Source organism: Pseudomonas sp. TE31087 (genome assembly GCF_057284075.1).
Map to the genome: position 1 here is coordinate 2928383 of NZ_JBXVNN010000001.1, position 230686 is coordinate 3159068.

Genomic DNA, 230686 nt, shown 5'->3' on the forward strand with positions numbered 1-230686 from the left:
TGGCAGGAACAGCAGTGGCTCAAGGTGCTGCCGCCGGGCAGCTACGACAACCGGCCATTGCAAACACCCGTGGCCCTCAAGGATCCCAGCCTGAGCCATAGCCATCTGCTGGCCGGCTACCGCGCCAGCCTGGCGGGCGTCACCAGCGCTATCCTGCTGCACAGCAGCGCCCAAGGCTATGGCGGTGCCATCGAACTGGTGATCGCCATCGCCCCCCAGGGCCGCCTGGTGGGCGTGCGCGTGCTCGAACAGCAGGAAAGCCCCGGCCTTGGCGATCAACTGGTCGACCCGGCGCGCCATTGGCTGGACCAGTTCATCGGCCGGACACTGCGCGATACGCCCGAGCAGGCCTGGGCAATCAAACGTGACCAGGGTGCGTTCGACCAGCTGGCCGGGGCGACGGTAACCTCGCGGGCAGTCATCGAGGCGATCCAGGATGCACTGCGCTATTTTGACCAGCATCGTCCCGCATTGCTCGGTGAGACGCCTCCATGAACCGTTTCTGGCTCCTGCCAATCAGCCTGGCGCCATTGCTCGGCGCGACCAGCACCATCGTCCAGGCGCTTGCGATCAGCCTTTGCACAATACTGCTGGTGGGCCTGCACCAGGCGTTGATGACTCCTCTGCGCCGTCACCTGGAACAAGCCCCCCGCCTGTGGATGAGCATTGTACTTGCCGCCACCTTGGCGACCTGCCTGCACCTCGGCCTGCAAGCCTGGGCAATGCCCCTGACCAAACAGCTTGGCCTCTACCCACTGCTGCTGGCCTTGCCCTGCCTCGCCAGCGAGCAACTGCCAGCACAGCCTGGCCGATATCGCCACCTGGGGTTCGGACTGCTCGGCTTACTGGCGGCCGGGCTGGCCCTGGGCATCTGCCGCCAACTCCTGGCCGAAGGTCTCGGCCTGCACCTCGCCGCACTGGCTCCCGGCGCGCTGATACTGCTCGGCTTGCTGCTGGGCCTGTACAATCACCTGCGCCCATCGAATACCGCCTCACGCCGTCAAGGAACCCGTTGACCCCATGAATGCCGCCAAACGCCTGGAGATCTTTCGCAGGCTGCATGAAGACAATCCCGAACCCAAGACCGAACTGGCCTACTCCACCCCTTTCGAACTGCTGATCGCCGTGATTCTCTCGGCCCAGTCGACGGATGTCGGCGTCAACAAGGCCACCGCCCGCCTGTTCCCGGTCGCCAATACCCCACAAGCCATCCACGCCCTGGGCGTCGACGGCCTGAGCGAGTACATCAAGACCATCGGCCTGTACAACAGCAAGGCCAAGAACGTCATCGAAACCTGCCGCCTGCTGGTCGAGCAGCACGCCGGCGAAGTCCCGCAGACCCGCGAGGCCCTCGAAGCCCTGCCCGGCGTCGGCCGCAAGACCGCCAACGTGGTGCTCAACACTGCCTTTCGCCAGCTCACCATGGCCGTCGACACGCATATCTTCCGGGTCAGTAACCGCACAGGTATCGCACCGGGCAAGACCGTGCTGGAGGTGGAGAAGAAGCTGCTCAAGTTCGTCCCCAGGGACTATCTGCTCGATTCCCACCACTGGTTGATCCTGCATGGCCGTTACGTCTGCCAGGCCCGAAAACCGCGCTGTGGCAGTTGCCGGATCGAAGACCTGTGCGAATACAAGCACAAGACCTCCGACGATTGAGGCAATAGCTGAAACCTGCGCGAGGCAATTGAAAAAATCTTTTTTACCCGCTCTGCGATTCCCGTTATAAGGACGGCCAATGGCCCTTTGGCTTGGAGTGACGCATGAGCACCGATAAAGAAGAGCTGGTAATCGACGACGATTTCCAGAGTGCGGACGACGATGTGGAGCCGCAGGCCGAACCGGCCAAGACCAACCTGAGCAAACGCCGCACCATCGACAACATGCTCGAGGAACGACGCCTGCAGAAGCAACTGGCCGACTTCGACTACGACTTGTAGAACAGGCACGCAAAAGCCTCCCGAACGGAGGCTTTTTCAATGATGCTCAGGCCAGCCCATGACGCTGGGCAAGCTCGATCAGGTCCACCAGCGAGCGGGCATTCAGCTTGAGCAGCAGGCGCGTCTTGTAGGTACTGACCGTCTTGTTGCTGAGGAACATGCTGTCGGCGATCTCCTTGTTGCTCTTGCCCCGGGCAAGCTGCTGCAACACCATCATCTCCCGCCCGGAAAGCCGCTCGACCATCTCCATCTCCGTGGCGCCGCTCACGCCCGAGCGTCCCTTGTGCAGCGCCTGGTTGGGGAAGTAGCTGTAGCCGGACAGCACGGCCTTGATCGCGCTGAGCAGTTCGGTCAGCTCCTGCTGCTTGCACACATAACCCGCCGCCCCCGCCTGCATGCAGCGCATCGAGAAGTGCCCCGGCGCCTGAGAGGTCAGCACCAGCACCTTGGTCCCGGGACTTGCCAGGGTCATCCGGGCAATCACTTCAAGCCCATCCAGTTTGGGGATCCCGATATCCAGAATGACAATGTCCGGCAGATACTCCCGCGTCAGTTGCAAGGCATCCACACCATTGTCGCTCTCCGCCACTACCTCGTAGCCATGCCGTTCCATCAGCATGCGTACGGCCAGGCGAATGACCGGGTGATCATCCACGATCAGCACTTTATTCATGCGATTCCCATTGATACGTTATTTTTAGTTCGATAGACCACCACACCCGAGCATAACGATTATTTATGCAGCGGTTTCCCTGGCAAATTCACCGAAAGAAGTGGACTACTGTTAATAGAGATTCTTCCTACAAGCAGCTAATTAACAAAATGTAATAGATGCATGTTCGTCGCCCCCAAAAAGTAACAGTCGGCAGAATTGGATCCAAGTGCCGCCAGGTGACACTTCATGCAGGAAATTTCGACTGTACAGACTGGATAAAAAGCGCTGCCGTAGCCTGTGGCATCACCCGGCAGGGAAATGATCCACGCTTATCGCATTCGGAAAAACGAGCTACTGATGGGCAAAGCATGGCCAGGCACTCATCATGAATCGCGACCCTATCAGTCCGTTGACCCTTATCGCTGTATTTGCCGGTGTGATCGAGGCGTCCGCCCTGGCCTCGCTGCCGTTTCTCAGCGACGACAGCCAGATTGTCTACACCTGGTTTCTGGTGGGGTTTCCGTTCTTCCTTACCGTGCTGTTCTTCCTTACGCTCAACTTCAACAACGGCTCGCTGTTTGCCCCGGACAGACGCGCCACGGGGGCGGACAGGCCGCCTCGCCCACCTGCCGCACGGGACAAAGGGGCGATGATCATCGCCATCTCCGGCGCCGACAGTCGAAAGCTCATCGAAAACCATGTGCAGCGGATGATCGAGCGTCCCCACGGCCAACAGCGACGCTGGATCCTGTACAACCTCGATACGCGAACCTGCATCCACCTATCGGTATCGCCGATGCAGGAAGGCGAGGCCCCGCCTCCCCCTGAATCCCGGGCATGAAAAAACCCGGCCGAGGCCGGGTTTTTCGGGCACGCCAAAGGCTTACAGCAGCGAACGGCCCTTGTTGGCCGCGATGCGCATGCGCAGTGCGTTGAGCTTGATGAAGCCTGCGGCATCGGCCTGGTTGTAGGCGCCGCCGTCTTCCTCGAAGGTCGCGATATTGGCATCGAACAGCGAGTCGTCCGACTTGCGGCCAACGACCGTGACATTACTCTTGTACAGCTTCAGGCGCACGACGCCGTTCACGTTGACCTGGGAGGCGTCGATCATCTGCTGCAGCATCAGACGCTCCGGGCTCCACCAGTAGCCGGTGTAGATCAGGCTGGCGTACTTGGGCATCAGCTCATCCTTCAGGTGAGCGACTTCGCGGTCCAGGGTGATCGACTCGATGGCACGGTGAGCCTTGAGCATGATGGTGCCGCCCGGGGTCTCGTAGCAGCCGCGCGACTTCATGCCGACGTAGCGGTTCTCGACGATGTCCAGGCGACCGATGCCGTTGGCGCCGCCGATGCGGTTGAGGTCGGCCAGCACGGTGGCCGGGGTCTTCTCGACGCCGTCGATGGCGACGATGTCACCGTTGCGGTAGGTCAGCTCGAGGTAGGTGGCCTGGTCGGGGGCGTTCTCAGGCGAGACGCTCCATTTCCACATGTCTTCCTCGTGCTCGGTCCAGGTATCTTCCAGGACACCGCCTTCGTAGGAGATGTGCAGCAGGTTGGCGTCCATCGAGTACGGCGATTTCTTCTTGCCGTGGCGCTCGATCGGGATGCCGTGCTTCTCGGCGTAGTCCATCAGCTTCTCGCGGGACAGCAGGTCCCACTCGCGCCATGGAGCGATGACCTTGACGCCTGGCTTGAGCGCATAGGCGCCCAGTTCGAAGCGCACCTGGTCGTTGCCCTTGCCGGTGGCACCGTGGGAAATGGCGTCGGCGCCGGTTTCGTTGGCGATCTCGATCAGGCGCTTGGCGATCAGCGGGCGGGCGATGGAAGTACCCAGCAGGTACTCGCCTTCGTAGACGGTGTTGGCGCGGAACATCGGGAAGACGAAATCACGCACGAACTCTTCGCGCAGGTCGTCGATGTAGATTTCTTTCACGCCCATCGCCTGGGCCTTGGCGCGGGCCGGCTCGACCTCCTCGCCCTGGCCGAGGTCAGCGGTGAAGGTCACCACTTCACAGTTGTAGGTGTCCTGCAGCCACTTGAGAATCACCGAAGTATCAAGGCCGCCGGAATACGCCAATACGACCTTTTTTACGTCCGCCATGCCATCACTCCACGGGGTTGTACGGAAAGCGGATGATTCTACCGGCGTTGCTGAAAAATTTACAATGGGGCGACAGCTTGTGACGACAAAGCGACAGGAATTGTCGAGAGCGCGACCCGCTGTCGCACTCAGGATTTCGCTGGAGCGGACGGCGTGGCAGCGGCTGCAGGCGTCGTTGGCGCAGGCGTGGCGGCGGGTGCCGGGGCCGACGGGGGCACCTGCGCTGCCGGTTTCTCCACCGGCTTCTCGACCGGCGTTACACGCTCGAGCTGGATGTTCACCCGACGGTTGCGCGCCCGGTTGGCGGCACTGTTGTTCTTGGCCAACGGATAGCGTTCGCCGTGGAAGCGTACGCTGATCTGCTCTTCCGGCACGCCATGGGCCTTGAGGTAGTCGGCCACCGCCAGGGCCCGTCGGCGGGAGGTGTCGCGGTTGGTCAGGCGATTGCCGCTGTTGTCGGAGTGGCCGTTGAGTTCGATGTGGTTGACCGTCGGATCGGCCTTCAGGTAGTCGAGCAGCACATCCAGACGGGCGCGCGCCGAGCTGTCCAGCTCGATCCCGCCGCCGGGGAAGCCGACCTGGGTCTGGCGGATCTGGTCGTAGTTCATCGGCAGCAGCTTGGCGGCGCACAGTTGGTAGTCGCTGTAGGCCTTGGCGAAGCTGACCGGCATCACATGCACTTCCATCGGCCGACCACCTTCGCCCCGGTAGTTGCGCACCACGGTGCTGCGACCATCGAGCAGGCCGTTGATCAGGCGGCTGGCCTGCCCCTGGCTGGAGGTGAACAGCACGCCGGTACGGGCCATGTGCACCGCACCGAGGTTGATGTCGCCGCGCCCGGGCTGCCAGGGCGCGGCGGCGGCCAGCAGGGTGGCGGAGCCAGCGCCCAGGACATTGCTGTCCGAACGCAGCTGGAAGGTCGGCTGCTCGCCGGCACGGCGCACGAACTCACCGCTGCCGAAACCGTCGATCGGCTGGATCAGGCGACATTCGAACTGGTCACCCTCGACTTTCCAGGCGACGTTCTCCACGCGGGTCTGGAAGGTCATTGCCCCGGCCGGCAGGCTGGCAACGAGGGTGAACAGGGCTAGGTAACGCTGGCGCACGGGCGGCTCCACAAATTCCGACGACTTACCTGAACGCTATCGGTCGCCCGTCGGAAAACTTGATAGCCGTGCTCGAACAGGGGTTTTCCGGTAGCATTGGCTTCTGAGTTCGACCCGCCTGGAATCTCCAATGTCCGATCGCCTGACCCTCCTGCGCCCCGACGACTGGCACATCCATCTGCGCGATGGTGCCGTCCTGCCCCACACCGTCGGTGACGTGGCGCGCACCTTCGCCCGTGCCATCATCATGCCTAACCTGGTTCCGCCGGTGCGCAACGCCGTCGAGGCCGCCGCCTACCGTGAGCGCATCCTTGCCGCACGCCCCGCCGGCAGCCGCTTCGAGCCACTGATGGTGCTCTATCTCACCGACCGCACCAGCGCCGACGATGTGCGGGCCGCCAAGGCCAGCGGGATCGTGTACGCCGCCAAGCTCTACCCGGCCGGCGCAACCACCAACTCCGATTCGGGCGTGACCAGCATCGACAATATCTTCCCGGCGATCGAGGCCCTGGCCGAAACCGGCATGCCCTTGCTGGTGCACGGTGAAGTCACGCGCAGCGAGATCGACGTGTTCGACCGCGAGAAACGCTTCATCGACGAGCACATGCGCCGCCTGGTCGAACGCTTCCCGACCCTGAAGGTGGTGTTCGAACACATCACCACCAGCGACGCCGCGCAGTTCGTCAGCGAAGCGCCGGCCAACGTCGGTGCGACCATCACCGCCCAGCACCTGCTGTACAACCGCAACCACATGCTGGTTGGCGGTATCCGCCCGCACTTCTACTGCCTGCCGATCCTCAAGCGCAACACCCATCAGGTGGCGCTGCTGGATGCCGCCACCAGCGGCAACCCGAAGTTCTTCCTCGGCACCGACTCGGCGCCCCACGCCAAGCATGCCAAGGAAGCCGCCTGCGGCTGCGCCGGCTGCTACACCGCTTATGCCGCCATCGAGATGTACGCCGAGGCGTTCGAACAGCGCAACGCCCTGGACAAGCTCGAAGGCTTCGCCAGCAAGCACGGCCCGGACTTCTACGGCCTGGCGCGCAACACCGACACCATCACCCTGGTGCGTGAGGAATGGACCGCGCCGGACAGCCTGCCGTTCGGCGACAACACCGTGATCCCCTTGCGCGCCGGTGAGAAGTTGCGCTGGCGCCTGCTGGAGGACAACGCGTGAGCGAAGATCTGTACGAAGACGACCAGGACAGCCAGGTCAGCAGCGGCTCGCGCCACCCGATGGCCGAGCGTTTCCGTGGCTACCTGCCCGTGGTGGTGGATGTCGAGACCGGCGGTTTCAACAGCGCCACCGACGCGCTGCTGGAGATCGCCGCCGTCACCATCGGCATGGACGAGAAGGGCTTCCTGTTCCCCGAGCACACCTACTTCCACCGGGTCGAACCGTTCGAAGGGGCCAATATCGAAGCGGCCGCGCTGGAGTTCACCGGTATCAAGCTGGACCACCCGCTGCGCATGGCGGTGAGCGAGGAAAGCGCGCTGACCGATATCTTCCGCGGCGTGCGCAAGGCGCTGAAGGCCAATGGCTGCAAGCGGGCGATCCTGGTCGGGCACAACAGCAGCTTCGACCTGGGCTTCCTCAATGCCGCGGTGGCGCGCAACGACATCAAGCGCAACCCGTTCCATCCGTTCTCCAGCTTCGATACCGCCACCCTCGCCGGCCTCGCCTACGGCCAGACCGTGCTGGCCCGGGCCTGCCAGAGCGCGGACATCGACTTCGACGGGCGTGAGGCGCATTCGGCGCGCTACGACACCGAGAAGACCGCCGAGTTGTTCTGCGGCATCGTCAATCGCTGGAAAGAGATGGGCGGCTGGCGCGATTTCAACGATTGAAGCCCGCCTCCCGCGACATGTTCGCAGCGCATAAAAAAACCGGCCACCAGGGCCGGTTTTTTTATGCGCATGGCAATTACAGCTTGCCAGCGTTCTCGCTCAGGTAAGCAGCAACGCCTTCCGGCGAAGCGTTCATGCCCTTGTCGCCTTTCTTCCAGTTGGCCGGGCAGACTTCGCCGTGCTCTTCGTGGAACTGCAGGGCGTCGACCAGGCGCAGCAGCTCGTCCATGTTACGGCCCAGTGGCAGGTCGTTGACGATCTGCGAACGAACGACACCGTTGGTGTCGATCAGGAAGGCGCCACGGAAGGCCACGCCGCCTTCGGACTCGACGTCGTAGGCCTTGCAGATTTCGTGGGTCATGTCGGCTGCCAGGGTGTACTTGACCTGACCGATACCGCCGTTGTTGACCGGGGTGTTGCGCCAGGCGTTGTGGGTGAAGTGCGAGTCGATCGACACGCCGATCACTTCCACGTTGCGCGCCTGGAAGTCAGGGATGCGGTTGTCCAGGGCGATCAGCTCGGACGGGCAGACGAAGGTGAAGTCCAGCGGGTAGAAGAATACCAGGCCGTACTTGCCCTTGATGGCCGAGGCCAGGTTGAAGCTGTCGACGATCTCGCCGTTGCCCAGCACGGCTGGAACGGTGAAGTCCGGGGCTTGTTTGCCAACGAGTACGCTCATTCGATCTCTCCTGATGAGGGGTGAAAAACCTTGCCCGGGCGGAACATCTTCCCCCGGATCCAGCAAAGGCCGACCATCATACACAGCTTTGCGTGACAGGCCGAATCTCGACCGCCGGTCGCTCTGGCGCGCACCTTACACAAAGTGTTTTGACAAGCATTCTCATTACCATTACTCTCCAACGCATCGACTCAACCCGCGACGGTCAGCCTTTATGTATGTGTGTCTCTGTGTCGGTGTCACCGATGGACAGATCCGCGATGCGATCTACGAAGGATGCTGCAGCTACAAGGAAGTGCGAGCTGCCACCAATGTGGCCAGCCAGTGCGGCAAGTGCGCCTGCCTCGCCAAGCAGGTGGTGCGCGAAACCCTCACCGAGCTGCAACTGAGCCAGCAGGCCGCCCTGCCCTACCCCGCTGAATTCAACGCGGCGTAATTACCCCGAATTCGAAGAACCGGACCCAGAGTCCGGTTTTTTTATGCCTGCAATTCAATAAGTTAGCGCCCGAACGCAGTTCACAAACATTCTTATTCCGATTAATTTTCACTTATTATTCAATAACTTAGGTTTGACATAGATAGTTGAGGGGCTCAGACTTGTTTTCATTGGCTCAACATCTACAGGGCAGACCCCATCATGAAAGGCGACGTAAGCGTCATCCAGCATCTCAACAAGATCCTCGGAAACGAGCTGGTCGCAATCAACCAGTACTTCCTGCACGCGCGCATGTATGAAGATTGGGGCCTGAACAGGATCGGCAAGCTCGAGTACAAAGAGTCCATCCAGGCGATGAAGGACGCTGACAAGCTGATCAAGCGCATCCTCTTCCTCGAAGGCATCCCCAACGTCCAGGACCTGGGCAAGCTGATGATCGGCGAGCACACCAAGGAGATGCTCGACTGCGACCTGAAGCTTGAGAAAAAGGCCCATGCCGACCTCAAGGCCGCCATTGCCCACTGCGAAACCGCTGGCGACTTCGGCTCGCGCGACGTGCTCGAAGACATCCTCGAAGACCAGGAAGAGCACATCGATTGGCTGGAAACCCAGCTGGGACTGATCGACAAGATCACAATCGAGAACTACCTGCAGTCGCAGATGGGCGAAGAGTAAGCTTTACGTCGGTCAGACAAAGCATCTCCAGCAGGTGATCGCGTAACCCTGTAGGAGCGGCCTTGCCGAGGCGTCGGACCGGCCGGAAAGGGGCGCGTAGCGGCCCCAGATCTACGCATCAAGCTGATATTGCCGGGGCCGCTATGCGGCCCTTTCGCGACACAAGGCCGCTCCTACACAAGCCGCATGCAGTCGACGAATTGTGGCCTTGCAATTACTGACGATTACCCAACAAAAAGCCCCGCTATCGCGGGGCTTTTTGCGTGCTGGCGAGTAGACCTGAATCAGGCCTCGGAAGCCTTGGCCTTGGCGGCCGCGTCCTTGATCAGGGTCTGCAGTTCACCCTTCTCGAACATTTCCAGCATGATGTCGCTGCCGCCGACCAGCTCACCAGCCACCCACAGTTGCGGGAAAGTCGGCCAGTTGGCGTACTTGGGCAGGTTGGCGCGAATTTCCGGGTTCTGCAGGATGTCGACGTAGGCGAACTTCTCGCCGCACCCCATCACGGCCTGCGAAGCCTTGGCCGAGAAGCCACACTGTGGGGCATTCGGCGAACCTTTCATGTAAAGCAGAATGGTGTTGTTGGCAATCTGCTCTTTGATTGTATCGATGATATCCATGAAGCACCTCGGCTGAACTTTCCGACAGGGTCGTCGGCACGGTGACGCATTGTATCGGAAAGCCGAGCAGCGTGCTCGGCCTTGCCGTGCTTCATGCGGCCTCGACCTGTACCGGCACGCCATTGAGGGCGGCATTGCCGGAAACGCCATCGCGCAGGTGTTCGTCAGTCAGGTCATTGGCACTCGCCCCCGGCTGCACAGCGGCCACCTGCAAGCGCGCGCCCTGGCGCCCATGGCCGTAGCCATGGGGCAGGCTGACCACGCCCGGCATCATCTCCTCGCTGGCCTGTACCGCCACCTCGATCACCCCTGTGCGCGAGCGCACCCGCACCATCTGGCCGTCCTGCAACTGGCGCCGGCTCAAGTCGTCCGGGTGCATCAGCAACTGGTGGCGCGGCTTGCCTTTGACCAGGCGGTGGTAGTTGTGCATCCACGAGTTGTTGCTGCGCACATGGCGACGGCCGATGAGCAACAGCTGGTCATCCGTGGGCGCGGACACACTGGCAAGGCGCCGCAGGTCTTCGAGCAGCACCGCCGGTGCCGCCTCGACCTGCCCGCTCGCCGTGCGCAGGCGCGTTGCCAGGTTGGCACATAGCGGCCCGAGGTCGAGACCATGGGGATACGCGTCTAGCGCCTCCAGCGAGAGCTTCCAGGGCGTCCCGTCGCCATAAGGCCCCTTGCGCAGGGCGAAGTCGATCATCTGTGCCGGCGGCAAGGTGGCCTTGAGCTCGACCTGCGCGCGCTCGACAAAGGCCTTGGCCAGGCCCACGAAGATCTCCCAGTCGTGCAGCGCGCCATCGGGCTTGGGTAGGATCGCCCGGTTGAAGCGGGTGACGTTGCGCACCGCCAGCAGGTTGAAGGTGGAATCGTAGTGATCGTTCTCCAGCGCCGAGGTCGACGGCAGGATCAGGTCGGCATGGCGCGTGGTCTCGTTGATGTACAGATCGATGCTGAGCATGAAGTCGAGGCCGGCCAGGGCCTCGTCCAGGCGTCGCCCGTTAGGCGTGGACAGCACCGGGTTGCCTGCCACGGTCACCAGCGCCCGCACCTGCCCTTCGCCTGGTTCGAGGATCTCTTCGGCCAGGGCCGAGACCGGCAGCTCGCCGCCATACTCGGGCAAGCCCGAGACCCGGCTGCGCCATTGATCGAAATGCCCGCCGGAGGTGCTGGCGACCAGGTCGACCGCAGGCGCCGTGCACAGGGCGCCGCCTTCACGATCAAGATTGCCGGTGACCAGGTTGATCAACTGCACCAGCCAGTGGCACAGCGAACCGAAGGCCTGGGTCGATACGCCCATCCGGCCATAGCACACCGCCTTGTCGGCGGCGGCGAAATCCCGCGCCAGCTGGCGGATCGCCTCGGCCGGAATACCGCACAACGCGCTCATGGCGGACGCATCGAACGGCAGGATGGCTTCGCGCACCTGCTCCAGGCCCGCAACCGGCAGATGCGAGCCCCGGGCCAGGTTCTCGCTGAACAGCGTATGCAGCAAGCCACACAGCAGCGCCGCGTCGCCACCGGGGCGAATGAACAGGTGCTGGTCGGCCAGCGCAGCCGTCTCGCTGCGTCGCGGATCCACCACCACCAGTTGCCCGCCCCTGGCCTTGAGTGCCTTGAGGCGCTTTTCCACATCCGGGACGGTCATGATGCTGCCATTGGAGGCCAATGGATTGCCGCCGAGGATGAGCATGAACTGCGTATGGTCGATGTCCGGAATTGGCAGCAGCAGGCCATGGCCGTACATCAGGTGGCTGGTCAGGTGCTGCGGCAACTGGTCCACCGAGGTCGCCGAGAAGCGATTGCGGGTCTTGAGCAAGCCAAGGAAATAGTTGCTATGGGTCATCAGCCCATAGTTGTGCACGCTGGGGTTGCCCTGGTACACGGCGACCGCGTTGCGCCCGTGGGCCTGCTGGATCGCCCACAGCCGCTCGGCGGCCAGGGCGAAGGCTTCGTCCCAACTGATTGGCAGCCACTGGTCACCGATGCGCCGGTGGGGCTGGCGCAGGCGGTCGGGGTCCTCCTGGATGTCCTGCAGGGCGACCGCCTTGGGGCAGACATGGCCGCGGCTGAACGGATCCTGCGGGTCGCCCTTGATCGAGCTGATCCGCGCCGGGCCATCGGCTTCGTGGGTGACTTCGATGTTCAGGCCGCAGATGGCCTCGCACAGGTGACAGGCTCGGTGATGCAGGGTCTTGGTCATGGCCGCCTCTGCCTTGTTATTGTCGAGGTTCGACTATGCGCCTGCCGACCGGGGCTCGCCAGCGAGGTTCGCGGCGTGAATCGGACGACATCAGGCGGGCGATTCGCGACAACGGGTTTGCCAAATACGCTCCGAGCCGTGTACAACCGCTGTAGCAAATAAAAAACAGCTAGCCGGCAAGGGCTTACGACACCCTTTGACACAGTGGCGCTGTTTCCCCTCTTGGTTTTAGGCGACATTTAATTATAGTATTGCGCCTTTCCCTATTCCGTCCGCCCCGTGCGGCTTACGCCGCAGGTCACCCCCGTTGTCAACAAAACCCATACGGTCGACCTGCAGAACGTTGCAGATAAGGTAGTCAATCATGAGCGCAAGGCACTTTCTCTCCCTGATGGATTTCACCGCTGACGAATTGCTCGGTGTGATCCGTCGAGGCATCGAGCTGAAGGACCTGCGCAAACGAGGCGTGCTGTTCGAGCCGCTGAAGAACCGCGTGCTGGGCATGATCTTCGAGAAGTCCTCGACCCGCACCCGGGTGTCCTTCGAAGCCGGCATGATCCAGCTCGGCGGCCAGGCCATCTTCCTGTCGCCGCGCGACACCCAGCTGGGCCGCGGCGAGCCGATCGCCGACAGCGCCATCGTGCTCTCGAGCATGGTCGACGCGGTGATGATCCGCACCCACGCCCACAGCACCCTGACCGAGTTCGCCGCCAACTCGAAGGTGCCGGTCATCAACGGGCTGTCCGACGAGTCGCACCCCTGCCAACTGCTGGCCGACATGCAGACCTTCCTCGAGCACCGTGGCGCGATCCAGGGCAAGACCGTGGCCTGGGTCGGCGACGGCTTCAACATGTGCAACTCCTATATCGAAGCTGCCGTGCAGTTCGATTTCCAACTGCGCATCACCTGCCCTGAAGGCTACGAGCCTGATCAACGCTTCCTGGCACTGGGCGGTGACCGTGTACAGATCATCCGTGATCCGAAGGAAGCCGTGCGCGGCGCTCATCTGGTGACCACGGATGTCTGGACTTCCATGGGCCAGGAAGAGGAAACTGCACGGCGCCTGGCGCATTTCGCGCCTTACCAGGTCACCCGCGAACTGCTCGACCTGGCGGCACCCGATGCCCTGTTCATGCATTGCCTGCCCGCCCACCGTGGCGAGGAAATCAGCCAGGACCTGCTCGACGACCCCCGTTCGGTCGCCTGGGACGAAGCTGAAAACCGCTTGCATGCGCAGAAGGCCCTTCTGGAATTCCTTGTAGAACCGGCTTACCACCACGCATGAGTCAACAGCTACTGCTCAACCTGCGCAACCTCGCCTGCGGCTATGGCGAACAGCGCATCGTCCAGAACCTCAACCTGCACCTGAACGCAGGCGACATCGGTTGCCTGCTGGGGTCCTCCGGTTGCGGCAAGACCACCACGCTGCGCGCCATCGCCGGCTTCGAGCCGGTGCACGACGGCGAGATCCAGCTGGCCGGCGAAGTCATTTCCCGCGCCGGGTTCACCCTGGCCCCGGAAAAGCGCCGGATCGGCATGGTGTTCCAGGACTACGCCCTGTTCCCCCACCTCACCGTGGCACAGAACATCGCCTTCGGCATCGGCAAGCACCCGCGCCAGGCGGCGGTGGTCGACGAGATGCTCGAGCTGGTCAAGCTCGGCGGCCTGGGCGGGCGCTACCCGCACGAGCTGTCCGGCGGCCAGCAGCAGCGCGTGGCCCTGGCCCGGGCGCTGGCGCCCGAGCCGCAACTGCTGCTGCTTGACGAGCCGTTCTCCAACCTCGACGTGGAACTGCGTCGGCGCCTGAGCCATGAGGTCCGCGACATTCTCAAGGGCCGTGGCACCAGCGCCATCCTGGTCACCCACGACCAGGAAGAAGCCTTTGCCGTCAGCGACCATGTCGGCGTGTTCAAGGAGGGTCGCCTGGAACAGTGGGACACCCCCTACAACCTCTACCACGAGCCGCAGACCCCGTTTGTCGCAAGCTTCATCGGCCAGGGCTACTTCATTCGCGGCCAGATGAGCAGCCACGAGTCAGTAACCACCGAACTCGGCGAGCTGCGCGGCAACCGTGCCTACACCATGGCTCCTGGCAGTTCGGTGGATGTGCTGCTGCGTCCGGATGACATCGTGCATGCCCCCGACAGCCCGTTGCGGGCGCGGGTCATCGGCAAGAGCTTCCTCGGCGCCTCGACCCTGTATCGCCTGCAACTGCCCACCGGCAGCCAGCTCGAGGCGATCTTCCCCAGCCACAACGACCATCAGGTCGGCCAGGACGTCGGTATCGCGGTAGCGGCGGACCACCTGGTGCTGTTCGCGGTACCCGGCAGCGTCGCCGCGCAGCTGGCCAGTCATGAGCAGGGCGTACGGCGCGTGAGTTCCGCGCATTGATGCACTGGGACTGAAAACATCCTTTTGAGGGCGGGCTTGCCCGCCCCTATCACTTTGATCTGGCTGAGACAGCGTGGGAGTGGGCTTGACCCGCGATCACCGGCGAAGCCGGTGCCATACTCCATCGCGGGGCAAGCCCGCTCCCACGCAGATGATGCTTTCAACCCTGCACCTTGCTCGACAAGGCTCGGCGAGCCTCTCAGCTCACAACATCAGCGTACCGCTGGCCACCCGCCGAGCCATCCCGCCGATCTTCACCCGCTCCCCTTCCAGGCGACAGAACAGTTCACCACCCCTGGCTGAACACTGGAAGGCCTGCAAGTCGTACTTGCCCAACCGCGCCGCCCAGTAAGGGATCAGCGAGCAATGGGTGGAACCGGTGACCGGGTCCTCCGGGATGCCGATGCCCGGAGCGAAATAGCGCGACACGAAATCATGCCGCTCGCCTGGAGCCGTCACGATCACCCCCAAGCCCGGCAGGCGAGCCAGCGCCGCCATGTCCGGCGCGCAATCGCGTACCGCCTGCTCCGAGTCGAGCACCACGAACAGCTCGCGGGTCTGGTAGACCTCGCGCACCTCGCATCCCAGCGCTTCGGCCACCGCCACAGGCTCGGCCAGCGGCTGCGGGTCGATGCGCGGGAAGTCCAACCACAGGAGGCCATGCTCACGGCTGACGCTGAGCAGGCCCGAACGGCTCTGGAAATCCAGGCGCGGCGCTTGCTCACCGTAGACGTCGAACAGGACATGGGCGCTGGCCAGGGTGGCGTGACCGCACAGGGGGACTTCGGTGTTCGGGGTGAACCAGCGGATCCGATAGCCATCACCTTCGGCCACCACGAAGGCGGTTTCGGCGAGGTTGTGTTCGGCGGCCACCTGCTGCATCAGGCCATCGTCGAGCCACTGTTCCAGGTGGTAGACCATGGCCGGGTTGCCAGCGAAGGGACGGTCGCTGAAGGCGTCCACCTGATGAAAATGCAACTGCATGCCACGACTCCTGAATCTGGCGGGAAAGGCCCTGAGCATGCGGCATGCCGCCAGGGCCCGACAGTGACAGAGTCATGGAATTTCTATCAGTACAGATGATCAGCCGCGACCGATCTCGGCGAACTGTGCCTGGGTATGGGTGGCCAGCACCGCGGCGGCCAGTTCCACTTCAAGACCACGACGGCCAGCGCTCACATGAATCGTTTCATGTTGTTGCGCGGATTGATCGATAAAGGTGCGCAGGCGCTTCTTCTGCCCCAGCGGGCTGATCCCCCCGACCAGGTAACCCGTGGCGCGCTGGGCCGCCTGCGGATCGGCCATCTCGCATTTTTTTACCCCCGCCGCATGGGCCAGTGCCTTCAGGTCGAGGGTGCCGACCACCGGTACCACCGCTACCAGCAGCTCGCCCTTTTCGCTGCTGGCAAGCAGGGTCTTGAACACCCGCAGCGGGTCAAGGCCCAGCTTTTCCGCCGCCTCCAGGCCATCACGAGGCGGTTTTCGGATCATGTTCGTAACTGTGCACGCGGTGCTCGGCGCGCGCCTTCTTCAAAAGGTCCAGGGCGGGGGTCATCAACGGCTCCAGTCGATCACAAGTCGCCCGGTACTTTAGGGCAATTCCACCGGTGCAGCCAGCGCAGGTCCCAGGCTAGAGCAGCGGCCATGGATTCACGACCCGGTGCTCTGGTCAGATTGTGGCCAAGCGTTCATTTTCGACCTTTGACATCAGCGTTTCTTGTCTATATTTTTTCGTTTATGAATACATGGTGCACCTATAAGGTGCACTTCCTGTACCCGCCCGGCGTCAATGGGGATCGACTCCGGGCTTTTTTGCTGTCGAGCGCCCAGCGCCTCACAACAACAAGAACCGAGGTCACACATGACAACTGCTCTACGCGAACCCACGTTATCCGCCCAATGCCTGGCCGAGTTCCTCGGCACCGCCCTGCTCATCTTCTTCGGCACCGGTTGTGTCGCCGCGCTCAAGGTCGCCGGCGCCAGCTTCGGCCTGTGGGAGATCAGCATCATCTGGGGGGTCGGCGTGAGCATGGCGATCTACCTGACCGCCGGCGTCTCCGGCGCGCACCTGAACCCGGCGGTCAGCATCGCCCTGGCCGTGTTCGCCGGTTTCGACAAGCGCAAGCTGCCGTTCTACATGCTGGCCCAGATGTGCGGCGCGTTCTGCGGCGCCGCCCTGGTGTACTTCCTGTACAGCAACCTGTTCTTCGATTTCGAACAAAGCCACGCCATGGTGCGTGGCAGCCAGGCCAGCCTGGAGCTGGCCTCGGTGTTCTCCACCTATCCGCACCCGGCACTGTCCACCGGCCAGGCCTTCCTGGTCGAGGTGATCATCACCGCCATCCTGATGGCCGTGATCATGGCCCTGACCGACGACAACAACGGTCTGCCACGCGGTGCCACCGCCCCCCTGCTGATCGGCCTGCTGATCGCCGTGATCGGCAGCGCCATGGGCCCGCTGACCGGCTTCGCGATGAACCCGGCGCGGGATTTCGGGCCTAAACTGATGACCTTCCTGGCCGGCTGGGGCGAAGTCGCCTTCACTGGCGGGCGCGATATTCCGTATTTCCTGGTGCCGGTGTTCGCGCCGATCCTCGGTGCCAGCCTGGGCGCGGCCCTGTACCGCGGGCTGATCGCCCGCAACTTGCCAGCCACCCAGGCCGCGGCCCAACAAACAGACGATAATCCTCAGGGCGACACCCAGGTTTCCTGATGCCCGCGCCGGGCCCGGACCGCAAGGCCGGCGCCCGCCACGCCCTGACCTACTCCCATATTCGTGCAAGGCCACCGACATGACCGATACCCTGGACAAGAACTACATCATCGCCCTGGACCAGGGCACCACCAGTTCGCGCGCCATCATCTTCGATCGCGACGCCAACGTGGTGGGCACCTCGCAGCGTGAATTCGCCCAGCACTACCCGCAGGCGGGCTGGGTCGAGCATGACCCGATGGAAATCTTCGCCACCCAGAGCGCGACCATGGTCGAGGCCCTGGCCCAGGCCGGCATCAGCCACGCCCAGGTCGCCGCCATCGGCATCACCAACCAGCGCGAGACCACCGTGGTCTGGGACAAGGAAACCGGGCGTCCGGTGTACAACGCCATCGTCTGGCAGTGCCGCCGCAGCACCGATATCTGCGCCCAGCTCAAGCGCGACGGCCACGAGCAGTACATCCGCGAGGCCACCGGCCTGGTCACCGACCCGTACTTCTCTGGCACCAAGCTCAAGTGGATCCTCGACAATGTCGAAGGCGCCCGCGAACGCGCCGAGCGTGGCGAACTGCTGTTCGGCACCATCGATACCTGGCTGATCTGGAAGTTCTCCGGCGGCAAGGTGCATGTCACCGACTACACCAACGCCTCGCGCACGCTGATGTTCAACATCCACAGCCTGCAATGGGACGACAAGCTCCTCGATATCCTTGGCATTCCGCGCCAGATGCTGCCTGAGGTACGCCCATCGTCCGAAGTCTATGGCAAGACCAAGAGCGGTATCGACATCGCCGGTATCGCCGGCGACCAGCAATCGGCGCTGTTCGGCCAGATGTGCGTGGAGCCCGGCCAGGCCAAGAACACCTACGGCACCGGCTGCTTCCTGCTGATGAACACCGGCGACAAGGCGGTCCAGTCGTCCCACGGCCTGCTCACCACCATCGCCTGCGGCCCCCGCGGCGAGGTGGCCTACGCCCTCGAAGGCGCGGTGTTCAACGGCGGCTCCACCGTGCAGTGGCTGCGCGATGAACTGAAGATCGTCAACGACGCCTACGACACCGAATACTTCGCCAGCAAGGTCAAGGACAGCAACGGCGTCTACCTGGTGCCGGCCTTCACCGGCCTGGGCGCACCCTACTGGGATCCGTATGCCCGTGGCGCGCTGTTCGGCCTGACCCGTGGCGTCAAGGTCGATCACATCATCCGCGCGGCCCTGGAGTCGATCGCCTACCAGACCCGCGACGTGCTCGACGCCATGCAGCAGGACTGCGGCCAGCGCCTGAGCGAACTGCGGGTGGATGGTGGCGCGGTGGCCAACAACTTCCTCATGCAGTTCCAGGCCGACATTCTCGGCACCTGCGTCGAGCGTCCGAAGATGCGCGAGACCACGGCCCTGGGCGCGGCCTACCTGGCAGGCCTTGCCTGCGGTTTCTGGAGCGGCCTGGACGAGCTGCGCGACAAGGCGATCATCGAGCGCGAGTTCAGCCCGCAGCTGGATGAAGCGGCGAAAGAGAAGCTGTACAAGGGCTGGCGCAAGGCTGTCGATCGCACCCGCGACTGGGAAGATCACGACGCCTGATCCCTGAAGCATCGCGGGGCAAGCCCGCTCCCACAAGTGGTTGTGCGTGGGAGCGGGCTTGCCCCGCGATGGCTATTTACGCGATAACCAGACTGGTCCTACACCACGACCTACGGCATCATTGCAGAATTTGTCCGGCAGCCCCAAAGGACCGCCCATGAATCTGCCCCCACGCCAACAACAAATCCTCGAGCTGGTCCGCGAACGCGGCTACGTGAGCATCGAGGAGATGGCGCAGCTGTTCGTCGTCACCCCGCAGACCATCCGCCGCGATATCAACCAGCTCGCCGAGGGCAACCTGCTGCGCCGTTATCACGGTGGCGCGGCCTACGACTCGAGCATCGAGAACACCGCCTACGCCATGCGTGCCGACCAGATGCGCGACGAGAAGCAGCGCATCGCCGAAGCCGTGGCCCGACAGATTCCCGACCATGCCTCGCTGTTCATCAATATCGGCACCACCACCGAATCCATTGCCCGCGCTCTGCTCAACCATAACCACCTGAAGGTCATCACCAACAACCTGCACGTAGCGGCGATCCTCGCGGCCAAGGACGATTTCGAGGTGCTGGTGGCCGGCGGCACGGTGCGTCGCGACGGCGGCGTGGTCGGCCAGGCGAGCGTCGACTTCATCAACCAGTTCAAGGTCGACTTCGCCGTGGTCGGCATCAGCGGCATCGATGAGGACGGCAGCCTGCTGGACTTCGACTACCAGGAAGTGCGGGTATCCCAGGCGATCATCGCCAACGCCCGCCAGGTGCTGCTGGCGGCGGACTCGAGCAAGTTCGGCCGCAATGCCATGGTCCGCCTCGGTTCGATCAGCCTGATCGACTGCCTGGTGACCGACCAGGCGCCCACTCCTGCCCTGACCCAGTTGCTCAACCAGTACAAGATTCGTCTTGAGGTGGTTTGAGGCAGAGGGCGTGGGAGGCCAAAGGGCGCAGGCCTCACCCCTTGTATTGCCTGTGAGATCGAGCGCCGCCCGCGCGGCGCATCGCGGGACAAGCCCGCTCCCACATCTGTTTCGGGCCAGTCTGTCCTGTGACGTTATAGCTGTTCGCCTTGGTGCACATCTTGAGACAGGTGGAGCGGCAGTGGTGCCCACGCTGAAACCGCGTCGTACAAACTAGGCATACAGCCGCGGCGGCGCAGACATAACTGGCCCGAAACAGATGTGGGAGCAACTGTCTTGCTCAATTTTTAGAATCTGGCGCGATCCCTGTGGGAGCGGGTTTACCCGCGAAGCAGGCGACGCGGTGCCTGGCACCGGCTATGCCGGTGTTCGCGGCTGAAGCCGCTCCCACAGCGACCGTGCGGCCCTCAAGCCACGCGCTACGCCTGTGGGCTTGTCCCGCGATGCGCCGCCCGGGCGGCGCTCGATCTCGACACCCCTGAAAATCTCCAACCGTTCACCCCACCTTTTTCACAAATGTTCATTTCCCTGTCATCCGATCAGTTTTTTCTATAAAGACTGACTGGCAGCCGCCTGTTCATTGCGCTAGTATTTTCGAAAACGAACATCAATGTTCATATTCGATGTGAACAGCCCCAGGAGGCCTTGCCCGTGTCCCAGCCCGTTTCGTCCCAGCCACCACTCCAGGACTGCTACGACCTCGCCGTGATCGGCGGTGGCATCAATGGCGTCGGTATCGCTGCCGATGCCGCCGGGCGCGGCCTGAAGGTGTTCCTTTGTGAAAAGGACGACCTGGCACAACACACCTCCTCGGCCAGCAGCAAGCTGATCCACGGCGGCCTGCGCTACCTGGAGCACTACGAGTTCCGCCTGGTGCGCGAAGCGCTGGCCGAACGCGAAGTGTTGCTGGCCAAGGCGCCGCATATCGTCAAGCCCATGCGCTTCGTGCTGCCCCATCGCCCGCACCTGCGCCCGGCGTGGATGATCCGCGCTGGCCTGTTCCTCTATGACCACCTGGGCAAGCGCAAGCGTCTGGGCGCCTCGCGCGGCCTGCGCTTCGGCCCGGGCTACCCGCTCAAGCCGACCATTACCCGCGGCTTCGAATACGCCGACTGTGCGGTGGACGATGCTCGCCTGGTGGTAGTCAACGCCATGGCCGCCCGGGAAAAGGGCGCGCACATCCACACCCGCACCCGCTGCCTGCGCGCCGAGCGCGTCGATGGCCTGTGGCAGGTGGAACTGCAGCATGCCGACGGCAGCCTGCAGAACATCCGCGCCCGGGCACTGGTGAACGCGGCCGGCCCCTGGGTCGCCAGCTTCATCAAGGACGACCTCAAGCTCGACGCGCCATACGGCATCCGTCTGATCCAGGGCAGCCACCTGATCGTGCCGCGCCTGTACGAAGGCGAGCACGCCTATATCCTGCAGAACGAAGACCAGCGCATCGTCTTCTGCATCCCTTACCTGGACCGCTTCACCCTGATCGGCACCACCGATCGCGAGTACAGTGGCGACCCGGCCAAAGTGGCGATCACCGAACAGGAAACCGACTACCTGCTCAAGGTGGTCAACGAGCACTTCAACCACCAGCTCAGCCACGCCGATATCCTGCACACCTATTCCGGCGTACGTCCGCTGTGCAACGACGAGTCGGACAACCCGTCGGCCGTCACCCGCGACTACACCCTCGCGTTGTCCGCTGCCGAGGGCGAGGCGCCGCTGCTGTCGGTGTTCGGCGGCAAGCTGACCACCTACCGCAAGCTGGCCGAGTCGGCCATGGCCGAACTGCAACCGTTCTTCACCCAGATGCGTGGCAGCTGGACCGCCGGCGCACCGCTGCCGGGCGGCGAGAGCATGACCACCGTACAGGCGCTGGTCGATGCCGTGCTGGCACGCCATGACTGGTTGCCGGTGGACATCGCCAAGCGTTGGGCCGTCACCTACGGCAGCCGCGTATGGCGCCTGCTCGAGGGCGTGGAAGGTCCAGAAGGCCTGGGGCAATCCATTGGCGGCGGGCTGTTCAGCCGTGAAGTGGACTACTTGCGCGAACAGGAATGGGCGGTCGATGCCGCCGACATCCTCTGGCGCCGGACCAAACTCGGCCTGTTCACCTCTGCCGCCGAGCAGCAGGCACTCGAGGAGTACCTGCTACAGAACCAGGCTCGCGTCCAGGCTGCCTGATCACGCCTCGGCGACAGGCACAGCCGGCAGGAGGCGGGCGTACGCCTCCTGCGCCAGACTCAGGCGCAGCGCCTGCAGCGAGGCTTCGTACTTCACCCTCAGGGCCTCGGATCGAACCAGGTACATCTGCTCGGACAGCGACGCGGCCTGTGTCAATTGCTCATCGAGGGCAGAGACCAAGGCATCGACCCTCTCCGGGTAGCGCGCATGCACAAAGCTGTCCCAAAACGGGCGTTGTGCCAGCGCCTCGCTCAGCCGTTGCGGCGTCTCCTCCCGCAGGACCTGAAGCCTGGCCGTGATCAGGTCACCCGGCGACACCCTGGCATCCATCAGGTAGTACATGCCGTCAGGCTGGGCAGGAAGGCCCAGCGGCTCGGCCAGATGCGTCCGATAGGCCATATAGACTTCGATCGGGTCCACCTCCCCACCTCTACGCTCGAGCTCCCGCACCTTGCGCGCAGCCAGCGTATTGACCTCATCCAGCCGATACAACGCCCGGCCGGCCTTCAGCAAGGCCTCCTCACGCTCGACCAGGCGCGTTCCCGCCGAAGCACGCTCCACGTACAACGTGACCTCCAGTTCGCTGAGGATCAGCAACAATCGATCCTCGCAGGCACGCTCCCCGCCAGCCTGGGCGAACATCACTGCACGCAGCTCGGTGTTCTGCTCGCACGCCTCGATCATTCGCCAGATGCGCCTGCGATAGAAATCGTCATGCTCGCGAAAATCCTCGGTCCGGGCAAAATCGGCAAAGAACTGGAACAGCGCCGTTGATTCAGGTTCCTCGCGCAATCTCAGCCACTGGGCTTCACGCCGACTACGCAGCTTGCCCGAGCTGCCGGCCAACCACAGCTCCCGAGCCGCCTGATCGATCAGCTGGTGCTCGATGGGGTTGCGATTGATCGGCTCACGGGACGCCAGGTTCACCAACGCCTGGCTGGCTTCATCCAGCGGATTGTCGTGCAGGACCATCCGCTGCAGGCGCAGCTGCAGGTTGTGCAAATCCTGACGCACATGCTGGATGCTGTTGTTGCGCAGGTCGACCACCCCCTGCCAGGGCAACTGCTGAACCCGCTCGGGCAACCTGGCGATCTCGCCCGAATGCAGCGATAACCGACGCAGGTGTCGCAGCCCATTCACATCCGGGGCCTGACCGAGCGGGTTATGGCCCAGGTCGAGTTCTCGCAGATTGACCAACGCCAGCAGGCGCTGGTTGCCGGCACTGTCCATGGCGATCTGGTTGTACCCAAGGCGCAGGTAGCGCAGCGAAGTAAGGCGCTCGATGCCTGCCGGCACCTGGGTCAGCCTGTTTTCCCGCAGGTCGAGTTCCACCAGCCCGGTGAAACGTGATAGGAAGTCCGCATCGACGTTGGCAAGGTCCATGTCGCGCAGGGTCAGACGGGTCACATGACCATAGCTGATGCCCGCGGGCAGGCTCGGCAGGCTGCCGACCTGCTCGCCACGGACCATCAGCCAATGGCCACCATCGCCCAGGACTCGGCTCTTGCGGCGCCAGCAACGACGCATGACGGTGGCCACACGCCGGCGCCTGAGCTTGGCGAGTATGCCGCCGCCTGCGCGGCACCAGCTCTGCAAGCCTTCGCGCAGGCGGCTCAACTGATGTTTCAACTGGTTGTAGTGCACCCATGGATCGACATGCCTGGAGACCAGGTCCAGCAGATAGTTTTCCAGCTCATCCTCGCCGAGGGTCGGATAGATCTGATGAATCCCCCGTCGACTCGCCTGTCGGCCACCTGGAGTACGGCCACATAATGGATATCCCAGGCGGCCGTCGGCGAAACGGGCCAGTGGACGGATACCCTCTCCGACCGGCGCCTGCCTGATCAATGTAGCCACCTGCTCGCGCTGGTTGGCAGCCAATGCGGCCAACTTGTCGGTCAACGCCTTTTCGTCCAGCGAAGCATCACCCAACAACAGTTTCTGCGACGGTTGCAGATGCAGGCCTATCGCCTGGATCAGACTGTCCTGCTCCGTTGCCTGCGGTAACGGGATGCCGTTGCCATCCCGGGCCTGATAACCCTGGGTGCCGCGAACGATATAGCGAATATCCGCGGCTTCCTCACTGCCTACCTGTGTGCGCAACGTGCCTTCATGAGAACCGTCACGTAATTCAAGACGCAGGTTCTCAGCCCACGGCGCTTGCTGGTCGATCAACCCTAGGGCCAGACGCTCACTGTCAAGATTCACCGCACTTGCCTGGCGCAAGCCAGCGCAAGCCCGATCCAACCGACTGTCACGCAGAAACCAGTGCGCGTGCTCGGCAAGCTCCAGCGGAATGCGCTGCTTATCGAGCATCTCTGCGAGCTGCCGCCCATTGGCCTGTTCGATGATTTCCCGCGCGCCCCGATGGCTCAATCCCGGGAAATCCCGCCTCAGCAGCAACGCTTCTGGTGTCTCGGTGCCTTGCCTGGATCGCACCTCGGCCTCAAAGGCTTCGCCACGCAACGCAGGAAACTGCTCGTGCAGCTGGTAGCGCTCCCAGGCATCGAGTAACCGGGCTGGGGGCGACGCCTGCTGTACATGCAATCGACGCAGGTGCTCCTCGCCAAAACCGGTACCTTCGGCCAGCCACAGGGCCTGCTCATCGGTCATGTTACTCAGTTCTCGGCCAAGCCGACGCATCAACAGGCCTGCGCCGGACCATTCATGTGGTTCCATTGAGTTCCTGAACAGCTTGGTCTGCCCTGCGTCATCGACTATCGGTACCAGGTTGTCTACCGCCAGCGAACGCTCCAGCACCTTCCCGGTCGCCATTCCCCCCGTGGCGAGGATGGCAGCCACCGCAAGGTTCTCTGCCACCCCGAACATATGCTGCAAGGCGGACTGACGATCACCTATTGCCCAGTCCTCGTAGCCCTCGTAGACCTCATTGGCAATCTGGACGGCGGCCACCCCCAGCATGACCTCGCCAAGCAGTGGCACGAAGAAGGCCGCCAGATTGAGCAGGGTAAGCCCAGCTTCCAGGTAACGGTCGAATCGCTCGCGACACGCGTCGGCATCTGCTTCAGCGGTGGGCACCGCAAGCACACGCGCGTCATCCAGGATTTTCTCGATACGCAACTTACCCAGGTAGGCAATCAACGTGCCTTCGAAGTCCAGATGACGTCCATCCAGTTCGATATCCCGGGAGCTGTCCGTCTCCTTGAGCAGCTTTTTCAGGACAGTGGCGAACACCGGCCTGTCCCGCTCACGGACGAAACGCATGAAAAAGTCGACATAAGGTGATTGCCGCATGCGCCTGGCCAGCGTCTGGTACAACGCAGACCAGGAGGCATGATGCTGGACGGGCTGGATCGGATCGCCCGGAATCCAGCTGAGAATGCCCGTGACAGCCCCCAAGGCGTGCTCCCGGACTTCCACGGTCACCACGCCCTCCACGCGCTTGCCCAGCAGGTGCAACTGACGGCAGGTCAATACGGCCGGATCGCCCGGAACGATCGGCGCAGGCGCACACAATGGCAGCAGTTGCAGGTAGGCGCGCTCATCGATATGCCCTTCGAGAATGGCCCGGCGCACGGCAACCTCCATGCGTGCCCGAAGGTCCTCTTTGACCTGCGCATGAACGGCCTCCTTCTCCAGCAAATCGCTCGGTCGCAGGTGCGCCTTGAGCAATGTCTGATACTGACCGCCCAGGTCGAGACTGCGGCAAAGTTTCGCGAACTGGGTGAAACCGATATTCAGCCGTTTTTTATCGGCATCCAGCACCGTAGCCACGGTCAGTTCGCCAGGCGTGGTTTCATCCTCGGTGTAGTTATGCAGTGCCGCAGTCAACAGCTCCCTGCTGGACGTGCGCCGGTCCCATAGCTTCGGCGCCGAGTTCAGCGGCACCGGATGATAGATCTCCTGCACGATCTTCACAGTGCTGTTGCGCACGTCAACGTCGAGCTTGAACTGCTGGTGCAGTGCCTGCCTGAGCAAGGGCTCGGCAAAAGCATCAAGTGCCGACACAGGTGCCAGCAGTTCACGCATCTTCTCGGCACTTTTCTGCTGTGCCTTGAGCGCACGGTGTAGCGCCTGCAAGCGGTCGACCGCGGCGGTTTGCAACCAAGCCGGCAAACGCTTGGCAATCAGCGCATCGATGGAATCGGGGGCAATCTCGTGAAAACTCATCCAGCTTCTCCTGATGGGAAAAGCCACAGTTGACCCGCGACCCGCCAAGCCATGTCGGTAGATAGCTACATGTCTTCATTCGGATTTCCGAACAGCATGGCACCATGCGTTCGGTTTGACGGACATCAAATGACATCCAAAAACCTTCAACAAAGAGTCATCCCCAGCATTTTCACGGCGTTATGATCAAGGTTGGGGCTTGGCACGACTCATGCTCTACACTTGAACGCCGAATGCACCACGCTTCATGCTGTATTCGTTGAACGAAAGAGTCCGCCAACGGCTCCATAAAAAAAACAAACACGTCGAGGAAAATTTGATGCGCATCGTTCGTCAATTGCTGGGCGCCGCCATCGCGGCCGCTGTCATCGCATCGCCGGTCATGGCCGAAGAGCTCACCGGTACTCTGAAGAAGATCAAGGACTCCGGCACCATCACCCTGGGCCATCGCGACTCCTCCATCCCGTTCTCCTACCTGGCCGGCAAACCGGAACCGGTGGGCTACTCCCATGACATCCAGCTAGCCGTTGTCGAAGCTCTGAAGAAGCAACTGGGCACCGACATCAAGGTCAAGTACAACCTGGTTACCTCGCAGACCCGCATCCCGCTGGTGCAGAACGGCACCGTGGACCTGGAGTGCGGCTCCACCACCAACAACGTCGAGCGCCAGCAGCAGGTCGGCTTCTCGGTGGGCATCTTCGAAGTCGGCACCCGCCTGCTGACCAAGGTCAAGGATGGCCAGCCCTCCTATAAAGACTTTGCCGACCTGGCCGGCAAGAACGTGGTGACCACCGCCGGCACCACCTCCGAGCGCATCCTCAAGGCGATGAACGCCGACAAGCAGATGAAGATGAACGTGATCTCCGCCAAGGACCACGGTGAAGCCTTCAACATGCTCGAAAGCGGCCGCGCCGTGGCCTTCATGATGGACGACGCCCTGCTGGCCGGTGAAATGGCCAAGGCCAAGAAGCCTGCCAACTGGGTCATCACCGGCACGCCACAGTCTTACGAAATCTACGGCTGCATGGTGCGCAAGGACGATCCGGCCTTCAAGAAAGCGGTCGACGAAGCCATCGTCGCCTACTTCAAGTCGGGTGAAGTCAACAAGAGCTACGACAAGTGGTTCCAGCAGCCGATTCCGCCAAAGGGCCTGAACCTGCAGTTCCCGATGAGCGACGAGCTGAAGAAGCTGATCAATGAGCCGACCGACAAGGCGGCGGACGAGAAGAAGTCCTGACCTCCGGCAAATAGTGGCCTGAAGCGCATCCGCGCGAATCCATCCAACAGGCCACTTAGTTAGTGTCTAACCTTTACATCCGAGGGCGTCGAACGCCCCCGGATGTATCGAGGTGCCCGTGAAACAACCGTCTGAGGGGAAATCCCGATGAATTACAACTGGGACTGGGGCGTGTTCTTCAAGTCCACCGGCGTGGGCAGCGAAACCTATCTGGACTGGTACGTCACCGGTCTGGGCTGGACCATCGCCATCGCCATTTCCGCCTGGATCATCGCCTTGCTGCTGGGCTCGCTGCTCGGCGTGATGCGTACCGTGCCAAACCGCCTGGTGTCGGGGATTGCCACCGCCTACGTCGAGCTGTTCCGCAACGTGCCGCTGCTGGTGCAGCTGTTCATCTGGTACTTCCTGGTACCGGACCTGCTGCCCGAAGGCCTGCAGGAGTGGTTCAAGCAGGACCTCAACCCGACCACCTCGGCGCTGATCAGCGTGGTCATCTGCCTGGGCCTGTTCACCGCCGCCCGTGTCTGCGAGCAGGTGCGCACCGGCATCCAGGCGCTGCCCCGCGGCCAGGAGTCGGCCGGGCGCGCGATGGGCTTCAGCCTGTCGCAGATCTACATGAACGTGCTGCTGCCACAGGCCTACCGGATCATCATTCCGCCGCTCACCTCGGAATTCTTGAACGTGTTCAAGAACTCCTCGGTGGCCTCGCTGATCGGCTTGATGGAGCTGCTGGCGCAGACCAAGCAGACCGCCGAGTTCTCCGCGAACCTGTTCGAAGCATTCACCCTGGCCACCCTGATCTACTTCACCCTGAACATGGGCCTGATGCTGCTCATGCGCATGGTCGAGAAGAAAGTCGCGGTACCGGGCCTGATTTCCGTGGGAGGCAAGTAAATGGACATGGATTTCAGTGAAATCATCCCGGCCCTGCCCGCCCTCTGGGACGGCATGGTCCTGACCCTGCAACTGATGGTCATGGGCGTGGTCGGCGGCATTGCCCTGGGTACCATCCTCGCCCTGATGCGCCTGTCGTCGAACAAGCTGCTGGCCAATGTCGCCGGCGCCTACGTCAACTACTTCCGCTCCATCCCGCTGCTGCTGGTGATCACCTGGTTCTACCTGGCGGTGCCGTTCGTGCTGCGCTGGATCACCGGTGAAGACACCCCGGTGGGTGCGTTCACCTCCTGCGTCGTGGCGTTCATGATGTTCGAGGCGGCCTACTTCTGCGAAATCGTCCGCGCCGGCGTGCAGTCGATCTCCAAGGGCCAGATGGGCGCCGCGCAGGCGCTGGGCATGAGCTACGGCCAGTGCATGCGCCTGATCATCCTGCCCCAGGCGTTTCGCAAGATGACCCCGCTGCTGCTGCAACAGAGCATCATCCTGTTCCAGGACACCTCGCTGGTCTACACCGTCGGCCTGATCGACTTCCTCAACTCGGCCCGCTCCAACGGCGACATCATCGGACGCTCCCACGAGTTCCTGATCTTCGCCGGTGTCGTCTACTTCCTCATCAGCTTCTCCGCTTCGTGGCTGGTCAAGCGCCTGCAAAAAAGGATCACCGTATGATTTCCATCAAGAACGTTAACAAGTGGTACGGCGACTTCCAGGTACTGACCGACTGCAGCACCGAGGTCAAGAAGGGTGAAGTGGTGGTGGTCTGCGGCCCGTCCGGCTCGGGCAAGTCGACCCTGATCAAGTGCGTCAACGCGCTGGAACCGTTCCAGAAAGGCGACATCGTGGTCGACGGCACCTCCATCGCCGACCCGAAGACCAACCTGCCCAAGCTGCGCTCGCGGGTCGGCATGGTGTTCCAGCACTTCGAGCTGTTCCCGCACCTGACCATCACCGAGAACCTGACCATCGCCCAGATCAAGGTGCTCGGCCGCAGCAAGGAAGAAGCCACCAAGAAAGGCCTGGCACTGCTTGAGCGCGTGGGACTGTCGGCCCATGCCCACAAACACCCCGGCCAGCTCTCCGGCGGCCAGCAGCAGCGCGTGGCCATCGCCCGTGCCCTGTCGATGGACCCGATCGTCATGCTGTTCGACGAACCCACCTCGGCACTGGACCCGGAAATGGTCAGCGAAGTGCTCGATGTAATGGTGCAACTGGCCCACGAAGGCATGACCATGATGTGCGTGACCCACGAAATGGGCTTTGCGCGCAAGGTGGCCAACCGGGTCATCTTCATGGACAAGGGCAGCATCATCGAAGACTGCACCAAGGAAGAGTTCTTCGGCGACCAGGGCGCCCGCGACCAACGCACCCAGCACTTCCTCAGCAAGATCCTGCAACACTAAGTCCGCCTCAGTGACGCTGCCCGGCCCTTCGCCGGGCAGCGCAAGCTGGTCGTGACAAGGCCACTGTGATGAAATGCGACCCCTCGCTCCTTCGCCCTGCCCAGCCTGCCGTGAAATCCCGTCTGATCCGCCAACTGCTCGTCCCGCCCCTGGTCATCCTGCTGATGGTCGGGCTGGGCTTTGCCGGCTTCCTGATCAGCGAGAGCAACGGCATCCGCACCCTCAGCGAGAACGGCGAGCGCCAGCTGGAACTGCACGCGCGTACCGTCGAGAGCGAAATCAGCAAGTACACCTACCTGCCCAGCCTGCTGGAGCTGGAAGACAGCGTCTCGCGCCTGCTCACCGACCCCGAGGCTGGTGATCGCCAGGCCGTCAACGAATACCTCGAAGGCCTGAACCGACGCAGCCGCAGCCGGGCGATCTTCGTCCTCGACACCAACGGCCGGGTCCAGGCCACCAGCAACTGGCGCGACGCCGACTCCTTCCTCGGCGAGGACCTGGCGTTTCGCGCCTACTTCCAGGTCGCCGTGCGCGGCGAGCCGGGGCGCTTCTACGGCATCGGCAGCACTACTGGCGAGGCCGGCTACTACCTGGCCCACGGGCTGGAGGAGCACGGCAAGATCATCGGCGTGGCGGTGATCAAGGTGCGCCTGGACACCCTCGAGGAGCGCTGGCAGCGCGCCCGCCTGGAGGCCTTCGTCAGCGACGAGAACGGCATCATCATCCTCTCCAGCGACCCGGCCCGGCGCCTGAAATCGGTACGCCCGTTGACGCCGCAGATCAAGGAGCGCCTGGCGCGCAGCCTGCAGTACTACTGGTGGCCGCTCAACGAACTGCAACCGCTGGCCCGCGAAACCCTGGCCGACGGCGTGGAGAAGCTCACCTTCCCGGCCAACAGCGAGACCGACCAGGGCAAGCAGCGAGAGGTGTCCTACCTGGCCCAGACCCGCCGCCTGGTCGACACCCCCTGGCATTTCACCCTGCTCACCCCGCTGCAGGACCTGCGCCGTGAATCGATGATGCAGGGCATCCTGGTGGGCGTGGCCTTCGCCCTGCTGGCGATCCTGGCCATCGCCTGGAACGAGCGGCGCAAGGTGATCGCCACCCGCCTGGCCGCCCGCGAGGCGCTGGAAGAAGCCAACAGCCAGCTGGAACGCAAGATCACCGAGCGCACCGCCGACCTGCGCGCCAGCAACGAACGGCTCAAGGGCCAGATCCGCGAACGGCGCCACGCCGAGCAGACCCTGCGCCACGCCCAGGACGAACTGGTCCAGGCCGGCAAGCTGGCGGCCATCGGGCAGATGTCCACCAGCATCGCCCATGAACTCAATCAACCCTTGGCGGCCCTGCGCACCCTGTCCGGCAACACCGTGCGCTTCCTTGAGCGCGGCGCGCTGGAAACCGCCAGCGCCAACCTGCGCACCATGAACGACCTGATCGACCGCATGGGCCGCATCACCGCCAGCCTGCGCTCGTTTGCCCGTCGTGGCGACGACAGCGGCCAGGCTTCGCTGGAAAAGGCCGTCGAAGCCACTCTGCAGGTGCTGGCCAACCGCATCAGCGCCTGTCACCTGCAACTGCACCGGCAGTTCGACGACCAGCTGCTGGCCATCGACCAGACCCGTCTGGAACAGATCCTGGTCAATCTGATCGGCAACGCCCTCGACGCCATGGCCACCCAACCCCTGCCGCAACTGTGGCTGGAAGGCGAAGTCCAGGGCGACAAGTACCGCCTGCGGGTGCTCGACAACGGCCACGGCATCGATGCCGAGGCACGCAAGCACCTGTTCGAACCCTTCTTCACCACCAAACCGGGCGAGCATGGCCTGGGCCTGGGCCTGACCCTGTCGGCGAGCCTGGCCACCGCCGCCAAGGGTACACTGAGCGTCGAACACCCTGCCGGTGGCGGCACCGCGTTCGTGCTTGCCCTGCCCCTGGTCACGCCCCCTAGCGAATTGGCTGAGCCTCTATGAAACAAGCACCTCTCACCGTCCTGATCGTCGAAGACGACCCGCACGTGCTGCTCGGCTGCCAGCAGGCGCTGGCCCTGGAAGACATTGCCTGCGAAGGCGTCGGCAGCGCCGAGCAGGCCCTGGAACGCATCGGCGATGACTTTGCCGGTATCGTCGTCAGCGATATCCGCCTGCCGGGCATCGATGGCCTGGAACTGCTCAACCGCCTCAAGGCCCGCGATCGCAGCCTGCCGGTGGTGCTGATTACCGGCCACGGCGACATCGACATGGCAGTCGGCGCCATGCGCAACGGCGCCTACGACTTCATGGAAAAACCCTTCTCGCCGGAGCGCCTGGTCGAGGTGGTGCGCCGGGCACTGGAACAGCGCGGCCTGTCCCGCGAGGTGTTCGCCCTGCGCCGCCAGCTGGCCGAGCAGAGCAGTCTTGAAGGGCGCATCATCGGCCGTTCGCCGGCCATGGAGCAGCTGCGCGAACTGATCGCCAACGTCGCCGACACCTCGGCCAACGTACTGATCGAAGGCGAGACCGGCACCGGCAAGGAACTGGTGGCCCGCTGCCTGCACGACTTCAGCCGACGCCAGGGCCAGCCGTTCGTGGCGCTGAACTGTGGCGGCCTGCCGGAGAACCTGTTCGAAAGCGAGATCTTCGGCCACGAGGCCAATGCCTTCACCGGCGCCGGCAAGCGGCGCATCGGCAAGATCGAGCACGCCAACGGCGGCACGCTGTTCCTCGACGAGGTCGAGAGCATGCCGCTCAACCTGCAGATCAAGCTGCTGCGCGTGCTGCAGGAGCGCACCCTGGAACGCCTGGGCTCGAACCAGAGCATCCCGGTGGACTGCCGGGTGATCGCCGCGACCAAGTCCGACCTCGCCACCCTGGGCCAGAGCGGCCAGTTCCGCAGCGACCTGTACTACCGCCTCAACGTGGTCACCCTGGAGCTGTCACCGCTGCGCGAGCGCCGCGAAGATATCCTGCAACTGTTCGAGCATTTCCTGCAGCAATCGGCCCTGCGCTTCGACCGCGAGGCGCCGGAGCTGGACAGCCAGACCCTGTCGCGGCTGATGGCCCACGACTGGCCGGGCAACGTGCGCGAGCTGCGCAACGTCGCCGAGCGCCATGCCCTGGGCCTGCCCGCGTTCAAGAAGGGCCCCAGTGGTGGCGCCAGCCAGGGCCTGGGTTTTGCCGAGGCGGTCGAAGCATTCGAACGCAACCTGCTCAGCGACGCTTTGCAGCGCACCGGCGGCAACCTCAGCCAGGCCAGCCAGGAGCTGGGCATGGCCAAGACCACGCTATTCGACAAAGTGAAGAAGTACGGCCTCGGCTGATCGGCAACCTGACCCTGGAAGTTCAACGTGGACCTGGTATTCAAAGCGGCCCTGGGCGCCGGCGTGGTGGTGCTCCTGGCAATCCTGTCGAAGACCCGCAACTACTACATTGCCGGCCTGGTGCCGCTGTTTCCCACCTTTGCCCTGATCGCCCACTACATTGTCGGCAAGGGGCGGTCGCTGGAAGACCTGAAGACCACCATCCTGTTCGGGATGTGGTCGATCATTCCGTACTTCGTGTACCTGGCGACCTTGTACGTGCTGGTCGACCGCCTGCGCCTGGAGGCGTCGCTAGCCGTGGCCACGGTGGCCTGGCTGGTGGCGGCGACGGTGCTGGTAAGCGTTTGGGTGCGGATGCATTGAACGAATCGCGGGGCAAGCCCGCTCCCACGAATGGTGCGCTGGGCTATCGTGGGAGCGGGCTTGCCCCGCGATGGGTTCTAGAGCCGGGCGATATGCGTGACATCCTGCCGATGCGCCTGCAGGTAGGGTAAAACCGCCCCCAGCAACGGTGCCTTGAACGGCTCCTGGAAACGATGCGCCAGCCCCGGAATCAGCCGCAACTGGCTGCCCTGGATATGCGCAGCCAGATGCACCCCGTGCATCACCGGCAGCAACGGATCGGCAGTGCCATGCACCACCAGCGTCGGCAGCCGCAGCTGGTTGAGCAGCTCGACCCGACTGGGTTCGGCAAGGATCGCCATGATCTGGCGCTTGACCCCTTCCGGATTGAACGCCCGGTCGTAAGCCACGGCGGCTTGTTCGAGCAGCGCAGTCCGGTCGTCGCGCACCTCGGGGCTGCCCAGCGCCGCCAGCAGGTCGGCCTGCTGTTCGATGGCCACCTCGCGGCTCGGTGCGCTGCGCCGCGCCAGCAACTGCACCAGCGCCGGATCCGGCGCCGGCAGGCCGGCGGCGCCCGAACTGGACATCACCAAGGTCAGGCTGCTCACCCGCTCCGGGGCCATGGCCGCCAGGTGCTGGGCAATCATGCCACCCATGCTCACCCCCAGCACATGGAACTGGCGGATCCCCAGGGCATCCATCAGGCGCAGACCGTCACCGGCCATGTCGGCGAGGGTATAAGGCGCCGACACCGGCAGACCCAGCTTGTAGCGCAACAGTTCGACGGTCAGGTTGGCCGAGGCCGGCAGCTGGTTCCAGCGCGACAGGCCGACATCGCGGTTGTCGTAGCGGATCACCCTGAAACCCTGGCGGCACAGGGCCTCGACCACGTCGTCCGGCCAGTGAATCAGCTGCCCGCCCAGGCCCATGACCAGCAACAGCGCCGGATCGCGGGGCGCACCGACACTCTGGTAGACCAGGCTCAGCTCACCCAGCTCGGCCCGTTGCACCGGCACATGGACGTCGCAGCGACCCTCGGCGAAACTCGCCGGCACGCTGACCAGCAGCAAGAAGAAAAGTAGTAAAGCCCGCATGAAAGAAACACCAGAATGCAGATCCCCAGTAGAGCGCGAGTCTGATGAAATCCGTTCGGGCGCGCTGCCACAAAACCGTGACAGTTTCGTGAACCTTGCCGAGCGGTCGTGTGCATCCTGTTATCGACAGCACATGGCAACATGAGGGAAACTCAACGCAATCTCGTTTTAGCTCAAAGAATGCTCACGGAGCCGTCGTGCTGGAAATCCGCCACCTGAAAACCCTTCATGCCCTACGCGAAGCAGACAGCCTGGTGGAGGCCGCCGAGCGCCTGCACCTGACCCAGTCGGCGCTGTCGCACCAGTTCAAGGAGCTGGAGGAGCGCCTGGGCCTGCCGCTGTTCGTGCGCAAGACCAAGCCCATCCGCTTCACCAGCGCCGGCCTGCGCCTGCTGCAACTGGCCGATGCCACCCTACCGCTGCTGCGCGGCGCCGAGCGCGACATTGCCCGCCTGGCCGGCGGTACCGCCGGACGCCTGCACATGGCCATCGAGTGCCACAGCTGCTTCCAGTGGCTGATGCCGACCATCGATCAGTTCCGCGATGCCTGGCCGGAAGTGGAGCTGGACCTGGCCTCGGGCTTCGCCTTCGCCCCGCTGCCGGCCCTGGCCCGCGGCGACCTGGACCTGGTGGTGACCTCCGACCCGGTGGACCTGGCCGGCATCACCTACGTACCGCTGTTCACCTACGAGGCCATGCTCGCCGTGGCCAACCAGCATGCGCTGGCGAGCAAGCCCTATATCGTGCCCCAGGATCTGCTCGACCAGACCCTGATCACCTACCCGGTGGAACGCGACCGCCTGGACATCTTCACCCGCTTCCTGGAGCCGGCCGACATCGAGCCGGCGGCGGTGCGCACCTCGGAGCTGACGGTGATGATGATGCAACTGGTAGCCAGCGGTCGCGGTGTGTGCGGCATGCCGCACTGGGCGCTGCACGAATACAGCTCGCGGGGCTACGTGAAGGGCAAGCGCCTGGGCGAGAAAGGGCTGTTCGCCACGCTCTACGCCGCGGTGCGCACCGACATGCTCGATGCACCGTACATGCGCGACTTCCTGCTGACCGCCAAGGACACCTCGTTCGCCACCCTGGACGGGGTCAGCGCGGTGCGTTGAGGCCTTCGCGCCACAGCGGCAGGATCAGGTCGCGAGTCAGGGGGGCCAGATCCAGGTCCGGCGCCTGGTCGGCGGACAGCCAGGTCACCTCTTCGATTTCCGCCGCCGGGTTTACCGTCGCGGTGCATTGGACGCGAAACAACTCGGCCTGCACCTCGAAGCCCGGTTCGTTGGCGGCCGGGGCGCTGAAACGGCCCAGGTGAATGGCCTGGACCGGGTCGACGCGCAGGCCCAACTCCTCGTGCAGCTCGCGTACCAGCGCCTGGGCCGGCGATTCGCCTGCATCGATCTTGCCGCCAGGCTGCATGAACGCCTGGGTGCCGCGCTTGCGTACCAGCAGGGTGCGGCCTTGCGCGTCGATGAGCAGGGCGGCGGCGATGCGGATAATGTTGGGCATGGTGGACTCACGAGCGAATGAAGGGGCGCAGGATACCTGACAAGGCCCTATCGCGGGGCAAGCCCGCTCCCACCAGAGCCCTGCCGAGTACGCGTGGGAGCGGGCTTGCCCCGCGATAGGCCTCCCGGACGAACGGCCCCTTGCCAATCCGCTGGCAACCCGCCATAACCAACCCATGAACCTCCCCGCCCACCAACACCCGGTGCTCGGCCTGTTCCACCCCGCCGTCGCCACCTGGTTCCGCCAGCGCTTCGCCACGGTCACCGAGGCCCAGGCCGGCGCCTGGCCGCTGATCCACGCTGGCCAGTCGATGCTGCTGGCCGCGCCGACTGGCTCGGGCAAGACCCTCAGCGCCTTCCTCGCCGTGCTCGATGAGCTGTTTCGCCAAGGCCTGGCGCACAACGGCGAACTGCCAGCACAGACCCAGGTCGTCTACGTCTCGCCACTCAAGGCGCTGTCCAACGACATCCGCCTGAACCTCGACGCGCCGCTCGAAGGCATCGGCCGGCAGCTCGAACAGCTTGGCCTGAAGGCCCCGCGCATCACAACCGCCGTACGTACCGGCGACACCCCGCAGAAGGAGCGCGCGGCCATGCGCAAGCTGGCGCCGCATATCCTGGTGACCACGCCGGAATCGCTCTACGTGCTGATGGGCTCGGCCTCGGGCCGCGAGGGGTTGGCCAACGTGCACACGGTCATCGTCGACGAGATCCACGCGCTGGCCGGCAACAAGCGCGGCTGCCACCTGGCGCTGACCCTCGAGCGTCTGCAGGCCCTGGCCGGCCGACCGCTGCGACGCATCGGCCTGTCCGCCACCCAGCGCCCGGTAGAGCGGGTGGCGCGGTTCCTGGTCGGGCATGAACGCCCCTGCGCCATCGTCGATATCGGCCATGCCCGCCATCGTGACCTGGCCCTGGAAGTGCCACCCGTGCCGCTGGGCGCGGTGATGGCCACGGATGTCTGGGAGCTGGTCTACGACCGCCTCGCCAGCCTCGCCCGCGAGCACCGCACCACCCTGGTATTCGTCAACACCCGGCGCCTGGCCGAGCGCCTGACCCGCCACCTTGGCGAGCGCCTGGGCAACCACGCCGTGGCCGCGCACCACGGCAGCCTGGCCAAGGAACATCGCCTGGCCGCCGAGCAGCGCCTCAAGGGCGGCGAACTGCAGGTGCTGGTGGCCACCGCCTCACTGGAGCTGGGCATCGATATCGGTGAGGTCGACCTGGTCTGCCAGATCGCCTCGCCGGGCTCGATCGCCGCCTTGCTGCAACGGGTCGGGCGTTCCGGCCACCAGGTCGACGGCGTGCCCAAGGGGCGCCTGTTCCCCACCTCGCGGGACGATTTGATCGAATGTGTCGCCCTGCTCGACTGCGTGCGCCAAGGCGAGCTGGACGAATTGCACATCCCCGAGGCGCCACTGGATGTATTGGCCCAGCAGATCGTCGCCGAAGTCAGCAACCAGCCCTGGGACGAACGGGCGCTGCTCGACCTGTTGCGCCAGGCCAGTTCCTACGGCCAGCTCGACGAAGGCCACTACCAGGCCTTGCTGCGCATGCTCGCCGAGGGTTTCAACGGCCGCCAGGGCACCCGCAGCGCCTACCTGCATCGTGATGCGCTAAACCACACCCTGCGCGGGCGGCGCGGCAGCCAGCTGACCGCCCTGACCAGCGGCGGCACCATCCCCGAGACCGCCGACTATGCGGTGCTGCTCGAACCCCAGGCGCTGAACATCGGCAGCGTCAACGAAGACTTCGCCGTGGAGAGCATCGCCGGCGATATCTTCCAGCTGGGCAACGCCTCCTATCGCATACTACGGGTCGAACCTGGCCGGGTACGGGTCGAGGACGCCCACGGCCTGCCGCCGACCATCCCGTTCTGGCTGGGCGAGGCGCCAGGTCGCAGTGACGAACTGTCCGCCGCAGTGGCCCGCCTGCAGCAGCGGATCGACCAGCAATTGCAGGCCGGCGACAGCCAACAGGTGCGCGCCTGGCTGCAAACGGCCTACGCCCTGGATGAAGGCTGCGCAGAGCAACTGCTCGACTACCTGGGTCGCACCTGGCAGGTACTGGGCGCCCTGCCCTCGCAGCAGACGCTGGTGATGGAGCGCTTCTTCGACGAGTCCGGCGGCACCCAGCTGATTATCCACTCGCCCTACGGCAGCCGGATCAACCGTGCCTGGGGCCTGGCCCTGCGCAAGCGCTTCTGCCGCACGTTCAATTTCGAGTTGCAGGCGGCGGCCAGCGAGGACGCCATCGTGCTGTCGCTATCCACCAGCCACAGCTTCGCGCTGGACGAGGTATGGCGTTACCTGCACAGCCGCACCGCAGAGCCGATCCTGGTCCAGGCCCTGCTCGATGCGCCGCTGTTCGGCGTGCGCTGGCGCTGGAACGCGGCGGTAGCGTTGGCCTTGCCGCGCTATGTGGGCGGACGCAAGGTGGCGCCGCAGATCCAGCGCATGAAGAGCGAGGACCTGGTGGCCGCCGTGTTCCCCGACCAGATCGCCTGCCTGGAGAATATCGTCGGCGAGCGGCAGATCCCCGACCACCCGCTGGTGCAACAGACCCTCGACGACTGCCTGCACGAGGCCATGGACAGCGAGGGCTGGCTGGCGTTGCTGCGGCGCATGGAAAATGGCGAGGTACGCCTGCTAAGTCGCGACCTGCCGGCCCCTTCGCCGCTGGCTTCGGCCATCCTCAACGCCCGGCCCTACACCTTCCTCGACGACGCGCCGCTTGAAGAGCGGCGTACCCAGGCCGTGCTCAACCGGCGCTGGAACGACGTGCACAGCGCCGACGACCTGGGTGCACTGGACGGCGACGCCATCGCCGCAGTGCAGGCCGAGGCCTGGCCGCAGGCGGACAACGCCGACGAAATGCATGAGGCGCTGATGAGCCTGGGCGCCATTACCCAACCTGAAGTAGAGGGCAATCCCGGCTGGCCGCAACTGCTGCTGCAACTGGCCAAGGCAGGTCGCGCCTGTCATCTGGATGCCGGGGAGCAACGCCTGTGGTTCGCCCGCGAGCGCCTGCAGGCAATGCTGATCCTGTATCCCGACGCACGCTCGCACCCGGACGTTGCGGTGTTGCCGGGCTTCGCCGACCCGCCCGACCTCGACACGGCCCTGGTCGAGTTGCTGCGCGCACGGCTCAGTGGCTTCGGTCCATTGACCCTGACCGAGATCGTCAAACCGCTTGCACAGCCGGCGGGTAATGCCGAACAGGCCCTGGCCCGCCTGGAAGGCGAAGGCTATGTGATGCGTGGCCACTTCAGCCCAGGCCAGACTGGCCTGCAGTGGTGCGAGCGGCACCTGCTGGCACGTATCCACCGCTACACGGTCAAGCGCCTGCGCCAGGAAATCGAGCCGGTCAGCCTGCAGGACTTCATGAGGTTTTTGTTCGACTGGCAGCACCTGGGTGGCGAAGCACGCCTGCGCGGGCCGCAGGCGCTGGGCGAAGTGCTCGCCCAACTGCAAGGTTTCCCCGCCGCCGCCGGTACCTGGGAAAGCGACCTGCTGCCGGCTCGTATCAAGGACTACAGCCCACACTGGCTGGACGATGCCTGTCGCAGCGGCCAGTGGGCCTGGAGCCGGCTGGCCTCGACACAGTCAGCCAGCACCCTGGCCAGCACGCCCCTGGTGCTGCTGCCCCGCGAGCACCAGGGGCTGTGGCGCAGCCTGGCGCCCACAGCCGACCTCGAACAACTGGGCGCACGCGCACGGCGGGTCATGCAGACGCTGCAGGAACAAGGCGCCTTGTTCTTCGATGAACTGGCCCATGAGGCCCACCTGCTACCCAGCGAGCTGGAGACAGCCCTGCAGGAACTGGTAGGTTCCGGCCTGGCCAGCGCCGATGGTTTCAGCGGCCTGCGCAGCCTGATCACACCCGCGGCCAAGCGCACTTCACGCAACAGCCGCCGCGGCCATCCTGCGCTGTCGAGCAGCATGGTCCACGCCGGACGCTGGGCGCTGTTGCGTCGTTCGAGCATTGCAGTGGACGCAGACCTGCGCCTGGAACATGTGGCCCGCAGCCTGCTGCGCCGCTATGGCGTCATGTGCTGGCGCCTGCTGAAACGCGAAAGCGACGTGCTGCCGTCGTGGCGGGACCTGTTGCGCTGCTACCACCGCCTCGAGGCCCGCGGCGAAATCCGTGGCGGACGCTTCATCGCCGGGCTGGCGGGTGAGCAGTTTGCCTTGCCCGAAGCCGTGGGGCTGTTGCGCCAGGTACGCAGGCGCTCACCGCAAGGCGAGCTGGTGGTGGTCAGCGGCTGCGATCCGTTGAACCTGGTGGGTACCTTGTTGCCTGGGGCCAAGGTACCGGCGGTGGCGGGTAACCGCGTGCTGTACCGGGAGGGTGTCGCGGTGGCCACTCGGGTGGCGGGGCGATACCAGTTTCTGATCGAGGCGTCGGCGACCGAGCAGGAGCAATGGCATCAACAGCTGTTGCGCCAGACGCCGCCCCTGTAGGAGCGGCTTCAGCCGCGATCACCCGCAAAGCGGGTGCCACACTCAGCGCAGCCTGCTTCGCGGCTAAAGCCGCTCCTACACCTGGAAACCGGCGAAGCGCTTGTTGAACCCGGCCACCCGCCCTTCGACCGTGGTCTTGCGCTGCTGCCCGGTGTACACCGGATGCGAGGCACTGGACACATCCAGCGCCACATAGGGGTAGGTCTGACCGTCGCTGTGCATCTGGGAGCGATCTGTCTCGACGGTCGAGCCGATCAGGAAGAACACATCGGCGGCAGTGTCGTGAAACAGCACGGGGCGATAGGCGGGGTGGATACCAGCTTTCATGAGGTCAATCTCCTGCGAGCAATAGTTACTTTATAACATATCTCATTACGAATGATTTTCGATACCCCAATTTTCATTTTTCTCGTCCGCCCCACGCTGGCATAGCGGCGCCCAACCGGGCTATGGTCGGGCTTTGCCCCAGGCCCCTGAGCCTGACCGAGCCATTCGCAAGGACACCGTATGAGCCTGTCACTCCTCAGCCGTTACGCCTTCTTCGCCGCCTGCGTGCTGTTCACCCTCGCCAGCCTGCCGTTCCTCACCCACGACTGGTTGTGGCCGTTCACCCTGACCACCGGGGTGCTCAGCCTGATCGGCGTGTTCGACCTGCTGCAGCAACGCCACGCGGTCCGCCGCAACTACCCGATCCTGGGCAACATCCGCTACCTGGTCGAGGGCATCCGCCCAGAGATCCGCCAGTACCTGCTGGAATCCGACAGCGACGCCCTGCCCTTCTCCCGCGCCCAGCGCTCGCTGGTCTACGCCCGGGCCAAGAACGAAGCCTCGGACAAACCCTTCGGCACCCTGATCGACGTCTACGAGTCGGGCTTCGAGTTCATCGGCCACTCCATGCGCCCGGCGCCGTTGGCCGACCCGGCGAGCTTTCGCGTCAGCGTCGGCGGCCCGCAGTGCACCCAGCCGTACTCGGCATCGATCTTCAACATCTCGGCCATGAGCTTCGGCTCGCTCAGCGCCAACGCCATCCGTGCCCTCAACCAGGGCGCCAAGCTGGGCAACTTCCACCACGACACCGGCGAGGGCAGCATCAGCCCCTACCACCGCGAACACGGCGGCGACCTGGTCTGGGAACTGGGCAGTGGCTACTTCGGCTGCCGCACCGCGGACGGCCGCTTCGACCCCGAGCGTTTCGCCGCCCAGGCGCAGAACCCGCAGGTGCGGATGATCGAGATCAAGATGAGCCAGGGCGCCAAGCCCGGCCATGGCGGCATCCTGCCCAAGCACAAGGTGACCCGGGAAATCGCCGAGACCCGTGGCGTCATGATGGGCGAGGACTGCATCTCGCCATCACGCCACAGCGCCTTCTCGACCCCGATCGAGATGATGCAGTTCATCGCCCAGTTGCGTGAACTGTCCGGCGGCAAGCCGGTGGGCTTCAAGTTCTGCCTGGGCCACCCGTGGGAATTCATGGGCATCGCCAAGGCCATGCTGGAAACCGGCATCCTGCCCGACTTCATCGTCGTCGACGGCAAGGAAGGCGGCACCGGCGCCGCCCCGGTGGAGTTCACCGACCATATCGGCGTGCCGCTGCGCGAAGGCCTGCTGTTCGTGCACAACACCCTGGTCGGCCTGAACCTGCGCGACAAGATCAAGCTCGGCGCCAGCGGCAAGATCGTCAGCGCCTTCGACATCGCCAGCGTGCTGGCCATCGGCGCCGACTGGGCCAACTCGGCGCGTGGCTTCATGTTCGCCATCGGCTGCATCCAGTCGCAGAGCTGCCACACCAACAAGTGCCCGACCGGCGTGGCCACCCAGGATGCCCTGCGCCAGCGTGCGCTGGTGGTGCCGGACAAGGCCCAGCGAGTACTCAACTTCCACCACAACACCCTGCGCGCCCTGGCCGAAATGCTTGCCGCCGCGGGTCTGGAGCATCCGGCGCAACTGGAGGCCAAGCACCTGGTGCGGCGGATCTCGGCCACCGAAATCAAACTGTTCTCGCAGATGCACGTGTTCCTCAAGCCGGGCGAGTTGCTGACCGGCGAGGTCAATGGGCAGTTCTATTCGCGGATGTGGCAGCTGGCCCGGGCCGATAGTTTCGAGCCGCATAGCGAGGTGGCGGCCTGATCGACCCTCATCGCGGGGCAAGCCCGCTCCCACGCCAATCCCGCAGAGCGTGGGAGCGGGCTTGCCCCGCGATGAGGGCCATACAAAAACAAAGCCCCGGCACTGGCCGGGGCTTTGTTCATCAGGAGGCGGTACTCGCCACGCCTTGGGCCTCTTTCGGCGCCAGGCGGAAGGTGTAGTACAGCGCCGTCAGCAGCACCAGGAACGCCGGGCCGATATACAGGGCCACGCGGGTATCCTCGAAGTACGCCATCAGCCCCACCACCAGCACCAGGAACGCCAGCGCCAGGTACGAGCTCAGCGGCCACAGCCACATGCGGTACTTCAGCGCGTTGCGCTCGGCAGTGCTCAGCCCGGCGCGGAACTTCAGCTGCGCCAAGAGGATCATCACCCAGGTCCAGATCGCGCCGAAGGTGGCGATCGAGGTCACCCAGACGAACACCTTCTCCGGCACCAGGTAGTTGGCCAGCACACCCAGCAGCAGCGCGGCGATCGACAGCAGCAGCGCGTTGCGCGGCACGCCGTTCTTCGAGGTGCGGGCGAAGGTAGCCGGGGCCTGGCCATTCTGCGCCAGGCTGTAGAGCATGCGCCCGGTGCTGAAGATGCCGCCGTTGCACGACGACAGCGCGGCGGTGATCACCACGAAGTTGATGATGCCGGCGGCGGTCTTGATGCCCAGGCGCTCGAAGGTCATCACGAACGGGCTGCCCTGGCTGCCGATCTCGTTCCACGGGTAGATCGACAGGATCACGAACAGCGCGCCCACGTAGAACAGCAGGATGCGCCAGAACACCGAGCCGATGGCCTGGGGGATGGTCTTCTGCGGGTTGCGCGCTTCGCCGGCGGTCAGGCCGATCATTTCCACACCCAGGTAGGCGAACATCACCATCTGCAGCGACATCAGCACACCGGTCACGCCATTGGGCATGAAGCCGCCGTTGCTCCACAGGTTGGAAATGCCCATGGCCACGCCGTCGTTACCGAAGCCGAAGGCGATGATGCCGATGCCGCCAAGCACCATGGCAATGATGGTGACGATCTTGATCAGGGCGAACCAGAACTCGAACTCGCCGAACGCCTTGACCGCGATCAGGTTGATCGCGCCCATGCTGCCCAGGGCCATCAGCGCCCAGATCCAGCGCGGCACGTCGGGGAACCAGATGCCCATGTAGATGGCCACCGCGGTGATCTCGGCGACACAGGTCACCAGCCACAGGAACCAGTAGTTCCAGCCCGTGAGGAAGCCCGCCAGGGGGCCGAGGTAGTCCTGCGCGTAGCGGCTGAAGGAGCCTGCCACCGGGTTGTGCACGGCCATCTCGCCGAGGGCGCGCATGATCACCAGGATGGCCAGGCCACCGATGATGTAGGAGAGCATGATGGCGGGGCCGGCCATTTCGATGGCCTTGGCCGAACCCAGGAACAGGCCGACGCCGATACAGGCGCCAAGGGCCATCAGACGGATGTGCCGTTCGCCCAGCTCGCGCTTGAGCGGGCCGCCCTGGACGGACTCGTCGTGGGCAGGATGGTTGCCGACTGGCATAGCGATACAACCTCATTTTGTTATTGGATTTGACCTTCGTGCAGCACCGGCCGCGCCGATAGGCGGGGCGTCGTCTCGCCAGGCCGCCTTGTGGGCGGGCCTGTCCACCGGGCGCGGGGCGTCGGCGGGTCGAAGGGGGCGAGCAGTATAGGAAGCCACTTGCAGGGCTTTTCACTATATACAGTGGGATATTTGGCGAGAATTCTCGGCAAAAAGCCCTTTACCGGAGGGGCATTCTGGCCTCGCTCCGCCCATGCACAGGAATGGGGCAGCTACATTAACAACATTGCCGAAGAATGGAAGTCGCACCAAAGGCGCATGTTCATACCTACCTCTTCGAAGCCTCCTACAAATTTTTCACCAAACCCGACCACCGTCTAAGCTTCAGACAAGTAACGCGAAAACACCTGGCCGGACTCAAGACTATGGGCGCACTGTGGCAATCGGAACCAACCAGAACGGAAGCACCCAAAGCACCTCAGGCTGAATCCCCCTCGCCCAAGCCACCCCGTCAGCGCCGCCTGTGGTGGCGCCTGATCCTGCTCATCCTGTTGATAGGCATGGTCGCGGTGGGTCTTGCCGCCTACGACGAGTTCCAGACATCACGCCTGCAATCGCGCGAGTTCAGCCGCCTGGCCGGCACCTTGACCTATGCCCTCGAACCCGGCCCCAGCGACGCCATCATCTACCCGGGCGACGGTCCGTTCGACAAGCGCCTGGGCTACAGCGCCCTGGGCGAGTTCCTGCCACGGCTGCTCAAGCGCGACTACCTGATCAACCAGCAGGTGCGTTTCTCCCCGGCGCTGATGAACTACGTCGATCACGGCCTGTTCGTGCCCTACGTGGAGAAGATCCAGGCCGGCCTGTCGATCACCGACTGCCGCGGCGACATGCTCTACCAGTACAACTACCCGCAGCACCTGTACCCGAACTTCGCGGCGATCCCGCCGGTGATGGTCAACAGCCTGCTGTTCATCGAGAACCGCGACCTGCTCGACCCGAAGGACCCGCAGAACAACCCGGCGGTGGACTGGCCGCGCTTCGCCAAGGCCGCCTACAGCCAGGTGGCCAAGTACCTGGCCCTGCCCGGGCAGTCGGCCGGCGGCAGCACCCTGGCCACCCAGCTGGAGAAGTACCGGCATTCGCCGGATGGGCTGACCGTCTCGGGCGCCGAGAAGATCCGCCAGATGATTTCCGCCAGCGTGCGCGCCTACCAGGGCGGCCCCGACACCACCGAGGCCCGCGAACGCATCGTGCGCGACTACCTCAACAGCGTGCCACTGTCGGCGGTACCCGGCCACGGCGAGGTGCACGGCATGGCCGAAGGCTTGCGGGTGTGGTACGGCGCCGACTTCGACCAGGTCAACCAGGCCCTCACCTCCACCGCCAGCGATGAAAAGAGCATGGCCGAACGCGGCCTGGCCCTGCGCCAGGTGCTGTCGCTGATGATCGCCCAGCGCCGCCCCTCGCACTACCTGTCCAAGGGCCGCATCGAGCTGGCCGAGCTCACCGATTCGCACATCCGCGTACTCGCCGCCAACGGCATCATCGAGCACCCCCTGGCCGACGCCGCCCTGGCCAGCAAGGCGGTGTACCGCGACTGGGTGGCCCAGCCGACCATCGTGCCGATCATCACCAACAAGGGCATCAGCCTGGCCCGCAACCGCCTGGCGGCCATGCTCAACCGGCCGCTGTACGACCTCGACCGCCTCGACCTGTCGGCCACCAGCACCCTGCAGGCCGACCTGCAAGTGCAGGTCAGCCAGTACCTGAAAAACCTCGCCGACCCGGAGTTCGCCGCACAGATCGGCCTGATCGGCGAACGCCTGCTCACCGCCAAGACCACCGACCAGGTGAGCTACAGCTTCACCCTGTTCGAACGCACCGCCGACGGCTCGCGGGTGCGGGTGCAGACCGACAGCACCAACCAACCCTTCGACATCAACGAAGGCAGCAAGCTAGAACTGGGCTCCACCGCCAAGCTGCGGGTGCTGACCACCTATCTGGAGATCATCGCCGAGCTGCACGACAAGTACGCCGGCAAGCCCGCGGCCGAGCTGAAGAAGGTCCCGGTGGCCGAACTCGACCGCCTCACCCAGTGGTCGCTGGAATGGCTGATGCAGAACAGCAAGAACCAGAGCCTGGACGCCATGCTCGACGCCGCGCTCGAACGCAAGTACTCGGCCAACACCGGCGAGGCCTTCTTCACCGGTGGCGGCATGCATGTGTTCAACAACTTCCGCAAGGAAGACAACAACCGCAACCCGACCCTCAAGGATGCCCTGCGCGAGTCGATCAACCTGCCGTTCATCCGCCTGATGCGCGACATCGTGCGCTACGTCACCTACCAGCAGCCGTTCAACCGCGAACCACTGCTCAGGGACGACAGCGACCCGCGCCGCCAGGAGTACCTCGCGCGCTTCGCTGACCGCGAAGGCTCCAACTACACCATGCGTTTCTGGAAGAAGTACCAGCGCAAGACCTCTCAGCAGCGTCTGGACACCTTCCTCGACAGCCTGCGCGTGACCCCGCAGCGCCTGGCCGCGGTGCACCGCTACCTGTTCCCCGAGGCCGGCCAGGAGACCTTCAACGCCTTCGTTCGCGCCCACAGCAAGGAAGACAAGAAGGCCATGGCCAAGCTCACCGACGGCCGCCTGGTGGAGATGTACGAAGCCTACGGCCCGGGCAAGTACGACCTGCCCGACCAGGGCTACATCGCCAAGGTCCACCCATTGGACCTGTGGCTGCTCGGCTACCTGCTGAAGAACCCCGGCGCCTCGCTCAAGGACGCCCTCAACGCCAGCCGTTTCGAGCGCCAGGAGGTCTACAGCTGGCTGTTCAAGAGCCGCCACCAGGGCGCCCGCGACAGCCGTATCCGCACCATGGTCGAGATCGAGGCGTTCACCGATATCCACCAGCGCTGGAAGCGCGTCGGCTATCCGTTCGACCATCTGGTGCCGTCGCTGGCCACCGCCATCGGCAGCTCCGGCGACCGGCCGGCCGCACTCTCCGAACTGGTCGGGATCATCCAGAACGACGGCGTGCGCCTGCCCACGCTGCGCATCGACACCCTGCATTTCGCCCAGAACACCCCCTACGAGACTCAGCTGATCAGCGACCCGGACCGTGGCCAGCGGATCCTCCCGGTGGAAGTCGCCCGGGCGCTCAAGGGCGCCATGTCGCAGGTGGTCGACGCCGGTACCGCGCGGCGCATCTCCGGCAGCTTCAAGCTGCACGACGGCACCCCGCTGGTGATGGGCGGCAAGACCGGCACCGGCGACAACCGCATCGAAAGCTTCGGCGCCGGCGGCCGGCTGATCGGCTCGCGTTCGCTGAACCGCACCGCGACCTTCGTGTTCTTCCTCGGCGACAACCACTTCGGCACCCTCACCGCGTTTGTCCCGGGGCGCTCGGCCGAAGCGTTCAAGTTCACCTCGGCATTGCCGGTGCAGGTGCTCAAGGGCATGGCGCCGATCCTCATGCCGTACCTGGAGCCGGGTAATCCCACCGCCTGCAAGGCGCCGCAGGTGGCGGGCCAATCCTGAACCATCAAAAAATCAGATGATAATCATCTGCATTTAACGGCTTGTCTTTAGATATATCTTGAGTAATATCTTACGATATATCTAAACAGACGGAGCCCTTCCTCATGCGCGACCACGACCCCTTCGAACGCCGCCCCGGCCGCGGCGAACGTGGCCCGCGGGTGTTCGCCCCGGGCGACCTGAAGCTGCTGATGCTGTCGATGCTGGCCGAGCAACCCGGCCACGGCTACGACCTGATCCGTCAGATCGAGACCCTCTTCGACGGCAGCTACAGCCCCAGCCCCGGGGTGATCTACCCCACCCTCAGCTACCTCGAGGAAGCCGAGCTGGTCACCGGCGCCATCCAGGGCAGCAAACGCCTCTATGCCATCACCGCTGCCGGCCGCAGTGCCTTGCAGGAACAGGCCGTCGCCCTCGACGGCGTGCGCATGCGCATCGAGGTGAGCAAGCGCGCCCTGCGCGGCCACGACCGCCCGCCGGAAATCCACGAAGCCGTCGGCAACCTGCGCCACGCGCTGCACATGCACAGCGGCCGCTGGACCAGCGAAGAGATCGAGCGGGTGCGCAACCTGCTCAACGACACCGCCAAGGCCATCGCCTCCGGGCCGGCCACCCCCGTTACGGAGAACACCCCATGAGCGACACTATTCATCGCGTCAATCACGAGATCCGCCAGCGCCGTCTCGAAGTGCTGCGGGTTACCGACCTCACCCCGCGCATGCGCCGCATCACCCTCGGTGGCACGGAGCTGGCCGGTTTCACCAGTGTCGGCACGGACGACCACATCAAGCTGCTGTTTGCCTGCAGCCCCGAGGAACAACAGGCCATCGACGCGCGCAACCTGGGTCGCGACGGCGGCGCCCGGCCGACCATGCGCGAGTACACACCACGGCGCATCGACCTGGTGAACAACCAGCTGGATATCGATTTCGTCCTGCATGGCGACGGCCCCGCCTCTACCTGGGCAGCCCAGGCCGCGCCCGGCCAGACCTTGGACATCGCCGGCCCGCGGGCCTCGATGGTGGTGCCGGATATCTTCGACAGCTACCTGCTGATCGGCGACGAGACGGCGATCCCGGCCATTGCCCGGCGCCTGGAGGAACTGCCGGCGGGCCGCCAGGTGCTGGCGGTGATCCAGATCGAGGACGAGCAGGAGCGCCAGGCGCTGACGAGCAAGGCCCAGGTCGAGGTGATCTGGGTGCGCCGGCACCAGGAGGATGTGCTGGAGCGGGTGAAGCACCTGGCGTTGCCCCAAGGCCGGTTGTATGGCTGGGTGGCGCTGGAGAAGGCACTGACCCGCCAGGCCAAGGCGCTGCTGCTGGAGAAAGGCGTGCCCGAGGATGCCCTCAAGGCTGCGGCTTACTGGCGAGCTGACGGTACCGCCGACGACGAATGATCAGAATCTGCACACCCCGGTGTAGGAGCGGCCTTGTGTCGCGAAAGGGCCGCAAAGCGGCCCCAACAATTTCTGCCCAGGCGCTGAGATCCCGGGGCTGCCTTGCAGCCCTTTCGCGACACAAGGCCGCTCCTACAGGGATTGCACATGGGCAACCTCACGACAGCCTGCGCCACCGATCCAATCCCAACAAGACCAACCCAATCCCCCAGAACCCCGCCAGCACCATCAGGGCATTGCCCAGCACCTGCCCATATCCCAACCGCGCCACGTCGATGAACGGATAGGGATAGACCCCGATCTCATGCCCGCGCAACAGCACGAAGGCGAAATACAACGCCGGGTACAACGTCCAGGCCGCCAGGTGCCAGAGCCGCAATCGCCCCTTGGGCACCTCCAGCCACCAGTACAGGACGAACACCAGCGGCATCACATCGTGCAGCAGTTCGTCCGCCAGCCACTGCCAGCCCTGGGGCTGCCACAGGTGGCGCAGCAACAAGCTGTAGGCCAGCGCCACCAGCAGGATGCTCGCGGCGATGCACGAGCTCACCGCCGGCGACAGGAACCAGCGCCTGGCCGCCGACTCGCGGCCGAACGCGGCCTGGCTGAGCACGGTGGCCACCAGCGTGTTACTGAGCACGGTGAAAAAACAGAACAGGTTGACCAGCCCGCCGATCAGGCTGGCCTGCTCCTGCCAGCGCGCCAGCAGCACCAGGTACAACTGGATCGCCAGGCCGGTCCAGCCGAGGACGGCTGCCAGGGTCAGCCAGGGGCGGCGCGGCATCAGCCTTTGCGCTGCAGCTTCACGTACAGCTGCTCGACCTTTTCCCGTGCCCACGGGGTCTTGCGCAGGAAGGTCAGGCTCGACTTGATGCTTGGATCGCTCTTGAAGCAGCGGATGTCGACGCGCTCGGCCAGGCCCTGCCATTGGTAGTGCGCCACCAGCTCGGTGAGGATCTGCTCGAGGGTCTTGCCGTGCAGCGCGTTGTGATTGGCCGTGCTCATGCCAGTGCTCCAGGTTCGGGAAGGTGCGCACCTTACACGAGTGTAGTGGCATCTACAGCCTCTACCGCTGTGCCCTGTAGGAGCGGCCTTGTGCCGCGAAGGGCTGCAAAGCAGCCCCGACGACATAGGTCATGGCCAAGATCCTGGGGCCGCTTTGCGGCCCTTTCGCGGCGCAAGGCCGCTCCTACAGGGTAAACGCGTCACCTCACAAAGTACTGGCCAGTGGCAAACAGCTTGTGATGAAATGTTATAAAGTAACTAATGATAATTCTGCCAAGGAACGCCACATCCCCATGCGTCACATGCCGCTGCACCTCTCCCCCCTTGCCGTCGCGCTCTGGCTGGCCTCCACCTCCAGCCAGGCCGTGGAGCTGCAACCCCAGGTGATCACCGCCAACCCGCTGGGCAACGCCCAACTGGCCGCGCCCAGCACCGTCCTCGAAGGCGACGACCTGCTGCAGCAGCAACACGGCAGCCTCGGGGAAACCCTCAACAAACAGCCCGGCGTCGCCTCCACCTGGTTCGGCCCCGGCGCCAGCCGCCCGGTGATCCGCGGCCTGGACGGCGACCGTATCCGCATACTGCGCAACGGTGTCGGCGCCCTGGACGCCTCGTCGCTGTCCTATGACCACGCCGTGCCACTGGACCCGGTGACCGTCGAACGGGTCGAGATCGTCCGCGGCCCGGCCGCGCTGCTGTATGGCGGCAACGCCATCGGCGGCGTGGTCAATACCTTCGACAACCGCATCCCCGACTCGCCCATCGACGGCATCCACGGCGCGGGCGAACTGCGCTACGGCGGCGCCGACACCACCCGCAGCAGTGCCGGCAAGCTTGAGGCCGGCAATGGCGCCTTCGCCCTGCACCTGGACGCCAACAGCCGCCAGTTCAACGACCTGCGCATCCCCGGCTACGCCCGCAGTTCGAAAGTCCGCGATGCCGACGAGCCCGGCAGCAAGCATCGCCTGAAAAACAGCGACGGCCGTCAGGACGGCGGTGCGATCGGCGGCTCCTACCACTGGGACCACGGCTATACCGGCCTGTCCTACAGCCGCTACGACAGCAACTACGGCTCGGTGGCCGAGCCCGGCGTGCGCCTGGACATGCAGCAGGACCACTACGGCTTCGCCTCGGAACTGCGCGACCTCGACGGGCCGTTCAGTTCGGTCAAGGTCGATGCCGGCTACACCGACTACCAGCACCGCGAAATCGAAAGCGGCGAGGTGCACACCACCTTCAAGAACAAGGGCTACGAGGCGCGCATCGAGGCCCGTCACCAGCCGCTGGGCCCGGTCGAGGGCGTGATCGGCGCTCAGGTCAGCCGCAACGAGTTCTCCGCGCTGGGCGAGGAAGCCTTTGTCCCGCACACCGACACCGACAGCCTGGCGCTGTTCCTGCTCGAACAATGGCAGGCCAGCGAACGGCTCAACCTGAGTCTGGGCGCGCGCCTGGAGCACACCCGGGTCGATCCGGACGCCAAGGGCAACGAGAACTTCGCCGGGGCCGACAGCGCCAGCAGCTTCAACGCCTTCAGCCTGTCCTCGGGCGCGGTGTACCAGCTCGACCCGATCTGGTCGCTGGCCGCCAACCTCGGCTATACCGAGCGCGCGCCGACCTTCTACGAGCTGTACGCCAACGGTGCCCACGTGGCCACCGGCGCCTACGAGATCGGCGATCCGAACCTGAACAAGGAAAAGGCCATCTCCACCGACCTGGCCCTGCGCTTTGACAACGGCACCCACAAGGGCAGCGTCGGCGTGTTCTACAGCCACTTTCGCAACTACATCGGCCTGATCGGCACCGGCAACCTGCGTGAAGGCCATGATCACGGCCACGACGATCATGACCACGATCACGACCATGATCACGGCGATATCCCCGAGTATGCCTACCAGGGCGTGCGAGCACGCTTCTACGGCATCGAGGCCCAGGATCGCTGGCAACTGCTGGAAAACCGCTACGGCAGCTTCGCCCTGGAACTGTCCGGCGACTACACCCGGGCCAAGAACCTCGACAGCGGCGAGCCGCTGCCGCGCATCGCGCCGCTGCGCCTGAACAGTGGCCTGGTCTGGGAGCTGGACCGCTGGCAGGCGCGGGTCGATGTACAGCACGCCGCGTCACAGCACCGCAAACCGGCCAACGAGACCCGCACAGACGGTTACACCACCCTCGGCGCCAGCCTGGGGTATCGCTTCGACATCGGCCAGAGTGAATGGCTGGCCTTCGTGCGCGGCGAGAACCTCACCGACCAGACCGTGCGCTATGCCAGCTCGATCCTGCGCGATATCGCGCCGGCGCCGGGGCGTAGTGTGCAGGTAGGGCTGCGCACTTCCTTCTAAGGCTCCTCTGTGGGAGCGGGTTTACCCGCGAATGCATTAGTGGATTCAACATTGCATTCGCGGGTAAACCCGCTCCCACAGTGGCCCCTGTACCTCGAACTGTTACCTAGTGAGCAACAATCCCCTGCGACATTTTGTCTTTTTTTCTTACAACTTCCCCTATATCCTCCCTGCCGCAAGCTGAATCGCTTCACTCGATCCCCAACGCAGTCATTTCCCTTCGAAGATCTCGCACTTCGTTGCGCTTGCCGTTTCCTCAACAATCAAAAGATAGCGCTATCTCATGCTCCAGCTGCCCAATACCCGCTACTCCGGCCTCGCCCTCGCCACCCTGCTCGGCGCCCTGTCCCCCACCACCAGCGCCAGCGAGATGTTCGCCAAGGACTCGCCGTGGATGCTCGGCGACTGGGGCGGGACCCGCAGCGAGCTGCTGGAAAAAGGCTATGACTTCACCCTCGGCTACACCGGCGAGATGGGCAGCAACCTGCACGGCGGCTACAGCCACGACCGCGCTGCGCGCTACAGCGACCAGTTCACCTTCGGCGTGAACATGGACCTGCAAAAGATCCTTGGCTGGCACGACACCGAGTTCCAGCTGACCGTCACCGAGCGCCATGGCGACAACATCAGCAACGATCGCATCAACGACCCGCGTGTCGGTGGCTTCACCTCGGCGCAGGAAGTCTGGGGCCGTGGCGAGACCTGGCGACTGACCCAGATGTGGATCAAGCAGAAGTACTTCGATGGCGCGCTGGACGTGAAATTCGGCCGCTTCGGCGAAGGCGAGGACTTCAACAGCTTCCCCTGCGACTTCCAGAACCTGGCGTTCTGCGGCTCGCAGGTGGGCAACTGGGTCGGTGGCATCTGGTACAACTGGCCGGTCAGCCAGTGGGCCCTGCGCGTGCGCTACAACCTGAACGACGAACTCTACGCCCAGGTCGGCGTGTTCGAGCAGAACCCCTCCAACCTCGAGAGCGGCAACGGCTTCAAGCTCAGCGGCAGCGGCACCCAAGGCGCGGTGATGCCGATCGAACTGGTCTGGAGCCCGCGGGTCAATGGCCTGAAAGGGGAATATCGCGCCGGCTACTACTACAGTAATGCCAAGGCACAGGATGTACTCAAGGACAGCAACGGCACGCCAGCCGCCATCAGCGGCGCCGCCTACCGCAGCAGCTCGAGCAAGCATGGCCTGTGGCTGGGCGCCCAGCAGCAGGTGACCGCGCTGGCCTCGGACCAGTCGCGCGGCCTGAGCCTGTTCGCCAATGCCACGGTGCACGACAAGAAGACCAATGCCATCGACAACTATGTGCAGGCAGGTGTGGTTTACAAGGGGCCCTTCGATGCCCGCGCCAAGGACGACATCGGATTCGCCCTGGCCCGCGTGCACGTCAATCCCGGCTACCGCAAGAACGCCCGCCTCATCAACCAGGCCAACGGCCTGGACGACTACGACAACCCCGGCTTCCTGCCCGTGCAGGACACCGAGTACAGCGCCGAACTCTATTACGGCATCCACCTGGCCGACTGGCTCACCGTGCGCCCGAACCTGCAGTACATCCGCCATCCGGGCGGAGTGTCGCGGGTCGACGACGCCCTGATCGGCGGCCTGAAGATCCAGAGCAGTTTCTAACCCGACCCTTTCACACTACGGAGAACAGACGATGAGCACTGACGGTGCCAAGAATGGAACCCGCTGGCTACCGCGCCTGATGGGCGTATTGCTGCTGCTGATGGGCCTGTCCCTGCTGGCCGGCGGCATCAAGCTGAGCCAGCTGGGTGGCTCGCTTTACTACCTGATTGCCGGCATCGGCTTCGCCTTGTCCGGCATCCTGCTGCTGGCCAAGCGCCGCATCGCCCTGGGCCTGTATGGCCTGGTGCTGCTGGGCAGCACCGCCTGGGCGCTGCTGGAAGTCGGTCTGGACTGGTGGCAACTGGTGCCGCGCCTGGCCATCTGGTTCGCCATCGGCGTGGTCCTGCTGCTGCCGTGGGCGCGCCGCCCGCTGGTCGGCCCCGCGTCGAAGGTCAACACCGCCCTGCTCAGCGTCGCCGTGGTCGCCTCCGGCGCCACCGCCGTGGCCAGTCAGTTCACCCACCCGGGCGAGATCCGTGGCGAGTTCACCCGCGACAACAGCGAGATGGGCAGCGCCGCCCCGGCCATGCCGGACGGTGAATGGCAGGCCTACGGCCGCACCGAACACGGCGACCGCTACTCGCCGCTGCGCCAGATCACCCCGCAGAACGCCTACCGCCTGGAAGAGGCCTGGCGCATCCGCACCGGTGACCTGCCGAGCGAAAACGACCCGGTGGAGCTGACCAACCAGAACACCCCGCTGAAGGTCAACGGCATGCTCTATGCCTGCACCGCCCACAGCCGCCTGCTGGCCCTGGACCCGGACACCGGTGCCGAGATCTGGCGCTATGACCCGCAGGTCAAGAGCCCCACCGGCACCTTCAAGGGCTTCGCCCACATGACCTGCCGCGGCGTCTCGTACTACGACGAGAACAGCTACGTCAGCCGTGACGGCAGCCCCGCGCCGAAGATCACCGACGCAGGCCAGGCCGTGGCCCAGGCCTGCCCGCGCCGCCTCTACCTGCCCACCGCCGACGCCCGCCTGATCGCCATCAACGCCGACACCGGCAAGGTCTGCGAAGGCTTCGCCAACCAGGGCGTGATCGACCTGACCCGCGGCATCGGCCCGTTCACCGCCGGTGGCTACTACTCCACCTCGCCGGCGGCGATCACCCGTAGCCTGGTGATCATCGGTGGCCACGTCACCGACAACGAGTCGACCAACGAGCCGTCCGGCGTGATCCGCGCCTACGACGTGCACGACGGCCACCTGGTGTGGAACTGGGACAGCAACAACCCGGACGACACCAAGCCCCTGGCCGACGGGAAAATGTACAGCCGCAACTCGGCCAACATGTGGTCGATCGCCAGCGTCGATGAAGACCTCGGCATGATCTACCTGCCGCTGGGCAACCAGACCCCCGACCAGTGGGGCGCCGACCGCACTCCCGGCGCCGAGAAATACAGCGCCGGCATCGTCGCCCTGGACCTGGCCACCGGCAAGGCGCGCTGGAACTACCAGTTCACCCACCACGACCTGTGGGACATGGACGTTGGCAGCCAGCCGACCCTGGTTCACCTGAAGACCGACGACGGCGTCAAGCCGGCGGTCATCGTGCCGACCAAGCAAGGCAGCCTGTACGTGCTCGACCGCCGCGACGGCACGCCGATCGTGCCGATCCGCGAGATCCCGGTACCGCAGGGCGCCGTGAAAGGTGACCACACCGCGCCGACCCAGGCCCGCTCCGACCTCAACCTGCTCGGCCCCGAGCTGACCGAACAGGCCATGTGGGGCGCCACGCCGTTCGACCAGATGCTCTGCCGCATCCAGTTCCGCAGCCTGCGCTACGAAGGCCAGTACACCCCGCCGTCCGAGCAGGGCAGCCTGGTCTACCCGGGCAACGTCGGCGTGTTCAACTGGGGCAGCGTGTCGGTCGACCCGGTGCGCCAGATTCTCTTCACCTCGCCGAACTACATGGCCTTCGTGTCGAAGATGATCCCGCGTGAGCAGGTAGCCGAAGGCAGCAAGCGCGAAAGCGAGACCAGCGGCGTGCAGCCGAACGCCGGCGCGCCATACGCGGTAACCATGCACCCGTTCATGTCGCCGCTGGGCATCCCGTGCCAGGCGCCAGCCTGGGGCTATGTGGCGGCCATCGACCTGTTCACCAACAAGGTGGTGTGGAAGCACAAGAACGGCACCACCCGCGACAGCACCCCGGTGCCGATCGGCATGCCGGTGGGCGTGCCGAGCATGGGCGGCTCGATCGTCACCGCCGGTGGCGTGGGCTTCCTCAGCGGCACCCTGGACCAGTACCTGCGCGCCTATGACGTGAAGAACGGCCAGGAGCTATGGAAGGGCCGCCTGCCGGCAGGCGGCCAGGCCACGCCGATGACCTACACCGGAAAGGACGGCAAGCAGTACGTGCTGGTGACCGCTGGCGGCCATGGCTCGCTGGGCACCCGCATGGGCGATTACATCATCGCTTACAAATTGGCTGAGTAAGCCAGCCCCGTCTGGCAAGCAGCCCTGTAGGAGCGGCCTTGTGCCGCGAAAGGCCGCAGAGCGGCCCCGGTTATCAACGCAGATGCAAAGATTGCCGGGGCCGCTCTGCGGCCCTTTCGCGGCACAAGGCCGCTCCTACACCATTGAAACCCATCCTCCCCTGCCCCATCTAAGCACCATAGCCATTCACGCAGGTGCCCCATGAGCGACCAGCAGGATTTCCCGGAACATCCCGACGAACACAGCGAAGTCGAACACCTCGATACCTCGGCCACCCCCGGCCACCACCTCGCCCTGCCCGGCCAGCAGCTGCCGGACAAGGTCTACGTGATCCCGATCCACAACCGCCCGTTCTTCCCCGCGCAAGTGCTGCCGGTGATCGTCAACGAAGAACCCTGGGCCGAAACCCTCGACCTGGTCGCCAAGACCCCGCACCACTCCCTGGCGCTGTTCTTCATGGACACCCCGCCGGAAGACCACCGCCACTTCGACACCAAGGCCCTGCCCGAGTACGGCACCCTGGTGAAGGTGCACCACGCCAGCCGCGAAGGCGGCAAGCTGCAGTTCGTCGCCCAGGGCCTGACCCGGGTGCGCATCCGCACCTGGCTCAAGCACCATCGCCCGCCCTACCTGGTGGAAGTCGACTACCCACGCCAGCCGGCCGAGCCCACCGACGAGGTCAAGGCCTACGGCATGGCCCTGATCAACGCGATCAAGGAGCTGCTGCCGCTCAACCCGCTGTACAGCGAAGAGCTGAAGAACTACCTCAACCGCTTCAGCCCCAACGACCCGTCGCCACTGACCGACTTTGCCGCCGCCCTCACCTCGGCCACCGGCAACCAGCTGCAGGAAGTGCTCGACTGCGTGCCCATGCTCAAGCGCATGGAAAAGGTCCTGCCGATGCTGCGCAAGGAAGTCGAGGTGGCCCGGCTGCAGAACGAGATCTCCGCCGAGGTGAACCGGCAGATCGGCGAGCACCAGCGCGAGTTCTTCCTCAAGGAGCAGCTCAAGGTCATCCAGCAGGAGCTGGGCCTGACCAAGGACGACCGCAGCGCCGACCTGGAGCAGTTCCAGCAGCGCCTGGAGGGCAAGACCCTGCCTGACCAGGCGAAAAAACGCATCGACGAAGAGATGGGCAAGCTGGCCATCCTCGAGACCGGCTCGCCGGAGTACGCCGTTACCCGCAACTACCTGGAATGGGCCACGGCCCTGCCCTGGGGCGTGTACGGCAAGGACAAGCTCGACCTCAAGCACGCGCGCAAGGTGCTCGACCGCCACCACGCGGGCCTGGACGACATCAAGGAACGTATTCTCGAGTTCCTCGCCGTGGGCGCCTGGAAGGGTGAGATCAGCGGCTCCATCGTGCTGCTGGTGGGCCCGCCGGGCGTGGGCAAGACCAGCATCGGCAAGTCCATCGCCGAATCCCTGGGCCGGCCGTTCTACCGCTTCAGTGTCGGCGGCATGCGCGACGAGGCCGAGATCAAGGGCCACCGCCGCACCTATATCGGCGCCCAGCCGGGCAAGCTGGTGCAGGCGCTGAAGGAAGTCGAGGTGATGAACCCGGTGATCATGCTCGACGAGATCGACAAGATGGGCCAGAGCTACCAGGGCGACCCGGCCTCGGCGCTGCTGGAGACCCTCGACCCCGAGCAGAACGTCGACTTCCTCGACCATTACCTGGACCTGCGCCTGGACCTGTCCAAGGTGCTGTTCGTCTGCACCGCCAACACCCTCGACTCGATCCCCGGCCCCTTGCTCGACCGCATGGAAGTGATCCGCCTGTCCGGCTACATCACCGAAGAGAAGCTGGCCATCGCCAAGCGTCACCTGTGGCCCAAGCAACTGGAGAAGGCCGGCGTGTCCAAGGCCAGCCTGGGCATCAACGACGCCGCCCTGCGCGCGGTGATCGAAGGCTACGCCCGCGAAGCCGGGGTGCGGCAGCTGGAAAAACAGCTGGGCAAGCTGGTGCGCAAGTCGGTGGTCAAGCTGCTCGAGGACCCCGAGGCCAAGATCAGGATTGCCGCCAAGGACCTGGAGCCCGCCCTGGGCATGCCGGTGTTCCGCAGCGAACAGGTGCTGGCCGGCAAGGGCGTGATCACCGGCCTGGCCTGGACCAGCATGGGCGGTGCGACCCTGCCCATCGAAGCCACCCCCATCCATACCCTCAGTCGTGGCCTCAAGCTCACCGGACAGCTGGGCGAGGTGATGAAGGAGTCGGCGGAGATCGCCTACAGCTACGTCAGCTCGAACCTGAAGCAGTTCGGCGGTACGCCGGGTTATTTCAACGAGGCCTTCATCCACCTGCATGTCCCTGAAGGCGCCACGCCGAAGGACGGCCCCAGCGCCGGCGTGACCATGGCCAGCGCCCTGCTGTCGCTGGCCCGTGACCAGGCGCCGAAGAAAGGCGTGGCGATGACCGGCGAGCTGACCCTGACCGGGCAGGTGCTGCCGATCGGCGGGGTGCGCGAGAAGGTGATCGCGGCGCGCCGGCAGAAGATCTTCGAACTGATCCTGCCTGAGGCCAACCGTGGCGATTTCGAGGAATTGCCCGAGTACCTGAAGGAAGGCTTGACCGTGCATTTCGCCAAGCGCTTTGCCGACGTGGCGAAAGTGCTGTTCTGACCGCCCAGCCGGGCCACTGTAGGAGCGGCCTTGTGTCACGATTGGGCCGCACAGCGGCCCCGGCTATCTCAAAGTAGGCCAGAGACCCTGGGGGTGCTTCGCACCCCTTTCGCGACGCAAGGCCGCTCCTACAGGGATCGTGCATGGCAATGAGACGCCAACACTGCCATCACAAACCTCCATCTGCATCGGTTATCCTCAGGTCAATTCAGCCTCAGGAGCCACCATGTCCGTCCCTCGCCTGCTCGTCCCCCTGGGCCTGGCCCTGCTCACCGCCTGCGCCCAGCAACCGCAACGCACCGTCGAACTGGACGGCGAAAGCGAGTGCCCCACGCGCCTGGTCGTCGGCCAGACCATGACCCTCACCCTGCCCAGCAACCCCACCACCGGCTACCGCTGGCTGCTGCAGAACCCGGCCCCGGAGATCCTGCGCAGCCTCGGCCCCGAGGTATACAACTCACCGGAACAAGCCGGCATCGTCGGCAGCGGCGGGCTTTCCACCTGGCGTTTCCAGGCCAAGGCCGCCGGCGAGGGTCACCTGATCCTGGTCTACCAGCAGCCCTGGGCCCCGGAAGTGCGCCCGGTGCAGACCTTCGATTGCGCCATCCGGGTCAAGTAAGCGGGCGGCGCCGGTCAGCGAATCATGCAAGCTTGCCGTGGTTTGGCTAGAATGCCGCCCCTGTAGATTGCCAGCCGCCTGGACCCACCCGTGAGCAAACAACCCGACCGCCTATTCGCCCAACCCCTGGAGCAGGTGCCCGACTTCGTCTTCAACGAAGACGTGGTGCAGGTGTTCCCGGACATGATCAAGCGCTCGGTGCCCGGTTACCCGACCATCGTCGAGAACCTCGGCGTGCTGGCCGCGCGCTTCGCCCAGCCGAACTCCGCGCTGTACGACCTCGGCGCCTCGCTGGGCGCGGTGACCCAGGCGCTGCGTCGCCATGTGCGCACGGACGGCTGCCGGGTCATCGCGGTGGACAACTCCGCGGCCATGGTCGAGCGCTGCCGCCAGTACCTCACCGCCCAGGACTCGATGTTCCAGGAGCTGCTGCCGGTGCAGGTGCTGGAGGCCGACATCCTCGCCCTGCCCTTCGAGCCCGCCTCGGTGGTGGCGATGAACTTCACCCTGCAGTTCGTCGCCCCCGAGCAGCGCCTGGAGCTGCTGGGCCGCATCCGCCAGGCCCTGTTGCCGGGCGGTGCGCTGATCCTCTCGGAAAAACTGCGCTTCACCGACGCGCAGGAGCAGGACCTGCTCAACGAACTGCACCTGGACTTCAAGCGTGCCAATGGCTACAGCGAACTGGAAATCGCCCAGAAGCGCAGTGCCATCGAGAACGTGATGAAGCCCGACACCCTGGAGACCCATGAACAGCGCCTGCGCGCTGCCGGTTTCTCCAAGGTCGTGCCCTGGTTCCAATGCCTCAACTTCGCCTCGCTGATAGCCCTGCCATGATCGATCTGTCCCCCCTCGTCCGCCGCCTGGCGGGCACGCCCCTTGCCACCTGGTCCCAGGGCCTGCAGGCGCAACTCGAAGCCAAGCTGGAAAAGGGCCACGGCGACCTCGACCGCTGGCGTGGCGCCCTCGAGGCACTGCCGCGGCTGACCCCCAGCGAAATCGACCTGGTCGACGGCCTGCGGCTGGACTGCGACTGCGACGACGCCACCCGCGCGCAGATGCGCCAGGCCCTGATGGGCCTGTCGCCCTGGCGCAAGGGCCCGTTCGACCTGTTCGGCGTGCATGTCGACACCGAGTGGCGCTCGGACTGGAAATGGTCGCGGGTCGGCCCGCACCTGGACCTCAAGGGCAAGCGCGTGCTCGACGTGGGCTGCGGCAATGGCTATTACCAATGGCGCATGCTCGGCGCCGGCGCCGACATGGTCATCGGCGTCGACCCCAACTGGCTGTTCTTCTGCCAGTTCCAGGCCGTGCAGCAGTACCTGCCTGAACTGCCGGCCTGGCACCTGCCATTCGCCCTCGAAGAGCTGCCGGCCAACCTCGAAGGCTTCGACACCGTGTTCTCCATGGGCGTGTTCTACCACCGCCGCTCGCCCATCGAGCACCTGCTGGCGCTCAAGGACTGCCTGGTCAAGGGCGGCGAACTGGTGCTGGAAACCCTGGTGATCGAGGGTGACGAAAACCAGGTGCTGGTACCCGAGGACCGCTACGCGCAGATGCGCAACGTCTGGTTCCTGCCGTCGGTGCCGGCCCTGGAGCGCTGGTTGCGCCGCGCCGGCTTCAGCGATGTGCGCTGCGTCGATGTCAGTGTCACCAGCGTCGAGGAGCAGCGCAGCACCGAGTGGATGCGCTACCAGTCGCTGGGCGACTTCCTCGACCCGAACGACCACGGCAAGACCGTCGAAGGCCTGCCGGCCCCACGCCGCGCCACGCTGCTGGCACGCAAATAAAAAAAGGCGCCCGTTCGGGCGCCCAGGTTCACCAGCGGCGAGGAGCTGTCGCGGCGCAGGTGTGTGGTACTCAGTCCTTGGCCAGTTCGCGGGCCTTTTCCTCGGCCTTGCGCTCGCGCTCGGCCAGCGCCTGCTGCTTGTCGCCGTACAGGCGCGCCTGGTCGTCGCGGAACGCTTGCCAGAATTGCTTCGAACGCTCCGCGCCGCCTTCGGCGAAAATGCTGGTGCTGCCCAGGGCGAGAATTGCCAGCAGCAGGTACTTGGTCAGGTTCATCGTGCTTGCCTCGTGATAACCGTTTCGACAGGGCCATCATCGCAAGCGGCAGCTAACGCCAAGGTGAGGCGGACATTACAGTCTTGCAAGAGAGCCGCATCGCGGGGCAAGCCCGCTCCCACGGGATCCTGCTGGCTTTGTGGGAGTGGGCTTGCCCCATGATGGCGGCGGCCCTGTCAGGCACATGACCCGCGCATTACAAATCCGTTATTCCCGCCGCTTGCCTATTCGCATCCAGTAACATCCTCGCCGCTTGACCCTGATGTCACTACAGGGTCGAGAATCGCCCCCTTTCCACACAGAGCCCGACCATGCGCCTACTGATCATCGAGGACGAACCCCGCACCGCCGACTACCTGCAACAGGGCCTGCGCGAGAACGGCTACGTGGTCGACTGCGCCCACACCGGCACCGACGGCCTGCACCTGGCCCGCCAGCAGGCCTACGACCTGGTGATCCTCGACGTCAACCTGCCCGGGCTCGATGGCTGGGGCGTGCTGCAGCGCCTGCGCGCCGAATCCTCGACGCGGATCATGATGCTCACCGCCCATGGCCGCCTGGCCGACCGGGTCAAGGGGCTGGACCTGGGCGCCGACGACTACCTGCTCAAGCCCTTCGAGTTTCCCGAACTGCTGGCGCGTATCCGCAGCCTGTTGCGACGCAACGACCAGCACCTGCAGCCGAGCACGCTGAAAGTCGCCGACCTTGAGCTTGACCCCGGCCGCCACCGCGCCTGGCGCGGTGGCCAGCGCATCGACCTGACCGCCAAGGAGTTCGCCCTGCTGCACCTGCTGATGCGCCAGAGCGGCGAGGTGCTGTCGCGTACACAGATCATCTCGCTGGTGTGGGACATGAACTTCGATTGCGACACCAACGTGGTGGAAGTGTCGATCCGCCGCTTGCGGGCAAAGATCGACGACCCGTTCGAGGACAAGCTGATCCACACCCTGCGCGGCGTCGGCTACGTGCTCGAGGCGCGGACGTGAAGCGCCCCAGCCTGTCGCTGCGCCTGGGCCTGACCGTCACCCTGCTGGGGGCGGCGCTGGTCTTGCTGCTGGCGTGCCTGGCGGTGTTCGCCCTCGACCACGAGCTGGACAGCCGGGCACGCAAGGACCTGGCGCGCAAGATGCAGCAGGTCGAACACAACCTGCGCGTCGATCTGCGCAGCGACGACCTCGGCGCCCGCGCCCACCCCCTGCTCGACCTGGTCATGGGCCACGACAACCTCAGCCTCAGCGTGCTGGCCGTCAACGGCCGCCACCCCGCCCTGCTCAGCCTGGGGCCGGCGCTGCAGTCACAGCACCTGTTGAACCAGGAGGCCGACAACCAGCTGACCTTCCATACCTGGCGCGACGATAATGGTAATCAGATCCTCACGGCCAGCCGCCTGATGCGCCTGCGCGACGACACCCCGGTCAAGGTGCTGATGTCGCTCAACCGCAGCGACGACAACAGCCTGTTGCAGGCCTACCTGAACTCGACCCTGCTGGCCCTGCCGCTGCTGCTGGTGCTGATCGGCATCGCCGCGTGGAAGCTGGTGCAGCGTGGCCTGCGTCCGCTGCGGCATTTTCGCAGGATCGCCGGGCAAGTCTCGACCCAGGACCTGGCGCATCGCCTGCCGGACGAGGGCCTGCCCGTCGAATTGGCCGACCTGGCCCGCGCCATCAACGTCATGCTCGACCGGCTCGATCAGGGCGTGCGCCAGCTGTCACAGTTCTCCGATGATCTGGCCCACGAACTGCGCACGCCCATCGGCAACCTGATGGGCAAGGCCCAGGTGACCCTGGCCCGCGAGCGTGACGGCGACAAGTACCGCGAAGCCCTGGAGGACAGCGTCGAGGAGCTGACTCGGCTCAACCGCATCATCAACGACATGCTGTTCCTGGCCCAGGTCAGCCAGCCGCAGACCCAGGTGACCCTGGTTCCCGTGGTGCTGGCGGACGAAGTGGCGCGGGTGAGCGAGCTATTCACCTTCAGCGCCGAACTCAAGGGCATCTCCCTGCACCTGCAAGGCTGGGGTACCGCGATGGCGGACAAGCTGATGTTCCAGCGGGCGCTGTCGAACCTGCTCAGCAATGCGATTCGCCATGGCCCTGAAGGTCAGCCGGTGGCCGTGGGCATCGAGCGAATCGACGACCAGATCGGCGTGTGGGTGGAAAATCGCGGGCTAGGGATTAGCGAGGCGCACTTGCCGCACCTGTTCGAGCGGTTCTACAGGGCCGGGGCCGGGCGTTCGCGATTGGAAGGCGGGACGGGGTTGGGGCTGGCGATCGTGAAATCGATCATGCAGCTGCATGAGGGGCGGGTCGAGGTGAGCAGCCAGGTCGAAGGGCCGACTCGCTTTACCTTGGTGTTCAACGCCGAGTAAAGCTATCGCGGGGCAAGCCCGCTCCCACAGAAGCTCAAGCCAATGCGTGGGAGCGGGCTTGCCCCGCGATCGACTCAGCGCGAAGCGGCGACGATCAGTGCCTTCATCTCTGCTACCGCCGCCTTGAAACCGACGAACAGCGCATGGGCCACCAGCGCGTGACCAATGTTCAGTTCATTGATGCCCTTGATTGCCGCGACGGCCTCGACGTTGTGGTAGTGCAGGCCATGGCCGGCATTGACGATCAGCCCCTGGCCAACGCCAAATGCCACGCCATCGACAATACGCTTGAGCTCCTCGGCCACCTCGGTCGGCGTCTCGGCGTCAGCGTAGCGCCCCGTGTGTAGTTCGATGGCCGGCGCGCCGACGCGACGCGAAGCCTCGATCTGCCGCTCGTCGGCATCGATGAACAGCGACACTTCAGCGCCGGTGCGCGACAGGCGCTCGACCGCCGCCTTGATCCGCGCCTCCTGACCGGCCACGTCGAGGCCGCCCTCGGTGGTCAGTTCCTGGCGGGTTTCCGGTACCAGGCAGATATGCGCCGGGCGAATCTTCTCGGCGAAGGCCATCATCTCTTCGGTGACGCCCATCTCGAAGTTCATGCGGGTCTGCAGCACATCCTTGAGCAGCAGCACGTCGCGCTCCTGGATATGCCGGCGGTCTTCGCGCAGGTGCACGGTGATGCCGTCGGCACCCGCTTCCTCGGCGTCCAGGGCGGCCTTGACCGGATCCGGATAGCGGGTGCCCCGGGCCTGGCGCAGGGTCGCCACGTGGTCGATGTTGACACCGAGAAGCATGCGGTTGCTGTGAGTCACGAAGGGGCACTCCTGAAGGTTGAGGGCCACAGCATACGTGCTGATCAGCGCTTGCGAAACAGTTCCCGGCTGACCAGCGGCTTGGGCCCCAGATGCACCGCCAGGGCCTGGCGCATCAGGCGCTTGGCGGCGAGCAGGGCACCGGGCGCCTCCCAGTCGGCCTGGGCCAGGGCCAGCAGCTCGCTGCCCTTGAACAGTCCGGGCTGGAACAGCTCGACCCGCTCAAGGCCGGCGTCCACCTGCAGCCGATAGAGCCCTTCGGCGACAACGGCACTGTCGTTGACGTCATGGTCCAAAGCGAAGGCATAACCCAGTTCGTCCAGCAGGCGCCATTCGAAGGAGCGCAGCAGCGGCTCCAACGGGCGTCCGGCGGCCAGGGCCTGCAAGGTCAGGGTGTAGTGCTCGAACAACGCCGGGTGCGGCGCCTCGGCAGGCAGCAGGCGCATCAACAGCTCGTTGAGATAGAGCCCGCTGAACAGCGCATCGCCGTGCAGCCAGGCTGCGATGCCAATGCTGTCCAGGCGACCGACGTTCTTCAGTTCGCCGCGCCCGCGCAGTTCGACTTCCAGCGGCACGAACGGCCGCACCAGGCTGCCACCCTTGCCCCGCGCCCGGCGCAGCACCGCCCGCACCCGCCCCTGAGGGGTGAGGAAGTCCACCAGCGCACTGGTTTCCTTGTAGGCGCGGCTGTGCAGCACATAGGCGGGTTGGGGGGTAGGTTGGTCCATTCGGATCTCTCGATGCCAGAAATGCCTGTGGGAGCGGGCTTGCCCCGCGATCGCCATCGCGGGGCAAGCCCGCTCCCACAGGAGCAAAAGCAGGGTTTGAGGCTTACAGGTCGCCGTAACCCAGCGAACGCAGGGCGCGCTCGTCGTCGGACCAGCCGCCCTTGACCTTCACCCACAGGTTGAGCATGACCTTGGAGTCGAACAGCACTTCCATGTCCTTGCGCGCCTCGGAGCCGATGCGTTTGATACGCTCGCCCTTGTCGCCAATGATGATCTTCTTCTGCCCGTCACGCTCGACCAGGATCAGCGCATGGATGTGCAGCACATGACCCTGCTGCTTGAACTCCTCGATCTCCACGGTGATCTGGTACGGAAGCTCCGCACCGAGCTGGCGCATGATCTTCTCGCGCACCAGTTCGGCGGCGAGGAAGCGGCTGCTGCGGTCGGTGATCTGGTCTTCCGGGAAGAAGTGTTCGTTCTCCGGCAGGTGCTTGGCGATCTGGGCTTCCAGCGCTTCGAGGTTGTGCCCCTGCTGCGCGGAGATCGGCATCACTTCGGCGTTCGGCAGTTGTTCCTGCAGCCATTGCAGATGCGGGATCAGCTCGGCCTTCTCTTCCATGCGGTCGGTCTTGTTGACCGCAATGATCAACGGGCCGGTGACGTACTGCACCCTCTCCAGCACAAGCTGGTCCTCGTCGGTCCACTTGGTACGGTCGACCACGAAGATCACCACGTCGACGTCCTTGAGGGCCGCCGAGGCGTTGCGGTTCATGTAGCGGTTGAGCGCCTTGTCGTTGGCCTTGTGCATGCCGGGGGTATCGACATAGATCGCCTGCACGTCACCCTCGGTCTTGATACCGAGCATGTTGTGGCGGGTGGTCTGCGGCTTGCGCGAGGTAATCGCCAGCTTCTGCCCGAGGATGTGGTTGAGCAGCGTGGACTTGCCCACGTTGGGGCGACCGACAATGGCGACATAGCCGCAGCGGGTCGAAGTGTTCTCAGTCATTGCCATTCTCCACGCCCAGGGCGATCAATGCGGCGGCAGCGGCGACCTGCTCGGCGATACGCCGGCTCACGCCCTGGCCGCGGCTTTTCTTGTTCAGCAGGACCACTTCGCATTCGACGAAGAAGGTCCGGCAGTGCGGTTCGCCCTGGATGTCCACCACTTCGTAGCGTGGCAGCTCGCAGGCACGCGACTGCAGGAACTCCTGCAGGCGGGTCTTGGGGTCCTTGTTGGTGTCGACCAGGGTCAGCCCGTCGAACTCATCGGTCAGCCAGGCCAGGATACGCTCGCGGGCGGTCTGCATGTCGGCGTCCTGGTAGATGGCGCCGATCAGGGCCTCGAGGGCGTCGGCGAGGATCGACTCGCGACGAAAGCCACCGCTCTTGAGTTCGCCCGAGCCCAGGCGCAGGTACTCGCCCAGGTCGAAGCCACGGGCCAGACGGGCCAGGGTCTCGCCCTTGACCAGGCGTGCACGCAGGCGCGACAGCTGGCCTTCGCGGGCCTGCGGGAAGCGCTCGAACAGCGCCTCGCCGACCACGAAGTTGAGGATGGCATCGCCAAGGAATTCCAGGCGCTCGTTATTGCGCCCGGCATAGCTGCGATGGGTCAGGGCCAGCAGCATCTGGTCCTGGTTCTTGAAGGTGTAGCCGAGCTTGCGCTCCAGGCGGGCCAGGGAAGCGCTCATGGGGCCACCCGTGCAATGTTCAACGCGTTGTTCAAATCAACATCCTGAAAGACGGTTTGACTGCGGTCTGTCGCCGGAAACGGCGAAAGCTCTCGCTCCCTGAGAACACAGCCTATGTCAGAAATGCAATCGGCGCTGTCCGTGGACAGCGCCGTCGTTACTCAATGGATCAGCCCGACCCGCGACAGGTTCGGGAAGTGGCTGAGTTTCGGCTCCGGCCAGCTCATCCACACCGCGAACGCCTTGCCGACGATGTTCCGGTCAGGAACCATGCCGTGCAGCTCCTTGGGAATATTCGGGTCATCCCAGAAGCGGCTGTCGTTGGAGTTGTCGCGGTTGTCGCCCATCATGAAGTAATGACCGGCCGGCACGGTCCATTGCTGGTCCGGCGGCATGCGGTAGCGGGTCATTTCCTTGCGGATCAGGTGCTCGGCTTCACCGAGCTTTTCCTTGTACAGCTCGGCGCTGCCCAGGGTACCCGGCTCGCTGCCGACCAGTTGCTCGGCGATCGACTGGCCGTTGACGAACAGTCGCTTGTCGCTGGTGTAGCGCACCACGTCGCCCGGCAGTCCGACCACACGCTTGATGTAGTTGACGTTGGGGTCGCTTGGGTAGCGGAACACCATCACATCCCCGCGCTGCGGATCGCCCACCTCGATGACCTTCTTGTCGATCACCGGCAGGCGAATGCCGTAGGAGAACTTGTTCACCAGGATGAAGTCGCCCACTTCCAGCGTCGGCTTCATCGACCCCGACGGGATCTGGAACGGCTCGACCAGGAACGAACGCAGCACCAGCACGATGAACAGCACCGGGAAGAACGACTTGCCGTACTCGACCAGCAAGGGCTCCTTGTTCAGGCGTTCGACCACGGCCATTTCGGGCTGGCTGACGCTGCCCTGGTAGTTGGCGATCGCCGCCCGCCGGCGCGGGGCCAGGAACAGCAGGTCGATCAGACCCAACAGACCGCAGACGGCGACGGCGATGACGAGCAACAGCGGGAAATTTAGCGACATAGGACCTAGCTATCCAACCTGAGCACGGCAAGGAAGGCTTCCTGTGGAATCTCCACGTTACCCACCTGCTTCATGCGTTTCTTACCAGCCTTCTGCTTCTCCAGCAGCTTCTTCTTACGGCTGACGTCACCGCCGTAGCACTTGGCCAGTACGTTCTTTCTGAGCGCCTTGACGGTTGTCCGCGCGATGATCTGGCCGCCAATGGCTGCCTGGATCGCCACATCGAACATCTGCCGAGGGATCAGTTCCTTCATCTTTTCGGTCAATGCGCGGCCTTTGTAGGCGGCATTGTCGCGGTGCACGATCAGGGCCAGGGCATCGACCTTGTCGCCGTTGATCAACACGTCCAGCTTGACCAGGTTGGCCGACTGGTAACGGTCGAAATGGTAGTCCAGCGAGGCGTAACCGCGGCTGGTCGACTTCAGGCGGTCGAAGAAGTCCAGCACCACTTCGTTCATCGGCAGGTCGTAGCGCACCTGCACCTGGCTGCCGAGGAACTGCATGTCGCGCTGCACGCCACGCTTCTCGATGCACAGGGTGATGACGTTGCCCAGGTGCTCCTGTGGCACCAGGATGGTCGCGGTGACGATCGGCTCACGGAAGTCGTTGACCGCCGAGACGTCCGGCAGCTTCGATGGGTTGTCGACGGTGATGGTCTCGCCGGTCTTGAGCTCCAGCTCGTAGATCACGCTCGGCGCGGTGGTGATCAGGTCCAGGTCGTATTCGCGCTCCAGGCGCTCCTGGATGATCTCCATGTGCAGCATGCCGAGGAAGCCGCAACGGAAGCCGAAGCCCAGGGCGTCGGAGCTTTCCGGCATGTACTGCAACGACGAGTCGTTCAGGGTCAGCTTCTGCAGGGCGTCGCGGAAGTCCTCGAAGTCGTCGGAACTGACCGGGAACAGGCCGGCGTAGACCTGCGGCTGGATCTTCTTGAAGCCTGGCAGCACTTCGACTTCAGGCGTGTTGGACAGGGTCAGGGTGTCGCCCACCGGCGCGCCGTGAATGTCCTTGATGCTGGCGATGATGAAGCCCACTTCACCGGCTTTCAGATCGGCAGTCTGGGTGTGTTTCGGGGTGAACACGCCGACGCTGTCGACCAGGTGCACCTTGCCGGTGGACTTGACCAGGATCTTGTCGCCCTTCTTGACGCGGCCCTGGCGCACGCGCACCAGCGAGACCACGCCCAGGTAGTTGTCGAACCAGGAGTCGATGATCAGTGCCTGCAGCGGCGCATCGATCTCGCCCTCCGGCGCGGGGATGGTCTGCACCAGGCGCTCGAGCACCTCGTCGACGCCCATGCCGCTCTTGGCGCTACAGGCCACGGCATCGGTGGCGTCGATGCCGATGATCTTCTCGATCTCGTCCTTGACGCGGTCCGGGTCGGCCTGGGGCAGGTCCATCTTGTTCAGCACGGGCATGACTTCCAGGCCCTGCTCGATGGCGGTGTAGCAGTTGGCCACGGACTGGGCCTCGACACCTTGACCGGCATCGACCACCAGCAGCGCACCCTCGCACGCCGCCAGCGAGCGCGAGACTTCATAGGTGAAGTCGACGTGGCCGGGGGTATCGATGAAGTTCAGCTGGTAGGTCTTACCATCCTGGGCCTTGTAGTGCAGCGTGACGCTGTGGGCTTTGATGGTGATACCGCGCTCGCGCTCGAGATCCATGGAGTCGAGAACCTGAGCTTCCATTTCGCGCGCAGTCAGGCCACCGCACATCTGGATGAAACGGTCGGCCAGCGTCGACTTGCCATGGTCGATGTGGGCGATGATGGAGAAATTGCGGATATGACTCAAATCACTCACGGGTCAACACTCGAAAAGGCTGCGAGCCGGACGCCCGCCGAAAAATAGCCGGGAATTGTACCTCAAGCCGGAGGGATATGGGAGATTCCTCTATCGGGTGCACTTACGCACTGTAGGAGCGGCCTTGTGCCGCGATCGGGCGCGCAGCGGCCGCAATATCCAGCATGCGCTGTACCCTGCGAGCGGTGGCAGCAGCTCTGTGGCCGCTGCGCGCCCGATCGCGGCACAAGGCCGCTCCTACAGAGAATTGTGAAATTTCATGAAAAAAGGCAGCCGAAGCTGCCCTTTCCCTACCGTTCAACCCGCTTATTCAGCCAGCTTGAAGGTGATGAAGCTGGCACGCCCCTGACGCAGCACACGCATGGACACCGAACGGTTCTTCGGCAGCTCCTTGGCGATCTCGGTGAACTGCTTGGCCGAGGCGATGGCCTGGTTGTTCAGGTGGCTGATGACATCACCCGGGCGCAGGCCGATCATGGCCGCCGGACCATCCTGGACTTCCTTGATGACCACGCCGCCCTTGAGTTCCAGCGACTTCTTCTGCTCGGCGGTCAGATCAGACACGGATACGCCCAGACGGTTGCTGCTGCGCTCGGCGCTGCCATCGGCACCGGCGCCCAGACCGATGTCGGCGTCATCCTCAGGCAACGCGCCGATGGTGACGTCCAGATTCTGACGCTTGCCGTTGCGGATAATCTCCAGCTTGGCCTTCTCGCCGTCCTTGAGGCTGCCGACCAGGTGCGGCAGGTCGGCGGACATGACGATCGGCTGGCCATTCATGCTCAGGATCACGTCGCCCACCTGCAGGCCGCCCTTGGCTGCCGGGCCGTTTTCCAGGACCTGGGCCACCAGGGCGCCGGCCGGCTTGTCCAGGCCGAAGGACTCAGCGAGGTCCTTGTTGACCTCCTGAATCACCACGCCCAGCCAGCCGCGGCTGACCTTGCCATCTTTCTTCAGCTGGTTCGACACATCGATCGCCACGTCGATCGGGATGGCGAACGACAGGCCCATGAAGCCGCCGGAACGGGTGAAGATCTGCGAGTTGATGCCCACCACCTCGCCCTTCATGTTGAACAGCGGGCCACCGGAGTTGCCCGGGTTGATGGCCACGTCAGTCTGGATGAACGGTACATAGGTGTCGTTGGGCAGCGTACGGCCCTTGGCGCTGACGATACCTTTGGTCACCGAATGGTCGAAGCCGAACGGCGAGCCGATGGCCAGCACCCACTCACCGACCTTGAGCTTCTCCGAGTCGCCCAGCTTGACGATCGGCAGGTTCTTGCCTTCGACCTTGAGCAGGGCCACATCGGTGCGCGGGTCGGTGCCTACCAGCTTGGCCTGCAGTTCGCTGCGGTCGGACAGGCGGACGATGATCTCGTCGGCGTCGGCCACCACGTGGTTGTTGGTCAGCACATAGCCGTCGCTGGAGATAATAAAGCCCGAGCCCAGCGACTGCGCTTCGCGCTGGCGATCGCCACGGGGCGAGCGCGGCTGCTGCGGCATGTTGCGCTCGAAGAACTCGCGGAACATCGGCGGCAGGCCTTCGAGGTCCGGCATCTGCCCGGCGGCGACGCGGCGGTCCGGCAGTTTCTGCTTGGTACTGATGTTGACCACCGCCGGCGAGGCCTGCTCGACCAGGGTGGTGAAGTCCGGCAGGGACTCTTCGGCCTGGGCGCTGAGCACCTGGCCGAGCATGAGCACGGCGGCGAACATCGATAGGTAGGTTTTCAAGCGTGGTATTGACATACGGCTCCCGTCACAACGAGCGTAGTTAGCAGTAAGGTTCCCGCAGACGCAGGAAAGGCCAGACTCCGAGAAGCCTGACCTATAGAAAATTTGCGGCAGGATTGCAAATGACAATGCCTTAATTTCATGTCAGCTCTGTGTAACAAGAGCTGTCAGAAGGCGCGCCGTCATTGACGCGCCTGGGCATCCTGGGCCCGCATCGACAGGGCGACACGTTCAGCGGTCCCCAGCGGGATCTCGCCGACCACGGTGACCATTACCTTGCCCTTGGGCGTGGTCAGGCGCCGCGACACCGCGACGGTGGGACCGAGCTGGGCACGGGTATCGATACCGGCATCGTTGCCGATCGGCTCGAGGAACACCGAGAAACGAGCGAGGCCGTCGTCATACATGAGGCTGCTGACGGTGCTCTTGCGTTCAGGATCGCGACGTACCGAGCTGTTGACCAGCTCGAAGCCCGGCGGCAGCCAGTCCGAACGCCATCCGGCGACGGTTTCGGCGGTGCCGGCAGCCTTGCGCTCGACCGGTTTGCAGCTCGCGCTGGCCCCCAGTTCGGCATCGGTCGGCAAATTGTCGGTGTCCAGACGGGTCATCTGGAAGCGCTCGAGCAACTGACCCTTGTCGTTGAGCATCAACGAGCGCAGGGGCAGGCCGGTGCGGCGGTCCAGGTGCAATTCGAAGGCATAGCGATGCTGGTCACGCGGGGTGAGCGCGACAATCACCGCGTCGCGCCCGGCGACGCGTGATTTGCCTGCCACGCTCAGGTCGTACCAGCTCATCAGTTTCAGGGGATCAAGCACCCGCGGGGCGCTGTCCGGCGGTGTGCCCACGCTGCTGGCCAGGTTGCCGCTGACGCACTGCACCTTGCCATCGACCCGCACGATTTCCTGGGCCGAGCCGTCGAGCTGCAGCAGCCGCTCGCTGACCTTGCCGTCCTGGACGCGATGCCAGATATCGTGGGATGAGAAGCTGCCGTTGCGTTCGTAGACGAAGGATCCCTGGTAACTCTGCTGCTGCTCGGCCCGTGCCAGCTTGTTCAGCCACTCACTCGCCTCGGGCGAGGAGTTGGCGGCCAGGGCCTGCACCGTCAGGCTGCTGCCAAGCAGCAGCGACAGGAGAGGTAGCGCGCGCATGATCCTCCTTAACTTAGCGGTTTTCCAGGCTGGCGGCGCGGGCGTAAGGCAGCGCGGTCTCGTTGCCCTTCAGCGCGGACTCCTGGGCGTGCTGGCGCAGGTAACCCGGCAGACGTTGATCCCAGCCGGCCTGGTTCTGCAGCACACCGTTGGCCATCGGCCCGGTCGGTTGCTCGTTGCCTTCACTATAGCCTGCCAATACGGCTGGGCCTTGCGCCTGTGGCATGCTCAGGCCCTGCTGGGCAGGCTGCTGGGCGGCCAGCTCGGCACCAGTGATCTCGTCCTGGTTGTAGAAACGCACGCCGGCCAGTACGGCAACGGTCACCGAAGCGGCCACGGCCAGGCGGCCGATGCTGCGCCACGGGCCCTGCTTGACCTTGGCCGGCACGGCCTCGTCGGCCAGCGCCGCGGAAACCGCCGAGGCGATGTCCAGCTTGGGCAGCAGCAGCTCCTTGTGCATGGCTGCGCGGGCAACCTGGTAACGCGACCAGGTGGCACGGGTTTCGGCATCGTCGACGGCGTTCAGCACGCGACGCAGTTCCAGTTCGTCCGCTTCGTTATCCATCACCGCGGACAGCGATTCCTGCAAAGCTTCACGACTCATGGCGGTTCCTCTCTTGGCTGTCGCCGCTGTCTCAGGTTTCCTGCAACAAAGGTTGCAGGGCTTTGTCTATGGCCTCCCGAGCGCGGAAGATTCGAGAGCGCACGGTACCCACTGGACATTGCATGACGCTGGCAATGTCCTCGTAACTCAGTCCATCGAACTCGCGCAGCGTCAATGCTGTACGCAGGTCTTCCGGCAGTTGCTGGATGGTGCGATGGACAGTGCCTTCGATTTCATCCCGCAACAACGCGCGCTCTGGGGACTCGAGATCCTTGAGACCATGATCGCCGTCGTAAAACTCCGCATCCTCGGAGCTCACATCGCTGTCTGGTGGCCGTCTACCGCGGGACACCAGGTAGTTCTTCGCCGTGTTGATGGCGATGCGGTACAGCCAGGTATAAAAAGCACTGTCACCGCGAAAATTCCCAAGCGCCCGGTATGCCTTGATGAAGGCTTCCTGCGCCACGTCCTGCGCCTCATGGGTGTCGTGTACAAAACGCACGATCAACCCGAGAATCTTGTGCTGATACTTCAGCACCAACAGATCGAAAGCTCGCCTGTCGCCACGCTGCACGCGCTCGACAAGCTGCTGATCCTCTTCCTGGGTTAGCATGAACACTCCTCAGTGATCTCGAAGGAGCGCTGCAACAGCCATCGTTCAGGCTTGCAACCATAGACTCGGGCTTTGCGCAAAAGTTCTCCCCTCCAAGCAAGTTTCCTGCGGCCCTTGGTCGGCTCGCACGAAAGACGCAGCGCGGTCACGGCCGGCTGCGTCGATAATCTGGTTTCATTACGCAGGTGCCAGCCCAAGATAGAGCTGCCGCCTTGCGTCGCCGCGGCGATCTGTGGCGTACGGGCAGCCTTCATAGGATTTCCAGGGGTATCGGAAAGTTCCCATAAAGATCGCCATCCACCCGTATGCGCCATTGGAAATCAGGCGCCCGGGGCTGCTATAAAGGCATCCCGGCCAGGTTTCACGATAGTTTCACAGTGCCATCTGCGCTCGACTATTGTGCCGTGCCCCTTCCAAAGATTACTAGTGTCCCGACATGAGCCAACAATTCCAACATGATGTCCTGGTGATCGGCAGCGGTGCCGCCGGTCTCAGCCTGGCACTGAACCTTCCGCGCCACCTGCGCATCGCCGTGCTGAGCAAGGGCGACCTGGCCAACGGCTCGACCTTCTGGGCCCAGGGCGGCGTCGCCGCGGTGCTCGACGACACCGACACCGTGCAGTCCCATGTCGAGGACACCCTCAACGCCGGTGGTGGGCTGTGCCACGAGGACGCCGTGCGCTTCACCGTCGAGCACAGCCGCGAGGCCATCCAGTGGCTGATCGAGCAAGGCGTGCCGTTCACCCGCGACGAACACTACAGCGTCGACGACGGCGGCTTCGAATTCCACCTGACCCGCGAGGGCGGCCACAGCCACCGGCGCATCATCCATGCCGCCGATGCCACGGGCGCCGCGATCTTCACCACCCTGTTGGAACAGGCTCGGCAACGCGCGAACATCGAACTGCTCGAACAACGCGTGGCCGTCGACCTGATCACCGAGCGCCGCCTGGGCCTGGACGGCGACCGCTGCCTGGGCGCCTACGTGCTGGACCGCAACAGCGGCGAGGTGGACACCTTCGGCGCGCGCTTCACCGTACTGGCCACCGGCGGCGCGGCCAAGGTCTACCTGTATACCAGCAACCCCGACGGCGCCTGCGGCGACGGCATCGCCATGGCCTGGCGCGCCGGTTGCCGGGTGGCGAACCTGGAGTTCAACCAGTTCCACCCGACCTGCCTGTACCACCCACAGGCAAAGAGTTTCCTGATCACCGAGGCCCTGCGCGGCGAGGGTGCCCTGCTGCGCCTGCCCAACGGCGAGCGCTTCATGCCGCGCTTCGATCCGCGCGAGGAGCTGGCGCCACGAGACATCGTCGCCCGCGCCATCGACCACGAGATGAAGCGCCTGGGGGTGGACTGCGTCTACCTGGACATCAGCCACAAGCCGGCCGATTTCATCACCAGCCACTTCCCGACGGTCTACGAGCGCTGCCTGACCTTCGGCATCGACATCACCCGCCAGCCGATCCCGGTGGTGCCTGCGGCCCACTACACCTGTGGCGGGGTGATGATCGACGAGCACGGCCACACCGACGTGCCCGGCCTGTACGCCATCGGCGAGACCAGCTTCACCGGCCTGCACGGCGCCAACCGCATGGCCAGCAACTCGCTGCTCGAATGTTTCGTCTATGGTCGCGCCGCCGCCGCCGACATCGAGGCGCGCCTGGAGCAGGTGGCCATGCCCCGCGCCCTGCCCTGCTGGGACGCAAGCCAGGTGACCGACTCGGACGAGGACGTGATCATCGCCCACAACTGGGACGAGCTGCGGCGGTTCATGTGGGACTATGTCGGCATCGTGCGCACCAGCAAGCGCCTGCAGCGCGCCGAGCACCGGGTGCGCATGCTGCTGGACGAGATCGACGAGTTCTACAGCAACTACAAGGTCAGCCGCGACCTGATCGAACTGCGCAACCTGGCGCAGGTGGCCGAGCTGATGATCCGCTCGGCCATGCAGCGCAAGGAAAGCCGGGGCCTGCACTACACCCTGGACTACCCGGGGATGCTGCCCGAGGCCCGGGACACCATCCTGGTGCCGTAGGCAGTCTGCGCGATCCCTGTAGGAACGGCCTTGTGCCGCGAAAGGGTCGCGAAGCGGCCCCAGGGTTGATCGATTGACGCATCAACCGCCGGGGCTGCTTCGCAGCCCTTTCGCGGCACAAGGCCGCTCCTACAGGGGCATGCGCCAGATCACACAAGTGTAGGGTCGATCACCAGCACCAGCTTGCCGGACACCTGGTTGCTCGCCAGCTCCGCGTAGGCGGCCTCGGCGAACGCCACCGGGTAGGTGTCGACCAGCTGTGGCGACAGGCGCCCCTCGGCGAACAGCGGCCACACCTGCTGACGCAGCTCGCGCAACAACTCTGCCTTGAATACATCATCGCGGTTGCGCAAGGTCGAACCGGTGATTTCCAGGCGCTTGCCCAGCACCAGCCCCAGGTCCAGCTCGACCTTGCGCCCGCCCATCAGGCCAATGATCACCCAGCGCCCGTCACGGGCCAACAGCTTGAGGTTGAGCGGGCCATAGCTGGCGCCCACCGGGTCGAGGATCACGTCGAACGGCCCGAGCTGCTCCAGATCGTCGAGGTTGTCATTGCGCACCACGCCGCCGGCGGCGCCGAGGGACTGACAATAGGCCAGGCGCTCCGGCGAACCGACACTGACCCACACCGGGTTGCCGAACGCCTTGCACAACTGGATGGCCGCGGAGCCCACACCACTGGCACCGGCATGCACCAGCACCTTCTCGCCGGCTTTCAACGCGCCCAGCTGGAAGATGTTCAGCCAGGCCGTGGCATACACCTCGGGCACCGCCGCTGCCTCGTGCAGGCTCAGGCCTTCAGGCACCGGCAGCACGTGCCGGGCGTCGACCACGACTTCCTCGGCCATGCCGCCGCCAGCCAGCAGCGCGCAGACCCGGTCGCCCACGCGCCAATCGGCGCCAGCCCCGACCTCCTCGACGATCCCTGAGCACTCCAGGCCCATATATGGACTGGCGCCAGGCGGTGGCGGGTACAGTCCGGCCCGCTGCAGCAAGTCGGCGCGGTTCAGCCCGGCGGCGGCCACTCGGATGCGCACCTGCCCGGCATCGCAGGCCGGGCGCTCGGCCTCGACCCACGCCACATGTCCGTCAACGCCTTGCAATGCCTTCACAGTGCCTCCATAGTTGAATCATATGACTGAGCCTGGGATAAGCACGTCCCAGGCTTTTTGCAGTATGCGTCCGGCTCCGATGGAACCGGCGAACGGAAAAGACGGCCTACTATGCGTGATCAATTGCCTCCACGTCGAATCAGCATGAAGCATTTCCTCCCCAGCACCGCCCTCGCCCTCATGATCGGCCTGGGCAGCCTCACGCTCGGTGGCAATGCGGCCGCCGCCAACAAGTGGGACAGCCTGCAGCCGGACCGCGACGAGGTCGTGGCCAGCCTCAACATCGTCGAGCTGCTCAAGCGCCACCACTACAGCAAGCCGCCGCTCGACGACGCCCGTTCGGTCATCATCTACGACAGCTACATCAAGCTGCTCGACCCGTCGCGCAGCTACTTCACCGCGGCCGACATCGCCGAATTCGACAAGTGGAAGACCCAGTTCGACGACTTCCTCAAAAGCGGCAACCTCGAACCCGGCTTCACCATCTACAAGCGCTACCTGGACCGCGTGAAGCAGCGCCTGGACTATGCCCTGGGCGAGCTGAACAAGGGCGTCGACAAGATCGACTTCAGCGCCAAGGAAGACCTGCTGGTCGACCGCAAGGACGCGCCCTGGATGAAGAACCAGGCCGAGCTCGACGACCTGTGGCGCAAGCGCGTGAAAGACGAGGTGCTGCGCCAGAAGATCTCCGGCAAGGAGCTCAAGCAGATCCAGGAAACCCTGATCAAGCGTTACAAGAACCAGCTGGCGCGCCTGGACCAGACCCGTGCGGAAGATATCTTCCAGGCCTACATCAACACCTTTGCCCAGTCCTACGACCCGCACACCAACTACCTGTCGCCGGACAACGCCGAGAACTTCGACATCAACATGAGCCTGTCGCTCGAAGGCATCGGCGCGGTGCTGCAGAGCGACAACGACCAGGTCAAGATCGTGCGCCTGGTGCCGGCAGGCCCTGCCGCCAAGACCAAGCAGGTCGCCCCGGCAGACAAGATCATCGGCGTGGCCCAGGGCAACAAGGAAATGGTCGACGTGGTCGGCTGGCGCCTGGACGAGGTGGTCAAGCTGATCCGCGGCCCGAAAGGCTCGGTGGTGCGCCTGGAGGTCATTCCGGCCAGCAACGCGCCGAACGACCAGACCAGCAAGATCGTCTCGATCACCCGCGAAGCGGTCAAGCTCGAGGAGCAGGCGGCGAAGAAGTCGGTGCTCAAGCTCAAGCAGGACGGGCGTGACTACAAGCTGGGGATCATCGAAATCCCGGCCTTCTACCTGGACTTCAAGGCCTATCGCGCAGGCGATCCGGACTACAAGAGCACCACCCGCGACGTGAAAAAGCTGCTCACCGAGCTGCAGAAGGAAAAAGTCGACGGCGTGGTCATCGACCTGCGCAACAACGGTGGCGGCTCGCTGCAGGAAGCCACCGAGCTGACCAGCCTGTTCATCGAGAAGGGCCCGACCGTACTGGTGCGCAACGCCGACGGCCGTGTCGACGTGCTCGAGGACGAGAACCCGGGCGCCTTCTACAAAGGCCCGCTGGCGCTGCTGGTAAACCGCCTGTCGGCCTCGGCCTCGGAGATCTTCGCCGGTGCCATGCAGGACTACCACCGCGCGCTGATCATCGGCGGCCAGACCTTCGGCAAGGGTACCGTGCAGACTATCCAGCCACTCAACCATGGTGAGCTCAAGCTGACCCTGGCCAAGTTCTACCGGGTTTCCGGGCAGAGCACCCAGCACCAGGGCGTGCTGCCGGACATCGCCTATCCGTCGATCATCGACACCAAGGAAATCGGCGAAAGCGCGCTGCCTGAGGCCATGCCGTGGGACACCATCCGCCCGGTGGTCAAGCCGGCCTTCGATCCGTTCAAGCCGTTCCTGGCCCAGCTCAAGGCGCAGCATGAGGCGCGCAGCGACAAGGACGCCGAGTTCGTCTACATTCGCGACCGCCTGGCGCTGACCCAGAAGCTGATGAACGAGAAGACCGTCAGCCTCAACGAGCAACAGCGTCGCGCCCGCCACGACGAGATCGAGGCCAAGCAGCTGGCACTGGAGAACATCCGCCGCAAGGCCAAGGGTGAAGAGCCGCTCAAGGAACTTAAAAAGGAAGACGAGGACGCCCTGCCTGCCGAGCCGGACGACACCAAGCCAGAGGACGATGCCTACCTGTCCGAGACCGGTCGCATCCTGCTCGACTATCTGGGCCTCAGCACGTCGGTGGCCAAGCACTGAAATGATGGCGAAATAATGTGACCTGTCATCAAACAGTCACCGGACTGTCGTGAAATGTAAGGGCCGGACGTGCAAGCGTCCGGCCTTTTTCACTTCAGGAAGCAGTCCATGACCGTCACCGAACAGCTCAGCGCATTGAGCGCCATCCTGGCTCAACGCAGCGTCCACTGTCTGTTCCAACCCATCGTCTGCCTCTCTGAAAGGCGTATCCTCGGCTATGAGGCCCTGAGCCGCGGCCCGTCCAACAGCCCACTGCACTCGCCGCTGAACCTCTTCGCCATCGCCCGCCAGGCCGGCCGCCTCGCCGAACTGGAGGTGCTGTGCCGTGAAACCGCCTGCCGCCGTTTCAGCGAGCTGAACCTTCCGGGCCTGTTGTTCCTCAACGTCTCGCCCGAGTCCCTGGTCGAGCCCGACTACCCGTCCGGGCGCACCCTGAAAATGCTCGAACAGGTCGGCCTGGCACCCAGCCGAGTAGTCATCGAGCTGACCGAGCAGACGCCTACCGAAGACTTCCAGCTGCTGTACAACGCCCTGCACCACTACCGCGACATGGGTTTCTCCATTGCCCTGGACGACCTGGGCGCCGGTTACTCGAGCCTGCGCCTGTGGTCGGAGCTGCGCCCGGACTATGTGAAGATCGACCGTCATTTCATCGATGGCATCCACCAGGACCCGCTCAAGCGCGAGTTCGTCGGCTCCATCCTGCAGATCGCCCGTGCCTCCCGCGCCCAGGTGATCGCCGAGGGCATCGAACTGGCCGAGGAGCTGGCAGTGCTGGGCGACATGGGGGTGACCCTGGTCCAGGGCTACCTGCTCGGCCGCCCTCAGGAGTTTCCAGCAGGCGACAGCCTCGGCCTGCCGCCCCCAGTGACAGGCTCGGGCGTTGCGCTGTGCGAGGACAGCCGCGACCTCAGCGCCCTGCTTATCCAGCAACCCTCGGTCACCCTCGACACCGCCACGCAGCAGGTGCTCGACGCTTTCCGTCGACAGGCCAACCTCAACTCCCTCGCCGTGCTGGACGAGCAAGGTCGCCCCTGTGGCATCGTCCACCGCCACTCGCTCGCCGACGTCCTGCTCCAGCCTTTCGGCACCGACCTGTTCGCGCGCAAGCCGATCAGCCGCCTGATGAGCCAGGATTTTCTCGCCGTCGAGCGCGGCCAGTCGCTGCAGCAGGTCAGCCGCCTGCTTACCAGCCGTGCGCGCCAGCGTATCGAGGAAGACTTCATCATCACCCAGAATGGGCGTTACCTGGGGCTTGGGCGGGTGATCGACGTGCTCAAGCTGATCACCGAGCAGAAGATCCAGCAGGCAAGGCACGCCAATCCGCTCACCCTGCTGCCGGGCAACGTGCCGATCCAGCAGTGCCTGGCACGCCTGCTGTTGCAGCGGCGCAAGGCGGCTGTGTGTTACGTGGACATCGACAGTTTCAAGCCCTTCAACGATATCTATGGCTACGCCCGAGGCGATGAAGTGCTGTTGTGCCTGGCCCAGTGCCTGAACGATTGCGTCGATCCGAGCCGGGATTTCGTCGGCCATATCGGCGGCGACGACTTCATGCTGGTGCTGGGTTCGACGGACTGGCGCGAGCGCCTGCAATTGCTGCTGGAAGCTTTTGGCCGGCAATGCCGGCGCTTCTACCGTAGCGAACACCTGGAGGCCGGCTGCTTCATCGCCCACAACCGTCAGGGGCAGCGGGAGACGTTCGCCTTGCTGTCACTGTCGATCGGCGTGGTCTGGCTGGAGCCCGACAGCAGCGACGGGCTGGATGCCGGTCAACTGGCCGAACTCGCCTCCCAGGCCAAGCGCCAGGCCAAGGATGGCGGTGGCTCAGGCCTGAGCCTGATCGATACGACTGTGCTGAGTTAAACCAGGGGACCGCTATGCGGTCCTTTCGCCGGCAAGCCGGCTCCCACAATCCAGCCTACAGCCCCGATTTCAGGCTTCTTCCGGGTAGCGATACTCGAACACCCGTACCACTTCCGAGGCATGCCAGGATGCCGCTTCCATGCCATCCACCGGCCCGGAAAACCGCCCCAGGCGCTCGACGCACTCGAAGAACCCGGTGCGTGGCAGGCGACTGGCCCCCTGGCTGATCACCAGCGAGCTGCGCAGCGGCTGCTCGGCGCGGGCGTCGAGCGTCGCCAGGTACTCGAGGGCCGCCGTCAGGGTCTGCATGGCCGGGCTGGGCAATTGCAGACGCTCGAGCAGCGCACGGTAGGTGAGCAGGTGGCGTTGACGGCGGGCCAGGTCGAGCTCGGTCAGCAGGCTCTGCCACTGCTGACGGCTGATCCTGACCTGGCTCATGACGGCTCGCTCCAGCCGGCCACGCCCAGGTGCCAGGCCAGGCTGCGCAGGATCGCAGCGTCCGGGCGGCGCTCCCCGGACTCGATCATCGCCAGGTAGGCCGGGCTGATGCCGACACTGCGTGCCAGTTGCTCCGGGGCCAGGCCCTTGGCCTGACGCAAGGACGCCAGCTGGTCCAGGGAGGACTGGCTGGCGCTCGGTTGAGTGCTCTCGTTGTGACTGACTGAGTCGGGAGCTACGGCCGGCGCCTGGCCTGCGGCCGCCAGCAACTTCTGATATTGCTCCCAGGGAACCACTGCGTACTCGGGCTGACCGTCCCGGCTGATGACCTGAATACCCATACAACCCCCTTGACGTTGGATTACGGCATGTAATCCGTAGGCATAACCCTTATGCCAATTATATTACCAACCTCGGGGGTCTGTGCGGAATCAGCTGCCAGGACGCTCAAGGCGCAGGGCCTCGGGAGTATCAGGCAGGCGCTCGACCACCCGCAGCCGTTCCGGCGACTGGGCATCGCGCCAGGCCTTGAAACGGCCCAGCTCATCGGCCACGGTCTTGAGCACCCAGCCCAGCACGGCGATGTCATCGAGCAGGCCGACACCCAGCAACCAGTCGGGGATGGCGTCCAGGGGGCTTACGAAATACAGCAGCCCGGCAACGATGGTCACCAGCGCCCTGGGGCTGACGGCGCGGTACTCGCCACGCCACCAGGCCAGGCACAGCGCCTGCATCAGGCGCAGGTCCTCGCGTAATTGGCCCAGCTTCGGCCCCTTGCGGGCCACCGCGAACAACAGGGCCGGCAGCCGGCCACGACTGAGCAGGCGCTCGGCCAAGGGCAGGAAGCGGGCGAAATTCCAGGGTGCGCTCATGGGACCTCCAGAGGAGCAGGGGTTATCCACATTTATTGTGGATAACCTTGTGAACAGGGCGACATTGGCGCCGCGTGGTGCCCGCCGGGCAAGGGCCAGGTACGAATCGGGCGTTTTTTACACAACCGTTTCAATCGCGCAAACGTTTTGCGACACCGGCACCCGTGTCTGCGCGGCTACTGCTTGCGACAGTGAATGACGCCGACGGTTCGCGTCAAGCCGGACTGAAAACGACGACGCCCCGTCGAAACGGGGCGTCTTCTTGCAACGGGCCGGGTATTACTTGGCCGGTGCCTGGTCGGCCTTGGCCGGATCCTTGATGGCAATCAGTTCCAGGTCGAAGACCAGGACCGAGTTGGCCGGGATCAGCGGGCTCGGGCTCTGGGCGCCATAGGCCAGCTCAGCCGGGATGTACAGCTTGTACTTCTCGCCGACGTGCATCAGTTGCAGACCTTCGACCCAGCCCGGGATCACGCCGCTGACCGGCAGGTCGATCGGGCTGCCGCGCTCGACGGAGCTGTCGAAGACCTTGCCGTCGGTCAGCTTGCCTTCGTAGTGGACGGTGACCACGTCGGTCGGCTTGGGTTGCGGGCCGTCGGCCTTCTTGACCACTTCATACTGCAGGCCCGAAGCGGTGGTGATCACGCCAGGCTTCTTGGCGTTTTCCTCAAGGAATTTCTTGCCGGCGGCGGCAGCTTCCTCGCTGGCCTTGGCCAGGCGTTCTTCGGCGCGCTTCTGCAAGGCGGTGAAGGCTTCGACCAGCTCTTCGTCCTTGATGCGCTGCTCTTTCTTGCCTACCGCGTCCTCGATGCCCTGGGCGACGGCTTTCGAGTCCAGGTCGTCCATGCCTTCCTGGGCCAGGCTCTTGCCCATGTTCAGGCCGATACCGTAGGAGGCCTTCTGTGCCGGAGTCTTCAGCTCGACGCTGCTGGTCTGGGCGTCGCAGCCCGCGAGGACCAGGCCTACCAGGGCAACCGCGGCCGCCAAACGATGCTGTTTCATGTAATTTCCTTGTTCATGCGCCATGAGGGCAATCAGGGTAAAGCCGCGAGCTTAGCAGGCGGCCGCGACCAATGGCTACCGGCATAAGAGCGGGTTGCGCGCAGGAAGTTCCTGGGTGAAAGGTTGTTCATCCTCGGCGCTTGAAGCCAATGGCCAGTATTGACGGTTCAAAGGCGTGTTGCCGGAAGAATTTCATACAACCCGCTGCTCTTCCTCTCGCAGCGTCAGCACCTCGAATCCGCTCTCGGTCACCGCCACCGTGTGTTCCCACTGCGCCGACAGGCTGTGGTCGCGGGTGATCACCGTCCAGCCATCGCGCAACCCGCGCGTGCCGCGCCCGCCCTGGTTGATCATCGGCTCGATGGTGAACACCATCCCCGCTTGCAGCGGCATGCCCAGGCCGCGCTGGCCGTAGTGCAGCACCTCCGGCGCCTCGTGCATCTGCCGGCCGATGCCGTGCCCGCAGTACTCGCGCACCACGCTGTAGCCGGCGGCCTCGGCGTGGGCCTGGATGGCATGGCCAATATCGCCGAGCGTCGCGCCGGGGCGCACCTGCTCGATGCCCTTCCACAAGGCGGCATATGTGGTGTCGACCAGGCGCCTGGCCTCGTCGCCGATCTGGCCGATGCAGTACATCTTCGACGAGTCGGCAATGTAGCCGCCCTGCTCCAGGGTGATGTCGACGTTGACGATCGAGCCTTCCTTGAGCACCTCGTCGACCTTGGGCATGCCATGGCAGACCACATGGTCCACCGAGGTGTTCAGCGAATAGGGGAAACCGTATTGGCCCTTGCTCGCCGGCCGGGCCTTGAGGGTTTCGACGATGAAGGCCTCGGCGCGGTCGTTGATCTGCATCGTGGTCACCCCGGGGCGAATGAAACCGTCGAGGTCGGCGAACACCCGGGCGAGCAGTTGGCCGGCGTTGCGCATCAGCTTGAGCTCGGCGGCGTCCTTGAGGATGACCTTGCTCATTGCAGCAACTCCTTGAGGTTGGCCTGTTCCTGGCGCAGCAACTGGCGCAGCAGTTCCTGGTAGGTCGCTTGCGGGTGCAGCTCGGCCAGCATGCCGATGCGGATCCAGTGCTCGGCCTGGGCGTTGATCGAACGCGACAGCGCGGCGCTGGCCACGCGCAGGTCTTCGTGGAGGTCGTCGGAGATCTTGACGATGCCCATGGTGCAGTTACTCGCATATATGAAACGTATGTGAATCATATACTCATCCAATTGCATGTGCCATCCGCTGGTGCGTGGCTCCCCGTATCGGTGCACGCCCATCGCGGGGCAAGCCCGCGCCCACGCGTGCTCACCTGCGGGGCGTGGGAGCGGGCTTGCCCCGCGATGACATGGCCCGGGATTTGCTGCCCCATATGGCATCGAGACCATCAACGCCGATGGTCCCCTCCCATCACGACGAAGGCGCCGTGTTGCCCCGCTTGCCATTTGCAGGCCGGGCAGCCGGCGCCTTTGTCGTTTCATCAGCAGGAGATTGCCGATGAGCGACAGCCAAGTGCGCAGTGTGTGCCCGTATTGCGGGGTCGGCTGCGGCATCGTCATGCACGTGAGCGATGGCAAGGTGGTCAAGGTCAGTGGCGACAAGCAGCACCCGAGCAACTTCGGCCGCCTGTGCACCAAGGGCCAGAGTGCCCATGTGCCGCTGCAGACCGGGCGCATGGCCCACGCCTTCGTGCGCGACCAGCGCAACCAGCAGCCGGCGCGCCGCAGCCTGGACACGGCCATCAGCGAAACCGCCGCGCGGTTGCGCGCGATCATCGACATCCATGGCGCGGATGCCGTGGCCTTGTACGTGTCCGGGCAGATGTCGCTGGAAGCCCAGTACCTGGCCAACAAACTGGCCAAGGGCTTCATCGGCACCCGCCATATCGAGTCCAACTCACGGCTGTGCATGGCCAGTGCCGGCAGCGGCTACAAACAGTCGCTGGGCGCCGACGGACCGCCGGGCAGCTACCAGGATTTCGAGCGTGCCGAGGTGTTCCTGGTGATCGGCGCGAACATGGCCGACTGCCACCCGATCCTGTTCCTGCGCCTGCTGGACCGGCTCAAGGCCGGGGCCAGGCTGATCGTCGTCGACCCCCGACGCAGCGCCACCGCCGACAAGGCCGACCTGTTCCTGCAACTGCGTCCGGGCACCGACCTGGCGTTGCTCAATGGCCTTCTCTATCTGCTGCATGCCAACGGCCACACCGACGCGGATTTCATCGCCCGCCATACCGAGGGCTGGGAGGACCTGCCGGCGTTTCTTGCGGACTACACCCCGGAGCGGGTCGCGGCCATCACCGGGTTGGACGAGGCCGACATCCGCGCAGCCGCCCGCCTGATCGGCGAGGCCGACGAATGGATGAGCTGCTGGACCATGGGCCTGAACCAGAGCATCCACGGTACCTGGCACAGCAATGCCCTGTGCAACCTGCACCTGGCCACCGGCGCCATCTGCCGCCCCGGCAGCGGGCCGTTCTCGCTGACCGGCCAGCCCAACGCAATGGGCGGCCGCGAGATGGGCTACATGGGGCCGGGCCTGCCGGGCCAACGCTCGGCACAGGTGGCGGCGCACCGCGCCTTCGTCGAGCGGCAATGGCAGCTGGCGCCCGGCACGTTGCGCAGCGAGGGCGGCGAAGGCACCGTGGCGCTGTTCGAACAGCTCAAGAGCGGCGAGGTGAAGGCCTGCTGGATCATCTGCAGCAACCCGGTGGCCAGCGTCGCCAACCGCCAGCAGGTGATCGACGGCCTGAACCAGGCGCAACTGGTGATCAGCCAGGACGCCTTCCTCGACACCGAGACCAACCGCTACGCCGACATTCTCCTGCCGGCGGCGCTGTGGGCCGAGGGTGAAGGGGTGATGATCAACAGCGAGCGCAACCTGACCCTGATGCCCCGCGCCGTCGAGCCACCCGGCGAAAGCCTGGAAGACTGGCGCCTGATCGCGCGCATCGCTTGTGCCCTGGGCTACGCGCATGCCTTCGACTACCCCGACGCCGAGGCGGTGTTCGATGAGATCCGCCACTTCCATAACCCGGACACCGGCTACGACCTGCGCGGCATCGACTATGCCGGACTGCGCGCCAGCCCCCGGCAGTGGCCCTGCGCGCCGGGGCGCGAGGATGACCGCAGCCCGCTGCGCTATCGCAACGACGAACACGGCCAGCCAGCGGCACTGGCCTTTCCGACCGTCAGCGGCAAGGCGCGTTTTCATGCGCGGCCCTGGCTGGCGCCCGCCGAGCTGCCGGACGACGCCTACCCCTTTGTCCTCAACACCGGCCGCGTGCAACACCAGTGGCACACCCTGACCAAGACCGGCAAGGTCCCGAGCCTGAACCGGCTCGAGCCCGGCCCCTTTGTCGAGATCCACCCCGACGATGCCCGGCGCCTGGGCATCCGCGACAAGGACCAGGTGGCAATCCGTTCACGCCGTGGCCAGGCGTTGCTGCCGGCCCGCCTCAGCGACCGGGTGCTGCCTGGTGGCTGCTTCGCGCCGTTCCACTGGAATGACCTGTACGGCGAGCAGTTGGCGATCAACGCGCTGACCAGCGACGCCGTCGACCCCACCTCGCTGCAACCGGCCTTCAAGTACTGCGCCGTGACCCTCGAACGGGTCGCGGGCGAACGCATCGAGGCCCTCGACCTGAACGTCGCCATTCCTTCGGAGCCCGTCACCATGCCGACCGCCACCCTCGCCCGCCTGCTGGGCCTGGAGACACAGCCTGCCCCGGTGCTTGCCGAGGAGGAGCGGCATTACCTGCAAGGTTTCCTGCTCGGCCTGCAACAGGCGCGGGCCGAAGGCGTGCCAAGCCTGCCGGCTAACGCACCGCTGGCGCCGACCCGACGCCTGTTCGTCGATGGTCTGCTGGCGGGGCTGTTCGCCCAGCCTCAGGCACAGGCGGGATTACCTTGCCATCGCGTGCTGTGGGCTTCGCAGACCGGCAACGGCGAGGCGCTGGCCGAGCGCTGCGCGAAACGCCTGCGCGAAGCGGGGCTGACGGTGGAGCTCAGCAGCATGGAAGGTGTCAGCCCGGCGCAACTGCGCGGCTGCGCCAGCGTACTGCTGATTGCCAGCACCTTCGGCGACGGCGACGCCCCGGACAGTGGCGCCTCGTTCTGGCAGGCCCTGCAGGGCGCGGGCGACGTCGATTGCGTCAAGCTGCCCTATGCGGTACTGGCCCTGGGCGACTCCAGCTACGACCAGTTCTGCGGCTTCGGTCGCAAGCTCGACCAGCGCCTGGCGGAACTGGGCGGCCAGCGTCTGCTGGAGCGGGTCGACTGCGAGCCGGATTTCGATGCCGCATTCAGTGCGTGGCTCGAGGCCCTGCTGGCGGCCCTCGGCACAAACACCTTCGCTACATCGGCACCAGCAACCGCCGAATCTCACGGCAGGCACCAGCCATGGCCTGCGCGCCTGGTGCAGAACCGCCTGCTCAATGGCCCCGGCTCGACCAAGGAGACCCGCCAACTGGTATTCGATCTCGCGGGTAGCGGCCTGGACTACCAGCCCGGTGATGCGCTGGGCGTGTGGCCACGCAACTGCCCGGCGCTGGTCGAGGAACTGCTTGGCCTGATGCAGCTCGATGGCCAGGCCGTGGTCGAGCTTGAAGGCCAGAAACCGATGCCCCTGAGCCTGGCGCTTGAGCGGCAGCTGGACATTACCCGTGTCACGCCACGACAGCTCGAAGCGCTCAGCGAAAACGCACCCTCTCTGCAACAGTTGTTGCAGCCTGAGTGCAAGACCGCGCTCAAGGACTGGCTATGGGGCCGGCAACTGGCCGATGTATTGCGCGAGTTTCCCCGGCAATGGCCACTGAGCCGTTGGCTGACCTTGCTCAAGCCCTTGCAACCGCGGCTGTACTCGATCAGCTCAAGCCCCAAGGCGCATCCCGGGCAGGTGCACCTGACGGTGTCCACAGTGCGCTACGGTGAACGCAAGGGGGTCTGCTCGGCCTTTCTCGCCGACCGTGCTGCGGACGTCGAAGTGGCCATCTTTGCCCAACCATCCAGACACTTCCGCCTGCCCGACGACGACGGCACGCCCATCATAATGATCGGCCCCGGCACTGGCATCGCGCCCTTCCGGGCGTTTCTCGAAGAACGCAGGGAACGCGCTGCGTCTGGCCGCAACTGGCTGTTCTTCGGCGAGCAGCACGAGGAGCACGACTTCTACTATCGCGAGCAGTTGCTGGCTTGGGAAGCACAGGGCCATGTGCGCCTGAGCACCGCGTTCTCCCGCGACCAGCCGCAGAAGATCTATGTGCAGCAACGCCTGCTGGAACAGGGCGCCGAGCTGTGGCGCTGGCTGCAGGACGGCGCGCATGTGTATGTCTGTGGCGATGCCCAGCGCATGGCCCGGGATGTGGATGCGGCCTTGCGCCAGGTGGTGGCGCAGCACGGCGGCCTGGACGAGGCCGCGGCAGCGGCGTATGTCGAAGGGTTGGGGCGGGACAAGCGCTACCGGCGGGATGTGTATTGATGCACCACGGTGGTGAGGGCTGCACCCTGCTTGTGCGGCCGCACCACCTGGCCAGCTCATACCCAGAGCTGTAACCCTTGTGGGAGCGGGCTTGCCCGCGATGAAAGCGAGCCTGGCACACTCCCTGCTTCACCCAATGCACAACAGCCCCAACGACCAACGGCGGTCGACAGGGGCCTCACACTGATGAGTACAGGCAAAGGCGCCTGGAGCTTCGGCTCCAGGCGCCTTTTTCGTTTTCCGTGATCGAGGATCGGCTATGCAGGCAACAGCGAACGAGGCACAACGAGCACGACTGGTCATCGTCGGCAATGGCATGGTCGGCCATCACTGCGTCGAGCAGTTGATCGAACGCGGCGCCACGGCACACTTCGAGCTGCATGTGTTCGGCGAGGAGCGCCAGCGCGCCTACGACCGGGTGCACCTGTCGGAGTACTTCACTGGCAGTTGCGCCGAGACCCTGGCCCTGTGCGCCCCGGACTACTACAGCCGCCACGGCGTGCACCTGCACCTGGGCGAAGCGGTGCTGGACATTGATCGCGAGCGCCAGGAACTGCTCACCGCCGAGGGGCGCCTGGGCTACGACCAGTTGATCCTGGCCACCGGCTCCTACCCGTTCGTGCCGCCGATCGAAGGCTCCAGCGGCAATGCGCGCCTGGTCTACCGCACCCTCGAGGACCTCGACGCGATACGCGCCGCCGCCGCGGATGCCCGGCGTGGCGTGGTGGTCGGTGGCGGCCTGCTCGGCCTCGAGGCGGCCAACGCCCTCAAGTCCCTGGGCCTGGAGGCGCATGTGGTGGAGTTCGCCCCACGCCTGATGCCGGTACAGCTGGACAGCGAAGGCGGCGCGGCGCTCAAGGCACGGATCGAGGCCCTCGGCGTGGGCGTGCACCTGTCCCGCGCGACCCAGTCGATCAGCGCTGGCGAGCAGTATCGCTACCGGATGAACTTCGACGGTGGCGAACACCTGGAGACCGATCTGATCGTCTTTTCCGCCGGCATTCGCCCACAGGACACCCTGGGCCGGGCCTGTGGCCTGGAGATCGCCGCGCGCGGAGGTGTTGTGATCGACAACCAGTGCAAGACCAGCGATCCGCGGATCTTCGCCATCGGCGAGTGCGCGTCGTGGAATGGCAGCGTGTTCGGCCTGGTCGCCCCCGGCTACGCCATGGCGCGCAACCTGGCCGCGCGGCTGCTGGGCGAGGCGGCGGACGACTTCACCGGCGCCGACATGTCGACCAAGCTCAAGCTGCTGGGCGTGGATGTCGGCTCGATCGGCGATGCCCACGGCGCCACGCCCGGCTCACGCAGCTACCGCTTCATCGACGAAGCCAACAGCGCCTACCGCCGTCTGGTGGTGGATGCCAGCGGCAAGCACGTGCTCGGCGCGGTGCTGGTGGGCGACAACAGCTACTACGACACCTTGCTGCAGTATGCCCAGAACGGCATCGCCCTGCCGGCCGCCCCGGCCGCGCTGATCCTGCCGCAAGGCGGTGGCGCGCCCGCCCTGGGCGCCGATGCGCTGCCCGACAGCGCGACCATCTGCTCCTGCCACAACGTCAGCAAGGGCGCGGTGTGCGCCGCCATCGACAGCGGCTGCGCCGACCTTGCCGCCGTCAAGGGCTGCACCAAGGCCGCCAGCGGCTGCGGTGGCTGCGTGGCACTGCTCAAGCAGGTCTTCGAGCACGAACTGACCGCCCGTGGCGTGACGGTCGACAAGAGCCTGTGCGAGCACTTCGCCTACACCCGCCAGGAACTCTACGCATTGGTGCGGGTGGAGGGCATCCGCACCTTCAGCGAGCTGCTCGAACGCCATGGCAAGGGCCACGTGGGTTGCGACATCTGCAAGCCGGCGGTAGGCAACATCCTCGCCTCGTGCTGGAACCAGCCGATCATGGACCCGGCGCTGGTGCCGCTGCAGGACACCAACGACACCTTCATGGCCAACATGCAGAAAAACGGCACCTACTCGGTGGTGCCGCGCATTCCCGGCGGCGAAATCACCCCGCAAAAGCTGATCGTGATCGGCCAGGTGGCGCAGAAATACGACCTCTACACCAAGATCACCGGCGGCCAGCGCATCGACCTGTTCGGCGCCCAGCTGCATGAACTGCCGCTGATCTGGGGCGAGCTGATCGCCGCCGGTTTCGAGACCGGGCACGCCTACGGCAAGTCGACGCGCACGGTGAAATCCTGTGTCGGCAGCACCTGGTGCCGCTATGGCGTGCAGGACAGCGTGGCCATGGCGTTGCGCCTGGAGGATCGCTACAAGGGCCTGCGCTCACCGCACAAGCTCAAGTTCGCGGTGTCCGGCTGCACCCGCGAATGCGCCGAGGCGCAAAGCAAGGACATCGGCGTGATCGCCACCGACAAGGGCTGGAACCTGTACGTGTGCGGCAACGGCGGCATGCGCCCGCGCCACGCCGAACTGTTCGCCACCGACCTCGACGACGAGACCCTGGTACGGTTGATCGACCGCGTGCTGATGTTCTACATCCGCACCGCCGACAAGCTGCAACGCACCTCGGTGTGGCGCGAGGGCCTCGAAGGCGGGCTCGACTACCTAAAGCAGGTGGTGATCGACGACAGCCTGGGCCTGGCCGCCGAACTCGAGGCACAGATGCAACTGGTGGTCGATCGCTACGAATGCGAATGGGCCAACGCCCTGGGCGATCCGGAAAAGCTCAAGCGCTTCCGCACCTTTGTCAATGACCAACGCGCCGATCCGGATGTGCACTTCGTGCGTGAGCGTGGCCAGCGCCGACCGGCTGCGCCCCTACAGCTGATTCCCACCCATGAGGAGGCGATGTGATGAACCTGTCCAACACGGCTGTAGCAAGTGAAACCCGCTGGCAGGCGGTGTGCCTGGCCAGCGACCTGGTCGCCGACTCCGGGGTGGTGGTGTGGCATGAGGGCGAACAGGTGGCGTTGTTCTACCTGCCGGGACAAGGGCGGGAATTGTACGCCGTCGGCAATCGCGACCCACGCTCGGGCGCGAACATCATCGGGCGTGGGCTGGTGGGCAGCCTGGGAGCAACCGTGGTGGTAGCGGCACCGCTGTACAAGCAACATTTCTGCCTGCAAAACGGTAACTGCCTGGAAGATCCGACACAGCGCTTGCCGGTGTGGCCGGTGCGTATCCGTGGGATGACGGTCGAACTGGGACAAAGGCTCAGATAACAATCAGTTTGCCGGGGGCATGCCCAACCGGCCAGTGCCCGGCCAGGTACAGGTCGACCACCCGACGCCAGTGATCGCCCAGACCGAAGAACTGCTCGGTGGCGTACTGACGGAACGCGAAGGCCGCGCCGCCGCGAGCGGCCTCGCTGAAGTCGTGCGGGCGGCAGGTGAACGGCGCCTTGTCGAGCGTGCGGGTGGCGGCCATCACTGCCCTGTTCAGCGCCATGCGCTGCTCGCTCAGCACTTTGGGCGTCTCTTGCCGCGGGTAGTACGGGTCGTCTTCGCCCGGCGAGGTGGGGAGCCACTGAGTGGCATCGTACAAGCCCTGGAACGCCTGGTCCGAGAGGGTCACGAACACCGCCTCGACCGAGGCGATGAAAATCACCTGCGGATCGTGGATGTCGGGCTTGCCCAGATTGCCGAAGAATCGAGTCTGCCCAATCTGTTCGAGCGTGTGTTCCAGGTCGATCATGTTACAGCCTCAAATCAGCCCGGGTCAGTTCAGCCGCAAGCCTGCCTTGATGGCTTCCCAATGGGCGAGGTCGACCGCCTCCAGCGGTGTTTCCTTGCTATAGCTGACCGCCACAAAACGGGCCTGCCCGCTTGGCGCGTAGGCCAACTGACGCTGGTACGAGACCACTTCGCCGCGCTTGAACTGCAGGCTGACTTCCAGGCCGTGGATGCCATGATCGACGCCTGCGCTGACCGGCTGCGGTTCGCTGATGACCGCCCCCAGGCGCTCACGTAACTGCGCCAGTTGCTGCTGGTAAAGCGCCTCCAGCGTCTGCCCGGCCGCCAGCGGACTGCGGGCGATCACCAGGGTGGTGCCACGCTGACGGAAGGTCAGCATGTTCATGGTGGTGTCTTCGGGCGTTTCATCGCCCAGTTCAAGGACCAGGTCCTGGGTCAGGTAGGCGGCCATAGCGCTGCTCCATGCATCGAAGCGGCACACGCTAAAGGTTCGGGGCTTCGCCTGCAAGGGAGGAACCGCCGCCCAGTGACGAAGATCACCCAGACGTTGCAGGTCTGGCCCGCACGGATACACTGCCGGGCATGAACCTCGATACCCGCATCAAGTTCCGGCACCTGCTGTGCTTCCTGGAGATTGCCCGGCAGGGCAGCCTGGCCAGAGCCGCCGACGTGCTTGCGATCAGCCAGCCGGCGATCTCCAAGACCCTCAAGGAACTGGAGGAGCTGCTCGAGGCACGCCTGTTCGAGCGCGGCCACAACGGCGTGACCCTGACCCCGGCCGGCACGCGCTTCATGCGCTACGCCGGCCCCAGCGTGCAGGCGTTGCGCGACGGGGTCGGCAGTGTCCGCGGCGAGGCGCGAGCGCCGTCGCAGGTGCGCATCGGCGTGCTGTCGACGGTCGAAGGGCTGCTGATGCCCGAGGTGCTGTGCCGCCTGCACCAACGTCACGAGGCGTTGCTGATCAGCGTGGTGACCGGGGCCAGCGCCCAGTTGCTCGGCCAGTTGCACCTGGGGGAGCTGGAACTGGTGGTCGGGCGGATGACCGACAGCCCGCAGATCCAGGGGCTGTCGTTCGAGCACCTGTACAGCGAGTCGATGACCCTGGTGGTGCGGCCCGGGCATCCACTGCTGGCGCAGCAGCCCGTCGAGCGCAGGCAGGTCGGTGATTATCCGCTGGTGCTGCCGCCACCGGGGACGACCATTCGCCAGCATGCCGACAGCCTGTTCGTGCAATGCGCGATCCCGCTGCCGGCACAGCGCCTGGAAACCTTGTCGCTGGCCCTGAGCAGGCGCTATGTGCTGGGCAGCGAGGCGGTCTGGGTGGCGCCACGGGACGCCGTGCTGATCGACTTCGGGCGTGGTGAGTTGGCCGAACTCGACCTCGGTGTGCGCGAACCGGGCGGGTCGGTGGGCATCTGCCGCAATGCGGCCCTGCCCCAGAGCCTGCCGGCGCAATGGGTGTGCGAGGTGCTCCGCGAGGTGGCCGAGGCCTATCGACTCGGGACCTATCCCTGACAACCCGGCAGGCATCTTCCTATACAATCCCCGCCAGTTCCCCGCGCCTCCAGGACCCCTTTCATGGACGAAACCGCGCAGCACTGGCTGCATGCCCTCTCCGCCCCCATGGCCGCCCTCAACGGCGCCAGCTACACCGCCCCCGACTATTTCGAGGGCGAAGACCAGACCGACCTCGAGCGCTGGTGGGGCATCAGCAACCGCGCCCAGTTGCTGGACATGCTCAGCATGGCCGACAACGGCCACGCCACCGAGATGAGCGAGGCCTACTGGCAATACCAGCGCTGCCTGCCCAGCCAGTGGCAAGCCCTGCTCGACACCCTGTCTCCACGCGAGCGCATCCGCCACGAATACGCCGCCCGCACCTTCCCCGACTGTGGCCCGGGCGGCACCCGGGCCTGGGACCTGGGGCGCATGGGTTTCCTGTTGCGTGCCGGCGTCAAGAAAGGCCTGATCGAACGCGACGAGAGCCTCTACCTGCACTACCGCCTGGCCCTGCGCGCCCGCCATTACTACAACCGCTGGGACGGCTACCTGGCCGGCTACCTGTTCGGCAAGGCGCTGTGGAATGCCAGCGACAGCAGCGACGAGACCCTGGCCGCCAACCTCGAGCGCCAGGGCTGCGAGCACTGGAATCGCTGCATCGTGCTCAACCTGCGCCTCGGCGCCCATGACCTGCTGGCCGGGCTGCCCTGGGACATGCCCCTGCCCGAGCCCGCACGGCCCACCACGCTGGAAGAGGACTGCTGGTCATGAGTTGCTGGATTCGCCTGGGGATCGAACCGACCCAGGACCTGGACACCATCCGCCTGGCCTATCGCGGCCGCCTGCCCTCGCACCACCCGGAAACCGACCCCGAAGGTTTCCAGGCGCTGCGGGCAGCCTACGAGGAAGCCCTGCGCCTGGCCCGCGAGCAGGCGCCCAGCGAGGCTGAGCCAACACTCGAAGAGAATGCCCCTCATCCAGCACTCAAGCAGTTCCACACCCTGCTTGAGGAGCCGTCCCTGCGCTTCGACCCACAAGCCTGGCAGCGCTTTATCGCCGAACTGGACGAGTTGCCGCTGGACGAACTGGACGACCTCGGCTGGCAACTGCTGCACACCCTGCGCGACTGCGGACCGCTGTCCCACCACTGCGCGGGCCTGCTGGCCCGGCGCCTGGGCTGGGCCGAACAGCTGCTGCGCCTGGACGACCGCCACGAAGTGGAAGCTTTCCTCGACCGCCTGGAAGAGCCCGACCCCTTCGACACCGCCTGCATGCGCGACTGGCCGGCCAGCGCACAGATGGAAAGCCTGTGGTATTTCCGCAGCCTTGAATACTGCTACCAGCAGCGCCCACTGTTCGAATACGAGCAGTTCGCCGGCGTGCATACCTGCCTGGCCATGCCGGATGACCCGGCCCTGGTGCAACGCCTGCTGGTGCAATTCTGCCAGGCCGGCATCGCCAGCCGGACCTTCTACGACCTGCTCCAGGCGCGCCAGCAACAGGCCCCGGACGATGCCGACCTGCTCTACCTGCTGGCCCGCCAGGCCGATGCCCTGGGCGCCGAGCAACAGGCCCTGGACTGCTGGCTGCGGCTGTACCGCGAACACCAGCACCCCCAGGCCGAACGCTGGCTGATCGACCTCTGCGCTCGTCACCAGCCCCAGCGCCTGCCGTTGCTGATCCAGGCCTTCGACCGCCTGCACACCCCGGCCGGCTGGCCCGCCGAGCTGGACGACCCTGCGCAGAACTGGGGCAGCCCCGGGCAATCCCCGCAGACCCTGGCGCGCTGGTCCGAAGCCTCGCGCCTGGAGCTGCAAGGCATCGCCGCGACCTTTGTCGACTGGCGGCTGGACGGCGACGACGAACTGCCGCTGCTCGCCTGGCTGTTGCAGGACCCGCAGGACCACGACCTGCACCGCCTGTACTGGCAGGCCTGGGCGCTGCAACGCGGGGAAGCCGGCCTGCTGCGCCAGGTTCTCGCCCAGCCCCTCGCCGAAGATGCCCTCGACGCGCTGATCCTCGAAGGCTTCCAGCGCCAGGCCCGCCAGCAACTGCACTGGCTTGAACAGGCCCCGGTGGTCAAGGCGCTGGTGGACTTCTGCGCCAGCGACGCCCCGGTGGCGGTCCTGCCCGAGGCCTTGACCGAAGACGCCATTCGCCCGGTCTGTCGCGAATGGCTGCGGCGCATGCGGGTCTACCCGGCCCACGCCCTGCATGCCCTGAATGTGCGCTTCGACATGCGCCGCCTGTTCACCACGCCGTTCGCCTTGCAACTGCAGGGCAACCTCGCCGAGACCGGTGTGCTGCTGCCGGCGATGCCTGAAGGTGAGTCGCTGTGGAACTGGCATCGCCAGCAATTGTTCATGCTCGCCCTGCTGGAGCAGCCGTCACGCTGGCTGACCCTGATCGACCCGGCCCTGCCGAGCCAGCTGCACTACCCAGCCGGGCATCCGTTCGCCCCGCTGCACGCCCTGCTCTGCCGGTTGCTGCCCGGCCCCGACGGCAGCAGTGGCCTGCTCGGCAGCCTGGACACCCGCGACCCTGTACAGGCGGTGGTTTCAGCGCGGTTGCTGACCCTGCATCAAGCCCTGAACAGCACACGTCTACCGGATGCAGCGCAATTGCTGGCCTGCCTGGAGCATGACGATGGCAGCCTGGGCAACGACCATCCTCTGGGTTACCTGCTGTTTTGCGCCGTGCTGCACCATGACCGCTCCCTGGACACCGAGCAGCGTGAACGTCTGCGCCAGCGCCTGGAAGCACTGGCCCCGCAGGATGAATGGTTCGAGGCGCTGCGCAACGGCCTGCTGCAAGGCAAGACCAAGCATCCACCGGCCGAACTCGCCCATGCCCACGGCGTCGACAGCCGTGCGCTCAATGACGTGCTCGACGCCCTGGACAGCCTGTACAACGATTGCGCGCCGCCGAAGCTGCGCGCCCTGCGCGCCTTGCAGAAGATCAAGGACGACCCGCAGCAGGACCCGGGCCTGCGTTGTGCAATCATGGCCGTGCTGTCGTGGAGCGAGCGCATGCTGCGCAATGCCCTGCAGCACCCACCGGCGAAATTCTGGGCCGTATGGAAGCTCAATAGCCGCCTGAACCGCTCAGGATTCGCCTTGAACCTGGCCGCCGCCGCCCTCTGCGCCAGCATGATGCTCACGCTGCCGGTGTTGATGCTGGTCACGGTGCTGTTGTTGATCAGCGCCTTCCTCAGGCGCCTGCGCGACCTTGGCCAGGGTATCCCGGCGCTGATCCTGCTGCTCGTGCTGAGCAGGGTGCTTCCGGTACTGCCGCTGTTGCTGCTGGGGCTGCCCGGTGACCGGCTGCCGAACCGCTACGGCTCGCAACCGGGCCAGCAGGCGCTGCTCGATGACAGCCTGCAGGCTACCCTGCGGCGCCTGAACGGTCAGTAGCGCAGCTCGTCGAGCGCCTGGCTCAACGCCTGGCGCTCACGGCTGATCTCACCGGCCTGCTGCCCGGCGAGCACGGCGTTGAAGGCGTCCAGCCAGTTGCCGATCAGCTCGCGCTCGTCGCCCAGGCTCTGCATCCAGGCCCGCTCCAGACGGGCCAGCAGGGTCCGGTTGGGCAGCGTGTCGCGCGGGTGGATCTTCAGCCGCGCCAGGCGCTCTTCACTGGCCAGGCGCGTCTCGGCATCCAGCCCGGTGGGGCTGCGGTCGATGCTGTGGCTGTGCTTCTGGCCGCTTTCGAGGAAGGTCACGTCCACTTCCAGCAGACCGTTGATGTCGTAGCTGAAACGCACGTCCAGCGACTGGATCTCGCCGGTCGACTGCAAGGGGATCTCGAAACTGTCCACCAGGATGTTGTCGCGCACCCACGGCCGCTCGCCCTGGTACACGGCGATGCGCACGAACTTCTGCTCCGGGTGGCTGCTGTAGAAGCGCTGCACCTTCGAGGTGGGGATCACCGTGTTGCGCTCGATGATCGGCGAGAACGCGCCGGTGACGTCCTCGCCCCGGGACGAGGCCACACCGAGGGTGTAGGGGCAGACATCGGTCAGGATCAATTCGTCGATGGCCGCGTCGCGGGCCTTGCAGGCGGCCTGGCTAGCCGCGCCGAGGGCGACAATGGTGTCCGGGTCAAGGTGCCGGTACGGCAGGCGGCCGAACAGCTTGGCCACCAGTTGCTGCACCTGCGGCATGCGCGTGGCGCCGCCTACCAGCACCAGGCTGTCCAGCTCGCGTGGGCTCAGCCGGGCATCGCGCAGGGCCTGCTCGATGGGCGCACGCACCCGGGTCAGCAAAGGCGCCCAGATCGCCTGCAGCTTGAGGTCGTCCAACCGCCACTCGCGGGGCTGCACGCCATCGTGCCAGTCCAGCACGCGGCTGCCCTCGCCCGTCTCGCGCTTGAGCTGTTCGATGGCGTCATGCAGGCTGGCCAGGGCCTGGGGGGCCAGCTCCTCGACCTTGAGGTTCCAGTCGCGCAGGCAGGCCTGCAACAACGCTTCGGTGAAATCCTCGCCGCCCAGGTAATTGTCACCGGTGGAGGCATGCACCTCGATCAGCGGCAAGGCGTACTCCAGCACGGTGACATCGAAGGTGCCGCCGCCCAGGTCGAACACCAGGGTGCGCTCGAACTTCTGCTCGTGCAGGCCATAGGCCATGGCCGCGGCGGTCGGCTCGTTGATCAGCCGCTGGACCTTCAGCCCGGCCAATTCAGCCGCGAACACCGTGCGCTTGCGCTGCTCGTCGCTGAAATACGCCGGTACCGAAATCACCGCCTCGTTGACCGCGCAGCCCAGGTACGCCTCGGCATCCTGTTTCAACGCACCCAGCACCAGTGCAGACAATTCTTCAGGCGTGAATCGATGCTCCCCCAGCGTGTAGCGCTTGTCGCTACCCATGAAGCGCTTGAACGCCGCCGCGGTGCGCTCGGGGTGCGTGGTCAATCGCGCCCGGGCGGCCTGGCCGACCAGGATCGAGCCGTCGTCATCGACACTGACCACCGAAGGGGTGAGCACTTCACCCACGGCATTAGGGATCAGCCGGGCTTCACCGGCCTGCCAGACGGCAATCAGGCTGTTGGTGGTGCCGAGGTCGATACCGAGCAGTGGCGTGGAATGGGTGGGGGCGTTGGAGAGGCTGGCATCCTGCATGATCGGTCTCTGGCTTGCGATAGGAACCGACGCGGGGCCTGCTGGCCACATGCGGCGGACAGGGGCATTCTGGCGCAATGCCAGAAACAAAAAAAGCGACCCTAAGGTCGCTTTCTCTGTTGCTTTCGGGTGTTCAGTGGGCCCTGGAAGCTAAATATGGCGCGGCGGACGGGACTCGAACCCGCGACCCCCGGCGTGACAGGCCGGTATTCTAACCGACTGAACTACCGCCGCGCTATACATCGAGTGGTGGGTGATGACGGGATCGAACCGCCGACCCTCTGCTTGTAAGGCAGATGCTCTCCCGGCTGAGCTAATCACCCTTCGTCTCGGTGTGGCGCGCATTCTACGGAGGACCTCCTACCCTGGCAAGCACTTTTTTCAAAAATTCTGAAAAAAATTTCCAGGCCTTTCAAAGACCTAGCCGCGCCGCGATTTTCTTCCTCTCTATATGACTGCTGGCCCTATGACAGGGTTGGCCTGGAACCGCCCCTCGGAGAATAATGCCCGCCTTATGTATTAAGGAGAGATTCCCCCTCATGTGGTTCAAGAACCTGCTGTCCTATCGCCTGACCCAGGAAGTACCGTTCGAGGCCGAGGCCCTGGAGGCCGCCCTGGCCAGCAAGCCGGCCCGCCCCTGCGCCAGCCAGGAACTGACCACCTACGGTTTCGTCGCGCCGTTCGGCAAGGGCGAGGACGCCCCCCTGGTCCACGTCAGTGGCGAGTTCATGCTGATCGCCGCACGTAAGGAAGAACGCATCCTGCCCAGCAGCGTGGTCAACGACGCGGTCAAGGAGAAGGTCGAGGAGATCGAGACCGAGCAGATGCGCAAGGTCTATAAAAAGGAACGCGACCAGATCAAGGACGAGATCATCCAGGCCTTCCTGCCGCGTGCCTTCATCCGCCGCTCGATGATCTTCGCCGCCATCGCCCCGCGCCTGGGCATGATCCTGGTCAACTCGGCCAGCGCCAAGCGCGCTGAAGACCTGCTGTCGACCCTGCGTGAAGTGATCGGCTCGCTGCCGGTGCGCCCGGCCACCGTGAAGATCGCGCCGAGCGCGACCATGACCGACTGGGTCAAGTCGCAAAAGGCCGCCGAGGGCTTCTTTGTCCTCGACGAGTGCGAACTGCGCGACACCGCCGAGGACGGCGGCATCGTGCGCTGCAAGCGCCAGGACCTGACCAGCGAGGAAATCCAGCTGCACCTGAGCACTGGCAAGCTGGTCACCCAGCTGGCCCTGGCCTGGCAGGACAAGCTGTCGTTCGTGCTCGACGACAAGATGGTGATCAAGCGCCTGAAGTTCGAGGAACTGCTGCAGGAGCAGGCCGAGCAGGATGGCGGCGACGAGGCCCAGCAACAGTTCGACGCCAGCTTCCAGCTGATGATGATGACCTTCACCGAGTTCCTGCCAGTGCTGTTCGAAGCCCTGGGCGGCGAAGAGATCCCGCAGGGGGTCTGAGGGTCAGGCCGGCGCGGCCCAGCGGCGCCGGCTGAACTTCAGGCGCACCCGCAATCGCCGGTGCGCCTCACGATCCAGTGCGTCCCTGGGGATGCACTGGCTCTGGCTGAACCTGTGCCCCTTGGGCACGAACCGCAGTACCACCAGGTTGGGCAGTGCGACGCTGTCCCTGCACAGGCGCGCCAACTGCCAGCCCCGCGCGCGGCTATATAGAAGCCAACCACGTGGGTCACGGCGCAGGCCGGTGATGGCCTCGGGGTGTATCAGCAGGATTCGCCGGGGAATGGCCCAGCAGGCGTGGGCAAGACAGGCGACGACCAGCAGGCCGCGCAGCCAACCGGGCAGCGCCATCAGCGCGAGGGTGAGCAGTGCCAGCGCCAGGCTGGCGAGGTAGGCCGTCAGCAGCAGGCGCGAGCCTTGCCAACGGCACTCGAAGCATTCACTTGGGCTGGACACGGTCCAGGATGATGCGAACCATGCGCTGCAGCTCCGGGTCTTCGGACTCGCTGCGTTCCATGAACCAGCCGAACATGTCCTGATCCTCGCAGGTCAGCAGGCGACGATACAGCTCGCGGTCGGCTTCGCTCAGGCTCGGGTAGACCTCCTGGGTGAAAGGTACCAGCAGCACGTCCAGTTCCAGCATGCCGCGGCGGCTGTGCCAGAAAAGCCGGTTGAGTTCAGTTTGTTCGACCATGGGGCCCTCCTCGAGTGGTCGCGCAGTATACCGTGCAGCGGACAAAGCGGCACAAGGCGTTGGTCTAGTCACCTACCTATTTTGTTACCGGCGTTCTATGATGGCCGCCAGTCTTTAGCTACCGCGATGACCCATGGCCGATTCCGCTTTCTTCTGTACCCTCTCCCATGAGGGTATCCTCGCCGTCCGCGGCTCCGACGCCGGCAAGTTCCTGCAAGGTCAGCTGACCTGCAACATCAGTTACCTCAGCGACGAGCACGCGAGCCTTGGCGCCCGTTGCATGGTCAAGGGGCGCATGCAGTCGAGCTTCCGTATCCTGCCCGAGGGCAATGGCTACCTGCTGGCCATGGCCAGCGAACTGCTCGCGGCGCAGCTTGCCGACCTGAAGAAGTACGCGGTGTTCTCCAAGGCCACGCTGGTCGACGACAGCGCCGCCTGGACGCGCTTCGGCCTGCAGCAGGGCGACGCCGCCCTGCAGGCGCTGGGCCTGTCCGTGGCGGACGAGGCCGGCGCGACCGCCCGACATGATGGGCTGATCGCCGTCCGCGCCTCGGCCGGCCGGGTCGAACTGTGGGCGCCTGCCGACCAGGCTGCCGCCGTTGGTGAAAAACTCGCAGCCTTGCTGCCTGAGGGCACGCTCAACGACTGGCTGCTGGGCCAGGTCCGCGCCGGCATCGGCCAGGTCATGGGCCCGACCCGCGAGCTGTTCATCCCGCAGATGATCAACCTGCAGGCCGTCGATGGCGTGAGCTTCAAGAAAGGCTGCTACACCGGCCAGGAAATCGTCGCCCGCATGCAATACCTGGGCAAGCTCAAGCGCCGCCAATATCGCCTGGCGCTGGCCGAGACAGCGGTACCCCAGCCGGGCGCCGAGATCTTCTCGCCGACCCACGGCTCGTCGGTCGGCGAAGTGGTGATCGGGGCCAGCACCGGCAGCGCCGTCGAACTGCTGGCCGTGCTCAGCGCCGAGGCGGTGGCGGACGACAACCTGCACCTGGGCAGCCTGGAAGGCCCGCGCCTGACGCTGCTCGACCTGCCTTACGAACTGGACCGCGACCGGGAAATCCAGCGCTGACCAGCCCGCCCCGGCTTTATGCCGGGGCAGCACCACCTTTGCCGTAGAGAAGTCCATGAACAAGCTGGCCGAGAAGGTCCAAGCGCAACTGCTCGCCGCCATCGACCGGGACGACCTGGTCCTGCCGACGCTGCCGGAAGTCGCCCTGAGCATCCGCGAAGCCGCCGAAGACAGCGAGATCAGCGTTTCCGCCCTGAGCAAGGTGATCGGTCGCGACGCCGCGTTGTCGGCCCGCCTGATCAAGGTGGTCAACAGCCCGCTGATGCGCGCCGCCGTCGAAGTCACCGACCTGCACACCGCCATCACCCGCCTGGGCATCAACTACAGCTGCAACCTGGCCATCGGCCTGGTGATCGAGCAGATCTTCCATGCCCGCGCCCCGGCGGTGGAACACAAGCTGCGGGATATCTGGGCCAACAGCCTGGAAGTCGCAGGCATCAGCTATGAACTGTGCCGACGCTACACCCAGCTCAAGCCCGACCAGGCCACCCTCGGCGGCCTGGTGCACCAGATCGGCGCCCTGCCGGTGCTGATCTATGCCGAGGAGCACAACGAGCTGCTGTCCGACCCGATCTGCCTGCATTTCGTGATCGAGCAGATCCAACCGGTGCTGGGCGACAAGATCCTCAGCGCCTGGGAATTCCCCGAGCAGTTGGTCAATGTGCCCAGTCAGGTGCAGGACCTGGACCGGCGCACCGACCAGATCGACTACATCGACATCGTGCAGATCGCCCGCTGCATCAGCCAGCGCGAGCGCAGCCGGCCCCTGGCCGCCCTCCCCGCCTACCGCCACCTGGGGCTGCCCTATGGCACCGAGCTGGATATCGCCGAGCTGCTGGATGCGCGGAGCATGCTGCGCTGATCGAGCCCCGTCTGCGCCGCCCCCTTCGCGGGTAAACCCGCTCCCACAGTCACCAGCCTCCCTGTGGGAGCGGGTTTACCCGCGAATAGGGCTGTAGGGACAACACATCAATCCGCGATAAAACTCACCCGCACCTTCAGCCCGCCCCGCTCGCCGTCATGCAGGCTGATCTGCGCCAGGTGCGCCCGGCAGATCTCGCCGACGATGGCCAACCCCAGCCCGCTGCCCTGGGCGCTGCGCCGATAGAAGCGCTCGAACACCCGCTCACGCTCGTCCTCGGGAATCCCCGGCCCGTCGTCCTCGACTTCGAGCACGGCCGGCGCCAGTACCCGCAGGACTACGTCGCCACCGGGCGGGGTGTGGGCCAGGGCATTGTCCACCAGGTTGCTGAGCAGTTCGTTGAGCAAGGTCGGCTCGCCCTTGAGCCACACCGGCGCCTCGGCCTCCAGCGCCAGGGCGACGCCGCGGGCATGGGCCAGGGGCGCCATGGCCATGCCCAGTTCGCGGGCCAGCTGGCTCAGGTCCAGGCGCTGGGCGCCGCCCTCGGCGATGGCCCGGGCGCCGTTCTCCACCCGTGCCAACGACAGCAGCTGGTTGGCCAGGTGGGTGAGTCGGTCCGTGCCCTGCGCCGCCGCTTCAAGGGTCTTGCGCCATTCATCGGGCTGCTGTGAGCGCAAACCCAGTTCGACCCGCGCCTTGAGCGCCGCCAGCGGCGTGCGCAGCTCGTGGGCGGCGTCGGCGATGAACTGCGCCTGGCGTTCGAACTGCCCCCGCAAGCGCTCGGTGAAGTGATTCAGCCCGCGCACCAGCGGCCCCAGCTCGCGCTGCACCTGGACCACCGGCAGAGCACGCAGGTCGTCCGGCTGGCGCTCCTCCACCGCCGTGCGCAAGCGCTCCAGCGGGCGCAGCGCGGCACTCACCGCGAACCACACCATCACCAGCGCGCCGAAGGCCAGCATGCCCAGGCGCAGCAGGGTGTCGGCCATCAGCCCGCGAGCCATGCGCACCCGTGCCTCCTCGGTCTCGGCCACGCGGATCTCGGCCATGCCGTTCATGTTCGGTTCGCTCACCGCCTTGAGCAGGCTGACCACGCGCACGTCCTGGCCCAGGTAGGTGGCGTTGTAGAAGCGCGCCAGCGCCGGATAGTCGTCGGTGCGCGGCGTGCCCGGCGGCGGCGGCGGCAGGTTCTCGTAGCCGGAAATCAGCTTCTGGTGGATGTCCAGCACCTGGTAGTAGATACGCCCGGCACTGTCGTAGGCAAAGGTGTCCAGGGCCACGTAGGGCACATCGGCGCTGAGGGTGCCGTCGCGCTGCGACAGGCCGGCGGCGATGGTCCGTGCCGACGCCAGCAGGGTCCGGTCATAGGCGGTGTCGGCGGCCTCGCGACCGTTCCAGTAGGCGCTCAGGCCGCTGGCCAGCATCAGCACCACCAGCAGCAGCGCCAGGTTGCCCAGCAAACGCCCGCGCAGGCTGCCGTTGTCACGCATCGCGGTGCTCGAGCAGGTAGCCCAGGCCACGGAAGGTGACGATGGCCACCGGGTGGCCGTCGAGCTTCTTGCGCAGGCGGTGGATGTAGATCTCGATGGCGTCGGGGCTGGCCTCCTCGTCGAGGCCGAACACCTGGGCCGCCAGCTGTTCCTTGCTCATCACCCGGCCAGGGCGGGCGATCAGCGCCTCGAGCACGCTCTGCTCGCGCTGGGTCAGGGTCAGCGGCTCGCTGCCCAGGCTGAAGCGCCGGGTATCCAGGTCGTAGACCAGCGGGCCGCAGCGCTGCTGGCGCTCGCCACCAAGCACGCTGCGGCGCAGCAGGGCCTTGACCCGCGCTTCCAGCTCGGTCAGCTCGAAGGGCTTGGCCAGGTAGTCGTCGGCGCCCAGGTTCAGGCCGTGCACACGGTCCTTCACATCGCTGCGGGCGGTGAGCATCAGCACCGGCAAGGTCTTGCCGCGCCCGCGCAAACGCGCCAGCACCTCGAAACCGTCCAGCCGCGGCAGGCCGACATCCAGCACTGCCACGGCGTAGTCCTCGCTGGCCAAGGCCAGGTCGGCGGCCACGCCGTCATGCAGCACGTCCACGGTCAGTCCCTGGCTCTTGAGGGCCTGGGCCACGCTTTCGGCCAGTTGCAGATGGTCTTCGACCAGCAGCACACGCATCGGATTCTCCCTGTTCGGCTGGGCTTTTTGCGCGGAGTGTAACCCCGTGGCGGGTGCTGTGAAGCCCTCGCCGGAAACCTTTCACGCTGAAAGGTTAGCGAAAGGTTGGTTGCCTAGCATCGCACCACGGTCGCCCCGCGCGCCGCAAAAAGCACCAGCAAGGTGCAACACATAAGAACAATAAATGGAGTCACCGACGATGCTGTCCATGCAGCCGCAGGCGTTTGCGCCTATCCGTTCATTCGCCGCCCGACCTTCCGCCCTCGCCAGCGCCGTCGCCCTTGCCGGTGTCGCGCCCATGAGCCAGGCCGCCTTCTTCGAAGACAGCACGGCCACCTTCGAAACCCGCAACATGTACTTCAACCGCGACTTCCGCGACGGCACCAGCGCGCAGCAATCCAAGCGCGACGAATGGGCCCAGGGGTTCATGCTCAATTTCGAGTCCGGCTACACCGAGGGCACCGTGGGCTTCGGCCTGGACGCGCTGGGCATGGTCGGGGTCAAGCTCGACTCCAGCAAGGACCGCACAGGCACCGGCCTGCTGCCCACCCACGACAACGGCAAGGCAGCCGACGAGTACTCCAAGCTGGGCCTGACCGGCAAGGTCAAGGTCTCGCAGACCGAGCTGAAGATCGGCACGCTGATCCCCGAACTGCCCACCCTGCAGCCCAACGACGGGCGCATCCTGCCGCAGACCTTCGAAGGCGGCCTGGTCACCTCGAAGGAGATCAAGGGCCTGACCTTCACCGGCGGGCGCCTGGAAAAGGCCAAGGACCGCGACGACAGCAACTGGGAAGACCTGGCCCTGAACAACAAGAACGGCCGCTTCGGTGGCACCTTCAGTGCCGACAACTTCGACATGGGCGGCCTGGACTACCAGTTCACCGACCGCATCACCGGCAGCTACCACTTCGCCCAGCTCGACGACATCTACCGCCAGCACTTCATCGGCCTGCTCGCCACCCAGCCCTGGGGCCCGGGCACCTTTGGCGCCGACCTGCGCCTGGCGATCAGCGACGACGCCGGCGCGGCCAAGGCCGGCAAGATCGACAACACCACCGTCAACGGCATGCTCAGCTACACCCTGGGCGGACACAAGGTCAGCGGTGCCTGGCAGCAGTTGTCCGGTGACAGCGCCTTCCCCTACGTCGATGGCGCCGACCCGTACCTGGTCAACTTCGTCCAGATCAACGACTTCGCAGGCGCCGACGAACGCTCCTGGCAGGCGCGCTACGACTACAACTTCGCAGCCATGGGCATCCCCGGCCTGACCTTCATGACCCGCTACATCAGCGGCGACAACGTCAGCCGCGCCGCCGGTGGCGAGGGCAAGGAGTGGGAACGCAACACCGAACTGAAGTACGTGGTACAAAGCGGCCCGTTGAAGAACGTCGCCGTGCGCCTGCGCAACGCCACCTTCCGCTCCAACTTCACCCGCGACGCGGACGAAGTGCGGCTGCTGGTGAGCTACAGCGTGGCTCTGTGGTAACCCATAACAACAACGTTCACGGAGATAGACGATGACCTTTTCACTGCGCCGCCTCGTCCTGGCCACTGGTTGCCTGCTGCTGGCCGGCAACGCCCTGGCCGCCGAACCGAAACGCCCCGAATGCATCGCCCCGGCCTCGCCCGGTGGCGGTTTCGACCTGACCTGCAAGCTGGTGCAGAGCGCCCTGGTCAACGAGAAGATCCTCAGTAAGCCCATGCGCGTGACCTACATGCCCGGCGGTGTCGGTGCGGTGGCCTACAACGCCGTGGTCGCCCAGCGCCCGGCTGACGCCGGCACGTTGGTGGCCTGGTCCAGCGGCTCGCTGCTGAACCTGGCCCAGGGCAAGTTCGGCCGTTTCGACGAGAACGCGGTGAAGTGGCTGGCGGCCGTCGGCACCAGCTATGGCGCCATCGCGGTGAAGAGCGACTCGCCCTACAAGACCCTCGACGACCTGGTCGCGGCGCTGAAGAAAGACCCAAGCAAGGTGGTGATCGGCTCCGGCGGCACCGTCGGCAGCCAGGACTGGATGCAGACCGCGCTGATCGCCAAGGCCGCCGGGATCAACCCGCGCGACCTGCGCTACGTGGCCCTGGAAGGCGGCGGCGAAATCGCCACCGCGCTGCTGGGCGGGCACATCCAGGTCGGCTCCACCGACATCTCCGACTCCATGCCGCATATCCAGAGCGGCAACATGCGCATCCTCGCGGTGTTCTCCGACAAGCGCCTGGACGAGCCGGAAATGAAGGACATCCCCACTGCCAAGGAACAGGGCTACGACATCATCTGGCCGGTGGTGCGCGGCTTCTACCTGGGGCCGAAGGTCAGCGACGAGGACTATGCCTGGTGGAAGGCTTCGTTCGACAAGCTGCTGGCCTCCGAGGACTTCGCCAAGCTGCGCGACCAGCGCGAGCTGTTCCCGTTCGCCATGACCGGCGAGGAGCTGGACGGCTATGTGAAGAAGCAGGTGGCGGACTACAAGGCGCTGGCCCGTGAGTTCGGGCTGATCCAGTAAGCCACTCACACAGCTCCCTCTGTAAGAGCGGCCTTGTGCCGCTCCTACAGAGGGCCGCGCAGTGTCGAACATTACCGAGGATTCTTCCATGATCCTGCAACGCCTCTTCGCCCTGGCCCTGCTGGCGCTGTGCGCCGTGCTGGCCGTGATGGCCTGGCCCTACCAGGCCGCCTTCTCCTATGAACCGGTAGGCCCGCGCGCCTACCCGCTGCTGATGCTCGGCCTGATGGGCCTGGGCCTGCTGTACCTGGCGATCCGCCCCACACCCATCGTGCGCAAGGACGACGAACCGGAACTGGACCGCGAGACCCTGATCAAGATCGCCGCCTGCGTCGGCCTGCTGCTCGTCTTCGCCAGCACCTTCGAAACCCTGGGCTTCATCCTCAGCGCCATCCTGGTCGGCGTGCCCATGGCCCGCCTGTACGGTGGCCGCTGGCTGCACAGTGCCCTGGTGGTGGTGGGCATGAGCCTGTTCCTCTACTGGCTGTTCGACCGCGTGATGGACGTGCCCCTGCCCCTCGGCCTGCTCGACGTACTGGAGAACTGACACATGGATACCTTGAGCTACCTGGGCCAGGGCTTCGGCGTCGCCCTGAGCCCGTACAACCTGGTCACCGCCCTGACCGGCACCCTGATCGGCACCGTGGTCGGCCTGCTGCCGGGCCTGGGCCCGATCAACGGCGTGGCCCTGCTGATCCCCATCGCCTTCGCCCTCGGCCTGCCGCCGGAGTCGGCGCTGATCCTGCTGGCCGCGGTGTACCTGGGCTGCGAATACGGCGGGCGGATCAGTTCGATCCTGCTGAACATCCCCGGGGAGGCCTCCACCGTGATGACCACCCTGGACGGTTACCCCATGGCCCGCCAGGGCCTGGCCGGCGTGGCCCTGTCGCTGTCGGCCTGGAGTTCGTTCATCGGCGCCTTCATCGCCACCTGCGGCATGGTGCTGTTCGCCCCGCTGCTGGCGAAATGGGCGATCGCCTTCGGACCGGCGGAGTACTTCGTGCTGATGGTGTTCGCCATCGTCGCCCTCGGCGGCATGGCCGGCGACAAGCCACTGAAGACCTTCATTGCCGCGCTGATCGGCCTGTTCCTCTCGGCGGTGGGCATCGACGCCAACAGCGGCGTGTACCGCTTCACCGGCGACAGCGTGCACCTGGCCGACGGCATCCAGTTCGTGGTGCTGGTGCTGGGCCTGTTCTCCATCAGCGAAATCCTCCTGCTGCTGGAAAAGACCCACCACGGTCACGTGGCGGTCAAGGCCACCGGGCGCATGCTGTTCAACCTCAAGGAAGCGGCCTCGGTGTTCTTCGTCAACATCCGTTGCGGCCTGCTGGGCTTCTTCATGGGCGTGTTGCCGGGTGCCGGCGCGACCCTGGCCAGTGCCGTGGCCTACATGACTGAAAAACGCATCGCCGGCGACAAAGGCAAGTTCGGCAAGGGCGACGCCCGTGGCCTGGCCGCGCCGGAAACCGCCATCGGCGCCTCCTGCTGCGGCGCCCTGGTGCCGATGCTGACCCTCGGTGTGCCCGGCTCGGGCACCACCGCGGTGATGATCGGCGCGCTGACCCTGTACAACATCACCCCCGGCCCGCTGCTGTTCGAACAACAGCCAGACATCGTCTGGGGCCTGATCGCCTCGCTGTTCATCGCCAACCTGATGCTGATCATCCTCAACGTGCCGATGATCCGTGTCTTCACCCGCATCCTCGCCGTGCCGAACTGGGCGCTGGTGCCGATAATCGCGATCATTACCGCGATCGGCGTGTACGCAGTGCATGCCACCACCTTCGACCTGTTCCTGATGGTCGGCATCGGCATCATGGGCTACATCCTGCGCAAGCTGGACTTCCCGCTGTCGCCGATCCTGCTGGGCTTCATCCTCGGCGGGCTGATGGAGCAGAACCTGCGCCGTGCGCTGTCGATCTCCAACGGTGAACTGGGCATCCTCTGGTCGAGCCCGATCAGCATGGGCGTCTGGGTGCTGGTGGTGTGCATGCTGAGCCTGCCGCTGCTGCGCAGCTGGCGCAAACGTGCCCTGCAGCGCCGGGCCATGGCCGATGCCTGATCGGTCGTTGCCACTGTTCTGGGCCACCGGGCTGGTCGGTCTTGCCGGCGGATTTCTCGCCAGCAAGGTCGGCTGGCCCTTGCCGTGGATGGTCGGCTCGTTGCTGGCGATCATCCTGGTGCGCTGCCTGAGCCCCTGGCAGCTCAGCGAAATCCCCAATGGCCGCAAATGCGGGCAATGGATCATCGGCATCGGCATCGGCCTGCACTTCACCCCGGCGGTGATCGAGCAGGTGGCCAGCCACTTCGCGCTGATCTTCTTCGGTGCGTTGTTCACCACCCTCTCCAGCGTGATCAGCGTGTGGCTGCTGCGGCGTACCGGTGAAGACCGCGCCACGGCATTCTTCGCCAGCATGCCGGGCGGTTCGGGCGAGATGGTCAACCTCGGGGCGCGCAACGGCGCGGTGCTCAGCCAGGTGGCCGCGGCGCAGAGCCTGCGGGTGCTGGCGGTGGTGCTGTGCGTGCCGGCGCTGTTCAAGTTCTTGCTCGGCGATGGCGTGCCGCTGAACCATGCCGGCAGCGTGAGCTGGGGCTGGCTGGCGCTGATCGCGCCGCTGGGGGTGCTGGTGGCGCTGCTCTGGCAGCGCCTGCGCCAACCCAACCCCTGGTTGTTCGGGCCGTTGCTGGTGGCAGCCAGCGTGAGCCTGGCGGGCAACCTGCAGATCGGCCTGCCCAACGGCGCCAGCCAGATCGGCCAGTGGCTGATCGGCAGCGGCCTGGCCTGTCATTTCAATCGCGCATTCTTCCGCCGGGCGCCGTCGTTCCTTGGCCGGACCTTGCTGGCCACGGCGCTGTGCATGCTGATCGCGGCGGGCGCGGCCTGGGCGTTGAGCCTGCTGACGCACCTGGACCTGCGCTCGCTGACGCTGGGGATGATGCCCGGGGGCATCGCCGAGATGAGCCTGACGGCGGAGACCCTGCAACTGTCCGTGCCGCTGGTGACGGCGCTGCAGGTGATGCGGCTGTTGTTCGTGCTGTTCCTGGCCGAGCCGTTGTTCCGGCGCTGGAATGCCAGCCAGTAGAGATGTGCTGGCTTCTTCGCGGGTAAACCCGCTCCCACAGGTACTGCGCAGCCCCTGAAAGGCAGCACATTTTCTGTGGGAGCGGGTTTACCCGCGAAGAGGCCCTCAGCCAATCACAGCGGCGGCAACGCCCAATCGATCGGCGCCATCCCGCGTTGTTCCAGGAAGCTGTTGGTACGGCTGAAATGCCCGCAGCCAAAGAACCCACGGTAAGCCGACAATGGCGATGGATGCACCGACTTGAGCACCAGGTGCTTGCTCGCATCGATCAGCTTCTGCTTGCTCTGGGCATGGGCACCCCACAGCAGGAACACCACGTTCGGGCACTGCTCGCTGACCACCTGGATGATCCGGTCGGTAAAGAACTCCCAGCCTTTCTTCGCGTGGGACGCGGCATTGGCGCGCTCCACGGTCATGGTGGTGTTGAGCAGCAGCACGCCCTGCTCGGCCCAGCTCTGCAGGTAGCCATGCGCGGGAATCGGCAGGTTCAGATCGCGCTGCAGCTCCTTGTAGATATTGACCAGCGACGGCGGCGTGGGGATGCCCGGCTGCACCGAGAAGCACAGGCCATGGGCCTGGCCGGGGCCGTGGTACGGGTCCTGGCCAAGGATGACCACCTTGACCTGCTCCAGCGGCGTGGAATTCAGGGCGTTGAAAATCAGCGGCCCAGGTGGGTAGATCTCCTTGCCGGCGGCGTACTCCGCACGCAGGAACTCGCGCAGCTGCTGCATGTAGGGCTGGTCGAACTCGGCGCGCAGCGCGGCTTTCCAGCTGGGTTCGAGTTTGATGCGATCGTCGTCGGTCATGGGGGCATCCAAAAGCAAAGTGCCGCGACACTAGGAAAGCCGGGCCGGCTTGTCAATCGATCCGACCGACGACCGGCAGCTTCGCCGCGGCAGGCCATACTGAGGGGATGACCTGCGCGAGGTAGTCCATGTCCATTCAATGCGAGGTACTGACCGGCGCCGACGGCGCCCGTATCGGCATCGCCACCCTGGACGCGCCCAAGGCGCTCAACGCCCTGACGCTGCCCATGATCGAAGTGCTCGACGAACGGCTGCGCGCCTGGGCCAGCGATCCCGGGATCGTCTGCGTGCTGCTGCGCGGTAACGGGCCGAAGGCCTTCTGTGCCGGCGGCGATGTCCGCGCCCTGGTCGAGGCCTGCCGCGAACACCCCGGCAGCGTGCCGCCGCTGGCCGCTACCTTCTTCGCCAGCGAATACCGCCTCGACCATCGCCTGCACACCTACCCCAAACCCTTGTTGTGCTGGGGCCATGGCCATGTGCTGGGCGGCGGCATGGGCCTGCTGCAGGGCGCCGCGGTACGTATCGTCACCCCCAGCAGCCGCCTGGCCATGCCGGAAATCAGCATCGGCCTGTACCCGGATGTCGGCGCCAGCTGGTTCCTCGCCCGCCTGCCGGGCAAGCTCGGCCTGTTCCTGGGGCTGACCGGCGCGCCGCTCAATGCCCGCGATGCGCTGGACCTGGACCTGGCCGATCGCTTCCTGGGCGAGCACCAGCAGGAGGCGCTGATCGAGGAACTGCTGCAATTGAACTGGCAGGAGCAGACCGCCCTGCAGCTCAACAGCCTGCTCAAGGCCGAGCAGCACCGCGCCTGCGCCGAACTGCCGCAAGGCCAGTGGCTGGCGCGCCGCGCCGTGATCGACGAAGTGCTCGATGTGGCCGACCCGGTGACGGCCTGGCGGGCCCTGGCCGGCCTGGCCACCCATACCGATCCCTTGCTGGCGGCGGCGGGCCAGCGCCTGCACGAGGGCTGCCCGCTGACGGCGCACCTGGTGTGGGAGCAGATCCGTAGGGCACGGCACCTGTCGCTGGCCCAGGTGTTCCAGATGGAATACACCCTGAGCCTGAACTGCTGCCGTCACCCGGAGTTCAGCGAGGGGGTGCGCGCCCGCCTGCTGGACAAGGACAACACCCCGCACTGGCACTGGCCGGATGTGGCGCAGGTGCCGGCGGCGGTGGTGGAAGCGCATTTCAGCAAGGTCTGGGAGGGGCGGCATCCGCTGGCCGAGTTGGGATAACCCATCGCGGGGCTGGTCAGTGCCCTGTCAACGCGACCAGCCCCGATCGCCACCCCGGCCGCCATCGGGTCGACGATCACGGTTGCCCTGCCCATTGGAATGCCAGCGATCACCCCGGCGATCGTCATTGCGGTAGTCGTGGCGGTCGCGATCCCGACCGTAGTCGTAGCGCTGGCGGTTGCCGTAGTCGTAACGCGGATTCCCGTGCCAGCGCGGCTGCATGCCGGGCGCCGGATAAGGGCGGTACTGCGGCACCGGCGCCGGCCTGTAGTAACGCGGCGCGGGCTGATAGTAGTAACGGGTCTGCGGCACCACGTAGTAGCGGTCCTGGCGGTAGTAGCCTGGGTAAACGTAGCGATCGCTGGTGTAGTAGTCGCTGCGGTAATAGCCGCCGCTCTCGTAATAGGGGGCGCAGGCGGAGGTCAGCAGTCCGAGCAGGACGACGAGCAGGATTCGTGGGTACATGGCGGCCTCCTGGACCGCAGGGATGCCCGGCACAGCGACGCTGGCGGGCGTCGACGACAAGCTGTTGGTCGACACAGGATAAGACCGTGGCAACCGGGTTCAGTGCCATTTTCGCAACAAATTGAAACAGGTCCTGTAACGCCGAAAAACATGCAGTCATTTTTCGGTCATCTCTCTAGAATGTGGCCACCGGCACACCTCACGGGACGATCATGCCCTCGCCTTCCACCCTGTTCTCGCAACGCTCGCTGATCTTCGCCCTGCTGCTGTTGCTGGCCGGTGGCTTCCTGGCCACTTCGCTGCTCGGCTACTACGCCTCGCGCGGGGCGATCCGCGACGGCATCGTCAACACCGAGCTGCCGCTGACCTCCGACAACGTCTACTCGGAGATCCAGAAGGACCTGATCCGCCCGGTGCTGATCGCCTCGATGATGGCCCAGGATACCTTCCTGCGCGACTGGGTGCTGGCCGGCGAGCAGGACACCGGGCGCATCACCCGCTACCTGGGCGCCGTGATGGGCAGCCAGGCCACCTGCACCAGCTTCTTCGTCTCCGACCGCAGCCTCACCTACTACCAGGCCAAGGGCGTGCTCAAGCAGGTGCGGGCCGACGCCTGGCGCGACGCCTGGTATTTTCGCCTGCGCCAGTCGAGCAAACCCTACGAGATCAACGTCGACCTGGACATGGCCAACCAGGACAAGCTCACCGTGTTCATCAACCACCGGGAGCTCGACTACCAGCAGCGCTTCATCGGCGCCGCCGGCGTGGGCTTGAGCGTGGAGTCGGTGGTCCGCCTGATCGACGACTACCAACGGCGCTACCAGCGCTCGGTGCTGTTCACCGATGCCCAGGGCAAGGTCCTGCTGACCGGCTCCGACGGCGGCCCCCATGGCCTGCGGGCTGGCCAGCAACTGGCCGACAGCAGCCAGTGGCAGGACCTGCTGGCACGCATGCCGACACCGGCCAGCGGCAGCCACGAGTACACCGACAACGACGGCCACAGTCACTTCCTCAATGTGCGCCTGCTGCCGGAACTGGACTGGTACCTGTTGGTGGACAAGCGCGAAACCGGCGCCCTGGACCGCATCCGCCAGTCGCTGTACCTGAACCTGGCGATCTGCGCCATGATCACCCTGGTGGTCCTGTCGCTGCTCAATGCCATGGTCAAGCGGCACCAGGACAACGCCGAAGCGCTGGCCACCCTCGACAGCCTCACCGGCCTGCCCAATCGCCGCAGCTTCGACCTGCTGGCCGGCCAGGCCCTTATCGAAGCCCAGCGCGACAACGCGCCGCTGGTCGCCCTGCTGATCGACCTCGACCACTTCAAGACCCTCAACGACACCCACGGCCACCTGGCCGGCGACGAAGTGCTGCGCCAGTTCGCCAATGTGCTGCAGGGCAGCCTGCGCCAGTCCGATATACTGTGCCGCTGGGGCGGCGAGGAGTTCATCGTGCTGCTGCACGAAGCCGAAGGTCGCCAGGCCATCGAGGTGGCGGAAAAGATCCGCCGGCGCACCGAGCAACTGACCTTCAGCCATGCCGACCAGCCAATACGCCTGACCGTGAGCATCGGCCTGTCCGCCCTGCAGCGCGACGACAGCCTGCACAGCCTGCTGACCCGCGCCGACCACGCGCTCTATCGTGCCAAACAAGGCGGACGCAACCGTGTCTGCAGTGAAATGCCCGGAACCGACCATGCCTGATCCTCGACACTGCCCCGCCTGCGGCGCCCTCAACCGGTGCGGCCTGGCCGACCCGCGCAACGCCACGCAAGGCTGCTGGTGCTTCGAAGTGGCCATCGACCCAACAGTGATCGAGGCCTTGCCCACCGAACTGCGCGACAAGGCTTGCCTGTGCCCGCGCTGCGCGCAGGTCGATGGGCAACTCAAGGCAGCGCCAGTGCACACGATCCGCTAGACTGCGCGCCGATTTCCCGCAAGCGACCCGCCCCATGCGCCTCGACCGATTCCTCGGCAACCTGCCCTGCTACAACCGCCAGCAAGTGCGCCTGCTGCTGGCGCAGCGGCGCGTGCGCGTGGATGGCCTGCCGACCGCCGACCCGTTGCTGGAGGTGCGTGAATTCAGCCGCGTCGAGGTCGATGAGCAGGTGCTCCAGGCCGGCCGTCCGGCGCGCTACCTGATGCTGCACAAGCCCACCGGTTGCGTCAGCGCCACCCAGGACCCGCAGCACCGTACCGTGCTCGACCTGCTGCCGGCAGAGCTGCGCGATGACCTGCACATCGCCGGGCGCCTGGACTACAACACCACCGGGCTGATGATCCTGACCAACGATGGCCAGTGGTCGCGGCGCCTGACCCAGCCACGGACCAAGCAGCCCAAGACCTACCTGGTGCACACCGAGGACAAGATCGGCGCACATTACGTCGACAGGTTCCGCGAAGGGTTCTACTTCGCCTTCGAAGACCTCACCACCCTGCCCGCCCAGCTGGATATCCTCGGCCCGCGCAGCGCACGCCTGGTCATCGTCGAGGGGCGTTATCACCAGGTGAAGCGGATGTTCGGGCACTTACAGAACAAGGTGGTGGGGCTGCATCGGGAAAGCATGGGTTCGATCACACTGGACCCGATATTGCTTCCAGGAGCGTTCAGGGCGCTGACCGCCGAGGAAATCGCCTCGGTCTGAGCGGATTTGCACCTCATGGAACAAAACATAATTCTTTGATTTGACTGGGACAGCGTGGGAGCGGGCTTGCCCCGCGATGCTGTGTTGGGCACCGGCTTCGCCGGTGATCCGGGCGGTGCGGCGTTCCGACAAGCCCGCTCCCACGCTGGAACTCTGTTCCGTGCGCGACAGCGTAGCCCGAAGGGCTGGACGATCTCCTACAGGGCGTGTATGCGGCCGATCCACCATTCGGCGGTTTCCCACGAAAGATTGCTCCAACGGCACTTGCGCGATCCCGCCCTCCCTGCTTGACTGCTAACTCGTCGGTCTGCATGTGACTCAACGGTCACAACCGCAGTCCAAGACGCCCTTTACCGGCCACCCGGGGTCTCGATGCCCTGGGGCACGGTAATCGCCCGCACAACAATACCGTCGACTACACGCGTCAAGGATCGACACAAGGGCCCACCGGTTTCCGTTCCAGGCGAATGCCTACCTGTCATAAAGCACGTGCACCCTAATGGCCTGTCCGGTCGATTCGGCGCCTAGCCCGCCTGCCGATCGCACACGCCACCAGGTGACGCGAATACCCTTTTTGCGCCAGGAGTCGATGACATGAGGCCAGAAATCGCTGTACTTGATATCCAAGGGCAGTACCGGGTTTACACGGAGTTCCATCGCGCGCAGGGCGCCGAAAAGACGATCATCCTGATCAATGGCTCGTTGGCTACCACGGCGTCCTTTGCACAGACAGTGCGCAGCCTGCACCCGCAGTTCAACGTGGTGCTGTACGACCAGCCGTATGCCGGCAAGTCCAAACCGCACAACCGCCATGAACGGCTGCTGACCAAGGAGACCGAGGCGCACATCCTGCTCGAACTGATCGAGCATTTCCGTGCCGACCATGTCCTGTCGTTCTCCTGGGGCGGTGCCTGCACCCTGCTGGCGCTGGCGCACCAGCCGCGGCTGGTGAAGAAGGCCATCGTCAGTTCGTTCTCGCCGGTGATCAACGAACCGATGCGCGACTACCTGGACCGCGGTTGCCAGTACCTGGCCGCCTGCGACCGCTACCAGGTGGGCAACCTGGTCAACGACACCATCGGCAAGTACCTGCCGTCGCTGTTCAAGCGCTTCAACTACCGCCACGTCAGCAGCCTGGACAGCCACGAATACGCGCAGATGCACTTCCACATCAACCAGGTGCTCGACCACGACCTGGAACGGGCGCTGAAGGCCGCGCGCAACATCGACATTCCAGTGCTGTTCATCAACGGCGACCGCGACGAGTACACCACCGTCGAGGATGCCCGCCAGTTCAGCCGCCATGTCGGGCGCAGCCACTTCAGCGTGATCCAGGGCGCCGGCCACTTCCTGGACATGGAACACAAGACCGCCTGCGAGGATACCCGCAGTGCGATGCTCGGTTTCCTCAAGCCGGCTCTGCGCGAATCCCGCCACCGCTACTCACAGGAAACGGGGCAGCATGCACTGGCCATCTGAGCGCATCGGCGCCCTGTAGCCCTCGATACCCGCAGGCTACGGGTCGCCGACAGGCTTTTTTACAGCCTTGGGCTTCTCATTCGGGGAGGGTTCTGGTAAAAAGTCGTGCTTCGAAGCGGCGTATAGTTTATTGGTAAAACTATAGCTTCCCAAGCTATTGAGGAGGGTTCGATTCCCTCTACCCGCTCCAACTCGTATTCCCCGCACGACGTTCCAATGACGTCGTCGCTGTCAAAAGGAGCCTCGGCTCCTTTTTTCGTTTCTGCGCCAAAGCATTGATCTGGCCTCCCCCTCAACCTGGACATAACCCCGCCGGCCTGCGGCCACAGCGTTAAGTGTGAAGGCTGGGGCCAAAACAGCGCGTGTCCGCAGTTGCGGGCTAGAAATTCAACGCAACGCTGAAATTGACAAGGTCACTCATCATCGTCTTGCCTATCTCGGTCTTCAAACGCCGACCGAACGGCCTCCACGATTCGCGCTGCCAGGCGCTCATCCTCAAGCTGCGGATAGTGCTTCCTGAGCTTGCCGGAAACACTCCAGCCATTCTCCTTGACCGCGCGAATGATGCGATTTGCATCCTGGTCTGGCATCTCCACGACGTCTTTGAGCCGCTCCTGGGCGAGCTGGAAGATGACAAGGATCCTGGCTTCGTCCGCCATCCCCGTTCGAATCGTGTGCTCGACGACGTGCGCCGTATAGAGAACATGTGCGGTCAGATCCGGATAACGCCAGGCGGAGCGCGCATCTTCGTAGTCGTCGAACTCGAAGTTGCTCGGTGTACCGTCTTCGTAGGTCACAAGCCTGCCAAAGCGATAGGATGCCGCATAGCGGCGCATGAAGGGGCGAGAGAATACCTCCAGTGTCGCATCATAGCCGGCACGGAACTCGGCCGAGCTGGTAATGGTTGCTGAAACAGGCAATATCACGCCATTTGGAACCGCCTGGTCCCGAACCAGCGTGTCGTTGATCAGGAAACGGTGGATTCGCCCATTCCCGTCTCTCATCGGATGGATGTAGACGAAACCGAACGCCAATGCTGCGGCGCGGGCAAGCGACTCGGCTCCGCGGGTGGCCATCTCGAATTCCTTGAGGCCAGCAAGCATCGGGGCCAGGTCGTCAAAATGTGGGGCGACGTAGTGCACGATATTCTCGCGCATCGTGGATTGCCCTACAAAAACGGGGGAGTGCCGCAACCCGAGGCCAAACGCATCGCGCCCCAGGATACCTGCCTGCAAGAGATGCAGACTTCGGTCACTCAAAGGGTCTTCGATATGGCCGCAGTGCTGCGCGATGACATGTGCAAAGCGCTGGATGCGGTCGGCTTGGCCTTCCTCTTTTTCAATCAGAAAACTCGCGCGCGACTCTTTCAACGTCAACCAGCTCGCCGTCCGCATCAGGATGTCGGGGCCGAAGGTCTGATCGAGCTCTGCCAACGCGGCTCTAAGGTCAAACTGCAAGGCTTGCTGCACGGCGTCGGTTCGCCGGATCAGTGGGCAAAACTCAGGCGTACCTGGCAGATTGTTGTTGACCCGCCAGCGGCGAGATCGAAGCGGCGTCGTTCGGGTCAGGTAGCGGGCCGGCGACACGGCATCGGTATAGGCGCCATTGGTCACATCAGGCACGTCCAGATGCTGCCCCGTCAGCCACTCGTATAGAAAGCCGGTGCGCCGGGCGTACTGGCCATAAGGGGAACGTCGGCACCAAGCTTCGACTGGCTCGGGCCCTGTGACTGCAAACAGGCGGGCGAAGAATTCAAGGTGAATCGCCTCGTACTTGAGCCCGAATTCGAAGTGGCCTGCAAAATCGTCGTCAGGCCGATAGTTGGGCGGATACTTGTTTTCTACCTGACTACCGGTGTCGCGGCTTGCCCGCACCGTGCCGATGGTCGAGTCGACGCGTAGAGGTTGTGCCGGATCAACCCCGTACCGAGTGGCTAGCGCCTTGAAACCGACCTGCATGGAATGAATCCTCTACCGAAAGCCCAAAAACGCTACTTTTAGCGGAACATCACCCTAAAACAATACCATCAGCCATGAGACGCAAAAATACTACGGAACATACAATTTCGCTACTTACTTCAAGGACTCTCTCAAAAACGCTAATGAATATGCCATTTCATGTTCAATTCCCTCTACCCACTCCAACTCGCATTCCCCGCACGACGTTCCAGCAACGTCGTCGCTGTCAAAAGGAGCCTCGCCTCCTTTTTCGTTTCCAGCGTCCCTTTCTTGATCTGGCCCATGGCCATTGCCGCGCCGATTGGCTTGAATGCCCAGTGATTCGCGGTGCATAACCGCTAAGCTTGCTGAAACAATTCCAAAGGACTGCGCATGTTTCTCTCCCGCTGGCTACCAGGCCTGGCCAACCTGTTGCACTACCGCCGCGAATGGTTCCACGCTGACCTGCAGGCCGGCCTGTCGGTGGCCGCGATCCAGATCCCCATTGCCATCGCCTATGCGCAGATCGTCGGCCTGCCTCCGCAGTACGGCTTGTACGCCTGCGTGCTGCCGATGATGGTCTATGCCCTGATCGGCAGTTCACGGCAATTGATGGTCGGCCCGGACGCCGCCACCTGCGCCATGATTGGCGGGGCCGTGGCGCCGCTGGCCATGGGCGATGCGCACCGCATCGCCGAACTGTCGGTGATCGTCACCGTGCTGGTGGGCGTGATGCTGATCGCCGCCGGAGTGGCGCGGGCCGGTTTCATCGCCAGCTTCTTCTCGCGGCCGATCCTCATCGGCTACCTCAACGGCATCGGCCTGAGCCTGCTCGCCGGGCAGTTGTCGAAGGTGGTGGGTTTCAAGATCGAAGGCGATGGGTTCATCCTCAGCCTGATCAACTTCCTCCAGCGCATGGGCGAGATCCACTGGTTGACCCTGGCCATCGGCCTTGCCGGGCTGGGCCTGCTGATCTGGCTGCCGCGACGCTACCCGCGACTGCCGGCGGCACTGGTGACCGTGGTGGTGTTCACCGCCCTGGCCGGGCTGTTCGGCCTTGACCGTTATGGGGTAGCGATCCTAGGCCCGGTGCCGGCGGGCATTCCGGAGCTGGCCTGGCCACAGAGCACCCTGGCGGAAACCAAGAGCCTGCTGCGCGATGCCCTGGGTATCGCCACCATCAGTTTCTGCAGCGCCATGCTCACTGCCCGCAGCTTTGCCGCCCGCCACGGCTACGCGATCAACGCCAACCACGAGTTCCTCGCCCTGGGCGTGAGCAACCTGGCCGCCGGCATATCCCAGGGCTTCGCCATCAGCGGCGCCGATTCGCGCACCGCGGTCAACGACATGGTCGGCGGTAAGAGCCAGTTGGTGGGCATCATCGCCGCCCTGGTGATCGCCCTGATCCTGCTGTTCTTCACCGCGCCCATGGCCTGGATTCCCCAGGCCGCGCTGGGCGCGGTGCTGCTGATGGCCGGCTGGGGGCTGATCGACGTGAAGTCGCTCAAGACCATCCGCAAGCTAAGCCGTTTCGAGTTCTGGCTGTGCCTGCTGACCACGGTCGGCGTACTCGGCCTGGGCGTGTTGCCGGGCATCGTGTTCGCCGTGACCCTGGCCATCCTGCGCCTGCTCTACAGCATCTACCAGCCCACCGACGCCGTGCTGGGCTGGGTGCCGGGCATCGAGGGCCAGGTGGACGTGCGCCAGCACAAGGACGCCCGCACCGTCCCGGGCCTGGTGGTGTATCGCTTCGACGATGCGATCCTGTTCTTCAATGCCGACTACTTCAAGATGCGCCTGCTCGAAGCCGTGCAGGGCGTGGAGAAACCACAGGTGGTGCTGTTCGACGCGGAGGCCGTGACCAGCATCGACGTCAGTGGCGTGGCGGCCCTGCGCGAAGTGCGCGACACCCTCGCCGCCCAGGGCATCCACTTCGCCATCGCCCGCGCCCGCGGCACCTTCCTGCGCATGCTGGTGCGTTCCGGGATGGCGCGGGAAATGGAAGAGAAGTTGCTGTTCGGCTCGGTACGGGCGGGGATTCGGGCGTATCGGGTGTGGCGCAACAGGGCTCGGCGGGAGGGAGAGGCGGGTTGAGGGAGAGGGACTACATCACTAACTGAAGGGAATGACATAACCGCGCTCGTAATGATCAGTACACTTCGAGGATCACCATCAATCTCAGAAAAGGAGCACGGTAGCCATATGAGCCACCACTTCGAAGAGCTTATGGAAAGCGTTGAACAGATGGATGAGATCATCCATGGCAAACGCCTCCCCTCCCGCCAGTTTGAAATCGACGCCCTTCAGTTCAGGAACATCCGCAAGGCGACCGGGCTATCCTTGGTACGCTTTGCCAAGATGATCGACGTGCAGGTGGCCACCCTGCGCAAATGGGAACAATGACCCCTGGGTAGGAACTTTTGACCTCATGTAGGCGACCAGGTGCCAGACGATAGCCTTGCAGCGCCTATAAGACCGAGCGCCGCCCGCGCGGCGCATCGCGGCACAAGGCCGCTCCTACATCTGTTTCGGGCCAGTCAATCCTGTGCCATTGCCGGGTCCGCCTTGTGGGTACGACGCGGTTTCAGCGTGAGCACTACTGGCGCTTCACCTGTCTCAAGACATGCACCAAGGCGGGCAACCATGGCCTGACAGGTTCGGCACGTTGCAACAAATGTAGGAGCGGCCTTGCGTCGCGATGCGCCGCGCGGGCGGCGCTCGATCTCATAGGCGCAGAGGATCTATCGCCGAACGCTTACGGCACACAAGCCCGCGCAACAACCTGTGCTCCCTGCCCAAGCAAGCTGATCAACCCACAGGGCAGGCTCCCGCGCCATTGCAGATAGTCATGCCCGGCAGGAAACTCCACCTGTTCTACCCGGTACCCCTTGGCCAGCAGCACATCGCGCAGATGGCGGTTGGTATCGAGGATCCTCGGTCCCTCGAACAGCCCCGCCTGCAGGTAGAACCGCAATGGCCGGCGCGGTGCCTTGACATACTCGCGGGTCAACCAGCCAGACTCGTCGCCGGCCATCGGCCACCAGTAGGAGCCGGACATGCTCAGCACATTGCCGAACAATTCCGGGTGCCTGAGGCCCATGTAGGCCGACGCCAGGCCGCCGTAACTGGACCCGGCGACCACGGTGCGCGAAGCCGGCGCCGCCAGTCCCTGGCGGCTGGCCCAGGGCATCAGCTCTTCGGCCATGAAGCGGGCGAACAATGGGTTGGGCGGCAGCTCCCGCTCGCGGCTTTCGCTGCTGGGGTTGGCGATGATCAGCGCCGCAGTGGGCGGGATCAGGCCGTCGGCCATCAGGTTGTCGAGTATCGTCGGGGTCGGCACCTGGCGGGTGTAGGCATGGGCATCGAACAGCACCAGCAAGGCCTGGTCAGCCTTGCCCGGGCGCCAGCCCGCCGGGCGGTAGAGGTAGATATCGCGCTCGTTGCCCAGCACCTCGCTGGCCAGGCGCTTGCGCTCCAAAGAGCCACGGGCCACCCCGGCACGCTCGGCGACCCAGGGCTGGGGCGCCGCATCCGCAAGCTCCAGGCGTGAACGCGATAACCAGGCATCGCCGCTGGCGTCGGCGAAGGTGTTGGGGTTGAGCGGGTCGCGCCGGGTGCTGGCGAGGATCACCCGACGGTCGTCGGATACCGGCACATCCGGGGCCATCTGGTAACTCAGGCGGGTGGCCGCTGGCACCTCGAAGCTGTGAAACCAGACATCGCTCGCACCCATCCGAGACAAGGGCTCGTGGTTGCCAGAAGGCGCACCGAACATCCGCACATTGTCCCGTGCGCCACGCCAGAGGAAAGTGACCAGCCGCTTGTCCGGCTGCCCTGGAATTACTTCGACCAGCGGCGTCCCTTCGCCCGCACGTGCCTTCCAGAACGCATCGGTGCCTCCACCAGACGCCAGTTGCTGCTGCAGAGCACGCATTGTCGGGCTGAGCAGGGGCGCAGCAGTTCGACGCTGCTCGCTGGACGGCTGCACCTGCTCCAAGCTCACGCTGAAGCGTTCTGCCGGTCGGATCGCCAAGGGTTCGGCGCGCACTCCGTAGCGGCCATCCTGCGGCGCGACGAACAGGAACTCACGGGGTTGATCCAGGCCGTCGATCAGCAGGCGCAACGGCCGCCCCTCGGTATCCAGCAGGCGCAGGCTGACATCACCGTCGACCCGACCACGCACCAGGTCCCCGGCCTTGAGCGCCAACTGCCAGGTTGGCGGATGCGCTGCGTCGACCTGGCCGGCGACCGATTTTCCAACCTCAAGATCGGCGTGCGCGGCCGCCAGGGCCGCATTCGAGCACAGTGCAGCCAGCAGCCATGCACCACTCAAGCGCTTGAATCGCTGCATGCCCACCTCAGAAGTCGACGCTGGCGGAGAGTTTGAGCGTGCGCGGTTCGCTGACGGTGGCGTAGCCATCGTTGAACACGCCGGCCCAATAGGCCCGGTTCTCGACGTTCTCCAGACTGGCGCGCAGGGTCACCTCCTTGCTCAGCACCCTGGTCGCATAGCGCGCGCCGAGGTCGTAGCGGGTCCACTGCGGGATCTTCAACTGGTTGGCGGAATCGAGGTACTGGGAGCTGCTGTGGATACCCAGGGCGGTCAGGGTCAGGCCCTCGACCCCGGGCAGGTCCCACTCGGCGCCGAGGTTGGCCGACCAGGCCGGCACGCCGCGGGCGGTGTTGCCGTCCATGGCGCCATTGGCGGTCTTGCTCAGCACCGCACGGGTGTAAGTCACGCCACCGAGCAGGCGCACGCTGGGGACGACTTCGCCGAACATCGTCCACTCAACCCCTCGGTTGCGCTGCTCGCCGTCATCGTTGTAGCGATTGCTGGGCTTGTCGTAGATCATGCTGGGCTTGTCGATCTGGAACACCGCCAGCGTGTGGGTGAAGTCGCCCAGGTCCCACTTCACCCCGGCCTCCATCTGCTTGGCGACATAGGGCGCGAACTGCTCGCCGTAGTTGGCGGCCTTCTGGTCGGTGACCATGCCGCCCTGGGTCAGGCCCTCGATGTAGTTGGCATACAACGACACCGGCGCTTCCCAGGGCTTGAGCACGATGCCCACGGCCGGAGTCAGCTTGCGCTCGTCGTACGCAGGGTTGCTCATCTTCTGGCGCACGCGCTGGGAACGCACCCCGAGGGTGAGCAACACCCGCTCGTCCAGGAAGCCCAGGGTATCGGCCACGGCAAAGCTCGACAGGGTGTTGTCGCCGGTCTTGGTGCTGCTGCCGTGGTCGCCGGCGATGATCGCCTTGCCCGGGTGGTAGATGTTGGTGGGGTACTTGGCTCCGGTGACCGTTGGCGCACGGCCGATGTCCTGGTGCAGCAAGGTGGTGCTGAGCACCATCTGGTGGCTGACCGGGCCGGTCATGAAGTTGCCGCGCAGACCGGCCTCGGTAGACAGGCTGTGGGTGTAGCCGGCCTGGTTGTAGGTTTCCCCCGTAGCCGTGCCGTCGGCCTTGTTCACCACCACCCGCGTACCGTTGAGGAAACCATCGTAGCGCGTGCGCGCGCCACCGACGCTGGCGTAGGCGCTCCAGCTGTCATCGAGCTGGTACTCGCCACGCACCACCATGGCCTTGCTGATCTGCCGGGCGTGGATGCCTTCGAGGATGTTGGTGTCCGGCTTGGGTGCGCGGGTTACGTGGTTGAGGCCGCTGAAGCCGGCCATCATCGGGCTGCCGTTTTCCAGTTTCTCGTGGTTTTCGTAGGCATCCAGTTCGAGCTTGAAGTCATCGCCCCGATAGTCCAGGGCCAGCGCCGCCAGGGTACGGTCCTTGGACTGTTCGTCGACACCCGTGTCGCCGCTGCCGTAGACGCCATTGAAGCGAATGCCGAAGCGGCCATCGGCGAAGCGCCGGCCGACATCGATATGCTCGGCGACATAACCATCGGACACGTAGCTGGTGGTCAGGCGGGTCAACGGCGCATCGCCGGCGCGTTTGGGCACCAGGTTGACCACCCCGCCGACACCACCGTTGGGCGCCATGCCATTGAGCAGCGCGCCCGGTCCCTTGAGCACTTCGACGCGCTCGAGGAATTCGGTCGGCACGTGACCATCGGGCGCCAGGCCGTAGAGTCCACCCAGCGCCAGCTCGGTGGAGTCCAGGGCATAGCCACGGATCATGAAGTTCTCGTAGGCATGCCCTTCACCGGTGCTGAAGCGGATCGACGGGTCGTTGCGCAACACCGCGCCGACCGTGCCGCTCTGCTGGTTCTCGATGGTCTTGGCGGTGTAGGCGGTGACGCTGAAGGGGGTGTCCATCAGGTCACGGTTGCCCAGCATGCCGATGCGCGCGCCACGGGCCACCTGGCCACCGCTGTAGCTTTCCGGCAGGTCGCTGTTGAAGCCCGAGGCATTGACCGTGGTCGCCCGTCAGGGCACCCTGGTCGGTCGGGCCGCGCAGGATGATCACGCCGTTTTCTTCCACTGCCACCAGGTCGCTGCCGGCCAGCAGCTGGCGCAGGGCCTGCAACACCGTGTAGCGGCCCTGCAAGGCAGGCGCGCTGCGCCCGGCCAGCACACGGCTGTCGGCGGCGATCGCCACCCCCGATTCATGGGCCAGGGCATGCACCGTGGCCTCCAGCGACTGCCCCGGCAGGTCGAGGTTCAGCGGCTGGCTATCGGCCAGGGCCAGGCCGCTGCCGCCGAGGGCGCAGGCCAGGGCCAGGCGCCGCAGGGTGCCGGGGAAGCGGGGGGTGAAAAGCGACATGATCGGTCCTTGCAGGAGGTGGGTTCACAGCTGATGACGCGGCAGCGGCGGTTTACCCCTCAAACTTTTTTGGGCGTCAGCGCGGCACGACCAGACGCTCGCCACCCTGCTCCAGCAGCCTGACCGGCAGGATCCCCGGCAACGCCTCGAGCAACACCTCGGGGCGTTCGCTCGGGAAGCTGCCGGTCAAGCGCAGGTTGGCCACCCCCGGATCGACCCGAACGGTCCGTCCGACATAGGCATTGAGCTCGCCGATCACCTCGACCAGCGGCTGGTCGGTGAACGACCACCATCCCCGCTGCCAGTGCGCCAGGTCCGGGCCGAAGCGGCCACCGGCACGCAAGCTGCCCAGCCGCCCCTGGCCATCCAGGCAGATGCGTTCGCCGGCTTGCAGCACCTGCTCGCCACCTTGCAGGTCGCGCACCTGGACCCGCCCCCTGGCCACCGCCACCTGGACCCGGTCGCCACGGTCGCTGACCGTGAAGGCAGTGCCCAGCACCTGCACCAGGCCCAGGCGCGTGCTGATCATGAACGGTCGCCACAACTCATGGGCGACATCGAAGAACACGTTGCCGTGCAGCAACAGGACCTGCCGCTGGCCATGATCGAAACGCACGCGCAGGTTACTTTCGGCCGCCACCAGCAACTGGCTGCCATCCGGCAATGCCAGCGCCTGCGGCGCTTGCGCGTGGGCCGTCTGCAGGTCCTGCTGGAACGCTGCGGTGCGCTTGTACATCCAGCCCAGCCAGCCACCGGCAGCCAGCAGCAAGGCCAGCGCGCCGCCCTGGCGCAACACCCGCCGGCGACCGACATCGCAGGCCTGCGGCTGCAACGCGCCACGCAGCTGCGGCGCGAGGCGGTGAACCAGCTGCCAGCGCTGTTCGGCTTCCAGCCAGGCGCGCTCATGCTCGGCGCTGCGCCCGCGCCAGCGCTGCGCCAAGCCGTGAGTCTTGCGCACGCGCTCCGGATCGTCCCCTTGCAGCGCCGCCAGGTACACCAGCGCCTGTTGCACCTTGCGCGGCGCGGCCGGCTCAGTCATGACGGCTCGCCAGGCGCAGCTCGGACAGGTCGAAAACCGCCCGGGCGATATGCAGCTCCACCGACTTGGCCGACAGCGCCAGGGCCTCGCACACCTCACGGTGACTGTGGCCGTGCAGGCGCACGCGAACGAACACCTCGCGGCGCAGCCTGGGCATGCGTTCGATGCGGGCGATCAGGTGCTGCAGCTGCTCGCGCGCGATCATGATCTCTTCCACGCTGGGGCTGAGCCAATCGGCCCGCGCCAGCCAGTCTTCCAGCGCCGCCAGTTCGGTGCTGCGCCGGCGGTACTGGTCGATGCACAGGTTGCGCGCCGCCTGGAACAGCAAGGCCCGGGCATTGATCACCGGTGCGTTGAGCGCGTGGGCGTAGGCCTGGGCGAAGCTGGACTGGGCGATATCGGCGGCGTCGTCAGGATTGCGCAGCCGCCCGCAGAGATAGCGGCGCAGGTCGCTGTAATGGGCGAGCAGATCATCGACGGCCGCCTTGAGGGCAGGCTGGGCGTGCCAAACGCGGGAAAGGGAGGTCATTGCGGATGTGGCGAGGGCCGTTAATAGGAATTCCTATCATTCTCACACATGCCAATCGGCCATCGCTAGTGTCCTGTCTCGGAAATACGTTCTCTTTTGGCGAGTGGCTTGGGTGTTCGGCCAAGGCGCCGCGACGAGTCATAGCAGGGCTATGGCGAGGAGTGGTAACGCCGGCCGGGCGCCCAAGACGCCGCCAAAAGTGAACAGCTTATTTCCGAGACAGGACACTAGTGTGGTGTTTTGCAAATACGACCAATAAATCGCGAGCGATTTTTGCGCTCAGGCAAGGCGTCGCGACGAGTCGTAGCCCAGCTACGGCGAGGAGCGACAACGCCGCATGAGCGCAAAAAACGCCGCGAGTTATGGTCGTTATTTGTGAAACACCACACTAGCATCATCGTGTCGATCAGTAACCCAGCTTGCGCAGCAACTGGCCCTCGTTCTGCGGCAACGGCCGGCCGTAGAAACGCATCAGCTCAGCGGCGCGGTTGGTGAAGATGCCATCGACGCCGGCTTTCATCGCCTTGTCGAAATCCACCGCCTCGTCGAGGGTGTAGACGTGCACCAGCAGGCCCTTGGCATGGCTGGCCTGGTTCATCCACGGCTGGATCAGGTCGGAATAGCTCTGCTCGCCCAGGCGGGTGCGGATCGCCGAAGGGCCGGTACCGATGGCGCCGCCGGCCTTGGCGTAGTCGAGCCAACGCTCGAACTCGGCACGGTCCTTGGGCTGCTGGCGAGCGTAGAAGGCCGACTTGTCCTGCTCGCCGGACTCGGCGAAGTCCTGCCCGGAGGCCGGTTCGATGCTGCCCTTGGCCACCCACAGCAAGAGGATCTTCGGCACCTGCGGCATGGCTTGGTGCAGCAGCTTGAGGCTGTTGCGGTCGAAGGTCTGCAACACCACCCGGCCCGGCTTGTCGAGCCAGCCGCGGGCTTCGAGGCGTTTCTTCAGGTCCTGTTCGATGCCAGGGAACTGGGCCGGTTCCTTGGTCTCGATGTACAGGCCGGGGTGACGCTCGGGGTTGCCTTCGGCGATGTCGATCACCTCGTCCAGGGTCAGGATGCGCTGGCCCTTGAACGCATCCCGGGCACGCTGGGGATAGGCCTTGTTGAACCAGCTGCCGGCATCCAGCGCCTTGAGCTCGGCCAGGGTGAAGGCGCTGACCGGGCTGGCCTTGCGCTCCGGGTAACGTTCGGCGACGTCGCTGGTGCGCGCCAGCACATCGTCGTGGACTACCACCAGCACGCCATCGCGGGTGCGCTGCAGGTCCATTTCCAGGTAGTCAGCGCCCAGTTCACGAGCCAGCAGGTAGGCGGGAGTGGTGGACTCGGGGGCGTCGAACGAGGCGCCGCGGTGGGCGATCACGGCCGGGTGAGGGATGTCCTGGGCACTGGCGAGGGCCTTGCCATCAGTGGCATGGGCGGCAGAGCTCGCCAGCAGGGTGGCCAGGAGAAGGGTCTTGTACATGGGTAGTCCTTTGCAGATCGGGGCCGGCCTCCGGAAGACGCCGGCAAGGTCAACGGTGCAGTCCTTGAAGGCGCAAGCCTCGCACACTCTGCATGACATGCTAAAGTCCCCGGCGTTTTCCGCCCCACCCAACGGACCGCCCATGCCCGCACTCGACGCCCACCTGCCCTCCTGGGCCGACCTCAACCAGCGCCACCCCAGCACGGCCCTGCTGCTGGGCAACGGCGCCAGCCGCGCGCTGTGGAAACCGTTCGGCTACTTCTCGTTGTTCGAGCAAGCCCAGCAGGTGCGACACAAGGCGCTGGGCGTGAGCGACCAGGCGCTGTTCAAGGCCCTGGGCAGCGAACTGTTCGAGCCGGTGCTCAGCACCCTGAACACCACGGTAAGGGCCAACGCCGCGCTGGCGATCAACTCCACCGCGCCGCTGAACCGCTACTACTCGATCAAGGAAGCGTTGATCCACGCGGTGCGCGCCGTGCACCTGCCCTGGCCGCTGTTCCCCGACGCGACACGCACGGCCATCAACCAGGCGCTGCGCCAGTACCGCACCGTCTACACCAGCAACTACGACCTGATCCTGCCCTGGGCCGTGGCCCAGGATGCGCAAGGTTTCGCCAGCCTGTTCGACGAGCAGGGTTTCTTCGATGTGCGCCGCAGCCAGGTCGAAGGCATTCGCGTGCTGCACCTGCATGGCGGCATGCACCTGCTTAAACTACCCGACGGCAGCACCCGCCAGCGCGGCGCGGAACAGGCCGAGCTGCTCGAAGGCTTCGCCGTCAACATCCCCGGCGAAGTGCCGCTGTTCGTCAACGAGAGCCGCAGCGAGGACAAGCTGCGCGCCATCCGCAACAGCGACTACCTGTCCTGGAGCCTGGGGCAACTGGCCCGCGAACAGGGTGGCCTGTGCCTGTTCGGCCAGCACCTGGATGCCAGCGACCAACACCTGCTCGAGGCCATCCGTCAGGCACGGCCCCAGCACCTGGCCATCGCCATCCGGCCATTGAGCGAGGCTTCGATCATCAACCAGAAGCAGCACTTTATCGACCGCTTCGCCGATCTTGCCCAGGTTCCCCTGCATTTCTTCGACTCAGCCAGTCACCCCCTCGGGCTGGCAGAATTGGCGATCGCCGTGCCCGTCAACCACGCTCGTCGGCGCTAAATCGATCACTTTGCAAATGTAAATAATTCTCGATAAGATCCGCACCCTTTCCTCCACGCCAGCCCGGAAAGCGTGCATGCAGCGCCCCAAGCCCGACCCTGTCGCCCACGGTTTCTATGCCGACATCCTGCATTTCCTGCGCAAGCGCATGGACAATGCCAGCGATGCCGCGGACATGACCCAGGATGTGTTCGCCCAGTGGCTGGGCTACCGGGACCGGGCCAAGGTGGAGCAGCCGCGCGCGTTCCTGTTCCAGGTGGCCCGCAACCTGCTGAGCGACCATTGGCGACGGCAGAAAGTCCGCCACGCGGTGCTGGCCGACGACACCCTGCCCGAGGCACATGACACTCCCGCCAATGACCCGCTGGACCACGCCCAGCAGCAACAGCGGCTGAATCAATTGCGCCAGGTGCTCAGCGAACTCTCGCCGCGACGCCGCGAAGCCCTTATGCTGCACCGTTTCGAAGGCCTGACCCAGGCCCAGATCGCCGAACGCATGAACATTTCCGTCAGCATGGTCGAGAAGCACATCGCCGCCGCCCTGCTGCAATGCAAGCAACGCCTGGACAGTGACAACGGCACGGAGCAGTTCCCATGACCCCCACCGACGAGCTCGACCCGCGGCCGATCGACGCCCAGGCGGCGAGCTGGTTCAGCCGCAACCGCAACCAGCCTTCGCGCCAGGAGCGCAAGGCGTTCGCCCTGTGGATGCAGACGCCCGAGCACACCCGCGCCTACCGCCAGTTCGAACAATTGTGGGATGACCTGGCCGCGCTCAAGCAGGCCAACCGCCCCGTGCCCTTGCCGGTGCGCCGCGCGCCACGCTGGCGCCCGGCCCTGGCAACCGCGGCGGCCCTGCTCTGCGCGGTGCTGGCGGGCAACCTGGGGGCGGGCAGCACCGCCTTCAGCCAGCGCATCGCCGCCGGCCAGGCCTTGCAGACCCTGCAACTGCCCGACGGCAGCCAGCTCTTCGTCAACGCCCAGACCCGCCTGCGCCTGGACTTCAGCGCCGAGCGGAGGCTGATCCACCTCGACCGCGGCCAGTTGTACATCGAGGTCGCGCCCGACAAGGAACGCCCCTTGTTCGTCGACGCCGGCAGCGGCCGAGTGCGCGTGGTCGGTACCGGCTTCGACCTGCGCCGTGGCGAGCGTGAACTGGTGGTGGCGGTTGCCCACGGCCAGGTGGCGTTCGATACGCCGGGCGAACGACAACCGCCCGTGCTGCTCGGAGCCCGTCAGGGCGCCACCTACGACCTGGCGCGCGGCAGCCTGACCCGCCACGAACTCGGTGAGCAGCAAGTCGCCGACTGGCGCGAGGGCCATGTGAGCTTCCGCAACCGCGAGCTGGCCAGCCTGGTCGACGAGCTCGGCCTGTATCGCCAGCACCCGGTGGTGCTGGCCGATCCGGCGCTCGGCCGCTACAAGGTGTCCGGCAACCTCGACGTGCACGACCCGGACGCCCTGCTCAATGCCCTGCCGGCGCTGTTGCCGGTCAAGACCACCTTGCTCGCCGACGGGCGCCTGCGCATCGAGCGACGCTAAAAAAATAATTTGAGAATTTTTATCATTCGCAGGTGAGGTTTTGTCGCAACGCCGCGTCTTCCTCCCCGCCTGCCGCGTGATGGCGGGCTTTTTCCGGCCTTTTGCCGTTTGGGGGAATTCATGTTGTCCGCGTTGCGTCCATTGCACTGCCTGCCTGCCCGACCCACCCTGCTGGCCCTGTGCCTGGCCATGAGCCTGGCCGCCGAAGCCGCGCCGGTGCCCTTCGACCTGCCGGCGCAACCGCTGGCCCGTTCGCTGAGCCAGCTGGCCCAGCAGGCCAAGGTCCAGCTGCTGTTCGACGAGGCCCTGCTCGGCAGCGCCCAGGCACCGGCGCTCAAGGGCGACTTCGAGGCCGAGGCGGCCATCGGGCGCCTGCTGGTGGGCAGCCGCTTCAGTGTCGTACGCATGGGCAACACCTACGTGGTGCGCCTGCGCGAGGACGCCCCGAGTGCCGACAACAGCATCCAGCTCGGCGCCTTGAGCATCGTTGGCGACGGCAAGCAGGTGGAGCCCGGCAACGTCGGACGCTCGACCCTCGACCAGGAACAGATCGACCGCTACCAGCCGAACAACATCCCCAGCGTGCTGGCCACCTTGCCAGGCGTGAACATGGGTGGCTCGGCCAAGCCCGGCGGCCAGACCATCAACATCTGGGGCCTGGGCGACGCCGAGGACGTGCCGATGACCCTCGATGGCGCGCCCAAGAGCGGCTTCGAGCGTTACCAGCAAGGCACGATCTTCATCGAGCCGGAACTGATCAAGCACATCGAGGTGGAGAAAGGCCCGCACTCGGTGAAGACCGGCAACGGCGGCTTCGGCGGCAGCGTCAACATGGAGACCAAGGACGCCGGCGACCTGCTGCAGGAAGGCCGCAACAGCGGCGCCATGCTCAAGTATGGCTATGCCAGCAACGACCATCAGCAGATCTACAGCTCGGCGCTTTTCGGCCGCAGCGATGACCGGCGCTTCGACGGCCTGGTCTATTACACCAAGCGCGACGGCGGCAACCTGAAAATGGCCGACAACCTGCCGGACCCGAACAACCAGTGGCCGGTCAACCCCAAGCGCGTGCCCTACAGCGCCCTGGACCTGGACGGCATGCTGCTCAAGGGCAACGTCCACTTCACCGACGAGCACAGCCTGGGCCTTTCCTACTCGCGCTCCGAAACCGACCGCTGGACCACCTTCGCCGCCACCGCCTACCCGGCGCCCCCCTCGGCGGCGGACATCAAGAAGTACGGCTATGAAGGCTCTCTCAAACGCTTCCTGGCCTATCGCACCACCATCGACACCACCTGGTCGGCCACCTACAAGTACCAGCCCATCGAGAATCCGTGGGTCGATTTGCAGGTGAAATACTCCGAGTCCGACACCAAGCAGACCGACGAGCGTGAAGCCACGGCGTTCTTCCAGCCGTCAACCGGTGGTCGCAAGATGGACACCGAGTACAAGGACCGCATGCTCGATGTGAAGAACACCAGCAGCTTCCTCACCGGTCCGCTGGAACACGCGCTCACCGCAGGCGTGCAGGTTCGCCGCCACGATCGCGACACGCAGATGTGGATGCCCGGCAAGACCTATGAAGTGCCCAAGTACAACTATGGCCACTACCAGCCGTACTTCATGCCCAGCGGCCAGGTCGACAGCCAGGGTTACTACCTGCAGGACGCGGTCACCCTGGGCAGCGTGACCATCACGCCGTCGTTGCGCTATGACCACGTCACCAACGAGGGCAAGCCCAACCAGGCGCCCTACTACAACAACCCGGCGGCCGGCCACGACTACAGCGACAAGACCTACAGCGGCTGGTCGCCACGCCTGTCGCTGTTCTGGAAGGCCACCGAGCAGACCGTGCTGTTCGCCGACTACAGCAAGACCTGGCGCGCGCCCGTGCTGGATGAGCAGTACGAGGTGCAAGGCGTGGGAAGCCGTACATCCACCAGCCGCAATCTCGACCCGGAACGTATCACCGGCGTGCGCGTGGGCAGCATCAGCGATTTCTCCAACGTGTTTGTCCAGGGCGACAGCGCCCAGGTACGCACGACCTTGTTCCGCAACAAGATCACCGACGAGATCTTCAAGGCCACCGGGGTCGGCTGCCAGGAGCAACTGGCCACCGGCGGCAGCATCGCCAACACCTGCGGTGGCGGCCTGATGGGCAACTACCGCAACATCGGCGACGTGGAGTACAAGGGCTTCGAGATCGAAACGTTCTACGACTCCACCTACCTGTTCGGCGCGGTGTCGTACGCCTGGATGGAAGGTCGCCACGAGGGCGCCTACACCAACCCTTGGGGCCCCGACGTGTGGGCCAAGGATGTGCCGGCGCCGAAATGGATCACCACCCTGGGGGTCAAGATTCCGTCCTGGGACGCCCGTGTCGGCTGGACCGCGCAGTTCGTCGGCGCTACCCACCACCTGCCCAGTGACAAGTACTTCGAGGGCCCGGCCAGTGCTCTGGGCGACCGCTACTACGACAACTTCGGCAACGAGAAGTACGAGATTCACGGCCTGTTCGCCAACTGGAAACCCCAGCAGCCGTACCTCAAGGGCACCGAGGTCAACCTGACCGTGGACAACCTGTTCAACAAGGCCATCCGGCCGGAGCTGTCGGGCGAGAACGCCTACACCCAGGGGCGCAATGCCAAGATCAGCGTGACCCGGTTCTTCTGATCCTGCGCAACGGCGATGATGCAATGGACTGCATCACCTGCCACTCGCCACCCGTTCCTGGGCCCTGGCGACATTCACCTGCATCGCCACGACAGCCAGTTCATGGAGCGCCTGGGCAACAGCGTGGGTACCCCGTTCCTGCATCCAGGCCAGGATATCGGCCAGGTGCCAGAGCGAAAGGCTGCCGTCATGCACCGGGGCCGGGAAAGTGCGGTGATGCGTGAGCATGAGCTTGCGCATGTTCTGTCGGGACACCCCCACCAGCGCCGCCACATCGGTCAGGCCGACCAGGTCCGGACTGGCTTCGATCAGGCGGGCCTCCGGCAAGACCTGCCGGACATTCTCCAGGGCGCTGTGCATCGCTTCCCGCGCAGTCTTGCCCTCGCGGGCGAAGGCCAGGGCCAGGCGACCGGGCTGACCGCTACCGACCACCGCGTCATCGCAACCGGCCTCTCCCAGAAGCTCGATCAGTGCATCGACATCCACGCCGTCGTGCAATTGGTACTTGAGGGTGAATTCGTACTCCATCACTTTCGCTCCACTGGCTGATTGACGATCCCACGCATCGACGTGCAGTTGTCCACGACCCGGCGCAACTGGCGAGCGAAGGTGCCCGGATTTCTGGGTGTGCTCCACACGCTGGTGATGCAGAACTCGCCACAGCGACATTCGCGGTCGTTGTAGGGGCAATAGATCCGCCCCCAGCAATGGCCGCCCCGCACCGTGACTTTCCAGCCCTGCGCCTCAGCGTGTGTCAGGGACTGCTCGACTTCCTTGTTTGGATGGAGAGGACGGGCCATCGATTGAGCTCCAGTATGGGCATGGGAATAAGGTTGTCAAGTGACAACCATACGACGCCGACGGGCGTCACCACAAGCCAGACTAGGTGCCAGAGAGGCTGCAACAGGCTCAGAAAGACTCTTTCGGAAACGGCCTAACCGAAACTGGGAAGGTGCTGTAGGTTCAATCACCCAGCAATCAGACCATCCGCCTGCAGCAGGGTTTCCAGGCAATGCTCGCGTACCCCATAGAACGCCTTGAGCTCGGCGATCTTCTCCAGCAGCGCGGCATTGTCCTGGGGCTGTCGGCGCTTGACCGCAAGAATCATCTTGTTCTTGTTGGTGTGCTCGAGCGAGATGAATTCGAACACCTTGGTCTCGTAGCCACAGGCCTCAAGATAGAGCGCGCGCAGGCTGTCGGTGAGCATTTCGGCCTGCTGCCCCAGGTGCAGCCCGTATTGCAACATCGGTTGCAACAGGCCGGGGCTGCGCAGTTGCGGACGAACCTGCTTGTGGCAGCACGGCGAGCACATGATGATCGCGGCGTTGCAGCGAATGCCGGTGTGGATGGCGTAGTCGGTGGCAATGTCGCAGGCATGCAGGGCGATCATCACGTCGATGGCCTCAGGCACCACGCTGCGCACATCACCGCATTCGAACACCAGGCCCGGATGCTCCAGGCGCGCGGCGGCGGCGTTGCACAGCTCGACCATGTCTGGACGCAACTCGACCCCGGTGACCTGCGCCTCACGCCCGAGGGTATTGCGCAGGTAGTCGTGCATGGCAAAGGTCAGGTAGCCCTTGCCCGAACCGAAGTCGGCGACTTTCAGCGCCTGCTGCGCATCCACCGGCGCACCGCTCAAGGCATGGTCGAAGACTTCGATGAACTTGTTGATCTGCTTCCACTTGCGCGACATCGACGGGATCAGCGCGCCCTGCCCATCGGTCACCCCCAGGTCGCGCAGGAACGGTCGCGACAGTTCCAGGTAGCGCTTTTTCTCGCGGTCGTGCCCGCCAGCCCCCGCCTCACGCGGCGCCGGCTGGGCCAGGTGACGGCGCAGCATCGGTTTGCCCTTCTTGCTGAACTCCAGTTGCACCTCGCCGGCGGCGGTGAACAGGTGCGCGTTGCGAAAACTCTCCGGCAGCAGCTCGGCCACCAGCGCCAGCGCCGGGTCCAGCCCCAGGTTGCGGGTGATGTCGCGGGTCTGGTGACGGTAGACCAGCGACAGACAGGCCTGGCCCTTGATCTGCACCGGCTTGGCGATGATCCGCTGCAGGGTCTGGTCGGCGCCGACATGACGGGCCAGCACCAGCTTGCTCAGGCTGCCATCAGCCAGGGCATCGGCTAGCAGGCTCAGGAACTGGGCACGCGGGTCCGGCGCGGTGGGGGCGGAAGAAGGGGACGACATGGGAACGGGTGCCTCGGAATGCGGGGGCGCGATGCGCAATGCCGGGCATTCTACGTCGATGTCAGGCCATCGCGAACCCCTGTGGGAGCGGGCTTGCCCGCGAAGCCGATAACTCGATGCATGACACCGGCTTCGCCGGTGTTCGCGGCGCAAGCCCGCTCCCACGACAACAAGCATTGATTCAGACCACGAGAATCAGTCGAGAATCACCAGGCGGTTGGGCAGCTCGTTGCGCGCATGGGTGGGCGGCACGTGTTCGCTGAGCAGCTCGCCGCAGGCCTCGATGCACTCGACGAAACCCTGCAGGGTATGGCCCTGGCGCACCTGATCGGTGAAGCGGGCGACGATCGCCTCGCGTGCCTGCTCGGGCAGGTGCCGGGCAATGCCCTCATCAACCAATATCTCGACATGACGCTCGGCTTCGCTGACGAAGATCAGCACCCCCGTGGCACCAGCGGTACGCTGCAGGTTGAGCTCGAGAAACTGCTGGCGGGCCAGGCCCGACGCACGCCGGCGCCGCAGCACCACCGGCACCACCCAGGCCGCCAGGCGCGGGTGGCGCAACAGCAGGCACAGGCTGATGAAGGTCAGCATCTGCGCCAGCAGCAGGCCATTGACGCCAATGCCGCCCAGCCACAGGTGCAACGCGCCAGGGATCAGCAAGGCCAGCAGGGCGGCCCAGAGCAACGGCAGGTAGGGAAAGTCGTCGGCGCGGCGGGCCAGGACGGTCACCAGCTCCGCATCGGTACGCCGCTCGGCGCGGGCGATCGCCTCGGCGATCTGGCGCTGTTCGTATTCGGTCATGCCATCGTCTCTCGAGCGTTCTTATCGTTGTTATCCCGGCAATCGGGTGGGCGAGAGTGTATCTCAACAAACGCCTCATATAAGGCATAATCCGCGACTGCGCCGGATCATGGATGAATGATCCACAGAACCGCCAGCGGACGCGACAATAACAGGCGTACGAAACGTCTCGGCCAGCCGCATATCACTCGACAACGGAATTGATGATGAAACTGTCTTTGCTGGGCCTGGCCATGGGCCTTGCCAGTCAGGCGGCCCTTGCCGCCCCAACCGCCGCGCCCCTGCAAGACAAGCAGGCGTTCATCGACCATCTGGTCGGCCAGATGACCGAGGCCGAGAAGATCGGCCAACTGCGCCTGATCAGCATCGGCCCCGAGATGCCCCACGAGAAGATCCGCGAGGAAATCGCCGCCGGACGCATCGGTGGCACCTTCAACTCGCGTACGGCCCCCGAGAACCGGCCGATGCAGGACGCGGCCATGCGCAGCCGTCTGAAGATCCCGATGTTCTTCGCCTACGACACTATCCACGGCGAGCGCACCATCTTCCCGATCGGCCTGGGCCTGGCCTCGTCCTGGGACATGGACGCCATCGCCAAGGTCGGCCGCACCTCGGCCATCGAGGCCGCCGCCGATTCGCTGGACATGACCTTCGCGCCGATGGTCGACATCGCCCGCGACCCACGCTGGGGCCGCACCAGTGAAGGTTTCGGCGAGGACACCTACCTGACCTCGAAGATCGGCCAGGTGATGGTCAAGTCGTTCCAGGGCTCGAGCCCGGCCAACGCCGACAGCATCATGGCCATCGTCAAGCACTTCGCCCTGTACGGCGCGGTGGAGGGGGGGCGCGACTACAACACGGTCGATATGAGCCTGCCGAAGATGTACAACGACTACCTGCCGCCCTACCGCGCCGCGCTCGACGCCGGTGCCGGCGGGGTGATGGTGGCGCTGAACTCGATCAACGGCGTGCCGGCCACCTCCAACACCTGGCTGATGAACGACCTGCTGCGCAAGGAGTGGGGCTTCAAGGGCGTGACCATCAGCGACCACGGCGCCATCCAGGAACTGATCCGCCATGGCGTTGCCCGCGACGGCCGTGAGGCCGCCAAGCTGGCGATCAAGGCCGGCATCGACATGAGCATGAACGACACCCTCTACGGCGAGGAGCTGCCAGGGCTGCTGAAGTCCGGTGAAGTCAGCCAGGACGAACTGGACCAGGCGGTGCGTGAAGTGCTGGGCGCCAAGTACGACATGGGGCTGTTCAAGGACCCCTATGTGCGCATTCCCAAGGCCGAAACCGACCTGAAGGACTACTACGCCGAAGACCGCCTGCACCGTGACACCGCCCGCGACGTGGCACGCCGTGGCCTGGTGCTGCTGGAGAACCGCGAGCAGACCCTGCCGCTGAAAAAGGCCGGCACCATCGCCCTGGTCGGTCCCCTGGCCGATGCGCCGATCGACATGATGGGCAGCTGGGCCGCCGATGGCAAACCGCAGCACTCGGTCACCGTGCGCGAGGGCTTGCGCCGTGCCGTGGAAGGCAAGGCCAAGCTGGTCTACGCCAAGGGTTCGAACGTGACCGGCGACAAGGCCATGTTCGACTACCTGAACTTCCTCAACTTCGACGCACCGGAAATCGTCGATGACCCACGTCCCGCCGCCGTGCTGATCGACGAAGCGGTCAAGGCCGCCAGGCAGTCGGATGTGGTGGTGGCCGTGGTCGGCGAGTCCCGTGGCATGTCACACGAATCGTCGAGCCGCACCACCCTGGAGATCCCGGCGGTGCAACGCGACCTGATCAAGGCGCTGAAGGCCACCGGCAAGCCGCTGGTGCTGGTGCTGATGAACGGCCGTCCGTTGTCGATTGCCTGGGAGCGCGAGCAGGCCGACGCCATCCTCGAGACCTGGTTCAGCGGCACCGAAGGCGGCAACGCCATCGCCGACGTGCTGTTCGGCGACTACAACCCGTCCGGTCGCCTGGCCATCACCTTCCCACGCTCGGTCGGGCAGATCCCGATGTACTACAACCACATGCGCATCGGCCGTCCGTTCACCCCGGGCAAGCCGGGCAACTACACCTCGCAGTACTTCGAGGAGCCGAACGGCCCGCTGTACCCGTTCGGCTACGGCCTGAGCTACACCAGCTTCGAGCTGTCGGGGCTGGCGCTGTCGCAGAAGGAACTCAAGCGTGGCGGCACCCTGCAGGCCAAGGTTACGGTGAAGAACACCGGCAAACGTGACGGCGAGACCGTGGTACAGCTGTATATCCAGGACCAGAGTGCGTCAATGAGCCGCCCGGTCAAGGAACTGAAGAACTTCCAGAAAGTCATGCTCAAGGCCGGCGAAGCGCGAACCTTGACCTTCGACATCAGTGAGCAGGACCTGAAGTTCTACAATGGCCAACTGCAGCACGTCGCCGAAGCTGGCCAGTTCAATGTGCAGATCGGCCTCGACTCGCAGGCGGTGCAGCAGCAGAGCTTCGAGCTGCGTTAAGCAGGTTCGGCCCTTCGCGGGGCAAGCCCGCTCCCACAGGAACATCTGCAATCCTGTGGGAGCGGGCTTGCCCCGCGATGAGGCCGGCACAGACAACCGAGATCCCGGATCCGCCCCATGCCCTCATCCTTCCGCGCCCTGCGCCTGGGTTTGATCATCCTGCTGATCCTGGTCGGCACCACCCTCAGCGCCGGCTGGGCCATGCACCAGGCCAAGCGCCAGGCCATGGAAACCGACGCCCGCCGGGCCAGCGAGCAACTGGGCCTGTATGCCAACGCCCTGCACACCCTGATCGAGCGCTATCGCGCCCTGCCTGCGGTGCTGGCGCTGGATCCGGAGCTGATCGCGGCCCTGCGCGGTCCGATCACCGAGCCGGTGCAGGACGCCCTGAACCGCAAGCTCGAACGCATCAACGGCGCCGCCAACTCCTCCACCCTGGAGCTGCTCGACCGCACGGGCCTGGCCATCGCCGCCAGCAACTGGCGCCTGCCGACCACCTATGTCGGCTCCAACTACGGCTTTCGCCCCTATTTCAAGCAGACCCGCAGCCAGGGCAGCGGCCGGTTCTATGCCGTCGGCGTGACCAGTGGCGTGCCGGGCTACTTCCTGTCCAGCGCGGTAAACGACGAACATGGCCGCTTCCTCGGCGCCATGGTCGTCAAACTTGAGTTCCCGGAGCTGGAACGCGAGTGGCGCCAGGGCAGCGATATCCTGCTGGTCAGCGATGCCCGCGGCATCACCTTCATCGCCAATCAGGACGGCTGGCGCTACCGCGAGCTGCAACCGCTGTCCGGCGCCGACCGCGCCGAACTGGCCGAAACCCGCCAGTACGACAAGCAACCGCTGGTGCCCCTGCAGCACCAGGCCCTGACCCGCTTCACCGACACCAGCCACCTGACCCGCGTGCAAGGCCCGGATGGCACCGCCGAGTACCTGTGGGAGCGCCTGCCCCTGGAGGCCGAAGGCTGGACCCTGCACTTGCTGCGCAAGCCGCAGGTCGCCGAGGATGGCCGCAACGCCGCCCTCGCCGCTGCAGCCATCTGGCTGAGCCTGGTGTTCGCCGCGCTGTTCGTCAGCCAGCGCCTGCGCCTGGCCCGCCTGCGCCAACGCAGCCGCGAAGAGCTCAAGCGCCTGGTCGAGGAGCGCACCCGTGAGCTGCATACCGCCCAGGAAGGCCTGGTGCAATCGGCCAAGCTGGCGGCGCTGGGGCAGATGTCGGCAGCCCTGGCCCACGAAATCAACCAGCCGCTGACCACCCAGCGCATGCAGTTGGAAACCCTGCGCCTGCTGCTCGACCATGGCCGCCATGACGAAGCCCGCCAGGCCCTGGAGCCGCTGGAGCAGATGCTGACCCGCATGGCCGCGCTCACCGGCCACCTGAAGACCTTCGCCCGCAACAGCCCCGGCGGCCTGCGCGAACGTCTGGACCTGGCCACGGTGGTCGACCAGGCGCTGCACCTGCTGGATACCCGCATCCGCGCCGAAGGCGTCGAAGTGGCGCTGTACCTGGCCCGCCCGGCCTGGGTCCGCGGCGACGCGATCCGCCTCGAGCAGGTGCTGATCAACCTGCTGCGCAACGCCATCGACGCCATGGCCGACAAACGTTACAAACGCCTGGAGATCCGCATCGAGGCAGACGATGGGCAATGGCGCCTGAGCGTGCTCGATTCCGGTGGTGGCATCCTCGACTGCGACCTGGACCGGGTCTTCGATCCGTTCTTCACCACCAAGCCGGTCGGTGAAGGGCTGGGCCTTGGCCTGGCCATCTCCTATGGCATCGTCATCGACGCCGGTGGCCGCCTGCAGGTCGAGAACCTGCCGGGCGGTGCCCGCTTCAGCCTCACCCTGCCCCGCGACCTGGAGCCTGTATGTTGAATTCGGTGATTGTCGTCGACGACGAAGCGAGCATCCGCACCGCGGTGGAACAGTGGCTGAGCCTGTCGGGCTTCAGCGTGCAACTGTTCGCCCGCGCCGAAGACTGTCTGGACAGGCTCGAGCCGCACTTCCCCGGGGTGATCCTCAGCGACGTACGCATGCCCGGCATGTCCGGCCTGCAACTGCTCGAACAGCTGCAGGCGAACGACCCCGACCTGCCGGTGATCCTGCTCACCGGCCATGGCGATGTGCCCATGGCCGTGGAAGCGATGCGCAATGGCGCCTATGACTTCCTGGAAAAGCCGTTCACACCACAGCACCTGATGGGCAGCCTGCGCCGGGCCCTGGAAAAGCGCCAGCTGGTCCTGGAGAACCGCCACCTGCATGAGCAGGCCGACCTCAAGGCGCAGCTGGAGAACACCCTGCTGGGCATGTCCCAGGGCTTGCAGCAACTGCGCCGCCAGGTGCTGGAGCTGGCCGGCCTGCCGGTCAACGTGCTGATCCGCGGTGAAACCGGCAGCGGCAAGGAGCGCGTGGCGCGCTGCCTGCACGACTTCGGCCCGCGCGCCGACAAACCCTTCGTCGCCCTCAACTGCGCGGCCATTCCCGAAACATTGTTCGAGGCCGAGCTGTTCGGCCATGAAAGTGGCGCGTTCACCGGTGCCCAGGGCAAGCGAATCGGCAAACTGGAGTACGCCAATGGCGGTACCGTGTTCCTCGACGAAATCGAGAGCATGCCCCTGGCCCAGCAGGCCAAGCTGCTGCGGGTGATCCAGGAACAGAAGCTCGAGCGGCTGGGCGCCAACCAGAGTATCAGCGTCGACCTGCGCATCATTGCCGCGACCAAGCCGGACCTGCTTGAAGAAGCCCGCGCCGGGCGCTTTCGCGAAGACCTGGCCTATCGCCTGAACGTCGCCGAACTGCGCTTGGCGCCCCTGCGCGAACGGCGTGAGGACATCCCGCTGCTGTTTGAGCATTTTGCCCGCGGCGCCGCCGAACGCCTGGGGCGCAGCGCCCCACCGCTGAGCGGCGCGCAACTGGCGCGCCTGCTGGCCCACGATTGGCCGGGCAATGTGCGCGAGCTGGCCAATGCCGCCGAACGGCATGCCCTGGGGTTGGGCTCGCCGGCTTTGGAGGTCGCGTCCGGCGGGCAATCCCTGGTCGAGCAGATGGAAGCGTTCGAGGCCCAGTGTCTGCGCGCTGCATTGCGTCAGCACAAGGGTGAGATCAAGGGCGTGATGGAGGCACTGCAACTGCCGCGGCGCACACTCAATGAAAAGATGCAGCGGCATGGGTTGGCGAGAGAGGACTTTCTTGAGCGCGAATGAGCGGATTCTTGCCTATCCACTGGCGAGAACAAGCGAAATTCCGCTCACTCACTGATCCTCCGAGGCACTTCTTCGCGGGGCAAGCCCGCTCCTACAAGGATATGCATTACCCGCAGGTTACAGGGGTTGCGTGGGAGCGGACCGGCTCACGATGCACCCAAACGGATCACTGCGCCCCCACCTGGCACACCTCCTGCAAAACCCTTCTCAAGCTGCGCCTCGAGCGCGCTCCACAAAAACAACGAGAAGGTATCCCTGATGGATAACGCCAGCACTCTGCCCACCGGGGCGGCCGTTGCGCCCGCCGCGCAAAAGTCCACCGCCAGCCGCCTCAAATCGATCTTCAGTGGTTCCATCGGCAACATGGTCGAATGGTACGACTGGTATGTCTACGCCGCATTCTCGCTGTACTTCGCCAAGGCCTTCTTCCCCGCCGGCGACACCACCGCCCAACTGCTCAATACCGCCGCGATCTTCGCCGTGGGCTTCCTCATGCGTCCGATCGGCGGCTGGCTGATGGGCCTGTACGCCGACCGCAAGGGCCGCAAGGCGGCACTGATGGCATCGGTGCTGCTGATGTGCGCAGGCTCCCTGGTCATCGCCCTGACCCCGGGCTACGAGACCATCGGCGTCGCCGCGCCAGTCCTGCTGGTCATCGCCCGCCTGATGCAGGGCTTGTCGGTGGGTGGCGAATACGGTACCTCTGCCACTTATCTGAGCGAGATGGCCAGCAAGGAACGCCGTGGCTTCTTCTCCAGCTTCCAGTACGTCACCCTGATCTCGGGTCAGCTCATCGCCCTGGCGGTGCTGATCGTCCTGCAGAACACCCTGACCACCGAGGAGCTGTATGCCTGGGGCTGGCGCGTGCCGTTCGTGATCGGCGCGCTGTGCGCGGTGGTCGCCCTGTACCTGCGTCGCGGCATGGAAGAAACCGCGTCCTTCACCAAGAAGGAAAAATCCAAGGAAAACCTGATGCGCACCCTGCTGCGCCATCCCAAGGAGCTGATGACCGTAGTCGGCCTGACCATGGGCGGAACCCTGGCCTTCTACACCTACACCACCTACATGCAGAAGTATCTGGTCAACACCGTGGGCATGAGCATCAGCGACTCGACCACCATTTCGGCGGCCACGCTGTTCCTGTTCATGTGCCTGCAACCAGTGATCGGCGGGCTGTCCGACAAGATCGGTCGACGCCCTATCCTGATCGCCTTCGGCGTGCTCGGCACCCTGTTCACCGTGCCGATCCTCAGCACCCTGCACACCATCCAGACCTGGTGGGGCGCGTTCTTCCTGATCATGGCCGCGCTGATCATCGTCAGCGGCTACACCTCGATCAACGCCGTGGTCAAGGCCGAACTGTTCCCGACCGAGATCCGCGCCCTGGGCGTCGGCCTGCCGTACGCGCTGACCGTGTCGATCTTCGGCGGCACCGCCGAGTACGTGGCCCTGTGGTTCAAGAGCGCCGGCATGGAGACTGGCTACTACTGGTACGTCACCGCCTGCATCGCCTGTTCGTTGCTGGTGTACGCGACCATGAAGGACACCAAGCAGCATTCGCGGATCACCACCGACTGATCCCTCCTCGCAGAACTGAAAAGGGGCGCTCCGGATGACCGGGCGCCCTTTTTTAATGGATTGTGAGCCGAATAATAGCGTCATTCGGCTCACATCATGAGCCGAATGACGCTATTATTTGGCTCATGAACCCAAAAGCGCACACGGCTGCAGACACCGTCTGGGTCTGGCAGCAGGCCGACTGGCCCGACGTTCGTTGGGACGCGTCGCAACTGGCAACCTTGCTCAGGGACTGCGTCCAGGCGCAAGGCTGCCTGCTGGGCAGAGCGGGGGCGGTGACCGAGGCCAATGCCAACCTCGATACACTCGATACCCTGCTGCAGAACATTGTCACGTCCTCGGCCATCGAGGGTGAGCAGCTCAATGTGGAGTCCGTGCGCTCTTCCCTGGCCCGCCGGCTCGGGATTGCCGAGCCAGGAACGACCACGACTCGCAGCGAGGGCCTGGCCGAGTTGATGGTGGATGCGACCATGGGCTATGTTCGGCCACTGGATCAGCAGCGCCTGTTCCTGTGGCATCGCTGGCTGTTCCCCGAGCATGACACTACGCTCGCACCGCCCATGCCAGTCGGCGCATGGCGCGACGATGCCCCGATGCAGGTGGTGTCGGGTCGTATCGACAAACCCAGGGTGCATTTCGAAGCACCGCCGCGTGCCGGCCTGGAGCAGCAGGTGCAGCAGTTCCTCGACTGGTTCGAGAGAAGCCGCAGTGATCGGCAACTCGACCCCCTGCTACGCGCGGGGCTCGCCCATTTCTGGTTCGTCACCTTGCACCCCTTCACCGATGGCAATGGCCGCCTGGCCCGCGCCATCACAGACCTGGCATTGGCCCAGGGCGGGCAGCGGGCGGTCCGTTTCTACGCCATATCCAGCAGCATCCTGGAAGACCGGGCCGGCTACTACGCAGTCCTTGAAAGCAGCCAGCGCGGCGATCTGGACGTCACACAATGGCTGGCCTGGTTCCTTGCCACCTTGCTGCGCAGCCTCCAGCAAGCGCTGGCGCGCATCGACCGGGTGCTGGCCAAGGCACGCTTCTGGCTGATCCATCGTGGCGACGGCTTGTTACCCGAACAGGTCAAAGTGCTCAATCGCCTGCTCGACGGTGGCCCTCGCGGCTTCGAGGCGGGTATCAGTGCCAGCCAGTACCAGGCTGTGGCCAAGGTCTCCAAGGCCACAGCCACCCGGCACCTTGCCGACCTGCTGGACAAGCACTGCCTGGTTCGTCTGCCCGGCGGCGGACGAAGCACCCGCTACAGGGTGAATACCCAGGAGACATGAGCGGGGCTGCTCAACGAGCACTCTGAAAAGTTCGACCGCTCGCTGAACCTCGCATCACGGGTAACAGGCCTCCCTCTCGTGAAAAGCCGCCTCCTCCCTTAATTCCCAATTAACTGCCTGGGCTCATTCTGAAATGGCCCTGCCACCGCCTGGCCCTCCCGAAAACCGATAGGAGCGGTGCTGGGCGGCGGCCGGGGCGCCAATGGCAACTTCCTGCAGTTACCCGCGCCAAAAACAATCGACTTAATCGATGCTTATGCGTTGTTTTTTGCGCTTTTTAATCAAATTAATAGGCGTAGCATTAAGCCCATAGAAACAACAACCCCAAGCAATCCACCGGAGCAACGAGCATGAAAAACCAACTGATCCTCACCCTCGCCCTCTCTGTTCTGGCCACTGGTGCCTTCGCCGAAGATGGTTTCGACCGTACCGGCGCCCACACCTTCGCGGCCGTGCAGAGTCAGTCGGCTACCTACGCAGAGGATGGCTTCGATCGCACCAACGGCCAACGCTTCGCCGAAGACGGCTTTGATCGCACCGGCGGCCAGCGCTTCGCCGAAGACGGCTTCGATCGCACCGGCGGCCAGCGCTTCGCCGAAGATGGCTTCGACCGCACCAACGGCCACCGCATCAGCTGATCGCTGATGCGCGCAACCAGCCCGGCTTCGGCCGGGCTTGATCATTTGCAGCCGGGCCAAGCCTTGGCACACTAGGCGCCTTGTCCCCCACCAGGAAGGGCCTCGCGGCCTTGCGCAGATGTACTACTACGAACCCGCCAAAGGCCACGGCCTGCCCCACGACCCGTTCAACGCCATCGTCGGCCCACGGCCCATCGGCTGGATCTCCAGCCACGACCGCGAAGGCCGCCTGAACCTGGCGCCCTACAGCTTCTTCAACGCCTTCAACTACATCCCTCCAATCATCGGTTTCTGCAGCGTCGGGCGCAAAGACAGCCTGAACAACATCGAGCAGACCGGTGAGTTCGTCTGGAACCTGGCCACCCGTCCGCTGGCGCAGCAGATGAACCAGAGCTGCGCCGCCGTGGCGGCAGATGTCGACGAGTTCACGCTCAGCGGCCTCACCCCGACCGCCTCGAATGTGGTCAAGGTGCCGCGCGTGGGCGAAAGCCCGGTGAGCTTCGAATGCAAGGTCAGCCAGATCGTCCAGCTCAAGCGTGCGGACCAGGAAGTGGTGCCCAGCTGGCTGATCCTCGGCGAGGTGGTGGCGGTGCACATTGCCGAGCACCTGCTGAAGGATGGCATTTACGATACCGCCGCCGCCGAGCCGATCCTGCGTGGCGGCGGCCCGGCCGACTACTTCGCGCTGGGCGAGCTGTTCAAGATGGCTCGCCCACAGGTCTGATCAGAAGACCAGTTCACCTTCCTCGCTCACGCCCTGCAGGCGTTCGAGTTCGGCACAAGCGGCCTGGTCGGCCGCGATCGCCGACTGGAACACCTGCCCGTCCAGCACTTTGTGAAAGCGCGGCGCACCGCCCATGACCAGGGCCTTCACGGCGATCGCCGCGTGGTAGCCGCCGCCTTGCACCGGAACCATTGCCGAAACCGCTTCGAAGTGGGGGAATTCTCTACGTGCCATGTCGCTTTGCGCCTGTGTGATCGAGGGGCGGCATTCTACACGTTAGGCGAAGGTATGCAGGTCCAGGCTGCTGACCACCTGCTCCTGCACCAGCTCCCCGAACACGTCGAGGGTGGGCGAAGCGAAATAGCCACTCATCGCCTGCTGGTCGCACCAGCTGCCGCTGAGCAGCCACAGGTCGGCATCGACCTGCGAGCGCTGCACGCTGAAGCTCAGGCAGCCCGGCGCACGTCGCGACGGCTCGAGCAAGTCGCGCAGGCGCACGCCGAGTTCTGCGGATCGACCGTTGCTGGCGCGGATGAAAGCCAGGTGTGTGACCGGTTGTTGCTGGGTCATGAACGATCTCCTTGAAGCACTACGGACGGGAAAACCAGGCTGCCAAGGTTAGAGGTTCGCCCGCGCGGGACGTTAGGCCATTACTGCCGGCCGATTGCCTGATCCTGCAACGCGGCAGGATCAGGCAATCGATCTGCAGCTTTCGACTAGCGCCTGCCATTGCCCAAACCTATGCTGCGTCGGTCAGCAGAGGAATCCCGCCATGAGTTCATCCACGCCCCTCGATCCGCTTCTGGAACAGCAACGCCAGGAGCTGGCCGGGCTGATCCGACGTCACGCCAACGGCCCCTATGGCGCGGTGTCGGCCATCGAAGACCTGTACCTGACTCGCTATGAAGAAGATGTGCGCGGCATGCCGGCCCTGGCGCAACCGGCCTTGTGCATCCTGGCCCAGGGCAGCAAGACATTGTTCCTGGGCGACGAGCGCTATACCTACGACCCGCTGCACTACATGGTGGTCTCGGTAACGCTGCCCATCACCGGCGCCCTGCTCGAAGCCAGCCCCGAGAACCCCTGCCTGGGTTTGCGCCTGGACATCGACCCGGCGCAGATCAGCCAGCTGATCGCCGAGAGCGGGCCGATACTGGTACCCGGTCAGTCTTCCGGACGCGGATTGTTCGTGGAGAAAAGCGATCCGCAGTTGCTCGACACGCTGCTGCGCCTGGTCCGCCTGCTCGACAGCCCACGAGATATTGCCGTGCTCGCCCCACTGGTGCGCCGCGAACTGATGTATCGCGTGCTGCGTGGCCCCCAGGGCTGGCGCCTGTGCGAGATCGCCCTGTCCAGCAGCCAGACCCACCGGGTCTGTCAGGCCATCGCCTGGCTCAACCGGCATTACCAGGAGCCCTTGCGCATCGAGGACCTGGCGCGCGAGGTCAACCTCAGCACCTCGACCCTGCACCACCGTTTCAAGGCCGTGACCTCAATGAGCCCGTTGCAATACCAGAAGCAGCTGCGCCTGCAGGAGGCGCGGCGACTGATGCTCAACGACGGGCTGGAGGCTGCGGTGGCTGGCTACCGGGTAGGCTATGAAAGCCCGTCGCAGTTCAGCCGCGAGTACAGCCGCCTGTACGGCGCGCCCGCCGATTCGCGACGTGGCGCGCCTGCGTGCCAGCGCCAGCTGAAAAGAGACAAACATCGGGCGACTGTAGGAGCGGGCTTGCCCCGCGATCGAGGGCAAAGCCCTCGCTGCAGCTTCAGCCCTGAACCGTCCGCTGCCACTGACCTTGATCCACCTGGATCAAGGTCGGCCCCCTGCGCTCCACCGCCCTGCCCAACGCTGCCTGCAGTTGCGCCACATCACCCACGTCCTCTGCCTCGGCCCCCAACGCCCGCGCCACGCCAATGAAGTCCGGGGTATGGATGTCCACGCCGACCGGCTCGATCGCCCGGTTGACCATGTACTTCTTGATCTCCTCGTACCCCTGGTTGTTCCACAGCAGCACGATCAATGGCACCTGCGCCTCGACCGCGCTGGCAAGCTCAGGCAGGGTGAACTGCAGCCCGCCGTCACCGATCAGGCACACCGCCGGCGCGCGTACGGCGGGCGACTCGGCGCTGCCCAGCCAGGCGCCCATGGCGGCCGGCAACGCGTATCCCAGCGTGCCGTAACCAGTGGAGGCATTGAACCAGCGACGCGGCCTGGCCATGTCCAGGGTCAGGTTGCCGGTATAGACCGGCTGGGTCGAGTCGCCCACCAGGATGGCGTCCGGCAGGGTCTGCAGGATGCTGGTCAGCAGACGGGTCTGGCTCAGGGTCGGCTGGTCCCAGCTGGCCGCGTTGTCCTGGCGCAGGCGGGCGGCCCGCGCCGCTCCCCAATCGCTTTCGCGCGGCGGTTGCGCCTGCAGGTTCAGGGCCACCAACAGCGCTTCAATAGCCTGGGCGGCATCCGCTACCAGGGCCAGTTCGGGCAGGTAGTTGCGCACCGTCTGGTCCGGGTCGATATCGATCCGCAGCAGGCTGCCGGGGATCTCGAAACCGCCCTTGAAGGTCACGTCGTAGTCGGTTTCGGCCAGTTCGGTGCCGATGGCCAGCACCACGTCGGCCTCGGCCACCAGCGCACGGGTGGCCGGCAGGGTCTGGGTCGAGCCGATCTGCAGCGGATGGTTCGCGGGCAACAACCCCTTGGCGTTGATGGTCAGCGCCACCGGCGCCTGCAGGTGCTCGGCCAGCCGCGCCAGCCCGGCGCCCGCCTCCAGCGCACCGCCACCGGCCAGGATCAGCGGACGCCGCGCCTTGGCCAGGCGCACGGCCATGCGTTGCACGGTCTGTGGCGCGGCGCCGGCCCGGGTGGTGCGCACCACGCGGCCCGGCAACAGGTGATCGGCGGGTTCCACCAGCACATCCAGCGGGATCTCGATATGCACCGGGCGAGGTCGGGCGCCATCGAACACGGCGAAGGCGCGGGCCAGCACCTCGGGCAGGTCATCGGCGCTCATCAGCGTGTGCGAGAACGCCGCCACCCCCGCGACCAGGCCAGCCTGGTTGGGCAGCTCGTGCAGCTTGCCGCGTCCACCGCCCAGCTGGCTACGCGATTGCACGCTGGAAATCACCAGCATCGGGATCGAGTCGGCATAGGCCTGGCCCATGGCGGTGGTGATGTTGGTCATGCCCGGGCCGGTGATGATGAAGCACACCCCAGGCTTGCCCCGGGTACGCGAGTAGCCATCGGCCATGAACCCGGCACCCTGTTCGTGGCGCGGGGTGATGTGACGGATCGAGGAGGCGGCCAGGCCGCGGTAGAGTTCCACGGTATGCACGCCGGGAATGCCGAAGACATGATCGACGCCATAGCCTTCGAGGAGTTTGACCAGCACTTCACCACAGGTTGCCATCATCGAGTACCCGATTCTTGTTGAGACCTGTGCTCATGGAACCAAGCGCCGACTACCGCCACAATGCAAAAAAACACATACTAGCCATGACCCCACATCATGGCTTATCACAATGAAACGCCTGCCCCCCCTCCCCGCCCTGCACACCTTCCTGGTGACCGCCCGGCACTGCAACTTCACCCGCGCCGCGCAACAGCTGCATATCACCCAGGGCGCGGTCAGCCGGCAGATCGCCGGGCTCGAGGAGCACCTGGGCTACGCGTTGTTCCAGCGCCAGGCCCGGGGCCTGACCCTGACCCGCGAAGGGCAGGACTGGCTGCCCCGGGTGCAGCAGGTCTTTGCCCTGATCGAGCAAGGCGTGCGCGAGGTCGGCGGGCGTAGCGCGACACTGCAGCTAAAGGCGCCGACCTGCGTGATGCGCTGGCTGCTGCCACGCTTGCTGGAATGGCAGGCACTGCGCCCGGACGTGCCGGTGGAGTTGACCACCACGGTGCAGCACGGCGTGGATTTTCGCCGCGAGGGCTTCGATGCGGCCGTGGTGTATGGCGCGGCGCCGAACCATGGGCTGCAGGTACGCAAGCTGTTCGATGAACAACTGACGCCGGTCTGCGCGCCATCGGTATCAAGCGACCTCTTGCAGTTGCAGGACCTGGCGCGGCAGATGCTGCTGCACCCCTCGCGGGACGAACACGACTGGCAGCTGTGGTTGCAGGCGGCCAACGCCGGGTTCGAGCCCCAGGGGCCGAAGCAGCACTTCGAGACGTTGGACATGGCAATGGCCATGGCCTCCCAGGGGACGGGGATCGCCATCGGCGATTTCTCGCTGATCGGCGACGACCTGCGCACAGGCCGGTTGTGCATGCCGTTCGAGCTGAAGGTGACGACCGGGAAGGGCTATTACCTGGTGAGCCCGTCGAAGACCATGCCCACGGGGCTGGTCGAGTTGGTGGAGTGGCTGCAGACGCGCGCCTCAAGCCTTGCGCAACCTTTGTAGGAGCGGCCTTGTGCCGCGAAAGGGCCGCATAGCGGCCCCGGCGATATCTGATTTGTCGCTGAAAGCCTGGGGCTGCTGTGCAGCCCTTTCGCGGCACGAGGCCGCTCCTACAGGGTACCGCGCGACTCAGTAGCCGACCGTGAACCGCGCCCGCGAGTGCGCCGGTTTCTCCAGCTCGTCGAGCATGGCGATGGCGTAATTGGCAAAGGTGATCCAGCTCTTGCCATCAGCGCCGATCAGCAGGTGGTCCTTGCCCAGGGTGTAGTGCCCGCTGCGCTCACCTTCGACGAACTCCGCCGACGGCGACAGGAAGGTCCAGTCCAGGGTCGGCTCGCGGCGCAGCGTTTCGAGGAAGCGCACCCCGGCACTGGCCTCGGCCTTGTAGGCCTCCGGGAAGTCCGGGCTGTCGATCACCCGGTGCCCGGACGGCAGCAGCAGGCTGCCGGCACCACCCACCACCAGCAGGCGCTTGACCCCGGCACGCTTGACCGGCTCGATGATCGCGCCAGGCTCGAGGGTGGAGAAATGCGCCGCGCTCAACACCGCATCGCAGCCAGTCACGGCCGTCTGCAGGGCGGCGCTGTCCTTGGCATCCAGCGCCTTGACCGTCACGCCGTCACGGCCTTGCAGCTTGCCCGGATCCCGAGCGATGGCCACCACACTGTGGCCACGACGCAGGGCCTCTTCCAGCAACTGGCTGCCGGCGCGCCCGGTGGCGCCGATGATTGCGATCTTGCTCATGGGAAACACTCCAACAGGTTGAAAGGGATTACCACTTCATCTCGCCCTTGGCGACCTTGGCCCCCAGTTCCAGGGAGCTCTCGTCGGCAAGGTTCGGGTAGCGTTGCTTCATCGCCGCGATCAGCGCGGTGGAATCGGCGGCCTTGGCGGCTTCGGTATCGAAGTCACGAATGTAGCCGGCGGTGAAGCGCACTGCGTCCAGCGAGCGGCTGCTGTCGCCCAGGTAATGCCCGGGGATCACCGTGCGCGGGGCCAGCTGCTCGATCTTCGTCAGGGTGCTCAGCCAGTCGGCGTGGGATTTCGCGGTCTGGGTGTCGGCCATCCACACGTGGATATGCTCGGAAACCACCACGCCACCGACCACTGCCTTGATCGAGGGAATCCAGACGAAGCTGCGGTCCGGCTGTGGACCGTCCAGGCCGACAACCTCCAGTGCCTGGCCTTCAAGCTCCAGGCGATTGCCCTCGAGGACCTGCGGCACCACCAGGCGTGCCGGCTTGTCCGCGCCCATTTGCGGGCCCCAGTAGGCCAGCTTGGCGTCCATGGTCTTGCGGATGTGCTCGACCGTGGCGGCCGAGGCGACCACCCGGGCCTTGGGAAACGCCTGGGTGATGGTGTCCAGGCCGAAGTAGTAGTCGGGGTCGCCATGGCTGACATAGATGGTGGTCAGCTGCTTGCCGCTGGCACGCAGGCGTTCGACCACCTGCTCGGCCTGGCCTTTGCCGAACTGGGCGTCGACCAGGATGGCGTCGTGGGCGCCACTGACGATCACCGAGCTGACCGGAAAGATCGCCGCATGGCCAGGGTTGTAGGCTTCAAGCTTGAGCGGTTCGCCGGCCATGGCCTGGCCGCCGAGGGTGAGACAGGCCAGCAGCAGGCCGCGCAGGGGGGTGAGGAGAGACATCGCAAGATCCTGTGAGTGGGACGATGCAGGCAAGCTTAGTTGCTCGAACCAATACAAAAAATGCGATGCTTAAACATAGTTTGTTTCTGAAATCGGACAGATCATGGACCGCCTCAACGCCATGCGCGTATTCGTCACCGTCGTCGACCTGGGCAGCCAGTCCGCTGCGGCGGATCATCTGGAGCTTTCCAGGCCCGTGGTATCACGCTACCTGGCAGAGCTGGAGGACTGGGTCGGCGCCCGCCTGATGCAACGCACCACGCGCAAGCTAAGCCTGACAGCTGCGGGCCTCGAAACCCTGCCCCGCTGCCGCCAGTTGCTGGAGCTGGCCGGCGACCTGCAGAACGCCGTGCGCCAGCCGGACGACGCGCCCCGCGGCGAACTGCGCATCAGCGTCAGCACCTCGTTCGGCCAGGCCCAGCTGGTGGATGCGCTGGCCGCCTATGTCAAACGCTACCCTGGGGTGAAGGTGGAGCTGCAGATGCTCGACCGCACCGTCAACCTGGTGGACGAGCGCATCGACCTGGCCATCCGCACCAGCAACGACGTCGATCCCAACCTCATCGCCCGACGCCTGAGCGTGTGCCGCTCGGTGGTCTGCGCCAGCCCCGCCTACCTGCGCGAGCACGGCACGCCGCGCCAGGTCGAGGAACTGAGCCGGCACAACTGCCTGACCCATGCCTACTTCGGTCACAGCCTGTGGCATTTCGAGGTGGACGGGCAGAACGTCGCCGTGCCGGTGCAGGGCAATATCAGCGCCAACGAGGCCATGACCCTGCAGAAAGCCGCCCTGGCCCACGCCGGCATCGCCATGCTGCCCACCTACCAGGCGGCTGCTGCGTTGCGCAATGGCGACCTGGTGCGGTTGCTGCCGTACGCCAAACCACGAGAGTTGACGCTCAACGCTGTGTACACCTCGCGCAAGCACATGCCGGCGACACTGCGCAGCATGCTGGACTTCCTGGCGCAGCGGTTCGGCGACGAGCCGGAGTGGGACAAGGGATTGAGCTGAGTCCAGGCCATGCAGATCCGCGCACAAGGCCTATGCTTGAAGGTATCACCTGTTGCACCAACAGGAGGTCCGCACCATGAGCATCAAATCCAGGCGTTGCGCCCTCGTCTTTGCCCTGGTCGCGGTGGCCGGGCTCTACGGCTCGGCCTGCTGGCGGGTCGAGCTGCTGCGCAGCCAGCCCAACGCGGCCGCCAGCTGCGTCCACGAGCACTGCGTCCCTCATAGCGCCACGCTGAGCGCCGTCAGGTAGAGAGGATCACTCCTCGACGCTCATGTACTCTTTCGCCCAGCGGATGTAGTCCTCGGGCTGGGTGTAGGTGTGCGAAAGCTCGGTGGCGCCGAGGTTGTCCGATTTGTGCTGCTGGCCGCGCTGCTGGCGCAGGCAGTCGTAGGTGGCCTTGATCGCGGCGAAGTAGGCGGCATGGCCATCGACCACGATGCGCACGCCCAGGCGCGCCAGGCGCTCGTCGTCACGCAGGTTCGGGTTGGCGTAGGTGACCAGCATCAGCGGCACGCTCAGGTGCTCGGCGATCTGCTCCAACTGCTCGAAGTCCTTCACCCCCACCATGCAGATGCCATCGGCGCCGGCCTTCTGGTAGCTCTGGGTGCGGACGATGATTTCCTCGGTGGTGAGCACGCCGGCATTGGTCCGGGCGATGATCGCCAGCGCCGAATCGACACGCGCCTCCAGCGCCGCACGAATCTTGCCCACGCCCTCCTCCACCGAGATCAGGTCGGTGGACTTGCGACCGAACTGGGCCGGCAGCAAGGTATCCTCGATGGTCAGCGCGGCCACGCCGGCGCGCTCCAGTTCGATGACCGTGCGCATCACGTTGAGCGCATTGCCATAGCCATGGTCGGCATCGGCCAGTACCGGCAACTGGGCGACGCGACCGATGCGGGTGGCCTGCTCGACGAACTCGCTGAGGGTGATCAGGGCGAAGTCCGGCGCGGCCAGGACCTGCAACGAGGCGACCGAGCCGCCGAGGATGCCGACTTCGAAGCCCAGGTCCGCGGCGATACGGGCGGACATCGGGTCGAAGACCGAAGCGGTGTGATAGCACGAACCTGAAGCAAGCAGTTCGCGGAAGGCAAAACGCAGATCGTGGTGGGAAGCCTTGGGCATGATCACTCCGCTTGTAATGAAATTTGTGAACGGCTGACAACCGACCCCTGAATCGGGTCTACCTGACTGTTCCAACCGTCGCCATCTGGGCGGTCATGCTCGACATGCAGGCAGAGGAATAGAAGGTGTGGACATACAGCGACGCGAAATCCTGCGGCAAATGGCTGCACCATGCTGGTGCAGGCCCCGGATTTCAGCCTCTGCGGCCTAGCCACGATATCACGCGGCCATGCAGCACTGGATGAATGCGCCAATGCCGATCTTGCATAGGGGATGCACGGAGTACATAGGTAGCTATGTAACTCAGGGTACAATTGTCTCGCTGGTGGCAGTGGGATTGCCCCGCGATGGCCACACCGCACTGCATGGCACCGGCTTGGCCGGTGTTCGCGGGACAAGCCCGCTCCTACAAGAAAAAGGAACCGAACGTGACCGCCGCCCTGCCCCCCACCGTCCTGCGCAGCGTCCTGACCGCCCTGATGCTGGCGATCTTCCTCGGCGCCTTCGACCAGACCATCGTCGCCGTGTCCATGCCGGCGATTTCCGCGCAATTCAATGATGTCGGGCTGCTGGCCTGGGTCATCTCCGGCTACATGGTGGCCATGACCATCGCCGTGCCGATCTACGGCAAGCTCGGCGACCTGTATGGCCGGCGGCGCATGATCCTCACCGGCACTGCCCTGTTCACCCTGGCCTCGGTGGCCTGCGGCCTGGCCCAGGACATGCCGCAGCTGGTGCTGGCGCGGGTGCTCCAGGGCATCGGCGCTGGCGGCATGGTGTCGGTGAGCCAGGCGATCATCGGCGACTACGTGCCGCCCCGCGAGCGCGGCCGCTACCAGGGTTATTTCAGCAGCATGTATGCCCTGGCCAGTGTCGCCGGGCCGGTGCTCGGCGGCTGGCTGACCGAGTATCTTTCCTGGCGCTGGGTGTTCTGGATCAACCTGCCGCTGGGGCTGGTGGCGCTCTGGGTGATCCACCGGGCGTTGGACGGTTTGTCGGTCAAGCGCCGCGAGGCCCGGGTGGACTACCTGGGCGCGGTGTTGATGATCCTCGGCCTGGGCAGCCTGCTGCTGGGCATCACCCTGGTCGGCCAGGGGCATGCCTGGCTGTCGCCGCAGGTGCTGGCGCTGCTGGGCTGCGCGCTGCTCGGGCTGCTGGCATTCATCGCCCACGAGCGCCGTTGCCGTGAGCCGCTGCTGCCGCTGGGCCTGTTCGGCAACCGGGTCGCGGTGCTGTGCTGGTGCGTGATTTTCTTCGCCAGTTTCCAATCGATCTCGCTGACCATGCTCATGCCCCTGCGCTACCAGGGCATCACCGGGGCCGGCGCTGACAGCGCGGCACTGCACCTGCTGCCGCTGGCCATGGGTCTGCCCATCGGTGCCTTCACCGGCGGGCGCATGACCAGCCGCACCGGCCGCTTCAAGCCGCAGATCCTCACCGGTGCGCTGCTGATGCCGCTGGCCATCGCCGCCATGGCGCTAACGCCGCCACAATCGGGGTTGCTCAGCGCACTGTTCATGCTACTGACCGGGATCGCCTGCGGCCTGCAGTTCCCCACCTCGCTGGTGGGCACGCAAAGCGCGGTGGACAGCCGGGACATCGGCGTGGCGACCAGCACCACCAACCTGTTCCGCTCGCTCGGCGGGGCGATGGGCGTGGCGTGCATGTCCAGCCTGCTGCTGGCGCTGCTGCATCAGGGCGGCTTGGAGATGCTGGGCAACCCATTGCTGGGCAGCCTCAAGGCGGGCGAGGCGGATCCGCAGACCCAGCTGCGCTTGCTGGAAACCTTCCGCGACCTGTTGCTGGTCAGTGCCGGGGCTTCGCTGATCGGACTGCTGGCGGCGCTGGCACTGCCGGACCGGCAGTTGCGCGGGCGCTGAAAGTTGTGGGAGCGGCGGTGCGCCGATGCGACTTGCCCCGCGATAGCGTTCCGCCCAGGTGACGTCATGGCCTGGAAGGTCTCATCGCGGGGCAAGTCGCATCGGCGCACCGCCGCTCCCACGTTATTAATTCTGCGTTAATAGGATGGGAGTAACACTTCCTCACAATCCTTAACAAAGTGTCATTTGCGCAAGCCCGGGCTCAAGCGCAGCATATCCAGCCCGGTATCGACCCATTTTTCGACATCGGCCAACAGATCGAAGCTGTCCGGCAGCAGCAGCCAGCGGCCGATCAGGCCATCCACATAGGCAAACATGGCCACGGCAGCCCGATCGATATCGAGCTCCCCGGGCAACTGGCCACGACGTACGGCATTGCCCAGGGCCAAGGCGATGCTCTGATGGCAGTCCAGCACCGCGCCCTGGCGTTGCTGGCGAATCTCACACATGTCGTCGGTGAACTCGCACTTGTGATGCAGGATTTCATTGATACGCCGGGTACGGGCATCGAGCACCAGCTCGTTGAACACTTGCAGCAACAGCTTGCGCATGCAGCCGAGCGGGTCGAGTTCGTCCTCGCTTTCACTGGCCCGGGCCAGGTGGTCATGGGTCTCGTGCAGGCTGTCGAGCAGCGCCTGCACCAGCTCCGCCTTGTTGCTGAAATGCCAGTAGATTGCCCCGCGGGTCACCCCCGCGAGCTCGGCGATGTCGGCCAGGGTGGTGCGCGCGACCCCGCGCTTGTAGAAGGCCTTTTCCGCCGCCTCGATGATCTGGGCACGGGTTTCCTGGGCTTCTTCTTTGGTTCGACGGACCATGGCAGTACAACCTCATCAGGCCCCGCCTGCGCATCCGGCGGGCGGGAATCAGGCCGGGGCAGGCGCTACATGGGCCGCTCCCGGGTGCATGTGGACGATCCGCGGCGACTCACCGACGGTATTTACAAACAACCATGAATGTAAGTATATTCCTTAGCAAGCTATTTATCCACCGGATAGCGTTTTTCTCATAAGACACTTCCACTATATTCTTGAGCTCCCTTGCTCCTGCGACCCGAGGATCCTCATGCAATTCAAGCCAGCCGTAACCGCCCTGGTTTCCGCCGTGGCCCTGGCAACCCTGCTCAGTGGCTGTAAGAAAGAGGAAGCCGCGCCAGCGCCCCAGGCTCCTCAGGTCGGCGTCGTGACCGTGCAACCGCAAGCCTTCACCCTGACCTCGGAACTGCCGGGGCGCACCAGCGCCTACCGTGTGGCCGAGGTTCGTCCGCAGGTGAACGGCATCATTCTCAAGCGCCTGTTCAAGGAAGGCACCGACGTCAAGGAAGGGCAGCAGCTCTACCAGATCGACCCGGCCGTCTACGAGGCGACCCTGGCCAACGCCCAGGCCAACCTGCAGGCTACCCGCTCGCTGGCCGAACGCTACAAGCAACTGATCGACGAGCAGGCCGTCTCCAAGCAGGAATACGACGACGCCAACGCCAAACGATTGCAGGCCGAGGCCTCGCTCAAGAGCGCCCAGATCGACCTGCGCTACACCAAGGTGCTGGCGCCGATCAGTGGCCGCATCGGTCGCTCCTCGGTCACCGAAGGCGCCCTGGTGAACAACGGCCAGACCAACGCCATGGCCACCATCCAGCAGCTCGACCCGATCTACGTCGACGTCACCCAGTCCACCGCCGAGCTGCTCAAGCTGCGCCGTGACCTGGAAGGCGGCCAACTGCAGAAGGCCGGCGACAACGCCGCCCAGGTGCAGCTGGTGCTGGAAGACGGCAGCCTGTTCAAGCAGCAGGGTCGCCTGGAGTTCTCCGAAGTCGCGGTCGACGAGACCACCGGTTCCGTCACCCTGCGCGCGATCTTCCCCAACCCCGACCACACCCTGCTGCCCGGCATGTTCGTCCATGCGCGGCTCAAGGCCGGGGTCAACGCCAACGCCATCCTGGCCCCGCAACAGGGCGTGACCCGCGACCTCAAGGGCGCGCCGACCGCACTGGTGGTCAACCAGGAGAACAAGGTCGAACTGCGCCAGCTCAAGGCCAGCCGCACCCTGGGTAGCGACTGGCTGATCGAGGAAGGCCTGAACCCGGGCGACCGTCTGATCACCGAAGGGCTGCAGTTCGTGCGACCGGGCGTCGAGGTCAAGGTCAGCGAAGCCACCAACGTCAAGAAGCCGGCCGGCCCTGCTCAGGCCAACACGGCCAAAGCCGACGCCAAAGCGGAGTAAACCATGTCGAAGTTCTTTATCGATCGCCCGATCTTCGCCTGGGTGATCGCCCTGGTGATCATGCTGGTCGGCGCCCTGTCGATCCTGAAGCTGCCGATCAACCAGTATCCGAGCATCGCCCCGCCGGCCATCGCCATCTCCGTGACCTACCCGGGCGCCTCGGCGCAGACGGTGCAGGACACCGTGGTGCAGGTGATCGAGCAGCAGCTCAACGGTATCGACAACCTGCGTTATGTGTCGTCGGAAAGTAACTCCGACGGCAGCATGACCATCACCGCCACCTTCGAGCAGGGCACCAACTCCGACACCGCGCAGGTCCAGGTCCAGAACAAGCTGAACCTGGCCACCCCGCTGTTGCCGCAGGAAGTGCAGCAGCAAGGTATCCGCGTCACCAAGGCAGTGAAGAACTTCCTGCTGGTGATCGGCCTGGTGTCCGAAGACGGCAGCATGAGCAAGGACGACCTGGCCAACTACATCGTCTCCAACATGCAGGACCCGATCTCGCGGACCGCGGGCGTCGGTGACTTCCAGGTGTTCGGTGCGCAGTACGCCATGCGCATCTGGCTGGATCCGGCCAAGCTGAACAAGTTCCAGCTGACCCCGGTCGACGTGCGCACCGCCGTGGCCGCGCAGAACGTCCAGGTCTCGTCCGGCCAGCTCGGCGGCCTGCCGGCACTGCCGGGTACCCAGCTCAACGCCACCATCATCGGCAAGACCCGCCTGCAGACCGCCGAGCAGTTCGAGAAGATCCTGCTCAAGGTCAACAACGACGGTTCCCAGGTCCGCCTGGGGGATGTCGCCACGGTGGGCCTGGGCGGCGAGAACTACGCCATCAGTGCCCAGTACAACGGCATGCCGGCCTCGGGCCTGGCGGTCAAGCTGGCCACCGGCGCCAACGCCCTGGACACCGCAAAGGCGCTGCGCACCACCATCAGCGACCTGGAGCCGTTCTTCCCGCCGGGCGTGAAGGCCGTGTTCCCGTATGACACCACTCCGGTGGTCACCGAATCGATCAGCGGGGTGATCCACACCCTGATCGAGGCCGTGGTCCTGGTGTTCCTGGTGATGTACCTGTTCCTGCAGAACTTCCGCGCCACCATCATCACCACCATGACCGTGCCGGTGGTGTTGCTGGGTACGTTCGGCATCCTCGCCGCCGCAGGCTTCAGCATCAACACCCTGACCATGTTCGCCATGGTCCTGGCCATCGGCCTGCTGGTGGACGATGCCATCGTCGTGGTGGAGAACGTCGAGCGGGTGATGTCCGAGGAAGGGTTGCCGCCCAAGGAGGCGACCAAGCGTTCCATGGAGCAGATCCAGGGCGCCCTGGTGGGTATCGCCCTGGTGCTGTCGGCGGTACTGCTGCCAATGGCGTTCTTCGGCGGTTCCACCGGTGTGATCTATCGCCAGTTCTCCATCACCATCGTCTCGGCCATGGGCCTGTCGGTGCTGGTGGCGCTGATCTTTACCCCGGCCCTGTGCGCCACCATGCTCAAGCCGCTGAAGAAGGGCGAGCACCATGTGGCCAAGCGCGGCTTCTTCGGCTGGTTCAACCGCAACTTCGACCGCAGCGTCGTCGGCTACGAGCGCAGCGTCGGCACCATCCTGCGCAACAAGATCCCGTTCCTGCTGGCCTACGCCCTGATCGTGGTCGGCATGATCTGGTTGTTCGCGCGCATCCCCACCGCGTTCCTGCCCGAGGAAGACCAGGGCGTGCTGTTCGCCCAGGTGCAGACCCCGGCCGGCTCCAGTGCCGAGCGCACCCAGGTGGTGGTCGACCAGATGCGCGAGTATCTGCTCGACAAGGAAGCCGATACCGTGGCATCGGTGTTCACTGTCAACGGCTTCAACTTCGCCGGTCGTGGCCAGAGCTCGGGCATGGCGTTCATCATGCTCAAGCCGTGGGACGAGCGCTCGAAGGAGAACAGCGTGTTCGCCCTCGCCCAGCGCGCGCAGATGCACTTCTTCAGCTTCCGCGACGCGATGGTGTTCGCCTTCGCCCCGCCGGCGGTGCTCGAACTGGGTAACGCCACCGGCTTCGACGTGTTCCTCCAGGACCGCGCCGGCGTCGGCCACGCGAAACTGATGGAAGCGCGCAACCAGTTCCTGGCCAAGGCCGCGCAGAGCAAGATCCTCAGCGCCGTGCGTCCGAACGGGCTGAACGACGAGCCGCAGTACCAACTGACCATCGACGACGAACGCGCCAGTGCCCTGGGCGTGACCATCGCCGACATCAACAACACCCTGTCGATCGCCCTGGGCGGTAGCTACGTCAACGACTTCATCGACCGTGGCCGGGTCAAGAAGGTCTACATCCAGGGCGAGCCAAACTCGCGGATGAGCCCGGAAGACCTGCAGAAGTGGTACGTGCGCAACGGCAAGGGCGAGATGGTGCCGTTCTCCTCCTTCGCCAAGGGCGAATGGAGCTATGGCTCGCCGAAGCTGTCGCGCTACAACGGCGTTGAGGCGGTCGAGATCCTCGGTACCCCGGCACCGGGCTACAGTACCGGTGAGGCCATGGCCGAAGTCGAGCGCATCGCCGGCGAACTGCCAACCGGCATCGGCTTCTCCTGGACCGGCATGTCCTACGAGGAAAAACTCTCCGGCTCGCAGATGCCGGCGCTGTTCGCCCTCTCGGTGCTGTTCGTGTTCCTGTGCCTGGCAGCGTTGTACGAAAGCTGGTCGATCCCGATCGCGGTGGTGCTGGTCGTGCCGCTGGGCATCATCGGTGCACTGCTCGCCACCAGCCTGCGCGGGTTGTCCAACGACGTGTACTTCCTGGTCGGCCTGCTGACCACCATCGGCCTGGCGGCGAAGAACGCCATCCTGATCGTCGAATTCGCCAAGGAACTGCACGAACAGGGCAAAAGCCTGTACGACGCGGCCATCGAGGCCTGCCGTATGCGTCTGCGCCCGATCATCATGACCTCCCTGGCGTTCATCCTCGGCGTGGTACCGTTGACCATCGCCAGCGGCGCCGGCGCCGGCAGCCAGCACGCCATCGGTACCGGTGTGATCGGCGGCATGATCAGTGCGACCGTGCTGGCGATCTTCTGGGTACCACTATTCTTCGTCGCAGTGTCGTCGCTGTTCGGCAGCAAAGAGCCGAAAGAACACGCCACCCCTGAAACTCCACGTTATGAGGCTGGGCAATGACCAAGTCTTTGTTGTCCCTGGCGGTAACCGCCTTCATCCTCGGCGGCTGCTCGCTGATCCCCGACTACCAGGCGCCCGAGGCGCCGGTGGCCGCGCAGTGGCCGCAAGGTCCTGCGTACTCGCCGACCGAGTCGGCCAACGTTGCCGCGGCCGAGCAGGGCTGGCGCCAGTTCTTCCACGACCCGGCGCTGCAGCAGCTGATCCAGACCTCGCTGGAAAACAACCGCGACCTGCGCGTCGCGGCGTTGAACATCGACGCCTACCGCGCCCAGTACCGTATCCAGCGCGCCGACCTGCTGCCGGCCGTGACGGCCAATGGCAGCGGCAGCCGCCAGCGGATGCCGGCCAACATGTCGCAGACCGGCGAATCCACCATCAACAGCCAGTACTCGGCCACCCTCGGTGTCAGCGCCTATGAGCTGGACCTGTTCGGCCGTGTGCGCAGCCTGACCCAGCAGGCCCTGGAAACCTACCTGTCCAGCGAGCAGGCGCGCCGCTCCACGCAGATCAGCCTGGTGGCCAGCGTGGCCAACGCCTACTACACCTGGCAGGCCGACCAGGCGCTGCTGAAGCTGACCGAAGAAACGCTCAAGACGTACGAAGAGAGCTACAACCTGACCCGCCGCAGCAATGAGGTGGGCGTGGCTTCGGCGCTGGACCTGAGCCAGGCCCGCACCGCCGTCGAAGGCGCGCGGGTCAAGCTGTCGCAGTACCAGCGCCTGGTCGCCCAGGACCTGAACAGCCTCACCGTGCTGGTGGGCACCGGCGTGCCGGCCACCCTGCCCAAGCCGCTGGAGCTCAATGCCGACCAGTTGGCCGAAGTGCCGGCCGGCCTGCCGTCCGACATCCTGCAACGCCGTCCGGACATCCAGGAGGCCGAGCACCTGCTCAAGGCCGCCAATGCCAACATCGGCGCCGCCCGCGCCGCGTTCTTCCCGAGCATCAGCCTGACCGCCAACGCCGGTACCCTGAGCCCGGACATGGGCGGGCTGTTCAAGGGTGGTTCGGGCACCTGGCTGTTCCAGCCGCAGATCAACCTGCCGATCTTCAACGCCGGTAGCCTCAAGGCCAGCCTGGACTACTCGAAGATCCAGAAGGACATCAACGTCGCCAAGTACGAGAAGACCATCCAGACCGCCTTCCAGGAAGTCGCCGATGGCCTGGCCGCACGCAAGACGTTCGAAGAGCAGTTGCAGGCGCAACGCGACCTGGTGGCGGCGAACCAGGACTACTACCGCCTGGCCGAGCGTCGCTACCGCATCGGCATCGACAGCAACCTGACCTTCCTCGACGCCCAGCGCAACCTGTTCAGCGCCCAGCAGTCGCTGATCGGCGATCGCCTGTCGCAGCTGGTCAGCGAGGTCAACCTGTACAAGGCCCTCGGTGGCGGCTGGTACGAGCAGACCCAGCAGCAGGCCTCGATCCAGACGCCGAAAGGCTGATTGGAGCGGTAACGGCATCAAGCCCACCCTTGCGGTGGGCTTTTTGTTGCCCGCACGGGCCTCATCGCGGGGCAAGCCCGCTCCCACGTTGCTCTTCAACCTGAGGTATCGCAACGTGGGAGCGGGCTTGCCCCGCGATGCCGGTCGGCCAACATTACGTTCGATAATCGCCCCATTCCGCGTTCCACGAATTGCCTCGCCCCCACCCTGCCCCGCACCATCGCCCACGCAACGTTGCACAAGCTCTCTCTAAAGACGCCCGACCCTGCGGCCCGCACCCGCAGCGCACCGGCTCGCCCAATAAAAACAAGAGATCCACGACAGATGAGCACTTTGCAACCCGCACGCCAGCTGCTGCCGGGCCTGTTGGCCCTGTCCTGCGCCTTGCCCGCCGTCGCCGCCGAAAGCGGTTTTCTGGAAGACGCCAAGGCCAGCCTCAACCTGCGCAACTTCTACATCAACCGCAACTTCGTCGACCCGGCCAACCCCCAGGGCAAAGCCGAGGAATGGACCCAGAGCTTCATCCTCGACGCCCGTTCCGGCTTCACCCAGGGCACCGTTGGCTTCGGTGTGGACGTGCTGGGCCTGTACTCGGTCAAGCTCGATGGCGGCAAGGGCACGGCTGGCACCCACCTGCTGCCGGTGCATGACGATGGCCGCCCGGCCGATGATTTCGGCCGCCTGGGCGTGGCCTTGAAAACGCGCCTGTCGCAGACCGAGCTCAAGGTCGGCGAGTGGATGCCGGTGCTGCCGATCCTGCGCTCGGACGATGGCCGCTCGTTGCCGCAGACCTTCCGCGGCGGCCAGCTCACCTCCAAGGAGCTCGACGGCCTGACTCTGTATGCCGGCCAGTTCCGAGGCAACAGCCCACGCAACGACGCGAGCATGGAAGACATGTTCATGCAGGGGCGCGCCGGCATCACCTCCGACCGCTTCAACTTCGCCGGTGGCGAATACAGTTTCAACGACAAGCGCACGATGGTCGGCCTGTGGGACGCCCGCCTCAAAGACATCTACCGCCAGCAGTACCTGAACCTGGTGCACAGCCAGCCCTTGGGCGACTGGACCCTGGGCGCCAACCTGGGCTACTTCCTCGGCAAGGAAGACGGCAGCGCCCGCGCCGGCGATCTCGACAACCGCACTGCCTCGGCCATGCTCTCGGCGCGCTACCAGGGCCACACCTTCTACGTCGGCCTGCAGAAGGTCAGCGGCGACGATGCCTGGATGCGGGTCAACGGCACCAGCGGCGGTACCCTGGCCAACGACAGCTACAACGCCAGCTTCGATAATGCCCAGGAGCGCTCCTGGCAGGTGCGCCATGACTTCAACTTCGTCACCGTGGGCATCCCCGGGCTGACCCTGATGAACCGCTATATCAAGGGTGACAACGTGCATGCCGGCGGGGTGGACGATGGCAAGGAGTGGGCCCGCGAGACCGAGCTGGCCTATGTGGTGCAGGCCGGGACGTTCAAGGACCTGTCGGTGAAATGGCGCAACTCGACCATGCGCAGGGACTTCAGCAGCAATGCGTTCGACGAGAACCGGTTGATCGTCAGTTATCCGCTGAACCTGCTTTAGCAGGTCTGGCCTCTTCGCGGATAAACCCGCTCCCACAGGGACAGCACAGCCTTGGAGTCCAGTGTTATACCTGTGGGAGCGGGTTTACCCTCGAAGAGGCCGGTGGCCACAATAAAGAATCTAAAGGAATATATAAATCAAATAACATTCTTTGACGTTATATATGGCAGCCCGCTAAAAACGAGCCCTGATCCCCGCACCAGAGCCCGAGCATGGACCTCCGCCAACTGCGCTATTTCATCGCCCTCACCGAATACCGCAGTTTCGTCCGCGCCGCCGAAGTCATGGGCATCACCCAACCCGCCTTCAGCCGCGCCATCCAGAACCTCGAGCAGACCTTCGGCTGCGCCCTGGTTGATCGCGCCAACAAGTCACTGCCCCCTACCCCCGAGGGGCAAGTGGTACTGCAACACGCCCGCCGCCTGGTACAAGGCGCCGCGCAGTTGAACAACGAAGTACTGCAGATGACCAAGCTCGACGCCGGCGAACTGCATTTCGGCAGCGGCCCGGCCCTGGCCGTGCGCCTGGTGCCCCAGGCCCTGCAACAGTTCATCGATCGCCACCCAGGCATCCGCACCGCGCTGCTGGTGGACAACGCCGAACGCCTGGGCCAGGCCCTGCGGCGCGAGCAGATCGAGTTCTTCGTCGATGACGTGCGCCCCTTCGAAGCCGACCCGAACTTCCACACCGAAGCGCTGACCCCGCGCCCCGGCCTGTTCTTCTGTCGCCCCGGACATCCGCTTCTGGCCAAGGACAGCCTGTCGACCAACGACCTGTTCGCCTACCCACTGGCCAGTGCGCTGCTGGCGCCGGGCGTGCGCAAGCGCCTGGCCAACCTCAGCGGACGCAGCGACTTCACCCCGCACCTGCAGACCGAACACCTGGCGGTGCTGCGCAGCGTGGTGCTGGCCAGCGACGCCATCGGCACGGCCAGCGAGGAGGCGGTGGCCGAGGACCTGGCCACCGGCGATCTGGTGCGCCTGCACTGGCGCAACCTGCCGCCGGGCCTGGAGGTCCTCAGCGTGCGCTGCGGGGTGATCAGCCGCAGCGGCTATCGCCTGTCACCGGCGGCGCGGGCGATGATCGACACCCTGGTCAGCCTGGATGCTGCCCCATCGCCCGCAGACGCCGGGCATCGACAATCTCCACCTCGCCATAGCCCAGGCGCACCACGCCGGACTGCTCGAAGCTCCTGAGGATCTGGTTGATGGTCTGGCGCGACAGCGACAACATCAGCGCCAGCTGTTCCTGGGACACCTGCAACCGCCACTGGGCGACATCGCGCTCGCCATAGCCTTCGGCCATCTGCAGCAGGCGCTGGGCCACCCGCGGCGCGGCGGCCAGCAGGCTCTGCTGCTCCAGGGCAACGAACACCCAGCGCAACTTGTGGCTCATCAACAAGGCCAGGTCGCGCCAGTGCACAGGCTCGCGCGCCAGCCACTCGAGCAGCGGCGCCTGGGGGATCCACAGCAGGCGCGTCGGCCCTTCGGCATAGGCGTCGTGGGTACGCGGCTGGCCGTCGAACAGGCTGATCTCGCCAAACCAGTGGGGCGACTCGACCAGCGTCAACAGTGCCTCCTTGCCTTCGCTGCTGACCGCGCCGACCCGCATCGCCCCCTCCAGCACCGCATACAGGCCACAGGGCGCATCGCCGCGCTGGAACAGGCATTGCCCCGGCGCCAGCTCACGCGCACGGCCCCAGGGCCAGCAGGCTATCCTGAACGGTAGCGGGCAATTGCCGGAACCACTGACCATGCAGCAGCTGGGTACGCGGATCGTGCATGGTGCCTCGCAAAACGAACTCTGTCGGCCAGGCGACAGACGACGGTGACTGAACAGGGGCAAGCTGCGCTCACCCCTGATGGAGGAACAACAATGAAAAACCTCGTCGAGCACCTGAGTCAATACGCGGCCTACCACCGCGATCCACGCAACATCGCCACCCACTTCATCGGCATTCCGTTGATCGTGCTGGCGGTGACCATCCTGCTGTCGCGCCCCGGCTGGGACCTGGCCGGCGTCTGGCTGTCGCCGGCGCTGTTGCTGGCGGGCTGGTCGGTGTGGTTCTACCTGCGCCTGGACCTGCGCTTCGGGCTGGTGATGGGCCTGCTGCTGGGGCTGTGCCTGTGGGCCGGCCAGGCACTAGCCGTGCAGAGCACCGGGCTGTGGCTGAGCGCCGGGCTGGGGGCGTTCGTGGTGGGCTGGATCATCCAGTTCGTCGGACACTGGTATGAAGGACGCAAGCCGGCGTTCGTCGATGACCTGAGCGGGCTGATCATCGGGCCACTGTTCGTGGTGGCGGAGCTGGCGTTCATGGCCGGGCTGTGCCCTGAGCTGAAAAAGGCCGTGGAGGCCAATGCCGGGCCGGTGGCCATCCGCCAGAAGAAAGCGGCGATCTGACCCCATCTTGAGGCATGCGCAGCCCCTGCAGGAGCGGCCTTGTGCCGCGAACGGGCCGCAAAGCGGCCCAGCAGTTTCAGCGTCCCCCGCGATGGGGCTGCTGCGCAGCCCATTCGCGGCACAAGGCCGCTCCTACAGGGAAGCGCGCAAGCCTACAGCCGCGACTCCACCCCCAGCTCATCCCACACCGACTCGGCCAGGTGGAACGTGGCGTTGGCCGCCGGGATCCCGCAGTAGATCGCGCTCTGCATGATCACCTCCTTGATCTCCTCCCGCGTCACGCCATTATTGGCGGCGGCGCGCAGGTGCAGCTTGAGCTCTTCATTGCGGTTCATGCCGATCAACATGGCGATGGTGATCAGGCTGCGGGTATGCCGCGCCAAGCCGGGGCGCGTCCAGATATCGCCCCAGGCATGCCGGGTGATCATCTCCTGGAACTCGCCGTTGAAGTCGTTGAGCTTCTCCAGGCTGCGGTCGACATGGGCGTCGCCCAGCACCGCACGGCGTACCTGCATGCCCGCCTCGTAGCGTTGTTTCTCGTCCACGGTGTACTCCTCAACGGCTCGACAGGAAGTCGAGCACACGGCGGCTGAACGGCGCGCCGATCTCGACATTGGACAGGTGCGCCGCCGCAAACTCCACGTACTCGGCGCCGAGGATGCCGGCCTGCATGAAGCGACCATGCTCGGGGGTGGTCACCGCATCGGCGCTACCGGCGACAATCAGGGTCGGCACCTGGATATGGTTGAGCTGGTCACGGAAATCGGCATCGCGCACCGCGGCGCAATTGGCCGCGTAGCCCTCCGGCGAGGTCTGCGCCAGCATCTGGCAGATGCGCAGGGTACGCTCCGGTTCGGCGGCGGCGAACGCCGGGGTGAACCAGCGGGCGATGGAGGCATCGCGCAAGTCGGCCATGGCCTGCCGCCCCCCCGCGAGCACGGTGTCGATGCGGGTGTTCCACACTTCGTCACTGGCGATCTTCGCCGCCGTGTTGCACAGCGCCAGGCTGAGCAGGCGGCTGCCCGCGTTGATGCCCAGCCACTGGCCGATCAGGCCGCCCATGGACAGGCCGAGGAAATGGGCCTTCTCGATATCCAGGGCGTCGAGCAGGGCCAGCACGTCGCCACCGAGTTGCTCGATGCTGTAGGGGCCCTCGGTGACCTGCGAACCGCCATGTCCCCGGGTGTCGTAGCGCAGCACACGGAAATGCTCGGCCCATGCCGGGATCTGCGCATCCCACATGTGCAGGTCGGTGCCCAGCGAGTTGGACAGGACCAGCACCGGCGCATCGTCCGGACCGTCGAGTTGGTAATGCAATGCGCCATCGGCCAGTTGCAGGTGCGCCACAGCGGTCTCCTTTCAGGCAGTGAATCGTTGATGTTCGGCCACGGCGCGTGCCACCCAGACACGCGCCTGGCCGAGGTAATGGGCAGGGTCGAGCAGACGGTCGAGCTCCTCAGCGGACAGTTCGGCGCTGACCTGCGGTTCGTCGCCCAGCACGGCACGCAGGTGGCGCCCCTCGGCCACGGCGCGCTGGCAGCATTGCTCCAGCAGGTGATGGGCACGCTCGCGCCCCAGGCGCTGGGCGAGCACGATACTGACCGCCTCGGCCAGCACCAGGCCCTGGGTCAGGTCCAGGTTGCGGCGCATGCGGGCGGCGTCCACCTCCATGCCCTCGGCTATCAGCTGCGCCTGGCGCAGGGCGCCGGAGACCAGGCAGCAGATTTCCGGCAGGGTTTCCCATTCGGCATGCCACAGGCCGAGGCTGCGCTCGTGCTCCTGGGGCATCGCGGTGAACAGGGTCGAGACCAGCCCCGGCACGCGGGTGGCGGCACCGATCAGCACCGCCGCGCCCACCGGGTTGCGCTTGTGCGGCATGGTCGAGGACCCGCCCTTGCCCGGCGCGCCGGGCTCGAACAACTCACCCGCCTCGGTCTGCATCAGCAGGCTGACATCCCGGCCGAACTTGCCCAGGCTGCCGGCGACCAGGCCCAGTACCGAGGCGAACTCCACCAGGCGGTCCCGCTGGGTGTGCCACGGCTGTTCGGGCAAGGACAGTTTCAACTGCGCGGCCAGGGCCTCGGCCACCGGCAAGGCCTTGCTGCCCAGCGCCGCCAGGCTGCCGGAGGCGCCGCCGAACTGCAGCACCAGCAGGCGTGGGCGCAGTTCCTTGAGGCGCTGGCGATGACGGGTCAGGGCGCCAAGTACACCGGCCAGCTTCATCCCCAGTGTCACTGGCGTCGCATGCTGCAGCCAGGTGCGCCCCACCAGCGGCGTGTCGGCATGCTGCAGCGCCTGGGCGGGCCAGGGTGTCGGCCAGCTTGCCGAGGTCGCGGTCGATCAGCGCCAGGGCGTCACGCAGTTGCAGCACCAGGCCGCTGTCCATCGCATCCTGACTGGTTGCGCCCAGGTGCACGTAGCGCTCGGCCTCGGGCACGCCGCTGGCGACCACCTTGCCCAGGGCCTTGACCAGCGGAATCGCCGAGTTGCCGGCAATGGCGATGGCATCGGCCAAGGCACGCACGTCATAGCGCTCGGCCTTGCAGGCCGCCTCGATGGCGCTCACCGCGGTGTGCGGCACCAGTCCGGCACCCGCCTCGGCACGGGCCAGGGCGGCCTCGAAATCGAGCATGCCCTGCAGCCGGCCACGGTCGGAGAAGATCTCGCGCATGGCCGGCGCGGTGAAGTAGGCATCGAACAGTTGGTTGCTCATGCAACGTCCTTAGTGATCATGGTGCAGGTACGCCGCTTGCTTGGGCAGGCGCAGGCTGAACAGGAAGGCCACCGCCATCATCGCGGTCACGTACCAGTAGAAGGTGTTCTCCATCCCTAAGGTTTTCAAGCCCAGTGCCACGTATTCGGCGGAACCGCCGAACACCGCGTTGGCCACGGCATAGGCCAGCCCTACCCCCAGCGCACGGACCTGCGGGGGGAACATCTCGGCCTTCACCAGGCCGCTGATGGAGGTGTAGAAGCTGACGATGCACAGCGCCAGGGTCACCAGCACGAAGGCCATGAACGGGCTGCTCACGGTCTTCAGCGCCATCAGCAACGGCACGGTGAAGATCGTCCCCAGGGCGCCGAACAGCAGCATCGAATTGCGTCGGCCAATGCGGTCGGAGAGCATGCCGAACACCGGCTGCAGGATCATGAACAGGAACAGCGCGCCGGTCATGACGAAACTGGCGCTCTTGGCGTTCATGCCGGCGGTGTTGACCAGGTACTTCTGCATGTAGGTGGTGAAGGTGTAGAAGATCAGCGAGCCACCGGCGGTGTATCCCAGCACTGTGATGAAGGCGGCGGCATGGTTGCGAAACAACCTGCTGATGGTGCCGGCGTCCTTGTCCTGGCGGGTCTCGGCGCTGCTGGTCTCCTTCAGCGAGCGACGCAGCATCAGCGAGATCAGCGCGGCGATGGCGCCGACCACGAACGGGATGCGCCAGCCATAAGCGCGCAGCTCATCCTCGCTGAGCAGCTGTTGCAGGATCACCACCACCAGCACCGCCAGCAATTGGCCGCCGATCAGGGTGACGTACTGGAACGAGGCGAAGAAGCCGCGCTGGCCGCGCAAGGCCACTTCGCTCATGTAAGTGGCGGTGGTGCCGTACTCGCCGCCCACCGACAGGCCCTGGATCAGCCGTGCCAGGAGCAGCAGCGCCGGTGCCCAGGCGCCGATGCTGGCGTAGGTGGGCAGGCAGGCGATGATCAGCGAGCCGCCGCACATCATCAGCACCGAGATCATCAGCGAATTCTTGCGCCCGTGACGGTCGGCCAGGCGGCCGAAGATCCAGCCACCGATGGGGCGCATCAGGAAGCCTGCGGCGAACACACCGGCGGTGTTGAGCAACTGCACCGTGGGGTCGTCGGAGGGGAAGAAGGCCGGGGCGAAGTAGATCGCGCAGAAGGCATAGACATAGAAGTCGAACCATTCGACCAGGTTGCCCGACGAGGCGCCGACGATGGCGAAGATCCGCTTGCTGCGTTCTTCGCCGGTGTAATAGCTGGAAGTCATGGTGTTTTTACTCCTGGGAGGTCACTGCAAAGTCTAGACATACCCAGTAACAATCTCGTTCCCTGCCGGACATGGATCCCTGTAGGAGCGGCCTTGTGCCGCGAAAGGGCTGCGTAGCAGCCCCCGGCGGTATTCGCGTTGGAACACAAGTCTCGGGGCCGCTGCGCAGCCCTTTCGCGGCACAAGGCCGCTCCCGAGTCCAACTTCAGACCCGCTCGATGGCCAGCGCCAACCCTTGCCCGACGCCCACACACATGGTCGCCAGCCCCTTGCGCCCGCCACTCTTCTCCAGCTGATGCAGCGCCGTCAGCACCAGGCGCGCCCCGCTCATCCCCAGCGGGTGCCCCAGGGCGATCGCACCGCCGTTGGGATTGACCTGCGGCGCATCGTCCGCCAAGCCCAGCTCGCGCAGCACCGCCAGCCCCTGGCTGGCAAACGCCTCGTTGAGCTCGATGACATCGAAATCTGCCACCGCCACACCCAGCCGCTCGGTCAGCTTGCGCACCGCCGGCACCGGGCCGATACCCATCACCCGCGGCGCCACGCCGGCACTGGCCATGCCCAGCACCCGGGCGCGTGGCGTCAGGCCATGCTTTTTCACCGCCTCGGCCGAGGCCAGGATCAATGCAGCGGCGCCATCGTTGACGCCCGAGGCATTGCCTGCGGTAACCGTCTTGTCAGGGCCATTGACCGGGTTGAGCCTGTTCAGCGCCTCCAGCGTGGTGTCCGGGCGCAGATGCTCATCCTGCTCGACCACCGTCTCGCCTTTCTTGTGGGCGATACGCACCGGCACAATCTCTTCGGCGAAGTAACCGGCAGCCTGCGCGGCGGCGGCCTTCTGCTGGCTGCGCAGGGCAAAGACGTCCTGATCGGCGCGCGACACCTGGTAGTCGTCAGCGACGTTGTCGGCGGTCTCGGGCATCGAGTCCACGCCATGCTGCGCCTTCATCAACGGGTTGACGAAGCGCCAGCCGATGGTGGTGTCCTCGAGTTTCATGTTGCGCGAGTAACCGCTCTCGGCCTTGCCCATCACGAACGGCGCGCGGGACATCGACTCGACGCCACCGGCGATGGCCAGCTCCATCTCGCCACTGGCGATGGCGCGGAAAGCACTGCCAATGGCGTCCATGCCCGAGGCGCACAGGCGGTTGAGGGTCACGCCGGGAATGCTTTGCGGCAGGCCGGCCAACAGCAGCGCCATGCGCGCCACGTTGCGGTTGTCCTCGCCGGCCTGGTTGGCGCAGCCGAGGAACACTTCGTCGAGCAGTTCCCACTGCACCTGCCGATTGCGCTCGACCAGCGCCTTGAGCGGCACCGCCGCCAGGTCGTCGGCGCGCACACTGGCCAAGGCGCCGCCGAAGCGGCCAATGGGGGTGCGGATGGCGTCGCAGATAAAGACGTCACGCATCAGGCTTCTCCTGCCGTCTGGCCATGGGCGGCGGCGGTGCGCGCCTCGAGGTCGCGTAGGGCGGACAGCTCGACATCGCTGGGTGCCGCAGTCTGCTGCACGTCGTCGGCGAAGCGGATCGCCCACCCGGTGGCGGCAACGATCTGCTCGCGGGTCACGCCCGGGTGGATCGATGTGACCACGAATTCATGGGTACCCGCTTCCGGCTCCAAGATGCACAGGTCGGTGATGATGCCGACCGGCCCCTCGCCGGGCAGGCCCAGGCGCTTGCGCGAGTCGCCGCCTTCGCCGTGGCCGACCGAGGTGATGAAGTCGAGCTTGTCGACGAACGCCCGCGGCGACTGCTTGAGGATGATCAGCACCTGCTTGGCGGAACCGGCGATCTCCGGTGCACCGCCGGCACCCGGCAGGCGAGTCTTCGGCGCGTGGTAGTCGCCGACCACCGTGGTGTTGATGTTGCCGAAGCGGTCGACCTGGGCCGCGCCGAGGAAGCCGACGTCGATGCGCCCGCCCTGCAGCCAGTAGCGGAAGATCTCGCCGGTCGGCACCACGGTGTCGGCGGTCTCGGCCAGCTCGCCGTCACCGATGGACAGCGGCAGCACGCTAGGCTTGGCGCCGATCGGGCCGGACTCGTAGATCAGCACGACATCAGGCGACGAGGTCAGGCGTGCCAGGTTGGCGGCCTTGGACGGCAGGCCGATGCCAACGAAGCACACGGCACCGTTACGCAGGCGACGGGCCGCCGCGACGGTCATCATTTCGGAAGTGGAGTAGCTCATTGCGCGGCCTCCGCGGTGCTGGCCAGCTTGGCCTGGAATTCGGTGAAGTCCCGGGTGCCATGGATAAAGGTATCGATCCAGGCGGTGAACGACTCGCGGTTGCGGGCGATCGGGTCCCAGGCCTGGTAGAAGCGGTTGTCGCGCTCGTAGTAGCCGTGGGCGTAGGACGGGTGGGCGCCGCCGGGCACCAGGCACACCGCGCTGAGCGCCCAGGTCGGCAGCACACAGGCATTCATCGGCGCATTCAGGTCATCGACGATCTCCTCGACGGTGACGATGCAACGCTTGGCCGCCAGGGCCGCCTCCTTCTGCACGCCGAGGATGCCCCACAGCAGCACGTTGCCCTTGCGGTCGGCCTTCTGCGCATGGATCACGGTGACGTCCGGGCGCACCGACGGCACGGCGGCAAGCACCTCGCCAGTGAACGGGCAGGTGACGCTCTTGATCAGCGGGTTGACCTTCGGCAGGTCGGAGCCGGCGTAAGCCCGCAGCACCGCGAACGGCAGGCCGGAGGCGCCGGCGACATAGGCGTTGGCCAGGTCGGCGTGGCTGTGTTCCTCGATCTCGATGGCGTACGGCCACTGCTTCTCCACCGCGTCGCGCAGGCGATGCAGCGAACCAACGCCGGGGTTGCCGCCCCAGGAGAAGATCAGCTTGCGCGCGCAGCCGGCACCGATCAGCTGGTCGTAGATCAGGTCCGGGGTCATGCGCACCAAGGTCAGGTCGCGCTTGCCCTGGCGGATGATCTCGTGACCGGCCGCCGTCGGAATCAGGTGGGTGAATCCTTCGAGGGCGACGCTGTCGCCATCCTGGATGAACTGCTTCACGGCCTCGTGAAGCGAGAGGATTGCTGCCATTGGAGACTCCTGGTCAGGTCGAGTCGAGTCAGTGAGCAGCGGGCCATTGCGTCGCTGCGATGGGCCCAGATTACGGCGGCTGTCGGGATGGTAACAATCCGATAATCGCACTTTTGTGCGATTATCGAACCATTTGTTACTCTACTATCTAACGCGTACCTATCGCCTCAGGTCGCGTCGGCGTGGCTCACCAGCCCCTTCACCACTACGCCGATGGTGGCCAGCGCCGCTGGCACCAGCAACGCGGTCAGCACCTGCTCGAAGGTCCACCCCAGACCCAGCAGCGTCGCCCCGCTCCAGGCACCGAGAATCGCGCCGAAGCGACCGATCCCGAGCATCCACGACACCCCGGTGGCGCGCCCCTGGGTTGGGTAGAACCGCGCCGCCAACGACGGCATGGCCGATTGCGCGCCGTTCACGCACATGCCGGCGACCAGCACCAGCGTGGCCAGCAAGGTGATGTTGCCCAGGCTCTGCCCCACGGCATAGGCGAACACACCCGCCAGCAGGTAGAAGACGCCGATCACCTTGTGCGGGTTGAAGCGGTCCATCGCCCACCCCACGGCCACCGCGCTGAGCACGCCGCCGAACTGGAACAACGCGCCGATGAAGGCGGCCTGCTCCATGCTCGCGCCGCTGTCACGCATCAGGGTCGGCAGCCAGCTGGTCAGCAGGTAGACGATCACCAGGCCCATGAAATAGGTCAGCCACAGCAGCACGGTGCCCAGGCCATAGGTACCCGAGAAGATCACCGCGAACACGTTGCGCGCCGCCACCGCCTTCTGCTCCGGCACACTGAAGCTCGCGGCCTGTGCCACCAGCGCCGGAGCAATCGGCGCCAGGGTCCGGCGCACCTTCTCGGTGCCACGGTTGCGCACCACCAGGAACCGCGCCGACTCCGGCAGCCAGACCAGCAGCACCAGTGCCAGCAGCAACGGCAGCACCCCGCCGATCACCAGCAGGCTGTGCCAGCCGTAGGCCGGGATCAGCTTGGCCGAGATGAAACCGCCCCCGGCCATGCCCAGGTTGAAGCCACAGAACATGCTGGTCACCAGCAGCGACTTGAGCCGCTCCGGGGTGTACTCGGAGAGCAAGGTGGTGGCATTGGGCATGCCCGCCCCCAGGCCCAGGCCGGTCAGAAAGCGCAATACCAGCAGTTGCTCGACATTGGTCGCGTAGGCCGAGGCCAGGCTGAACCCGCCGAACACCAGCACCGCGCCCACCAGCACGCCCTTGCGCCCGAAGCGGTCGGCCAGCGGGCCGGAGCCGAGGGCGCCGAAGACCATGCCGATCAGCGCGGCGCTCATCACCGGGCCGAGACTGGCGCGGTCGATGCCCCATTCCTGGGACAGCGCCGGGGCGATGAAGCCCATGGCGGCGGTGTCCAGGCCATCGAGGAAGACGATCAGGAAGCACAGGATCACCACCCGCCATTGATAGCGCGACAGCGGTTGGTCATTGATGAGGGACTGGACATCGAGGCAGTTGCCGACAGCGGATTGTGGCTTGTTCATTGTTGTTATCCGGGAGTTGGGCACAGGCAGGCTACCGCGCATCGCTGATGCGCAGGAACAGCAAACGGTGGATACGGCGAACTGGATCAGCCGGCGTGCAGCAGCACTGCGCGCGGGTGCGGCCGCGACAGCGAAGGGATGGTCTTCATGGGGATGCCCTCGGGCCTGTTGTTATTGTCCGGTCGGCGAAGCCGACTCGTGCGACAGACATTAATCAGCAGGCCTGGGCGGCGCAATTCGTCGGGAACGACACTGTGCGTTTATCGAACACAAAGCGCCCGGTTCCTGTGCGAGCAACTGTCATGTGCAAACTCCACTCCCACAAGTACTGCACAACGTCTGAGACAGTGGGAATCCCGTGGGAGCGGCTTCAGCCGCGAACACCGGCGAAGCCGGTGCCACAGGATTGTGCGCAGGAATGAGGAGCGTCTGTGCGGATCAGCCAAACAACTGGTGACACAGGTCCTGGCTGGCCGCCAGCAGGATCGGCAGGAAACGCTGCTCCAGTTCCCCACGGCTGACCCGACCGACATGGGTACTCACGTTCAACGCCGCCAGCACCTGCCCCGAGGCGTCATAGATCGGCACGGCAATCGAACGCAGGCCCTGCTCCAGTTCCTGATCAACCACGCACCAGCCCTGCTCGCGCACTTGCTGGATGCAGGCGAACAGCGATGCCGGATCGTGCAGGGTACGGCTGGTCCGCGCCTTGAGGTCCGCCCGCTCCAGATATTCGTGCAGGCTGGCGTCGTCCAGCGCCGCCAGCAGGATGCGGCCCATCGACGTGCAATAGGCCGGGAGCCGCCCACCGACCGACAGGTCGACCGAGATCAACCGCTCGACCGTGGCCGAGCGCGCTATATAAAGGATGTCGTCGCCCTCCAGCGTGGCCATGTTGGCCGCCTCGTGGAGCTGGTCGCTGATCCGGTCGAGGTAGGGCTGGGCCGATACCGCCAACGGCGTGGACGACAGGTAGGCATGGCCAAGGGTCAGCACCTTGGGCAACAGAGAATAGGTTCGCCCGTCGGTGGTCGCGTAGCCAAGCTTCATCAGCGTATGCAGACAACGCCGTACCGCCGCCCGGGGAATTTCCGTGCGGTGGCTGATCTGGGCAATGGTCAGGTGTCGCTTGCGCTCCTGGAACGCCTGGATCACCGCAAGGCCACGAGCCAGGGAGGTCATGAAATCCGGATCGCCGGTGAAGGCCTGGATGCGCTTGGCCGCGGACGCCACGATCGGCGGTGCCAGGGTGGGGCTGGTATTGCGCGCGGGCTCGTTCGCTGGCGGGCCGCTGGTTTCTTCGCTCATGGACATGCCTCAAAAAAATCGCTACCTCGTTCGATTATCGAACGAACGGCCGATAATCGCAATTGACCGCTGACACTTTTGCTTATACCTTTCCCCTGCCACATGTGGCTTCTTTGGAGAGACTGGTCAGGTACCCACCGTAGAAGTCCCAGGCAACGGCCTCGCCTCCCAGCGAGGCCGTTTTCATTTCCGACACCCATCGGCAAACTTGCCTACCACAACAACTTGAACTTTCAGCAGTCCGCTCGGACAAACCCTCTGTCCGCAAAGAATAACTTCAGGACTATTGTCAATGGCGGGTAAAGAACGATAGCCTTCGAATTGCCGATTGCTATAATCGGCTCATGTTGATTGTCTGCGCTGTATAACGGATCCAATCGACAAACTTTCGTTGCCTTCCTGACGCCTGCCCGCTGCCTGAGCAGTGGCTTGTCGTGTGGTGCGCCGCAGGTCGCCCTCCCACACTCTGTCCTTGCAGTGCAACGATGTGTTCGCGTTGCTGAATTTCCACATCCTGCGTGTGTATTTAGCGGCTGACGCCCAACTTCAACCTATTCAGGTATTACTGTGACGAAAGAAGAACTGCGCGCGGAACTCGAGCGCCAGGCCGAACGTTACAAGGATGTTTACGGTGGTGAAGTCACCACCTATGCCGCACAACCCGACCCGGAACGCAAACCCTGGCGTAAACGCGCCAGCATTCTCGACCAGGCCTTCGCCCAGGAAATCGAGAAGATCGAAAAGGAACTGCGCAGCGACGGCGAGTGAAGTCACACGATGTCATGGCGCCGCTATCGAGCAACGGTTGCGGCAAGGCATCCTGGGTGAAAATGCTCGATATGAAATGGAATCACACAAATTTCATACAAGCGTTTAAATTGCGGACTCTCTACGAAAATCGTCTCAAATCGCTGATTTTTCTGAAATTTATCGATTTTTTACGACGTTTTTGCGCGAAAGCTCACCTGCGCCATGCAGGTGCGGGGTCGTCATTCCCCTGCCATCGGTCAGTGGCGGGTGCATCGATTGCCATGGTTTTCTGGCATAATCCGCCCCCCCTAAGACCGCCAGACAACCTTCATGATCGATTTATTCAGCGGACTGGATGCCTGGGTTATCGTGAGCCTGACGCTCGCTCTGACCTTCGTGCTCGCATTCGAGTTCATCAATGGCTTTCATGACACCGCCAACGCGGTAGCCACTGTCATCTATACCAAGGCCATGCCACCGCACCTGGCCGTGTTCTTCTCCGGTGTGTTCAACTTCCTCGGGGTTCTGCTCGGTGGTGTCGGGGTGGCCTATGCCATCGTCCACCTGCTGCCGGTCGAACTGCTGATCAATGTGAACACCGGCCACGGCCTGGCCATGGTCTTCTCGCTGCTGGCCGCGGCCATCACCTGGAACCTGGGCACCTGGTACTTCGGTATCCCGGCCTCCAGCTCGCACACCCTGATCGGCTCGATCCTCGGCGTCGGCCTGGCCAACGCCCTGATCAGCGACATTCCGCTGGGCGACGGCGTCAACTGGCAGAAGGCGATCGACATCGGCATGTCCCTGGTGCTCTCGCCCATGGCCGGCTTCGCTGTCGCCGCCCTGCTGCTGATCGGCCTGAAATGGTGGCGTCCGCTGTCAAAGATGCACAAGACCCCGGACCAGCGCCGCAAGCTCGACGACAAGAAGCACCCGCCGTTCTGGAACCGCCTGGTGCTGGTGATCTCGGCCATGGGCGTGAGCTTCGTGCACGGCTCCAACGATGGCCAGAAGGGCATCGGCCTGATCATGCTGGTGCTGATCGGCATCGTCCCGGCCAAGTTCGTCCTCGACCTGAACAGCACCACCTACCAGATCGAGCGCACCCGCGACGCCACCCTGCACCTGAGCCAGTTCTACCAGCGCAACGCCGCGACCCTGGGCGAGTTCCTGGCGCTGGGCAAGGCGCAGGCAAGCGATCTGCCGGAACAGTTCAGCTGCAATCCGCAACAGACCGAGCCGACCATCACCGCGCTGCAATCGTCGCTCGCCGGGGTGACCGACTACCGCGCCCTGAGCGCCGAGAAGCGCGTCGAAGTGCGTCGCTACCTGCTGTGCCTGGACGACACGGCGAAGAAGGTCGGCAAACTGCCGGGCCTGCAGGCCCGTGAAAAGGCCGACCTGGAGAAACTGCGCAAGGACCTGACAGCCACCACCGAGTACGCACCATTCTGGGTGATCGTCGCCGTCGCCCTGGCCCTGGGCCTGGGCACCATGGTCGGCTGGAAGCGCGTGGTGCTGACCGTTGGCGAGAAGATCGGCAAGCAGGGCATGACCTATGCCCAGGGTATGTCGGCACAGATCACCGCGGCCTGCGCCATCGGCATGGCCAACGTGTTCAGCCTGCCGGTGTCCACCACCCACGTGCTGTCGTCGGGTGTCGCCGGTACCATGGTCGCCAACAAGAGCGGCCTGCAGGGCGGCACCGTGAAGACCATCCTGCTGGCCTGGGTGCTCACCCTGCCGGCAACGATGGGCCTGGCCGCCGGCCTGTTCTGGCTAGCCACCAAGGCCATTGGCTGATTGCTGATGCAGTACTGAAAAAGGCGCCCCTTGCAGGGCGCCTTTTTCATATCCGTCCTTCCAACCCCATGACGCCTGATGCGTGGGAGCAACTGTCTTGCTGAGATTTCTCAACTGGCGTGATCTCTGTGGGAGATCGTCCAGCCCTTGGGCTGCGCTGTCGCGCAGGGAACCGTCTTCTGTAGGAGCGGCCTTGCGTCGCGAAAGGGGTGCGAAGCGCCCCCAGGTCTGCGCCTCAAGCTGATATTGCCGGGGCCGCTATGCGGCCCTTTCGCGACACAAGGCCGCTCCTACAGGTTGGCGTAGTACCTGTGGGGCTTGCCCCGCGATAGGGCACATGCCGGCCTAGCGCTTCTTCCCACCCAACAACGACCCCATCAACCCACGCACCAGCTGCCGCCCCAATTGGTTGGCCGCCTGGCGCACCGCCGACTTGATGGCCTGCCCCGCCGCGCTCTGCAGGAACTCACCGGCCTTGTCGGCGAAGCTGTCCTCATCGGCCTTGGCCTGGGGCGCCGGCTCCACCGGTTCGCCCTTGCGCTGAGTAAGCATTTCATAGGCCGACTCACGGTCCACCGGCTTGTCATAGCGCCCGGCCAGCGGCGATGCCGCGACCAGGGCCTGCCGCTCGACTGCGCTCAACGGCCCGATCCGCGACTGTGGTGGCGCGATCAGCACCCGCTGGACCATGGCCGGCGTGCCCTTCTCTTCCAACGTCCCGACCAGCGCCTCACCGATGCCCAGCTCGGTCAACACCGCCAGGCTGTCGAACGCCGGATTGGGGCGGAAACCATCGGCCACGGCGCGCAGCGACTTCTGCTCCTTGGCGGTGAATGCCCGCAAGCCATGCTGGATACGCAGCCCGAGCTGGGCCAGCACCGCATCCGGCAGGTCGCCTGGTGACTGGGTGACGAAATATACCCCCACACCCTTGGAGCGGATCAGCCGCACCACCTGCTCCAGACGGTCTTGCAACGCCTTGGGGGTGCCGTTGAACAGCAGGTGCGCTTCGTCGAAGAACAGCGCCAGCACCGGCTTGTCGGCATCGCCACGCTCCGGCAGTTGCTCGAACAGTTCGGCCAGCAGCCACAGCAGGAAGGTCGCATAGACCTTGGGCGCGTCATGCACCAGGCGGCTGGCATCGAGCAGATGGATACGCCCGCGACCATCGCCTTCGGGGCGCAGCAGGTCCTCCAGTTGCAGCGCCGGCTCGCCGAACAGCGCCTCGGCGCCCTGCTGCTCCAGGGTCGCCAGGCGGCGCAGCAAGGCCTGCGTGGAGGCGCTGGTCATCAAGGCGCTGTCCTCGCCCAGCAGCTGGGGATTGTCCTTCAGGTGCGCGAGCAGGGCCTTGAGGTCTTTCAGGTCGAGCAGCAGCAGGCCTTCGCGGTCAGCCACCTTGAACGCCGCATACAAGGCGGCCTGCTGGCTGTCGGTGAGCTCCAGCAGATTGCCCAGCAGCAACGGTCCCATTTCGCTCAGGGTGGTGCGCAAGGGATGCCCCGATTGCCCCGCGATATCCCAAAGACTTACCGGATAAGCCTGGGGCTTGTGGTTCAGCCAGGGCATGCCGGCGATCCGCTCGGCCACCTTGCCCTGGGGCGCCCCGGCCGCGCCGAGGCCGCACAGGTCGCCCTTCACATCCGCGGCGAATACCGCGACCCCGGCATCGCTGAACAGCTCGGCCAGGTGTTGCAGGGTGACCGTCTTGCCGGTGCCGGTTGCCCCGGCCACCAGGCCATGCCGGTTGGCCAGGCGCATGGACTGGAATACCGGCTGACCATCAGGACCCGCTCCTACTACCATTCGTAAGGAATCTGACATCTTCTTTCATCCCCTGCTCAAGTTCCGCCGCGTGACAGCCGATATTTCAAAATGATTCTACCCAGAAAGACAGTAACAACCCGAAAAGGACCCACGGGAATTGTTGCACTGTTTTCCAGCCGTGCTTTGTGCGAACGACCCGATAAAAAACCTTAGCGGACACGATCACGTTATGAATAAAAGCCTTCGTTTCAGCCACAAGATTCTTCTGGCGGCATCACTGATCGTGATACTCGCCTTCAGCCTATTCACCCTGTACAACGATTACCTCCAGCGTAACGCCATTCGCGAAGACCTGGAGAACTACCTGGCTGAGATGGGCGAGTCCACCTCCACCAATATCCGCAACCTGTTCGAAGGGCGCATCAAGCTGGTCGAGAACGTCGCCCAGAACATTGCCCAGTACCCACAGAACACCGGCACCCTGCTGGGCCAGAACGCGCTGACCTCGAGCTTCCAGACCATCTACCTGGGCCAGCCCGACGGCACCTTCACCGTGCGCCCGGACACCAAGATGCCTGACGGCTACGACCCGCGCGTGCGCCCCTGGTACAAGGACGGCCTGAACGCCAACGGCCCGATCCTCACCGAACCCTACATTGACATGGCCACCAACGAGCTGGTCATCTCGATCATCAGCACCGCCTCGCGTTCGGTCGGCGTGGTCGGCGGCGACCTGGCCCTGGACGGCCTGGTGCAGATCATCAACTCGCTGAACTTCGGCGGCATGGGCTACGCCTTCCTGGTCAACGACCAGGGCAAGATCCTGGTGCACCCGGACAAGAACCTGGTGATGAAGACGCTGTCGGACCTGTTCCCGCAGAACACGCCGAGGCTGTCCAGCAACCTGACCGAAGTGACGCTCAACGGCGAAACCCGCCTGCTGACCTTCACTCCGGTCAAGGGCCTGCCTTCGGCCAACTGGTACATCGGCCTGTCGGTGGACAAGGACAAGGCCTTCTCGATGCTCAGCACCTTCCGCACTTCGGCGGTGATCGCCACGCTGGTGGCAGTGGTGATCATCATCGCCCTGCTCGGCCTGCTGATCCGCGTGCTGATGCAGCCGCTGCACACCATGACCCGCGCCATGTCGAACATCGCCGAGGGTGAAGGCGACTTGACCCGCCGCCTGGAAATCCACAACCACGACGAGTTCGGTATCCTCGGTACCGCCTTCAACCGCTTCGTCGAGCGCATCCACGGTTCGATCCGCGAAGTGTCCTCGGCCACCGAGCAGGTCAACGAAGTGGCACTGCGGGTGATCAGCGCCTCGAACTCGTCGATGAGCAACTCCGACGAGCAGTCCAACCGCACCAACAGTGTCGCCGCCGCAATCAACCAGCTCGGCGCCGCTGCCCAGGAGATTGCCGGCAACGCCGCCCAGGCCTCGCAGCATGCCAGCTCGGCGCGGCTGCTGGCCGAGGAAGGCCAGCAGGTGGTGCAGCGCAACATCGATGCGATGAACCGCCTGTCGGACCTGATCGTCACCTCCAGCGAGCATATCGAGACGCTGAACAACAAGACCGTCAACATCGGCCAGATCCTCGAGGTGATCACCAGCATTTCCCAGCAGACCAACCTGCTTGCCCTCAACGCCGCCATCGAGGCCGCCCGCGCCGGTGAGGCCGGGCGTGGCTTCGCCGTGGTCGCCGACGAGGTGCGCAACCTGGCGCACCGCACCCAAGAGTCGGCGCAGCAGGTACAGAAGATGATCGAGGAGCTGCAGGTCGGCGCCCGCGAGTCGGTCGACACCATGGGCCAGAGCCAGCGCCACAGCCAGGACAGCATGGACATCGCCAACCAGGCCGGCGAACGCCTGGGCAGCGTCACCCAGCGCATCGGCGAGATCGACGGCATGAACCAGTCGGTGGCCACCGCCACCGAAGAGCAGACCGCCGTGGTCGACTCGATCAACATGGACATCAACGAGATCAACATGCTCAACCAGGAAGGCGTCGAGAACCTGCAGGCCACCCTGCGCGCCTGCTCGGACCTCGAACAGCAGGCCGGCCGCCTCAAGCAACTGGTCGGCAGCTTCCGCATCTGACCTGAGCAAACGCGTCGCCTGATTCGCGGGCAAGCCCGCTCCCACAGGATCTCTGCCGGCCCTGTGGGAGCGGGCTTGCCAGCGAAGGGCGCAACGCCATTCACCCGTACTCCACCCTCGGCGATCGAACAAACTATCCTTCAGGTAGGTCAACCCTCAGGCGCGTCATCGCCGGATCATTACCGCCGAATGACACACCCGAGGACGATCCCGGAGGGATGCTGATCGTGCACATCGCCGACATCACCATGTTCTACGCCCCGGCCAGCGGCGGCGTGCGGACCTATCTTGATGCCAAACACCGCCGCCTCGACGCCATGCCCGGCGTTCGCCACAGCCTGTTGATTCCCGGTGCCAATGCCAGCCAAGTCGACGGTGTCTACCACGTGCCTGCCCCGCCCCTGCCCTTCGGCAACGGCTACCGCTTCCCGGTGCGCCTGGCGCCCTGGTGCAAGGAACTGCGCCGCCTGCAGCCCGACCTGATCGAGGTCGGCGACCCCTACCTCACCGCCTGGGCGGCCCTTGAAGCGCGGCGCAAGCTCGATGTCCCGGTAATAGGCTTCTATCACTCCGACCTGCCCTTGCTGGTGAGCAATCGCATGGGCAACTGGTTCACCCCCAATGTCGAGGCCTATGTCAGCAAGCTATACGGGCATTTCGACCGGGTCCTGGCACCCAGCCAGGTGATGGCCGACAAGCTGCGCCGGCTGGGCGTGGAGAACGTGCACGTGCAGCGCCTGGGCGTGGACCTGGCGCTGTTCAACCCAGAAAGGTACGACCCCGGCCTGCGCGCCGAGCTGGGCATCGCCGATACCAGCCGCCTGCTGGTGTTCGCCGGCCGCGGCTCACGGGAAAAGAACCTGCCGGTGCTGCTCGATTGCATGCACGCACTCGGCCAGCCCTACCACCTGCTGCTGGTGGGCTCGAACATGCCGGCCAGCGTGCCGGACAACGTCAGCGTGATCGACCACTTCCGCCCGCCCCAGGAGGTCGCCCGGCTGCTGGCCAGTGCCGACCTGCTGGTGCACGCCGGCGACCAGGAAACCTTCGGCCTGGTGATCCTCGAAGCCATGGCCAGCGCCACGCCCGTGGTGGCCGTGCGCGCCGGCGCATTCAGCGAAATCGTCGACGAACGCTGCGGCCGCCTGTGTCCGCCCAACAATGGCCAGGCCATGGCCGAAGCCGTGCGCGAGGTCTTCGACAACGGTGTGCGCGAGCTCGGCCGCCACGCCCGTCAACACGTGGAGCGCCACTACAGCTGGGACAGCGTCGTCAACGGTCTGCTCCAGCATTACCAGGCAGTGCTCGGCCACCCGCTGCCGGTGCGCGCCCATGGCTGAGGGCCGAGCCGACACGCGCAGCCTGATGCTGGTGCTGCACGATATCTCGCCCGAAACCTGGCCGGACTACCAGCCCTTCGTCCAGGCCATCGACGAACTCGGTGGCGTGCCGATGACTTGGCTGGTGGTACCGGACTTCCACCATCGCAACCCGCTGACCCGTTCACCCACCTTCTGCCGCCTGCTCGAGCGGCGCCTGGCCCAGGGCGACGAGCTGGCCCTGCATGGCTACTACCACGCCGACGATGGCCCGCCACCGCGCGGACCGGGCGAATATTTCATGCGCCGGATCTATACCCACGAGGGCGAGTTCCATGGGCTGGACCAGGCAGACGCCCTGCTGCGCCTGCAAGCCGGGCTGGCAGTGTTCAAACGACAGGGCTGGCCGGTGGCAGGCTTCGTCGCCCCCGCCTGGCTGATGAGCGAAGGCACCCGCCAGGCTTTGCGACAGTTGCCACTGCGCTATACCAGCTCTCCACGTCACTTGTACCGGCTGCCGGACTTCACCGCCTTCGATGCCCCAGGACTGGTGTGGAGCGCCCGCAGCGCCTGGCGCCGCGGCCTGTCGAGGGTGGTCAGCGACTGGCAATGCCGCCGCTGGCGCGAAGCCGACACCCTGCGCCTGGGCCTGCACCCGGTCGACATGCGCCACGCCAGCGCACGCAATTACTGGCTCGACACCCTGCACCAGTTGCTGGCCCAAGGCCGTGAGCCACTGACCAAGTCGGCCTGGCTGGCGCGCCAGGCCGCCCCATGAAGCGCCTGGGCTGGCTGGCCCTGGCACTGCTGCTGGCGGGGCTGGTACCCGCCCTGTTCGGCGGCAGCGACCTGCTCCCGCGCCTGCGCGCCTTCGAACCCGGGTTGCTGCTGCTGTTGCTGGCCATGATCCTGCTGTGCTGGATTCTCAATGCCGCCCGTCTGCGCCTGCTGCTGGGTGACCAGGGCGCACGGGTGGGACGGATGCACAGCCTGGGCGTGGTGATGGCTACCGAGTTTGCCATCTGCACCACGCCCGGCGGCAGCGGTGGCCCGTTGACCCTGATGACACTGCTGGCCCGCGAGCGCATCGCGCCATCGCGCAGTGGCGCGGTGTTCGCCATGGACCAGTTGAATGACCTGCTGTTCTTCTTCTGCGCGATGCTGTCGATTGCCGCCTACGCCCTGTTCCACCACCTTGGCCACAGCCAGGCGCAGATGCTGCTGGGCAGCGCCCTGCTGCTGTGTGCCACACTTGCGGGGATCTTCCTGCTGCTTCGCTATCGACGCCGGGTGATGCGTGGCAACGGCCGGTTGTTGCATCGCCTGGGCATGGCGCCAGCACGCCGACGACGCTGGGCACGTAAGCTGCTGCGCTTTGTCCATGCCCTGGCCGATACCTGGCGCATGCCCCGGCGTACGCTGGCGCTGGTGTTCATCCTCACCTGCGCACACTGGTGCCTGCGCTACAGCGTGCTATATCTGGCATTGCGGGGGTTGGGGGTGGACCTGGGGTGGATTGCCAGTTTCCTGGTGCAGATGCTCTCGCTCAGTGCCGGGCAGTTCAGCCTGTTGCCGGGCGGTGCCGGCGCGGCGGAGCTGACCTCGGCGACCTTGCTGTCACCACTGGTGGGCAGTTCGACGGCGGCCGCGGCGATCCTGATCTGGCGCGCGGTTACCTATTACTTCTATCTGCTGGCGGGTGGGCCGGTGCTCCTGTACCTGCTGGCACATCCGCGACTGGAGCGTCGTCGCCAGACGGGTTGAGGCGCCCCCAAAGCTCGGCGGCACCGGGAAACTCGGTGCCGTCCTCATCGCTCAACGCCTCGGGGTCGAAGCGAGCCAGGCAGCCTTCGCCCAAGGTGGGTGGCGCCGAGGCGCCGGCCTTGTCACGTGGGTCTGCCATGCCAGGGCCCTCGACTCAGTTGAACACCACGGTCTTGTTGCCGTGCACCAGCACGCGGTCTTCCAGGTGGTAGCGCAGGCCACGGGCCAGGACCATCTTCTCCACGTCACGGCCGAAGCGCACCATGTCCTCGATGCTGTCGGCGTGGCTGACACGCACCACGTCCTGCTCGATGATCGGGCCGGCGTCCAGCTCCTCGGTCACGTAGTGGCAGGTCGCGCCGATCAGCTTCACGCCGCGCAGCGCCGCCTGGTGGTACGGCTTGGCCCCCACGAACGACGGCAGGAAGCTGTGGTGGATATTGATGACTTTTTCAGCGTATGCCTGGCACAGCTGCGGCGGCAGGATCTGCATGTAGCGCGCCAGCACCACGGCGTCGGCGCCGTACTCGGCGACCAGGCGCGAGACCTCGGCGAATGCCGGCTGCTTGTCCTTCGGATCGACCGGCACATGGTGGAACGGAATGCCGTGCCACTCGACCATGCTGCGCAGGTCATTGTGGTTGGAGATCACGCAGGGAATCTCGCAGTCCAGCTCGTCGGTGTGCCAGCGGTGCAGCAAGTCGGCCAGGCAGTGCGACTCACGGCTGGCCATCAGCACCACGCGCTTCTTCTGCGCCGAGTCGGTGATCCGCCAGGTCATGGAGAACTCTTCGGCGATCGGGGCGAACGCCTCGCGGAAAGCCTCGATACCGAACGGCAGGGACTCGGCGCGGATCTCATGGCGCATGAAGAACCAACCGCTCTGCTCGTCGGAGTGGTGGCTGGCTTCGTTGATCCAGCCATTGTAGAGGGCCAGGAAATTACTGACTTTTGCCACGATACCGACGCGGTCGGGGCAGGCAATCACCAGTCGATAGGTGCGCATGAGGGAGACTCCAGAACTTCGCAAAGGCGCATATTCTAGCGACCTGCCGGGAAAAACGCAGTAAGCATCTACACCCCCGCGCCACCTGGCTCAAGGACCCAGTCGTACAGCCCTATTCCCTTCTTCCCAAGGGGAAATAGCCAGCGCCCCAGACAAATTGTAAATTTTTCTTAACCTAATGACTGCGCAGTCAGTGCCTACTATTAAATGCGTGATCAATATTAATTTGTTTACTTGAGAGTTTCGCCTGTCTATTATTGCCCCCACTGTCTCTCTCTGAACATGCATTAAGGAACACATCATGTCCCTGATCAACGAATACCGCGCCACCGAAGAAGCCATCAAGGAACTTCAAGCCCGCCTGGCCAACCTGTCGCAAGACGGCAAGCTGCAAAAAGAACTGGAGTTCGAAAAGAAACTGCGCGAGCTGATGGCCGAAAACGGCAAGTCGCTGCGTGACGTGATCGCCCTGCTCGATCCGGAAAGCAAGCTGAGCAAAGCCCCGCGCGGCGCAGTCAAGACCACCGGCACCAAGCGTGCACGCAAGGTCAAGCAATACAAGAACCCGCACAACGGCGAGGTTATTGAAACCAAAGGTGGCAACCACAAGACCCTGAAAGAGTGGAAAGCCAAGTGGGGCGGCGACGTCGTTGAAAGCTGGGCAACCCTGCTGGACTGATTCGCTTATCAGGCGCATTGGTTTCAACATGAAAAACGCCGGCACTTGCCGGCGTTTTTTGTTTATCTGCACATTTCAAAGCTGGTACTGCACTTTCAGTTGCCGGACATGGGCTTGCCAGGCCTCCAGCACCTGCCGTCCCGCTTCGCTGGCATCGGCCCAACTGCTCTGGCATGCCTGCTCGAAGTCCGCCACGGTATTAGGCGCACCGTAAGTAGGATCTGTAAGACGCTGCTGACAGAACGCATGCCAACGTGCGCGGTCTTGTTCATCAAGGGTGTCGGAAAAGTTTCGCGCGCGATAGCGGAACAGCAGTTCAGGCAGCCGCGGATCATCGAACATCCATTGTCCATGCGCCAATTGCGCCGGATCCACACGCCGTACTTGTTCGCTCAGGCGCTTGTCGCGATCGCCAAGAAAACCGTCATACAACTGTTGCTCCGGGTCTTCGCTGGGGGCAAAGCCTTCTTCCTGATAAATGATGTCCAGCTTGTCTCCCCAAACGGCCTGCTGGTTGGCCAACTGCTCCGCCTGTACCTGCAATGCCGACAACTCGAGCCCCAGGCGCTGTTGGTCGGCCGGGCGCAATACCGACAGTGGCGCCAATACCGGGCAGCGATTGATATGCACCAACTTCAGCGGTACCGGTAGTTCGCCCTGGGCCATGTCTTCGTGCCGCGTATACAGGCGCTGGCGCAATGCCTCTGCACTTTCATGGAGCAGCGGCGAAGCATCTTGTTGCAAGTCGCAGACAATCAGCGCGTTGCGGTTGCGCGGATGCCAGGCCAAAGGCAGTACCACGCCGATATAGTTGCGCTGAGCCGAGAAACGCCCGGATACATGAACCAGCGGTTGCAACAGCCGAACCTGTTCCATGACCTTGTGTTTGCTGCGCAACTGGAACAACCAGTCATACAACCGCGGCTGTTTCTCGCGGATCAAGCGGGCCAGGGCAACGGTCGCCCGCACGTCGGAAAGCGCCTCGTGGGCATGGCCGTGGTCGATGCCATTGGCCTTGCTCAGCAGTTCCAGGCGCAGGCTGGTACGCCCGTCCTGCTGTGGCCAGACGATCCCCTCGGGGCGCAGCGCATAGGCGGTGCGGACCACGTCAATCAGGTCCCAGCGGCTGTTTCCGCCCTGCCATTCCCGGGCGTAGGGGTCGAAGAAGTTGCGGTAGAGGCTGTAGCGGGTGACCTCATCGTCGAACCGCAAGGTGTTGTAGCCTGCAGCGCAGGTGCCGGGGCGAGCCAGTTGATCGTGCACCCGGGTCATGAACTCGGCTTCGCACAGGCCCTGGTCGGCCAGTTGCCGAGGGGTGATGCCAGTCACCAGGCAGGCCGCCGGATGCGGCAAGATATCGTCAGAGGGGCGGCAGTAGAGGCTGATCGGCGCCTCGATCTCGTTGAGGTCGAGGTCGGTGCGCACGCCGGCCACCTGCAGCGGGCGGTCGCTACGCGGATTGATGCCGGTGGTTTCGTAGTCGTGCCAGAAAATGCTGGAGCTCACGGGGTCTTCCTGTATCAAGGTCGACCAGAGTCTAGCGGCATGTACGAGGGCGGGGCCAGCCTCAGGCGGAGGCGTTCATGGGCCTGAAGCTGAAGAAATCGCGAAGGGAGCGAACGAATTCATCGTATTCCTGCGGTGCCTGCAGCAGCATGAAGCCGGCATCGAAATGCCCCGGCGTCTCATCCTCGCGGCACCACAGGCAACTGGCGGTCAGGTTGATGAACTGCAGGCCGCCACCGGCGAGGGGCACCCGTAGCTGCAGCTCGAAATCCGGCCCCACCAGCACCGGCAACTGGCTGATCAGCATCAGGCCGTCTTCCGAGGCGTTGCCCAGATAGCCGATCTGCTGGTCGGTGCAGCGGTTGAACACCTTGAGCACGCAAGGCAGCTGATGACGTTGTATGTGTCGCTCGATAAACATGATCGCAGTGAAATCCTGTACCTGGGGCCAGGAAGACAAGGTACTGGCGATGAACGTTACGACTCTCTAACAGATTAGCCCAGTCCGACGGACGGACTACATGAAATCATCGACACATTGGGATTAACGCCAAGGTGTAGTGTTCACGGGACTCGCCACCGTCGCCTCGCTGCCGCGCAGGTGCCCGAGCTTTTCCAGCGTCTGCAGGCGGGCCTGGGCGCGGTAGGCGTACTCGTTGCGCGGGTACTGCTGGATCAGGTACTGGTAGGTCTGCGCCGCGTCGACGAAGAGCTTCTGCCGCTCCAGGCACTGGCCACGCAGCAGCGACACCTCCGGGTGGATGAACGGTCGGGCGCGGCTGGTGCGGTCGACCTGCGACAGCTCCAGCATGACTTTCGCGCAATCGCCACGGTCGTAGGCGCGATAGGCATTGTTCAAGTGGTGGTCCATGGACCAGCGGGTGCAGCCGACGACACTGGCCGCCATGGTCAAAACGATCAGGGTGCGCATGGAAATTCTCCTTTGATGGGCAGTGTATCGGCCTTTCACGGCAAATCTTCACCGCCATTTGCAAGCATACCCGTACCGTTCAAACGCAACCCTGCTTCGTGTGCGGGTAGTGCAACGGAACAATGACTACAGCGCAATTGAGGAGTAGCCTTTCGCTGCGCTTCACTATAGGAGTCTGTGCATGACCATCCGCCGTACCAAAATCGTCGCCACCCTTGGCCCCGCCAGCAATTCGCCGGAAGTGATCGAACAGCTGATCCTCGCCGGCCTGGACGTGGCACGCCTGAACTTCTCCCACGGCACCCCGGACGAGCACAAGGCCCGCGCCCGCCTGATCCGTGACATCGCCGCCAAGAACGGCCGCCATGTCGCGCTGCTGGGCGACTTGCAGGGTCCGAAGATCCGCATCGCCAAGTTCGCCAACAAGCGCATCGAACTGAAAGTCGGTGACAAGTTCACCTTCTCCACCGCCCACCCACTGACCGAAGGCAACCAGGACATCGTCGGCATCGACTACCCCGACCTGGTCAAGGACTGCGGCGTCGGTGACGAACTGCTGCTCGACGACGGCCGTGTGGTCATGCGCGTCGAAACCGCCACCGCCGATGCCCTGCACTGCGTGGTGATCATCGGTGGCCCGCTGTCCGACCACAAAGGCATCAACCGCAAAGGTGGCGGCCTGACCGCGCCGGCCCTGACCGAAAAAGACAAGGCCGACATCAAGCTGGCCGCGGAAATGGACCTAGACTACCTGGCCGTATCGTTCCCGCGTGACGCCAGCGACATGGAATACGCGCGCAAGCTGCGTGACGAAGCCGGCGGCAGCGCCTGGCTGGTGGCCAAGATCGAACGCGCCGAAGCCGTGGCCGATGACGAGACCCTCGACCAGCTGATCCTCGCTTCCGACGCCGTCATGGTTGCCCGTGGCGACCTGGGCGTGGAAATCGGCGACGCCGAGCTGATCGCCATCCAGAAGAAGATCATCCAGCACGCCCGCCGCAACAACAAGGCAGTGATCGTGGCGACCCAGATGATGGAGTCGATGATCCAGAACCCGATGCCGACCCGCGCCGAAGTGTCCGACGTGGCCAACGCCGTGCTCGACAACACCGACGCGGTGATGCTGTCGGCCGAAAGCGCCGCCGGTGCCTACCCGATCGAAGCCGTACAGGCCATGGCCCGTATCTGCTCGGGCGCCGAGAAGCACCCGACCAGCCAGAAGTCCAGCCACCGCCTGCACACCACCTTCGAGCGCTGCGACGAGTCCATCGCCCTGGCGGCGATGTACACCGCCAACCACTTCCCCGGCGTCAAGGCGATCATTGCCCTCACCGAAAGTGGCTACACCCCGCTGATCATGTCGCGCCTGCGTTCGCACGTGCCGATCTTCGCCCTGTCGCCGCACCGCGCCACCCAGGCCCGTGCCAACATGTTCCGCGGCGTCTACCCGATTGCCTTCGACCCGGCCTCGCTGCCGGCCGACAAGGTGAGCCAGGCGGCGGTCGACGAGCTGCTCAAGCGCGGCCTGGTCGAACAAGGTGACTGGGTGATCCTGACCAAGGGCGACAGCTACCACACCATCGGTGGCACCAATGGCATGAAGATCCTGCACGTGGGTGATCCGCTGGTTGGTTGATCCCTCGGCAGTCCCTATCGCGGGGCAAGCCCGCTCCCACGCCGATCCCCTCGGCACTTGTGGGAGCGGGCTTGAACTGGCCTAATGATTTTGGACACCTTCATCGGGCGCTATGATGGCGCCCAATTGGAGGCAAAATCAGTGCGTAAATCTTATTCAAGAGAATACAAAGTCCAAGCTGCCGAAATGGTGCTGGATGGTGGGCAGTCAGTTCCTGAGGTCTGTGCAGCCCTTGGGCTGGGCCCTACCGCGCTTCGCCGCTGGGTTGATCAGGTGCGTGAAGAGAGAGCCGGTAAGGTTCCTGCTGGAGCCAAAGCGATCACACCCGAGCAGCAACGAATTGAAGAACTCGAAGCGCTGGTTCGGCAAAAGGATCGGGATATCGAAATCCTAAAAAAGGCCAGTGCTCTCCTGCTTCGGGACTCCAAAGATCGTTCTCGCTGATCAACGAGCTGAGTGAGCAATACCCTGTTGTCGACTGCTGCCGCGTGCTTGGGGTTAAGCGCAGCAGTTTCTATGCGTGGCGCAAACGGCAAGGACGTGAAAACCCGGCAAGAGATGCGCTACGCCTGCTGGTAATCAAGCACTTCAACGCATCGCGAAGTGCTTCTGGCTCGCGAACCCTGGCGCAGGAATTGCGGCACGAAGGCCATGAAATAGGACGATACAAGGTGCGTGCGCTAATGCGTGAAGCTGGCCTGAAGTGCAAACAGCGCAGGCCGCACCGCTATCGGTCATCAGGGGCAGAAGCGTTGATCGCCGAGAATCAGCTGAAGCGCAATTTCAAGGTTTCGGCGATCAATGAGGTTTGGTGTGGCGATGTGACCTATATCCAGGTTGGCAGGCGCTGGCTGTACCTAGCCGCCGTGATTGACCTCTATGCCCGTCGCGTAGTGGGTTGGGCATTCTCGATGATTGCAGATGCCAACTTAGCTTGTAACGCCCTGCGCATGGCCGCTGAATCGCGGGGTAGGCCGGCGGGCGTAATGTTTCATTCAGACCAGGGCTGTCAGTACACCAGCCATAAATTCAGAGCCGCGCTCGATGAGTACAACTTGAACCAGAGCATGAGCCATCGAGGCCAATGCTGGGATAACGCTGCCATGGAGCGATTCTTCGGAGCATTGAAATCAGAATGGGTGCCGGCAGAGGGTTACGAGACCGAAGCGCAGGCACGAGTGGATATCCAGGCTTATCTGATGCGCTACAACCTCAAGCGCCTCCACAGCTACAACGGCTATGAAACGCCAGTAGCCATGGAGGAAAAGCTCAAGGCAGCGGCATGAACCTTAACCGGTGTCCAAAATTACTTGACCAGTTCACCTTGCCCCGCGATGCTTTTCAGCCCTCAAACATGCTCGGTAAATACGTCCGCAAATATCTGACTACGTGGCACCCCAGCAATGAACAGCCGTCGGGCAAAGCGCTCCACGCTCCCAGGCGACCCGCACACCAGCGCCATGGTCTGACGCGACATCAGTTTCAACCCAGCCAGCGCTTCATCCAGCTGCGCCGCCAACACCCATTCGACCGTCACTCCGTCCAGCGCCTGTAACGACTGCGCCAGATAGTGCCCCTCAGCGGTGTGTGCCACGTGCAGCACCCGAATTTCCCCCTGGTGCCCCTGTCGCAACGCCTCGCGCAGGATGCCCCACAACGGTGCCAGCCCGGTGCCCGCCGCCAGCAGCCAGAGCGGCCGCGCCTGCCAGTCCGGGTCATAGTGCAACGCACCGCCGCGCAGTTCGCCGAGCCTCAGCACTTCCCCCAGGCGAAGCTGCCTTGCCTGGTCGCAGAACGCTCCGGGACGGTGGCAATCCAGGTGAAACTCGAGGAAGTCGTCCTCGCCCGGCAGGCTCGCCAGCGAATAGGGCCGCGCAACGCTGCCGCTCCACAACACCAGGTGTTGCCCGGCCTGGTAGCGCAATGGCCGCTCCGGTTGCAGCCTCAGGCGCAGCACATCGGCGAACCAGTCCAGGCCGATCACCGTGGCCGGCAGGCCATCGTTTCGGGGGTCGAACAGCGCCACCCGCAAGTCACTGGCGACCGCGCACTGGCAGGCCAGGCGCCAGCCCTGCTCACGCTTGTCCGCCGCCAATGCCTCGGGTTTCGCGTCGGTGGGGACACCCTCCAGGCAGCGCACCAGGCAGGCGTGGCAGCTACCGGCGCGGCAGCTGTAGGGCACGGTGCAACCGGCGTCGTTGAGCGCATCGAGCAGGTTGCTGCCGGCCGGCACCGCCCAGCGGCGCTCGCCCACGCAAACTTCTGGCATGTCAGTTCATCTCCAAGTACAAGCGATTGGGGCCGCTCTGCGGCCCTTCGCGGGTAAACCCGCTCCCACAGGGGAAATGCATGGCCCTGTGGGAGCGGGTTTACCCGCGAAGGGCTGCAAGGCAGCCCCGGTCAACATTACGCTGATCTCATTGAACTGCATTGCAACGCTCACGTCATCAGCAAAAAGGATGCCCTTTCCCTGCCGACCTTGGTCCAGACCACGTGCAGGTGTTTCCGAAGGCGCGGCACGGTATACTGCCGCGCCTTTTTGTGCCGGCCCGACCAGCCGGCGCCTTGCCAGGCGTTCCTGACATACAGGTGTGCATTGTCGGAATGCCTTTTCGAATGTTCCCGTCTTTAAGAGGAGCGCGCTGCATGACCGTGATCAAGCAAGACGACCTGATTCAGAGCGTCGCCGACGCCCTGCAATTCATCTCGTACTACCACCCCGTCGACTTCATCCAGGCGATGCACGAAGCCTACCTGCGTGAAGAGTCGCCAGCCGCGCGTGACTCGATCGCCCAGATCCTGATCAACTCGCGCATGTGCGCCACCGGCCACCGCCCGATCTGCCAGGACACCGGTATCGTCACCGTGTTCATCCGCGTCGGCATGGACGTACGCTGGGACGGCGCCACCCTGAGCGTCGACGACATGATCAACGAAGGTGTGCGCCGCGCCTACAACCTGCCCGAGAACGTCCTGCGCGCCTCGATCCTGGCCGACCCGGCCGGTGCCCGCAAGAACACCAAGGACAACACCCCGGCCGTGATCCACTACTCGATCGTCCCTGGCAACAAGGTCGAGGTGGATGTCGCAGCCAAGGGCGGCGGCTCGGAGAACAAGTCGAAGATGGCCATGCTCAACCCGTCCGACTCGATCGTCGACTGGGTGCTGAAGACCGTCCCGACCATGGGCGCCGGCTGGTGCCCGCCTGGCATGCTAGGCATCGGCATCGGCGGCACCGCCGAGAAGGCCGCGGTCATGGCCAAGGAAGTGTTGATGGAGTCCATCGACATCCATGAGCTGAAGGCCCGTGGCCCGCAGAACCGCCTCGAGGAAATCCGCCTGGAGCTGTTCGACAAGGTCAACCAGCTGGGCATCGGCGCCCAGGGCCTGGGCGGCCTGACCACCGTGCTCGACGTCAAGATCATGGACTATCCGACCCACGCCGCGTCGCTGCCGGTGTGCATGATCCCCAACTGCGCCGCCACCCGTCACGCCCACTTCGTACTCGACGGTTCCGGCCCGGCCGAGCTGGAAGCGCCGTCGCTGGACGCCTACCCGGAAATCGTCTGGGAAGCCGGCCCGAGCGCCCGTCGCGTCAACCTCGACGACATCACCCCGGAAGAAGTCGCCAGCTGGAAGCCGGGCGAGACCATCCTGCTCAACGGCAAGATGCTCACCGGTCGCGACGCCGCGCACAAGCGCATGGTCGAGATGCTCAACCGCGGCGAAGAGCTGCCGGTCGACCTCAAGGGCCGCTTCATCTACTACGTCGGCCCGGTCGATCCGGTCGGTGACGAAGTGGTAGGCCCGGCCGGTCCGACCACCGCCACCCGCATGGACAAGTTCACCCGCCAGATCCTCGAACAGACCGGCCTGCTGGGCATGATCGGCAAGTCCGAGCGTGGCCCGACCGCCATCGAGGCGATCAAGGACAACAAGGCCGTGTACCTGATGGCCGTCGGCGGCGCCGCCTACCTGGTGGCCCAGGCCATCCGCAAGTCGAAGGTACTGGCCTTCGCCGAGCTGGGCATGGAAGCGATCTACGAGTTCGACGTGAAGGACATGCCGGTCACCGTCGCGGTGGACAGCAAGGGCGAGTCGGTGCACATCACCGGTCCCGCGCTGTGGCAGGGCAAGATCGCCGAGAGCCTGGCGGTTGAAGTAAAGTAAGCCTCCTGCTGTAACAGCGGCGGCCCCATCGCGGGGCAAGCCCGCTCCCACGCTGACGTGTGGGGGCCGGGCTTGTCCCTCGATGGGGCCGTTGTCGTTTCACAGCCCTCGATTGTCAAGCAGGCAGCGCCTTGAGCCAGAACGACATGATCTTCGCCGACTGCGCCTGCTCGTCGAGGTCCCGCCAACGGTAGGCAGTGCGTAGCGACGGCTCGTGCAGAAAGCCGCGGTTGCGCCAGAAACCCTGCAATGGCTTGTAATCCGCCGGGCGCCGTGGGTGACCGGAGGGACGCTCCACCGCACAGAACGCGCAGCAGTCGAACTCGGCCAGCTTGTGCGCATAGGACTCGCGCTCGATGAAAAAGCGCACGCCAAGTCCCTGTCCACGGTACGCCGGCAAAAGCACCGACTCGCCGAAGTAGTAGACCGAGGCCGGGTCGCGCCCCTGGGCGAGGAACGGTTGCTGCAACTCGGGATCGACATCCACCAGCGGCAGGCCGGTGGCGGCGCCCACCACCTGGTCGCCGTCCAGCGCCAGCACCACCAGGCTGCGGCCGGACTCGGCGTAGCTGGCCAGGTAATCGGCCTGGTGGCTCAGGGAGCTGTCCAGGAGATAGGGAAACTCGCGAAACAGCGTCAGACGCAGGTGCGCGAGATCATCGATGTAAGGCGCGATGGCGGCGCCATGGAGCAAGCGGATTTCCATGCGGGGCGGTCGTCCTGTCGATGGCTATGACTGAGGTCCACCCTAGCACCCACCCTGCCCTGCGGCCTTTCCCCTGCGCGACAGGTATTTCTCCATGACCGCTACAAGTGCTCGATCCCTGTAGGAGCGGCCTCGTGCCGCGAAAGGGCCGCAAAGCGGCCCCGGCGATCTTTGCATGCACGCTGAAATCCTGGGGCCGCTTTGCGGCCCTTTCGCGGCACGAGGCCGCTCCTACAGTTCAGCGTGTCAGTCAGGAGATACGGGTGCCCAGCACTTCCAAGAACGCCGCCAGCCACGCCGGATGCGCAGGCCAGGCCGGTGCCGTCACCAGGTTACCGTCCACGTGGGCCTGGTCCACCGCGATATCGATGAACCGCCCACCCGCCAACCGTACCTCGGGCGCACAGGCGGGATACGCGCTGCACTCACGCCCTTCGAGCACACCTGCCGCCGCCAGCAACTGGGCCCCATGGCACACCGCCGCGATCGGCTTACCAGCCTCGTCGAAGGCCTTGACCAGCTCCAGCACCTTGTCGTTCAGGCGCAGGTACTCTGGGGCGCGGCCACCGGGAATCAGCAACGCGTCGTAGCTTTCGGCGCGCACCTGGACGAAGTCGTAGTTCAGGGCGAAATTGTGTCCCGGCTTCTCGCTGTAGGTCTGCTCGCCCTCGAAATCGTGGATCGCCGTGCGCACCGTCTGCCCGGCAATCTTCTCCGGGCACACGGCATGGACGGTATGGCCGACCATGGCCAGGGCCTGGAATGGCACCATGACCTCGTAGTCCTCGACGTAATCGCCCACCAGCATGAGAATCTTCTTCGCCGTCATCGCATCCACTCCTTCGGTTGTCTGGGAACAGTCCCTGCACGATAGTCCGCTTTGCCAGAAGGCGATATACGACGCTAGTTTCGGCGATCCAACAGGTTGGCCACCACCCGGTCGAGCCAGCCCCACAGGCGCTGCTGCACCCGCCGCCACAACGGCCGCGCATGCCAGCGCGCCAGATCGACTTCCAGGCTCTGGGCGAAGTCGCGCTCGAAGCTGGCGGCCACCGCGGCAGTCAGCGGCGGGTCGAGGGCCTCGACGTTGGCTTCGAGGTTGAAGCGCAGGTTCCAGTGATCGAAATTGCACGACCCCACACTGACCCAGTCATCCACCAGCACCATCTTCAGGTGCAGGAAGCACGGCTGGTACTCGAAGATCCGCACCCCGGCGCGCAGCAGTCGCGGATAGTAGCGGTGCCCGGCATAGCGCACCGCCGGGTGATCGGTGCGCGGGCCGGTCAACAGCAGTCGCACATCGAGGCCCTTCTGCGCAGCGCGGCGCAGGGAGCGGCGCACGCTGAAGGTCGGTAGAAAGTAAGGCGTGGCCAGCCAGATACGGCGCTGGCCGCTGTTCAGGGCGCGGACCAGCGCATGCAGGATGTCCTTGTGCTGGCGGGCGTCGGCGTAGGCCACCCGACCCATGCCCTGGCCCTGAGCCGGCACCTGGGGCAGGCGCGGCAGGCCGAAGCCCTCGGGCGGACGCCAGGCGGTGCGGCGCTGGTTGGCGTGCCACTGGCGATCGAACAACAGCTGCCAGTCAGTGACGATCGGCCCCTGCATGCGCACCATCACCTCATGCCATTCGCTGGCCTCCTCGCCCGGCGTCCAGAATTCATCGGTGACCCCGGTGCCGCCGACCACCGCCAGCCGCTCATCCACCAGCAGCAGCTTGCGATGATCACGATAGAGGTTGCGCAAACCCCGGCGCCAGCGCAGGCGGTTGTACCAGCGCAGGTAGACGCCCGCCGCCAGCAGACGCTCGCGCAGGGCCGTGGGGAAGGCCAGCGAGCCGTAGTCGTCGAACAGGCAGCGCACCCGTACGCCGCGTCGCGCCGCCTGCTCCAGGGCCTCGACCACCGCTTCGGCGCAGGCGCCGCCCTCGACCAGGTACAGCTCCAGGTCGACCTGGAACTCGGCGCGCACGATCGCCAGCAGCATGCGCGGAAAGAACTCGGGGCCGTCGATCAGCAGTTCGAACTGGTTGCCATCCCGCCAGGGGAAGACCGGCCCCGGCATGTCAGCGGGCAGTGAAGATCAGCACCGCGCTCACCGGCACCGAGGGATTGATCGACTTGAGCCCGGCCAGCTTGCGCAGGTTTTCCAGACCCGGCAGCAAGCCGAAGTCAGAGGCGCGCAGGATCAGCGGCTCGAGGGTCACCACCTGGAATCGTCGCTCGTCCAGGCGCGTGGCCAGCAGCAGGGTGTTGTAGCTGCGGGTCTGGCCATGCAGGGTGACGCTGACCGGCAGGCGCAGCTCCAGCTGCGCGCCATTGGCCAGGTCGTTGATCGGACGCAGGTCGATCTGCGCCTGTACCGTGGCCTCGGGGAACTGCTCGAAGGCGAACAGGTTGTCGCGCATGCGCTCGTCGCGCAGCGGGATACCGCTGCTGATCGAGTCCATCTCGATGCTCACTTCGGCCGCGCCCTTGCGGTCGACCTTGCCGTGCAGCACCAGGAATCGATTGACCTCGGCGATATTGCCGTTCTTGCCGGTGACGAAGGACAGGCGCGAGGACTCGCCGTCCAGGTGCCAGTTGGCGTGAGCGGGCAGGCACAGGGCGAGCAGGAGGGCGGGCAGCAGGCGGGACGGCTTGAACATGTGAAATCCTGTAAATCAAGGCCGTCAACCTTACCCGCACGGTCTCACGGCAGCAAGCGGCAGCCCTCGCGCATGCCCTGCCAGGCGGCCTGGTTGCGCCGCCCCAGGCCTTCGGCGGTGACCAGGCGCCCGGCGCCGTCCTCCTCCAGCAGGCTCAAGGGCAGGTACTGCTGTACATAGCCTCGGCAGTAGGTTTGCGCGAAGCCCATGACGAAGCGGCACGAACAATACTCCTTCGCCGAATAGGCCGAGAGAATGCCCGGGAAGTCCGCCAGCGCCCGGCGCTCATGCCAGGCCCAGGCCAACCCGGCCAGCAACAGCACGAGCACGACCCGCTTCATGCGCCCTCCCCGGCCACGGCGGCCAGCACCCGCTTGAGCAGTTCGTTGTGGCTGAAGCTGGCGTCGCGGTCATCGGCGTAGCGCACGATCACCAGCTTGCGTGAGGGCAGCACATAGAGCGCCTGGCCCCAATGGCCGAGCGCGGCGAAGGTGTCCGCTGGCGCATCCGGCCACGGCGCCGACTGCCCGGGCAGCGGCTGGTTGAGCCACCAATGACCGCCGGGGTTGGCTTCGCCCGGCACCGGCTGGGCGGCGCTGAACAGGGTGCGGTTGAACGCCACCCAATCAGCTGGTAGCAACTGGCCCTCGCGCCAGCGTCCGTCGCGCTGCATCAGCAGGCCGATGCACGCCAGGTCGCGGGCATCGAGATAGAGATAGGAAGAACCGACATAGGTACCCGCGCCATCCCGCTCCCAGACCGCGCTGTCGATCCCCAGCGGGGTGAACAGGGCCTGCCAGGGGTAGTCGGCATAGCCCGCGGGGTCGAGCATGCCGCGCAGGCTGGCGGCGAGCAGGTTGCTGTCGCCGCTGGAATAGGCGAAATGCGTGCCGGGCGCACTGGCGGCGGGCATTGCCGCCGTGTAGGCCGCCATGTCGGTGCGGCCACGGGTATAGAGCATGGCCACCACCGACGACTTCAAGGGTGCATATTCGTAGTCCTCTTGCCAGGCCAGGCCACTGGCCCAATGCAACAGGTCGGCCAGGCGCAGCCCGGGATGCTGCTGCAGGGCCGGGTAGTAGCGCACGGCCGGTTCGTCGAGTTTGAAGCGCCCCTCACCGTAGGCCACGCCCATGACCGTGGCCAGCACGCTCTTGCTGACTGACCAGGTCAGGTGCGGTGTGTCGGCACGGGTTGGCTCAACGTAGCGCTCGTGGAGAATACGACCATCGCGAATGATCAACAGTGCGTCGGTACGAATGCCGCCGCGTTCGGCAGCGCGTGGCGCGAAGGCGTAGGAGTCGACGGCTTGCCAGTCGATGACAGCGTTATCGACTGGCCACTGCGCTGTGGGCCAGTCTTCGGCCAAGGCCGGGCCTGCGGTCATGGCCAGGGCAAGCAATAGTGCCTTCATGGGGAGCAACCTGCAGAGGGCTGCTGTGCGCCCATCGCGGGGCAAGCCCGCTCCCACAGGTCCCGCGATCGGGCGCACGGCGGCCCAGGTTCAAAGGTGCCCCCAATTTCTCAGGCTTTCATGACAATCCGGCGGCACTCCAGGCCTTGGCCAGGCGCTTGTCACGGGCCGCGCCAGCCAGCGCCAGCAGGCCCTGGTCGCGCAGCCACAATTGCGCCCAGTGCTCGGGCCCTGCGGCCAACGCCTGGTCGATCTCGCTCCGCAAGCCCTGGAACTGGGCAAACAGGCCACCCAGCAGCAAGTGGCAGGCCACGCTGTCCGGGCATTGCCGGCTGCCCTCGGCACAACCGGCCAGCAGCGCGATCAACCGCAGCCGCAGGTCCTGCGGCCAGGCGCATTCCTGGGCGACGCCATGCAGCCAGGCCACCAGCGCGGCGAGCACATAAAGGTCTTCAAGGGAACGGAACGGTTTGACGTAGGCGTCCCAGCCATCGCCGGCAAGCAACTCGCACGCGGCCTCCTTGAGCTGCAGCCGGCCATGGCCGACTTCGGGCATCAACGGCAGGGTCGGCAAGGCCTCGAGGCTGACACCCGGCTCCCCCGGATAGACCACCGCCAGTTGCAACCGCGGCGCCTCGCCCGGCCCTTCATGGCGCGCCGCCACCAACAGCCATTCAGCGTCCAGCCCGGCGGTGACGAAGTCCTTGCTGCCGGTCAGGCGCAAAACCATCGAGGCGGGTGTGCATGTCCGCCGGGCGCACGCTGCGCCGCTCGGTGGCGCACAACGCCCCCAGGCTGGCGGGGGCGCTGGGCCAGAGCACGCGCAGCGCCGCCTGGTAACCGAGCAGGAAGGCCAGGCCCGGCGTGGCCATGGCCCGCCCGCCCAGCACCGCCAGCTCGAACGGCGCGACGGCGCCCAGGCGTTCAAGCACCGCCGCATAGGTTTCGCCCAAGGTCGCCGCCAGAGGGTGGCGCAAGGGGTCGTTGAGTCGTTGCAACCAGGCCATCGCAAGCTCCTTGTAGGGGTGTCACGCAAGCATCACCAAAGATTCACAGGGGTGACACCGGGCGTACCTAGGCTGACTTTGCACAACAAAGCCGACCGGCCGCAACCCTTTGGCTGGCTTATGGAGACTCGCAATGACTCGGATCGCTCGCTCTGGCGACAACAGCACTGAACGCCGTCTGCAAGCCGAACGCCTGGTCGGCGCCGCGGCCCTGCAGGAAGCACAGGCCCTGCGCTTCAAGGTGTTCAGCGCCGAATTCAAGGCCAAGCTCAAGGGCGCCGAACACGGCCTGGACATGGACGACTACGACATCCACTGCCGCCACATCGGCGTGCGCGACCTGGCCACCGGCCAACTGGTCGCCACCACCCGCCTGCTCGACCACCAGGCCGCCAGCAGCCTGGGCCGCTTCTACAGCGAAGAAGAATTCAGCCTGCACGGGCTGTTGCAGCTTCAGGGCCCGATCCTCGAACTGGGCCGCACCTGCGTCGACCCGGCCTACCGCAACGGCGGCACCATCGCCGTGCTCTGGAGCGAGCTGGCCGAAGTGCTCAACGAAGGCCGCTACAGCTACCTGATGGGCTGCGCCAGCATCCCCATGCAGGACGGCGGCGTACAAGCCCACGCGATCATGCAGCGCCTGCGTGAACGCTACCTGTGCACCGAACACCTACGCGCCGAACCGAAGAACCCGTTGCCCAGCCTGCCGTTGCCGAACAACGTCATCGCCGAGATGCCGCCGCTGCTCAAGGCCTACATGCGCCTGGGCGCGAAGATCTGCGGCGAGCCTTGCTGGGACGAGGACTTCCAGGTCGCCGACGTGTTCATCCTGCTCAAGCGCGACGACCTCTGCCCGCGCTACGCCCGTCACTTCAAGGCGGCGGTCTGATGCTGCGCCTGCGGGCCGCTGCCCGCCTATTGCGGCTGTTCCTGGTGCTGGCCCTGGGGCTGGCAATGGCCAGCATCATCGCCCTGGGCGAACGCCTGGGCCTGAAGGCCTCGATCGAACACCGCCAGCGCTGGACACGCCTGTTCATGGGCCGCCTGGTTGCCGCCCTGCCCTTCGACGTAAAGGTCAGGGGTGAACTGCCACAACGGCCAATGCTCTGGGTCTGCAATCATGTATCGTGGACCGATATCCCGCTGCTCGGCATGCTCACACCGCTGTCGTTCCTGTCCAAGGCCGAGGTCCGCCACTGGCCGGTGGCCGGCTGGTTGGCCGAAAAAGCCGGTACGTTGTTCATCCGCCGTGGCGGTGGCGATGCCCAGCGCCTGCGCCAGCAGATCAGCGAACAGTTGGGCGAGCAACGCCCCCTGCTGATCTTCCCGGAAGGCACCACCACCGACGGTCGCACCCTGCGTACCTTCCATGGACGTCTACTCGCCGGGGCCATCGATCAGGGCACGCCGCTGCAGCCGGTGGCGATCCAGTATCTGCGCGCGGGTCAAGCCGATTCGATCGCGCCGTTCATTGGCGAGGACGACCTGGTGTCCCATCTGATGCGGATCTTTGGCCACGACCGGGGCGAGGTGGTGATCCACCTGTTGCCTCCGATTGGCAGCGAAGGCCAGGAACGCGCGGCGCTGGCGTTCCAGGCGCAGCAGGCGGTGCGCCAGGCATTGTTCGGCATCGTGGAAGTCGAGCCGCGCCGCCTGGCCAAGGCGGCCTGAACAGTTGACGTCAGCTGTGCCGGCCTCTTCGCGGGTAAACCCGCTCCCACAAGGGCAACGCCAGCTTCAACTAGTGCACTGTACCTGTGAGAGCGGGTTTACCCGCGAAGAGGCCAGCACAGGCAGGAGAGCATCAACTGCCTGCCACTCTTCGCGCTACCGCAAACGCCTGCAGTTGCGGATAGAACTCACGAAAATCCGCCAACAAAGGCTCATACAGACGCTCCAGCTCCCCCATCACCCCGTCCATCCCCTCGGGCCGTGACAAGCGCCGGGCAATGCCGCCAAACACCTGCTCCAGGGTGGCGAAGTCGCCATAGGCCCCCAGCCAGTCATCCGCCGCCATGAACGGCGCGATCCGTGCCAGCCGGCCCGGCAGCTGCGGTTCAGCCAGCAGCACCTTGTAGAAGTTACCGGTGAACTGTACCAGCGGCTGCTCCGCGTACTCCCCCCAGTGCCTGGCCAGGCAATGATCGAAGAACACATCCAGCACGATCCCGGCGAAGCGCCGCCGCTCGCGCGGGAAACGCGCCAGCGCCGCCAGCACCAGCGGGTGGCTGTCGGTGTAGCTGTCGATGTGCCGGTGCAGCCGGATCGAAGCCTCCAGCGCCGGCGGAAAACGTCCCTCCAGCGTGCCCTTGACGAAGTCGCCATACAGGCTGCCGAGCAGTTGTTGCGGCGCCGGGCCGCCCAGGTGAAGGTGCGCGAGGTAGTTCATGGCGCCAGTCTAGCACCGCCCACCCCCATATCGTCATGAACCGATATAGCCAATGACGCTTGCCTCAGAACCCTTTCATATTTGTATATCGCGATGCAGCGATTTATATTTCGCTCCATCGCGATATACCGCTACACACCACGAGCCAACCATGCCCCTCGATCTCGACGAAATCATAAAAGCCCTGGCCCACCCGGTCCGGCGAGACATCCTCAACTGGCTGAAAGATCCGGCCGCGCAGTTTCCCGACCAGCACCACAGCACCGAGCACGGTGTGTGTGCCGGGCAGATCGACCAACGCTGCGGCCTGTCGCAGTCGACCGTCTCCGCCCACCTGTCCACCCTGCAGCGCGCCGGCCTGATCAGCAGCCAGAAGATCGGCCAGTGGCATTTCTTCAAACGCAACGAGGCGACCATCAAGGCGTTCCTCGAGCAAATGAGCCAAGAGCTCTGACCTGATCCACGCGAGGCTTCGCATATGACTACGCTGTTCGACCCGATCACGCTGGGCGACCTGGAACTGCCCAACCGCATCATCATGGCCCCGCTGACCCGCTGCCGCGCCGACGAAGGCCGCGTGCCCAACGCGCTGATGGCCGAGTACTACGTACAGCGCGCCAGCGCCGGCCTGATTCTCAGCGAAGCGACCTCGGTCACGCCGATGGGCGTCGGCTATCCGGATACCCCGGGAATCTGGAACGACCAGCAGGTGCGTGGCTGGCACAACGTGACCAAGGCCATCCACGGCGCCGGTGGGCGGATCTTCTTGCAACTGTGGCATGTCGGGCGCATCTCCCACCCGTCGTACCTGAACGGCGAGCTGCCGGTGGCCCCCAGCGCGATCCAGCCCAAGGGCCATGTCAGCCTGGTGCGCCCATTGAGCGACTATCCGACCCCACGAGCCCTGGAAACCGAAGAGATCGCCGACATCGTCGAGGCCTATCGCAGCGGCGCCGAGAACGCCAAGGCCGCCGGCTTCGACGGCGTGGAGATCCACGGCGCCAATGGCTACCTGCTCGACCAGTTCCTGCAGAGCAGCACCAACCAGCGCACCGACCGCTATGGCGGCTCGCTGGAGAACCGCGCGCGGTTGCTGCTGGAAGTTACCGACGCCGCCATCGAGGTATGGGGCCCGGGCCGCGTGGGCGTGCACCTGGCGCCACGGGCCGATGCCCACGACATGGGCGACGCCGACCGTGCCGAGACCTTCACCTACGTGGCACGGGAGCTGGGCAAGCGTGGCATCGCCTTCATCTGCTCGCGGGAGAAGGAAGGCGACGACAGCATCGGCCCACTGATCAAGGCGGCGTTCGCTGGCCCGTATATCGTCAACGAGCGCTTCGACAAGGCCAGCGCCAACGCTGCCCTGGCCAGCGGCAAGGCCGATGCGGTGGCCTTCGGCATCCCGTTCATCGCCAACCCCGACCTGCCCGCGCGCCTGGCCGCCGACGCGCCGCTCAATGCGCCGCGTCCGGAAACCTTCTACGCCAAGGGGGCCGTGGGCTACATCGACTATCCACGGATGTGAGTGAAGCGAACGTAGGGCAGGTTCGTCGTCGTGGCAGCGGGCTTGCCCAGCGATAGTCCAAGGACTCAGGGCCGGGCGTTGATCTGCTGCTGCAGGTTCTGGATCTGGCTCTGCAGGGTACTGATGTTGCGCGTCACCTGCCCGCGGAAGGCATCGAACTCCTGCACCGAGGCGCCGCCGGCCGATGTGGCCGGGCGGTTGTCCACCTGGCTCTTGAGCACCAGCACATCCTGCTCCAGGCGCTCGATGGCCGCGCTCGGGTTGCCCTGTTTCTTCAGCGCCGCCACTTCATTGCTCAGGCTCTTGAGCTGACCATCCAGCTTGCCGCCATCCACCTGGCCCGACTTGAGCGTCGCAAGCTCAGCGTTGACCGCCTTGAGCTGCGCCTGCAACTGTCCCTGCAACTCGGTCACCACCTTCTGCTGTTCGCGGGTGTCGGCCAGCACCTGCTCCAGGCGCTTGCCCAGGTCGCCGGCCTGGCCGGCGACGCCCTGTTGCTGCTTGCCCTGCTCGGCCAGCGAGGCCTGCAACTGGCGAATCTGCAGCTTCAACGCCTCGCTGCCAGTGCTGTTGCTGGACTCGCTGGCATCGACCTTGCCGCTGATTGCCTGCAACCGCCCGGCCGCTTCCTCGCTGATGCGGGCAAAGCTTTCCTGGGTCGCGACCAGTTGCTGCTCCATCAGGGTGATCTGCTGGAAGCTCCACCAGCCAAGCCCGCCCAGGGCGATGAACGAGGCACCGAGCAAGGCCCACAGCGGGCCATTGCTGCGTGGGCGCGCCGCCTTCTGGCGGCTGCGGGCCACATGGGCGGGCAGCAGTTCATCGTCGTCGGGGGTGCCGGCACGCAAGGTGGGCACATCGTCAAAATCGTCGTGGGCGTCGTTACGCATGGGTGCATTCAACCGCGGTGGTAGCAAAGAGACATGAGTATAAACCGCCTGGGCGGCGCACTGATGACCATCATCCCGCCCACAGGTTCAGCGTTGTCCCGCCTGCGCCTGCCACCAGGCACAGAATTCATCCAGCGCGGACCACACATCGGCCTGGGGTCGGTAGTCCAGGTACTGCCGGGCGCGGCCGATATCGAGGGTGAAATCGCTGCTCATCACCTGCACCGCCGTGCGGCTGAGGGTCGGCTGCGGACGCCCGGGCCAAAGCAGGCAGGCGGCCTCGTTGAGCGCCGCCAGGCCATAGGCCAGGCCGGGGGAGCGGTAGCGGGTGACCTGCGGCAGCTGCATGCGGCGCATCACGTAGTTGACCACGTCCCACAGCGGCAAGGGCTGGCCGTTGCTGATGTTGTAGGCCTGGCCAAGTGCCTGCTCCTCGGCGAACAACGCACTGAGCAGCGCTTCGTTGAGGTTGTGCACACTGGTGAAATCGACCTTGTTCAGGCCATTGCCGATGATCGCCACGCGCCCCTTGGCCTGCATGCGCATCAGCCGCGGGAAGATGCTTGCGTCGCCGGCCCCGGTGACGAAACGCGGTCGCAGCGCCAGCACTTCCAGGCCGAACTCCTGGGCGCCGAACACTTTCTGCTCGGCCAGGTGCTTGGTCAGTGCGTAATGGTCATGGAAGCGGCGCGGTACCTGGTCCTCGCGGATATCCAGGCGTGACCGGCCGGTGAAGTAGATCGACGGCGACGACAGGTGCACCAGGCGCCGCACATGCTCCTTGATGCAGCCCTCGACCACGTTCTCGGTCAACACCACGTTGCCCTGGTGGAAGTCCTGGTAGCGGCCCCAGGTGCCCACGGCGCCAGCGCAATGCACCACCGCATCCACACCCTGGCACAGGCGCCGGGCCAATTCGGCGTCGCCCAGGTCGCCCGGGATGAACTGCGCCCCGCGCTTGACCAGGTGCTCCACACCCTCTGCCCGCCGACCATTGACCCGCACCTCCAGGCCCTGCTCCAGGGCGAAACGCGCAAAGCGCCCGCCAATGAAGCCGCTCGCGCCGGTGACCAGAATTCGCATGTAAGACTCCGCCTTGCCAGATTTCGGATGCAACTGACGCCCGATGTGCCTACAAGGGCACCAGCCACTGCCGCGCCGAATGGCGCAGGTGGTCGGTCAGCTGGGCGAGCAACTGCCCGCCGTTGCGCCAATGATGCCAGTACAGCGGTACATCGATGGGAGTATCGGCGCAGATTTCCACCAGCTCACCACGGGCCAGCTGCTCGGCAACCTGCCGCTCCGGCACCAGCCCCCAGCCCAGGCCGGCCTCGGTCATGCGCAGGAAACCTTCGGACGAGGGACATAGGTGATGCAGGAAACCTTCCTGCACGCCTAGCGACGCCAGGTAGCGATGCTGGAGAAAATCGTCCGGCCCGAACACGATTGCCGGGGCACGGGCCAACCGCTCGACCGCGAAACCCTGGGGGAAGTAGCGCGCCATGAACGCGGGACTGGCCAGCGCTCGATAGCGCATCGACCCCAGCGGCAGGCTGCGCGCCCCAGCCACGGGACGTTCGCTGCCGCACAGGCAGGCCGCAACCTCGCCGGCACGCATGCGCTTGAGGCCGACCTCCTGGTCCTCGACCACCAGGTCAAGCAAGACCTGCTGCTGCGCGCAGAAGGCCCCCACCGCACCGGCCCACCAGGTCGCCAGGCTGTCGGCGTTGAGGGCGATGCGCAGGCGCTCGGGCATGCCTTCCTCGTCCAGCGCCGGCACCTGGCGCTGCAGGTCGCGCTCGAGCAGGCGCACCTGCTGCACATGGTTGAGCAACTGCCGGCCGACCTCGGTCGGGCTCGGTGGCGTGGCGCGCACCAGCACCGGCTGGCCGACCCGCGCTTCGAGCAGCTTGATGCGTTGCGAGATGGCCGATTGCGACAACCCCAGCACCTGGGCGGCGCGTTCGAAACCGCCTTGTTCGATCACCGCGGCGAGGGCGGCGAGCAGCTTGTAGTCGAACATCGATTTCTCTAATGACTGATCAGCTCTATTTGTTTTTCTTATACAGCTGCAGCCCCGACAATAGCCACATCTTTCTTGTTGATCCGTGCCGATGCTTGCATCGGTGCCCGTGGAGTGTTCCCGCTATGTGGCAAAGCTATCTCAACGGCATGCTGGTGGCCTTCGGCCTGATCATGGCCATCGGCGCGCAGAACGCCTTCGTCCTGGCGCAGAGCCTGCGCCGCGAGCATCACCTGCCGGTGGCGGCGCTGTGCGTGGTCTGCGACGCGCTGCTGGTCGCCGCCGGCGTGTTCGGCCTGGCCACGGTGCTGGCGCACAACCCCACGCTGCTGGCCGTGGCGCGCTGGGGTGGCGCGGTGTTCCTCATCTGGTACGGCGCCAAGGCCCTGCGCAGCGCGTTTTCCAAGCAAAGCCTGCAGCACCAGCAAGGCCAGGGTGTGCGCTCGCGCCGCGCGGTGCTGCTGAGCGCGCTGGCGGTGACCCTGCTCAACCCCCATGTGTACCTGGACACCGTGCTGCTGATCGGCTCCCTCGGCGCACAGCAGACCGTGCCCGGCGCCTACGTGGCCGGCGCCGCCAGTGCCTCGCTGGTGTGGTTCTCGACCCTGGCGATCGGCGCTGCCTGGCTGGCGCCGTGGCTGGCACGCCCGGCGACCTGGCGCATGCTCGACCTGATGGTGGCGGTGATGATGTTCGCGGTGGCGGCGCAGCTCATTTTCAACTGAACCGCGCCCCTGTGTAGGAGCGGCCTTGCCGAGACGTCGGACCGGCCGGAAAGGGCTGCGTAGCGGCCCCAGGATTTCAGCGTGCATGCAAAGATCGCCGGGGCCGCCTTGCGGCCCTTTCGCGGCGCAAGGCCGCTCCTACAGGGATAGCACATCGCCTGGAAGGGGCCGCCTGTCGGGCCCGGCCAACCGCTCTGGAACCTCTATTCCCCACAGATGTTGCGTGGTTAAGCGCCCGGGCCGGTGCTATGATCCTGCCCTTGCGTCGCAAAGGGTACAAACTCGCCGACGCTCATCAGGCCACCCGTGAGGCCTGGCGCAAACCGCAAACAGACCTGAATCAGGAGATCCACCATGGCTTTTGAATTGCCGCCGCTGCCGTACGCCCACGATGCCCTGCAGCCGCACATCTCCAAGGAAACCCTGGAGTTTCACCACGACAAGCACCACAACACCTATGTCGTGAACCTGAACAACCTGGTCCCAGGCACCGAATTCGAAGGCAAGACCCTGGAAGAGATCGTCAAGAGCTCTTCGGGCGGCATCTTCAACAACGCAGCCCAAGTCTGGAACCACACCTTCTACTGGAACTGCCTGTCGCCAAACGGCGGCGGCCAGCCGACCGGCGCCCTGGCCGAGGCCATCAACGCCGCCTTCGGTTCGTTCGACAAGTTCAAGGAAGAGTTCACCAAGACTTCGGTCGGCACCTTCGGCTCCGGCTGGGGCTGGCTGGTGAAGAAGGCCGACGGCTCCCTGGCCCTGGCCAGCACCATCGGCGCCGGCTGCCCGCTGACCAGCGGCGACACCCCGCTGCTGACCTGCGACGTCTGGGAACACGCCTACTACATCGACTACCGCAACCTGCGTCCGAAGTACGTCGAGGCGTTCTGGAACCTGGTCAACTGGACCTTCGTTGCCGAGCAGTTCGAAGGCAAGACCTTCAAGGCCTGATCATTCGCCTTGAATTCAAAAGACCCGGCCTGAGTGCCGGGTTTTTTATTGCCTGGCGGGATGTCGCCGCATTCGGTAACGGCATACCTGACAGAATTGTTTGCAACCCATCTCCGCGCTCTTGCTCAGCCCGCATAGCGCGCTAACATCAACCATCTGGAAAGTTGACGCAGCGCACTCAAGTCGCATGACCGCTCGACCGATACAGAGCCAAGGGCAATTCCGTCGACGGACGGGTTGCCTGCCGGGGTATCGGGTCGATAGTCTCCCGCCATGGTTGATGGCAAAATAATGGCATGCGCATGGATTAAGGAAACCCCATTGAAGCTGGAATTTCGAAACAGCTTATCGGTCAAGCTGCTGAGGGTCGTACTGCTCTCGGCGCTGGCTGTCGGCGTCGTACTCAGCTGTGCGCAGATCGTCTATGACGCCTACAAGACCCGCCAGTCCGTGAACAACGATGCCCAGCGCATCCTCGACATGTTCCGCGACCCATCGACCCAGGCGGTGTACAGCCTCGACCGGGAAATGGGCATGCAGGTGATGGAAGGCCTGTTCCAGGACGAATCGGTGCGCATGGCCTCCATCGGCCACCCGAACGAAACCATGCTGGCGGAAAAATCCCGGCCGCTGCAGGACATGTCCATGCGCTGGCTGACCGACCTGATCCTCGGCCAGGAGCGCACCTACACCACGCAGCTGGTCGGCCGCGGCCCGTACAGCGAGTATTACGGCGACCTGAGCATCACCCTCGACACCTCCTCCTACGGCGAGGACTTCCTGATCAACGCCGTGATCATCTTCATCTCCGGCGTGCTCAGGGCACTGGCCATGGGCCTGGTGCTGTACCTGGTGTACCACTGGCTGCTGACCAAGCCACTGTCGAAGATCATCGACCACCTGACCCAGATAAACCCCGACCGCCCCAGCCAGCACCAGATCCCGCAGCTCAAGGGTCACGAGCGTAACGAGCTGGGCCTCTGGGTCAACACCGCCAACCAGCTGCTGGCCTCCATCGAACGCAACACCCACCTGCGCCACGAGGCCGAGAACAGCCTGCAGCGCATGGCCCAGTACGACTTCCTCACCGGCCTGCCCAACCGCCAGCAGTTGCAACAGCAACTGGACAAGATCCTGGACGACGGTGGCCGCCTGCAACGCCGCGTCGCCGTGCTGTGCGTGGGCCTGGACGACTTCAAGGGCATCAACGAGCAGTTCAGCTACCAGGTCGGCGACCAGCTGCTGCTGGCCCTGGCCGACCGCCTGCGCGCCCACAGCGGCCGCCTTGGCGCCCTGGCCCGGCTGGGGGGCGACCAGTTCGCCCTGGTCCAGGCCAACATCGAGCAGCCCTATGAAGCCGCCGAACTGGCCCAGAGCATCCTCGACGACCTCGAGGCGCCCTTCGACCTCGACCACCAGCAGATCCGCCTACGCGCCACCATCGGCATTACCCTGTTCCCCGAGGACGGCGACAGCACCGAGAAGCTGCTGCAGAAAGCCGAGCAGACCATGACCCTGGCCAAGGCCCGCTCACGTAACCGCTACCAGTTCTACATCGCCAGTGTCGACAGCGAGATGCGCCGCCGTCGCGAGCTGGAAAAGGACCTGCGCGAAGCCCTGCCGCGCAACCAGCTGTACCTGGTGTACCAGCCGCAGATCAGCTACCGCGACCACCGCGTGGTCGGCGTCGAGGCGCTGCTGCGCTGGCAGCACCCGGAGCTGGGCATGGTCCCGCCCGACCAGTTCATCCCCCTGGCCGAGCAGAACGGCAGCATCATCAGCATCGGCGAATGGGTGCTCGACCAAGCCTGCCGGCAACTGCGCGAATGGCACGACCAGGGCTTCAGCGAACTGCGCATGGCGGTCAACCTGTCCACCGTGCAACTGCACCACAACGAACTGCCGCGGGTGGTCAACAACCTGCTGCAGGCCTACCGCCTGCCACCCCGCAGCCTGGAGCTGGAAGTCACCGAGACCGGCCTGATGGAAGACATCAGCACCGCCGCCCAGCACCTGCTGAGCCTGCGCCGCTCCGGCGCCTTGATCGCCATCGATGACTTCGGCACCGGCTATTCCTCGCTCAGCTACCTGAAATCGCTGCCGCTGGACAAGATCAAGATCGACAAGAGCTTCGTCCAGGACCTGCTCGACGATGACGACGACGCCACCATCGTTCGCGCCATCATCCAGCTGGGCAAGAGCCTGGGCATGCAGGTGATCGCCGAAGGCGTCGAGACCGCCGAGCAGGAGAGCTACATCATCGCCCAGGGCTGCCACGAGGGTCAGGGCTACCACTACAGCAAGCCGTTGTCCGCGCGCGAACTGACCAGTTTCCTCAAACAGGCGCAACGCAACCAGGTTTCCGCCCTGTAAGCCCCGCCGGCCTTGGCGGTGCACCGCGAACGGGCGTTTGCATGAAATGCGCGCCCGCCCCTTTACAGCAAATGCAAATCTTTCGCATGATGTGGCGATTTCGCGTGCCACGGCGCACGGTCCACCCTTGGTCCAACCACACGACGCAGGAAACCACAATGATTCGAATGCCTCTGGCCTCCGCCAGTCTGCTGGCCATCGCCATCGCCCTCGCCGGTTGCGGCGAAGGCAAGGACGACAAGGCCGCCGCACCGCAAGCCCAGGCACCTGCCGCCGCCAGCACCGCCGCCGCAGCGCCGGGGGCTGTCGATGAAGCGGCCGCCAAGGCCGTGGTCAAGCACTACGCCGACATGGTCCATGCCGTGTACAGCGACTCGCTGAGCACCGCCAAGCAATTGCAGACCGCCGTCGACGCGTTCCTGGCCAAGCCCAACGACCAGACCCTGAAGGCCGCCCGTGATGCCTGGGTCGCCTCGCGCGTGCCGTACCTGCAAAGCGAAGTGTTCCGCTTCGGCAACACCATCATCGACGACTGGGAAGGCCAGGTGAACGCCTGGCCCCTGGACGAAGGCCTGATCGACTACGTCGACAAGAGCTACGAGCACGCCCTGGGCAACCCGGCGGCCAACGCCAACATCATCGCCAACACCGAGATCCAGGTCGGCGAAGACAAGATCGACGTCAAGGACATCACCCCCGAGAAGCTCGCCACCCTCAACGAGCTGGGCGGCTCGGAGGCCAACGTCGCCACCGGCTACCATGCCATCGAGTTCCTGCTCTGGGGCCAGGACCTCAATGGCACAGGCCCAGGCGCGGGCAACCGTCCGGCTTCCGACTACCTGGAAGGCAAGGGTGCCACGGGCGGCCACAACGACCGTCGCCGCGCCTACCTGAAAGCGGTTACCGACCTGCTGGTCAAGGACCTCGAGGAGATGGTCGGCAACTGGGCGCCGAACGTCGCCGACAACTACCGCGCCACCCTCGAGGGCGAGCCGGCCAACGACGGCCTGCGCAAGATGCTGTTCGGCATGGGCAGCCTGTCGCTGGGCGAGCTGGCCGGCGAGCGCATGAAGGTCTCGCTGGAAGCCAACTCGCCGGAAGACGAGCACGACTGCTTCAGCGACAACACCCACTACTCGCACTTCTACGACGCCAAGGGCATCCGCAACGTCTACCTGGGCGAGTACACCCGTGTCGACGGTACCAAGCTGAGCGGCCCGAGCCTGTCGTCGCTGGTGGCCAAGGCCGACCCGGCCACCGACGCCACCCTCAAGGCCGACCTGGAAGCCACCGAGGCCAAGATCCAGGTGATCGTCGATCACGCCCTCAAGGGCGAGCACTACGACCAGCTGATCGCCGCCGACAACGCCGCCGGCAACCAGATCGTGCGTGACGCCATCGCCTCGCTGGTCAAGCAGACCGGCGCGATCGAGCAGGCCGCGGGCAAGCTGGGCATCGACAACCTGAACCCGGATACCGCCGATCACGAGTTCTGATCAGCGTCGTGGTTCAGCAGAGGCGGCCTTCGGGCCGCCTTTTTGTTTTCCAGCAACACCACCGCCCCCTTGTAGGAGCGGCCTTGTGCCGCGAAAGGGCTGCAACGCAGCCCCGGCAGTTTCTGCATCAGCTCCGAAATCCCGGGGCCGCTTCGCGGCCCTTTCGCGGCACAAGGCCGCTCCTACCGATAGGCCAACTGACATCGATTTCATCCAGCAATTGCAAATTGCTCTTATTCAAACATCCCTGGCCTGATAAGCTTGCACGCCGGTTTTTCGCCCATGCCCAGGATCCTCGATGTCCTTGCTCCGCCTAAGCCCCCTGCTGCTGGCCTTCGCCCTCGCCGCCTGTGACGACGCTCCGCGTTTCACCCAGGCCGAGCCCGGCGAAGCCCTCTCCGGCGGCAAGGCCACGGTGCAACGCAGCGACCGCAACGCCTATTCGCTGCCCTCGGCCAACCTCACGCCGGAACGACGCCTGGATTTCGCCGTGGGCAACAGCTTCTTTCGCAACCCCTGGGTGATTGCCCCGTCCACCACCACCGCCCGCGATGGCCTGGGCCCGTTGTTCAACACCAACGCCTGCCAGAACTGCCATGTGCGTGACGGTCGCGGCCATCCGCCGGAGCCGGACGACAGCAACGCGGTGTCGATGCTGGTGCGCCTGTCGATCCCCGACCAGCCCTACTACGCCCGCGAGATCGAGCGCCTGGGCGTGGTCCCCGAACCGGTCTACGGCACCCAGCTGCAGGACATGTCCATCCCCGGCGTGGCCCCGGAAGGCAAGGTGCGGGTGAGCTACGACAACCACAGCGTCACCTTCAAGGACGGCCACCAGGTCGAACTGCGCCGCCCGACCCTGCAGATCAGCCAGCTCGGCTACGGCCCGCTGCACCCGGACACCCGCTTCTCGGCCCGGGTCGCCCCGCCGATGATCGGCCTGGGCCTGCTCGAAGCCATCCCCGAAGCCGACCTGCTGGCCAACGAGGACCCGGATGACCTCAACCGCGACGGTATCCGCGGCCGCGCCAACCGGGTCTGGGACGACGCCCAGGGCAAGACCGTGGTCGGCCGCTTCGGCTGGAAGGCCGGACAGCCCAACGTCAACCAGCAGAACGTGCACGCCTTCGCCGGCGACATGGGCCTGACCACCACCCTGCTGCCAAAGGACGACTGCACGGCGGCGCAGGCCGATTGCCTGGCCGCACCCAATGGCGACGGCCAGGGCGGCGAGAAGGAAGTCAGCGACAACATCCTGCGCCTGGTCACCTTCTACACCCGCAACCTCGCCGTGCCGGCCCGGCGCAACGTCGATGCGCCGCAGGTGCTGGCGGGCAAGAACCTGTTCTACCAGGCCGGCTGCCAGGGCTGCCACACGCCACAGTTCACCACTGCCGCCGATGCGGCCGAGCCGGAACTGGCCGGCCAGGTGATCCGCCCCTACAGCGACCTGCTACTGCACGACATGGGCCCGGGCCTTAGCGACGAGCGCACCGAGTTCGCCGCCAACGGCCAGGACTGGCGCACCCCGCCATTGTGGGGCATGGGCCTGAGCGAAACCGTCAGCGGCCACAGCCAGTTCCTCCACGACGGCCGCGCCCGCAATCTGCTCGAAGCCGTGCTCTGGCACGGTGGCGAGGCCCAGGCGGCGCGCGATCACGTACTGACCTTCAATGCCGAGCAGCGCGCCGCGCTGCTGGCGTTCCTGAATTCCCTTTAAACCGCACAAGGAGCCGGGCATGTTCCGACCCAAACTGTTGTTCACCAGCCTCGCCGCACTCGCCCTCGGCGCCTGTTCGCCGCAAGACCCGCAGGCGGTGACCTCCGCGGCCATCGCCAAACAGGTGATCCTGCCGACCTACAGCCGCTGGGTCGAGGCCGACCGGCAGCTGGCCGCCAGCGCCCTGGCCTACTGCGAAGGCAAACAGTCCCTGGAGACCGCCCGCGCCGACTTCCTCAACGCGCAGAAGGCCTGGGCAGAGCTGCAGCCATTGCTGGTCGGCCCGCTGGCCGAGGGCAACCGCCCCTGGCAGGTGCAGTTCTGGCCGGACAAGAAGAACCTGGTCGGTCGCCAGGTCGAGCAACTGGTCAGCGGCGAGCAGCCTGTCACCACCGAGTCGCTGGGCAAGGCCAGCGTCGTGGTGCGTGGCCTGTCGGCCTACGAATACATCCTGTTCGACAGCAAGCCGGACATCGCCAGCGCCGAGCAGAAAGCTCGCTACTGCCCACTGCTGGTGGCCATCGGCGAACACCAGAAGGCCCTCGCCGAGGAAATCCTCAAGGGCTGGAACAGCACCGACGGCATGCTGTCGCAGATGACCAAGTTCCCCAACCAGCGCTACGCCGATTCCCACGAGGCGATCGCCGACCTGCTGCGTGCCCAGGTCACCGCCCTGGATACCCTGAAGAAGAAGCTCGGCGCACCGATGGGCCGGCAGAGCAAGGGCATCGCGCAGCCGCTGCAGGCCGAAGCCTGGCGCAGCCACTCTTCGATCAAGAGCCTGGAAGCCTCGCTCAAAGCCGCCCAGACGGTCTGGGTCGGGGTCGACAACCAGGGCCTGCGCGGCCTGCTGGGCAAGGACCAGACGGCACTGGCGCAAAAGATCGACAACGCCTACGCTGCGGCGATCAAACTGCTGGCCGACAACCAGAAGACCCTGGGCGAGCTGCTTGCCGACGACGCCGGCAAGCAGACCCTCAACCAGATCTACGACGCGCTCAACGTCGTCCACCGCCTGCACGAGGGCGAGCTGGCCAAGGCGTTGAACATCCAGCTGGGCTTCAATGCCAACGACGGTGACTGATCATGCTGCGACGCCAGGCCCTGAAACTCGGTAGCGTGTTGCTCAGCGCCCTGACCCTGGGCGGCTGGAGCCTGTTCCGTGGCAAAGGCAGCGAACCCTTGCTGCTGTCGGCGCGCGACGACGGCGACGGCAAGCACTACGCCGTGGGCTTTCGCCTGGACGGCACCCAGGTGTTCAGCACCCAGGTGGCCCAGCGTTGCCATGCGATCATCAACCACCCGACGCTGCCGATCGCCTTGTTCGTCGCGCGCCGGCCCGGTACCGAGAGCTACCTGGTCGACCTGCGCGACGGCCGGCTGCTGCAGACCCTCGCCTCGCAACCGCAGCGACACTTCTACGGCCATGCGGTGATCCACAAGGACGGTGAGTGGCTGTACACCACCGAGAACGACACCAGCGACCCCGGTCGCGGCGTACTGGGCGTCTACCGTTTCGAAGGCGAACGCCTGGTGCACAGCGGCGAGCTTTCCACCCACGGCATCGGCCCCCACGAAGTGGCCTGGCTGCCCGATGGCGAGACCCTGGTGGTGGCCAACGGCGGTATCCGCACCGAGGCCGAAAGCCGGGTAGAGATGAACCTCGACGCCATGCAGCCGAGCCTGGTGCTGATGCAGCGCGACGGCACCCTGCTGAGCAAGGAGACCCTGGCCCAGCAGATGAACAGCGTGCGCCACCTGGCGGTGGGCGACGATGGCACCATCGCCGCCTGCCAGCAGTTCATGGGTGGCGCCGAGGAGACCGCCGAGCTGCTGGCGATCAAGCGTCCGGGCGAGCCGTTCAAGGCCTTCCCGGTGCCGGAGCGTCAGCTGCAGTCGATGGCCCAGTACACTGCCAGCGTCGCGATTCACAGCGACCTGCGCCTGGTGGCACTGACCGCGCCACGGGCCAATCGCCTGTTCATCTGGGACCTGGACAGCGGCGCGGTGAAGCTCGACGCGCCGATGCCAGATTGCGCCGGGGTCGGGGCGGTGAAGGATGGCTTCGTCGTCACTTCCGGGCAGGGGCGTTGCCGGTTCTACGATTGCCGCAAGGCAGAGCTGATCGGCCAGCCGATGAACCTGCCTTCAGGCTTCTGGGATAACCACCTGCACCTGGTCTGATTGGCTGTAGAGACTATCGCGGGGCAAGTCGCATCGGCGCACCGCCGCTCCCACGCAGCCTCGACCTGAGTTAGTGTGGGAGCGGGCTTGCCCCGCGATTTGGCCGGCGCAAGTTTATCCCTCCCCTTTTCCAGAAAACCGACAATACTTTCCCCCACTGCACGTGGGCCGGATCGCCCGTGGTCGTGCCCGACAAATAGATAACCCACATCCAGGGAACCGGACCATGTTGCGCCGCCGCATGCTGATCATGTTGGCCGTCGTCCTGCTGATCGTGTTGATCCTGGGGGGCATCAAGGCCTTTTCCATCTACCAGCAGGTGCAGATGTTCTCGCAGCCCCGGCCGCCGGTGAGCGTGGCCGCGGCCCAGGCCGAGCTGCGCCAGTGGCAGGAGCGCCTGCCGGCGGTCGGCAGCCTCAAGGCCTATCAGGGCGTGGAGCTGAGCCTGGAAGTCGCCGGCACGGTGAAGTCGCTGCACTTCGAGTCCGGGCAACAGGTGAAGGCCGGCCAGTTGTTGCTGCAACTGGACAGCGACCAGGAAACCGCCCTGCTCGGCACCGCCCAGGCCGACCTGGGGCTGGCCAAGGTCGACTTTGGCCGAGGCAGCCAGCTGGTCGGTGATTCGGCCATCTCCCGCGGCGAGTTCGACCGCCTGACCACCCAGTACCGGCGCAACCAGGCGGTGGTCGAACAACTCAAGGCCTCGCTGGCGAAAAAGAGCATCAGCGCCCCGTTCAGCGGCACCATCGGCATCCGCCAGGTGGATGTCGGCGCCTACCTGGCCAGCGGCACGGTGATCGCCACCCTGCAGGACCTGTCCAGCCTCTATGTCGACTTCAATGTGCCCGAGCAGGCGCTGCCGCACCTGAGCCTCGGCCAGCGGGTGCTGGCACAGGTGGCCGCCTACCCCGAGCAGACCTTCCCCGCCAGCCTCAGCGCGATCAACCCCAAGGTCGAGGAAAGCACCCGCAACCTGCTGGTCCGCGCCACCCTGGCCAACCCCGAGGGCAAGCTGCTGCCGGGCATGTTCGCCAGCCTGCAAGTACTGTTGCCCGACCCGCAGCCGCTGGTGGTGGTGCCGGAGAACGCCATCACCTACACCCTCTACGGCAACTCGGTGTACCGGGTCAGCGAGAAAAAGGGCGAGGACGGCCAGCCCCAGCGCGACGCCAACGGCCAGCCGCAATTGATCGCCGAGCAGCTCACCGTACAGACCGGCGAGCGTCGCGAGGGCTGGGTCGTGGTGCTCAAGGGGCTGCAGGCCGGCGATCAGGTGGTCACCGCCGGCCAGCTCAAGCTGACGCCCGGCGCGGCGATCCGCATCAGCGCCGACAGCGCCCTCAAGCCCGCCGCGCCCGGCGCGAAGTGAACGGGAGGCGGCCATGGCGTTCACCGACCCGTTCATCCGCCGCCCGGTGTTGGCTTGCGTGGTCAGCCTGCTGATCCTGCTGCTCGGCCTGCAGGCCTGGAGCAAGCTGCAGATCCGCCAGTACCCGCAGATGGAAAACGCCCTGATCACCGTGACCACCGCCTACCCCGGGGCCAATGCCGAGACCATCCAGGGTTACATCACCCAGCCCTTGCAGCAGAGCCTGGCCAGCGCCGACGGCATCGACTACATGACCTCGGTGAGCCGACAGAACTTCTCGATCATTTCGGTCTATGCGCGGATCGGCGCCGACACCGACCGCCTGTTCACCCAGTTGCTGGCCAAGGCCAACGAGGTGCGCAACAAGCTGCCCCAGGACTCCGAGGACCCGGTACTGAGCAAGGAAGCCGCCGATGCCTCGGCGCTGATGTACATCAGCTTCTACAGCAACGAGATGAGCAACCCGCAGATCACCGACTACCTGTCCAGGGTCATCCAGCCCAAGCTGGCCACCTTGCCAGGCATGGCCGAGGCCGAGATCCTCGGCAACCAGGTGTTCGCCATGCGCATCTGGATCGACCCGGTGAAGCTGGCCGGCTTCGGCCTGTCGGCGGTGGACGTGACCAACGCCGTACGCCGCTACAACTTCCTCTCCGCCGCCGGCGAGGTGAAGGGCGAGTACGTGGTCACCAGCATCAACGCCACCACCGAGCTGAAATCCGCCGAGGCCTTCGCCGCCCTGCCGGTCAAGACCAGCGGCGACAGCCGGGTGCTGCTGGGCGACGTGGCACGGGTGGAAATGGGCGCGGAAAACTACGACACGGTCAGTTCGTTCGACGGCACGCCATCGGTGTACATCGGCATCAAGGCCACGCCGGCGGCCAACCCGCTGGAGGTGATCAAGGAGGTGCGGCGGATCATGCCGCAACTGGAAGAGGAGCTGCCTTCGAGCCTCAAGGTATCCATCGCCTATGACGCCACCCTGTTCATCCAGGCCTCCATCGACGAGGTGATCAAGACCCTCGGCGAAGCGGTGCTGATCGTCATCGTCGTGGTGTTCCTGTTCCTCGGCGCCCTGCGCTCGGTGGTGATCCCGGTGGTGACCATCCCGCTGTCGATGATCGGCGTGCTGTTCTTCATGCAGATGATGGGCTACTCCCTGAACCTGCTGACGCTGCTGGCCATGGTGCTGGCCATCGGCCTGGTGGTGGACGACGCGATCGTGGTGGTGGAAAACATTCACCGTCATATCGAGGAGGGCAAGACGCCCTTCGACGCGGCCCTGGAAGGTGCCCGCGAAATCGCCCTGCCGGTGGTGTCTATGACCATCACCCTGGCCGCGGTGTACGCACCCATCGGCTTTCTCACCGGGCTGACCGGTGCCTTGTTCAAGGAGTTCGCCCTGACCCTGGCCGGGGCGGTGGTCATTTCCGGCATCGTCGCCCTCACCCTGTCGCCGATGATGTGCGCCCTGCTGCTGCGTCACGAGCAGAACCCCAGTGGCCTGGCGCACCGCCTGGACCTGATCTTCGACGCGCTCAAGGTACGCTACCAGCGCCTGCTGCACGGCACCCTGAACAGCCGCCCGGTGGTGCTGGTATTCGCCGTGCTGATCCTGTGCCTGATCCCGGTATTGCTGATGTTCACCCGCAACGAACTGGCGCCGGAGGAGGACCAGGGGGTGATCTTCATGATGAGCAGCTCGCCGCAGACCGCCAACCTGGACTACCTCAACGCCTACACTGACCAGTTCACGCCGATCTTCAAGCGCTTCCCCGAGTACTACTCGTCGTTCCAGATCAACGGTTTCAACGGTGTGCAGAGCGGGATCGGTGGCTTCCTGCTCAAGCCCTGGAACGAGCGCGAGCGCACGCAGATGCAGCTGTTGCCGCTGGTGCAGGCCGAGCTTGAGCAGATCGGCGGGCTGCAGATCTTCGGCTTCAACCTGCCGTCGCTGCCCGGCACCGGCGAGGGTCTGCCGTTCCAGCTGGTGATCAACACCGCCGGTGACTACCCGGCCCTGCTGGAGGTGGCCCAGCGGGTCAAGGAACGCGCCCAGGCGTCGGGCAAATTCGCCTTCCTCGACATCGACCTGGCCTTCGACAAGCCCGAGGTGGTGATCGACATCGACCGTGCCAAGGCGGCGCAGATGGGTGTGTCGATGGACACCCTGGGCAGCACCCTGGCGACCTTGCTGGGCGAGGCCGAGATCAACCGCTTCACCCTGGAGGGCCGCAGCTACAAGGTCATCGCCCAGGTCGAGCGCCCGTACCGGGCCAACCCTGACTGGCTGAACAACTACTACGTGAAGAACGAGCAGGGGCAATTGCTGCCGCTCGCGACCCTGATCACCCTCAGCGACCGCGCCCGGCCGCGCCAGCTCAACCAGTTCCAGCAGTTGAACTCGGCGATCATCCAGGGCGTGCCGCTGGTGAGCATGGGCGAGGCCCTGGAGACAGTGCGCGCCATCGCCCGCGAGGAGGCGCCCGAGGGGTTCTCGCTGGACTATGCCGGGACGGCGCGGCAGTTCGTCCAGGAAGGCAGCGCGTTGTGGGTGACCTTCGGCCTGGCGCTGGCGATCATCTTTCTGGTGCTGGCGGCGCAGTTCGAGAGTTTTCGGGATCCGCTGGTGATTCTGGTGACGGTGCCGTTGTCGATCTGCGGGGCGTTGTTGCCGTTGTTCCTGGGGGTTTCGAGCATGAACATCTATACCCAGGTGGGTTTGGTGACCCTGATCGGGCTGATCACCAAGCATGGGATTCTCATTGTCGAGTTTGCCAATCAGCTACGGGATGAGCGGGGGCTTGGAGTACGTGAGGCGATCGAGGAGGCTGCCGCGATTCGCCTGCGGCCGGTGCTGATGACCACGGCGGCCATGGTGTTTGGCATGGTGCCCCTGATTTTGGCCTCTGGGGCCGGGGCGGTGAGTCGGTTTGATATCGGGATGGTGATTGCTACCGGGATGTCGGTTGGGACGTTGTTTACGTTGTTTGTTTTGCCTTGTATTTATAGTGTTTTGGCGCATAAGGGAGGGGGTGGTGTTCGTGGGTGATTGTTTTGGTTTTGTATGCGCATTCGTAGACGATATCGACATTTAGTCACCTTTTCGCCTTTACGGCGACCTACTTTTCTCTAGGGAAAAGTAGGCAAAACCGTTCCGCTCCGTTCATCCGGCCCCTACGCTGCGCTCCGGGGTCCCCTCGCTCCGTTCTTGCTCCCAGGAGGACCGCGCTGAACGCCCCATCCTGGGGCGCAGCGCTTGACGGGCATCCATGCCCGTCACCTCCCTCCGCAAGAACTCCGCTCGGCCTCCTGAAGTCGCAATTGGTGTTGCCTGAGCTATCGCGCGCTTAGAAGCAAGAGCAAGAGCAAGAGCAAGAGCAAGAGCAAGAGCAAGAGCAAGAGCAAGAAACGCGAAGTTATTTGTTTGAGCATTAGTTATGCATTGGCTGTTCCGGCCCTTTCGCGGGGCAAGCCCGCTCCTACAGGGATTTATATAACGGCGACTGTCGTGTAGGAGCGGGCTTGCCCCGCGATGCGATCGAGAGATTAATTAAGCTTTCAACTAGCGACAGCTGCGCCAGTCCAGGCGCCGCTCGTAACTTCGCGACTTCATGAGGCCGAACGCAGGACTTGCGGAGGGAGGTGACGGGCATGGATGCCCGTCAAGCGCTGGGGCCCAGGATGGGCCCTGCAGCGCGGTCCTCCCGGGAGCAAGACCGGAGTGAGGGAACCCGGAGCGAAGCGTAGGGCCGGATGAATGGAGCGAGGATTTTTTGGTGACTTTTTGATCCTTCAAAAAGTTACCCGCCGTAAGGGCGGAAAGGTGAATAAGCGTCGACATCGCAAATGAATGCGCATAAAGCTTCAAAGACAAACACCAACCAACCAACCAACCAACTAATAAACAAACGCCAGAGATCCATAAACAACCCCCCGGCGCAAAACACAAAACCCACGTCAACCAAACGGCCGCAACCCCTGCCTCATCCCAAACAAGAACAACAGAAGATCATGATCCGGCTCAGCCCGCCCCTGCTCCACCTTGGCCACCCGTGGCAACGGACACACCCCACCGACCTCAGCCTTGCTGAACACCGTAGGCCGCGGCTGTTCCCAGGCCGCCGCCGCCGCCGTGGTCACCGCCAACGCCGCGACCAGGAACAAAGCTCGAGCGATTTCTAGTTTCATTGCTCTAAACCTTTGACCGCGCTGCCAAACGCCATTTGGTAAAAATAGAGCAAGGTCTGCCACTCCGCCTCGTTGAACGACGAGTGGCGGCGCAACTGCCGCAGGTCGTTATAGGCCGCCCGCTGGCAACTGATCCGTCGCCGGCACTTCTCCAGGTCCAGCAACGCCACTTCCACCCGCGCCTGCTCACCCTCGCCCAGCACCTTGACGAACACATGCTTGCCGTACAGGCAGCCATGCTGCCAATGCCCCAGGTGCATGCGCGCCAGGTTGTCCGCGAGGTCCTTGAGCATGCGCTCGTGCACCGCCTGCGGGTAATGCTCCCGGGCCCCGGCGGCATGCCAGGCATCGAGGTCGATGAAACCATCGAGCGCCTCGCTGACCAGCAAGGCCCGCCACTGATGATCCGCGTCCCGCTCGGCCCCGGCATAGACAATCCGCGGCACCCGCACACCCAGTTGCTCGAAACTATTCAGCGCATCGAGTTCGCGCAGCACCGTGGGGCGCCCGAACGGATGCAGCAGGCTGCGGTAGATGTGCCCGACCTGGCGTTTGGCATACAGCAGATGCCCATCACCGTCGCTCAGGCGCTGCACGCCACTCTCGCCACCACGCCGCTGGTTGGGCTCCTCGACCCACTCCCCCTGCTGCTGCCAGTAGTAGTCGAACTGCCTGGACTGATTCTGGGCTACCGCCATCACTCATTACCCCTTGCGCAATACGTACACTCGCCACATGGCATAGAACGGCAGAAAGTCGAGTCGTTCCTGGATTCTGAATCCCGCTGACACAAATTCTTCTTCAACTGTAGCCGCCGGTAACACGAAGCGGTTCTGGTAGCTGTCCTGCGCGGCCCGGGCACTGCGCCTGGCTTCGAGCTTGCGGCGGCGCCAGGCCTTGAAATTGCCATCCACCCACAGTGAAAGGATCACGCTGTCGCGGCTAACTCGTTGAAACTCAGAAAGAATTGTCTTCCGATGGGCCGGATCACCGATATGGTGGAACAGGCGCATGCAAAAGATGCTGTCGACCGCGTTGTCCGGCAGGTCGATGGCGAACGCGGAAGTCTGCAAGGGGCGTACCCGTGCAACCACCTCTGGCGGTTGTGACGCACAGGCTGTCTCGATCATCGCCGCCGAATTGTCGGCACCGATGATCACGCGGTTGGCCTTTTCGGCCAGCAGCGGCCAGAACCGCCCGGCACCGCAGGGCAGGTCGAGCACCAGGCCAGGCTCACCGGCCAGCGCCAGGGCGCGGCGGGCCAGTTGCTCGTCACGCTGGTGGGAAAGGCGTCGAGCCAGGCCATCCTGATGCTTGAGGAAGTATTCCCGGGCGTGGTTGCGGTCGTACTTGTCCGAGAATTCGAGTTTGATGGGGCTACGCATTGGACATCTCCTGACTCCAGTGCGCTCACCTTAGGCAGGCAAGCGTTGGAATCAGGTCATGTCCGTGTGAAAAATCTGTCAGCGACCAATGCAGGTGTTACAGGACGTTAATCAGGATCCAATAGCCCATCCCGGCCTTCACCGTCCTGCACCACTTTCGTGCCTTGGCTCAGGTCGACCTGGAAGCGACAGCCATGGGGAAGCGTCGCGGTCAGGGTAACGCGCCAGCCCTGGTCGTCACAGATGCGTTGCACCAGCGACAAGCCCAGGCCCAAGCCCTCGCCACGGCGCTCGTCGCCACGCACGAACGGCCGGAACATCGCCTCGCGCTGCTCCTCCGGAATCCCCACGCCACTGTCCTCGACACTGAAGCCATTGGCCTCCAGGCTAAGGCGAATGTAACCGCTGTCGGTGTAGTGCGCCGCATTGCGCAGCAGGTTACCCATCACCGACTGCAGGAACGTGGCGTTGTACAGCACCGGGCTGGCACTGACCCGACCATCGTAGTAAAGCGCCAGCCCCTTCTGCTCGATGGTGTCGCGCCATACGCCGATCAGATCGTCGCCCACCTCGCGCAAGCTTGCCCGTGAAGCGACGGCACCTTCATCGCGCTGGGCACGGGCCAGCATCAGGAAGGTCTTCACCAGTTCGCGCATTTCCTCGGTTGCCCGGGCAATACGTTCGACCTGGCTGCGCGCCCGCCCATCGAGGCCGGGGTTTTCCATCAACAGCTCGCACGAGGTCGCCAGGACCATCAACGGTGTGCGCAGCTCATGGCTGACGTCACTGGTGAACAGCCGCTCGCGGGTCAGGGCATCGCGCAGGCGCCCCAGGGTATCGTCGAAGGCAACAGCCAGCTGGCCGACCTCGTCCGCCGCGTAGTCCGGCGCCAACGGCGGCGCCAGCCCCAGCAACTGGTCACGGTGACGCACCTGGCGTGCCAGGCGGATCACCGGTGCCATTACCCTTCGTGCCAGCACCCAGCCGAGGATCACCGCCAGGGCCAGGCTGAGCACGAAGCCGACCACCACCACGGCGAACAGTACCCGCTCGCGCTCCTCGAAATCGCTCTGGTCCTGCAACAGCACATAGCGCCGACCGTCGACGATCTCGACCATGGCATGGTACGAGAGCTGGTCGCGAAACACCTCGTGGAAGCCCGCCTCCAGGTGACGCAGGTCCTTGGGCAACTCGAAGTCATCGCGCCCGCCGCTGAAATAGAACAGCTGGTCGGGGCGTGGCCGGTGGCTCCAGTCACTGACGCTGTCCATGCGCAGCAGGCGCTGCAGGTCACCACCGAGCACCGACGAGATCAAGCGTTCCTCGACCAGGTGTACCGTGGCGACGATGCCGAAGGCGAAGGCCCCGGCCACCAGCGCGCTCATCAGCGCGAAGGCGATGATGATGCGCTGGGCAAGGCTCTGCTTAAACTCCATCGCGGCCCTCGGCGAGGCGATAGCCGACGCCATGGACGGTATGCAGCAGGGGCTTGTCGAACGGTTTGTCGATCACCTGGCGCAACTGGTGGACGTGACTGCGCAGGCTGTCGCTGTCCGGGCAGTCGTCGCCCCACAGGGCTTCCTCGAGCACTTCGCGACGCAACACATGGGGGCTCTTCTGCATCAGCACGGCCAGCAACTTGAGGCCGACCGGGTTGAGCTTGAGCAGGCGCCCCTGGCGGGTCACCTCCAGGGTATCGAGGTCATAGCTCAGGTCGGCGACCTGCAGGGTACGCCGGCCACCGCCCTGGGCGCGACGCAGCACCGCCTCGATGCGCGCCGCCAGCTCGGACAGCGCGAACGGCTTGAGCAGGTAGTCGTCCGCACCCGAGCGGAAGCCTTGCAGACGGTCGTCCAGCTGGTCGCGGGCGGTGAGCATGATCACCGGGGTGTCACGCCGGGCATCCTCACGCAGGCGCTTGCACAGCGTGTAGCCATCGATGCCGGGCAACATGATGTCGAGCACGATCAGGTCGTAGTGTTCGGTCGCGGCCAGGTGCAGACCGGACAGGCCATCCTGGGCACAGTCGACGGTGTAGCCCTTCATGCCGAGGTAGTCGGCCAGGTTGGCCAGAATATCGCGGTTGTCTTCAACCAAAAGAATGCGCATCGAGGTCTCCTGTGCGGCGCTTCGCCGGGCGCGGCAGGCGCAGCTTACGGCCAATGCCTGCATGGTGCCATGCCCTGGCTCGAAATCTCCGAACTTGACAGTTTTTTCACCGATCATTCACGCACACAGGATAGCGGGCACCTGACAATGCACGGTCTTTTCCATCCTCTGGAGTCACCATGCAGGCATCCGTGCGCCCTCGCCCGATCAACCCGTGGCTGTACCTGGGCATTCCTTTCGTCACCGCCGTGGCCTTGGTCCTGCTTGAATGGACATCGCTGGACATGGACGTGGCCAACCTGTTCTACGACCCGGTTGCCAGTCAGTTCATCGGTCGCCACAGCTACCTGCTGGAGACCATCCTGCATGACCGGGTCAAGCAGGGCGTGATCGTCTTCGGGCTGCTGGCCGTGGTCGGCTTCGCCTTGAGCTTCTTCTGGAAACGACTGGTAGGCTGGCGCCGCGAGCTGGGTTGCCTGGTGTTGGCGCTGGGGCTGTCGACCGCCTTCGTCACGCCGCTGAAGAAGGTGACCCAGGTGCAATGCCCGTGGAGCCTGACCCAGTTCGGCGGCAAGGAGACCTACAGCAAGCTGCTGGAGCCACGCCCGGCCACCGACAAGCCCGGACTGTGCTGGCCGGGTGGGCACGCCGCGACCGGGTTCTGTCTGTTCGGTCTGTTCTTCATGCTGCGCGATCGCCGTCCGCGCCTGGCGCGGGTGGCGCTGGCGGTAGCCTTCGTGGCCGGGTCGGTGCTGTCAGTCGGACGGATGATGCAGGGCGCGCATTTCCTGTCGCACAACGTGTGGACGGCGGTGTTCTGCTGGTTGATCGGGCTGGGGTCGTATTACCTGGTGCTGTACAGACGCGGCCTGATGGAAGCACCAGCCATCGAGCGCAACGTCGCCTGATTCGCGGGTAAACCCGCTCCCACAGGGATCGCGCCGTATCTGTGGGAGCGGGTTCACCCGCGAAGAGGCCGGTACAGAAAAACGAAAAGCCCCGGCTCTCGCGAACCGGGGCTTTCCTTGGTGCAGGGGGTAAGGCTGGCTTACATCATGCCGCCCATGCCACCCATGCCGCCCATGTCAGGCATGCCAGCAGCTGGCTTGTCTTCCGGCAGGTCGGCAACCATGGCTTCGGTGGTGATCATCAGACCGCCGATCGAAGCTGCGGCTTGCAGGGCCGAACGGGTGACCTTGGCTGGGTCCAGGATGCCCATCTCGATCATGTCGCCGTATTCGCCGGTAGCAGCGTTGTAGCCGAAGTTGCCCGAACCTTGCTTGACCTTGTCAGCGACAACGCTTGGCTCGTCGCCGGCGTTGGCAGTGATCTGGCGCAGCGGCGCTTCGACGGCGCGACGCAGCAGGGCGATACCGACGTTCTGGTCTTCGTTGTCGCCTTTGAGGTCAACGATGGCAGCCAGGGCACGAACCAGGGCAACGCCACCGC

The 230686-nt window shown here is 65.0% G+C and carries 195 protein-coding genes, 3 tRNA genes and 7 pseudogenes (2 of these 205 cut by a window edge); 110 read left to right on the forward strand and 95 right to left on the reverse strand.

Annotated elements, in window-relative coordinates:
* The 4 genes from ACZ899_RS13170 to ACZ899_RS13185 all read left to right on the forward strand — a co-directional run.
* Positions 1–495: the 3' portion of an RnfABCDGE type electron transport complex subunit G gene (locus ACZ899_RS13170; protein ID WP_234561830.1), read on the forward strand. The gene continues 117 nt to the left of window position 1, outside the view; the window shows 495 of its 612 coding nt (coding positions 118–612); its start codon lies off the left edge, out of view; it ends in the stop codon at positions 493–495.
* Positions 492–1016, forward strand: a complete 525-nt coding sequence (locus ACZ899_RS13175) for an Rnf-Nqr domain containing protein (protein WP_232855803.1) — start codon at positions 492–494, stop codon at positions 1014–1016. Before ACZ899_RS13170 ends, ACZ899_RS13175 begins: the two co-directional genes overlap by 4 nt.
* A 4-nt stretch (positions 1017–1020) precedes the next feature.
* Positions 1021–1659 (forward strand): endonuclease III, encoded by a 639-nt coding sequence (gene nth / locus ACZ899_RS13180; protein WP_232855802.1) that lies wholly within the window; start codon positions 1021–1023, stop codon positions 1657–1659.
* A 104-nt stretch (positions 1660–1763) separates the two neighbouring features.
* Positions 1764–1940, forward strand: coding sequence for a PA3496 family putative envelope integrity protein (locus tag ACZ899_RS13185; protein ID WP_203647754.1), 177 nt, complete (start codon positions 1764–1766; stop codon positions 1938–1940).
* Positions 1941–1986: 46 nt separating this feature from the next.
* On the opposite strand, the gene ACZ899_RS13190 is transcribed toward ACZ899_RS13185, so the two are convergent.
* Complete coding sequence (locus tag ACZ899_RS13190) at positions 1987–2613, reverse strand: response regulator transcription factor (RefSeq protein WP_028690074.1); 627 nt, start codon at positions 2611–2613, stop codon at positions 1987–1989.
* 367 nt (positions 2614–2980) lie between these two features.
* On the opposite strand from ACZ899_RS13190, the gene ACZ899_RS13195 reads away from it, so the two are divergent.
* Positions 2981–3436 carry a hypothetical protein gene (locus tag ACZ899_RS13195; RefSeq protein WP_232855801.1) on the forward strand — a complete coding sequence of 152 codons (456 nt, stop codon included), beginning with the start codon at positions 2981–2983 and terminating at the stop codon, positions 3434–3436.
* A gap of 42 nt (positions 3437–3478) precedes the next feature.
* Here the strand turns inward: ACZ899_RS13195 and ACZ899_RS13200 are convergent, their stop codons facing one another.
* A complete protein-coding gene (locus ACZ899_RS13200) occupies positions 3479–4696 on the reverse strand; it encodes an argininosuccinate synthase (protein ID WP_234561832.1) in 1218 nt (405 codons plus the stop codon).
* Positions 4697–4824: 128 nt separating this feature from the next.
* Complete coding sequence (locus ACZ899_RS13205; RefSeq protein WP_234561834.1) at positions 4825–5802, reverse strand: flagellar protein MotY; 978 nt, start codon at positions 5800–5802, stop codon at positions 4825–4827.
* Positions 5803–5932: 130 nt separating this feature from the next.
* Here ACZ899_RS13205 and pyrC point away from each other — a divergent pair, with 130 nt between their 5' ends.
* Together pyrC and rnt are read left to right on the forward strand one after the other, a co-directional pair.
* Positions 5933–6979 (forward strand): dihydroorotase, encoded by a 1047-nt coding sequence (gene pyrC / locus ACZ899_RS13210; protein WP_203647756.1) that lies wholly within the window; start codon positions 5933–5935, stop codon positions 6977–6979.
* 59 nt (positions 6980–7038) lie between these two features.
* Positions 7039–7650, forward strand: a complete 612-nt coding sequence (gene rnt / locus ACZ899_RS13215; protein ID WP_225933324.1) for a ribonuclease T — start codon at positions 7039–7041, stop codon at positions 7648–7650.
* Positions 7651–7726: 76 nt separating this feature from the next.
* Here the strand turns inward: rnt and ACZ899_RS13220 are convergent, their stop codons facing one another.
* Positions 7727–8329 carry a peroxiredoxin gene (locus tag ACZ899_RS13220; protein ID WP_023629028.1) on the reverse strand — a complete coding sequence of 201 codons (603 nt, stop codon included), beginning with the start codon at positions 8327–8329 and terminating at the stop codon, positions 7727–7729.
* 214 nt (positions 8330–8543) lie between these two features.
* On the opposite strand from ACZ899_RS13220, the gene ACZ899_RS13225 reads away from it, so the two are divergent.
* A complete protein-coding gene (locus ACZ899_RS13225) occupies positions 8544–8765 on the forward strand; it encodes a bacterioferritin-associated ferredoxin (RefSeq protein WP_203647757.1) in 222 nt (73 codons plus the stop codon).
* 201 nt (positions 8766–8966) lie between these two features.
* Positions 8967–9440: a bacterioferritin gene (gene bfr, locus ACZ899_RS13230; RefSeq protein WP_028690081.1), complete on the forward strand. Its 474-nt coding sequence runs from the start codon at positions 8967–8969 to the stop codon at positions 9438–9440.
* Between the two features lie 284 nt (positions 9441–9724).
* Here bfr and grxD read toward each other — a convergent pair whose 3' ends face one another.
* Both grxD and ACZ899_RS13240 read right to left on the reverse strand, forming a co-directional pair.
* Positions 9725–10060, reverse strand: coding sequence for a Grx4 family monothiol glutaredoxin (grxD, locus tag ACZ899_RS13235; protein ID WP_103449407.1), 336 nt, complete (start codon positions 10058–10060; stop codon positions 9725–9727).
* A 91-nt stretch (positions 10061–10151) separates the two neighbouring features.
* Complete coding sequence (locus ACZ899_RS13240; protein ID WP_234561836.1) at positions 10152–12260, reverse strand: molybdopterin oxidoreductase family protein; 2109 nt, start codon at positions 12258–12260, stop codon at positions 10152–10154.
* Between the two features lie 364 nt (positions 12261–12624).
* On the opposite strand from ACZ899_RS13240, the gene argF reads away from it, so the two are divergent.
* Both argF and ACZ899_RS13250 read left to right on the forward strand, forming a co-directional pair.
* Positions 12625–13545: an ornithine carbamoyltransferase gene (gene argF, locus ACZ899_RS13245; RefSeq protein ID WP_234561838.1), complete on the forward strand. Its 921-nt coding sequence runs from the start codon at positions 12625–12627 to the stop codon at positions 13543–13545.
* Entirely contained in the window at positions 13542–14651 is a 1110-nt protein-coding gene (locus tag ACZ899_RS13250; RefSeq protein ID WP_234561840.1) for an ABC transporter ATP-binding protein, read from the forward strand. The genes argF and ACZ899_RS13250 overlap by 4 nt, the downstream gene beginning before the upstream one ends.
* 204 nt (positions 14652–14855) lie before the next feature.
* Here ACZ899_RS13250 and ACZ899_RS13255 read toward each other — a convergent pair whose 3' ends face one another.
* Together ACZ899_RS13255 and ybaK are read right to left on the reverse strand one after the other, a co-directional pair.
* Entirely contained in the window at positions 14856–15635 is a 780-nt protein-coding gene (locus tag ACZ899_RS13255) for a PhzF family phenazine biosynthesis protein (protein WP_234561842.1), read from the reverse strand.
* Between the two features lie 99 nt (positions 15636–15734).
* A pseudogene (gene ybaK, locus ACZ899_RS13260) lies at positions 15735–16206 on the reverse strand (Cys-tRNA(Pro) deacylase).
* A 306-nt stretch (positions 16207–16512) separates the two neighbouring features.
* Between ybaK and ACZ899_RS13265 the strand changes: the two are divergent.
* From ACZ899_RS13265 to glpD, 4 genes are all read left to right on the forward strand, one after another.
* Positions 16513–17364: an MIP/aquaporin family protein gene (locus tag ACZ899_RS13265; protein ID WP_234561847.1), complete on the forward strand. Its 852-nt coding sequence runs from the start codon at positions 16513–16515 to the stop codon at positions 17362–17364.
* A 79-nt stretch (positions 17365–17443) separates the two neighbouring features.
* Entirely contained in the window at positions 17444–18943 is a 1500-nt protein-coding gene (gene glpK / locus ACZ899_RS13270) for a glycerol kinase GlpK (protein ID WP_203647762.1), read from the forward strand.
* Between the two features lie 157 nt (positions 18944–19100).
* Positions 19101–19856 carry a DeoR/GlpR family transcriptional regulator gene (gene glpR / locus ACZ899_RS13275; RefSeq protein WP_203647763.1) on the forward strand — a complete coding sequence of 252 codons (756 nt, stop codon included), beginning with the start codon at positions 19101–19103 and terminating at the stop codon, positions 19854–19856.
* Positions 19857–20507: 651 nt separating this feature from the next.
* Positions 20508–22037: a glycerol-3-phosphate dehydrogenase gene (gene glpD, locus ACZ899_RS13280; RefSeq protein WP_234561849.1), complete on the forward strand. Its 1530-nt coding sequence runs from the start codon at positions 20508–20510 to the stop codon at positions 22035–22037.
* Here the strand turns inward: glpD and ACZ899_RS13285 are convergent, their stop codons facing one another.
* Positions 22038–26168, reverse strand: a complete 4131-nt coding sequence (locus ACZ899_RS13285; protein ID WP_234561851.1) for an NEL-type E3 ubiquitin ligase domain-containing protein — start codon at positions 26166–26168, stop codon at positions 22038–22040.
* Positions 26169–26487: 319 nt separating this feature from the next.
* Between ACZ899_RS13285 and ACZ899_RS13290 the strand changes: the two genes are divergently transcribed.
* From ACZ899_RS13290 to ACZ899_RS13320, 7 genes are all read left to right on the forward strand, one after another.
* Complete coding sequence (locus tag ACZ899_RS13290) at positions 26488–27405, forward strand: glutamate/aspartate ABC transporter substrate-binding protein (protein WP_234561853.1); 918 nt, start codon at positions 26488–26490, stop codon at positions 27403–27405.
* A gap of 147 nt (positions 27406–27552) precedes the next feature.
* Positions 27553–28299, forward strand: a complete 747-nt coding sequence (locus ACZ899_RS13295) for an amino acid ABC transporter permease (RefSeq protein WP_203647767.1) — start codon at positions 27553–27555, stop codon at positions 28297–28299.
* A complete protein-coding gene (locus ACZ899_RS13300) occupies positions 28300–28971 on the forward strand; it encodes an amino acid ABC transporter permease (RefSeq protein WP_203647768.1) in 672 nt (223 codons plus the stop codon).
* A complete protein-coding gene (locus ACZ899_RS13305) occupies positions 28968–29702 on the forward strand; it encodes an amino acid ABC transporter ATP-binding protein (RefSeq protein ID WP_203647769.1) in 735 nt (244 codons plus the stop codon). Before ACZ899_RS13300 ends, ACZ899_RS13305 begins: the two co-directional genes overlap by 4 nt.
* Positions 29703–29770: 68 nt before the next feature.
* Positions 29771–31675 (forward strand): two-component sensor histidine kinase AauS, encoded by a 1905-nt coding sequence (gene aauS / locus ACZ899_RS13310; protein WP_203647770.1) that lies wholly within the window; start codon positions 29771–29773, stop codon positions 31673–31675.
* Entirely contained in the window at positions 31672–33000 is a 1329-nt protein-coding gene (aauR, locus tag ACZ899_RS13315; RefSeq protein ID WP_267967183.1) for a two-component response regulator AauR, read from the forward strand. The genes aauS and aauR overlap by 4 nt, the downstream gene beginning before the upstream one ends.
* 27 nt (positions 33001–33027) lie before the next feature.
* Positions 33028–33363 carry a GlpM family protein gene (locus ACZ899_RS13320; protein ID WP_234561855.1) on the forward strand — a complete coding sequence of 112 codons (336 nt, stop codon included), beginning with the start codon at positions 33028–33030 and terminating at the stop codon, positions 33361–33363.
* A 77-nt stretch (positions 33364–33440) separates the two neighbouring features.
* Here ACZ899_RS13320 and ACZ899_RS13325 read toward each other — a convergent pair whose 3' ends face one another.
* On the reverse strand, positions 33441–34436 hold the full coding sequence (locus tag ACZ899_RS13325) for an alpha/beta fold hydrolase (RefSeq protein WP_234561857.1): 996 nt from the start codon (positions 34434–34436) through the stop codon (positions 33441–33443).
* Positions 34437–34633: 197 nt separating this feature from the next.
* On the opposite strand from ACZ899_RS13325, the gene metR reads away from it, so the two are divergent.
* Positions 34634–35551, forward strand: coding sequence for a transcriptional regulator MetR (metR, locus tag ACZ899_RS13330; protein WP_019097212.1), 918 nt, complete (start codon positions 34634–34636; stop codon positions 35549–35551).
* Here metR and ACZ899_RS13335 read toward each other — a convergent pair.
* Positions 35535–35948 (reverse strand): NUDIX hydrolase, encoded by a 414-nt coding sequence (locus tag ACZ899_RS13335; RefSeq protein WP_203647774.1) that lies wholly within the window; start codon positions 35946–35948, stop codon positions 35535–35537. The genes metR and ACZ899_RS13335 overlap by 17 nt on opposite strands.
* A 175-nt stretch (positions 35949–36123) precedes the next feature.
* Here ACZ899_RS13335 and ACZ899_RS13340 point away from each other — a divergent pair, with 175 nt between their 5' ends.
* Positions 36124–40410, forward strand: a complete 4287-nt coding sequence (locus ACZ899_RS13340; RefSeq protein WP_234561859.1) for a DEAD/DEAH box helicase — start codon at positions 36124–36126, stop codon at positions 40408–40410.
* A 75-nt stretch (positions 40411–40485) separates the two neighbouring features.
* Here ACZ899_RS13340 and ACZ899_RS13345 read toward each other — a convergent pair whose 3' ends face one another.
* Entirely contained in the window at positions 40486–40737 is a 252-nt protein-coding gene (locus tag ACZ899_RS13345; protein WP_203647775.1) for a type B 50S ribosomal protein L31, read from the reverse strand.
* A gap of 180 nt (positions 40738–40917) precedes the next feature.
* Between ACZ899_RS13345 and ACZ899_RS13350 the strand changes: the two genes are divergently transcribed.
* Complete coding sequence (locus ACZ899_RS13350) at positions 40918–42537, forward strand: FMN-binding glutamate synthase family protein (RefSeq protein ID WP_203647776.1); 1620 nt, start codon at positions 40918–40920, stop codon at positions 42535–42537.
* A 121-nt stretch (positions 42538–42658) separates the two neighbouring features.
* Here ACZ899_RS13350 and ACZ899_RS13355 read toward each other — a convergent pair whose 3' ends face one another.
* On the reverse strand, positions 42659–44077 hold the full coding sequence (locus ACZ899_RS13355; RefSeq protein ID WP_234563078.1) for an amino acid permease: 1419 nt from the start codon (positions 44075–44077) through the stop codon (positions 42659–42661).
* A gap of 425 nt (positions 44078–44502) precedes the next feature.
* Between ACZ899_RS13355 and ACZ899_RS13360 the strand changes: the two genes are divergently transcribed.
* From ACZ899_RS13360 to ACZ899_RS13370, 3 genes are all read left to right on the forward strand, one after another.
* Entirely contained in the window at positions 44503–47622 is a 3120-nt protein-coding gene (locus ACZ899_RS13360; protein WP_234563079.1) for a transglycosylase domain-containing protein, read from the forward strand.
* 104 nt (positions 47623–47726) lie between these two features.
* Entirely contained in the window at positions 47727–48260 is a 534-nt protein-coding gene (locus tag ACZ899_RS13365; protein ID WP_203647779.1) for a PadR family transcriptional regulator, read from the forward strand.
* Positions 48257–49018, forward strand: coding sequence for a siderophore-interacting protein (locus ACZ899_RS13370; protein ID WP_234563080.1), 762 nt, complete (start codon positions 48257–48259; stop codon positions 49016–49018). The genes ACZ899_RS13365 and ACZ899_RS13370 overlap by 4 nt, the downstream gene beginning before the upstream one ends.
* 157 nt (positions 49019–49175) lie before the next feature.
* Here ACZ899_RS13370 and ACZ899_RS13375 read toward each other — a convergent pair whose 3' ends face one another.
* Together ACZ899_RS13375 and ACZ899_RS13380 are read right to left on the reverse strand one after the other, a co-directional pair.
* On the reverse strand, positions 49176–49802 hold the full coding sequence (locus ACZ899_RS13375) for a Pr6Pr family membrane protein (RefSeq protein ID WP_234563081.1): 627 nt from the start codon (positions 49800–49802) through the stop codon (positions 49176–49178).
* Positions 49802–50023, reverse strand: a complete 222-nt coding sequence (locus ACZ899_RS13380) for a VF530 family protein (RefSeq protein WP_028690109.1) — start codon at positions 50021–50023, stop codon at positions 49802–49804. Before ACZ899_RS13380 ends, ACZ899_RS13375 begins: the two co-directional genes overlap by 1 nt.
* Positions 50024–50316: 293 nt before the next feature.
* Here ACZ899_RS13380 and ACZ899_RS13385 point away from each other — a divergent pair, with 293 nt between their 5' ends.
* From ACZ899_RS13385 to cmoB, 7 genes are all read left to right on the forward strand, one after another.
* Positions 50317–52362 (forward strand): TonB-dependent receptor, encoded by a 2046-nt coding sequence (locus ACZ899_RS13385; protein WP_232855785.1) that lies wholly within the window; start codon positions 50317–50319, stop codon positions 52360–52362.
* A 283-nt stretch (positions 52363–52645) separates the two neighbouring features.
* Positions 52646–53992, forward strand: coding sequence for a carbohydrate porin (locus tag ACZ899_RS13390; protein ID WP_234563022.1), 1347 nt, complete (start codon positions 52646–52648; stop codon positions 53990–53992).
* 31 nt (positions 53993–54023) lie between these two features.
* Positions 54024–56435 (forward strand): glucose/quinate/shikimate family membrane-bound PQQ-dependent dehydrogenase, encoded by a 2412-nt coding sequence (locus ACZ899_RS13395; RefSeq protein WP_234563023.1) that lies wholly within the window; start codon positions 54024–54026, stop codon positions 56433–56435.
* A 201-nt stretch (positions 56436–56636) separates the two neighbouring features.
* The gene (lon, locus tag ACZ899_RS13400) at positions 56637–59057 is read left to right on the forward strand and encodes an endopeptidase La (protein WP_234563024.1); all 2421 of its coding nucleotides are present in this window, start codon (positions 56637–56639) and stop codon (positions 59055–59057) included.
* 226 nt (positions 59058–59283) lie between these two features.
* The gene (locus ACZ899_RS13405) at positions 59284–59676 is read left to right on the forward strand and encodes a protease inhibitor I42 family protein (protein ID WP_234563025.1); all 393 of its coding nucleotides are present in this window, start codon (positions 59284–59286) and stop codon (positions 59674–59676) included.
* Positions 59677–59766: 90 nt separating this feature from the next.
* Positions 59767–60510, forward strand: coding sequence for a carboxy-S-adenosyl-L-methionine synthase CmoA (gene cmoA, locus ACZ899_RS13410; RefSeq protein WP_050703993.1), 744 nt, complete (start codon positions 59767–59769; stop codon positions 60508–60510).
* Positions 60507–61463 (forward strand): tRNA 5-methoxyuridine(34)/uridine 5-oxyacetic acid(34) synthase CmoB, encoded by a 957-nt coding sequence (cmoB, locus tag ACZ899_RS13415; RefSeq protein ID WP_234563026.1) that lies wholly within the window; start codon positions 60507–60509, stop codon positions 61461–61463. Before cmoA ends, cmoB begins: the two co-directional genes overlap by 4 nt.
* Positions 61464–61533: 70 nt before the next feature.
* Here the strand turns inward: cmoB and ACZ899_RS13420 are convergent, their stop codons facing one another.
* A complete protein-coding gene (locus ACZ899_RS13420; RefSeq protein ID WP_234563027.1) occupies positions 61534–61737 on the reverse strand; it encodes a hypothetical protein in 204 nt (67 codons plus the stop codon).
* Between the two features lie 311 nt (positions 61738–62048).
* On the opposite strand from ACZ899_RS13420, the gene ACZ899_RS13425 reads away from it, so the two are divergent.
* Together ACZ899_RS13425 and ACZ899_RS13430 are read left to right on the forward strand one after the other, a co-directional pair.
* Positions 62049–62723, forward strand: coding sequence for a heavy metal response regulator transcription factor (locus ACZ899_RS13425; protein WP_050703990.1), 675 nt, complete (start codon positions 62049–62051; stop codon positions 62721–62723).
* Positions 62720–64105 carry a heavy metal sensor histidine kinase gene (locus ACZ899_RS13430; RefSeq protein ID WP_234563028.1) on the forward strand — a complete coding sequence of 462 codons (1386 nt, stop codon included), beginning with the start codon at positions 62720–62722 and terminating at the stop codon, positions 64103–64105. The genes ACZ899_RS13425 and ACZ899_RS13430 overlap by 4 nt, the downstream gene beginning before the upstream one ends.
* Before the next feature lie 74 nt (positions 64106–64179).
* Here the strand turns inward: ACZ899_RS13430 and pdxJ are convergent, their stop codons facing one another.
* From pdxJ to rpoE, 10 genes are all read right to left on the reverse strand, one after another.
* Complete coding sequence (gene pdxJ / locus ACZ899_RS13435) at positions 64180–64902, reverse strand: pyridoxine 5'-phosphate synthase (protein WP_189656959.1); 723 nt, start codon at positions 64900–64902, stop codon at positions 64180–64182.
* A 62-nt stretch (positions 64903–64964) separates the two neighbouring features.
* Positions 64965–65648: a DNA repair protein RecO gene (recO, locus tag ACZ899_RS13440; RefSeq protein WP_186713064.1), complete on the reverse strand. Its 684-nt coding sequence runs from the start codon at positions 65646–65648 to the stop codon at positions 64965–64967.
* Between the two features lie 103 nt (positions 65649–65751).
* Positions 65752–66654, reverse strand: a complete 903-nt coding sequence (era, locus tag ACZ899_RS13445; RefSeq protein WP_028690122.1) for a GTPase Era — start codon at positions 66652–66654, stop codon at positions 65752–65754.
* A complete protein-coding gene (gene rnc / locus ACZ899_RS13450; protein ID WP_028690123.1) occupies positions 66647–67336 on the reverse strand; it encodes a ribonuclease III in 690 nt (229 codons plus the stop codon). Before rnc ends, era begins: the two co-directional genes overlap by 8 nt.
* A gap of 161 nt (positions 67337–67497) precedes the next feature.
* A complete protein-coding gene (lepB, locus tag ACZ899_RS13455) occupies positions 67498–68352 on the reverse strand; it encodes a signal peptidase I (protein ID WP_110739523.1) in 855 nt (284 codons plus the stop codon).
* Between the two features lie 5 nt (positions 68353–68357).
* Positions 68358–70157, reverse strand: a complete 1800-nt coding sequence (gene lepA, locus ACZ899_RS13460; protein WP_110739522.1) for a translation elongation factor 4 — start codon at positions 70155–70157, stop codon at positions 68358–68360.
* 306 nt (positions 70158–70463) lie between these two features.
* Positions 70464–71870, reverse strand: coding sequence for a DegQ family serine endoprotease (locus ACZ899_RS13465; RefSeq protein WP_442799908.1), 1407 nt, complete (start codon positions 71868–71870; stop codon positions 70464–70466).
* A 200-nt stretch (positions 71871–72070) separates the two neighbouring features.
* Positions 72071–73036, reverse strand: a complete 966-nt coding sequence (locus ACZ899_RS13470; RefSeq protein ID WP_234560653.1) for a MucB/RseB C-terminal domain-containing protein — start codon at positions 73034–73036, stop codon at positions 72071–72073.
* A 13-nt stretch (positions 73037–73049) separates the two neighbouring features.
* Complete coding sequence (locus tag ACZ899_RS13475) at positions 73050–73640, reverse strand: sigma-E factor negative regulatory protein (RefSeq protein ID WP_203647794.1); 591 nt, start codon at positions 73638–73640, stop codon at positions 73050–73052.
* 31 nt (positions 73641–73671) lie between these two features.
* Positions 73672–74253 carry an RNA polymerase sigma factor RpoE/AlgU gene (rpoE, locus tag ACZ899_RS13480; protein WP_010220971.1) on the reverse strand — a complete coding sequence of 194 codons (582 nt, stop codon included), beginning with the start codon at positions 74251–74253 and terminating at the stop codon, positions 73672–73674.
* A gap of 436 nt (positions 74254–74689) precedes the next feature.
* Here rpoE and nadB point away from each other — a divergent pair, with 436 nt between their 5' ends.
* Positions 74690–76291: an L-aspartate oxidase gene (gene nadB / locus ACZ899_RS13485; protein ID WP_203647795.1), complete on the forward strand. Its 1602-nt coding sequence runs from the start codon at positions 74690–74692 to the stop codon at positions 76289–76291.
* A 149-nt stretch (positions 76292–76440) separates the two neighbouring features.
* On the opposite strand, the gene ACZ899_RS13490 is transcribed toward nadB, so the two are convergent.
* Positions 76441–77403: an NAD(P)H-quinone oxidoreductase gene (locus ACZ899_RS13490; protein WP_234560654.1), complete on the reverse strand. Its 963-nt coding sequence runs from the start codon at positions 77401–77403 to the stop codon at positions 76441–76443.
* 144 nt (positions 77404–77547) lie between these two features.
* Here ACZ899_RS13490 and ACZ899_RS13495 point away from each other — a divergent pair, with 144 nt between their 5' ends.
* Together ACZ899_RS13495 and ACZ899_RS13500 are read left to right on the forward strand one after the other, a co-directional pair.
* Positions 77548–79629: a carboxy terminal-processing peptidase gene (locus ACZ899_RS13495; RefSeq protein WP_203647797.1), complete on the forward strand. Its 2082-nt coding sequence runs from the start codon at positions 77548–77550 to the stop codon at positions 79627–79629.
* Between the two features lie 108 nt (positions 79630–79737).
* A complete protein-coding gene (locus tag ACZ899_RS13500) occupies positions 79738–81495 on the forward strand; it encodes a bifunctional diguanylate cyclase/phosphodiesterase (RefSeq protein ID WP_232855779.1) in 1758 nt (585 codons plus the stop codon).
* 69 nt (positions 81496–81564) lie between these two features.
* On the opposite strand, the gene ACZ899_RS13505 is transcribed toward ACZ899_RS13500, so the two are convergent.
* From ACZ899_RS13505 to ACZ899_RS13530, 6 genes are all read right to left on the reverse strand, one after another.
* Complete coding sequence (locus ACZ899_RS13505) at positions 81565–81933, reverse strand: hypothetical protein (protein ID WP_050703980.1); 369 nt, start codon at positions 81931–81933, stop codon at positions 81565–81567.
* Positions 81930–82274 (reverse strand): helix-turn-helix domain-containing protein, encoded by a 345-nt coding sequence (locus ACZ899_RS13510; protein WP_203647798.1) that lies wholly within the window; start codon positions 82272–82274, stop codon positions 81930–81932. The genes ACZ899_RS13505 and ACZ899_RS13510 overlap by 4 nt, the downstream gene beginning before the upstream one ends.
* 90 nt (positions 82275–82364) lie before the next feature.
* Positions 82365–82805, reverse strand: a complete 441-nt coding sequence (locus tag ACZ899_RS13515) for a YkvA family protein (RefSeq protein WP_050703978.1) — start codon at positions 82803–82805, stop codon at positions 82365–82367.
* Between the two features lie 279 nt (positions 82806–83084).
* Positions 83085–83807, reverse strand: coding sequence for a BamJ family beta-barrel-assembly machinery protein (gene bamJ, locus ACZ899_RS13520; RefSeq protein WP_050703977.1), 723 nt, complete (start codon positions 83805–83807; stop codon positions 83085–83087).
* A gap of 192 nt (positions 83808–83999) precedes the next feature.
* Positions 84000–84779: a type I methionyl aminopeptidase gene (gene map, locus ACZ899_RS13525; protein WP_232855778.1), complete on the reverse strand. Its 780-nt coding sequence runs from the start codon at positions 84777–84779 to the stop codon at positions 84000–84002.
* Positions 84776–84979, reverse strand: a complete 204-nt coding sequence (locus ACZ899_RS13530; protein WP_050703975.1) for a ParD-like family protein — start codon at positions 84977–84979, stop codon at positions 84776–84778. Before ACZ899_RS13530 ends, map begins: the two co-directional genes overlap by 4 nt.
* Positions 84980–85298: 319 nt before the next feature.
* Between ACZ899_RS13530 and ACZ899_RS13535 the strand changes: the two genes are divergently transcribed.
* The 3 genes from ACZ899_RS13535 (at position 85299) to nirD (ending at position 92459) form a co-directional block, all read left to right on the forward strand.
* Entirely contained in the window at positions 85299–89279 is a 3981-nt protein-coding gene (locus tag ACZ899_RS13535; protein ID WP_234560655.1) for a bifunctional nitrate reductase/sulfite reductase flavoprotein subunit alpha, read from the forward strand.
* Between the two features lie 259 nt (positions 89280–89538).
* Entirely contained in the window at positions 89539–92091 is a 2553-nt protein-coding gene (gene nirB, locus ACZ899_RS13540) for a nitrite reductase large subunit NirB (RefSeq protein ID WP_234560656.1), read from the forward strand.
* Entirely contained in the window at positions 92091–92459 is a 369-nt protein-coding gene (gene nirD / locus ACZ899_RS13545) for a nitrite reductase small subunit NirD (protein WP_234560657.1), read from the forward strand. The genes nirB and nirD overlap by 1 nt, the downstream gene beginning before the upstream one ends.
* Here nirD and ACZ899_RS13550 read toward each other — a convergent pair.
* Together ACZ899_RS13550 and ACZ899_RS13555 are read right to left on the reverse strand one after the other, a co-directional pair.
* The gene (locus ACZ899_RS13550) at positions 92452–92931 is read right to left on the reverse strand and encodes a hypothetical protein (protein WP_234560658.1); all 480 of its coding nucleotides are present in this window, start codon (positions 92929–92931) and stop codon (positions 92452–92454) included. The genes nirD and ACZ899_RS13550 overlap by 8 nt on opposite strands.
* Before the next feature lie 24 nt (positions 92932–92955).
* Positions 92956–93381, reverse strand: a complete 426-nt coding sequence (locus ACZ899_RS13555; protein WP_234560659.1) for a DcrB-related protein — start codon at positions 93379–93381, stop codon at positions 92956–92958.
* A gap of 131 nt (positions 93382–93512) precedes the next feature.
* Here ACZ899_RS13555 and pcaQ point away from each other — a divergent pair, with 131 nt between their 5' ends.
* The 3 genes from pcaQ (at position 93513) to ACZ899_RS13570 (ending at position 97843) form a co-directional block, all read left to right on the forward strand.
* Complete coding sequence (gene pcaQ, locus ACZ899_RS13560) at positions 93513–94445, forward strand: pca operon transcription factor PcaQ (protein WP_232855774.1); 933 nt, start codon at positions 93513–93515, stop codon at positions 94443–94445.
* 63 nt (positions 94446–94508) lie between these two features.
* Positions 94509–95201 carry a DUF1266 domain-containing protein gene (locus ACZ899_RS13565; RefSeq protein WP_203647806.1) on the forward strand — a complete coding sequence of 231 codons (693 nt, stop codon included), beginning with the start codon at positions 94509–94511 and terminating at the stop codon, positions 95199–95201.
* Positions 95198–97843: a J domain-containing protein gene (locus ACZ899_RS13570; protein ID WP_234560660.1), complete on the forward strand. Its 2646-nt coding sequence runs from the start codon at positions 95198–95200 to the stop codon at positions 97841–97843. The genes ACZ899_RS13565 and ACZ899_RS13570 overlap by 4 nt, the downstream gene beginning before the upstream one ends.
* On the opposite strand, the gene ACZ899_RS13575 is transcribed toward ACZ899_RS13570, so the two are convergent.
* The 3 genes from ACZ899_RS13575 to ACZ899_RS13585 all read right to left on the reverse strand — a co-directional run bounded on the left by ACZ899_RS13575 (position 97837) and on the right by ACZ899_RS13585 (position 99866).
* Positions 97837–99543 (reverse strand): molecular chaperone HscC, encoded by a 1707-nt coding sequence (locus tag ACZ899_RS13575; RefSeq protein WP_234560661.1) that lies wholly within the window; start codon positions 99541–99543, stop codon positions 97837–97839. The genes ACZ899_RS13570 and ACZ899_RS13575 overlap by 7 nt on opposite strands.
* 157 nt (positions 99544–99700) lie before the next feature.
* Positions 99701–99777, reverse strand: a tRNA-Asp gene (locus ACZ899_RS13580).
* Positions 99778–99790: 13 nt separating this feature from the next.
* Positions 99791–99866 (reverse strand) — tRNA-Val (locus tag ACZ899_RS13585).
* 216 nt (positions 99867–100082) lie between these two features.
* Between ACZ899_RS13585 and rdgC the strand changes: the two genes are divergently transcribed.
* On the forward strand, positions 100083–101003 hold the full coding sequence (gene rdgC / locus ACZ899_RS13590; RefSeq protein ID WP_232855770.1) for a recombination-associated protein RdgC: 921 nt from the start codon (positions 100083–100085) through the stop codon (positions 101001–101003).
* A 3-nt stretch (positions 101004–101006) separates the two neighbouring features.
* Here rdgC and ACZ899_RS13595 read toward each other — a convergent pair whose 3' ends face one another.
* Both ACZ899_RS13595 and ACZ899_RS13600 read right to left on the reverse strand, forming a co-directional pair.
* On the reverse strand, positions 101007–101459 hold the full coding sequence (locus ACZ899_RS13595; RefSeq protein ID WP_203647809.1) for a protein YgfX: 453 nt from the start codon (positions 101457–101459) through the stop codon (positions 101007–101009).
* Positions 101443–101697 (reverse strand): FAD assembly factor SdhE, encoded by a 255-nt coding sequence (locus ACZ899_RS13600; RefSeq protein ID WP_028690159.1) that lies wholly within the window; start codon positions 101695–101697, stop codon positions 101443–101445. The genes ACZ899_RS13595 and ACZ899_RS13600 overlap by 17 nt, the downstream gene beginning before the upstream one ends.
* Positions 101698–101830: 133 nt before the next feature.
* Here ACZ899_RS13600 and ygfZ point away from each other — a divergent pair, with 133 nt between their 5' ends.
* The gene (gene ygfZ / locus ACZ899_RS13605) at positions 101831–102772 is read left to right on the forward strand and encodes a CAF17-like 4Fe-4S cluster assembly/insertion protein YgfZ (RefSeq protein WP_203647810.1); all 942 of its coding nucleotides are present in this window, start codon (positions 101831–101833) and stop codon (positions 102770–102772) included.
* 55 nt (positions 102773–102827) lie between these two features.
* Positions 102828–103634: an HDOD domain-containing protein gene (locus ACZ899_RS13610; protein ID WP_050703963.1), complete on the forward strand. Its 807-nt coding sequence runs from the start codon at positions 102828–102830 to the stop codon at positions 103632–103634.
* 107 nt (positions 103635–103741) lie between these two features.
* Here the strand turns inward: ACZ899_RS13610 and ACZ899_RS13615 are convergent, their stop codons facing one another.
* The gene (locus ACZ899_RS13615; protein WP_203647811.1) at positions 103742–105121 is read right to left on the reverse strand and encodes a sensor histidine kinase; all 1380 of its coding nucleotides are present in this window, start codon (positions 105119–105121) and stop codon (positions 103742–103744) included.
* Entirely contained in the window at positions 105114–105785 is a 672-nt protein-coding gene (locus ACZ899_RS13620) for a response regulator (protein ID WP_028690163.1), read from the reverse strand. The genes ACZ899_RS13615 and ACZ899_RS13620 overlap by 8 nt, the downstream gene beginning before the upstream one ends.
* 199 nt (positions 105786–105984) lie before the next feature.
* On the opposite strand from ACZ899_RS13620, the gene ACZ899_RS13625 reads away from it, so the two are divergent.
* From ACZ899_RS13625 to ACZ899_RS13645, 5 genes are all read left to right on the forward strand, one after another.
* Positions 105985–107274, forward strand: coding sequence for an OprD family porin (locus tag ACZ899_RS13625; protein WP_234560662.1), 1290 nt, complete (start codon positions 105985–105987; stop codon positions 107272–107274).
* 31 nt (positions 107275–107305) lie between these two features.
* Positions 107306–108286 (forward strand): Bug family tripartite tricarboxylate transporter substrate binding protein, encoded by a 981-nt coding sequence (locus ACZ899_RS13630; protein ID WP_234560663.1) that lies wholly within the window; start codon positions 107306–107308, stop codon positions 108284–108286.
* An 88-nt stretch (positions 108287–108374) separates the two neighbouring features.
* A complete protein-coding gene (locus tag ACZ899_RS13635) occupies positions 108375–108833 on the forward strand; it encodes a tripartite tricarboxylate transporter TctB family protein (protein WP_203647814.1) in 459 nt (152 codons plus the stop codon).
* Positions 108834–108836: 3 nt separating this feature from the next.
* Positions 108837–110351, forward strand: coding sequence for a tripartite tricarboxylate transporter permease (locus ACZ899_RS13640; protein WP_232855768.1), 1515 nt, complete (start codon positions 108837–108839; stop codon positions 110349–110351).
* A complete protein-coding gene (locus ACZ899_RS13645) occupies positions 110344–111372 on the forward strand; it encodes an AbrB family transcriptional regulator (protein WP_234560664.1) in 1029 nt (342 codons plus the stop codon). The genes ACZ899_RS13640 and ACZ899_RS13645 overlap by 8 nt, the downstream gene beginning before the upstream one ends.
* A 113-nt stretch (positions 111373–111485) precedes the next feature.
* On the opposite strand, the gene ung is transcribed toward ACZ899_RS13645, so the two are convergent.
* A complete protein-coding gene (gene ung / locus ACZ899_RS13650; RefSeq protein ID WP_050703957.1) occupies positions 111486–112178 on the reverse strand; it encodes a uracil-DNA glycosylase in 693 nt (230 codons plus the stop codon).
* Between the two features lie 128 nt (positions 112179–112306).
* On the opposite strand from ung, the gene ACZ899_RS13655 reads away from it, so the two are divergent.
* Positions 112307–113413, forward strand: coding sequence for an enoyl-CoA hydratase/isomerase family protein (locus ACZ899_RS13655; RefSeq protein WP_234560665.1), 1107 nt, complete (start codon positions 112307–112309; stop codon positions 113411–113413).
* A gap of 27 nt (positions 113414–113440) precedes the next feature.
* On the opposite strand, the gene ACZ899_RS13660 is transcribed toward ACZ899_RS13655, so the two are convergent.
* Entirely contained in the window at positions 113441–113878 is a 438-nt protein-coding gene (locus ACZ899_RS13660; protein WP_234560666.1) for a hypothetical protein, read from the reverse strand.
* A 212-nt stretch (positions 113879–114090) separates the two neighbouring features.
* Between ACZ899_RS13660 and ACZ899_RS13665 the strand changes: the two genes are divergently transcribed.
* From ACZ899_RS13665 to ACZ899_RS13685, 5 genes are all read left to right on the forward strand, one after another.
* Complete coding sequence (locus ACZ899_RS13665; protein ID WP_234560667.1) at positions 114091–115581, forward strand: sensor domain-containing diguanylate cyclase; 1491 nt, start codon at positions 114091–114093, stop codon at positions 115579–115581.
* Positions 115574–115795 carry a cysteine-rich CWC family protein gene (locus ACZ899_RS13670; RefSeq protein WP_203647819.1) on the forward strand — a complete coding sequence of 74 codons (222 nt, stop codon included), beginning with the start codon at positions 115574–115576 and terminating at the stop codon, positions 115793–115795. Before ACZ899_RS13665 ends, ACZ899_RS13670 begins: the two co-directional genes overlap by 8 nt.
* A 34-nt stretch (positions 115796–115829) precedes the next feature.
* A complete protein-coding gene (locus ACZ899_RS13675; RefSeq protein ID WP_234560668.1) occupies positions 115830–116522 on the forward strand; it encodes a pseudouridine synthase in 693 nt (230 codons plus the stop codon).
* 594 nt (positions 116523–117116) lie between these two features.
* Positions 117117–118001 carry an alpha/beta fold hydrolase gene (locus ACZ899_RS13680; protein WP_234560669.1) on the forward strand — a complete coding sequence of 295 codons (885 nt, stop codon included), beginning with the start codon at positions 117117–117119 and terminating at the stop codon, positions 117999–118001.
* 115 nt (positions 118002–118116) lie between these two features.
* Positions 118117–118191: transfer RNA gene (locus ACZ899_RS13685), tRNA-Gly, on the forward strand.
* Between the two features lie 223 nt (positions 118192–118414).
* Here the strand turns inward: ACZ899_RS13685 and ACZ899_RS13690 are convergent.
* Positions 118415–119959 (reverse strand): Fic family protein, encoded by a 1545-nt coding sequence (locus ACZ899_RS13690; RefSeq protein WP_234560670.1) that lies wholly within the window; start codon positions 119957–119959, stop codon positions 118415–118417.
* Positions 119960–120331: 372 nt separating this feature from the next.
* Between ACZ899_RS13690 and ACZ899_RS13695 the strand changes: the two genes are divergently transcribed.
* On the forward strand, positions 120332–122032 hold the full coding sequence (locus ACZ899_RS13695; RefSeq protein ID WP_234560671.1) for a SulP family inorganic anion transporter: 1701 nt from the start codon (positions 120332–120334) through the stop codon (positions 122030–122032).
* A 108-nt stretch (positions 122033–122140) separates the two neighbouring features.
* Positions 122141–122338: pseudogene (locus tag ACZ899_RS13700) on the forward strand (helix-turn-helix domain-containing protein); the annotation flags it as partial.
* A 355-nt stretch (positions 122339–122693) separates the two neighbouring features.
* Here the strand turns inward: ACZ899_RS13700 and ACZ899_RS13705 are convergent.
* The 6 genes from ACZ899_RS13705 to ACZ899_RS13730 form a co-directional block, all read right to left on the reverse strand.
* Positions 122694–124289 carry an alpha/beta hydrolase gene (locus ACZ899_RS13705; RefSeq protein WP_203647825.1) on the reverse strand — a complete coding sequence of 532 codons (1596 nt, stop codon included), beginning with the start codon at positions 124287–124289 and terminating at the stop codon, positions 122694–122696.
* A gap of 7 nt (positions 124290–124296) precedes the next feature.
* Positions 124297–126252: a TonB-dependent receptor gene (locus tag ACZ899_RS13710; RefSeq protein WP_234560672.1), complete on the reverse strand. Its 1956-nt coding sequence runs from the start codon at positions 126250–126252 to the stop codon at positions 124297–124299.
* Positions 126212–126655: an STN domain-containing protein gene (locus ACZ899_RS13715; RefSeq protein ID WP_234560673.1), complete on the reverse strand. Its 444-nt coding sequence runs from the start codon at positions 126653–126655 to the stop codon at positions 126212–126214. Before ACZ899_RS13715 ends, ACZ899_RS13710 begins: the two co-directional genes overlap by 41 nt.
* A 76-nt stretch (positions 126656–126731) precedes the next feature.
* Positions 126732–127694: a FecR family protein gene (locus ACZ899_RS13720; protein ID WP_234560674.1), complete on the reverse strand. Its 963-nt coding sequence runs from the start codon at positions 127692–127694 to the stop codon at positions 126732–126734.
* The gene (locus ACZ899_RS13725) at positions 127687–128223 is read right to left on the reverse strand and encodes an RNA polymerase sigma factor (RefSeq protein ID WP_234560675.1); all 537 of its coding nucleotides are present in this window, start codon (positions 128221–128223) and stop codon (positions 127687–127689) included. The genes ACZ899_RS13720 and ACZ899_RS13725 overlap by 8 nt, the downstream gene beginning before the upstream one ends.
* Positions 128224–128629: 406 nt before the next feature.
* Entirely contained in the window at positions 128630–129688 is a 1059-nt protein-coding gene (locus tag ACZ899_RS13730) for a glycerophosphodiester phosphodiesterase family protein (protein WP_203647829.1), read from the reverse strand.
* Between the two features lie 142 nt (positions 129689–129830).
* Between ACZ899_RS13730 and ACZ899_RS13735 the strand changes: the two genes are divergently transcribed.
* From ACZ899_RS13735 to ACZ899_RS13750, 4 genes are all read left to right on the forward strand, one after another.
* Positions 129831–130847 (forward strand): DUF4917 family protein, encoded by a 1017-nt coding sequence (locus tag ACZ899_RS13735; RefSeq protein WP_203647830.1) that lies wholly within the window; start codon positions 129831–129833, stop codon positions 130845–130847.
* A gap of 76 nt (positions 130848–130923) precedes the next feature.
* The gene (locus ACZ899_RS13740; protein ID WP_203647831.1) at positions 130924–131445 is read left to right on the forward strand and encodes an RNA polymerase sigma factor; all 522 of its coding nucleotides are present in this window, start codon (positions 130924–130926) and stop codon (positions 131443–131445) included.
* Complete coding sequence (locus ACZ899_RS13745) at positions 131442–132389, forward strand: FecR family protein (RefSeq protein WP_234560676.1); 948 nt, start codon at positions 131442–131444, stop codon at positions 132387–132389. Before ACZ899_RS13740 ends, ACZ899_RS13745 begins: the two co-directional genes overlap by 4 nt.
* A 120-nt stretch (positions 132390–132509) precedes the next feature.
* Positions 132510–135062: a TonB-dependent receptor gene (locus ACZ899_RS13750; RefSeq protein ID WP_234560677.1), complete on the forward strand. Its 2553-nt coding sequence runs from the start codon at positions 132510–132512 to the stop codon at positions 135060–135062.
* A 33-nt stretch (positions 135063–135095) separates the two neighbouring features.
* Here ACZ899_RS13750 and ACZ899_RS13755 read toward each other — a convergent pair whose 3' ends face one another.
* The 4 genes from ACZ899_RS13755 to ACZ899_RS13770 all read right to left on the reverse strand — a co-directional run bounded on the left by ACZ899_RS13755 (position 135096) and on the right by ACZ899_RS13770 (position 138054).
* Positions 135096–135590: a helix-turn-helix transcriptional regulator gene (locus ACZ899_RS13755; protein WP_062572979.1), complete on the reverse strand. Its 495-nt coding sequence runs from the start codon at positions 135588–135590 to the stop codon at positions 135096–135098.
* Positions 135590–135862, reverse strand: coding sequence for a hypothetical protein (locus ACZ899_RS13760; protein WP_234560678.1), 273 nt, complete (start codon positions 135860–135862; stop codon positions 135590–135592). Before ACZ899_RS13760 ends, ACZ899_RS13755 begins: the two co-directional genes overlap by 1 nt.
* 167 nt (positions 135863–136029) lie before the next feature.
* Positions 136030–137250 carry a class I SAM-dependent methyltransferase gene (locus ACZ899_RS13765; RefSeq protein WP_203647834.1) on the reverse strand — a complete coding sequence of 407 codons (1221 nt, stop codon included), beginning with the start codon at positions 137248–137250 and terminating at the stop codon, positions 136030–136032.
* Between the two features lie 195 nt (positions 137251–137445).
* On the reverse strand, positions 137446–138054 hold the full coding sequence (locus ACZ899_RS13770) for a TPM domain-containing protein (protein WP_234560679.1): 609 nt from the start codon (positions 138052–138054) through the stop codon (positions 137446–137448).
* Positions 138055–138257: 203 nt separating this feature from the next.
* Here ACZ899_RS13770 and bglX point away from each other — a divergent pair, with 203 nt between their 5' ends.
* The 7 genes from bglX to ACZ899_RS13805 all read left to right on the forward strand — a co-directional run bounded on the left by bglX (position 138258) and on the right by ACZ899_RS13805 (position 147969).
* Positions 138258–140549 (forward strand): beta-glucosidase BglX, encoded by a 2292-nt coding sequence (gene bglX, locus ACZ899_RS13775; protein WP_234560680.1) that lies wholly within the window; start codon positions 138258–138260, stop codon positions 140547–140549.
* A gap of 117 nt (positions 140550–140666) precedes the next feature.
* On the forward strand, positions 140667–142424 hold the full coding sequence (locus ACZ899_RS13780; RefSeq protein WP_203647835.1) for an ATP-binding protein: 1758 nt from the start codon (positions 140667–140669) through the stop codon (positions 142422–142424).
* Positions 142418–143752: a sigma-54-dependent transcriptional regulator gene (locus ACZ899_RS13785; RefSeq protein WP_232854628.1), complete on the forward strand. Its 1335-nt coding sequence runs from the start codon at positions 142418–142420 to the stop codon at positions 143750–143752. Before ACZ899_RS13780 ends, ACZ899_RS13785 begins: the two co-directional genes overlap by 7 nt.
* Positions 143753–144010: 258 nt before the next feature.
* Complete coding sequence (locus ACZ899_RS13790) at positions 144011–145330, forward strand: MFS transporter (RefSeq protein WP_420713634.1); 1320 nt, start codon at positions 144011–144013, stop codon at positions 145328–145330.
* 125 nt (positions 145331–145455) lie between these two features.
* Positions 145456–146607, forward strand: a complete 1152-nt coding sequence (locus tag ACZ899_RS13795; protein ID WP_234560681.1) for a Fic family protein — start codon at positions 145456–145458, stop codon at positions 146605–146607.
* Positions 146608–146957: 350 nt separating this feature from the next.
* Positions 146958–147245 carry a hypothetical protein gene (locus tag ACZ899_RS13800; RefSeq protein ID WP_234560682.1) on the forward strand — a complete coding sequence of 96 codons (288 nt, stop codon included), beginning with the start codon at positions 146958–146960 and terminating at the stop codon, positions 147243–147245.
* A gap of 118 nt (positions 147246–147363) precedes the next feature.
* Positions 147364–147969 carry a flavin reductase family protein gene (locus ACZ899_RS13805; protein ID WP_203647840.1) on the forward strand — a complete coding sequence of 202 codons (606 nt, stop codon included), beginning with the start codon at positions 147364–147366 and terminating at the stop codon, positions 147967–147969.
* On the opposite strand, the gene ACZ899_RS13810 is transcribed toward ACZ899_RS13805, so the two are convergent.
* Together ACZ899_RS13810 and ACZ899_RS13815 are read right to left on the reverse strand one after the other, a co-directional pair.
* On the reverse strand, positions 147970–148203 hold the full coding sequence (locus ACZ899_RS13810; protein WP_232854631.1) for a hypothetical protein: 234 nt from the start codon (positions 148201–148203) through the stop codon (positions 147970–147972). It abuts the gene before it with no gap.
* Positions 148204–148245: 42 nt separating this feature from the next.
* Positions 148246–148539 carry a putative quinol monooxygenase gene (locus tag ACZ899_RS13815; protein WP_050703928.1) on the reverse strand — a complete coding sequence of 98 codons (294 nt, stop codon included), beginning with the start codon at positions 148537–148539 and terminating at the stop codon, positions 148246–148248.
* A gap of 202 nt (positions 148540–148741) precedes the next feature.
* Here ACZ899_RS13815 and ACZ899_RS13820 point away from each other — a divergent pair.
* Positions 148742–149663: pseudogene (locus ACZ899_RS13820) on the forward strand (AraC family transcriptional regulator).
* Between the two features lie 72 nt (positions 149664–149735).
* Here ACZ899_RS13820 and ACZ899_RS13825 read toward each other — a convergent pair.
* Positions 149736–151373: a 5-guanidino-2-oxopentanoate decarboxylase gene (locus ACZ899_RS13825; RefSeq protein WP_234560696.1), complete on the reverse strand. Its 1638-nt coding sequence runs from the start codon at positions 151371–151373 to the stop codon at positions 149736–149738.
* Positions 151374–151485: 112 nt separating this feature from the next.
* Between ACZ899_RS13825 and ACZ899_RS13830 the strand changes: the two genes are divergently transcribed.
* Complete coding sequence (locus ACZ899_RS13830) at positions 151486–152367, forward strand: LysR substrate-binding domain-containing protein (protein ID WP_234560683.1); 882 nt, start codon at positions 151486–151488, stop codon at positions 152365–152367.
* 126 nt (positions 152368–152493) lie between these two features.
* Here the strand turns inward: ACZ899_RS13830 and ACZ899_RS13835 are convergent, their stop codons facing one another.
* The gene (locus ACZ899_RS13835; RefSeq protein WP_234560684.1) at positions 152494–153108 is read right to left on the reverse strand and encodes an NAD(P)-dependent oxidoreductase; all 615 of its coding nucleotides are present in this window, start codon (positions 153106–153108) and stop codon (positions 152494–152496) included.
* Positions 153109–153136: 28 nt separating this feature from the next.
* Complete coding sequence (locus tag ACZ899_RS13840) at positions 153137–154012, reverse strand: MBL fold metallo-hydrolase (RefSeq protein WP_234560685.1); 876 nt, start codon at positions 154010–154012, stop codon at positions 153137–153139.
* A 103-nt stretch (positions 154013–154115) separates the two neighbouring features.
* Between ACZ899_RS13840 and ACZ899_RS13845 the strand changes: the two genes are divergently transcribed.
* Both ACZ899_RS13845 and ACZ899_RS13850 read left to right on the forward strand, forming a co-directional pair.
* Positions 154116–155024: a LysR family transcriptional regulator gene (locus ACZ899_RS13845; protein ID WP_110737414.1), complete on the forward strand. Its 909-nt coding sequence runs from the start codon at positions 154116–154118 to the stop codon at positions 155022–155024.
* Between the two features lie 76 nt (positions 155025–155100).
* Positions 155101–155274 carry a hypothetical protein gene (locus ACZ899_RS13850; RefSeq protein WP_177330819.1) on the forward strand — a complete coding sequence of 58 codons (174 nt, stop codon included), beginning with the start codon at positions 155101–155103 and terminating at the stop codon, positions 155272–155274.
* A 6-nt stretch (positions 155275–155280) separates the two neighbouring features.
* Here ACZ899_RS13850 and ACZ899_RS13855 read toward each other — a convergent pair whose 3' ends face one another.
* Entirely contained in the window at positions 155281–156150 is an 870-nt protein-coding gene (locus ACZ899_RS13855) for an isocitrate lyase/PEP mutase family protein (RefSeq protein ID WP_197866695.1), read from the reverse strand.
* 428 nt (positions 156151–156578) lie between these two features.
* Between ACZ899_RS13855 and ACZ899_RS13860 the strand changes: the two genes are divergently transcribed.
* Positions 156579–158030, forward strand: coding sequence for an MDR family MFS transporter (locus tag ACZ899_RS13860; RefSeq protein ID WP_234560686.1), 1452 nt, complete (start codon positions 156579–156581; stop codon positions 158028–158030).
* A gap of 182 nt (positions 158031–158212) precedes the next feature.
* Here ACZ899_RS13860 and ttgR read toward each other — a convergent pair whose 3' ends face one another.
* Positions 158213–158845 carry an efflux transport transcriptional regulator TtgR gene (gene ttgR / locus ACZ899_RS13865; protein ID WP_028690203.1) on the reverse strand — a complete coding sequence of 211 codons (633 nt, stop codon included), beginning with the start codon at positions 158843–158845 and terminating at the stop codon, positions 158213–158215.
* A gap of 247 nt (positions 158846–159092) precedes the next feature.
* Between ttgR and ttgA the strand changes: the two genes are divergently transcribed.
* The 5 genes from ttgA (at position 159093) to ACZ899_RS13890 (ending at position 167619) form a co-directional block, all read left to right on the forward strand.
* Positions 159093–160247 (forward strand): toluene efflux RND transporter periplasmic adaptor subunit TtgA, encoded by a 1155-nt coding sequence (ttgA, locus tag ACZ899_RS13870; RefSeq protein WP_011535416.1) that lies wholly within the window; start codon positions 159093–159095, stop codon positions 160245–160247.
* A 3-nt stretch (positions 160248–160250) separates the two neighbouring features.
* Positions 160251–163403, forward strand: a complete 3153-nt coding sequence (gene ttgB, locus ACZ899_RS13875; protein ID WP_203647847.1) for an efflux RND transporter permease subunit — start codon at positions 160251–160253, stop codon at positions 163401–163403.
* A complete protein-coding gene (locus tag ACZ899_RS13880; protein ID WP_203647848.1) occupies positions 163400–164845 on the forward strand; it encodes an AdeC/AdeK/OprM family multidrug efflux complex outer membrane factor in 1446 nt (481 codons plus the stop codon). The genes ttgB and ACZ899_RS13880 overlap by 4 nt, the downstream gene beginning before the upstream one ends.
* A 324-nt stretch (positions 164846–165169) precedes the next feature.
* Positions 165170–166423: an OprD family porin gene (locus ACZ899_RS13885; protein ID WP_234560687.1), complete on the forward strand. Its 1254-nt coding sequence runs from the start codon at positions 165170–165172 to the stop codon at positions 166421–166423.
* Positions 166424–166635: 212 nt separating this feature from the next.
* On the forward strand, positions 166636–167619 hold the full coding sequence (locus ACZ899_RS13890) for a LysR family transcriptional regulator (protein ID WP_234560688.1): 984 nt from the start codon (positions 166636–166638) through the stop codon (positions 167617–167619).
* On the opposite strand, the pseudogene ACZ899_RS13895 reads toward ACZ899_RS13890, so the two are convergent.
* Positions 167519–168206, reverse strand: a pseudogene (locus ACZ899_RS13895) (Crp/Fnr family transcriptional regulator). The gene ACZ899_RS13890 and the pseudogene ACZ899_RS13895 overlap by 101 nt on opposite strands.
* Before the next feature lie 92 nt (positions 168207–168298).
* Here ACZ899_RS13895 and ACZ899_RS13900 point away from each other — a divergent pair.
* Positions 168299–168823 carry an Mpo1 family 2-hydroxy fatty acid dioxygenase gene (locus ACZ899_RS13900; RefSeq protein WP_203647851.1) on the forward strand — a complete coding sequence of 175 codons (525 nt, stop codon included), beginning with the start codon at positions 168299–168301 and terminating at the stop codon, positions 168821–168823.
* 152 nt (positions 168824–168975) lie between these two features.
* Here the strand turns inward: ACZ899_RS13900 and pcaC are convergent, their stop codons facing one another.
* The 9 genes and pseudogenes from pcaC to pcaR all read right to left on the reverse strand — a co-directional run bounded on the left by pcaC (position 168976) and on the right by pcaR (position 178701).
* The gene (gene pcaC / locus ACZ899_RS13905; RefSeq protein ID WP_234560689.1) at positions 168976–169368 is read right to left on the reverse strand and encodes a 4-carboxymuconolactone decarboxylase; all 393 of its coding nucleotides are present in this window, start codon (positions 169366–169368) and stop codon (positions 168976–168978) included.
* A gap of 10 nt (positions 169369–169378) precedes the next feature.
* Complete coding sequence (pcaD, locus tag ACZ899_RS13910) at positions 169379–170170, reverse strand: 3-oxoadipate enol-lactonase (protein WP_234560690.1); 792 nt, start codon at positions 170168–170170, stop codon at positions 169379–169381.
* A 12-nt stretch (positions 170171–170182) separates the two neighbouring features.
* Positions 170183–171536: pseudogene (locus ACZ899_RS13915) on the reverse strand (3-carboxy-cis,cis-muconate cycloisomerase).
* A 9-nt stretch (positions 171537–171545) separates the two neighbouring features.
* Complete coding sequence (locus ACZ899_RS13920; protein WP_234560691.1) at positions 171546–172835, reverse strand: MFS family transporter; 1290 nt, start codon at positions 172833–172835, stop codon at positions 171546–171548.
* A 205-nt stretch (positions 172836–173040) separates the two neighbouring features.
* Entirely contained in the window at positions 173041–174246 is a 1206-nt protein-coding gene (gene pcaF / locus ACZ899_RS13925; RefSeq protein WP_234560697.1) for a 3-oxoadipyl-CoA thiolase, read from the reverse strand.
* Entirely contained in the window at positions 174243–175022 is a 780-nt protein-coding gene (locus ACZ899_RS13930; protein WP_110737384.1) for a CoA-transferase subunit beta, read from the reverse strand. Before ACZ899_RS13930 ends, pcaF begins: the two co-directional genes overlap by 4 nt.
* Positions 175019–175879: a CoA transferase subunit A gene (locus tag ACZ899_RS13935; RefSeq protein WP_234560692.1), complete on the reverse strand. Its 861-nt coding sequence runs from the start codon at positions 175877–175879 to the stop codon at positions 175019–175021. The genes ACZ899_RS13930 and ACZ899_RS13935 overlap by 4 nt, the downstream gene beginning before the upstream one ends.
* 167 nt (positions 175880–176046) lie before the next feature.
* Entirely contained in the window at positions 176047–177393 is a 1347-nt protein-coding gene (gene pcaK / locus ACZ899_RS13940) for a 4-hydroxybenzoate transporter PcaK (RefSeq protein WP_203647857.1), read from the reverse strand.
* Between the two features lie 438 nt (positions 177394–177831).
* On the reverse strand, positions 177832–178701 hold the full coding sequence (gene pcaR, locus ACZ899_RS13945) for a pca regulon transcriptional regulator PcaR (protein WP_232854642.1): 870 nt from the start codon (positions 178699–178701) through the stop codon (positions 177832–177834).
* A 567-nt stretch (positions 178702–179268) separates the two neighbouring features.
* Here pcaR and ACZ899_RS13950 point away from each other — a divergent pair.
* Together ACZ899_RS13950 and ACZ899_RS13955 are read left to right on the forward strand one after the other, a co-directional pair.
* Complete coding sequence (locus ACZ899_RS13950) at positions 179269–179469, forward strand: hypothetical protein (RefSeq protein WP_050703906.1); 201 nt, start codon at positions 179269–179271, stop codon at positions 179467–179469.
* 312 nt (positions 179470–179781) lie between these two features.
* Complete coding sequence (locus tag ACZ899_RS13955; RefSeq protein ID WP_203647859.1) at positions 179782–181254, forward strand: inorganic phosphate transporter; 1473 nt, start codon at positions 179782–179784, stop codon at positions 181252–181254.
* Between the two features lie 345 nt (positions 181255–181599).
* On the opposite strand, the gene ACZ899_RS13960 is transcribed toward ACZ899_RS13955, so the two are convergent.
* Complete coding sequence (locus ACZ899_RS13960) at positions 181600–183075, reverse strand: helicase HerA-like domain-containing protein (RefSeq protein WP_234560693.1); 1476 nt, start codon at positions 183073–183075, stop codon at positions 181600–181602.
* 172 nt (positions 183076–183247) lie between these two features.
* Between ACZ899_RS13960 and ACZ899_RS13965 the strand changes: the two are divergent.
* The 5 genes and pseudogenes from ACZ899_RS13965 to gpgF all read left to right on the forward strand — a co-directional run.
* Positions 183248–184264: pseudogene (locus tag ACZ899_RS13965) on the forward strand (HAMP domain-containing protein); the annotation flags it as partial.
* 93 nt (positions 184265–184357) lie between these two features.
* Positions 184358–185122 carry a methyl-accepting chemotaxis protein gene (locus ACZ899_RS13970; protein ID WP_373694313.1) on the forward strand — a complete coding sequence of 255 codons (765 nt, stop codon included), beginning with the start codon at positions 184358–184360 and terminating at the stop codon, positions 185120–185122.
* A gap of 218 nt (positions 185123–185340) precedes the next feature.
* Entirely contained in the window at positions 185341–186462 is a 1122-nt protein-coding gene (gene gpgS / locus ACZ899_RS13975) for an N-acetylglucosaminyl phosphatidylglycerol synthase (RefSeq protein ID WP_232854643.1), read from the forward strand.
* The gene (gene gpgD, locus ACZ899_RS13980) at positions 186455–187219 is read left to right on the forward strand and encodes an N-acetylglucosaminyl phosphatidylglycerol deacetylase (protein WP_234560694.1); all 765 of its coding nucleotides are present in this window, start codon (positions 186455–186457) and stop codon (positions 187217–187219) included. Before gpgS ends, gpgD begins: the two co-directional genes overlap by 8 nt.
* Positions 187216–188205, forward strand: a complete 990-nt coding sequence (gene gpgF, locus ACZ899_RS13985; RefSeq protein WP_203647864.1) for a glucosaminyl phosphatidylglycerol flippase — start codon at positions 187216–187218, stop codon at positions 188203–188205. The genes gpgD and gpgF overlap by 4 nt, the downstream gene beginning before the upstream one ends.
* Before the next feature lie 154 nt (positions 188206–188359).
* Here the strand turns inward: gpgF and purU are convergent, their stop codons facing one another.
* Positions 188360–189211: a formyltetrahydrofolate deformylase gene (gene purU / locus ACZ899_RS13990; protein ID WP_186713139.1), complete on the reverse strand. Its 852-nt coding sequence runs from the start codon at positions 189209–189211 to the stop codon at positions 188360–188362.
* 301 nt (positions 189212–189512) lie between these two features.
* Here purU and mvaT point away from each other — a divergent pair, with 301 nt between their 5' ends.
* A complete protein-coding gene (gene mvaT, locus ACZ899_RS13995; protein ID WP_028690229.1) occupies positions 189513–189890 on the forward strand; it encodes a histone-like nucleoid-structuring protein MvaT in 378 nt (125 codons plus the stop codon).
* Positions 189891–189965: 75 nt separating this feature from the next.
* Here the strand turns inward: mvaT and sbcB are convergent, their stop codons facing one another.
* The 3 genes from sbcB to ACZ899_RS14010 all read right to left on the reverse strand — a co-directional run bounded on the left by sbcB (position 189966) and on the right by ACZ899_RS14010 (position 192327).
* The gene (sbcB, locus tag ACZ899_RS14000) at positions 189966–191396 is read right to left on the reverse strand and encodes an exodeoxyribonuclease I (RefSeq protein WP_234560695.1); all 1431 of its coding nucleotides are present in this window, start codon (positions 191394–191396) and stop codon (positions 189966–189968) included.
* Between the two features lie 61 nt (positions 191397–191457).
* Complete coding sequence (locus tag ACZ899_RS14005) at positions 191458–191817, reverse strand: PilZ domain-containing protein (protein ID WP_023631126.1); 360 nt, start codon at positions 191815–191817, stop codon at positions 191458–191460.
* Between the two features lie 123 nt (positions 191818–191940).
* Positions 191941–192327 (reverse strand): tetratricopeptide repeat protein, encoded by a 387-nt coding sequence (locus tag ACZ899_RS14010; protein WP_050703897.1) that lies wholly within the window; start codon positions 192325–192327, stop codon positions 191941–191943.
* A gap of 181 nt (positions 192328–192508) precedes the next feature.
* Between ACZ899_RS14010 and pyk the strand changes: the two genes are divergently transcribed.
* From pyk to ACZ899_RS14025, 3 genes are all read left to right on the forward strand, one after another.
* Entirely contained in the window at positions 192509–193963 is a 1455-nt protein-coding gene (gene pyk, locus ACZ899_RS14015; RefSeq protein ID WP_050703896.1) for a pyruvate kinase, read from the forward strand.
* 84 nt (positions 193964–194047) lie between these two features.
* A complete protein-coding gene (locus ACZ899_RS14020; protein ID WP_075043813.1) occupies positions 194048–194407 on the forward strand; it encodes a transposase in 360 nt (119 codons plus the stop codon).
* An 8-nt stretch (positions 194408–194415) separates the two neighbouring features.
* Positions 194416–195249 (forward strand): IS3 family transposase, encoded by an 834-nt coding sequence (locus tag ACZ899_RS14025; protein WP_232857812.1) that lies wholly within the window; start codon positions 194416–194418, stop codon positions 195247–195249.
* A 62-nt stretch (positions 195250–195311) separates the two neighbouring features.
* Here the strand turns inward: ACZ899_RS14025 and ACZ899_RS14030 are convergent, their stop codons facing one another.
* Entirely contained in the window at positions 195312–196232 is a 921-nt protein-coding gene (locus ACZ899_RS14030; RefSeq protein ID WP_234562675.1) for an iron-sulfur-binding ferredoxin reductase, read from the reverse strand.
* A 377-nt stretch (positions 196233–196609) separates the two neighbouring features.
* Here ACZ899_RS14030 and ACZ899_RS14035 point away from each other — a divergent pair, with 377 nt between their 5' ends.
* Positions 196610–198133: a fumarate hydratase gene (locus ACZ899_RS14035; RefSeq protein ID WP_234562676.1), complete on the forward strand. Its 1524-nt coding sequence runs from the start codon at positions 196610–196612 to the stop codon at positions 198131–198133.
* A 115-nt stretch (positions 198134–198248) separates the two neighbouring features.
* Here ACZ899_RS14035 and ACZ899_RS14040 read toward each other — a convergent pair whose 3' ends face one another.
* The 7 genes and pseudogenes from ACZ899_RS14040 to ACZ899_RS14070 all read right to left on the reverse strand — a co-directional run bounded on the left by ACZ899_RS14040 (position 198249) and on the right by ACZ899_RS14070 (position 203904).
* Positions 198249–198839: a GNAT family acetyltransferase gene (locus ACZ899_RS14040; protein ID WP_203647869.1), complete on the reverse strand. Its 591-nt coding sequence runs from the start codon at positions 198837–198839 to the stop codon at positions 198249–198251.
* A 250-nt stretch (positions 198840–199089) separates the two neighbouring features.
* Positions 199090–199668: a DJ-1/PfpI family protein gene (locus ACZ899_RS14045; protein WP_234562677.1), complete on the reverse strand. Its 579-nt coding sequence runs from the start codon at positions 199666–199668 to the stop codon at positions 199090–199092.
* Between the two features lie 74 nt (positions 199669–199742).
* The gene (locus ACZ899_RS14050) at positions 199743–200900 is read right to left on the reverse strand and encodes a phospholipase D-like domain-containing protein (RefSeq protein WP_203647871.1); all 1158 of its coding nucleotides are present in this window, start codon (positions 200898–200900) and stop codon (positions 199743–199745) included.
* Between the two features lies 1 nt (position 200901).
* Positions 200902–201483: a YceI family protein gene (locus ACZ899_RS14055; protein WP_050703892.1), complete on the reverse strand. Its 582-nt coding sequence runs from the start codon at positions 201481–201483 to the stop codon at positions 200902–200904.
* 44 nt (positions 201484–201527) lie between these two features.
* Positions 201528–201824: an amidase gene (locus tag ACZ899_RS14060; RefSeq protein ID WP_234562678.1), complete on the reverse strand. Its 297-nt coding sequence runs from the start codon at positions 201822–201824 to the stop codon at positions 201528–201530.
* Positions 201821–202897: a serine hydrolase domain-containing protein gene (locus tag ACZ899_RS14065; RefSeq protein WP_234562679.1), complete on the reverse strand. Its 1077-nt coding sequence runs from the start codon at positions 202895–202897 to the stop codon at positions 201821–201823. Before ACZ899_RS14065 ends, ACZ899_RS14060 begins: the two co-directional genes overlap by 4 nt.
* Positions 202898–203015: 118 nt before the next feature.
* A pseudogene (locus ACZ899_RS14070) lies at positions 203016–203904 on the reverse strand (acyl-CoA dehydrogenase middle domain-containing protein).
* A 133-nt stretch (positions 203905–204037) separates the two neighbouring features.
* Here ACZ899_RS14070 and olsB point away from each other — a divergent pair.
* A complete protein-coding gene (gene olsB, locus ACZ899_RS14075; protein ID WP_028689712.1) occupies positions 204038–204793 on the forward strand; it encodes an L-ornithine N(alpha)-acyltransferase in 756 nt (251 codons plus the stop codon).
* Positions 204793–205575, forward strand: coding sequence for a lysophospholipid acyltransferase family protein (locus ACZ899_RS14080; RefSeq protein WP_203647875.1), 783 nt, complete (start codon positions 204793–204795; stop codon positions 205573–205575). The genes olsB and ACZ899_RS14080 overlap by 1 nt, the downstream gene beginning before the upstream one ends.
* A 133-nt stretch (positions 205576–205708) precedes the next feature.
* Here ACZ899_RS14080 and ACZ899_RS14085 read toward each other — a convergent pair whose 3' ends face one another.
* Entirely contained in the window at positions 205709–206293 is a 585-nt protein-coding gene (locus ACZ899_RS14085) for an acyl carrier protein phosphodiesterase (protein WP_203647876.1), read from the reverse strand.
* Between the two features lie 151 nt (positions 206294–206444).
* Here ACZ899_RS14085 and ACZ899_RS14090 point away from each other — a divergent pair, with 151 nt between their 5' ends.
* Together ACZ899_RS14090 and ACZ899_RS14095 are read left to right on the forward strand one after the other, a co-directional pair.
* The gene (locus tag ACZ899_RS14090) at positions 206445–206747 is read left to right on the forward strand and encodes an ArsR/SmtB family transcription factor (RefSeq protein ID WP_203647877.1); all 303 of its coding nucleotides are present in this window, start codon (positions 206445–206447) and stop codon (positions 206745–206747) included.
* Between the two features lie 24 nt (positions 206748–206771).
* Complete coding sequence (locus ACZ899_RS14095) at positions 206772–207821, forward strand: alkene reductase (protein WP_203647878.1); 1050 nt, start codon at positions 206772–206774, stop codon at positions 207819–207821.
* Between the two features lie 65 nt (positions 207822–207886).
* On the opposite strand, the gene ACZ899_RS14100 is transcribed toward ACZ899_RS14095, so the two are convergent.
* The 3 genes from ACZ899_RS14100 to ACZ899_RS14110 form a co-directional block, all read right to left on the reverse strand.
* Positions 207887–208711 carry an ATPase gene (locus tag ACZ899_RS14100; RefSeq protein WP_234562680.1) on the reverse strand — a complete coding sequence of 275 codons (825 nt, stop codon included), beginning with the start codon at positions 208709–208711 and terminating at the stop codon, positions 207887–207889.
* Between the two features lie 87 nt (positions 208712–208798).
* Positions 208799–209794, reverse strand: a complete 996-nt coding sequence (locus ACZ899_RS14105) for an NAD-dependent epimerase/dehydratase family protein (RefSeq protein WP_203647880.1) — start codon at positions 209792–209794, stop codon at positions 208799–208801.
* A 49-nt stretch (positions 209795–209843) separates the two neighbouring features.
* Entirely contained in the window at positions 209844–210734 is an 891-nt protein-coding gene (locus ACZ899_RS14110) for a LysR family transcriptional regulator ArgP (protein WP_186713153.1), read from the reverse strand.
* 125 nt (positions 210735–210859) lie between these two features.
* Here ACZ899_RS14110 and ACZ899_RS14115 point away from each other — a divergent pair, with 125 nt between their 5' ends.
* From ACZ899_RS14115 to ACZ899_RS14155, 9 genes are all read left to right on the forward strand, one after another.
* A complete protein-coding gene (locus tag ACZ899_RS14115) occupies positions 210860–211459 on the forward strand; it encodes a LysE/ArgO family amino acid transporter (protein ID WP_186713154.1) in 600 nt (199 codons plus the stop codon).
* A 354-nt stretch (positions 211460–211813) separates the two neighbouring features.
* A complete protein-coding gene (locus tag ACZ899_RS14120; RefSeq protein ID WP_203647881.1) occupies positions 211814–212410 on the forward strand; it encodes a superoxide dismutase in 597 nt (198 codons plus the stop codon).
* Between the two features lie 321 nt (positions 212411–212731).
* The gene (locus ACZ899_RS14125) at positions 212732–214783 is read left to right on the forward strand and encodes a putative bifunctional diguanylate cyclase/phosphodiesterase (protein WP_050703880.1); all 2052 of its coding nucleotides are present in this window, start codon (positions 212732–212734) and stop codon (positions 214781–214783) included.
* Positions 214784–214941: 158 nt separating this feature from the next.
* Entirely contained in the window at positions 214942–216279 is a 1338-nt protein-coding gene (locus ACZ899_RS14130) for an imelysin family protein (RefSeq protein ID WP_203647882.1), read from the forward strand.
* A gap of 298 nt (positions 216280–216577) precedes the next feature.
* Positions 216578–217999, forward strand: coding sequence for a di-heme oxidoreductase family protein (locus ACZ899_RS14135; protein WP_234562681.1), 1422 nt, complete (start codon positions 216578–216580; stop codon positions 217997–217999).
* Positions 218000–218018: 19 nt separating this feature from the next.
* Positions 218019–219083, forward strand: a complete 1065-nt coding sequence (locus tag ACZ899_RS14140) for an imelysin family protein (RefSeq protein ID WP_234562682.1) — start codon at positions 218019–218021, stop codon at positions 219081–219083.
* A 2-nt stretch (positions 219084–219085) separates the two neighbouring features.
* Positions 219086–220183: a DUF1513 domain-containing protein gene (locus ACZ899_RS14145; protein WP_234562683.1), complete on the forward strand. Its 1098-nt coding sequence runs from the start codon at positions 219086–219088 to the stop codon at positions 220181–220183.
* A 226-nt stretch (positions 220184–220409) separates the two neighbouring features.
* On the forward strand, positions 220410–221552 hold the full coding sequence (locus ACZ899_RS14150) for an efflux RND transporter periplasmic adaptor subunit (RefSeq protein ID WP_234562684.1): 1143 nt from the start codon (positions 220410–220412) through the stop codon (positions 221550–221552).
* Positions 221553–221565: 13 nt separating this feature from the next.
* Complete coding sequence (locus ACZ899_RS14155; protein WP_234562685.1) at positions 221566–224604, forward strand: multidrug efflux RND transporter permease subunit; 3039 nt, start codon at positions 221566–221568, stop codon at positions 224602–224604.
* Positions 224605–225512: 908 nt separating this feature from the next.
* Here the strand turns inward: ACZ899_RS14155 and ACZ899_RS14160 are convergent.
* From ACZ899_RS14160 to colR, 5 genes are all read right to left on the reverse strand, one after another.
* Entirely contained in the window at positions 225513–225743 is a 231-nt protein-coding gene (locus ACZ899_RS14160; RefSeq protein WP_028689699.1) for a hypothetical protein, read from the reverse strand.
* Entirely contained in the window at positions 225740–226441 is a 702-nt protein-coding gene (locus ACZ899_RS14165; RefSeq protein ID WP_234563106.1) for a lipopolysaccharide kinase InaA family protein, read from the reverse strand. The genes ACZ899_RS14160 and ACZ899_RS14165 overlap by 4 nt, the downstream gene beginning before the upstream one ends.
* A 6-nt stretch (positions 226442–226447) precedes the next feature.
* Entirely contained in the window at positions 226448–227128 is a 681-nt protein-coding gene (locus ACZ899_RS14170) for a class I SAM-dependent methyltransferase (protein ID WP_050703871.1), read from the reverse strand.
* Between the two features lie 107 nt (positions 227129–227235).
* The gene (locus ACZ899_RS14175) at positions 227236–228564 is read right to left on the reverse strand and encodes a sensor histidine kinase (RefSeq protein ID WP_234563105.1); all 1329 of its coding nucleotides are present in this window, start codon (positions 228562–228564) and stop codon (positions 227236–227238) included.
* A complete protein-coding gene (colR, locus tag ACZ899_RS14180) occupies positions 228554–229237 on the reverse strand; it encodes a two-component system response regulator ColR (RefSeq protein ID WP_028689695.1) in 684 nt (227 codons plus the stop codon). The genes ACZ899_RS14175 and colR overlap by 11 nt, the downstream gene beginning before the upstream one ends.
* 179 nt (positions 229238–229416) lie before the next feature.
* Here colR and ACZ899_RS14185 point away from each other — a divergent pair, with 179 nt between their 5' ends.
* Complete coding sequence (locus ACZ899_RS14185) at positions 229417–230145, forward strand: phosphatase PAP2 family protein (protein WP_232854658.1); 729 nt, start codon at positions 229417–229419, stop codon at positions 230143–230145.
* A 140-nt stretch (positions 230146–230285) separates the two neighbouring features.
* On the opposite strand, the gene groL is transcribed toward ACZ899_RS14185, so the two are convergent.
* A protein-coding gene (gene groL, locus ACZ899_RS14190; protein WP_234563104.1) for a chaperonin GroEL crosses the window boundary here: on the reverse strand, positions 230286–230686 show its final stretch. Its footprint extends 1240 nt past the window's final position; the window shows 401 of its 1641 coding nt (coding positions 1241–1641); its start codon lies beyond the right edge, outside the window; the stop codon is at positions 230286–230288.

Coding starts and splice junctions, on each gene's coding strand:
- ACZ899_RS13175 (WP_232855803.1), top strand. CDS start 492: ATGAACCGTTTCTGGCTCCTGCCAATCAGCCTGGCGCCATTGCTCGGC.
- nth (WP_232855802.1), top strand. CDS start 1,021: ATGAATGCCGCCAAACGCCTGGAGATCTTTCGCAGGCTGCATGAAGAC.
- ACZ899_RS13185 (WP_203647754.1), top strand. CDS start 1,764: ATGAGCACCGATAAAGAAGAGCTGGTAATCGACGACGATTTCCAGAGT.
- ACZ899_RS13190 (WP_028690074.1), bottom strand. CDS start 2,613: ATGAATAAAGTGCTGATCGTGGATGATCACCCGGTCATTCGCCTGGCC.
- ACZ899_RS13195 (WP_232855801.1), top strand. CDS start 2,981: ATGAATCGCGACCCTATCAGTCCGTTGACCCTTATCGCTGTATTTGCC.
- ACZ899_RS13200 (WP_234561832.1), bottom strand. CDS start 4,696: ATGGCGGACGTAAAAAAGGTCGTATTGGCGTATTCCGGCGGCCTTGAT.
- pyrC (WP_203647756.1), top strand. CDS start 5,933: ATGTCCGATCGCCTGACCCTCCTGCGCCCCGACGACTGGCACATCCAT.
- rnt (WP_225933324.1), top strand. CDS start 7,039: ATGGCCGAGCGTTTCCGTGGCTACCTGCCCGTGGTGGTGGATGTCGAG.
- ACZ899_RS13220 (WP_023629028.1), bottom strand. CDS start 8,329: ATGAGCGTACTCGTTGGCAAACAAGCCCCGGACTTCACCGTTCCAGCC.
- ACZ899_RS13225 (WP_203647757.1), top strand. CDS start 8,544: ATGTATGTGTGTCTCTGTGTCGGTGTCACCGATGGACAGATCCGCGAT.
- bfr (WP_028690081.1), top strand. CDS start 8,967: ATGAAAGGCGACGTAAGCGTCATCCAGCATCTCAACAAGATCCTCGGA.
- grxD (WP_103449407.1), bottom strand. CDS start 10,060: ATGGATATCATCGATACAATCAAAGAGCAGATTGCCAACAACACCATT.
- ACZ899_RS13240 (WP_234561836.1), bottom strand. CDS start 12,260: ATGACCAAGACCCTGCATCACCGAGCCTGTCACCTGTGCGAGGCCATC.
- argF (WP_234561838.1), top strand. CDS start 12,625: ATGAGCGCAAGGCACTTTCTCTCCCTGATGGATTTCACCGCTGACGAA.
- ACZ899_RS13250 (WP_234561840.1), top strand. CDS start 13,542: ATGAGTCAACAGCTACTGCTCAACCTGCGCAACCTCGCCTGCGGCTAT.
- ACZ899_RS13255 (WP_234561842.1), bottom strand. CDS start 15,635: ATGCAGTTGCATTTTCATCAGGTGGACGCCTTCAGCGACCGTCCCTTC.
- ACZ899_RS13265 (WP_234561847.1), top strand. CDS start 16,513: ATGACAACTGCTCTACGCGAACCCACGTTATCCGCCCAATGCCTGGCC.
- glpK (WP_203647762.1), top strand. CDS start 17,444: ATGACCGATACCCTGGACAAGAACTACATCATCGCCCTGGACCAGGGC.
- glpR (WP_203647763.1), top strand. CDS start 19,101: ATGAATCTGCCCCCACGCCAACAACAAATCCTCGAGCTGGTCCGCGAA.
- ACZ899_RS13285 (WP_234561851.1), bottom strand. CDS start 26,168: ATGAGTTTTCACGAGATTGCCCCCGATTCCATCGATGCGCTGATTGCC.
- ACZ899_RS13290 (WP_234561853.1), top strand. CDS start 26,488: ATGCGCATCGTTCGTCAATTGCTGGGCGCCGCCATCGCGGCCGCTGTC.
- ACZ899_RS13295 (WP_203647767.1), top strand. CDS start 27,553: ATGAATTACAACTGGGACTGGGGCGTGTTCTTCAAGTCCACCGGCGTG.
- ACZ899_RS13300 (WP_203647768.1), top strand. CDS start 28,300: ATGGACATGGATTTCAGTGAAATCATCCCGGCCCTGCCCGCCCTCTGG.
- ACZ899_RS13305 (WP_203647769.1), top strand. CDS start 28,968: ATGATTTCCATCAAGAACGTTAACAAGTGGTACGGCGACTTCCAGGTA.
- aauS (WP_203647770.1), top strand. CDS start 29,771: ATGAAATGCGACCCCTCGCTCCTTCGCCCTGCCCAGCCTGCCGTGAAA.
- aauR (WP_267967183.1), top strand. CDS start 31,672: ATGAAACAAGCACCTCTCACCGTCCTGATCGTCGAAGACGACCCGCAC.
- ACZ899_RS13325 (WP_234561857.1), bottom strand. CDS start 34,436: ATGCGGGCTTTACTACTTTTCTTCTTGCTGCTGGTCAGCGTGCCGGCG.
- ACZ899_RS13335 (WP_203647774.1), bottom strand. CDS start 35,948: ATGCCCAACATTATCCGCATCGCCGCCGCCCTGCTCATCGACGCGCAA.
- ACZ899_RS13340 (WP_234561859.1), top strand. CDS start 36,124: ATGAACCTCCCCGCCCACCAACACCCGGTGCTCGGCCTGTTCCACCCC.
- ACZ899_RS13345 (WP_203647775.1), bottom strand. CDS start 40,737: ATGAAAGCTGGTATCCACCCCGCCTATCGCCCCGTGCTGTTTCACGAC.
- ACZ899_RS13350 (WP_203647776.1), top strand. CDS start 40,918: ATGAGCCTGTCACTCCTCAGCCGTTACGCCTTCTTCGCCGCCTGCGTG.
- ACZ899_RS13355 (WP_234563078.1), bottom strand. CDS start 44,077: ATGCCAGTCGGCAACCATCCTGCCCACGACGAGTCCGTCCAGGGCGGC.
- ACZ899_RS13360 (WP_234563079.1), top strand. CDS start 44,503: ATGGGCGCACTGTGGCAATCGGAACCAACCAGAACGGAAGCACCCAAA.
- ACZ899_RS13365 (WP_203647779.1), top strand. CDS start 47,727: ATGCGCGACCACGACCCCTTCGAACGCCGCCCCGGCCGCGGCGAACGT.
- ACZ899_RS13370 (WP_234563080.1), top strand. CDS start 48,257: ATGAGCGACACTATTCATCGCGTCAATCACGAGATCCGCCAGCGCCGT.
- ACZ899_RS13375 (WP_234563081.1), bottom strand. CDS start 49,802: ATGCCGCGCCGCCCCTGGCTGACCCTGGCAGCCGTCCTCGGCTGGACC.
- ACZ899_RS13380 (WP_028690109.1), bottom strand. CDS start 50,023: ATGAGCACGGCCAATCACAACGCGCTGCACGGCAAGACCCTCGAGCAG.
- ACZ899_RS13385 (WP_232855785.1), top strand. CDS start 50,317: ATGCGTCACATGCCGCTGCACCTCTCCCCCCTTGCCGTCGCGCTCTGG.
- ACZ899_RS13390 (WP_234563022.1), top strand. CDS start 52,646: ATGCTCCAGCTGCCCAATACCCGCTACTCCGGCCTCGCCCTCGCCACC.
- ACZ899_RS13395 (WP_234563023.1), top strand. CDS start 54,024: ATGAGCACTGACGGTGCCAAGAATGGAACCCGCTGGCTACCGCGCCTG.
- lon (WP_234563024.1), top strand. CDS start 56,637: ATGAGCGACCAGCAGGATTTCCCGGAACATCCCGACGAACACAGCGAA.
- ACZ899_RS13405 (WP_234563025.1), top strand. CDS start 59,284: ATGTCCGTCCCTCGCCTGCTCGTCCCCCTGGGCCTGGCCCTGCTCACC.
- cmoB (WP_234563026.1), top strand. CDS start 60,507: ATGATCGATCTGTCCCCCCTCGTCCGCCGCCTGGCGGGCACGCCCCTT.
- ACZ899_RS13420 (WP_234563027.1), bottom strand. CDS start 61,737: ATGAACCTGACCAAGTACCTGCTGCTGGCAATTCTCGCCCTGGGCAGC.
- ACZ899_RS13425 (WP_050703990.1), top strand. CDS start 62,049: ATGCGCCTACTGATCATCGAGGACGAACCCCGCACCGCCGACTACCTG.
- pdxJ (WP_189656959.1), bottom strand. CDS start 64,902: ATGCTTCTCGGTGTCAACATCGACCACGTGGCGACCCTGCGCCAGGCC.
- recO (WP_186713064.1), bottom strand. CDS start 65,648: ATGGACCAACCTACCCCCCAACCCGCCTATGTGCTGCACAGCCGCGCC.
- era (WP_028690122.1), bottom strand. CDS start 66,654: ATGACTGAGAACACTTCGACCCGCTGCGGCTATGTCGCCATTGTCGGT.
- rnc (WP_028690123.1), bottom strand. CDS start 67,336: ATGAGCGCTTCCCTGGCCCGCCTGGAGCGCAAGCTCGGCTACACCTTC.
- lepB (WP_110739523.1), bottom strand. CDS start 68,352: ATGTCGCTAAATTTCCCGCTGTTGCTCGTCATCGCCGTCGCCGTCTGC.
- ACZ899_RS13465 (WP_442799908.1), bottom strand. CDS start 71,870: ATGTTCGCCGCCGTGCTCATGCTCGGCCAGGTGCTCAGCGCCCAGGCC.
- ACZ899_RS13470 (WP_234560653.1), bottom strand. CDS start 73,036: ATGCGCGCGCTACCTCTCCTGTCGCTGCTGCTTGGCAGCAGCCTGACG.
- ACZ899_RS13475 (WP_203647794.1), bottom strand. CDS start 73,640: ATGAGTCGTGAAGCTTTGCAGGAATCGCTGTCCGCGGTGATGGATAAC.
- rpoE (WP_010220971.1), bottom strand. CDS start 74,253: ATGCTAACCCAGGAAGAGGATCAGCAGCTTGTCGAGCGCGTGCAGCGT.
- nadB (WP_203647795.1), top strand. CDS start 74,690: ATGAGCCAACAATTCCAACATGATGTCCTGGTGATCGGCAGCGGTGCC.
- ACZ899_RS13495 (WP_203647797.1), top strand. CDS start 77,548: ATGAAGCATTTCCTCCCCAGCACCGCCCTCGCCCTCATGATCGGCCTG.
- ACZ899_RS13500 (WP_232855779.1), top strand. CDS start 79,738: ATGACCGTCACCGAACAGCTCAGCGCATTGAGCGCCATCCTGGCTCAA.
- ACZ899_RS13505 (WP_050703980.1), bottom strand. CDS start 81,933: ATGAGCCAGGTCAGGATCAGCCGTCAGCAGTGGCAGAGCCTGCTGACC.
- ACZ899_RS13510 (WP_203647798.1), bottom strand. CDS start 82,274: ATGGGTATTCAGGTCATCAGCCGGGACGGTCAGCCCGAGTACGCAGTG.
- ACZ899_RS13515 (WP_050703978.1), bottom strand. CDS start 82,805: ATGAGCGCACCCTGGAATTTCGCCCGCTTCCTGCCCTTGGCCGAGCGC.
- bamJ (WP_050703977.1), bottom strand. CDS start 83,807: ATGAAACAGCATCGTTTGGCGGCCGCGGTTGCCCTGGTAGGCCTGGTC.
- map (WP_232855778.1), bottom strand. CDS start 84,779: ATGAGCAAGGTCATCCTCAAGGACGCCGCCGAGCTCAAGCTGATGCGC.
- ACZ899_RS13530 (WP_050703975.1), bottom strand. CDS start 84,979: ATGGGCATCGTCAAGATCTCCGACGACCTCCACGAAGACCTGCGCGTG.
- ACZ899_RS13535 (WP_234560655.1), top strand. CDS start 85,299: ATGAGCGACAGCCAAGTGCGCAGTGTGTGCCCGTATTGCGGGGTCGGC.
- nirB (WP_234560656.1), top strand. CDS start 89,539: ATGCAGGCAACAGCGAACGAGGCACAACGAGCACGACTGGTCATCGTC.
- nirD (WP_234560657.1), top strand. CDS start 92,091: ATGAACCTGTCCAACACGGCTGTAGCAAGTGAAACCCGCTGGCAGGCG.
- ACZ899_RS13550 (WP_234560658.1), bottom strand. CDS start 92,931: ATGATCGACCTGGAACACACGCTCGAACAGATTGGGCAGACTCGATTC.
- ACZ899_RS13555 (WP_234560659.1), bottom strand. CDS start 93,381: ATGGCCGCCTACCTGACCCAGGACCTGGTCCTTGAACTGGGCGATGAA.
- pcaQ (WP_232855774.1), top strand. CDS start 93,513: ATGAACCTCGATACCCGCATCAAGTTCCGGCACCTGCTGTGCTTCCTG.
- ACZ899_RS13565 (WP_203647806.1), top strand. CDS start 94,509: ATGGACGAAACCGCGCAGCACTGGCTGCATGCCCTCTCCGCCCCCATG.
- ACZ899_RS13570 (WP_234560660.1), top strand. CDS start 95,198: ATGAGTTGCTGGATTCGCCTGGGGATCGAACCGACCCAGGACCTGGAC.
- ACZ899_RS13575 (WP_234560661.1), bottom strand. CDS start 99,543: ATGCAGGATGCCAGCCTCTCCAACGCCCCCACCCATTCCACGCCACTG.
- rdgC (WP_232855770.1), top strand. CDS start 100,083: ATGTGGTTCAAGAACCTGCTGTCCTATCGCCTGACCCAGGAAGTACCG.
- ACZ899_RS13600 (WP_028690159.1), bottom strand. CDS start 101,697: ATGGTCGAACAAACTGAACTCAACCGGCTTTTCTGGCACAGCCGCCGC.
- ygfZ (WP_203647810.1), top strand. CDS start 101,831: ATGGCCGATTCCGCTTTCTTCTGTACCCTCTCCCATGAGGGTATCCTC.
- ACZ899_RS13610 (WP_050703963.1), top strand. CDS start 102,828: ATGAACAAGCTGGCCGAGAAGGTCCAAGCGCAACTGCTCGCCGCCATC.
- ACZ899_RS13615 (WP_203647811.1), bottom strand. CDS start 105,121: ATGCGTGACAACGGCAGCCTGCGCGGGCGTTTGCTGGGCAACCTGGCG.
- ACZ899_RS13620 (WP_028690163.1), bottom strand. CDS start 105,785: ATGCGTGTGCTGCTGGTCGAAGACCATCTGCAACTGGCCGAAAGCGTG.
- ACZ899_RS13625 (WP_234560662.1), top strand. CDS start 105,985: ATGCTGTCCATGCAGCCGCAGGCGTTTGCGCCTATCCGTTCATTCGCC.
- ACZ899_RS13630 (WP_234560663.1), top strand. CDS start 107,306: ATGACCTTTTCACTGCGCCGCCTCGTCCTGGCCACTGGTTGCCTGCTG.
- ACZ899_RS13635 (WP_203647814.1), top strand. CDS start 108,375: ATGATCCTGCAACGCCTCTTCGCCCTGGCCCTGCTGGCGCTGTGCGCC.
- ACZ899_RS13640 (WP_232855768.1), top strand. CDS start 108,837: ATGGATACCTTGAGCTACCTGGGCCAGGGCTTCGGCGTCGCCCTGAGC.
- ACZ899_RS13645 (WP_234560664.1), top strand. CDS start 110,344: ATGCCTGATCGGTCGTTGCCACTGTTCTGGGCCACCGGGCTGGTCGGT.
- ung (WP_050703957.1), bottom strand. CDS start 112,178: ATGACCGACGACGATCGCATCAAACTCGAACCCAGCTGGAAAGCCGCG.
- ACZ899_RS13655 (WP_234560665.1), top strand. CDS start 112,307: ATGTCCATTCAATGCGAGGTACTGACCGGCGCCGACGGCGCCCGTATC.
- ACZ899_RS13660 (WP_234560666.1), bottom strand. CDS start 113,878: ATGTACCCACGAATCCTGCTCGTCGTCCTGCTCGGACTGCTGACCTCC.
- ACZ899_RS13665 (WP_234560667.1), top strand. CDS start 114,091: ATGCCCTCGCCTTCCACCCTGTTCTCGCAACGCTCGCTGATCTTCGCC.
- ACZ899_RS13670 (WP_203647819.1), top strand. CDS start 115,574: ATGCCTGATCCTCGACACTGCCCCGCCTGCGGCGCCCTCAACCGGTGC.
- ACZ899_RS13675 (WP_234560668.1), top strand. CDS start 115,830: ATGCGCCTCGACCGATTCCTCGGCAACCTGCCCTGCTACAACCGCCAG.
- ACZ899_RS13680 (WP_234560669.1), top strand. CDS start 117,117: ATGAGGCCAGAAATCGCTGTACTTGATATCCAAGGGCAGTACCGGGTT.
- ACZ899_RS13690 (WP_234560670.1), bottom strand. CDS start 119,959: ATGCAGGTCGGTTTCAAGGCGCTAGCCACTCGGTACGGGGTTGATCCG.
- ACZ899_RS13695 (WP_234560671.1), top strand. CDS start 120,332: ATGTTTCTCTCCCGCTGGCTACCAGGCCTGGCCAACCTGTTGCACTAC.
- ACZ899_RS13705 (WP_203647825.1), bottom strand. CDS start 124,289: ATGCAGCGATTCAAGCGCTTGAGTGGTGCATGGCTGCTGGCTGCACTG.
- ACZ899_RS13715 (WP_234560673.1), bottom strand. CDS start 126,655: ATGTCGCTTTTCACCCCCCGCTTCCCCGGCACCCTGCGGCGCCTGGCC.
- ACZ899_RS13720 (WP_234560674.1), bottom strand. CDS start 127,694: ATGACTGAGCCGGCCGCGCCGCGCAAGGTGCAACAGGCGCTGGTGTAC.
- ACZ899_RS13725 (WP_234560675.1), bottom strand. CDS start 128,223: ATGACCTCCCTTTCCCGCGTTTGGCACGCCCAGCCTGCCCTCAAGGCG.
- ACZ899_RS13730 (WP_203647829.1), bottom strand. CDS start 129,688: ATGTACAAGACCCTTCTCCTGGCCACCCTGCTGGCGAGCTCTGCCGCC.
- ACZ899_RS13735 (WP_203647830.1), top strand. CDS start 129,831: ATGCCCGCACTCGACGCCCACCTGCCCTCCTGGGCCGACCTCAACCAG.
- ACZ899_RS13740 (WP_203647831.1), top strand. CDS start 130,924: ATGCAGCGCCCCAAGCCCGACCCTGTCGCCCACGGTTTCTATGCCGAC.
- ACZ899_RS13745 (WP_234560676.1), top strand. CDS start 131,442: ATGACCCCCACCGACGAGCTCGACCCGCGGCCGATCGACGCCCAGGCG.
- ACZ899_RS13750 (WP_234560677.1), top strand. CDS start 132,510: ATGTTGTCCGCGTTGCGTCCATTGCACTGCCTGCCTGCCCGACCCACC.
- ACZ899_RS13755 (WP_062572979.1), bottom strand. CDS start 135,590: ATGGAGTACGAATTCACCCTCAAGTACCAATTGCACGACGGCGTGGAT.
- ACZ899_RS13760 (WP_234560678.1), bottom strand. CDS start 135,862: ATGGCCCGTCCTCTCCATCCAAACAAGGAAGTCGAGCAGTCCCTGACA.
- ACZ899_RS13765 (WP_203647834.1), bottom strand. CDS start 137,250: ATGTCGTCCCCTTCTTCCGCCCCCACCGCGCCGGACCCGCGTGCCCAG.
- ACZ899_RS13770 (WP_234560679.1), bottom strand. CDS start 138,054: ATGACCGAATACGAACAGCGCCAGATCGCCGAGGCGATCGCCCGCGCC.
- bglX (WP_234560680.1), top strand. CDS start 138,258: ATGATGAAACTGTCTTTGCTGGGCCTGGCCATGGGCCTTGCCAGTCAG.
- ACZ899_RS13780 (WP_203647835.1), top strand. CDS start 140,667: ATGCCCTCATCCTTCCGCGCCCTGCGCCTGGGTTTGATCATCCTGCTG.
- ACZ899_RS13785 (WP_232854628.1), top strand. CDS start 142,418: ATGTTGAATTCGGTGATTGTCGTCGACGACGAAGCGAGCATCCGCACC.
- ACZ899_RS13790 (WP_420713634.1), top strand. CDS start 144,011: ATGGATAACGCCAGCACTCTGCCCACCGGGGCGGCCGTTGCGCCCGCC.
- ACZ899_RS13795 (WP_234560681.1), top strand. CDS start 145,456: ATGAACCCAAAAGCGCACACGGCTGCAGACACCGTCTGGGTCTGGCAG.
- ACZ899_RS13800 (WP_234560682.1), top strand. CDS start 146,958: ATGAAAAACCAACTGATCCTCACCCTCGCCCTCTCTGTTCTGGCCACT.
- ACZ899_RS13805 (WP_203647840.1), top strand. CDS start 147,364: ATGTACTACTACGAACCCGCCAAAGGCCACGGCCTGCCCCACGACCCG.
- ACZ899_RS13810 (WP_232854631.1), bottom strand. CDS start 148,203: ATGGCACGTAGAGAATTCCCCCACTTCGAAGCGGTTTCGGCAATGGTT.
- ACZ899_RS13815 (WP_050703928.1), bottom strand. CDS start 148,539: ATGACCCAGCAACAACCGGTCACACACCTGGCTTTCATCCGCGCCAGC.
- ACZ899_RS13825 (WP_234560696.1), bottom strand. CDS start 151,373: ATGGCAACCTGTGGTGAAGTGCTGGTCAAACTCCTCGAAGGCTATGGC.
- ACZ899_RS13830 (WP_234560683.1), top strand. CDS start 151,486: ATGAAACGCCTGCCCCCCCTCCCCGCCCTGCACACCTTCCTGGTGACC.
- ACZ899_RS13835 (WP_234560684.1), bottom strand. CDS start 153,108: ATGAGCAAGATCGCAATCATCGGCGCCACCGGGCGCGCCGGCAGCCAG.
- ACZ899_RS13840 (WP_234560685.1), bottom strand. CDS start 154,012: ATGTCTCTCCTCACCCCCCTGCGCGGCCTGCTGCTGGCCTGTCTCACC.
- ACZ899_RS13845 (WP_110737414.1), top strand. CDS start 154,116: ATGGACCGCCTCAACGCCATGCGCGTATTCGTCACCGTCGTCGACCTG.
- ACZ899_RS13850 (WP_177330819.1), top strand. CDS start 155,101: ATGAGCATCAAATCCAGGCGTTGCGCCCTCGTCTTTGCCCTGGTCGCG.
- ACZ899_RS13855 (WP_197866695.1), bottom strand. CDS start 156,150: ATGCCCAAGGCTTCCCACCACGATCTGCGTTTTGCCTTCCGCGAACTG.
- ttgR (WP_028690203.1), bottom strand. CDS start 158,845: ATGGTCCGTCGAACCAAAGAAGAAGCCCAGGAAACCCGTGCCCAGATC.
- ttgA (WP_011535416.1), top strand. CDS start 159,093: ATGCAATTCAAGCCAGCCGTAACCGCCCTGGTTTCCGCCGTGGCCCTG.
- ttgB (WP_203647847.1), top strand. CDS start 160,251: ATGTCGAAGTTCTTTATCGATCGCCCGATCTTCGCCTGGGTGATCGCC.
- ACZ899_RS13880 (WP_203647848.1), top strand. CDS start 163,400: ATGACCAAGTCTTTGTTGTCCCTGGCGGTAACCGCCTTCATCCTCGGC.
- ACZ899_RS13885 (WP_234560687.1), top strand. CDS start 165,170: ATGAGCACTTTGCAACCCGCACGCCAGCTGCTGCCGGGCCTGTTGGCC.
- ACZ899_RS13890 (WP_234560688.1), top strand. CDS start 166,636: ATGGACCTCCGCCAACTGCGCTATTTCATCGCCCTCACCGAATACCGC.
- ACZ899_RS13900 (WP_203647851.1), top strand. CDS start 168,299: ATGAAAAACCTCGTCGAGCACCTGAGTCAATACGCGGCCTACCACCGC.
- ACZ899_RS13920 (WP_234560691.1), bottom strand. CDS start 172,835: ATGACTTCCAGCTATTACACCGGCGAAGAACGCAGCAAGCGGATCTTC.
- ACZ899_RS13930 (WP_110737384.1), bottom strand. CDS start 175,022: ATGAGCTACTCCACTTCCGAAATGATGACCGTCGCGGCGGCCCGTCGC.
- ACZ899_RS13935 (WP_234560692.1), bottom strand. CDS start 175,879: ATGGCAGCAATCCTCTCGCTTCACGAGGCCGTGAAGCAGTTCATCCAG.
- pcaK (WP_203647857.1), bottom strand. CDS start 177,393: ATGAACAAGCCACAATCCGCTGTCGGCAACTGCCTCGATGTCCAGTCC.
- pcaR (WP_232854642.1), bottom strand. CDS start 178,701: ATGAGCGAAGAAACCAGCGGCCCGCCAGCGAACGAGCCCGCGCGCAAT.
- ACZ899_RS13955 (WP_203647859.1), top strand. CDS start 179,782: ATGATCGATTTATTCAGCGGACTGGATGCCTGGGTTATCGTGAGCCTG.
- ACZ899_RS13960 (WP_234560693.1), bottom strand. CDS start 183,075: ATGTCAGATTCCTTACGAATGGTAGTAGGAGCGGGTCCTGATGGTCAG.
- ACZ899_RS13970 (WP_373694313.1), top strand. CDS start 184,358: ATGAGCAACTCCGACGAGCAGTCCAACCGCACCAACAGTGTCGCCGCC.
- gpgS (WP_232854643.1), top strand. CDS start 185,341: ATGCTGATCGTGCACATCGCCGACATCACCATGTTCTACGCCCCGGCC.
- gpgD (WP_234560694.1), top strand. CDS start 186,455: ATGGCTGAGGGCCGAGCCGACACGCGCAGCCTGATGCTGGTGCTGCAC.
- gpgF (WP_203647864.1), top strand. CDS start 187,216: ATGAAGCGCCTGGGCTGGCTGGCCCTGGCACTGCTGCTGGCGGGGCTG.
- purU (WP_186713139.1), bottom strand. CDS start 189,211: ATGCGCACCTATCGACTGGTGATTGCCTGCCCCGACCGCGTCGGTATC.
- mvaT (WP_028690229.1), top strand. CDS start 189,513: ATGTCCCTGATCAACGAATACCGCGCCACCGAAGAAGCCATCAAGGAA.
- ACZ899_RS14005 (WP_023631126.1), bottom strand. CDS start 191,817: ATGTTTATCGAGCGACACATACAACGTCATCAGCTGCCTTGCGTGCTC.
- ACZ899_RS14010 (WP_050703897.1), bottom strand. CDS start 192,327: ATGCGCACCCTGATCGTTTTGACCATGGCGGCCAGTGTCGTCGGCTGC.
- pyk (WP_050703896.1), top strand. CDS start 192,509: ATGACCATCCGCCGTACCAAAATCGTCGCCACCCTTGGCCCCGCCAGC.
- ACZ899_RS14020 (WP_075043813.1), top strand. CDS start 194,048: ATGATTTTGGACACCTTCATCGGGCGCTATGATGGCGCCCAATTGGAG.
- ACZ899_RS14030 (WP_234562675.1), bottom strand. CDS start 196,232: ATGCCAGAAGTTTGCGTGGGCGAGCGCCGCTGGGCGGTGCCGGCCGGC.
- ACZ899_RS14035 (WP_234562676.1), top strand. CDS start 196,610: ATGACCGTGATCAAGCAAGACGACCTGATTCAGAGCGTCGCCGACGCC.
- ACZ899_RS14040 (WP_203647869.1), bottom strand. CDS start 198,839: ATGGAAATCCGCTTGCTCCATGGCGCCGCCATCGCGCCTTACATCGAT.
- ACZ899_RS14045 (WP_234562677.1), bottom strand. CDS start 199,668: ATGACGGCGAAGAAGATTCTCATGCTGGTGGGCGATTACGTCGAGGAC.
- ACZ899_RS14050 (WP_203647871.1), bottom strand. CDS start 200,900: ATGCCGGGGCCGGTCTTCCCCTGGCGGGATGGCAACCAGTTCGAACTG.
- ACZ899_RS14055 (WP_050703892.1), bottom strand. CDS start 201,483: ATGTTCAAGCCGTCCCGCCTGCTGCCCGCCCTCCTGCTCGCCCTGTGC.
- ACZ899_RS14060 (WP_234562678.1), bottom strand. CDS start 201,824: ATGAAGCGGGTCGTGCTCGTGCTGTTGCTGGCCGGGTTGGCCTGGGCC.
- ACZ899_RS14065 (WP_234562679.1), bottom strand. CDS start 202,897: ATGAAGGCACTATTGCTTGCCCTGGCCATGACCGCAGGCCCGGCCTTG.
- olsB (WP_028689712.1), top strand. CDS start 204,038: ATGACTCGGATCGCTCGCTCTGGCGACAACAGCACTGAACGCCGTCTG.
- ACZ899_RS14080 (WP_203647875.1), top strand. CDS start 204,793: ATGCTGCGCCTGCGGGCCGCTGCCCGCCTATTGCGGCTGTTCCTGGTG.
- ACZ899_RS14085 (WP_203647876.1), bottom strand. CDS start 206,293: ATGAACTACCTCGCGCACCTTCACCTGGGCGGCCCGGCGCCGCAACAA.
- ACZ899_RS14090 (WP_203647877.1), top strand. CDS start 206,445: ATGCCCCTCGATCTCGACGAAATCATAAAAGCCCTGGCCCACCCGGTC.
- ACZ899_RS14095 (WP_203647878.1), top strand. CDS start 206,772: ATGACTACGCTGTTCGACCCGATCACGCTGGGCGACCTGGAACTGCCC.
- ACZ899_RS14100 (WP_234562680.1), bottom strand. CDS start 208,711: ATGCGTAACGACGCCCACGACGATTTTGACGATGTGCCCACCTTGCGT.
- ACZ899_RS14105 (WP_203647880.1), bottom strand. CDS start 209,794: ATGCGAATTCTGGTCACCGGCGCGAGCGGCTTCATTGGCGGGCGCTTT.
- ACZ899_RS14110 (WP_186713153.1), bottom strand. CDS start 210,734: ATGTTCGACTACAAGCTGCTCGCCGCCCTCGCCGCGGTGATCGAACAA.
- ACZ899_RS14115 (WP_186713154.1), top strand. CDS start 210,860: ATGTGGCAAAGCTATCTCAACGGCATGCTGGTGGCCTTCGGCCTGATC.
- ACZ899_RS14120 (WP_203647881.1), top strand. CDS start 211,814: ATGGCTTTTGAATTGCCGCCGCTGCCGTACGCCCACGATGCCCTGCAG.
- ACZ899_RS14130 (WP_203647882.1), top strand. CDS start 214,942: ATGATTCGAATGCCTCTGGCCTCCGCCAGTCTGCTGGCCATCGCCATC.
- ACZ899_RS14135 (WP_234562681.1), top strand. CDS start 216,578: ATGTCCTTGCTCCGCCTAAGCCCCCTGCTGCTGGCCTTCGCCCTCGCC.
- ACZ899_RS14140 (WP_234562682.1), top strand. CDS start 218,019: ATGTTCCGACCCAAACTGTTGTTCACCAGCCTCGCCGCACTCGCCCTC.
- ACZ899_RS14145 (WP_234562683.1), top strand. CDS start 219,086: ATGCTGCGACGCCAGGCCCTGAAACTCGGTAGCGTGTTGCTCAGCGCC.
- ACZ899_RS14150 (WP_234562684.1), top strand. CDS start 220,410: ATGTTGCGCCGCCGCATGCTGATCATGTTGGCCGTCGTCCTGCTGATC.
- ACZ899_RS14155 (WP_234562685.1), top strand. CDS start 221,566: ATGGCGTTCACCGACCCGTTCATCCGCCGCCCGGTGTTGGCTTGCGTG.
- ACZ899_RS14160 (WP_028689699.1), bottom strand. CDS start 225,743: ATGAAACTAGAAATCGCTCGAGCTTTGTTCCTGGTCGCGGCGTTGGCG.
- ACZ899_RS14165 (WP_234563106.1), bottom strand. CDS start 226,441: ATGGCGGTAGCCCAGAATCAGTCCAGGCAGTTCGACTACTACTGGCAG.
- ACZ899_RS14170 (WP_050703871.1), bottom strand. CDS start 227,128: ATGCGTAGCCCCATCAAACTCGAATTCTCGGACAAGTACGACCGCAAC.
- ACZ899_RS14175 (WP_234563105.1), bottom strand. CDS start 228,564: ATGGAGTTTAAGCAGAGCCTTGCCCAGCGCATCATCATCGCCTTCGCG.
- colR (WP_028689695.1), bottom strand. CDS start 229,237: ATGCGCATTCTTTTGGTTGAAGACAACCGCGATATTCTGGCCAACCTG.
- ACZ899_RS14185 (WP_232854658.1), top strand. CDS start 229,417: ATGCAGGCATCCGTGCGCCCTCGCCCGATCAACCCGTGGCTGTACCTG.